Below are 228,988 nucleotides of genomic sequence, written 5' to 3' on the forward strand. Positions count from 1 at the left end.
GCCCGGTTGGACGCTTGACCACCGCTGCGCAACGTGTCGGGGCAGGCGATCTGGGCGTTCAGGTTATCGAAGAAGCCACCGATGACGAAATTGCGATGCTGGGCCGTTATTTCAATCAGATGACCCGACAGTTGAAAGGGCAGCGCGATACCCTTTTGGAGAACACACGGCAGATCGAACGCCGGCGTCGGCTGTTCGATTCGGTTTTGACCTCGGTCACATCTGGTGTTGTTGGTGTCGACCCTGATGGTTGCGTGACGTTTGTGAATCGATCCGCCGAACGCCTGTTGGATTGGTCCCGTGGAGAGGAACATCTTGCCATTGGAATTGCGGTGCCCGAATTCATGCCTTTGTTCGAAAGTCTCAAGGACAGCGGGCAAGAGGCTGTGCAGGGTGAAATCAAGGTCACGCGAAAAGGCCATTTGGAAAACCTGTTGGTCCGCATGGCGATCCGCCGCGGCGAAGATGGCGGGCTTGAAGGATATGTGGTTGCCTTTGACGACGTGACCGATCTGGTCAGTGCACAGCGAATGGCAGCCTGGGGTGATGTGGCGCGCCGCATCGCGCATGAGATCAAGAACCCCTTGACCCCGATCCAGCTGAGCGCCGAGCGGATCAAACGAAAGTTTTCGTCCAAACTGGATGAGGATGATTGCGATATCCTTGTATCCATGACTGATGTGATTGTTCGCCAGACGAATGACCTGCGGCGGATCGTGGATGAATTTTCAAAGTTTGCGCGCATGCCGGAACCGGATCGGCACGAAGAGAATCTGGTGGGGTTGGTGCGCGAGGCAGTTCTTTTGCAGCAAGCCGGTCAGCCGGATGTCGAAATCGAAGCGATGCTTCCAGATCAGCCGATTTCAGGTGATGTAGACGCAACAATGCTGAATCAGGCGCTGACCAATCTGATCAAGAATGCAGGCGAAGCGATTGAAACGCTGAAACAAAAAGGGGCACCTGAGAACCTCAAGCCTCAGATCAAGGTTACTGTGATCGGCGACGATGCGGGCACGGTAATTACCATTGCCGACAACGGTATCGGCTTGCCGGAAGATCGTGCGCGGCTGTTTGAGCCTTACGTGACCACACGCGACGAGGGCACCGGGTTGGGGCTGCCGATCGTCAAAAAGATTATCGAAGAACATGGCGGGGTGCTGACACTTGAGGACGCCCCCGTATTTGACGGACAGGACCATTTTGGCGCAATGGCCGTGATCCGTTTGCCCGGGAGCAATACTTCCTCAAATTCAGCGCCGAAAAAGCAGGCAATTGATACAAACAAACTGAAAGCAGGCCAAAGATGAGCGACATTCTGATTGTAGATGACGAGCGTGATATTCGCGAGCTTGTGTCCGATATTCTCGAGGACGAAGGCTATTCCACCCGGCTGGCTGGCAACTCGGACGAGTGTATGGCAGCCATCAATTCCGAACCCCCGGGGCTTTTGATCCTGGATATCTGGCTGAAAGACAGCCGGATGGACGGGATTGATATTCTGAAGACTGTAAAGCGCGACAACCCAGACATTCCGGTGGTGATCATTTCGGGCCACGGGAATATCGAAATCGCTGTCGCTGCGATCAAGCAGGGGGCGTATGACTTTATCGAAAAGCCCTTTAACATCGACCAGCTGATGGTTGTGATCCGCCGCGCGATGGAAACCTCGCGCCTGCGCCGCGAAAACGCCTCGCTAAAGCGGAAAGAGGTCACAAGCTCGGATATGATCGGCAAATCGGCCTCGTTCCGGGCAATGCAGAGCCAACTGGACAAGGTTACCAAGTCCAACGGGCGTGTGATGCTGACAGGCCCTGCCGGTTCAGGCAAGGAAATCGCCGCGCGCTATATCCATGCAGAATCGAACCGGGCAAATGCGCCCTTCGTGACCGTGAACTGTGCCGGGATCGAGCCGGAGCGCGTTGAAGAGGTTCTGTTCGGCCGTGAAACCACCGAACGCGGGGTTGAGGCAGGCCTGTTGGAAGAGGCCCATGGTGGCGTCGTCTACTTTGATGAAGTGGCAGATATGCCCATGGGAACCCAGTCAAAAATCCTGCGGGTTCTGGTTGATCAACAGTTTCAACGGGTTGGAGGTACCGACAAGGTCCGGGTCGACCTGCGGGTGATCTCTTCGACCAATCGTGACCTTGATGCAGAAATCGCCGCTGATCGTTTTCGGGAAGAACTTTACCATCGTCTGAATGTTGTGCCTATTTCGGTGCCTTCGCTAGAAGACCGGCGCGAGGATATTCCGGTTCTTGCCGAGTTTTTTATTGAAATGTGCAATGAATCCCAAGGCCTGCCGGTGCGCGAGATTTCAGACGAAGCTGTCGCGTTGCTGCAGACCATGACCTGGCCGGGCAATGTGCGTCAGCTTAAGAACCTGATCGAACGGGTGCTCATTCTGGGTGACGGTACGGGCCCGATCGAAGCGCGTGAGCTGCCAAACGAAGAAGAAAAAGCCGATGAATCGGGACGCGTCGTTCTGTCCGGGGCATTGGCGACCTTGCCGTTGCGCGAAGCTCGCGAGGCGTTCGAGCGTGAATATCTGCTGACCCAGATCAACCGGTTCGGGGGCAATATCAGCCGCACTGCCAGCTTTGTCGGCATGGAACGCAGCGCGCTTCATCGTAAGTTGAAATCTCTGGGCGTTGTGACCTCGAACAAATCGGGGGCGCGAGTTGCACAACTGGACGAGGCTGAACCGGCGGAGTGATCCGCCGGCCTTTACCCTGCCTGACCTGGGGTAATTATCTGAAACGTTCCGTTGTCGAATTTGACGAAACATGAATCTGTGCTGAGCGGTGGCAGCTGTGTTGTTGGGACCGCAGCAACACGCGACTTTACGCCCTGCTTGCAAGGCGGAAGGCTGACCGGGCGATAGCCTTTCTGCGCCATGCATTGTGCTTCCAGCTTGTTGCGCAGCCCTTTGTTCACATCGACCGTATAGATCTGACCGGGCTGCCACCAGCCTCCGGTGCGATGACACCTTCCCCGACCATCGCAGTAGGTGCGACCTGGCCAATAGGTTGGTGCCCCTTGTCGCACCTGATTGGCAACGGGGGCGTCTTTGAGGGACTGAACCTGACATCCGGTCGTTTCCGACTGCATTTGCGAAACTGTCTCGCCCTCTTGATAATACAGGGAAAGCGGCCCACACGCAGTTAGCAACAGAGTCAAAGAAATCGTGAGAGCTATTGTTTTCATACGCTTACCTTGCCTCAGCTTTGCTTGTGTTACAAACTAATTGACCGTCTGGGGGGCATCTGTCATTCAAAGATTTCAGGCAGAAGGGCCAATAGCATGAAGGTCATCATTTGCGGTGCGGGTCAGGTTGGCTGGCAGATTGCACGGCATCTTTCGGGCGAGTTGAACGACGTTACTGTGGTTGACAACAATCCTGATCTGGTGCGACGGGCGACCGAAACCTTGGATGTTCAGGGGATTGCGGGATTTGCAAGCTATCCGGATGTTCTGAACCGAGCGGGCGCGCGCGATGCGGATATGATTATTGCTGCCACCCATTCGGACGAGGTGAACATGGTCACCTGTCAGATGGCACATTCGGTTTTCTCCATTCAGCGCAAAATCGCCCGGCTTCGGTCGAAATCCTATCTCGAGGCGATTCATTCAGATCTGTATCGCCGCGATCACCTGCCGATTGATGTGGTGATCAGCCCCGAGCGCGAGGTTGCCGCAGCGGCGATGCGCCGGTTGTCTGCCCCATCCGCCTTTGACACCGAGATGTTCATGGATGGCAAAGCGCAGTTGCTTGGCATTCGCATCGCCGAGGATTGCCCGATCGTGAACACGCCATTGCGGCAACTGACCGATCTGTTTTCGACGCTCAGCTCTATCGTGGTGGGTGTCCGGCGCGAGGGTACGCTGTTTGCCCCGGAATCCGAGGATCAGCTGTTTGTCGGTGACGAATGCTATGTCTTTAGCAATGTCAAAGACGTGGACCGCACGATGGAGGTTTTCGGCAAGGCGCAAAAACGGCAGGACCGGGTGGTGATTGTCGGCGGCGGCAATGTTGGTCTTGAAGTTGCTCGGACATTGGAAGAACGTGAAAGCCGCGTGCGTGCCAAGATAATTGAACGAGACCGTCACTGTGCGGAAGTGGCAGCCGAAGCGCTTGAGCGAACGATTGTCCTTCACGGTGATGGTCTGGACGCGGCGCTGCTGCGCGAAGCTGGCATCGAACGCGCGGATGCAATGTTGGCCGTCACGGATGATGACCGTGTAAATATGTTGGTTGCCGTGCGTGCCAAGGCCGAAGGCTGTGCTCTGGCGATTGCACTGATCAATGATCCCAGCATGGTTGCCCTGATGGGGCCGCTGGGTATCGACGCCTATATCAACCCCCGCGCCACCACCGTCAGTTCGATTCTGCGCCATATTCGGCACGGACGCGTGCGGCAGGTTTATTCCATCGGAGATGCAGAGGCCGAAGTGATCGAGGCCGAAGTACTTTCAACCTCGCCCATGGCCGGGCAGAGGCTGCGCGACATTGATTTCCCCGAAGGTGTGCTGGTTGGCGCCGTGCGTAAGGGCGATGAGATGTTGCGCCCCACCGGTAGTCTCAGGATTGAAGAAAAGGATGTGGTGGCGATTTTTGCCTTGGCCAAAGACGTCCCCGAGGTGGAACGGCTGATGCAGGTCTCGATCGATTTCTTCTGATGGCGCATGCACGGAAAAAACAGGTTAGCCTTATACGGCGATTGCCGCTGTTTCTTCTGCTCTGGGGTATTTTTGCCGCCGCTATGTGGATGCCTGCCATATTTGCGCTGGTGCTGGATGATCACGAAACGTCCAGGTCGTTCTTCTATTCCGGGTTGCTGGGGTTGTTCGTGGTCGGGATCATCTCGCTGGCAACATCCAACAGAATGCCGCGCCGAGGGACATTGGGCCAGTTGGCGGTCTTGTTAGGCTGTTTCACCGTATTGCCCTTGTTTCTTGCGATCCCTCTGCATGATGCGTTGGGTAATACGAGCTTTCTGAACGCCTATTTCGACATGGTCAGCGCATTGACCACTACCGGGGCTGATTTGTTTCCTGATCCAGACCGGTTGTCGGCACCGTTACACCTTTGGCGGGCTCAGGTCGGATGGATGGGCGGGCTTTTGATGTGGATTTCAGCAGCCGCGATCCTCGCGCCGTTGTCGCTGGGCGGGTTCGAGGTGACAGCCCGTGGTCAACCCGGTCGCCCGGTTTCAGGCGTGGCGCAAAGCGAGATGGTAGACCCACGCGGGCGTCTTATTCGCGTCACGCTGACTTTGACGCCGGTTTATGTCGGGCTGACCGCTGTCATTTGGCTGTTGCTCGTGATCGCAGGAGAGCAGGGCCTGACCGCCATCTGTCATGCGATGTCGACCATGGCCACATCGGGTATCTCACCGGTTGGTGGGCTTGAGGGAGCGCAGGCTGGCGTAACCGGTGAGGCCATCCTGTTTCTGTTCCTGTTCTTCGCTTTGTCGCGGCTTACCTTTTCCTCGGACACAGCTACCTCAGGATATTCGCGGCTGGATAAGGACCCCGAGTTCCGGATCGGGCTCATGATCGTTGCAGGCGTAGCGGCGCTGCTTTTCTTCAGGGTTCTTGCCGGCGTCAGCGAAATTGGCGGCCAGATGGAACCTCTTCAGGCGTTGAGCGTAATTTGGGGCATGATTTTTACGGTCTTGTCATTTCTGACAACCGCGGGGTTCGAAAGTGCAAACTGGGATGATGCCCAGCAAATTTCCGGTCTGGGCACCCCGGGATTGATCCTGATGGGGCTTGCGCTGATCGGCGGTGGAGTTGCAACAACGGCGGGCGGGGTAAAGCTGTTGCGGGTTTTCGCTCTGTACCTTAACGGCGCGCGCGAAATTGACCGTTTGATTTACCCGTCTTCGGTCAGCGGAGTAGGTGGCGGAAACCGTCGCATCCAAAGCGATGGGGCCTTTATCGCTTGGATATTTTTCATGATGTTTGCCCTGACAGCTGCTGTGTTCAATGTGTTGCTTGCTGCCATGGGTACGGGGTTCGAACACGCTATGGTGCTTAGCGTTGCCGCGCTGAGCACGACAGGGCCGTTGATCGAATTGGCAACCGATGTTCCTATCCGATTGATCGACCTTTCGGGCGGTGCCAAGCTGACCATGTGTGCCGCTATGGTGATCGGCAGATTGGAAACGCTGGCGATTATTGCCCTGATCACACCCGCTCTATTGAGGGGTTAAGAAACAATAACCATGCTAGTGACTGATTTTTCATCTGGAATATCGGTTAACGACACTCCATACTCAGCCGGAGGGAGCGCGTTGGTCCGCAGCGCGTAGCAAGAACAATGGCGAGATTATAAGAATATGGCTTCGGACAGACAGAATCTGCAGGACGCGTTCCTGAATAATGTACGGAAAGCAAAAGTCCCGGTCACAATTTTCCTGATCAACGGTGTGAAATTGCAGGGTGTGATCACCTGGTTCGACAACTTCTGCGTATTGTTGCGCCGCGACGGACAGTCGCAGCTGGTCTACAAACACGCGATTTCGACCATCATGCCATCGCAGCCGATCAGCCTGTATGAGGGCGAAGACGCCTCTTGATGGAACATGAAAGGGTGCGCACCCGAGCGTGGGTGCTGCATCCGGAAATCAAATCAGATGAACAGCGCCGCGTTCCAGGACCGGCGCTGGCAGAAGCGGTGGCGCTGGCCGCTGCATTGCCCGACCTTGATGTGATCGGATCCGAAGTTGTGCGCTTACCTCGGGCGCAGGCCGGTTTTCTGTTCGGTAGCGGCAAGATCGAGGAACTGGCCGAACGGTTGCACGAGAACGAAGTCGAGCTGGTTTTGATCGACGGATCGGTTACGCCCGTTCAGCAACGCAATCTTGAAAAGGCGTGGAAGGTCAAGATCCTCGACCGGACCGGGCTGATCCTCGAAATCTTCAGCGACCGTGCGCGCACCCGTGAGGGCGTATTGCAGGTGGAAATGGCCGCGCTGAGTTACCAGCGGACCCGGCTGGTGCGTGCCTGGACCCACCTGGAACGGCAGCGGGGCGGATTGGGCTTTGTGGGTGGCCCGGGTGAGACCCAGATCGAAGCGGACCGCCGGGCCATTGATGAACAACTGGTGCGGCTGCGGCGTCAGTTGCAGAAGGTGGTCAAGACCCGCACGCTGCATCGCGCGGCGCGGGCCAAGGTGCCATATCCGATTGTCGCGTTGGTAGGCTATACCAACGCGGGCAAATCAACCCTGTTCAACCGCCTGACCGGGGCTGATGTCATGGCCAAGGATATGTTGTTCGCCACGCTTGACCCTACCATGCGTCGGGTCGAACTGCCCGATGGTCCCGAAGTGATCCTGTCGGACACGGTGGGGTTCATTTCGAACTTGCCCACCGAGTTGGTCGCCTCCTTCCGTGCGACGCTGGAAGAAGTTCTGGGTGCGGATATCGTGGTTCATGTGCGCGATATCAGCCACGATGAATCTGAGGCGCAGGCGAAGGATGTCGAAACTATCCTGACTTCACTGGGTATTGACGATACGCGACCCAGGATTGAGGTCTGGAACAAGATCGATCTGCTGTCCCCGGATGAGCGCGAAGCCGCGATGGCGCGGGCAGAGCGGGATCAGGGGATTTTCGCGATTTCAGCCGTCACCGGCGAAGGGATCGCCCCGCTTTTGGCGGAAATTGCCGTCACGCTGCAGGGCGTACGTTCTGAGGCAACGCTGGAACTGGGATTTGCCGAAGGCAACAAGCGCGCGTGGTTGTTCCGCCAGGAGGTCGTGCAGTCCGAAAAGCAGACCGAAGATGGCTTTGTGATCGACGTGCTGTGGACAGAAAAACAGGCCTCGCAATACTCCGCGCTTTGAACTCTGACTGGGGGCGAATTCCCCTATACCCATCGAACAAAGTGGTCCGTGATCAGCCGTCAATCTGGCGCTGAAAATCCTCGGCATCGAACCAAACCAGAGAGGTCTGGACCTGATTGGTGTCGGTCATTTCCCATTCTTCCCAACCCCGCGTCACGACGTCGTTGCCGGTCTTGGAATGCTGCCCTTCAAGTGTCCAGACAAATATTGCGTGGCTTCCCGCCCAGCGAAACATGTCGCAGCGGACCTCAAGATCGGGGAAATCAGTGTAAAACCCGCGCGCCATTTCCGCCACCGCAGCGCGGCCTATGATCGGTTCTCCACGGTTGATCGTGATCTGCCCGTCGGGCGCAAAGAAACCGGCGACAGCCTCGGGGTCGCCCGAGCTCCAGGCGATCGCATAATCCCGCGCGAGATTGTTCAGCTTATCCCGGATACTGGCCATTTGGTCCCCCGCACACAAATCCTAGGCCTTTGGATCGTATGCCAAACGCCATTCAGCGTCCACGCGATGGAAAATAAACGGGCGAGGTCTTGCCGAAGCACGGACCTTAGCGGGGGATAAGGGTGGTCACTCCGACGGCGGCTGCATGTGCCAGGTCAAGGTCCAGGGACATCGGGATGTATTCACCCCGACGCCAAAGCTGGGCCTGATCGTCATAGTAGCGTGACAGGAAGTGACCCGACTGGCCCGTAGCGGTGATAAAGACCGAGCTGTCGGGGTCGGCAAAATCATAGACGCCACGATAGCCTGCACCGTGCACGTTCTGAAACGGATCAGGGCCTTCACCCGATGTTCTGCCGCGCAGCAGGGTATTGTCACCACCACTGGTGGACTGTCGGATATTCACAAAGAATCGCAACACCGGAACCGATCCCAGAACCGGGTGGTCATGCGTCGCCTGATGCGCGTCACCCCAGCGTAGAGATTCCAGTGATCCTCCGTATTTTTCGGAAATCCAGATCAGCGCATCGTCCAGTGCCATGCGTGCCATATCGGTGCAGGTCTCTATCGGCGCGCTCTGACGCACATTACACCAGGCCGAAGCTCCGTCGATGTCGCGATAGACACGTTCGATGAACAGTGGTTCGACATGTTTGTATTCAGCCGCCAGGGGGCCAAGCTCATCCGCGATCAGCCGGATTTGCAGTGCCCGCAGCCATGCCGCATAGATCAGCGGCTCGGGCAGGTGTTCATTCATCTCGCCATTCCATTCGGCCAGAAGGTTCAGCGCGATCTGGCGTTGGCGTTCCTGGGTGCCTTCGGGGGCAGAGGCGCCGGTGTACCACAGATCAGCCCCGATCAGCGGCAGCAGAGAGCGGGCGGTAAAGCTGACAGTGTCCAGCTGTGCCTCGATAAAGCTGTCGCGCGTGTGTACCTCGCGCGATTGCATCAGCCGTTCCCAGCGATGGATGCGCTGCGTATCCCCCCATTCATATGAGACATGTTCGGGAAATGGCCGGTCGATGATCTTGTTGTTTGTGTTGCCCAGAATGCCGCCCGCAGGTGCGACGAATTCGGGGTTGTCAGCATAGGGCAGGCGGCCTTGCCACCGGTTTTCGGCCAGCCAGCCAGGCGTCGGAATACGCCCCCGGCTTTGGTTCTTTGCAGCACGGTGCGGCATTGCACCGATCAGCTTCATGCCGATGGTGTCCTTGTCGACCAATGACAGGTTCTGAGATGGCGCCATGAACAGCTCGGCTGCGGTGATGGCTTGTCGGACAGTGTCCGCATTCATCAGCGCCATCGAGGCTGACATGGATGTGTCCTGTGCGCTCAGGGCTGTCCAGGACAGCGAGGCGACATGACCCGGCGGCGTGATCGTCCCAAGATCGTAATGGGTGCCCGGCAGAACGGGTCCGTTCTCGGTCCAGCGCAGGGTCAGAGTGATTGGGGCTTCGTCTTTGATCTCGATAATCGAAGGGCGGCTGCGAAAGGTCTTGTATCCTTCGGGGGTCAGGTATTCCTCGGGGTTTTCCGGGTTCAACTGCTCGATATGGATGTCCTGATCATCCAGATAGGACGAGGTCAAACCCCAACCCAGCCGATCACTGCGTCCGGTCATCACCGCCGGGATGCCGGGGATCGTGGCACCGATCACGCCGCCTTTGGCCAGTTCCAGACGGGCCAGATACCAGATACCCGGTGCTGTGAAACCCAAATGCGGGTCATTGGCCAGAAGCGTCCCTCCGCTGGCAGATCTTGTGGGCGCGGCAGACCATGCGTTCGATGCTCCGGCCAATCCGCGCTTTGGAAAGGGCGAGATGGGCGTGTCCGGCATCGACGATCCGGCTGCATATCTGGGCAGGTTGGGAAACAGGGCGGCGTATTCGGGCAGAGCGGCGATTCCCGGCCCGGGAACATCAGGCAGAATATCCGCCAGTCGGGTCTGGTCATCCAGCATAAGCGATGTGCGCGCGCGCAGCACTTCATCCTCAAGATGGCCAGAAAGTTGCAGGCTCATGAGTTTGATGACGGCCAGGCTGTCGCCCGGTTGCCAGGGCGATACAGGCGCATTGAACAAAAACATCTCTGGCGCACCACGGCCCAATGCGTTTTCGTTAATCTCGGCCAGTCGTGCATTCACCCCGGCGGCATAAGCGCGCAGGGCCTCTTTGGTATAGTCGTCCTGGGCTTGTACCGACCGGTGTGCAAGCCCGTACAGATCAAACCGTCGCAACAGCTTGTCGATATGAACAGTGCGAGCGCCAAAGACTTCGGACAATCGGCCCTGCGCTGTCCGGCGCAGAACGGTCATCTGCCAGAGGCGATCCTGTGCATGGGCATAGCCAAGCCCAAAGAAGACATCCGGGTCTGATGCGCCCAGAATATGGGGAACATTCGCTGTATCCCTGACAACCTCAACCGGCGCAGTCAGGCCATCAACTTTAACGGTCTGATCGTAGTCCGGCAGGGACTGGCTGGCCAGAAAATACACCAGCAACACAGCCGCCAATGTCAGCAGAACAAGACCCGAGGCGATACGCACTAGCCAGCGAAAGACAATTCCCATCAGCGGTCACATTTCCGTTCACTCTATGATTGCGCAGACACTAGAGGATGGCCGCACGGATCGAAAGAGGAACCGCATGAGAACATGCGTGTTTACCGCGGTTTGAATGAAAAACCCCGCTTCGGGCGTGATGCCGAAAGCGGGGTGTCTTGAAGGGGGAGGGTAGTCCGGTATCAGGGAATGATGCGGGTGTATTTCGTGCCTTCGACCGTCGCGCCGAACTTTAGCCCTGCCTGTCCGAAGACCGCCGCCAGAACCGGCGAACGCAGGGTGGTGGTGTCGGTCGACAGAGAGTCGCCCGTCGCATCGACCACGTAGCCGACTTCGGCCCCGGCGGTCCATCCGCTGGAACGGCGGAAATCGTTCAACGCGTCCTGTGTCATGAAGAACAGGACATGCGCATATTGCTGGGCACCGATTTGCAGGCCGGCGGTTCCCGAAATTGCGGAATAGTAATCAACAGTCGCGCCCTGAATGCGTAGCGCGCCGGTACCGTAGGCACCACCAAAGACGATTAGTCCGGCATCGGTTATCAGAGGCATGACCAGCATGCCGTTGGCCTTGTTCGCGATTTCGAGCGTGTTGGGGTAGGTGGCGTACATCTGGTTCAATGTCGCATCCACACGGGCGTCAATCGTCGCTGCGTTGGAACTGCCGACGCCATTGCCGCAAGCGGCGGTCACTGACAGACCGGCCATGCCAAAAGCAAAGCCACGACGGCTTAATCGAGTAGGTTTGGAACTGCTCATGTTTTTTATCTCTGTATAAATGCCTGATTGTCGGGTGCTCCCGATCTTGTCCGCAAGAATACGCCGATTGTCGCCTCGTGTCACGGGAAAGCTGCCCGGTGGCCAAAAATCGTCGGCGAAAAATCGCGGAAACGCGGGGGATTAGCCCTGCAGGATCCGGGCGGCCTGAGGCGCGAAATAGGTCAGGATCCCGTCGCAGCCCGCGCGTTTGAACGCAAGCAGACTTTCGAGCATGACCTTCTCTCCGTCGATCCAGCCGTTCTGCGCCGCGGCTTGTATCATCGCGTATTCGCCCGAGACTTGATAGGCATAGGTCGGCGCACCGAACGTGTCCTTCACCCGGCGGCAAATATCCAGATAGGGCATGCCGGGTTTTATCATGACCATGTCCGCGCCTTCGGTCAGGTCACGCTCGATCATGCGCAGCGCCTCGTCCGAGTTTCCGGGGTCCATCTGATAGGTCTTTTTGTCCCCGGTCAGCGCGCCCGAGGCGCCCACTGCATCTCGGAACGGTCCGTAGAACGCACTCGCATATTTGGCCGCATAGCTGAGGATCATCACGTTGTGATGGTCTGCGCCTTCCAAGGCGCGCCGCATTTCACCGATCCGGCCATCCATCATATCTGACGGTCCGATGATGTCGGCGCCCGCATCTGCTTGCGCCAGCGTCATCTTTATAAGCGCCTCGATCGTTTGATCGTTTATGATCTCACCATCGACCACATATCCGTCATGGCCGTTGATATTGTATGGGTCCAGCGCCACGTCCGTCATCACTGCGATATTGGGTGCGGCTTTCTTGATGGCGCGAATGGCTCGGTTGGACAGGTTATCGGGGTTCCACGCTTCGGCGCAATCTTCGGTCTTTAGGGATGCGTCGGTGTAGGGAAAGATGCAGATTGCCGGGATACCCAGGGCCTGCGCCTCGACCGCAGCCTGTGCGATCAGATCGACCGAGCGGCGCATGACACCAGGCATCGAGGGGACAGGCTCTTCAATACCTTCGCCGTCTCGGACGAAAACCGGCCAGATCAGATCATCGGTGGTCAGTGTATTCTCGCGGACCAGCGCCCGCACCGCCTGTGATTGGCGTGTTCGACGAAAACGGGCCAGAGGATAGGGGGCAATGGTCGGTTTCATGACGCGCTCTCCTTGTAAATTCCAGCATTGGGTGGCATGAATTCCGTGTAGTCTCAAGGGTAACGATGGACGCGTCTTTGCGAAGAAGGTCCCTGAAGACGGAAATTAAGGGCTGACGCGTGGACTTATACTCTTCGATTTTTGAACTCATCGACATGCGCAGCTTTTCGAATCTCTGGTATTGGATCGGGCTTGCGGTGTTGTGGTCATCGGCCAGCCACTGGGCCATGGGCGTGCCGTATGACCTTGTTGTGCGCGCAAGACGGGTAGGCGGGCAATCGGAACAGGATTTGATGGATATCGTCCGCATTAACGGAAACCGATTGCTCTATATATTGGATGTATCCGGCCTCGCGATATTAGCGTTTAGTTGTTTTCTGTTCACGGGTCTCGCCACTTTGGGGTTCTATTACGGTGTCGAATTCGCGCAGGCCGTGTTTTTGTTGCTGTTTCCGATTTGTCTTGTCGTGCTGATCAATGTATCAGCCGCACGGAAACTGCGCCGGGAAACACCCAGTCTGGAGTATATTTCCAAGATTCTTACGCGCTGCCGGATCTATACCCAGATAGTTGGTATGATTTCGATCTTGATCACTTCGCTTTGGGGTATGTACCAGAATTTTTCCATCGGCGTCCCGGGTTGGTAAAATCAGAAAGGCTTGGCGATGACGGGTCCGAACCAAGTAATCGTTGGCGGCGCCCCCGAAGGGTTTGACGCACAGCTTGTCCTGAATGAGCTGGCGCGCTCGGGCGGGCCGGTGTGCCATGTTGCGCGTGATGACAAACGGCTAGAGGCGATGCGCGCGGCGCTTGCCTTTTTTGCGCCTGACATGCCGGTATTTGTGTTCCCAGGTTGGGATTGTCTGCCATATGATCGGGTATCGCCCAATGCGGATATCTCGGCAGCGCGTGTGGCCACCCTTGCTGCACTTGTGCACCAGATGCCGCAGCAATACGTGCTGTTGACAACTCTGAACGCCGCAACCCAACGCGTGCCCGCCCGTGCAGTGCTGCGAGAGGCGGCGTTTACCGCCCGTGTCGATCACCGCATTGATGAAACCGCGTTGCGGAATTTCCTTGTGCGCATGGGCTTCACGCAAAGCCCCACGGTGATGGAGCCCGGCGACTATGCCGTTCGAGGGGGCATCATCGACATTTTCCCGCCCGGCGAATCCGGGCCGGTGCGGCTGGACCTGTTCGGGGATGTTCTGGATGGAGCACGTCGGTTTGATCCGGTGTCGCAACGTACGACCGAAAAGCTGGCTGTTGTGGAGCTGGCACCAGTGTCCGAGGTCATTCTAGATGACGCGGCCATCACCCGGTTTCGGCAAAATTATCGCATCGAGTTTGGGGCGGCGGGCACAGATGATCCCCTGTACGAGGCCGTTAGCGCAGGGCGCAAGCATCAGGGGATCGAACACTGGCTGCCGTTCTTTCACGAAAAGCTGGAAACGCTGTTTGATTATCTGCCCGGTGCCACCATCTCGCTGGATGATCAGGTCACGCCCGCGCGTTTGGCGCGGTGGGACACGATTGCGGATCAATACGAAACGCGGCGGCTCGCGCTTGAGAACCGGTCGCGCATGGACACGGTGTATAAACCGACACCACCGGGCCTACTGTATCTCGATGACACTGCTTGGGAACAAGCTGTCGGCGATAGGCGCGTTCTGCAATTCAATGCATTGCCTCAGGCCCTTGGGCCCGGGGTGATTGACGCAGGTGGACGGATTGGACGGAATTTCGCGCCCGAGCGGCAGCAGGAAAGCATCAGCTTGTTCGGAGCACTGGCCAGCCATATCACCGACAAAATGGCCAAGGGGCCGGTTCTGATTGCCTCTTATTCCGAAGGGGCCCGCGAACGTCTGACTGGGCTGATCGAGGATGAAGGCCTTGCCGAGGCGATCCCCGTGCCCGACGGTACGCGTATCGGCAAACGCGGGCTGCATCTGGCCGTCTGGGCGCTGGAGCACGGGTTCGAAACACCCGACCTGACCGTGATCGCCGAACAGGATGTGTTGGGCGACCGGCTGATCCGGCAGCCCAAAAAGCGCCGCAAGGCCGAGAATTTCCTGACCGAAACCCAATCCCTTAGCCCGGGTGATTTGGTGGTCCATGTGGATCATGGCATCGGGCGTTATCTGGGGATGGAGGTCGTGACGGCGGCCGGTGCCGCCCATGAATGTCTGCTGCTGGAATACGCAGAACAATCCAAACTGTACCTGCCAGTCGAAAATATCGAACTGCTGTCGCGATACGGTCATGATGAGGGTCTGCTGGACAGATTGGGCGGCGGCGCGTGGCAGGCCAAGAAGGCCAAGCTGAAAGAGCGCATTCGCGAGATGGCGGATAAGCTGATCCGCATCGCTGCCGAACGGGCCTTGCGCAAGGCCCCGATCATGGACCCGCCTCCGCACGCGTGGGAGGAGTTCAGTGCGCGCTTTCCCTATCAGGAAACTGACGATCAGCTGCGCGCAATCGGTGAGGTCATGGAAGACATGCATTCCGGCGCGCCGATGGATCGTCTGATTTGTGGCGACGTGGGCTTTGGCAAGACCGAGGTCGCTATGCGTGCCGCTTTCGTTGCCGCAATGTCGGGCGTGCAAGTGGCGGTGATCGCACCGACAACGCTGTTGGCGCGTCAGCACGCGGCCAGCTTCAAGGATCGCTTCCGGGGCTTCCCGCTTGAGGTGCGGCAGCTGTCCCGCTTCATCTCGGCCAAAGAGGCGCAACAGACCCGTGATGGGATGGCGCGCGGCACGGTGGATATTGTAATCGGCACCCATGCCTTGCTGGCAAAAGCGATACGGTTCAACAATCTGGGTCTGCTGATCATCGACGAGGAACAGCATTTCGGTGTTGGCCACAAGGAGCGTCTGAAACAGCTGCGCAGCGATATCCACGTCCTGACCCTGACCGCGACGCCGATTCCACGAACGCTGCAACTGTCCCTGACCGGCGTGCGTGACCTGTCGATCATCGGCACACCTCCCATCGACCGGCTGGCGATCCGCACCTATGTCAGTGAGTTCGATGCGGTCACGATCCGCGAGGCGCTGCTGCGCGAACATTATCGGGGCGGGCAGAGTTTCTATGTCGTCCCACGTATCTCGGACCTGCCCGAAATTGAGGAATTCCTGAAAGAGCAGCTGCCCGAGCTGACCTATATGGTGGCGCATGGGCAGATGGCAGCGGGGGAACTCGACGACCGGATGAATGCGTTCTACGACGGCAAATACGATGTTTTGCTGGCGACGACGATTGTGGAAAGCGGGCTGGACATTCCGACCGCCAACACGATGGTTGTGCATCGGGCGGATATGTTCGGCCTGGCGCAGCTCTATCAGATCCGCGGCAGGGTCGGGCGGTCGAAAACCCGCGCCTATGCCTATCTGACCACAAAACCGCGCGCTCGTCTGACCGCGACTGCCGAAAAACGGCTGCGCGTTCTGGGCTCGCTCGACACGCTGGGGGCGGGGTTCACGTTGGCGTCTCAGGACCTTGATATTCGAGGGGCGGGTAACCTGTTGGGCGAGGAACAGTCGGGCCAAATGCGCGATGTGGGCTATGAACTCTACCAGTCGATGCTGGAAGAGGCGATTGCCAAGATCAAGGCCGGTGAGATGGAAGGCCTGTCTGATGCAGATGATCAATGGGCGCCGCAGATCAATCTTGGCGTCCCGGTCTTGATCCCAGAGGATTATGTGCCCGATCTGGATGTCCGCCTGGGCCTGTATCGCCGTTTGTCGTCGCTGTCGACCAAGGTGGAATTGGAAGGCTTCGCCGCTGAATTGATCGACCGCTTTGGCACGCTGCCGAAAGAGGTCAACACCCTGATGCTGGTCGTGCGCATCAAGGCGATGTGCAAACGGGCGGGGATTGCAAAGCTAGATGGCGGGCCCAAAGGCGCGACTATCCAGTTTCACAACGACAAATTTGCCTCGCCTCAGGGGCTGGTCGAGTTCATCCAGAACCAGCGCGGGTTGGCCAAGGTCAAGGATAACAAGATCGTCGTGCGCCGCGATTGGAAGAAGGACAGCGACAAGATCAAGGGGGCCTTTGCCATCGCCCGTGATCTGGCGGAAAAGCTGGTGGCCGAAAAGAAACGAGCCAAAGCCTAGTCACCGCTGACAAAGGTGCACAACTGCCATTCGCCAGTTTCGGATTTTGCCAATGCTGCCCGGTAACCAGTCATAGGCCACAGGAAATCGCTGTGCATATAGCCCTGGCCGCCGTCTGTCAGCAGAACCCTCTGGTACTGCGCGATGGGGGAGAAGTCGCGGATGATGACGACCTCATAGCTGATGAGGTCCAGTATCGCCGCGCCTCGGTTTGGTGCGTTGCGCAGAGTTACATCCTGAGCGGTCACAAAATAGGCCAACGCCGGATCCAGCGAAGCGGGTAGGGTGAGCTGCCATTGGTGGGGCATCCAGAACTCGCCATCTTCGTTGAAATAGCCAGGCTGTGTCAGGGTATTTTCCAGATCGGACCAAAAGGTTTCAACGACCTTTTCCCTGTTATCATCATCTTGCTCTGACGTTGCCGGTCCGGGAGTAAGATACTCGCGCAGCTCGTCCGGGCCGCCATTGCCGCCGTGGCTAAGGTAAATATCCGGGCAGGCAACAGACAGCACGCCTTCGATGTCGCGCTCGGCTACCATGTTCAGCAGGTTTGCCCGGAACGAGACGAGGGTGACATCCCGCTCGGCCTCGTTGACCGGCGGAAAGGACTGTCGATCCGCCAGCGCCGGGCTGCAGAGCAAAGCGAGCAGAAAGGCGTATCTCATTCGGCGGCCCTCATGGCGGCTTGAGCACAGAAACAGGACGCGCCAACAGCCCGGTCCGCACGAGCCAGAGCCAAATCCAGCCGTTGCCTGATCTGCACGATCTCAACCGTCTCACCGCGCGCCTTCAGGCAGTCATGCAGGCCCTTGAGGCTCCAGACATTGTCAGGATGGACAGAGGCACGGCTGAGCGTACCGCCCAACCCCAAATCCTCGCGGTATATGGCCTCGGCTTCGGCGGTATGCCCTTGTTCGAACAGCAATGCACCCAACGCGTGTCGAGTGGGCTGCATCCATCCCCATGGCTCGTCATAGGGCAAGGTGTCGTCCAGTTCGACCGAGCGGCGCAGATGGGCGTAGGCCGCATCGTAGTTTTCCATGCGATACTCGATTTCGCCACGCAGCATTTCGCGGGCAATGTCCAGCAGGTCGATCACGCGGTTATTGTGCAGCAATCGCGTTTCTGGCACGCGGGCCTTGGCAGCGAGGAACAACTGCTCTTCGGCTTCGGCTTCGCTGACCTGCCCAGTGGCAGCAAAAGCAATGGCCCGGGCATAATGCGTGGTTGCCGTGAGAGTGCAGTACAGATCGGGGTCCGAGGGCAGCTCAAGCGCCATTGCCTCTTCCCAACGGCCAAACCGGATGAGGATATGCGGCCCCATTGACATGTAACTTTCGAAGAAATCCGCCATGGGGGGGCTTTCTATGCGCAGCATGTCTTCGGGGGTGGTGTCCCACAATCCCTGATTGGCCCGCAGAGCAGGTTCCATCTGTCCCAGAAATAGGGCGCCATATATGACAAAGTGATAATTGTGCTGGCGGTAGCCGGTGTAGATGTTGAACGCGCCTTCGCGTTCGTAATATTTCAGGTCGGCCTCAACGGCTTTTTGGTTCCAGTGGACGACGTTCTGGTAATGGCCGCACAGCACGTCGATATGGGTTGGCATATGCACCAGATGCCCCGCATCGGGCACCAGCGTCCGCAGGATGTCCCCGGCCTTCAGCGCCTTTTCCGGGGTGGGCGACATTTCCATCAGGTGAACATACAAGTGCAGCAGACCGGGGTGGGTCATCGCTGCCGGGTCATTCGCCATCGCCGCTTCCAGCGCTTGTTGCGCTTCGACAGTGGCGGCCCCCTTTGCGGGTTGGCCTGACTGCAGGTCCCACATCTGCCAGGGGGTCAGGTTCATCAGCGACTCTACATAGATCGAGCGCAGGTCCAGATGAGCGGGCTGCGATGCAAACGCTGCGCGCATGGCATCGGCAAAATCGTGATCCCAGTTGTGCATGTCGTCAATGGCTTCGCGCTGGGGGTAGCGGGCGGGAAGCGCGCGGATCAACGCTTGTTCAACCGGCGTACATTCGCCCGCAAGAGACATGGCCAGCTGCGTCGCATCATAGGCCAGCGTCAGCGCCTTTTGCCGGCCCGCGTCATCGTGCAGGTCCCAGGGCATGTTGTAATTCGGCCCCGCCGCATAGGCGACGCCCCAATGGGCCATGGCGCAGTTCGGGTCATGCTCTAGCGCGCGCTGAAAACAGACGACGGCCTCTTCGTGGTTATAGCCATAGGTCCAGACCAGCCCCCGGTCGAACCACAGTTGCGCATCGGGCGAAGAGGTGCTTACCGGACAGGAATGCGTGCCCAGATCGTAGTAATCGCTCATTGAATATCTCCCCTCGAAACAAGGGGAGGATAACGTGTTTCACGCGCTCTGCACAGATCAGGCGGGCAATCTGTCTTCTATCCGGCCCATATACAGCATCAGGCCGAACCCCATCGTGCACATGGTCAGGACACCTATTGCCAAGGGCAGGATCGATCCGTCAAACAACTGTCCCAAGGGGGCTGCCACTGCAGCGGCCAGAACGGTTGATACCGCGCCTATGACTGACGCTGCCATGCCCGCAATATGGCCCATCGGCTCCATCGCGATGGCATTCAGGTTGCCCATCGTCATACCGGCCATGAAGAACACGGCAGTCTGCCAACTGACAAAAAGCGCAAATGAGGCGCCATCAGAAAGGTCCAGACCATTCATTACCATGACAAAACACGTAAAGATGATCTGTGCGCCCAAAGTCCAGGTTACAATCCGGCGCATCCCCAATCGGATGACCAAAGTCGCGTTCAACAAACTGGCCGAGCCAGCCATCAGAGCAACGAAACCAAACCAGAATGGGAAACTGTCTGCTCTGTCGTAGATGATGTCATAAACAGGTTGTACCATCGTCAGCATGGTGAACAGCATCCCAAGGCAAAGCGTTTGCACCATGATCGAAACCCGCACAGTCGGGTGTGCAAACATCTGCCGCGCGGCATCAATCATAAGCGGCAGGCGCAGGGGACGGCGATTTTCGGGTGCCAGAGGTTCGCTCAGACGCAGGCCCATCCACGTGATGGTGATCAAAGAGAACAACATGAACGAAGCGAAGATGCCACGCCACCCGGCCAGAGCGATCACCCCGGCACCCATCATGGGCGCGATGGCGGGAACCAGCGTAAAGATCATCATGGCAATCGAGACGATGCGGGCCATCTCACGGCCGGAATAGAGGTCACGGATAATGGCCATGGCCACCACGCGTGGGGCCGCGCTGCCGATGCCTTGAAAGATGCGCGCAATCAACAGCATCTCAAGCGAGGAGGTGGCCCAGGCAACTGCGGCAGACAGGATATACAGCGCAGAGCCGACGTAAATTACCGGCTTGCGCCCGAATGCATCCGACAGAGGGCCGGTGAAAAAGGTGCCGATCCCCATGCCCAGCACAAATGAGGTCAGGATCAACTGCGCCTTGTTTGCATCACCTGGGCTGAGTTGCGCGCTGATCTGCGGCAGGGCGGGCAGCATCGAGTCGATAGAAAACGCGATTGTCGCAAACATCATTGCGATCAAAGCGACAAATTCTCCGCGCGGCATGCGATTACTCATGGGGCTCTCCTGACCCGTTCGCGCTATCACAGCGGATTGGGCACGGCCAGTGATCAGAATGCACAGGAGGCTGTGCTATTTTGCAGGGGAAGCCTCGATTTGAGACATGATTTCACCGATCACGCGTTCCCACATTTCCGGTGGTTGCGCGCCGGGGACAGCATGTTGGTTGGCAACGATAAAAGTCGGTACCGACGTCACACCCATCTGCCGGGAATGCGCGTCACGGTTGCTGATGTCGGTGCGGTCGGCGTCGGATTTCAGCAGCTTCATGACGACGGCGGCGTCCATCCCCTGACTGTCGGCAATATCCGCCAGAACCTCGTGGTCGCCGATATCGCGACCCTGTACAAAATAGGCCTGAAACAGGGCATCAACTATAGCGTTCTGCTTGTTTTCGATCCCGGCCCAGTGGATCAGTCGATGAGCATCCAGCGTGTTCGGGGTGCGCTTCATCCCCTCAAAGTCGATGCCCAAACCTGCATTTTCGGCATGCTCGACCACCGGGGCATACGCACGGATGGCACCGTCTTTGCCGCCGAATTTGCGCTCCAAGTATTCGCGCCGATCCATGCCTTCGACCGGCATATCGGGGTTCAGCTGAAAGGGGTGCCATTCAATGATGAATGGATGATCCGGAGTTGCAGCCAACGCCTTGTCCAGATGAGTCTTGCCAATATAGCACCAGGGGCAGATCGGGTCAGACATGATGTCGAGCTTGACGGTCTGGGTCATGTATTGGTCGCCTTGAAATAGGCCGGCAGCGCCCGGCGCAAAAGTTTGCCATTGCCGCCTGTTGGCAGCTGAGGCAGATGGATAAAGGCGCGCGGTTGCTTATAGCGCGCCAGATTTGTCTCGACATAGGCGCGCAGGGCGTCCTCGTCCAGCTTTTCCGGCCCGGTATAGAATGCCACTATGACAAAACTGTCCTGCTTGACCTCAACGGTGGCCGCGCCGACCTGCGAGATGCCGGGATATCGGGACAATGTGGCCTCGACCTCGATCGGTGAGACCCGGTAGCCGCCTGCATTCATCATATCATCGTCTCGGCCAAGATAGGTGATCTGACCATCAACTGCCATTGCACCCTGATCGCCGGTCAGAAACCACTCGCCCTGCATCCTGGCCAGCGCTTCGTCCGGCGCGTTGAGATAGGTCAGCATTAGGCCGGGGTCTGATCGGTGGATGGCGATGGTCCCTTCTTTCCCTTGTGGAACCGGCCCGTCTGGACCCAGAATTGCCACACGCCGCCCCGGTTGTGGTTGCCCCAGTGCATCGCCACGTGCCGGATAGGCTGGGCTTGAAGAGATGAAGGTCGAGCATTCGGACATTCCAAAAGCTTCATACAACTCGCGCCCGGTGATCCGTGTCCATTTCTGGTGCAGATGCCGTGAGAGTTTTTCGCCAGCGCAAAGACCGTGCCTCAGATCGGGAAGGTGCAGATCGTTTGCTTCGTTCAAAATTTTCCGAAACACGCCCGGAGCTGCAGCAAATATCGTGGCACGGTGATTGCGCAGCATATCGGGTAGGTTCGACAGATCGGTGCCGGGTTCCGGTATCAGCGCTGTCGCGCCAATAGTCCAGGGATCCATCAGTCCTGTCCCCAACGTATAGGTCCAGTTGAACGCACCTGCATGGCACAATCGATCCGTTTCCTGCAGGCCGTACCACCCATCCACCATCATCTGCCGCGCCCAAATTGCACGATGGGCATGTGCAACGGCCCGTGGCTTGCCCGAGGTGCCAGACGTATAGACCACATAAGCCATGTCTTCGGGGTCGCCCATCCGAAACTCGGCCAGAGGTAGATCGCGCATCTCGCGCAGTTGGCTCAAAGATATCTGGTTCGGGTGATCCGCGCTGGCGATATCGGGATCGCGCAATATGGCGGAGGGGTTCAGATCTTGGATGATCTTTGCCGTTTCTGGCTGTGTCAGCTGTGACGATGTCGGCACGGGTACAATGCCGACCGCGATTGCACCCAGATAGGTTATTGGGAAATCAACCGTGTTCCCCAAACGCATCAAGACCAGATCGCCCGGTTTCAAACCGGCCCGCAGCAGACCTGTACCGGTTGCAAGGATCGCGCGTTTCAACGCAGCAAAGCTCCAGTTCTGTGCCGACGTTGCGCCAAGTACGGACAAGGCAATCTTGTCGCCATTGCGATCTGCTTGACGCAACACATGCGCGGCCAGATTGAAGGGGGTGGGGCAGGCCTTGGGCGGGCCTTGATCGAACAGGGAAAGCATGGCGTCTGGCTAACGCGGCAACTGCTGCGTTGCAAGCGGGACAGGCTGGCCCTATAGAGTGGCGCATGAGAACCAAAGAGCAGACATCTCTGATCCGAATTGCCCGAAACTCGGGCGAGCATACAGAGGTTGAACCGCTGGACCTTGGCGTCCGTGTGCGTGAATTGCGCAAGGCGCGAAACTGGACTTTGGAACAAGCGGCCAATCAGGCGGGATTGGCGCGTTCAACACTCAGCAAAATCGAAAACGGGCAGATGTCGCCTACATACGATGCGCTGAAGAAACTGGCGATCGGGCTGGAAATCTCTGTTCCGCAGCTGTTCACGCCGCCACAGCGCGAGCAGGTGATCGGGCGTATGGCTGTGACCCGGATGGGGCAAGGCACCAGCCACGCAACCACAACATACGAGCACGAACTGCTGGCTGAGACGCTTACGAAAAAGCAGATGCTGCCCTATCGCGCCCGTGTACGTGCCCGGTCGATGGATGAGTTTGACGGGTGGGTCCGCCACGATGGCGAAGAATTCCTGTACGTGCTGACGGGTGTCGTTCGCCTGTATACCGAGTTCTACGAACCCGTCGAAATGCGCCGCGGTGACAGCGCCTATTACGACGGCAGCATGGGGCATAATGTCGTTTCGGTCAGTGAAGAAGACGCGATGATCCTGTGGGTGACGTCACTTACCTAGATGTTTGGTGACTTCACGGGTTAGCGCTTCGGTGAACAGGAAATCCTCAAGCTCTTCATGTGCCTCGTTCACCGTCAGATGATGGCGTTCGGCCAGATAAGCCTCGAATTGCGCACGGTCGCGCCCGACCGCATCCATGTCTCGGTCGCGCAAATTGGGAAACCGCCGTTTTGCACGGGCGTACATTTCATTCCAATCTTGCGTCAGATCGTTCCACTTAAACATCAATTGGGCTTTCTGTTTGTCTGGCTACAGATCTGCTCGGCCCTGAATTCAGGGTACGAATGGTGTTTGCAGGTAGGGCTATGGCAAAATGTCGCACCTTGAGCGTGCGAAGTTTAAATCAGTTAGGCCCGCCACAGGAAATCTGAGACGGGCCTACGGACCAAATAGTTTTGAGTGAGTGGAGGCTGGTCCGAAAATACTGTTCCTGATGTTGTAACACAGCTATGTGTCGGTAATGTTTGGCGTAATTCAAATTGGATACATTTGTACTAGTCGCAGGCTATATCTTTCGAACCCGTTACGTAAAGCCCCTTGTTGAAATTTTTCAAATTTGTCTGAAACTAGGGATCGCATCAATTTATAGCGGAATGCCCACAGCCTTTACCTGCATGTCGTGGTACTGCGGGTCTGTGCCAGAATCCGCCGAAGGGTATGAGACCCACACAGCAAACGCCGAACGGGTCTTATTGCATCACATCTGCAGCGGTTGCGATCCTCTGGAACGAGATTGGCACGGACAGTTAGCATTTAGGAAAGGACGGGGCCGCCTCTTTTGAGGCGCTATTCCTCGTACCACCAGACCTGCGGCATGTATTCCGGCCCGTCACCGTATATGGGCAGGGTTTCCGGCTGTTTCAGCTCACGCGCATGTGCAATCCGGCCGACGTCAAAGCTCCAGATCGGGATGACATACCGGCCAGCGGTTAGAACGCGATCCAGCGCGCGGGTCGCAGACACGAAATCTTCGTGGCTTTCAGAGGCCAGCATCGTATCGATTAAACCGTCCACTGCTAGTGACTGAACCCCCATCAGGTTACGTGTTCCTGCCGTGTCGGCATTTTCACTGCCCCAATACAGGCGTTGTTCGTTGCCCGGCGACAGGGAAAGAGCCCGGCGAAATGGGGTCATGTCAAAATCATGGGCATCCATCCGAGAGGTGTATTGTGCGTCGTCGATTTTTTCGACTGTAAGCTCGATGCCAAGCCGTTCGAGCGTACGCGCATAGATTTCGGCGATGGTTCCGACATTCTGGACAACGTTGAGGCTGCCCTGGCTGATGACCATGTCAACGATGAACGCTTCGCCATCTGCGTTTCGCAGTACGCCATCCTGAACCGTCCAGCCAGCCTCTTGCAGAAGCTTGGTTGCCTTGCGCAAATTGGCCCTGTTGCGTTCCGAACCGTCACCTACCGGCAGCTCGTAGCCTTCCAGCGTACCGGGCAACAGTGTATCGGCGTATGGCTGCAGCAGTTCAGCCACCTGACCGGTGGCAGTACCGGGCTGCATCGCCAAATCCGAGCCCGAGAAATACGAGGTTATCCGCGGTTGCGCGCTTCCGGTGACGGTGTCGTTGATGAATTCGAAATTGAAAGCCAGAGTCAGAGCCTCGCGCACGCGCCAATCATCGAAGGGTGGCTTGCGCGTATTCATGACAAATCCGGTCATGCCCGAAGGCTTGCGATGCGGGATTTCGGTTTTCAGCACATCGCCGCGCTGTACCGCGGGGAAGTCATACTGGTTGTTCCACTTATCGGCGTTAAACTCGCGCACGGCTGAGAGCTCGCCTGCTTTGAAGGCCTCGAATGCGACTGTGCCATCCCCGTAGAACTCGATCCGCATCTCATCCAGATTCATGGTGCCGCGCCGAAACGGAATGTCAGCGCCCCAGTAATTCGGATTTCGACGCAGGTTCACATACCGTCCGGCTTCGTACCCGTCGATGACATATGGTCCAGACCCCAAGGGGATGTCTTGCAGCGGCGCGTCGGCAAAGTCTTTACCCTCCCACTGTGCCTTCTGAAGGATCGGGCGCATCCCGGCGATCAACGCAAGCTCGCGGTCGGGGTCGTTAAACGTGATGCGGACGGAACGCGGTCCGGTTTGTTCGATACTGTCGATCTTTCCCCAAAGGCCGCGATATCTCAGATGCCCTTCGGTTCCCAAAGTCTCATATGACCATATGACATCCTCGACAGTGACTGGTGACCCATCCGAGAATCGGGCATTCTCTCGCAGGGTAAATTCGACCCAGGATCGGTCTGGAGCCGTCTCAACTGATTCGGCTAACAACCCGTAAAGAGTGAAAGGTTCGTCCCAGGAACGCCCCATCAGGCTTTCATGGGTCCAAAATCGCAACTGCCAGGGTGACGTGCCTTTTTGCACAAACGGGTTAAGGCTGTTATAGCCGCCGGTATTTCCAAATACGACTTTGCCGCCTTTGGGTGCATCAGCGTTGACATAGGGTAGCGACACAAAATCCGGTGGTAGGGCAGGGTCGCCATACATAGCTATGCCATGGGTCGATTCTGCATGGGCTGCTGCAACGGCAAAAACACTAACGATTCCCGCGATCATAGGGCGAACGGGGCGAAGGAAATCGGGGCTCATTTTGGAAACAATCCTGCTCTGGCCTTATTTTGTTGGGATTCACCGTAGCCATGATTTTTCATATTATCAAACTTTTAGCTTGGACGAAGGCGTAGAATTGCTTATAAAGGGCGTACTGCTCGATAGGTTTCTTGCCTGTATGAAACCTGCCTCAATAACTTAACGCCCGCTTCGTGCGGGCGTTTTTTTTGTGCGATTTTCGCTGATACAGCGCCCCCAATCTTTCCCCGTTTTCTTTGCAGGTGCAGCATGGCACTGTGCCGTCAACACGGAATCTGACGGAGAGCACCCATGAGTCTTTCGGGCAAAACAGCAATCATCACAGGATCGAATTCGGGCATCGGGCTGGGCATCGCCCGCGAGCTGGCCAAAGCCGGGGCGGATGTGGTGCTGAATTCGTTTACTGACCGCGACGAAGATCATGCTCTGGCCGCAGAGATCGGGCAGGAAACCGGAACCAACGCGCGCTATATCAAAGCGGACATGTCCAAGGGTGACGAGTGTAGGGCGCTGATCGAAAAGGCTGGAGCCTGCGATATCCTGGTCAACAATGCCGGCATTCAGCATGTGGCGCCGATTGATCAGTTTCCAACCGACAAATGGGACGCGATCATTGCGATCAACATGAACTCGGCCTTTCACACCACTGCCGCCGCGTTGCCGATGATGCGCAAGGCGGGCTGGGGACGGGTGGTGAATATTGCATCGGCCCATGGGTTGACGGCATCGCCTTTCAAAGCCGCCTATATCGCGGCCAAGCACGGTGTTGTCGGGATGACCAAAACCGTAGCCCTCGAGACCGCACAGGAGCCGATTACCTGTAATGCGATTTGCCCGGGATATGTGCTGACGCCGCTGGTCGAAGAGCAGATACCCAATACGATGAAAGAATACGATATGAGCCGTGAGGATGTCGTGAAGAATGTCCTGCTAAAGCGGCAACCTTCGAAAGAATTCGCTACGGTCGAACAACTGGGCGGTACGACGATCTTTCTGTGCTCGGATGCGGCGGCGCAGATCACCGGCACGACGATTTCAGTTGATGGCGGGTGGACCGCGCTCTGAGCCTTGGGGAGTATGGCAGTGATACGTATCAATCTGGCTTTGCAGGGCGGCGGTGCGCACGGAGCGTTCACTTGGGGTGTGCTGGATCGTCTGCTGGACGAAGATGATATCGAAGTCGCGGCGATCACCGGAACATCGGCAGGTGCACTGAACGGGGCGGCCTTTAAGTCTGGCATGGTGAGGGCAGGCCGTGAGGGCGCGCGTGCCAATCTGGATGCGCTCTGGGCTCGTATGGGGGCCGTCGACGATACGAACCTGACCAACTGGATGCGTGCGTTTGAGCCCTCACATATCGCACAGTCCATCGAAAATTCGCTGCCGTTTGCTGTAGGCGACGCCTGGTCGCGATTGGTTTCGCCTTATGCCTATGGGCCGTTCTACCGTAACCCCTTGGAACCTGTGGTCGAGCGCTTTGATTTCGATGAAATATGCGCTGCCGAAGGTCCGCGTCTGTATGTCTGCGCGACTTGCGTGCGCAGCGGAAAGATACGGGTGTTCACAGGGGACGAGCTGTCGACTGAGGCCATCCTTGCTTCCGCCTGTTTGCCAACCCTGTTTCAGGCGGTCGAGATATTCGATCCAAAATCGGGCCGGACCGAGGCTTACTGGGATGGCGGATATACCGGTAATCCAGCTCTGTATCCCTTGTTCAATTCCGATCTGCCCGAGGACGTGGTGATCGTGAACATCAACCCTCTGGAACGGGAAGAAATCCCAAAGACGCCGCAGCAGATCCAGAACCGGATCAATGAGATTGGCTTTAACTCATCGCTGTTTCGGGAACTGAGGGCCATAAGCTTCGTTCAGCGCTTGCTGGAAGATGGCAAGCTGAAAGCGGGCGAAATGAGCCGTGTTTTGGTTCACATGATTGCCGATGACGCGTTGATGAATGACCTCTCGGTCGCGACCAAGACAGTGCCCAACCCTGTGGTCCTGCATAAACTCAAAGAAGCTGGCCGCAATGCAGCTGATCAGTTTTTGACAGATCACAAGGCCGATTTGGGTGCACGCAGCACGGTCAATCTGCCGGAAATGTTTGGATAGTCACTCTGGTGGCTGGGTCGGGTCTTTGTCGTTCGGGTAAACAAGACCGGCCGAAATCACCAGCTTGGCGGCATCTTCGATCGACATGTCCAAAAGGATGACGTCCTCGATCGGAAAGAACAGCAAGAACCCCGATGTCGGGTTGGGTGTCGTCGGAATGAACACGCTGTACAGATCGCCACCCGCTTCTGCACGTTCGTTGACTTCTCCCTTGGCGGTGGTCGAGACGAACCCGATGGCCCAGATGCCACGGCGCGGATATTGAACCAGACAGGCTTTTTCAAATGACCGTTCAGTCTGGGCAAAGACGGTCTCGGAAATCTGCTTGATGCCTGAATAGATGGACCGGATGACCGGCATCCTGTTCACCAGGCTTTCGGTGAACGAGATAAAGGATCGGCCTAGGATGCCCTTGGCAACCCAGCCCACCACGACGGTGAACACCAGAAAAAAGATGACACCTACACCGCGCAGGTTGATGCCAACATATTGTTCAGGCTGGAATTGGTGGGGAACCAGCGGCAGAACCGCACTGTCGATCCAGCCGACAACAGACCAGATCAGCCAGATCGTCAACCACACCGGAGCAATAACGACGATGCCCGTCAGAAAGGACGCGCGCAGCCTTGAGAACAGGCCGGGCTGTCGGTTGGGTTCTTCGTCAAAAGGAGTGTTCATTGCGGTCCTGAGTGGCTTGCGAATTTAGTTAAGCAGTCCTTGGCCTTGGTACAATAGCTATATGTCAATCCGCCTTGGCGGACAGGGCGCGGGCGATCCCGGCTGCCAGACGGGCATTGTTGCGGACCAATGCGATATTGGCGGTCAGAGAACGACCTTCGGTCTGCTCATAAATCCGTTGCAACAGGTAGGGAGTAACCCCTTTACCGCTGATCCGATGCGCATCTGCATCCGCCTGGGCCGAGGCGATGATCGGGGCCAGTTCCTCGGATGGGATCTGATCGGCCTCCGGGATCGGATTGGCGACAAGTTGGCCGCCGGGCAGGCCAAGCGCGCGTCTGGTCGCATGTGCGTGCGCGACGTCTTCCGCACTGTCCATGCGCAGAGGGGCTGCCAGCGGGGATTTTGCCGACCAGAAGGCCGGAAATTCGTCCTGGCCATAGGCAATGACCGGAACGCCCAGTGTTTCCAGAACCTCAAGCGTCTTGGCCAGATCGAGGATGGCTTTGGCGCCTGCGGCAACAACCGTGACCGGGGTATGGGCCAATTCGTGCAGGTCAGCAGAGATATCGAACGAGGTCTCAGCCCCTTGGTGGACGCCTCCAATACCGCCGGTGGCGAAAACGTCGATCCCGGCGTGATGGGCGGCGATCATGGTTGCGGCGACCGTTGTTGCACCGGTCCCACCGGTTGCCATGCAGGCGGCCATATCGGCACGGGACAGTTTGGCGACCCCATGCACTTGGCCCAGCGCTTTCAACTCTTCGGCTTCCAGACCGACGTGAAGCGTACCATTGATCACCGCCATGGTGGCTGGTACAGCGCCCGCCTCTCGGATGTCTTGTTCAACCTGTGCCGCAACCTCGATGTTCTGCGGGTAGGGCATACCGTGGGTGATGATCGTGCTTTCCAGCGCAACGATAGGTTGGCCTGCGTCTTTGGCGGCGCGGACCTCGGCAGAATATTGAATGTTGATCACAGTGGGGTTTCTCCGGAAACGTAAGTTGCGGCGGCATGCAGGGCACGTGACAGGGCCTCATCGCTTGGGGCACCGGTGGCCTCGGATGCGATATGCGCCGCCATGAATGTATCACCCGCGCCGGTCACACGGGTGACTAGAACGGATGGGGGTTTTTGGGTCAAGATTTCCTCAGCGCTGGCAACGGTTGCCGAACTGCCGCCATCAGTCACCAGCACGCGCAGCGCGCCGCGATCTAGCAGCCCCTTGGCGGCGCTTGCCGAATCCGCGAATTCGCGCTGGCACAGGATGCCAGCTTCTTCGAGGTTCACATAAAGCGTCGCGCGGGCATGTTTGAGGAAAGGCAGCAGGCGATCGGCCTTGCCGGGTGAGGCCGGTGCCACGCGCAGGTCGGCCCCGGCGAAGGCTGGGCTTTGCGCGATTTCTTCCAAAAGCGACAGCGTCAGGTTGCCATCCAAAGCGACAGGGCCACTGAATGGCATGGTCTCTGTGCCTAATGGGCCTTGCATCAGGGGTTTCAGAATTTTTGCCCCTGCAGCCTCAAGTGAATGGGCGTCCGCAATCGCGGCAATCAACCCATTGGCGCCCTCGACAGCCATATATCTGTCGGTCGGCAGGTCCTGCGAGCGATAGATGTGATCCGTTACCATCCCTAGCCGGGCGCAAGCATTGACCAACTCGTCGCCTTCGGGATCGCGGCCAATGGCGGTCAGCAGGGTGGGCGTCATGCCAAACCGCACCAGCGTCATGGCAATGTTCATTGCCACGCCTCCGGGCAGGCGGGTGATCCTGCCGGGAACATCCGACCCCTGCCGCATGGCGCTGGCAGAACGCCCGATCACGTCCCACAGGACAGAACCGATACAAAGAATTTCGCTGTTCTGAGTCATGTCGACGTCATGCCGCAGCCCCGGCGTGGGTGCAAGGGTTAACGCTCACATCCTGCTCAGCCCATGGCGGTGATCAGGTCGTTCAGTCCAGCGGCCGGGTCATCCTGTGACCAGATCTCATCCCCGATGCCAAAGAAATCGGTGCAGGGGCTCAGGTCGCGGATCAATTCGGGGGTCAGGCCGCCTTCTGCCACAACCGGCACTTCGATCATCTCGGACCACCACTGGAACAGATCGAGCTCGGCCACGGTTCCGTCACCCAAAGAGGACGTACCAACCGGGCCAAAAGCCACATAATCCGCCCCGGCCTCACCAGCCGACATGCCGTCATGGCTGGAGGTGCCGCAGAAGCAGCCGACAATGGCATCCGCACCCAATTCCTTACGCACATACCGGACCGAGCGCGCGCCATCATCCAGATGCACACCATCCAGGCCCAGACGCTGGGCCAACAGGACATGGTTGGAAATCACCAGCGCCACGTCCCGCGTATGTGCCACCTCGCGACAGGCATCAGCGGCGCGGGCGATAGTATCCTCGTCATTCCCGGCAAGGGCCAGACGGATGCAGGCGATTTCGGTGCTGTCCAGAACGCGGGCCAGTTGGTCGGGGAACGTGCTCAACGTGATGGTCGGCGGGGTGATCAGGTAAATCTGCGGCTGCTCGGGGGTGTCCATCGGCGCGTCCTTAGCTTTAAGTCTTTTGCGCGGTTTAGCGGATTGCGGGCCGGAAGCAAACTTTTATGCCTGTTTCAGGCAGAATTGGCGCCGCCAATGGCTTGCCCTGCGTTGGCGCGACGATTACAGCAGGCGCAGTTTTCGGAGACAATCATGCCAAGCGACAAATCCCAGCCCTCATTTGTGCTCGTGCGCCCGCAGATGGGTGAAAACATCGGTGCCGCCGCGCGGGCGATGTGGAATTTCGGGCTGGACCGGATGCGGATCGTGGCCCCACGTGATGGCTGGCCAAACCCCAAGGCGGTGGCCATGTCCAGTGGGGCGGGCCGTCTGCTGGATGAGGCGCAGCTGTTTGACGATCTGGCTGGCGCGCTGTGTGACAGTACCTATGTCTTTGCTACCACGGCCCGCCAGCGCGGGTTGACCAAGCCGGTCTACAGCCCTGAACGCGCCATGCAGATCGCCGCGGAAAAGGTTGCTACGGGTGAAAATGTCGCCGTGCTGTTCGGCCCGGAACGGGCAGGGCTCGAGAATGAGGATATCGCCAAGGCCAATGCCATCATCTCGGTCCCGGTGAATCCGGAATATGCCTCATTGAACCTTGGGCAATGCGTGTTGCTGACCGCCTATGAGTGGATGCGCCAGACAGGCGACGTCGTGCATGAGGCAACCGATCTGGGCAAAGGCGACTGGGCCACAGGCATCGAGGTCGAAAAACTGGTCGAACATTATGAAGACCGGCTGGAAGAGGCGGGGTTCTTTTACCCGCCTGAAAAAGCCGAAAGCATGAAGACCAATCTGCGCAATCTGTGGTCACGGATGCGGATGACGCGGGCGGATGTGCAGATGTTGCACGGGGTCATGCGTCAGATGGTCCGTTGGAAAGACAAAGGGTAAGGCTGGACCTCGTCCCATGGTGGTCCTAGCTTGCAACGAAATTCAAGACACATGAGGAACGCATGAGCGGCAAGCGCAGCATCTTCGAAGAGGTCTCAGACTCTGAAAAACAACAAGCGGTTCAACCTGGTATGATTGACCGGGGCCGCGGTGGTGCGCGTAAGGCTATCCGCGCCTGGCTGATGATCCTGTTTGCACTTGTGGTTGTGATGATCGCTGTGGGCGGGCTGACCCGCCTGACCGATAGCGGGCTGTCGATCACCGAATGGCGACCGCTTACCGGGGCTGTCCCGCCGATGACCGAGGTCGACTGGCAGGCCGAGTTCGACAAGTACAAGCAAATCGACCAGTGGCGCATTCAGAACCAGTGGATGGAGCTGGCGGATTTCAAATCCATCTATTGGTGGGAATGGGGCCACCGGCAACTGGGCCGCGTGATCGGGCTGGTCTGGGCTCTTGGGTTCTTCGGGTTCCTTATTGCGCGCAAGATACCCACCGGCTGGACCGGAAAGCTGGTGATCCCCGGTGCTTTGGGTGGGGTACAGGGCGCTGTTGGCTGGTGGATGGTTGCCTCAGGCGTGACACAGGGCGAGGGGATGATCGCCGTTGCCAGCTATCGCCTGGCGATCCATCTGGGTCTGGCCTTTGTGATCTTGGGTTTCCTCGCCTGGTATATGTTCGAACTTGGCCGGGAAGAGCGTGACCTGATGCAGGCCCGCCGCGCGAAAGAGGCCAAACTGTTTTCCCTGTCTACCGGCCTGATGCATTTCGCATTCCTGCAGATCCTCATCGGTGCACTTGTCGCAGGTATCGACGCTGGGCGGTCTTATACCGACTGGCCATTGATCGGCGGGCAGATTTTCCCACCGGACGCGGCGATACTGGAACCGATGTGGCGGAACTTTTTCGAAAGCCCCGGGCTTGTGCAGTTCATCCATCGTTGCGCGGGTTATCTGCTGTTCATCTTTGCCATCGTTGTCTGGCGTCGTGGCAATTCCAGTGCGCATCCGCAAACGCGCTTTGCCTTCAACACGATGTTCGCAGCCTTGTCGCTGCAGGTGGTTGTTGGGATCATGACCGTGATCTACGCGGCCCCCTGGCAGATCGCCATTTTCCACCAGTTCATGGCCGTGATCGTGTGGACTCTGACCCTGCGTGCGCGCTTCCTGACAGCCTATCCCATCGCAACTTCGATCCGCGGAGCCTGACCCAGATGACTGCCTATGATGAACTGATGGCCTTCCAACGTGAAACCTCGGCACTTGGTCAGATTGCCGGGCGTCTGGGATGGGATCAGGAAACAGTGATGCCGCGCGGCGCAGCACCGCAGCGCGCAGAAGAAATGGCCGCGATCGAAGCTGTTTTGCATGCCCGACGGTCTGATCCGCGTGTGGCAGAGTGGCTGGAGCAGGCCGACCCGCAGGACGATGTCGCCCGCGCGCAACTGCGCGAGATACGCCGGTCCTATGAGCGGACCGTGAAAGTGCCCGCCGATTTGGCCAAGACCATCGCACGCGTTACCTCAGCCGCGCAGGGCACATGGGCACAGGCGCGCGCCGATGAAGATGTGGCGGCCTTTTTGCCCGTGTTGGAAGAGGTTGTGGCGCTCAAACGTCAGGAAGGTCAGGCCCTGGCACAGGGCGGTGATGTCTATGACGCCATGGTCGAAGATTACGAGCCCTATACGACCGGCACTCAGATCGCTGCGATCTTTGACCAGATGCGTCCGCGTCTGGTGGCATTGCGAGCAGCCGTACTGGATCAACCCGGACCGGCCGCCCTGACTGGGACGTTTGACGCAGCGACCCAGATGCGCCTGTCACAGAAGCTGGCCACCGGATTCGGTTACGACCTGAACACTGGCCGGGTCGACAAGGCCGTTCACCCGTTCAGCTCGGGCAGCGGATTGGACGTGCGGATCACCACGCGCACCAGCGAGACCGATCCGTTCAACTGTTTCTATTCAACCATTCACGAGGTCGGCCACGCCGCCTATGAACAGGGCATCGACCCAGCCTACCTTTTGACCCCGCTGGGGCAGGGCGTGTCGATGGGCGTGCATGAAAGCCAGAGCCGGATTTACGAAAACCAACTGGGTCGATCACGCGCCTATACTGGCTGGCTGTTTGGCCAGATGGTCGAGGCTTTTGGCAATTTCGGCGTCGCCGATGCCGATGCGTTCTATGCCACGGTCAACCGGGTCCATAATGGATATATCCGCACCGAGGCGGATGAGGTGCAGTACAACCTGCACATCATGCTGCGCTTTGACCTTGAGCGCGAGTTGATGAGCGGTGATCTGCAGGTCAGCGACCTTGAGGGCGCATGGAATGACCGGTTCAAGGCGGATTTCGGCTATGCGGTTGATAAGCCCTCGAACGGGTGTCTGCAGGATGTCCATTGGTCCGTCGGTCTGTTCGGGTATTTCCCGACCTACTCGCTGGGCAATGTCTATGCCGGATGCCTGAACCAGGCTCTGCGATCCGCGCTGCCCGATCTGGATACTCAACTGGCCGAGGGTGACACGTCGGGCGCCACCGGTTGGCTGCGCGAAAACCTCCAACGCCATGGCGGCCTTTACGCCCCCCGCGACATCATCCAACGCGCCAGTGGCATGGAACCGGGTCCAGAACCACTGTTGGAGTATCTGGAGCAAAAGTTTGGATCGTTGTACGGGTTGTGATAGTGGGCCTAACTGGGCCTGACCAGACAACGCACTCAATCGTACACCCAATTCGTGATAGGAGACGAAAGCTTGCTCTGAGCCCAAACCTGCCGAGAAAGCGCCAACCTGCTTATAAGTTGACACTTGTCAAGGATCGAGACTTTTAGTTCACCTACTCTGACAATGGATTGTCCACTACTTAGGCGCTTCCGACATGAACGGATTTATCCAAATTGGTATAGCAATCAGTATTATAGTTTGGGCAGTTCCCTCAACTGCCCAGAGGGCGAATCCCCATTTGATCTACGAAGAGAATTGCGCGTCTTGTCACCTGCCGCATGCAGGAGATTTTGTCTCCGAAAAATTGATTGTGTCAGAAAGCGGCATTGTCGGAAAAGCTTCTGGTCGTCCCGTCATTGATTATCTGAAGGCAGGACACGGCGAGTTGTCAGACGAAGAAATCACTGTGCTGATAGAACAGTTTGAGTTCATCCAAGAATCTGGCCGTCTATTCCAAGAAAAATGCATTATTTGCCACGACAACGCCGCCGAATTTGCGCGCCAAAAGTTGATCTTGCGCGATGACATAGTTACGGGCCGGTACACAGACAGAGATGTCGCAGAGTTTTTGTTGCAGCACGGACGGCTTGATGCTTCTGAGGCACAAAAGATGGTTGAGGTCCTTATGCGCCAACTTCAGGTAAAATAAAGAGCATCAAAATACCACGCGATGCAGGTCGGTTCTTAGCCTTAATTCGGGCATTAGGTCTATGCATTGATAGGCAGTTTTGTCCGCACACCAGACACCCAGAAACATCGCCGAGGCCAGAGAGCCTCGGCTTTCATTGCTTACTCTTCCGTCTCGTCCTCATCACCCTGATCTGCGATCCAGGCAACGGATACGACCTCTTCGCCTTTGCCGGTGTTGAACACCTTCACGCCACCTGCTGACCGCGAGCGGAATGAGATGCCTTCGATCGGGACCCGGATCGACTGACCCTTGGACGTGGCCAGCATGATCTGATCTTCGATATCGACGGGGAACGAGGCCACAAGTGCCCCGCCGCGCATCGCCTTATCCATCGCCGCAACACCCATGCCACCGCGCCCGCGAACGGGGTAGTCGTGGCTGGAGCTCAGCTTGCCCGCACCGCCCGTGGTGATCGTCAGGATCATGTTTTCGGCAGCGGACATTTCGGCATAGCGTTCCTGCGTGATCGTGCCGGGGGGTGCTTCATCCTCATCCGTCTCACCGTCATCGGCGATGCCTGCCACTGCGCGGCGCATCTTGAGATAGGCGGCGCGTTCATCCGGATCAGCTTCGAAGTGGCGGATCACCGACATCGAGACGACACGGTCGCCACCGCTCAGCCTTATACCCCGAACACCGGTAGATTCGCGTGAGTTGAACACGCGCACATCAGTGGTGCGGAACCGGATTGCGCGGCCCGAATTGGTGACCAGCATCACATCTTCGTCTTCAGAGCAGATGCGTGCATTCACCAGTTCGATGCCTTCGGGCAATTTCATCGCAATCTTGCCGTTGCGGCGGACATTGGTGAAATCCGACAGTCGGTTCCGGCGCACATCGCCTGCGCTGGTGGCAAAGATGATCTGTAGGTTTTCCCATTCTTCGTCCGGCACATCCACGGGCATGATCGCCGCGATGGAAACCCCGGTCGGAATCGGCAGGATGTTGACAATGGCCTTGCCCTTGCCAGTGCGCCCGGATTGCGGCAGACGCCAGGTTTTGAGCTTGTAGACCATCCCGTCAGTGGTGAAGAACAACAACTGTGTATGCGTGTTCGCCACGAAGAGGTTGGTAACGACGTCCTCTTCCTTAGTCTGCATTCCCGACAGGCCCTTGCCACCACGTTTTTGCGCCCGGAAATCGGCCAGCGGAGTACGCTTGATGTAGCCGCCCGACGTGACGGTCACGACCATATCCTCACGCTCGATCAGGTCCTCATCTTCCATGTCGCCGGACCAATCGACGATCTCGGTGCGACGGGGCACGGCAAACTGTTCACGAACGCTGCGCAGCTCATCCCCGATGATCGACATGATGCGCTCTCGCGAGGACAGAATATCGAGGTATTCCTGAATCTTACCCGCAAGTTCTTCCAGTTCGTCCGTAACCTCTTTGACACCGATCTGGGTCAATCGCTGCAGGCGCAGGTCGAGGATCGCGCGGGCCTGAACTTCGGTCAGGTTATAGGTGCCGTCGTCGTTCATCATGGACAGAGGGTCGTCGATCAGGCGCAGATAGCTTTCGATCTCAGCCGCGGGCCAGCGGCGGGTCATCAGCTTTTCACGCGCTTGCGCGGCGTCAGCGGATGACCGGATGGTTGCAACCACCTCATCCACATTCGAAACTGCAACGGCCAAACCGCACAGGATGTGACTGCGTTCGCGGGCCTTGCGCAGGTCGTAAGCCGTACGGCGCGCAACAACGTCTTCGCGGAAATCGATAAAGCTGGTCAGAAAGCGGCGCAGAGTCAGTTGCTCGGGCCGGCCACCATTCAGCGCCAGCATGTTGCAGCCAAACGAGGTCTGCATCGGCGAGAAACGGAAAAGCTGGTTCAAAACAACTTCGGGCGTGGCGTCACGTTTGAGTTCGACCACCACACGTACGCCGTTACGGTCGGATTCGTCCTGAACGTGGCTGACGCCTTCAATCCTCTTCTCACGCACGGCCTCGGCGATCTTTTCGATCATCGAAGCCTTGTTCACCTGATAGGGGATCTCGTCCACAACGATGGCGTAGCGGTCCTTGCGGATTTCCTCGACGCGGGTCTTGGAGCGGATTATGACGCTGCCGCGCCCTTCCAAATAGGCTTTGCGCGCGCCGGACCGGCCCAGCATTACGCCGCCGGTCGGGAAGTCGGGGCCTGGAACATACTCGATCAGCTGCTCGGACGTCAGATCGGGATCGTCGATCAGGGCGAGGGTGGCGTCGACCACCTCACCAAGATTGTGCGGCGGGATATTGGTCGCCATGCCCACGGCAATGCCGCCAGCGCCGTTGACCAGCATGTTCGGGAACCGTGCGGGCAAGACTGTCGGCTCTCTGTCTTTGCCGTCATAGTTGTCCTGAAAATCGACGGTGTCTTTCTCGATATCCGCCAGCAGAGAGGCGGCGGGCTTGTCCATCCGCACTTCGGTATAGCGCATGGCCGCCGGGTTATCGCCGTCCATCGAGCCAAAGTTGCCCTGACCATCCAGCAGCGGCAGCGACATCGAGAAATCCTGAGCCATCCGCACCAACGCGTCATAGATCGCGCTGTCGCCATGTGGGTGGTATTTACCCATTACGTCGCCGACCGGACGGGCCGATTTGCGATAGGATTTGTCATGGGTGTTTCCGGTCTCGTGCATCGCGTAAAGGATGCGCCGATGTACCGGTTTCAACCCATCGCGCAGATCAGGAATCGCACGGCTAACAATGACCGACATCGCATAGTCCAGATAGGACGTGCGCATTTCGGATTCGATGGAGACCGTCGGGCCACCGTAAACGGGGCGTTCTGGCGGGTTTTCATCCATATTTTCAGGAACTTCTGGCGTATCGCTCACGTAAACTGCCCGTTCTGTATGCAGACTCTATATCTTGTGGATACACCTTATCAGACCCGGCACATAAGGTGCAAGCAAGCAACCATTTTGCAAGTGAGAAACTCCGGTAACATCACGGTAACATATTGTTAACTAAGGATTAGGGTGTTTTCGTGATACAATAGGCGGACCTTGCAATTAATTTTGAGGTCGAAATGGAGCGCAGCGAAACGGAATTGATGCTTAAAGGGTATGGGCTGACAACGGCGGAATTATTCTACCACATGCCCGACTATATCCATGTTCTGAACACCTTCATCTGGCAGGAATACGATCTGGCGCCGGATCATCCGAAACTGTTCGAGTTCATTGATTTCTGGCAGCGAGAGATCGAAGGCCCGTTACATTCTGTAAAATTCACGCACCGTAAGATGATCGCGCCCGGAGAGTGGCGCAACCAAGTTGGCGAGTTTCGGGTGAATTAGCCACCCTGGCAGATTATTGGCTGTGTAACGAAAGGGCGTGTTCCATTTGATTTTCTTAGTCTAGGGTCGTGTCCAAACCATTGATCAGCTAAGGAAATGCCGCATGCCCAGAATGTTGCTGTTTGTCGCCGCCGTTTTGCTTGGTGGGCCAGTCGCCGCTGAGGGAGTTTTGGACAAGATCAAAAAAGGCGCGGCAAACGCGGCTGACGTTGTCGGGCAAGGGGCCGAAACCGTTGGCGAGACAATCGATAAAGGCGCGAAAGCTGTTGAGGGTACGGTCGACTCGACCACCGAATTGCTAAGCAATGAGGCCACTCCGGAAGAGACGCGCGCCAAGCTGGACACATTGGCCACGCAGATTCTGGATCAGTTGCTGGCCGAAAATCCCGAAGCGCATGCGCTGTACGAGGTCTGTGCCGGCTATGCCGTGTTCGACTCGCGCAAGGTTACGGTGTTTCCAGTCTCGGCTGGGTATGGGCGGGGTGTGGCGGTGTCAAAGGACACCGGCCAGCACACATATATGAACATGGGAACAGGCGGCGTGGGTGGCGCGATCGGCATCGGCGGCTTTGAATCCAAGTTTGTGATCATGTTCGAAACCCCTGCTGATCTGGATAAGTTCATCACCCAGGGCTATGACGCGACGGCCGAAACCCGCGCCATGTACGGCGATGAAAACACGACGGAAACCGTGCGCTTCACCGATGGCCGGTCTTTTTTTGAACTGTCCAAGAAAGGGTGGCGCGTGGCAGCGGGCGCGTCGGGCTCAAAGTTCTGGAAATCGCCGGAACTGAACTGATCACCCCGAACAGCTGGCCCCGCCCAGGACGCAGAATTTGGCGCAATGCGGATGGTTAAGGTGCACGTCCGCTTCCGCCTCGGCCAGCGTATGGCCCATCTCGAATTCCGGCTCATAAGGCAGCAGCGTGCAGGCCAGAACAGCCGGTTTTTCAGCGCCCTTGCGTTTGACCACCATCCGGGCGCTGGCACACATCACGGATGCAGGTGATTTGTTCAGGATACCCCAGCAGGCGGTGGTGATTTCCGGCACTTCCACGGTCTCGTCCATTTCCGGGAAAAGGACCGTTCGCGCAGGGTCATGCGCGTCGATGCCAAACCCGTGGTGGTTGAATAACGTAGCATATCCCTGACGGCTTTTTTCATCGTCCTCGCCCCATACGGTTCTGCCGGCAACAGCCATCCGGAATCCGCCATCGCGTAGCCACTTCATACCTTCCACGGTTTTGTCAAAACTGCCTTTGCCACGTTCCTTATCGTGCAGGCCGGCACGATAATGGTCGAGCGATACCCGCAGCGTCAGTTTCCCAGCGTAGTCGCGCTGAAGTTCAGTCAATCCCTCGCGCATCTTCTGGCGCATCATTGGCCGCATGGCGTTGGTCAGGATCAACACCTCATAGCCGCGTTCCAGCGCAGCGCGCGCCATCTCGATCATGTCGGGGTTCATGAACGGCTCACCACCGGTAAAGCCAATCTCACGCACGGGCCAGTTTCTGTCTTCGATCTGGTCCAGATAGTCGCGCACTTCATCCGCCGAGATATAGACCAACGCATCATTGGTCGGGCTGCTTTCGATATAGCAGTTCACACATTCGATGTTGCACAAAGTCCCGGTATTGAACCAGAGCGTCTCGGGGTTGGTCAACGCCACCGAGGCACGAGTCTGGCCATCCGCTGTCACCAATTTGTTTTGAAACTTGCCGATATTGACGATCTGAGGGGCGTTGTCTTTCATTCCGGTTTCCGGTTCTTTTCTGTTGTCACCTTGAATTAGAGGTTTCAGACCGTTTCGCAAAGTGAGACATGGGTGAACTGACAGAGAATTGATGTCGCGGAAATCCGCAAAAATGGTTGCGCTAACATTGGACATTGAGCATAGGGCAAGGTAAGGAAAACACATGGTTTCTCGCGTCATACCTGTAGACCCCTTTGATCTGGTCATTTTTGGCGGAACCGGCGATCTGGCGCAGGGTAAAATCCTGCCCGCTCTGTTTCGCCGGTTTTGTGCTGGCCAGTGGGCTGAAGGCGCGCAAGTAATCGGGGCGGCCCGAACGGATTACGACCGTGACAAGTTCCGCAATTTGGTCCGCAACTCGCTTGAGTCACATGCCGGACGACACAGTCAGGACACCGCTGCACTGAACGCGTTTTTGCAGCGGGTTGATTATGTGACATTGGATGCTGTTGCGGATCATGGCTGGGCCGAGCTTGCGCAGAAACTTCAGCCGGATCGGGTTCGGGCGTTCTATTTTTCGGTGGGGCCGCGGTTGTTTGGCCCTCTGGCGGAACGGATCGAGGCGTATGATCTGACAACGCCGCAGACGAGGATCGTGGTTGAAAAACCCTTTGGCCATGATCTGGAAAGTGCGCGGGCATTGAATGCCACGCTGGCCGCGCATTTCAGGGAAAGTCAAATCTATCGAATCGACCACTATCTGGGCAAGGAAACCGTCCAAAACCTGATGGCTGTTCGATTCGGCAACATGTTGTTCGAACCACTTTGGAACAGCCAGTATGTCGACCATATCCAGATCACCGTAGCCGAATCCGTCGGAATTAACGGCCGTGAAGAGTATTACGAGCGCGCAGGCGCAATGCGCGACATGATGCAGAACCACCTGATGCAGCTTTTGTGCCTGATCGCCATGGAACCTCCGGCCAAGTTCGACCCGGATGCGGTGCGTGATGAAAAGCTCAAGGTCATTCGCGCTCTGGACCCGGTAAAGCCACATCATATCGTGCGGGGGCAGTTTGAGGGCGAAAGTTCAAGTTACCGCAAAGCGGTTGGAAATCCGCGCTCGACCACGGAAAGCTATGTAGCGCTGCGGGCGCATATCAGCAACTGGCGATGGGCAGGAACACCGTTCTACTTGCGCACGGGCAAGCGCCTTGTGGCCCGGTCTTCGGTGATCAATGTGATGTTCAAAGACGCGCCGCACTCGATCTTTGGAGCGGATGCCGGGCGTCATGCGAATGCGCTGTCGATCCGCCTGCAGCCAAATGAGGGCATCACGCTGAAAGTGACGATCAAAGAGCCCGGGCAAGGAGGTATGCGTTTGGTCGACGTGCCCCTGGATATGAGCTTTGCCGAGGCATTGGGCGCCGAGAACCAGGACCCGCCAGACGCCTATGAACGTCTGGTGATGGATGTGATCCGAGGCAATCAGACGCTGTTCATGCGCGGTGATGAGGTCGAGGCCGCCTGGGCCTGGACAGACCCGATCATCGCAGGATGGCAGGCGCGTGGCGACGTGCCGAAACCTTATGAGAGCGGCAGCACTGGGCCAGGCGACGCCGAGCTGCTGATGAAACGGGACGGTCGCCGTTGGCAAGGGATAAACCCATGAAAATTCAGGAATACGCCGACCGGGATATGCTAGCCATCGACGTGGCCAATGCTATCGCCGGAGATCTTGAGGCGGCGCTGCTGCATCACGATCTGGTCTCTTTTGCTGTGCCGGGCGGTACCACACCCGGGCCGGTCTTTGACGGATTGTGTGCCGCTGATTTGGATTGGGATCGGGTCCGAATTCTGCCAACGGATGAACGGTGCGTGCCCAGCGACAGCGATCGCGCAAATGCGCGGCTGATCCAAGAGCGTTTGCTGACCAATCGCGCCTCGGTCGCGCAATATGTGCCGCTGTATCTGGATGGCAAAGATCCGGAATCGGTGCTGCCCGAAATTGAGAGCTTGATTGCGCCTGTGCTGCCTCTTTCGGTTCTCATGCTGGGTATGGGCGAAGATATGCACACCGCCTCGCTGTTTCCGGGGATGGACGGGTTGGCCGCCGCATTGGACGGGCATGCGCCACCTTTGGCCGTGGCCCGACCCGAAGTTCAGCCCGAGGCGCGGATTACATTAACGGCTCCGGTCTTGGACGGCGCATTGTCTAAGCATCTGGTGATTTTTGGGGAAACCAAACGCAAGGCGCTGGACCGGGCCATGTCCCTACATCCCAAAGAGGCGCCGATTGCTGCTGTGTTGGGCGGCATGACGGTCCATTGGGCGGAGTAGAGTTATGAACCTGGATACTCTCAAGGCATTTGCGTCAGATGGCGGTCGTTCCATTTTGGACTTGTTCGAACAAGACGTGGATCGGGCACAGGTTTTCTCGACCTCAACGGGCGATATGCTGTTTGACTATTCAAAGACGCAGATTGACGCAGATATTCGCGCAGCCCTGATCCGCCTATGCGACGAGGCGGGGCTTGCCGACAGGCGCGACGCGATGTTTGCGGGTGCCAAGATCAATGAAACCGAAGAACGCTCGGTTCTGCATACGGCATTGCGGAATCTGGATGGCGGTCCGGTCGACGTGGATGGTCTGGATGTCATGCCTGGCGTTCTGGATACGCTGCAGCGGATGCGTGTCTTTGCCGAAGAGGTGCGCGGTGGCGCCGTGTCCGGGGCAGGGGGCAGCTTTACCGATGTGGTGAATATCGGAATTGGTGGGTCTGATCTGGGACCGGTTATGGCCACGCATGCGCTGGCTCCGTATCACGACGGGCCGCGGCTGCACTATGTCTCGAATGTAGACGGGGCACATATTGCCGATGTTCTACGGCAGCTGGATCCGACGCGGACACTTGTGATTGTCGCGTCCAAGACGTTCACGACCATTGAAACCATGACCAATGCCCGCACCGCGCGCGCCTGGATGGTCGATGGCGGTGGGGAGCCGGCCCGACAGTTTGCTGCGGTTTCCAGCGCTTTGGACAAGACTCAGGCCTTTGGCATTCCCGAACAGCGCGTGTTTGGTTTCGCCGATTGGGTCGGGGGGCGTTATTCGGTTTGGGGGCCTGTGGGCCTGCCGGTGATGATTGCCGTAGGCTCGACGGCCTTTGACGCGTTTTTGCGTGGTGGACAGGCAATGGACGTGCATTTTTGCGCCGCCGATTGGTCCGAGAATATGCCGGTGATGTTGGCTTTGACCGGTGTCTGGCATCGGCAGGTTCTGGGATATGCCAGCCGGGCCGTGCTGCCATACGATCAGCGTCTCCTGCGCTTGCCCGCATATTTTCAGCAGCTCGAGATGGAGTCGAATGGCAAATCCGTTGCCATGGACGGCAGTGCGCTGACCATTCCTTCGGGTCCGGTGGTCTGGGGTGAGCCTGGTACCAATGGTCAGCATGCGTTTTATCAGCTGATCCATCAGGGCACAGACGTTATCCCTTGCGAATTCATGGTCGCTGCCGAGGGACATGAACCCGAGCTGACCCACCATCACCGTCTGCTGCTGGCCAACTGTCTGGCCCAGTCCGAGGCGCTGATGCGCGGCCGATCGCTGGACGAGGCGCGGCAGCGCATGGCCGACAAAGGGTTGACGGGTGAAGAATGCGAACGTCAGGCCCGACATCGGGTGTTTGCTGGCAATCGTCCCTCGACCACGCTGATGTACCCCAAGTTAACGCCTTTTGTTCTGGGGCAGATCATCGCCCTGTACGAGCATCGCGTATTCGTCGAAGGGGTCCTGTTGGGGATCAACTCTTTTGACCAGTGGGGCGTTGAACTGGGCAAGGAACTGGCGACTTCACTGGGGCCAATCGTGGACGGTGCAGAAGGTACCGAGACCAAAGACGGGTCAACCGCCGCCCTTGTTGCCTATGCCATGTTGCACCGGGAAACCGAATAAAAGCCAGCTTTGCAGCCCTTGCATGACGCATTCTTCTATTGTCAGACAATTAAATGCTTGGCAGGATTTCTTTTGACCGCGCCAACAGCCAAAGATGCGTGGCAAACAAGAAGGTGCTGCAAAAAGCGGCCCCGACACAGGGAGGATGTCCATGCTGGGACAAATGATGACGCAACCGTTGCTGATCTCGTCACTGATCGAGCATGCCGATCGCTATCATGGCCAAACCGAGATTTACTCTGTCGAAACTGACGGCAGTTTGACTGAAACAAACTGGTCGCAAGTCGCCGAGAACGCACGAAAATTAGGTTCTGCACTGTTAGGTCTTGGGCTGGAACCGCACGCTCGGATAGCGACATTGGCATGGAACAACCGCCGCCATCTGGAAATCTACTATGGCACTTCGGGTGCTGGATTCGTCTGCCACACCGTAAACCCCAGGCTGTTTCCAGAGCAGCTGACCTATATCATCAATCATGCGCAGGACCGGGTTCTGTTTTTCGACGCCACATTCATCCCGCTTGTCGCCGCTTTGAAGGACCACCTGACAGAGGTGCAGCATTTCGTGTTTATGGGTCCGCGGAATGATGACGCAATCGTGCAGGTTCCAGGGGTGCAGTTCTATGATGAGCTGATCGAAACCGGTGATTCCGGCTTTCAATGGCCCAGACTGGACGAAAACACAGCCTCAAGCCTTTGTTACACCTCGGGCACAACCGGAAACCCCAAGGGGGTGCTCTATTCCCATCGCTCGACAGTTTTGCACAGTTTTGGGTCCAACACGCGTGACGTGATCGGGTATTCGGCGATGGATGTGGTACTGCCAGTTGTACCGATGTTCCATGTGAACGCTTGGGGATCGCCGTACGCTTGCGCGATGTCGGGGTCTCGGATGGTATTACCGGGGCCAGAATTACATGGCGAGGCATTGGTCAATTTGATTGACAGCTATGGGGTGACACTGGCCATGGGCGTGCCGACGATCTGGCAGGGTTTGCTGGCCTCTGCCAAGAAGTCGGGCAGTCAACTGTCCAGTCTTGAGCGCACAGTTATTGGTGGGGCCGCATGCCCGCCGTCGATGATCGAGACGTTCCGCGAAACCTACGGTGTTGATACAGTCCACGCCTGGGGGATGAGCGAGATGAGCCCGCTGGGAACCGCGAACCAGCCCTTGGCGAAACATGGAAAACTGCCCAAAGAAGAGCAGTATGGGCTTCGGGAAAGTCAGGGCCGTCCTTGTTATGGGGTCGAATTGAAAATCGTTGATGATCTCGGCAATGAGCTTCCGCGCGACGGTGAAACACAGGGAGACCTGATGGTGCGCGGATACTGGGTATTGGACAGCTATTTCATGATGCAGGATCAGGGTCTGCTGCAAGACGGTTGGTTTGCCACTGGCGACGTGGCGACACTGGACCCGGACGGGTATATGACGATCCGAGATCGCTCAAAGGACATCATCAAATCCGGCGGCGAATGGATCAGTTCGGTCGAGCTCGAAAATATCGCGGTGGCACATCCAAAGCTGGCAGGCGCAGCCGTTGTGGGTGTGCCGCATCCGAAATGGGACGAACGGCCCGTTCTTGTGGCGGTGAAAGCCGAGGGGGCAAACCCAAGCGAAGAAGAATTGCTGGCGTTTTTTGGTGGTAAGATCGCCAAGTGGCAGATCCCGGACAGGGTAGTCTTTGTGGACGCGCTGCCACTGAACGCGACTGGCAAGATCCTGAAACGCAACCTGCGGGAAGACTTCAAAGATGTGCTGAGTTCCTAGCGCAAGATCACTGGCCTGGCAGACACAAGCGAGATGGTTTGCCGGGTTTTCTGACTTCGCGGCGAACGTAGATCTATAGCCCCTCAGCCTTCTGAAGTTCCACGCCTGAAATCTGCCAGTTTGGGCTTCCTCGTGCGCCTGAAATACTCGAATGAACTGCCGGGCCAGTTGGTGGTTATCCGCTCGCCATCTTTGTAATAGCTGCGCTCGATCCGCGCCCACTGACTTTTGGCAAGACGCTGTTGCATCTCGTCATCGAAACGCAATGCCGCCTCAGGTTTTACTTCGATCGTGCCGTGATCGGCCGCCTTGATAAGTTGGATGACAAAACCGATTTGCGCTTCGATCATGGCCAGTACCGTCGTGTGGCCAAGGTTTGTGTTTGGTCCGTAAATAATGTGCAGATTGGGGAATTTGGGAACCGAAATACCAAGATAGGCCCGCGCACCACCCTTATCCCAAACATCGCGCAACAAGATACCATCACGTCCCTTGATATCAATAGCTTGCAGGAAGGGGTTGGATTGGAACCCAGTGCCAAGAATGACCACATCATGGTTGCGTTCGGTACCGTCTGTGGTCTTGATCCCATCTTTGGTGAAACAGTCGATTCCGTCCGTCACCAACTCAACCTTATCCTGGTTCAGGGTCTGATAGTAGCTGTCCGAGACCAAAAGACGACGCGCGCCGGGCGGGTATTTGGGCCGAAGCGCCTCGCGCAGTTTTGGGTCCGATATCGTCTTTTCCAGATGCCGGTTCAGTATGTTCTGCATCAGCATCTCGTGCAGTTTCGATCCTTTCATGACTGGAAAGATCTTGAATTCATTCTCGGCCCAAAGGCGGAAACGATAAAGTTTTTGAAGGAAAGGCATCGAACGCATCAGCGACTTGAAGCTCTCGCCATAGGTCTTGTTGCCTTTGGGCATGACCCAATTTGCCGTGCGTTGATAAACTGTCAGACTGCGTGCCTGTTTGGCGATCTCTGGGATGAACTGCAGCGCGCTGGCTGCATTTCCAATCACGGCAACTGATTTGTCCTTCAGGTCGATATCATGGCGCCATTCGGCAGAATGGAATATGGTTCCCCCGAAGAGCTTCATCCCCGGTATCCCAATACGGTTGGGAAAGTGCAACTGACCAACCGAGCAAACCACGTGGCGGCAGAGATAGGTTTCATCTCCATTGCCCTTGGTCGTTACAGTCCACATTTCACTGGTCGGATCGAAGCTTGCTGAAGTGACGGCGCAGCCAAGGCGTAAATGCGCGATCACTCCGAATGTTTCCGCACAATCCCGGATGTAATCCAGAATCTCTTTCTGTCCCGACCATTTTCGGCTCCAGTTCGGCGTTTTGCTGAAAGAGTAAGAATACAAATGCGAGGGCACATCGCATTCCGCACCGGGATAGGTGTTATGCTGCCAAGTGCCCCCAAATTCAGTGGCCTTGTCGAGTATTGCGAAGCTGTCGATTCCCGCTTGTCTGAGCTGGTAGCCCATACCAATGCCGCCAAAGCCAGCACCTATGATCAAACAGTTCACCTGCTTCATGATACTTCCTTATGCTCGTATGTCCGTTTCGCGACTTGCCAGTGGCGTTTCTGATCTGCCTGGTTTGGCTTTGGGACAAGCGTGACCGGCATAAAATCTTCTTTCAATTTATCTCAAGTTCACCTGAGCCTGCTAATAACTTGGGCCCAGACTAAGTCCTTCAATGCAAATGTAATTGGGAACTTATCCCTCAACTTTGAGTTGAATGGAATGAAAAAATTAGAGGATGAACCTTTGAAACCGTTTATCATCTGCCTTGAGTTATGGCGCACGGCCTGAGGCAGGGTGTTTCTATAGTCGTGAAAATTTTGGAAGATTGGCTCCGGCGGTAGGGATCGAACCTACGACCAATTGATTAACAGTCAACTGCTCTACCGCTGAGCTACGCCGGAACGGTTCGCGCCGTATAGCAACCCGACTCTTCGGCGTCCAGAGGGGGGCGTGAGTTTTTTCGTCGAAAAAACATGCGCACAGCGAAGGCGGGCATCCATGATAATTTGCGGTGTGTTTTGGGGAAATTGGCTCCGGCGGTAGGGATCGAACCTACGACCAATTGATTAACAGTCAACTGCTCTACCGCTGAGCTACGCCGGAACGGTTCGCGCCATATAGCAACCCGAAATTTCGCCGTCCAGAGGGGAAGCGCGGTTTTGGAAAAAAATTTACCTCGGCATCTATGGGGTTCTGGCGAAGATCGCGCCGACGGATAACTTTGACTGCGGTGCAACCAGAAATCGGCACGTAAGATCAACGAGATGGGCGAATACATTCCGTTCGGCAGCGGGCAACAGGGCGGCGGGGGTTTCGGTATAGATTCGCTCGGCCAATTCCCGGGCGGTCCCTGGCCTGGTTTCCAAAGCATACAGAATCTGTTTTTCCCGGGCGCGCCGGTGGGTGATCAACCAATCGAGCCTTTTGGCAGGGTCGTTAATCGGTGCGCCATGCCCTGCGTGGAATACGGACCAGTTATGTTGCCCTAGCTTTTCGCAAGCCGCCATGAAATCGGTCAGATCACCATCAGGTGGTGACACCAGTGAACTGGCCCAACCCATCACATGATCGGCGGTAAAGCAGACATCCCCCCAACCCAGCGCGATATGGTTACCAAGATGACCGGGCGTATGGATCACATTCAACTGCCACCCTTCGGCGGCGATTACATCTCCATCTTCGACTTCGATATGCGGGCGGAACGCCGTGTCGATCCCTTCACCTCCGCCTGCGAGCCCCTGAGTAGCCAATTCGGCCATCACCTCACTGCGGCCTGCTTCGGGGCCTCCGAAAGCAATGATCTTTGCTTGCGTTCGTTCGGCCAGCGGTGCAGCAAGCGGAGAGTGGTCCAGATGAGAATGTGTGACAATGATGTGGCTGATCCGTTGTCCGGGTTTAACCGCGTTCAGGATTGCATCCAGATGGTCCGCATTGGCAGGGCCGGGGTCAATCACCGCAAGATCGGTTTGGCCAAGCAAGTATGTATTGGTGCCGCGATATGTCATCGGAGACGGGTTGGGGGCGAGAATCCGCCTTAGGCCCGGTTGTAACTCGTCATCTCGACCTGGCATTGGATTGAAATCGTCCGGTGCTTGCATTCTGCACTCTTTCTCTCGTCTGAACAGCCCGTTAGGTTTAACCCATGACGACGCAATGGCTCAAACTTTATATGCCGCGCAGCCTGTACGCTCGGGCGGCTTTGATTCTCATTTTGCCGGTGGTGGTGATGCTGCTGGTGATCAGTGTCGCCTTTTTGCAAAAGCACCTAGAAGATGTCACTGCGCAAATGACTCGTGCCGCATCGCGTGAGGTTACGCTGGTTACGGATGTGATAGAACATTCTGAAACGCAGCATCAGGCGGTGGCCGAACTTCGGCCCGATCTGGCCGCGCTTGATATGAAACTGCGGTTTCTCGGGATAAACGAAACGCCAGTCATCGGGAATCGCCGCTGGTATGATTTCATTGCACCTCAAGTCGAATCCGAGTTGCGCGCCCTGCTTCCCGATCTTGTAGCGGTCGCCTTGCCAAGCGGGCAGGAGGCTCGATTGTATCTGCAGACGGATTTGGGTGTATTGCAGCTAACTTTCGACCGTCGGCGATTGTCCCCAACCGCGCCGCATCAGTTGATTGTGACCGTCTTGTTCTTTGCGATCATCATGACAACCATTTCGTTTTTGTACATGCGCAACCAGCTACGACCGATCACCCGTCTGGCCGAGGCTGCACAGGCGTTCGGACGCGGGCGGGTTGTTCCTTATTCGCCAGGCGGCGCGATCGAGGTGCGGGCCGCGGGCAGTGCGTTTCTGGATATGCGCGCCCGGATAGAGCGTCAGATGGAGCAGCGCACCATGATGCTGTCCGGTGTCAGCCACGATTTGCGAACGCCTTTGACGCGTCTCAAGCTTGGGCTGTCTTTGTTACCCGAAGGTGAGGCAGCGCCATTGCAACAGGACGTGGATGAAATGCAGCTATTGCTGGACGCGTTTTTGGACTTTTCCAAAGGAGCGGCAGAAGTGGCGCCGGAATCCGTAGACCCTGAGAGGTTCCTTCGGCAGATCGTCAAGGATGCGTGCAGGGCAGGGCATAAGGTCGAATTGGTAAAGGTTGATGGCGCAGGAACCGCGATGTTGCGCCCGACGGCTATTCGTCGCGCGGTAGAGAATTTGATCGGGAATGCGGTCAGGTATGGAAATCGCGCTGAGATCAGCCTGTCGGTCTCTTCCAAATCGCTGCGTATCCGCGTCGAAGATGATGGTCCGGGTATTCCGCCCGAGCAGCGCACCGAAGCGGTCAAACCTTTCTCGCGATTGGATCCGGCGCGCAACCAGAATCGGGGCAGCGGTGTTGGTCTAGGGTTGGCCATTGTGGCAGATGTCGCCCGAGCCCATGGCGGCGTGCTTCGATTGGGCAAAAGCGAACATCTGGGCGGTCTGTGTGCCGATATTATCATCGGTCGCTAGAGCATCGTGCACCGGACCTCTGCTCTGCTAAATCTGGTGTGAGTTCATCTTGGATTGTCGGATGTTCAGTGACCGATAAACTGATTCAAGCGCCTGAAAAGTTACCGGGATATCCCGGGCGGGAATCGAAGATATGTCCTGAAACCGTGGGGCACTTGCCTCGCAACCTATTGTTAGGTCGTGGAGCATCTCTCTCTATTTTCGGGCCAATCGAGCGTTGTTTTTAAAGGGAAATTTGCGGATTTTGGTAGGCCCGGAGGGACTCGAACCCCCAACCAAAGCGTTATGAGCGCTCTGCTCTAACCAATTGAGCTACAGGCCCGCCTAGGCGCTTTGCCTATCATGGTGAACGCCCGCGTCAAGCCTGACCGTTGCAACATCTCCAACAATCGACTAACCCGCGCGGGAACCATTCAAAAGAGGTTGGCCATGACAGCAGGCAAAAACGGAATCACCTACGCGGATGCGGGCGTTGATATTGATGCGGGGAATGCTCTGGTCGACCGGATAAAACCTGCTGCCAAGCGGACCAACAGATCCGGTGTGATGAGCGGGCTGGGCGGGTTCGGCGCATTGTTCGACCTGAAGGATGCAGGTTATCGGGACCCGATTCTTGTCGGCGCCACCGACGGTGTTGGCACCAAGTTGCGGATCGCGATTGATACAGGCCTGGTCGATGGCGTCGGTATCGATCTTGTGGCCATGTGCGTCAACGATCTGATCTGTCAGGGGGCAGAGCCACTTTTCTTCCTCGACTATTTCGCCACAGGCAAACTGGATACCGAGACCGCCGCACGGATTATTGAGGGCATTGCCGAAGGCTGCGTTCAATCGGATTGCGCATTGATCGGTGGTGAAACTGCCGAGATGCCGGGCATGTACCCCGATGGTGATTTCGATTTGGCCGGGTTTTCGGTCGGTGCGATGGAGCGCGGCGCACACCTTCCTGCAGATGTTCAACAGGGTGACGTGTTGCTTGGGCTGGCCTCAAACGGGGTGCATTCCAATGGCTATTCGCTAGTGCGCAAGCTGGTCGAGATCTCGGGCCTGGGTTGGGATGCGGCATCGCCCTTTGGGGATGGATCGCTGGGCGAGGCACTGCTGACCCCGACGCGCCTTTACGTGAAACCTGCGCTACAGGCGATCCGGACAGGCGGGGTGCATGCGCTCGCCCATATCACCGGCGGTGGCCTGACCGAAAACCTGCCACGGGTGCTGCCCGAGGGGCTGGGTGCCCAGATCGACTTGAACTCCTGGGATTTGCCACCCGTATTCGGCTGGATGGCAGAAACCGGCGGTATTGCTGAATCCGAGATGCTCAAGACTTTCAACTGTGGCATCGGCATGATCGTGGTTTGCGGCGCAGAGCAGGCCGACGACCTGTCGGCACTGCTGGCCCAAGCTGGTGAGACGGTTTCGCGGATTGGCACCGTGACCGACACCGCAGGAGTGGCCTATTCGGGCAAATTGCTGTGAGCCATAAGCGCGTCGCCATTCTGATCTCGGGCGGGGGGTCGAACATGGTCTCTCTGGTCGACAGCATGACCGGCGACCATCCGGCACGGCCTTGTCTGGTCTTGTCCAACGATGCCGGGGCAGGCGGGCTGAAAAAGGCCGCTGATCGGGGAATCGCGACCGCCGCCGTTGATCACCGACCCTTCAAAGGCGATCGCGCGGCTTTCGAAGCCGAGCTGCTGAAACCGTTAGAGCAAGCACAACCGGACATCGTATGTTTGGCCGGGTTCATGCGGGTGCTGACCGGTGATTTCGTCTCGCGCTTTCAGGGTCGGATGCTGAACATCCACCCGTCACTGTTGCCAAAATACAAGGGTCTGAACACCCATGCCCGTGCGATTGCAGCAGGTGATATCGAGCATGGATGCTCGGTTCACGAGGTGACCGCTGCGCTGGATGATGGCCCAATCTTGGGGCAAGCCCGCCTGAATATTGAAGCTGGAGACACTCCTGAGACTTTGGCGGCGCGCGTTCTGACCTACGAACACAGGCTTTATCCGGCCGTATTGCGCCGCTTTGCCGGAAATGACCGCACGCCGGTGCTTTTGCCGTGAATCCCGCGGGGTGATTTACACGCGGTTGCCATTCGGCCTATGGTTCGCCCGACGGCCCGGAAACGTGTAGGACTGACGGGTGATTAAAAACAAAAGCAAGAATAGCACCACGAATGAAAACCCTCACGACGACGCAAGAGCTGGCCGATTTCTGCAAAGCGGCTGCGGCCTTTGATTACGTAACCGTAGATACCGAGTTCCTGCGCGAACGGACCTACTATTCAAAACTTTGCCTGCTTCAACTGGCGGTCCCGTCGCCCGACGAAGACAGCGCCGTTTTGGTCGACCCGTTGGCCGAAGGGATGACTCTGGAGCCTTTGTACGAGCTCTTCGCCGATGAAAGCGTGGTCAAAGTATTTCACGCAGCCCGTCAGGATCTTGAGATTTTCTGGGTTGAGGCGGGTGTGTTCCCCAACCCTCTGTTCGACACCCAGGTCGCTGCTATGGTCTGCGGATTTGGCGAGCAGGTTGGCTATGAAACCCTGGTGCGCAAGATTTGTAAGGAAGGCGTGGACAAGACCTCTCGATTTACTGACTGGTCACGCCGCCCACTGTCCGAGGCGCAAAAGACGTATGCCCTGGCAGATGTAACGCATCTGCGGAAAATCTATGAGTATCTGTCGGCCGAGTTGACGAAAACCAAGCGCAGCCATTGGGTCGCCGAAGAGCTGCGGACGCTGACGCAATCCGGCACCTATGAGATCCAGCCCGAAAATGCGTGGAAGCGTATCAAAACCCGGACGAACTCGGCCAAGTTTTTGGCTGTTGTTCGCGAGTTGGCCGAGTTCCGCGAAGCCTATGCGCAGGAAAACAACGTACCGCGCAGCCGGGTGTTCAAAGACGACGCTCTGATCGAACTGGCATCGACCAAGCCGAAATCCCTCTCAGATTTGGGTGGATCGCGCCTGCTGCTGCGCGAGGCCCGCAAAGGGGTCATTGCGGATGGGATTCTGGCCGCCGTCAAAAAAGGTGTTAATTGCCCACCAGAAAAATTGCCCATGATTGATACCAGCCGTGACAAGTTGAAGGTAAATCCTGCGCTTGCCGACCTATTGCGGGTGCTGCTGAAATCAAAAACCGAAAGCTCGGGCGTGGCCGCCAAACTGATTGCTACCAGTTCCGAACTGGATCAGATCGCAGCCGGTGAACGGGAATTACCTGCAATGTCCGGTTGGCGGTTCGAGGTATTCGGCGAAGATGCCCTGAAACTGTGCGATGGCAAAATCGCCCTGGCAGCTAAAGGGCAGACCGTCACGGTCGTAGAGCTTTAACAGGAATTATCTGCGGCGGGATTCCAGGGCATTTTGTTCCCCTTTGACGCGGACCAACCGAATGTTTGCAAGCTCGTCTCGGCTGATATTGATTGCATTGGATACTCTTCGGGACCGTTCGGTCCCCTGGCTTGTCGCATATGACGGGTAGTCGACACGGAACGTGAATTCGAGAATGCCGTTTTTTGCATTCTCTTCGCTTTCAACACGAACAAGCCGCGCATTATAGGCACCCTGCCTTGCAGCAATCCCAGTCGTGTAAACGATAGCTCCATTCGGAATTGGATCGATCCGCAATTCTTCGATCTTGGCGATCGGGAAGCTCTTATCCTCGGGTGGCTTCTTGGAAAACAGGCCAACACCATCGTCTGTCTGGGGAACCAGCGCATTTGCATCGTTCACCGAGACTTCAGAGGGTGTCGGAGTACTGGACCCAAACCAGTTTGTCGGGTTGACCCGAGAATCACGCCAAGCGCTGCAAGCCGACAGGGTCAAGGCAGCAGCCAAAAGAACAGACAGTGATTTCTTCATCGTCACAACACCCAGAGCAGTCTATATGGCAATGAGTTATCGCACTTTTCCGGGTTTGAAAAGCCACGTGGGGGGCTGGACAGATGCTGGTCAGGATCATAGTTCAAAAATGTGAACCCAATGAGAGGACAGCCCCGAGATGGCGACACCTGCTTTTGAAGAAATCGTCGAAGATTTCGAATTCCTGGAGGACTGGGAAGACCGGTACCGCCATGTCATCGAGCAGGGGAAAGCGATGGCGCCATTGGATGATGCGTTGAAGGTGCCTGCAACCAAAGTCCATGGTTGCGCCAGCCAGGTCTGGCTGCATCCCAGTGTCGAGGGAGGGACCTTTCATTTTGACGGCGACAGTGATGCTCTGATCGTGAGGGGGCTGATTGCGGTTCTGCGATCCCTATATAACGGCCTGCCGGTTCAAGAAGTCCCGCAGGTTGACGCAGGAGGCGAACTGGCGCGGCTGGGGTTAAACGATCATCTTTCCGCGCAACGATCTAACGGTTTGAGGGCGATGATCGACCGTATCCGCGAGGTCGCGATAGAGGCCGCCTAAAGCGGGCGGCTGGCCCAGTCGCTCAGCGTGGATTGCAGATCACCATAACCGGTAAAACGGCGCTCGAAAGCCAGGCCCATTCGGTCTGCGCACTCCTTGGCCCGTTCGGTCAGAACCGCATCATCAGTCTGTGCCTGATAAACCAGTTTCGTGTAGTTGCCGAAATACATTTCCCTAAGCTCGGGGTGGCGATCCAGCCCCAGCGGCTTCCAGACGAAGGCATCGAATTGACGTGCCAGAAAATCTGTTAGGTAGAACGCTGTAGTTTCATCCTCGCCGCGATTTTCAAAGACCTGGTTCCCCTCGAAGAAAGAATAGCAGTGGGGCCCTTTGATCATCTCCACACCCATCTCCTCGCAGGCTTTCTGCAACAGGCCACCGGTGCCGCAATCTGCGTAGACGACATAAACTTTGTCGTATTGGTCGCGGTGTTTGGCAACGGCCTCTTCCACCGCCTGCGTGATCCGTTCCGGGTGGACGTGCAAGATGGCGGGCAGGCAGGTCAGTTCCATATGATCCCAGCCGTTACGACGCTTTAGGTCCAGGATTTCCCGCGCCAGCGCACCGCAGGCCAATAGCAGAATTCGCCCTGCGCCGTGATGGTCTGAATAGCCCTGTGTTGTCAGGCTGGCGTCGTCGGGAAGTTGGTCCTGAGTCATTTCGCGCCTCTTTCTCGTTATCTAGAAAATCGGCTTATTCGGTGGCTGGCAAGCCCGTATTCGACACATAATGTCGGCTTCGGATCAGGGTAGGGTGAATAAATGAAAAAGGCCGCCCGAAAACCGGACGGCCCTGAAATGGTCTAGATGTCGATCAACCCGCCAGCTGATTGTGCTTGCGCGAGACAAAATCCTTTGCGGTCTCAACCGCTACGGCCGCGTCACGGCAATAGGCATCAGCACCGATCGCCTTGCCGAACTCTTCGTTCAGGGGCGCACCGCCAACCAGAACGATATAGTCGTCGCGCCGACCCTGTTCGATTAGTGTGTCGATCACGACTTTCATATATGGCATGGTCGTCGTCAGCAGGGCCGACATGCCCAGAATATCGGGCTGTTCGGTATCAAGCGCTTCCAGATAGTTTTCGACGGGGTTGTTGATGCCGATATCAACAACCTCGAATCCGGCGCCTTCCATCATCATTGACACCAGGTTTTTGCCAATGTCGTGAATGTCGCCTTTAACAGTGCCGATCACCATTTTACCAACACGCGGTGCGCCGGTTTCGGCCAGCAGCGGCTTGAGGATAAACATGCCGCCCTTCATTGCGTTTGCGGCCAGCAAGACCTCGGGTACGAACAGAATGCCGTCACGGAAGTCGTGGCCCACAACCGTCATGCCGCCGACCAGTGCCTTGGTCAGGATGTCATAAGGTGTCCATCCGCGCTCCAGCAGGATGTTCACACCTTCTTCGATTTCTTCTTTCAGACCGTCGTAAAGGTCATCGAACATCTGTTCGACCAGTTCTTCGTCGTTCAGTTCGGACAGGACGATGTCTTCTTCATCGGACATGGGGCGTTTCCCTGAGCTGTTCGGGCCTTGCGCCCGTGGTGGCATTTTTTCCGTTTTGGCCATTTCGCCGTAATACTACTGTGACGATTGCGACCTTGGCAGTTCCGAGACCGACCTATAGGCCAAATTTGTCGTTATCTCGACGTCATTTTACACATGAACATCCTGCAATTCGTTCAAATGCACCAAATGTCCAGGGCCTGATTGGGGCTCTGATGATGCCTCAGAAAGGTAAATGTGCCGCTTGCCGGACCGGTCGATATTCCATATACCAAGTGCATGAACAAAAGTAGAACAAACCTGCCTTCGGCCATTGCCAAGGGGCGAGCGGCCACGGAAAATTCGGCAGGCAGATTCGAACGGTTTGACACAATCCCCTGCGATGACGGCTGGGGGTATGATGACGATCTTCCTCCGTTGCGGACTGAAATCAGGCACGAAACGGCACGCAGCATAATCACTTATAACCGCTCCCCCGACTTGCCATTTGATCGCTCGATTAACCCCTATCGGGGGTGTGAGCACGGCTGCATCTATTGCTTTGCGCGGCCCAGCCATGCCTATCTGGGTCTGTCGCCGGGGCTGGATTTTGAGACGCGCTTGATTGCCCGACCCAATGCGGCCGTGCTTCTTCGCAAAGAGCTTTCTGCGAAAGGTTACACTGTTGCGCCGATCGCGATTGGAACCAATACCGACCCTTATCAGCCAGTTGAAAAAAACCTCAGAATCACAAGGTCTTGTTTGTCGGTGCTTACTGAGTTTCGCCATCCGGTTGCGATTGTGACCAAGGGGGCACTGATCGAACGTGACCTCGATCTGCTCGCACAGATGGCGGAACAGGGTTTGGTTCGGGTCGGGATATCTCTGACCACGTTGGATGCGGATTTATCGCGCCGAATGGAGCCACGGGCACCCGCGCCAAATCGGCGCCTGAAAATCATTCGCAGGCTGACCGAAGCGGGGGTACCGGTACGAGTCATGACCTCGCCTTCTATTCCCGGTTTGACAGATCATGAGATGGAAAGCCTGTTAGAAGCGGGCAGGGATGCCGGGGCGGATGCAGCAAGCTGGATTATGCTGCGGCTGCCGCGCGAAGTTTCGCAACTTTGGCAAACCTGGCTGCAAGAGCAAGAGCCAACGCGCGCCGAAAAAGTCATGTCCAAGCTTCGGCAAATGCACGGGGGCAGGGACTATGATCCGCGCTGGGGCCACCGAATGCGCGGTGAGGGAGAATATGCCGAGATGGTGGCTAAGCGGTTTTCACTGGCTGTAAAACGACTGGGCCTTGCAACGCGCACCCCGAAGCTGCGGTGCGATTTGTTCGATATCCCGCCCCAAGCCGGGGACCAGTTGACGCTGTTCTAACAAATCAGCCCCGGATTCTGGTCCGGGGCTGTTTGGTTTGTTGGGGATCGAAATCAGCGTTTTTCGATGTCCACGTAATCGCGACTGGTTTCGCCCAGATAGAGCTGGCGCGGGCGGCCGATTTTGTTCTGTGGATCTGCGATCATCTCTTTCCACTGACTGACCCAGCCAACGGTGCGCGACAGTGCGAAAATCGGGGTGAACATCGACGTCGGGAAACCCATCGCCTCGAGGATGATCCCTGAATAGAAGTCCACGTTCGGGAACAGTTTCTTTTCGGAGAAATACGGATCTTCCAGTGCCTGTTTTTCCAGCGCCTTGGCGACCTGCAGCTTGGGATTGTCCTCAATCCCCAGCAGATCCAACACTTCGTCGGCGGATTGCTTCATAACCTTGGCGCGCGGGTCAAAGTTCTTATAGACGCGGTGACCAAAGCCCATCAGGCGGAACGGATCAGCCTTGTCTTTGGCGCGGGCGATAAATTCCGGGATACGGTCAACCGTGCCAATTTCTTCCAGCATTTCAAGGCAGGCCTGGTTTGCGCCGCCATGGGCAGGGCCCCAAAGACACGCGATACCAGCGGCAATACACGCAAACGGGTTCGCCCCCGAGGACGAGGCCAGACGCACTGTCGAAGTCGAGGCATTCTGTTCGTGATCCGCGTGCAGAGTAAAGATGCGGTCCATCGCGCGGCTGAGGATTGGGTTCACCTCATATTCCTCGGCAGGGACGCTGAAGCACATGCGCAGGAAGTTTGACGCATAATCCAGATCGTTGCGCGGGTACACGAAAGGCTGACCGGTGTGATACTTGTAAGCCCAGGCAGCTATGGTCGGCATCTTGGCGATCAGACGATGGGATGCGACCTCACGCTGATGCGGGTCGGAAACATCGGTCGAATCGTGATAGAACGCAGACATCGCGCCCACGACACCAACCATGATCGCCATCGGATGCGCATCACGGCGGAAGCCACGATAGAAATATTGCATCTGTTCGTGCAGCATGGTGTGGCGGGTGATCGTGGTTTCAAACTTTTCCAGTTCCTTGGCCGCCGGCAGCTCTCCATAAAGCAGCAGGTAGCACACTTCGAGGAAATGCGATTTCTCGGCCAACTGGTCGATCGGATAGCCACGGTGCAGCAGTTCACCTTTTTCGCCGTCGATATAGGTGATGGTGCTGTCGCAGCTGGCGGTCGAGGTGAAGCCGGGGTCATAGGTGAACACATCCGCTTCGCTGTACAGCTTGCGGATGTCGATGACATCAGGTCCCACGGTAGGCGAATGAACCGGCAACTCGTATGTTTTACCATGTACGGTCAAAGTGGCTGATTTATTGCTGTCGGTCATAATGTCCCTTCCTCATTCATACGTGAAACGGATCGTCGTCCGTTTCGGCGGGCAACGGTTGCGCACAGGGGCGCAGCCCGGGTGTTAGCGGAGCAGCGTTACCCAAATGTGAAACCTTTGGTTATGTCGCTGCGTCGGAGAGCCGTGCCAGGGTTTCATCCCGCCCAAGCACAAGCATCATATCAAAAACCGAAGGCGTTACAGCCCGACCAGCCAATGCAGCGCGCAACGGCCCTGCCAGCTTGCCAAACTTTAGCCCTTTCGCTTCTGCAAACGAGTTCAGGGCACTCTCCAGTTCGTTCCGGGTCCAGCTAGCATTTTGCACGTGCGGCGTCAATTCACTCAGTATACCGTCGGATACAGAGGACAGCGCCTTTGCAGCCTTCTCATCAGGTTTAATCGGGCGTGACGTCAGCACAAAATGCGCTTTTTCAAGGAGTTCCGGGAAAGTGCGTGCCCGATCCTTGAGGCAATACATCGCACGTTCCAGATCACCTGATTGTGCATTGGTGAGAGCGGGCAGTCCCGCCGCCGCCAGGTATCCCTGAATTTCCTGCCGCAATGCGGCATCGCCAGTGATTGGAATATGCTGACCACATAGATTCTCGAGCTTTTTCAGATCGAACCGTGCAGGGCTTTTACCGATTCCAGTCAGATCGAACCACTCTTTCGCCTGCTCATCTGTAAAGAATTCGTCATCCCCATGGCTCCAGCCGAGACGGGCTAGATAGTTGCGCATACCCGCGGCCGGGTACCCCATCGCCTGATATTCTTGGGCACCCAAAGCTCCGTGACGTTTGGATAGTTTCTTGCCGTCCGGACCATGAATCAGCGGAATATGTGCCCAGACCGGAACATCCCAACCCATGGCTTCATAGATCATCATCTGGCGTGCGGCATTGTTCAGGTGATCGTCGCCCCGGATAACATGGGTAACACCCATGTCGTGGTCATCCACAACAACCGCCAGCATATAAACCGGTGTTCCGTCCGAGCGCAGCAGGATCATGTCGTCCAACTGATCGTTGCGGATTGTCACGTCGCCCTGAACCTGATCGCGGATCACAGTGACCCCGTCCCGCGGTGCCTTTATGCGGATCGCATATGGGGTGTCAGGTTGGGTCGAAGGCTCTGCGTCGCGCCAGGGGCTCTGGAATAGCGTCGATTTTCCCTCTGCACGCGCCTGTTCGCGAAAGGCTGTGATCTCGTCCTGGGTCGAAAAACATTTGTAGGCTTTGCCGTCCGCCAGCAGCTGATGTGCCACTTCAGCATGACGCGGGGCGCCTTCGAATTGGCTGATCACATCGCCATCATGGTCCAGGCCCAACCAGGACATCCCCTGAAGAATTGCTGCAGTTGCCTCTGGCGTTGAGCGTTCGCGGTCCGTGTCCTCAATCCGCAACAAAAACTTGCCACCACGTCCCCGAGCAAAGAGCCAGTTGAACAATGCAGTGCGCGCGCCGCCGATGTGAAGAAAACCAGTGGGTGAAGGTGCAAAACGGGTGACGACCTGATCGGACATAGTGTGGATTAACCTTTTGGTAACCGTGTCGGGCTTAACTTGGCGCCTGTCTAACGAGCCCGAAGGACGGGGGCAACCATGCGTGTTCTGGCACGGGTCGAGACCGCATTACTGAACCAGACAGGCTATTTGTTTCAGTGGTCACCAGTGTGCTTGGCCATTGGCATCGGCCTGTATTTCGCGCTCCGGTTCGAGCCGGGGTGGCAGATTTACGTTTGTTTCAGCGCGGTGATTGTTGCAGCTATGGGGATGGCCCGCAATTCGCGGTCTGGCTGGGCTTCGTTGGCAATCGGGGGGGCGCTGATCGCTGCCGGGTTTATCCTGGCCGGCGCACGTGCCCATGCGGTGGCAGAGCCGGTTCTGTCTTGGCGGTACTATGGCCCGGTCGAGGGACGTGTTGTCGCCATAGACCGCTCTGCGTCGGATGCGCTGCGGGTAACGCTCGATCGGGTGCGGTTAGGGGACGTGCCTTTGGATCGACGCCCGCGGCGCGTCCGACTTTCCCTGCATGGTGGGGATGTCGCACTGGTTCCCGGGCAAAGGATCATGACAACAGGTCATCTGTCGCCGCCTCAGGGGCCGGTAGAGCCCGGCGGTTTCGATTTCCGTCGCCACGCATGGTTTCAACGTTTAGGGGCGGTCGGGTACACGCGCGTACCGGTGTTGTCGGTTGCCCCGCCGGACAGGACCAATCTCCGCATCACGGCGTGGAGGACGGCGATCTCTGAACATGTGCGCGCATTGCTGCCTGGAGAGGTCGGAGGTTTCGCCGCGGCTGTCACGACGGGTGATCGCAGCGGAATGGGGCAGGAAACGCTGAACAATCTACGGGCATCTAATCTGGCTCATCTGTTGGCGATATCCGGATTGCATATGGGGTTGTTGACAGGTTTTGTTTACCTAATTTGCAGGGTCACGCTGTCTGCTGTCCCGGTGCTCGCTCTTAGACTTCCGGTCCGCAAGATTGCAGCGGTTTGCGCCTTGGTCGCGGCGGTTGTTTATCTATTGCTGTCTGGCGGGAATGTCGCAACAGAGCGGGCCTTTATCATGGTCAGCGTAATGCTGGGGGCCATTTTGATCGACAGAAGGTCAATTTCGCTACGCGCGGTGGCCGTCGCTGCCCTTATCGTGCTGTCGTTGCGACCAGAATCTCTGTTAAGCCCCGGTTTTCAGATGTCCTTTGCTGCAACAACGGCACTGGTGGCCGTTTTCGGAGCCTTACGCGGTTTCGGTTCTGCTTTCGGGCCAAAATGGCTACGGCCCATTATCGGGGTGTTGATGTCATCTGCCATAGCGGGGCTTGCCACCGCACCGATTGGGGCGGCGCATTTCAATTCACTGTCTCACTATGGGCTGGTTGCGAATATGCTGTCGGTCCCGGTGATGGGAACCGTCGTGGTTCCTGCGGCCGTTATTGCCGCAATCCTGGCGCCATTCGGGCTTGAGTGGTTTGGGCTGGCGGTCATGGGGGCAGGGTTGGAATGGATTCTGGCGGTTTCAGACTGGATCTCGGGACTGGAAGGTGCGCAAGGTTATGTGGTCAGTCCACCGTCCTACGTCTTGCCCATATTTGCATTGGGCGCGCTGTGGATCGCCTTGTGGCGCGGTGGGGCAAGATGGGTCGGCGTCGCACCTTGCATGGTGGCAATTGCGCTTTGGGGGCACGGTAACCGTCCGGAAGTTTTGGTCGCAGACTCCGGTGGGTTGGTTGGTGTGATGACTGATCAGGGGCGCGCGCTGAGCAAGGAAAAGGGCAGCAAATTTATTGCAACCGTATGGCTTGAAAACGACGGAGACGGCGCGAGCCAGAAAACTGCCGCAAATCGCTGGCCCGATGGGAAAGATCTGTCGCAAAGATATTTCTGGCAGGGCAAAGAGCTGATTCACCTCACTGGCAAACGATCTGCGCGCGAATTCAGCGAATGTGGAGATGACCAAATCGTCATCTCTGCTGTTCCGGTCCAGCTGTCCGGCACCTGTATGGTGATTGATCCCGAGTTGTTGAACAAGACAGGAAGTATTGCACTGTCCGGCGGAAACGTAATGACCAGTGCCGAAGTCATAGGCAAAAGGCTGTGGTCGCCAGACAACTAAAGATCAATAGCTTCGGATGAGCCCAACCAAACGGCCCTGAACCTTGACCTTATCTTCGGGCAGTACACGCGTTTCATAGGCCGGGTTGGCAGCCTCAAGCGCTATCGCCTGACCTCTCCGAAAGAACCGTTTGAGCGTTGCTTCCTGATCTTCGACCAGCGCGACAACGATATCACCATTATCAGCCGCAGAGGTTTCGCGGATGACGACCACATCGCCGTCGTTGATGCCAGCGTCAATCATCGAATCGCCGCGTACTTCAAGTGCGTAGTGCTCGCCTCTGCCGGAAACCATGCTTCCGGGGACGGCAACGCGGTGCGAGACATGGCTGATCGCCTCGATCGGAACACCTGCTGCGATGCGTCCCATGACCGGCAATTCCATTGCGTCTACGGTCACTGGTTCGAAATTCGCGGGGCGTCTGCCTTCGGGCTTGTCACCTTCGATAACACGGGGTTTGAAAGCGACTGTTGGCTCTCCTCCCAGGCTTTCAGGAAGTTTGACGATTTCGATGGCACGGGCACGATGGGCCAGACGACGGATAAAGCCGCGTTCTTCAAGCGCTGTGATCAACCGATGGATGCCGGATTTGGACCGCAGGTCCAGCGCAGCTTTCATTTCATCGAAACTTGGGGGGACGCCATCCGCCTGAACGCGTTTATGGATGAACTCCAACAAATCCAACTGCTTCTTGGTCAGCATTGCTCACACCTCGTCGCTCATGCGTTTTCTTTTGTTCTACGCATGTTCACGTTTTGTGTCAATGATCTTGTAGGGACTCAGATCGGAAGGAACATCACTTCGTCTCCGGCCAGGCGTGCCGGGTCATTGGGTTGCCGAACCAAAAGCGCGTTTGCTTCGGCAAGCACGCTGAGCAGCGAGCTGTCCTGATTTTGGCAGGCTTTAATTCTATCACCAGTCACGATAGCGCGCATGTAATGCTCGCGCGGCCCATTCGCTGGGATAGCCTCAGTTAAATTGGCGCTTTGAAGCGGGGTCAGAACCTGTTCCAGGCCCAGCATCTTACGGATCATCGGGGCAAGAAACAGATAGCTGCAAACCATTGCGCTGACCGGATTACCCGGAAGTCCAACCATCACGCTATCGCCCAAGCGACCGGCCATCAGCGGTTTGCCCGGGCGCATGCGGATTTTGTAAAAACTCCGCTCCAACCCCAGTGCGGTGGAGACCTGAGAGACAAGATCATAATCCCCAACCGAGGCACCGCCGATCGTAACCACCAAATCAACGTCGGCTGCTAGGGCAAAGGCGGTCTCGAGGGACGAAACCGTGTCAGAGGCGATGGGCAGAACCCGCACATGCGCTCCAACATCCTCTAGCAAGGCTTTGATACCAAAGGTGTTTGAGGCGATTATCTGATCCGGTCCCGGTGTTTCGCCGGGCATGATCAATTCATCCCCGGTTGCGATCAGCGCGACCACGGGTTTACGTGCAACCGGCACCATGGGGATATTCATCGCCGCCAAAAGCGCCAGATCCTCGGGGCTCAAACGACGTGGAGCCGTAATCTTGGCGCCAATTTCGAAATCGACGCCTTTTGGACGAATGTTGGATTTAGGGCCCGGCAGATCAGAAATGGTGATTAGGTCACCTCGGCGATCAACATCCTCTTGAATGACAACAAAATCTGCACCTTCAGGAATAGGGGCGCCAGTGAAGATCCGAACCGCCTGTCCGGGTCCAACCTGACCGTCAAATCGCCGACCGGCCGCAGCCTCGCCAATGACTTTGAACATGGCGTGCGGCTCTACCTCGGTCGATTTTACCGCGTAGCCATCCATCGAAGACGAAGCGAATGGCGGCTGATCGCGTGTGGCTGCTACATCCTCGGCCAGTACTCTACCCGCCGCATCCATCAAGGGAGCCGGCTCGGAGGGGAGGGTGTTTACAAGATCGAATAGCTGCGCCCGGGCGCTTTCAACGGTTATCATTTCGCCTCGTAACGACCTGATTTACCACCATCTTTTAGCAAGACGCGAATGCCGCCAATTTCCATTGCCTTATCGACGGCTTTGGCCATGTCGTATATGGTCAGTGCGGCAGTTGAGGCCGCTGTCAGCGCCTCCATTTCCACGCCGGTTTGACCAGATGTCTTGACGGTTGCCTGTACCTGTATGCCGGGTAATTCTGGGTCCAGTGTCAGGTCTACGGTAACTTTGGTCACTGGCAGTGGGTGACATAGTGGGATCAGATCGGGTGTTTTCTTTGCCCCCATGATACCGGCCAGACGTGCAACCCCCAAGACGTCACCTTTTTTGGCGCGACCTTCTGCGATCAAGTCGAACGTATCTTGTGCCATCGTGATATGAGCCGCTGCGACGGCGACACGATCCGTGATGGGCTTGTTCGACACATCGACCATATGAGCCTGTCCCTGGGCATCGAAGTGAGTCAGCGGCATTACATCACACCCGGGCTGAGCGGACGCGACAGCAGATCGTGTGTCGCTGCTGCGACGTCATCCTGACGCATCAGGCTCTCGCCAATTAGAAAACAACGCGCACCGAAACGGGCGATATCGGCCAAGTCTGCTGGAGTGCTCAACCCGCTTTCGCAAACGATGGTCCGGTCAGCGGGTACAAGTTTTGACAGGCGGCGTGTCGTATCAAGAGTGGTCTCGAAGGTCTTGAGATTACGGTTGTTTATCCCAATCAACGGGCTTTTGAGCTGCGTTGCACGTTCCAGCTCGGCTTCATCATGAACTTCAATCAGAACGTCCATGCCCCAGTCAAAGGCGGTCTGTTCCAACTCAGACGCCTGGCTGTCATCAACCGATGCCATGATGATCAGAATACAATCCGCCCCAAGAGCGCGGGCTTCGGCCACCTGATAGGGATCGTACATGAAATCTTTGCGTAGAACCGGCAAAGAACAGGCTGCGCGTGCCTGAACCAGAAACTCTTTGGCACCCTGAAAGCTGGGCGTGTCGGTCAACACGGAAAGGCAGGCAGCGCCACCTTCTTCGTAAGCCTGTGCAAGTGCTGATGGATCAAAGTCAGCGCGGATCAGACCTTTGGAGGGGCTGGCTTTTTTGACTTCTGCAATTAGCCCGTACCCAGTACGTACAGCCATTTGCAAGGCTGATGCGAATCCGCGTGGTTCAGAGGCTGATCTTGCTTCGTTTTCAACAGCTTCCAGAGACTTATTGGCCTTGTCCGAAGCGACTTCTTCGAGCTTGTAAGCTTTGATTTTGTCCAGAACCGTTTCGGTCATGCGGCCTCCTGTGTAATGCGGGCCAGGGCCGCGATCTTGTCTTTGGCTTTTCCGCTGTCGATACTTTCAGCGGCTTTTGCGACACCTTCGCGCAGATCAGCAGCGGCCTCTGCGACGACCAGGGCCGCTGCGGCATTCAACAATACCGCATCGCGATAGGCAGAGGCCTCACCGTCTAGAAGAGCTCGGAAGGCTACTGCGTTTTCTTCGGGGGTTCCGCCGAGAATGTCCTCGAAGGGATGTACCGGCAGCCCTGCATCTTCGGGGTGAAGCTCGACCTCTTTGATTGTGCCGTCTTCGAGGGCCGCAATCCAACTGATACCCGTGATGGTCAATTCGTCTGTGCCGTCCGATCCGTGCACCAGCCATGCGCGTTCGGACCCAAGCAGGCCCAACGTTTCGGCCATCGGGCGGATCAACTCTCGGCTAAAGGCTCCGGTCAACTGCCGCTTGACGCCTGCCGGATTGGTCAGCGGACCGAGAATGTTAAAGATCGTCCGTGTCCCAAGCTCTTGCCGGGTGGGCATGACATGCGCAATCGCCGGGTGATGCATAGGGGCCATCATGAATCCGATGCCGACATCTTGCAGTGCATTTTCAACGGTTTGCGGGCCGACCATAACGTTGATACCCAGCTGACCTAGCGCATCTGCGGCTCCGGATTTAGAACTCAGGTTCCGGTTGCCGTGTTTGGCCACGGTGACACCGGCACCTGCAACCACAAAGGCGGTCGCTGTCGAGATATTCAGCGTTCCCTTGCCGTCACCGCCGGTGCCCACAATATCTATCGCGCCAGCTGGTGCCTGAACTGCATTGCATTTTGCACGCATCACGGCAGCGGCGGCGGCATATTCATCGACGGTCTCACCGCGTGTGCGCATGGCCATCAAAAGTCCGCCGATTTGGCTGGGTGTTGCGGCGCCGTCAAACAGGATCCCAAAGGCTTCTTCCGCTTCGGCGCGTGTCAGGGGGCGGTCGGCGGCAACTCCGATCAGCGGTTTCAGGGCGTCGCTCATGCGGGAACTTTCATCTCGGACAGGAAATTCTTGAGCAACGCGTGGCCGTGCTCGGAAGCGATGGATTCCGGGTGGAACTGTACGCCATGAATGGGCAGTTCGCGGTGCTGGAGGCCCATTATGGTGCCATCTTCCAATTCCGCCGTAATCTCCAGGCAATCGGGCAGGGTATCGCGATCCACAATCAGCGAATGATAGCGCGTCGCCTCAAACGGCGTGGGCAGGCCCGCGAACACACCTTTACCGGTGTGGTGCATTGTTCCCATTTTGCCATGCACAATCTCATGGCAACGCGTGACTTTTCCACCGAAAACCTGACCTATGGTCTGATGGCCAAGGCAGACACCCAACAAAGGCGTCCGTGTTTCGGCGGCTGCCTCGGTCAGGGCAAGGCAAATGCCTGCCCGGTCAGGGTCGCAAGGGCCAGGGCTGAGCAGGATGCCAGCGGGGTTCATGGCCATCGCTTCTTGCACGTCCAGCGCGTCATTCCTTCGAATGACCATTTCCGAGCCAAGTTCGCCTAAATAATGTACGAGGTTGTAGGTAAATGAGTCGTAGTTGTCGATCAGCAGCAGCATTTGGCTCTTGTCTCGTGTTGGTCATTTCGGGCTGGCGATGCAACCCAAGGCCACGGTATAGTGTTGGCACATACATGCTCAGGCTTGTGGGGCAGCGTCAAGGGTGCATCCCGAACTTGGCGGTCCTGCAGGCAGGTGCCACAACAGATGGTGCAAGGGCAAGGCAGCAGGACTAAGGCGAGAGGCAAATATTATGGGCGGATTTGTCGGCGGAATGATCGCAGGCGCAGTTGTCGTTGTGGTGCTGGGGGCAGTCTTATCGCTCAACGCGCCGCTGTCGAAAAAGCCGTCCATAGCGACAGTCGCACCAGAACCTGCACCGGTGCAGACGTCGGAGAGCTCCGAGGTTGTCGCTGAGGCGGGTGCAGATGCCGATCTGCTCAAACTCCCTGCGCAGACGCCCGAGAATGAAGTCGAAGAAGAGGATTCTCTGGCCGGTTTATCCGAAGCAGAGAACGCCCCGGACAGCCAGCCGGTAGTGAATGACGTAAGCGTTCCGGTCGAAGCGCCGACGCCGAGCGAGGCGGATTCCGTAAGCATCTCGAGTGAGGCCCCGGTCGTTCCGCGAATGCCTGTCCCCGTTCAGCCTGCGCCGCTTGCCGACCTCAGCCCAGATGCCGCAGAAGATGCCCCTGAGCCACCGGCTGATCAGGTTGCTCTTGCCGAGCCCTTGCCCGAAGTCTCGCCTTCGGAATCAATCGAGCTGGAGGTGAATCCGGAGGATAGCCCAATCGCAGTGGAAGGGGACGAGGACACGCTGCCCAGTCAGCCTCTACCGCGTATCGCCTCGGTTCCGCAGATCGGCGCAGAGGACAACTCGTCGGGAAATACCACTATCGGGCGTCGTGTAGTGCCTTTGACTGAACGAGATGATGAAGCAGCCCAAGATCCGCAGGAAGAGGTTCCTGTAGGTAAACCGATCGAGGCCTTCGCAGAGAAGTTTGACAATCCGGATTCCAAACCCCTCATGTCGATCATTCTGATTGACGATGAGGGTGCATATGGCGCCGAGGCGCTTCAGGATTTCCCATATCCGCTTACGTTTGCGGTGCGCCCATCAGACCCCGATGCAGCTGAGAAAATGGCTCGACATCGGGCGGCCGGGTTCGAAGTGATGGTCACTGCTGACCTGCCCAAGGCGGCCAGCGCACAGGATGCTGAGGTATCGCTTTCGGTGTGGCTTGAAGCGTTGCCCGAAACGGTAGGAATTCTTGAAGGTGATGGATCCGGCATCCAAGGTAACCGGAAACTGGCGGATCAGGTCGCCGCCATCGCCGGTGGAACGGGTCGAGGACTGATCACTCAGGATAACGGGCTCAACACGGTACAGAAGTTGGCCTCCCGTAATGGAATTCCGTCTGCGGTAATTTTCAGGGATATCGACGGCGCGCGGCAGGATGCAAAAATCATGCGACGTTTCCTGGACCAGGCTGCGTTCCGGGCCGGGCAGGAGGGCACTGTTGTCATGTTGGGCCGGTTGCGCCCGGATACCATATCGGCCTTGCTGCTTTGGGGTCTGGAAGATCGCGGAGGCCGCGTTGCAATGGCGCCTATTTCGGCGGTGATGATGCAAGGGGCGCAATAAGCCCGATCACATCCTTCCCCGAAACAGGCAGCCCAGACGGGCTGCCTTTATCAATTCTTGCCGGACAGCGTAAATCGGGCCGCGTCAGCCGCAGCGCGTCTGATGGCGTTGGACTTGTGGACGGTTTCCATGAATTCAGCCTCTGGATCGCTATCATACACAACGCCACCACCGGCCTGAATATATAGCTTTTGATCCTGAACGATGGCCGTTCGCAGGGCGATACACATGTCCATGTCTCCGCCGGCGCTGAAATAGCCGACGCCGCCGCCGTAGACACCGCGTTTTTCCGGCTCAAGCTCATCAATGATTTCCATGGCTCGTACCTTGGGCGCGCCCGAGACCGTCCCCGCAGGCATTCCCGCAAAAAAGGCGTCCAGCGCATCCTTACCCTCGGCCAGCTCACCCACAACGTTTGAAACGATGTGCATAACATGGCTGTACCGTTCAATGATGAACTCTTCGGTCGGGCGCACCGTTCCGATCTTTGAAACCCGCCCGGTGTCATTGCGGCCTAGATCCAACAGCATCAGATGTTCGGCCAGTTCTTTCTTGTCGGCCAGCAATTCAATCTCGTAAGCTTTGTCCTCTTCCGGGGTCGCTCCACGTGGACGCGTCCCGGCGATGGGTCGTATGGTGACTTCATTGCCAAACACGCGCACCAGGATTTCCGGGCTGGCGCCGATCACCTGAAACCCGCCAAAGTTAAAATAGAACATGAAGGGCGACGGGTTTGTTCGCCGAAGCGACCGGTACAGCGCAAATGGAGGCAGCGGGAAATCCTGCGTCCAGCGTTGCGCTGGCACTACCTGAAAGATATCGCCAGCTCGAATGTATTCCTTGGCTTTCTCGACTGCTTCCAGATAGCCGGACTTGGTAAAATTCGAGACGGGTGGAGCGACTTCGTACGCATCGCCAAGGTCGCGTGTTTCAGCAGGCATCGCCCGCTCCAGATCGCGCACTGCGTCCATGACGCGCTCGGCGGCCTGGGCATACGCAGCCTTGGCTGACTGGCCATCGCTGACCCAGGCGGGGGAAACGACCGTGACTTCGCCCTTCACACCATCCAGAACCGCGACGACAGAAGGACGCAGCATGACAGCATCCGGCAGGCCCAGAGGGTCGGGGTTGATGTTCGGCAGATGCTCGACCAAGCGCACCATGTCATAACCGAGATAGCCAAATAGTCCCGCCGCAGCTTGTGGAAGGTCGTCAGGCAGCTCAATCCGGCTTTCGGCCAGAAGCGTCCGAAGGTTGTCCATCGGATCGCCATCCTGCGCCGTGAAAGCGTCCGGGTCGAACCGGGCCGAGCGGTTCAGTTCCGAGGTCTCAGCGCGACAGCGCCAGATCAGGTCGGGTTTCATACCGATGATCGAATACCGTCCGCGGACCTCGCCACCAGTTACCGACTCGAGCATAAAGGCGTCTTTTTGCGCGCCGGTCAGTTTCAGCATCAAGGAGACAGGCGTATCAAGATCGGCTGCCAGACGGGTGTAAACGACCTGGTTCTCGCCGGCCTCATAAGCACGGGCGAAGCTGTCAAACTCGGGGGTCAGGGCCATATTCGGTCTCTTAATTAATAGCTCGCCTGAACGGCGTTCAGTGCTTGCTGATCCACCACAGGACGGGCGCGGGCCTGGGCGTCGCGAACATAGGCATCGAAAATGTTCTGTGCCAGAGCCTGATTCAGCTGAGCGGCCAGCGCTTGTTGAACCTGACGGCGTTCATCGGTCTCGGCAGGGGGCAACAATTCGTCAAGTCGAACGATCAACGCGACCCCGGCACCGGGAACGACGCGATAGCTTCCTAATTCCATGTCGAACACTTCCGGCATGAAACCTGAGGGTACATCTTCTAGAAATGCAGTACGTGTCAGAGCGTTTTCCACGCGGTGAGGTAGGCCGGTCGTGGTGAAATCCCCGTTCTCCTGCAACTGCTCCAACACGGCATTCGCGTGGTCTTCCAACGCTTTGTCAGTTTGAACCTGTGTCCAGGCCACCGCAACACGATCACGCGCTGATTCCAGCGGTTCAGGCCGACGAGGCAACGTTTCGTTCAGGCGCAGCGCAAAGATCGAACCGTCCTCAAGGAATGCAATCTCGGGAAAATCTCCGTCTTGCACGGCTTCGGCTGCACTGCGGAAACCGTCATATGCGGCCACGCCATCCTGACTGGCGCGAGTCCAGTCGATCTGTCCCAGCTCCATCCCAGTCTCGGCTGCCAACTCCTCAAGTGTTGCCCCGCCTGCAAGCAGGTCATTGATGTCTTCGGACTGAGCCTCGATCTGGCGGCGCGCACGGTCTGCGGCCAACTCTTCGCGCAGAGCTGGGGCGGCGTCTTCGAAGGGAGTGTTGTTCTCAGCCAGCGAGCCGTTGATACGGAAAAGGGCAGGGCCGAATACCGAGGGCAGAGGTCCAACAACAGTGTCCAGTTCAGCCGCGAAAATGGCCTCGGCCGCATCGCCTAGGTCGTCGCGGGTAACGTCGCCCAGATCCACGTCGCTCAGCTCAAGCTCACGGTCACGGACAAGTTGTTCGAAGGTTGTCCCGCCAACTTCAATCTGTGCCATGGCATCTTGCGCAGCGGCGTCATCAGAAAAAGAAAGGCGTTCAACAAGGCGGCGTTCGGGTTGCTGAAACTCGTCTGCGCGCTGTTCGAAAAGCCGGAGAACTGAATCTTCGTCCACCTCGACACTATCCAGCAGCATATTGGGCGACAGAATCGTATAGGTCAGTTTTTTGGTGCGGGGCAGAGAAAACTGGTCCTGGTTCTCGTCGTAATAGGCCTGGATTTGTTCATCGGTTGGGGTTGCAACCGGCTCTGCCAAAGCTTCGGGCGAAACGGTTGCAACAGTAAAGCTGCGGCGGGCACCGACAAAATCTGTCAGAACTTCAGTCAGGATTGAGGGCATTTCTACTCCGCTGACCACGGCATCCTGCACGATGGTCCGCGCAGATTCTTTCCTCAGATCGGTTTCAAACTCGGTGTCGGTCATGCCAACCTGTTCAAGCTGAAAGCGATATGCCTCACGGTCGAAAGAACCATCAGGCCCCTGAAACGCAGGGATCGAGACGATTTCTTCCTGCAAATTTTCATCGCCGATCGAAATACCCAGCAGACCAACTTCGTTATCCAAAGCAGCCAGAGCGGTGAGGCGCGACAGAGCCAGCTGGTCCAAGCCAAAATCGCGGGCCTGTGACATTTGCAGGGGCTGGCCGGTCTGGCTTTCGACCGCGCGGATTTCGCGCTGAAGTTCGCGGACGTAATCGTCAATCGAGATATCTTCGTTGCCCACCTGTGCGACAGTGCGCACAGTTCCAGTCAGGCTGGTGGCGCCAAATCCTGCAAGGCCCAGCATCAAAAGACCCATGAGGATCCAGACAAAGGTCTTTGATAGATTTTTCATGCCTGCGGCCATGGTGCCCTCTTGTTTTATTCGGCAAGTATTTGCCCTGTCGGTTGCGGCCCTGAATACGACGCGCACCGCCGGGGGGCAAGCTTAGAAGGAGAGAGCGTGCAGGCGGTCAAACAATACCGTAATTCCGTTGCGATCAAGATTGGCAAATGCGATGCGGACCTGTCGTTTTCCGGCCGGGTCGTGATCGGGCATGAACATCGTGCCTGGAAGCAACAGAATGCTGGCATCCGTGACCAGCTGACGGGCTAAATCATCTGAAGAGATGTCAAACGGGTGTTCGAAATAGGCAAAATAGGCGCCCAACCCAAGCAACCGCCATCCTTTACCGGTCAGTTTGGGAAGTTGTCTTGTAATGACAGCGCGACGGTCGAGGATTTCCCTTCGTTCATCGGCCAGCCATTGCGACAGGTTTTGCATCCCCCAAAGCGCACCAAACTGACCGATTTGGTTTGGACAGATCGCGACGGTATCCAGAAATTTCTCAATCTCAGACAGCAGCGACGGACTGGTCGCAACAGCACCTACTCTGTGACCGGTCAGACGGTAGGCCTTTGAAAACGAATATAGATGAATCAGAGTGTCATCCCAGCCCGGCTGAGCGAACAGATCATGGGGCGGGCCGCTGCGGCTGTCGAAATCGCGGTAGGTCTCATCAACCAAAAGCTTAATTCCGGTTTCGCGCGACAGTTCGAAAAACGCGCGCAGCAGCTCAGCCGGGTATTCGACACCGCCGGGATTGTTCGGGGTGACCAGAGCAATGGCGCGGGTCTTATCCGTTATCAAATCCCGCGCCGCGTTCACCTCTGGCAACAGTCCATCATCAGTTCTCAGATCAATGGCGTTAACACCTGTCATATCCAGCCACATTTTATGGTTGAAATACCACGGCGTGGGCAGAATGACTTCATCCCCTTGGTCTGTGATGGAGGAAATCGCAGCGGCGAAGGCCTGATTGCAGCCAGAAGTAATGGCAACCTGTTCCTGTACGACAGGTGCGCCATAATGATCCGAAATCTGGCTGGCCAGCTCAGACCTGAGGGCGCTGTTGCCCAGAACCGGGCCATAGAGATGAGCGGAATCCTCGATCGACGCATAAGCCGCCATCGCCTGACGCATCTCAAGTGGCGGCGGATCGACTGGGGCCGCCTGACTTACGTTTATCAAGGGCCGGTCTTCAGGGAAGGTCACGCCTTCGATCCACCGGCGCGCCTCCATGACTGGGGGCGGAAAGGTGGCGGCGGTGCGTGTCCGTGTCATCTCAGTGCCCCAGTCAGTTGCTGCGCTTGGGCCGGATCAATCCGTGCCCCGGTAGGGTTCGACATATTGCAAAGCCATATCCCACGGGAAGAAAATCCAAGTGTCCTGGCTGACTTCGGTGATGAAAGTGTCAACCATCGGGCGGCCTTTCGGCTTGGCATAAACAGTCGCGAAATGCGCCTTGGGATACATCGCCCGCACCAGTTCCAGAGTTTTGCCACTGTCGACCAGATCGTCGACAATCAGGATTCCGGTGCCGTCGCCCATGAGGTCAGCGTCGGGTGCTTTGAGCACTTCGGCTTCGCCTTGATCCTGATGATGGTAGGAGCGCACGCTGATCGTGTCGACTGTGCGAATGTCCAGCTCGCGGCTGACAATCATCGCCGGTGCCATACCGCCACGGGTAATGGCAACGACGCCACGCCAGGCCCCATCATTCGGACCTTGCCCATCCAGCCGCCAAGCGAGCGCTCGGGAATCGCGGTGAATCTGATCCCAGCTGATGTGAAAGCCTTTTTCGTGGGGCAGGCGGTCCTTGGCACTCATGATTCAACCCTTCTCAACGTCTGGAGCATCAACGGCTTTCATACCGACGATGTGGTATCCCGAATCCACATGCAGGTTCTCACCAGTGACACCGCCGCTTAGATCGGAAAGCAGATACAGCGCCGAGTTGCCCACATCGTCGATGGTCACATTGCGGCGCAGGGGTGAGTTATATTCGTTCCACTTCATGATATAGCGGAAGTCGCCGATACCGCTGGCGGCCAGTGTCTTGATCGGCCCGGCCGAGATCGCATTCACACGAATGCCGTCCTTGCCTAAATCCTCGGCCAGATATTTGACCGATGCTTCCAGCGCGGCTTTGGCAACGCCCATGACATTATAATGCGGCATCACCTGTTCGGCGCCGTAATAGGTCAGGGTGATGGCGCTGCCGCCTTCGGTCATCATCTTTTCGGCACGCTGCATCACGGCGGTAAAGGAATAAACCGACACGTCCATCGTGAGGTTGAAATTCGCCCGCGACGTATCAACGTAGCGCCCGCGTAGCTCATTCTTGTCTGAAAAACCGATTGCGTGGACAACAAAGTCCAGCTTTCCCCATTTCTCGGACAGCGCATCGAACAATCCGTCGATCGAGGCTTCATCGCTGACATCGCAGGGCAGGACGATTTCACTGCCCAGCTGTGCCGCCAGTGGGTCAACGCGCTTTTTCAAGGCATCCCCTTGATATGAGAATGCTAACTCGGCCCCGGCCTCGGACAAGGCGCGGGCGATTCCCCATGCGATTGATTTGTCATTGGCCAGTCCCATGATGAGGCCGCGCTTTCCGGCCATCAACTGATTTGACATGTTCGGTTCTCCGCCTGTCTTCGCGTTATGTTGCGTTGGTTTATGCCATTGGCTGGTCTGCTTCAAGGCCGTGCACTCTTGCCCGTGGCGGGAACTCGCCCTAGGGTATCCCTCAATAGTTTCCAGGGGATGGAAATGAGCGAACGTGATGGCATCTTCGCAGGAACCGACCCATTTGCAATAGCAGGGCGGTGGCTGGGCGAAGCTGTGAAGAGTGAACCCAACGATCCTAACGCGATTGCACTGGCAACCGTGGGCGAAGATGGTATGCCCAATGTACGAATGGTGCTGTTGAAAGAGATCGAAGCCGACGCCTTCGTTTTCTACACAAATTACGAAAGTGCCAAGGCAGGCGAGTTGGACAATGCTGGCAAGGCGGCCTTCGTGATGCATTGGAAATCTTTGCGGCGTCAAATCCGCGTTCGTGGTACAATCACGCGCGAAGATGGACCAAAGGCTGATGAATATTATGCCTCCAGGTCATTGAAAAGTCGGCTTGGTGCATGGGCGTCCAAGCAATCTCAGCCGCTTAGCAGCCGTTCCGCGCTGATGGCGGATGTGGCGAAAGTGACAGCAAGGCTTGGCCCTAACCCTCCGCGCCCTAAATTTTGGGGTGGTTACCGGCTTGTGCCGACGGAAATTGAATTCTGGGCAGACGGCGCATTTCGTCTGCATGACAGGTTCAGGTGGTGCCGGGATGACGCTGCTTCGGAATGGCAGATTCAGAGGTTGAATCCATGACGTTCACGTGTCGCGAATTGCAATGCGCAGATAACAAAGGGATTTTTCACCTTGAATTTGCGCGTCAATCCCATACACATCGGACCCTTAACAAAGTGAAAAAAAACGCAGTGGGACCACAGTGCCAGAAGATCTGAACAACATGTACCGCGTCCGAGGACACGTTAAATGGTTCGACCCTGCCAAAGGATACGGCTTTGTCGTATCGGATGAAGGTGGGCCGGATATTCTGCTGCACGTAAACGTTTTGCGTAATTTCGGTCAAAGCTCGGTTGCAGACGGGGCAGGCATCGAAATTATGACGCATCGCACTGATCGCGGTGTGCAAGCTGTCGAAGTCATCAGCGTCGATCCGCCAGCGCGCGCCGATACGATGATGCTCGCGGATTTTGCTGAACTTGATCCAGTTGAGATTGCAGCGGCTCCTTTGGTGGCTGCGCGGGTTAAGTGGTTCGACAAGGGCAAAGGGTTTGGCTTCGCTAATGTATTCGGGCGTGGCGAGGATGTGTTCCTGCATATTGAGGTTCTACGCCGTTCGGGGCTTGCGGATCTGCAACCCGGTGAAGCATTGGCCATGCGGGTCATAGACGGACAGCGTGGTCGGATGGCGGCCCAGGTTATGGCCTGGGAAGCAGCTATGGATGACTGATCTGCCATGGCAGGGCTTTTCAAGGTTCTGACTGTCGTCTTGTTACTTTGGGCCGGTGGCGCAGAAGCCGCCTGTCGTACAGATCGTGTTAGCCTGAAAAATGATAAGTCCCAAATCGGCTTTGATATTGAACTCGCCGTGTCGCCACAGGAGCGATCGCGCGGACTCATGTTTCGAGAATCGCTTCCGGTACGTTCAGGGATGCTGTTTGTATTCGACCCGCCGCAACCTGTTGCGTTCTGGATGAAGAACACGCTGATTCCTCTGGACCTGATCTTCATAGATAAGACGGGTATGGTAACGAAAGTTCATCACAACGCGATTCCCGGTGATTTGACCCCCATCGGAGGGGGCGATTCGGTATTCGCGGTGTTGGAAATCAACGCTGGTCTCGCAGATCGTTATCTGATCACGCCTGGAACACAGATCCAGCACAAAGTTTTTTCACATGGTCCGGCGATTTGGCCCTGTTAGGGCTTTTCAAATCAGAACGGCACGGTTAGGAAGGCGCACGGTTCGGGGCGTGGCGCAGTCTGGTAGCGCACCTGTTTTGGGTACAGGGGGTCGTAGGTTCGAATCCTGCCGCCCCGACCACTTCTTCAAAAATTAAAATGGCGACCCACCCATCGTTCGATAGATGGCGCTAAGGGTTTTATCCAATTCTTTGCTTTCTACAGGGACTTTTGCAGCAGGCCCTGTTTCGCGCGGCACATTAAAAAACAGATCCGCTTCAACTAGATAGCCACCTGCGTTTTTTTCGGCGGTCAGCCGAGTCACACTTTTGGGTAGGTTCTGTGGATAGCCGTCATAGTTGAGAATCAGGTAGGCTGTGGTCTTCGGAGGCAGAAGTTCCTGACACTCGAACTGACGATTTCCGATTTTCCTAAATTCCTCACCCGGGCCGTTGCAAGATGTCTCGAACGTAGCAAACAACTTGTCTGGAAAGGCTGAGAACTGCGCGCTGCGCGATGTGGCGGGCGTTTCTTGTGGTGTGCAGGCCACGATCAGGACAAACAGGGAAATTATTCGAAACGCGGTCATTGATCGGTCTGCCCTTTGTTGGATGTGCTTTTACGCGCACCTCTGAATAATGTCGAAATCGGCCGGATGCTGATTCTATTTCAACCTAGACATCTTAAGGCTGGTTTATCAAATCCCGATAAGTAAGCCGGAAAGAACGGTTAATCGTATTGCGGACTTGGCCAGGTGATGGCGAACCATAGCGGATAACTCTGTGGAGGAATCGGAAACCGCCTTTCACCATTTTGTCTGTGCGGATCGGTCAACATAAAAGATTCCAAAAATGGCGGAAAAAGGCCGTTGACGATCTATGTGTGAATACGTCAGATTGTATAGGCCGAAAGTGCTGCCACTAAATCTGGTAGAAAATCCAGAACGTGGCACAGGGCGAGGGCTGGAGAGCACATCATACTTACGTGCGTCCGTCGGAACGGGGTCACGCTGCTTCGGGCAGCGGCCGGTTTCCTGCGCCCAAGATTTTCGGTTAGGGCAGATGGTCCGTTTATTGGGATCAAAAGCCAAGGGACAAGTTGATTGAATCTAGGGCGGCGGACATGAAGATTGAAAGAAAATTCACCAAATCGGGACAGGATGCTTATGCAGAGCTTAAGTTCGCTTCTGCGACGTCAGAAATCCGAAACCCGGATGGGACCATCGTTTTCCGCCTAGACGATATCGAGGTTCCAACCAGCTGGAGCCAGGTCGCAAGCGACGTCATCGCGCAGAAGTATTTCCGCAAGGCAGGCGTTCCAACCAAGCTGAAGAAGGTCAAGGAAAAGGATGTCCCAGAATTTCTGTGGCGTTCTGTTCCGGCTGAGGACGCTGAATTTGGGGGCGAAATCTCGTCCAAACAGGTGTTTGACCGTCTTGCCGGCGCCTGGGCCTATTGGGGCTGGAAAGGTGGCTATTTCTCGACCGAGGATGACGCGAGCGCCTATTTCGACGAGATGCGTTATATGCTGGCGACTCAGCGCGCTGCGCCGAACAGCCCGCAATGGTTCAATACCGGCCTGCACTGGGCTTACGGAATCGATGGCCCGGCACAGGGGCACCACTATGTCGATTATAAGACAGGCAAGCTGACCAAATCGAAATCCGCCTATGAGCATCCGCAGCCGCATGCGTGTTTCATCCAGTCCGTAGATGATGATCTGGTGAACGAGGGTGGCATTATGGACCTGTGGGTCCGCGAGGCGCGCCTGTTCAAATACGGAAGCGGAACAGGGACCAACTTTAGCCACCTGCGTGGCGAGGGTGAGGCACTGTCGGGTGGCGGTAAATCCTCGGGTTTGATGGGCTTTCTCAAGATCGGCGACCGCGCCGCTGGCGCGATTAAATCAGGCGGCACGACCCGTCGAGCAGCAAAGATGGTCATCGTCGATGCAGATCACCCAGACATCGAGAAATTCATCGAATGGAAGGTGATCGAAGAGCAGAAGGTGGCCTCGATCGTTGCCGGATCGAAGATGCACGAGAAGATGCTGAACGGCATTTTCGAGGCCATCCGCAGCTGGGACGGCGCGCAGGAAGACGCGTATGATCCCAAGACGAATGACAGCCTGAAAAAGGCGGTTCGCGAGGCGAAAAATGTTGCGATACCAGAGACTTACATCAAACGCGTTCTGGATTACGCCAAGCAGGGCCACGATAGCATCGAATTCCCGACCTACGATACGGATTGGGATTCGGAAGCCTACAGCTCGGTTTCGGGCCAGAACTCGAACAACTCGATTCGCGTAACCAACGCCTTCCTGACCGCTGTCGAGAAGGACGCGGACTGGGAGCTTATCAACCGCACAAACGGGAAAGTCGCCAAGACCGTCAAGGCGCGCGACCTGTGGGAAAAGGTTGGCCACGCGGCCTGGGCCTGCGCCGATCCCGGCATCCAGTTTCACGACACAGTCAACGAGTGGCATACATGCCCCAAAGATGGGGAGATTCGCGGATCGAACCCATGTTCGGAATATATGTTCCTCGATGATACGGCCTGTAATCTTGCGTCGATGAACTTGCTGACTTTCCTCAAGGATGATGAGTTCCAGGCAGTGGACTATATGCATGCCTCGCGCTTGTGGACCCTAACGCTGGAAATCTCGGTGACCATGGCGCAGTTCCCGTCCAAGGAAATCGCGCAGCTGTCCTATGACTTCCGCACTTTGGGTTTGGGCTATGCCAATATCGGCGGTCTGCTGATGAATATGGGCTATAGCTATGACTCGGACGAAGGTCGTGCGATCTGTGGCGCGCTGACCGCGATCATGACCGGTGTAGCCTATGCAACCTCGGCCGAGATCGCCGGCGAATTGGGTCCGTTCAATGGCTATGAGCGCAACGCCGATAACATGCTTCGGGTCATCCGCAACCACCGACGCGCATCTCAGGGTGTGACTGAAGGGTATGAGAAACTGGCAGTGAAGCCTGTACCTCTGGACCATGGCAACTGCCCGGATAAACGTTTGGTTGATCTGGCGATGTCAGCTTGGGACGAAGCGCTGAACCTGGGTGAGCAGAACGGTTACCGCAACGCGCAGGCCACTGTGATTGCGCCAACCGGAACCATCGGTCTGGTAATGGATTGCGACACCACTGGGATCGAGCCGGACTTTGCTTTGGTAAAGTTCAAGAAACTGGCCGGTGGCGGGTATTTCAAAATCATCAACCGCTCGGTGCCTGCAGCGCTGGAAAAGCAGGGGTATTCCTCGGCTCAGATTGAAGAGATCGTCAGCTACGCGGTTGGTCATGGCACCATCGGCAACGCTCCGGGGATAAACCACACCTCGCTGACGGGTCATGGCTTTGGCCCCAATGAACTGGCCAAAGTGGATGCCGCACTGGAAAGCGCCTTCGACATCCGCTTCGTGTTCAACCAGTGGACTCTGGGCGAGGATTTCTGCACCGGTGTTCTCGGCATCCCTGCGACCAAGCTGAATGACCCGACCTTCGATCTGCTGCGCCATCTGGGCTTTACCAAAGCGGATATCGACGCGGCCAACGACCACGTTTGCGGAACCATGACGCTGGAAGGTGCACCGCATCTGAAAGAAGAGCATTATTCGATCTTCGACTGTGCCAACCCGTGCGGCAAGAAAGGCAAGCGTTTCCTAGGTGTTGACAGCCACATCACCATGATGGCTGCAGCGCAGAGCTTCATTTCGGGTGCGATCAGCAAGACGATCAACATGCCGAATGACGCCACCATCGAGGATTGCCAGAAAGCTTATGAGCTGTCCTGGTCGCTGGGTGTGAAGGCCAACGCGCTGTATCGCGACGGCTCTAAACTGTCGCAGCCATTGGCAGCCGCGCTGGTCGAGGATGACGAAGAGGCAGCAGAAGTTCTGGAAACCGGGACGCCGCAGGAAAAAGCCGTCGTTCTGGCCGAGAAGGTCATCGAGAAGGTCGTCGTCAAGGAAATCATCCGCAGCCATCGTGAGAAACTGCCGCATCGCCGCAAGGGTTACACTCAAAAGGCAATCGTGGGTGGCCACAAGGTATACCTGCGCACGGGCGAGTTCGAAGGCGGCCAATTGGGTGAGATCTTCATCGACATGCACAAGGAAGGCGCTGGCTTCCGTGCGATGATGAACAACTTTGCCATCGCCGTGTCGGTTGGCCTGCAATATGGCGTACCGCTGGAAGAGTTCGTGGATGCCTTCACCTTCACCAAGTTCGAACCGGCGGGAATGGTACAGGGCAACGACTCGATCAAGAATGCGACGTCGATCCTGGATTACATCTTCCGCGAACTGGCCGTGTCCTACCTTGATCGTACTGATCTGGCCCATGTGAAACCCGAAGGCGCAAGCTTTGACGATCTGGGTCGGGGTGAGGAAGAGGGTGTCTCGAACGTGTCCGAGATCAGCGAAAGCGCTGCATCCAAGTCTTTGGAAGTTCTGAAACAAATCAGCTCGACCGGGTATTTGCGCAAACGGATGCCGCAGGAACTGATGGTTCTGAACGGCGGACAGAACGTGGTGAACGGCATGGCCGAAACCGCAGCCACTTTTGAAGCTCCGGTGGTTGAATCCGCCGCCGCAACCGGAATGGATGCCCGCACCAAAGCCAAGATGCAGGGCTATGAGGGCGATCCTTGCGGTGAATGCGGAAACTACACGTTGGTGCGCAACGGCACCTGCATGAAATGCAACACCTGCGGTTCAACAAGCGGGTGTAGCTGAGTTAAGCGCCCCGGCAACCCAGGGCGCAGGGGTCGGAAGCTGCCACAGTTACCGGCCCCGACGAATACGGAGCAAGGCGCAGAGACTTACCTTCGATGCCTTGGTCCACTCGGCCGACATGCCCGTGTTGGCCGGGAACAGGGTGGGGCGGAATATTTGCTCTTTCCCACTCTTTCACGGAACGGGTGCGCTCGTTCCATGCGACGTCCAGGCCGCAGGCAAACAAAACACCGGGCGGTCAACGAATGGAGCCTGGATGGCGAAACTGACAGGGGGCTTCGGCCCCCTTTCTTTTTGTCCTAAAGCCGTTAACTCGGCAGAGCCTCGCCATATTGCCTGTTTCCCATCGGGCAAGAACCGCCGACCGTGTTTGGGGGAGTTTTACCCAGCGACAGACCGCGGATGCGACTCTGGCAAACACGCGGAGTTTGGCGCGAAATCAAAGCGATGGTACTCAGTGGCTGACAACTGGTGGTGATTGCGTGTTCTTGATGCTTGTCCGGACACAAAACACACAAACTCTATCAGGAGGCATCACAATGAAACTGAATACTCTGGTCACATTTTCCGCACTTGCTTTTGCTCTGCCGACTTTGGCTTTCGCGCAGTCTGCGGCTGATACCAATGGGGACGGCGTTCTGACAATCGAAGAAGTTCAGGCCGTCGTGCCAGACGTTGACGCAAACGGATTTGCAGCAATGGATGCAAATGGCGACGGCGCGCTGGATCAGGATGAAGTTGCAATCGCGCAGGAAGCCGGGTTGCTGCCATCCACAAACGGCTGATCAACAAATTATCAAGGCGGCCAGACGAAAATTCTGGCCGCCTTTCTAGGTGTTTATCTGGGTAGGTGAATGTTGAATTTACTGCGAATCTGCGCATCCAATGCCGGATCGAACTGTGCTGGCGAAGAGGTCGACAGGATTTCCAGTTTTCGCGCGGTCGCTTTTTCGATCAAGTCAGGTTTGCCAAGCTCGACCCATTCTTTCGGAGACGTTCGATCTCCATGTGCGGGATACACATAATCGGCCTGCATGCGCCCAAGTGTGGCATCGGTTCCCAAATAGTGACCGGGTCCACCAAGGCAAACCTCGGCCATCTGATCCAATGCCAGTGTTTCGTCAGATACTTCGATCCCGCGAACGCAGCGCATCGCCTGTCCGATAAGATCATCCCCTAAGATCAAGCTTTCAAAGCAAAAACCCAACAGAGACGAGTGCATTCCAGCGGATTCATAAACCATGTTCAGGCCCGACAGGCCGGCCATGACGTTCGAGCACATCTGCTCCCATCCCGCTTGCATATCAGGCAATTTGGAATCCGATGCGCCTGCGGCGGCTCCGCCTGGCAGATCATAAAACTTGTGCATTTGGGCACAGCCTGCGCTAAGCAGAGCCTGTTCACCTGATCCTACGGACATGGCGCCTGTCCGAAGGTCCAACCCAAAGGGCCAGGTTCCAAAAATCGCCGGGGCACCTGGCTTTACGGCATTTACATAAACCAAACCGGCAAGACATTCTGCAGTTGCCTGGGCAATGGCGCCTGCGATTGTGGACGGAGCAGTTGCACCTGCCATTCCGGCCGAAAGAAGAAGAACAGGCATTCCTGCCTTGATGCATTCCTCCATCACCTGACAGCTTTCAGTGGCAAACTTCATGGGCGGTACGACAAAGCAGTTCGAGTTCGAGATGAATGGCCGCTCGCGCCACTTGTCTTCACCGCCTGCGATCATGTGGATTAACTCCATCGCTGGCGCGACATAACTAGGATCGGTGAATGATGTGCCGATATGCTTGTAAGTACCAGAACTACAAGCGTAAATTGTGTTCAGGTCCATCTCGAGATTGTCGGAAATATCGCGACAAACCATCGGGCGTTGGACAAAATGGATGTTGTCCAGCTGTTGGCAAATCCGCGCGGCATCGTGCAGATCCTGCACAGTCGAATCGCGGTATTCGCGGCCGTTGACTTCAACCATACTGACAGCGGCACCGGCGGTCCCATAGTGAACCTTTGCCCCCGACAATTCCAGGTCAGTTTGACCATCCCGGCTGAACAATGTGACCGAGCGGTTGGCTTTGGCAATGGTGTCTTCAACCAGCGCGCGCGGAAACCGGATGCGTCCGTCGTCGCCAAGTGTGCAGCCCGCGCCAACCAGATAGTCGATCCCGCTTTGCGGAGCATCCGCCAGACCTATGGTTTCAAGCGCCTGCAGCGCGGCCTCGTGAATGCGTTCGACTTGTGGCTGAGTCAGTGGCTTGTAGCGTCCGCCCTCCATTCCCGGGCGGATAGGGCGCAGATGATCAGGCAGAGCAGATGCGCGGGCAGCACGACGCGCAGCACGTCCGCCACTGCGGGAAGAGTTACGGGGTTGGTCGTTCATGTTTAGGATCCAATAGTGAGAAACGTATTTTGAGAGGCCTTACAAAAAGCCTGAAGGACGCCCCCTGGCAGCACGTCCCCGATCCGCGCCGATTGTGCGGCTGATCAGGTGGATTTTCCAAAATTCGTTCTGCATTTGGTTCCTCATCCAGTGGCCGCAGTGTTCCAATTCAGAACGGCATTATCTGTTCTATTTGCGACCTTGATGCCGAAAAGCGAAGCAAATTCTCAAGTGATTGTTGCCTAAAGATATTTTTCCCCGAGGCGGTCGAAATCTGCTATAATTTCTCTGCTTACTTGAATTGGGCCACTAGGCTAAACACTTTTTTAACGAATGCGGCCCAGTTTGTAGCAAATTGATCTGAATACTCGAAAGCATTTCTGAAAGGTTTTTGGTGAATCGTAGGAAGGTGCATATCGCATTAATTGTTGCTCTGGCGACATCCGGCTTCTCACCGGCTTTGGCCGAGGATTGGAGCGGTGCCTATGCGGGATTCAGCTTTGGCTATGCTGATGCAGACGGGCCGAATGGTTCAAGCGGCAGCGACACCAGCTTTGGTCCTCATCTCGGGTATGACTTTGATTTCGGCAAGTTCGTGTTGGGTGGTGAGCTTGAGTATAACCGGCTGTCGCTGAATCTTGGTCAGGGCGAAGGCAGTCTGGATAGCATGACCCGGCTGAAACTGCGCGGCGGATACGATTTCGGTAATGCGTTGGGATATGTAGTTATCGGTGCGGCGCGCGTGGATTCCACGGTCGAAAACGATACCGCAGCGGTTTATGGCATTGGTGTCGCTTATCCGATTGGCAATAATTTCGTCATCAGCGGTGAGGCGCTGCGCCAGAATTTCAATGACGTTACCCGATCGAATGGGGGGCTGGATTCGAATGTGTTCAATCTGCGTACGACATTTCGGTTCTAGCAAGATTTCCAGATTGAATCTGATCTGAGCTGCCGAATTCACGACTATGAAGGTCTGGCGTTTGCGGAGCATGGCGTCGATTTCCTGTTCCAATTCAGGGCGTTCGCCAATCACTCCCCGGTCATGATAGAACGTAAGGCTTGGCGCGGCGGGATAGCCGTGCTAGAGGATGATCCATGAACCGGATGACCTGCATCATTATCTGCTGCATTACCTGCTGATTTATCAAGCGGGCCGGTTTCTTTCGTTTTCTTCCCTGAGACAAGTTGCTAAGCCCGCGCCAACGCGAGACGCTATGCCGTTCTTAGGAGCCGACAGATGAAGACGATCAAACTGCACAACACACGGACACGGACAAAAGAGGATTTCGTTCCGATCAGCGCCGACAATGTGCGGATGTATGTCTGTGGACCTACCGTCTATGACCGTGCCCATCTGGGTAACGCGCGGCCCGTGGTCGTGTTTGATGTGCTCTATCGTTTGCTGCGGCATGTTTATGGCGCAGATCATGCGACCTATGTGCGCAATTTCACCGATGTGGATGACAAGATCAACGCGACCGCGTTGTCTCGACAGAAGGCCGGGGCCAAAGGGTCGCTGGAGGATTTGGTGCAGGAACGATCGGATGAAACCATTGGCTGGTATCTGCACGACATGGGCGCGCTGGGGGCGTTGGAGCCGACCGAGATGCCGCGCGCGACGCAATATATTACTCAAATGGTCGCGATGATCGAGGATCTGATTGCCAAGGGTCACGCCTATGCGGCCGAAGGGCATGTTCTGTTCGCGGTGGACAGTTGGAAAGAGCAGTACGGAGCCCTGTCCGGTCGGTCCGTGGATGATATGATCGCGGGTGCTCGGGTCGAAGTTGCGCCGTATAAGAAGAACCCGATGGATTTCGTTCTGTGGAAACCGTCTACCGACGAGTTGCCCGGGTGGGAGTCTCCTTGGGGTCGAGGGCGTCCGGGTTGGCATATCGAATGCTCGGCCATGAGCTATGAGCTGTTGGGTGAGAGCTTTGACATTCACGGCGGTGGCAACGATCTGATGTTCCCGCACCATGAAAACGAGATCGCCCAGAGCAAATGCGCCCACCCGCATGGCGAGTTTGCGCGCGTTTGGCTGCACAATGAGATGCTGCAGGTCGAAGGCAAGAAAATGTCCAAATCGCTGGGCAACTTCTTCACCGTGCACGATCTTCTGGAGCAGGGCGTGCCCGGTGAGGTGATCCGCTTTGTCTTTTTGCAGACGCATTATCGCAAACCGATGGACTGGACAGAGAAAAAGGCACGTGAAGCGGAAGCAACGCTGCGCAAGTGGCGGGCGCTGACATCAGGCATCGAGCCCGCCGCCAGCGCGGCGCCCGCGGTCATCGCTGCGCTGAGCGATGATCTGAACACAGCGGGCGCCATCACCGAGCTATACCGGCTGGCGTCCGAAGGTGACCATGCAAGCCTGTTGGCTGGCGCCCAGGTTATGGGTCTGTTGATGCCCGAAATGGGTGCATGGGCCGATCTGGCCTCAGTGGATTTGGGGTCGTATGCGGATAAACTGGCAGAAGCGCGGGCCGGGGCGATGCAGAGCAAGGATTTCTCAGAGGTGGATCGCCTGAAAGCAACATATGTGGCCGCTGGCCTTGAAGTGCGGATGAGCAAAGAAGGTGTAGAGTTGGTTCCCGGTACCGGCTTTGACCTTGCCAAGTTGGAGGGAGTGTTATGACAAAAACTCGCCTCTACCTCTACGACACCACCTTGCGCGATGGGCAGCAGACGCAGGGCGTGCAGTTCTCGACCGCTGAGAAGGTGCAGATCGCGCAGGCGCTGGACGAGTTGGGTGTGGATTACATCGAAGGTGGTTGGCCCGGTGCGAACCCGACTGACAGTGCGTTTTTTGATGCCGCGCCAAAAACTGCGGCGCGGTTGACCGCTTTTGGGATGACCAAACGCGTGGGCCGGTCAGCTGAGAATGACAATGTTCTTGCGGCGGTGATGAACGCAGGCACGAAGTCAGTGTGTCTTGTGGGCAAGTCGCATGATTACCACGTGACCCAGGCGCTTGGGATCACTCTGGAGGAGAATGTCGAGAATGTGCACGCCTCGGTTGCGCATATCGTGGCGCAGGGGCGTGAGGCGCTTTTTGACGCTGAGCATTTCTTTGACGGCTACAGAGACAATCCCAGATATACGGTCCTGGTTTGCAAGGCCGCTTTAGAGGCCGGAGCTCGCTGGGTTGTTCTGTGTGACACCAATGGGGGCGCATTGCCCGGTGAAGTGTCGCGGGTTGTATCCGAGGTGATTGCCGCAGGTTTGCCAGGTGATCGTTTGGGCATTCATACCCATAATGACACGGAAAACGCGGTTGCGTGCTCGCTCGCTGCTGTGGATGCGGGCGTGCGTCAGATTCAGGGAACCCTGAACGGGTTGGGCGAACGCTGCGGGAATGCAAATCTGACGGCTTTGATCCCCACTTTGCTGCTGAAAGAACCTTATGTGTCGCAGTTTGATATTGGGGTCAGCGTCGAGGCCTTGGCGGGTCTGACACGGGTCAGCCGTATGTTGGACGAAATCCTGAACCGGGTTCCCAGCAAGCAGGCGGCCTATGTGGGGGCGTCTGCTTTTGCGCATAAGGCAGGGCTGCATGCCAGCGCGATCCTGAAGGATCCGTCGACATACGAACATGTCGATCCGGCGACTGTCGGCAATGCACGGATCATCCCGATGTCGAACCAGGCGGGGCAGTCGAATCTGCGTAAACGCCTGACTGAGGCCGGCCTGAGCGTGGAAAGTGGTGATCCGGCGCTGGGGCGCATTCTTGACCGGATCAAGCAGCGCGAGGCCGAAGGCTATTCTTATGACACCGCCCAGGCCAGTTTTGAGCTGTTGGCGCGCGATGAGCTGGGTCAGTTGCCCGCTTTTTTCGAGGTCAAACGCTATAAGGTCACGGTTGAGCGGCGGAAGAATAAATACGACAAGATGGTCAGCCTGTCCGAGGCGGTTGTCGTGGTGAAGGTCGACGGGGAAAAGAAGCTGTCGGTCAGTGAGTCTTTGGACGAAGATGGCAGCGACCGAGGGCCGGTGAACGCATTGGCCAAGGCTCTAGCCAAGGATCTGGGGCAATATTCGCGGATATTGGACGACATGCATCTGGTCGATTTCAAGGTGCGGATCACCCAAGGCGGAACCGAGGCCGTGACGCGGGTCATCATCGACAGCGAAGACGGGCAGGGGCGGCGCTGGTCAACTGTCGGGGTCAGCGCGAACATAGTGGATGCGTCGTTTGAGGCCCTATTGGATGCGATCCAGTGGAAGCTTGTACGGGATTGCCGTCCTCGGGCGGTGGTGGCCGAGTGACGGTGCAGTTCAATGACGATCTGAAGGCTTGTGCTGCATTGGTGCATCGCGCCGATCCGGACCGGTTCATGGCGGCGATGGCCGCGCCGGTTTCCGCACGTTCGGTTCTGTTTCCGATCTATGCCATGAATGTCGAGGTCGCCCGAGCGCCCTGGGTCACGCAAGAGGCGATGATTGCCGAGATGCGCCTGCAATGGTGGCGCGATGCATTGCAGGAAATTGCTGAAGGTCCGACTGTGCGTCGACATGAGGTCGTGACGCCGTTATCGCAGGTTCTTTCTCCACATCTGGCGGTGATGCTGGATGAATACGTGGCCGTAAGGCGCTGGGATATCTATCGCGATCCTTTCGAGGACGAGGCCCAATTCGAGGCCTACCTAAATCACAGCTCGGCCAGTTTGATGGTGGCGTCGGCGCAATCTTTGGGTGAGGCCGACGAGCCTGTGTTACGAGATTTCGGCTATGCCGTTGGCGTGGCGAACTGGTTGCGCGCAATCCCGGATCTTGAAGCGCGCGGGTGTATTCCTTTGTTGGATGGAACACCCGATGCAGTGCGCGATCTGGCGCAAAAGGCTCTGAACCGGTTACGGCGCGCACAGGGAAAGCGTCTGGCGATTTCACCAGAGGCGCGCCCGGCGCTTTTGGCGAGTTGGCAATCTGAATGGGTGTTGCGCAAGGCGATTGCTCAGCCAGATCGCGTGGCCGCAGGGAATTTGATGCAGGGTGAGGTTCGGCGCCGGGTTTCCCTGATGTGGAAGGTGGTCCGGGGTCGCTGGTAGACCTCAGACCGTTTCGGGATCGGACGGGCGCAGAACCAACCAAAGCAAGGCGCCCCCGGCCAGAGTCAACAATGGAACCATGGCAAGGTTTACCGCGGTCCAGCCTTCAACCGGTGAGCCGCCAGAGCAGTTCATCAATCCACCCGAAGCAAGCGAAGCCAGTGTTACACCACCGAATACCAGCAGGTCGTTCAGACCTTGCATACGGCCACGCTCGTTGATGTCATGCGATGCCGCCAACATGGTGGTCGCGCCAATAAAGCCAAAATTCCAACCGACGCCCAGCAAGATCAGAGCGATGAAGAAGTTTTCGAGCTCAACCCCTTGCAAGGCGACAACGCCAGCACCGGCAAGGATTGCCAGACCAAGAGCCACGATCTTTTCGACGCCGAAACGGGCAATCAACTGGCCGGTGAAGAAACTGGGGATGTACATGGCGAGAACGTGAAAAGAGACCACATCTGCCGCGTCATTGGCTGTGTAGCCACAACCAACCACTGCCAGCGGAGTGGATGTCATGACCAGATTCATCAACGCATAAGAAACCATTGCGCAGATGATGGCCACGGCGATGCGCGGCGTCTTTAGCATCTCAAGCCGGGTGCGTCCGGTCGGGGCCCCCTCAGCGGCTTTTGCAGGCGTGGGGATGTCCAGAAAGAAAAACAAGACCGAACCCAGAATGTTGAGCACAATCACCGCCAGATAGGTGCCCAGGAAAGGGATCACATAGGCGGTTGAGGTCAGCTTAACGATTTGGGGGCCAATGAGCGCGGCGGCCAGACCGCCGGCCATGACGTATGAGATTGCCTTAGGGCGAAAGGCGTCCGAGGCTGTGTCCGCGGCGGCAAAGCGATAGAATCCGTGCGCGCTCATATAGATGCCGGTCAGCAGACTGCCCGCCAGGAAGACCGGGAACGAGGCCAGATACAAACCGTAGGCACCAACCAGCCCCCCGCAGGCACCTGCCGTTGCCCCAACCAGAAACCCTGCGCGCCGTCCCCAGCGTTGCATTATGGCCGAAATCGGTGTTGCCGCCAGCATTGACCCCAGCACGATCAACGAGATGGGCAGGGTTGCTAGACAGGCATTGGTGGCCAGCGACTGCCCGGCCAGACCGCCAACAATAAAGATCATCGGCATCTGCGATCCCAGAATGGCCTGAGCTGCGACCAGAACAGCGACATTACGCTTGGCCTGACTGTTATCCGGGATCGTGGGTGTCATTGTCATGCGCCAATGCGTAGCGATGAAAGCAGGGTCATACAAGACGGTTGCATCTGCGACAAAGCACCCTAACGTGCTGCTGACCAATTTGCCGGAGCACGCATGTCCGTCGGACGTATCATTGAAACCCCCGATTGCGTGGCCGAGGGGGCCAAGTGGCTGGCCGAGACCTGTCCGCGCATGGCCTATGCGATGGACCAGACCGGGCCTTTGCCGCTGCGCCGTAAGCCTGACGGGTTTGCCCAGCTGCTAAGTGCGATTGTCAGCCAACAGGTCAGTGTGGCCTCGGCGAACGCCATCTGGAAACGACTGCAAGATGCAAAACTGACGGGCCCACGCAAAATCATGTGGGCCACCGATGAGGATTTGCGTGCGGTGGGCCTTAGCCGCCAAAAGATCAGATATGCCCGAGCGCTTGCGGAGGCTCGTATTGATTACAAGGCGTTACGCGACGCACCTGATGAGGATGTTGTGGCGATCCTGACCGAAATTTCAGGCATAGGCGTCTGGACTGCCGAGATTTACGCGATGTTTTCTCTGGGCCGTGCCGATGTGATTGCACCGGGCGACCTTGCGCTGCAAGAGGCCGCGCGCATCCTCTATGATTTACCCAAGCGCCCTACGGATAAAGAACTGCGCAAGATGGCCGAAGCGTGGTCACCCTGGCGGTCGGTTGCAGCGCGGGTGATGTGGGCCTATTACCGGGTCGCAAAAGAACGAGAAGGGATCAGATGACACGGGTTTTGAATGCGCTCCGAAAAGAGCCGGTTTCGGGCGATACGCGCTCGGTCGTGGTGTTCGTGCATGGCTATGGCGCCAACGGGGCCGACTTGCTGGGGCTGGCCGATGTGTTGGGCGAGCACTTGCCGGACACGCTGTTCGTTGCCCCTGACGCGCCCGAGCAGATCCCGGGTATGCCCAATGGCTTTCAGTGGTTCCCGATCCCGTGGATTGATGGCTCTTCCGAAGAAGAATCGCGCCGCGGGATGGAAATGGCGGCGGATGACTTCGACGCTTTCCTCGATGCGTTGATGGTGGACGAAGACGTTCTGCCCGAGCAGGTGGTTCTGTTCGGATTTTCGCAAGGCACGATGATGAGCCTGCATGTCGCCCCGCGCCGCGAGGACCCAGTGGCCGGGATAGTAGCCATTTCAGGACGCCTTCTGGAACCCGATCTGCTGCCGGATGAAACAGTCAGCCGCATGCCGGTCCTACTGGTACATGGCGACGCCGATGACGTCGTGCCGCCACAATCATTGCCCGAAGCCGCCGAGGCCCTGCAAGCGGCTGAGTTCAAAGAGGTCTATGCCCATGTCATGAAGGGCACCGGCCACGGTATTGCCCCGGATGGTCTTAGCGTCGCACTGGCTTTCATGCGTGACAAGCTGAGCCTTTAAGCAATGATTGCGGTCCGCCCCATGATGCCCGAGGATGTCGCAGCAGCTTGCGATTTGCTCAACCAGATCATCGCCATTGGTGGTACGACTGCGAATGAAACCCCTTTCTCCGAGGCGCAGTTTGCGCAGAGTTATCTGGAGGGGCAGGATAAGATATGCTGCCACGTGGCGCTGGATGCGCAAGGTGAGGTTTCCGGGTTTCAATGGCTCGGGGTGAATGACGCACTTCCCGACGATTGCGCTGACATTGCAACCTTCACCCGCCGCGAACCGGTATTGAAGGGGGCAGGGCGTGCCTTGTTTGAAGAAACCGCCAAATTTGCCGTAGGGGTTGGGCTCGGTTCCATCAGCGCGACAATAAGGGCCGATAACCGGATGGGCCTGAACTATTACGAGAAGATGGGATTCCAAGATTACTCGGTTGATTTTGGTGTGCCCCTTCGTGACGGCACGCCGGTCGACAGGATTACCAAACGGATTGATCTGAGATTGGAGATACCATGCTGATCGTAACCGGAACTATCGAAATTACGCCGGAAGGTGCCGAGGCTGCCAGAAAAGCTGCGCAGGAAATGGTTGCCGAGACGGTGAAGGAAGCAGGCTGCACGGTCTATGAATTCAGCCAGATTCTGGGTCATGCCAATCGGTTTCGGGTTTACGAAGAATGGGAAAGTCAGGCCGCGCTCGAGGCGCATTTTGCCACACCGCACATGGCAACATTTCAGGCGGTGCTGGGCAAGGTCGGAGTGACTGAAAGTCTAATCTATCGGATCACGGGAGGTGACAAGAAACCGCTGCGGTGATCCTAGTCCCATAAGGAAGGCTCGGCGAATTCGATGGAATTCCCGGACGGGTCGCGAACGTATAAAGACAGTACTCCGTTCGGCCATTCAAATTCAGCGTCTACGGGCACGTTCCAGTCTATAAGATGTTTTCGCATCACCGCGATTTGCGCGCGCGCCATGCCAAAGCAGGCATGACCCGGACCTTGGGCGCCATGGGCGGGAACAGGCAGGCGCGGGTTGCCCGGAGGTTTTTCGGTCTCTGCCGCATTGAATAGCAGCAACACTGAACCACCCACCTTGTAGAACACATGCCGGTTGGCGACACGCTGGATTTGCTCAAGCGCCAGAACGTCCCCATAGAAATGCTCTGCAGCATCCAGGTCGTCGACATAAAGTGACGCTTCTAAAAGGCCGGTTGGCTGCGGAATGTCAGGTGATACCTTCATTCCGCTATCCTATCACAAATAGGCGTTTCGGTCACCGACGTGGGCGCCGGTCCCGTTTGCGCGAAGAAGATGGTGCGAGGGCAGGCATAGATAGGCTATCCCATTGCCCCGGCTCAAGCCCGTCCAATGTCCAGTCGCCTATCCGGGCGCGGATCAGTCGAAGGGTCGGGTGCCCAACGGCCGCCGTCATCCGGCGCACTTGCCTGTTTCGACCTTCTCGAAGGACCAGTTCGACCCAACAATCCGACACCGTCTGCCGCACTCTAATCGGCGGGTCGCGCGGCCATAATGCCTCGGGCTGATCCATCAATCGCGCCTTGGCAGGGCGGGTCAAGCCCTCCTTCAGCTCAACACCATCGCGCAGGGCTTTTAGGGCGGAGGCGTCTGGCTCCCCTTCGACCTGCACCCAATAGGTCTTAGCCATTTTATGCTTGGGATCGGCTATCTGCGCCTGCAGGCGACCATTGTCGGTCAACAGCATCAAACCTTCGCTATCGCGGTCCAATCGCCCGGCCGGATACACATCCGGCAGATCAATGAAATCCGACAGCGTCCTGCGCGGAGACTCCGCATTCGCGCGATCCGTGAACTGTGGCAATACATCGAATGGTTTATTGAAGCGGATGAACCAGGACATTACCCGCCATAGCCCGGCGATCGAATTGGTGCAACCTGTGGATAACTGTCATCGGCCTGTTACGGATTCGGAATACTCAATCCCCGAGATATTGTGGAAACTCAGGGCTTGTCAGAGCTTTAACACGATATATAGTAAAGCTAAGGCCGGGGCGGGGGTTCTCCGCTCTGATGTCAAAATAGGCAGAGCAGAGCGTGGAGCGATTCTGATATGGACGGAGACTTCAGGACCGAATTTGTCAGGGAACCCGGTGCGCTCAAGCATCATCCGGCATTGGTTTTGAACGCCGATTACCGCCCCTTGTCCTACTATCCACTATCGCTCTGGCCGTGGCAGGAGGCCATAAAAGCTGCCTGGCTGGACAGGGTGGATATCGTCGCCGAATATGACGAAGTTGTCCGAAGCCCGAGCACCGAAATACGAATACCCTCGGTCGTTGTGCTGAAAGATTATGTAAAACCCAGAAAGCGCGTGGCCTTCACGCGCTTTAATTTATTTCTGAGGGATGAATTCCGCTGCCAATACTGTGGCAGCCGTGGGGATCTGACCTTTGATCACGTGATCCCGCGCGCGGCGGGCGGGGTGACAAGCTGGCAGAACGTTGTTGCGGCCTGTAGCCCATGTAACTTGCGCAAAGGGTCTAAATCACTGCGGCAAGCAGGAATGACATTGCGCAAGCCTCCGCGGCAGCCAGATGCCGAGGCTTTGCGCAACGTTGGACGAAAATTCCCACCGAACCACCTGCATGACAGTTGGATCGACTTTCTCTATTGGGATGCGGAACTGGACGAGCTCTAACGGCCTTCACGCCACGCGGCGAACCAGAGCAGAACCAGAACGAAAGACAAAGCGGCATTCCATCCGGCCATGGAAACACCAAATAACTCCCATGGAATATCATCACAGCGTACCAGTGGTGCCGACATGATCTGATCCAGCAGTTCTTCTGCCGACAGACCGCCGATGCTGCTTGATGTGCAGCTTGACGGACCTTCCCACAAACCGCGTTCTACACCAGCGTGATAGACACCAATGACCGCAGTGGTCAGCGCCGCCATGACGCCTAAAAGAGGGAGGATCGCCAGCCGAGGTAGCGCAAGCGCCGCAGCACCGATCAGGATGGCGACAGCATGCGGATAGCGTTGCCAGATGCACATTTTGCAGGGTGGAAGCCCGCCGAGATACTGAAACGCAAAGGCTCCAAGCAGCAACGCTACAGATCCAAACGTGGCAACCAGGACCAGTAAATTTCGTTTTGTCATAGGAATCTCACCGCTAGGAACCCGCCGAACAGAAGGATGATGAACAGGGTAAACATAAGGCCCAGCCGCTTTTCTATAAAGCTGCGGATCGGCTCTCCGAAGCCCCAAAGCAAACCTGCGACAATGAAAAACCGTATCGCTCGGGCCAGAATCGAGGTGGCAATGAAGGTGCCCAGAGGCATCCCTGTCCAGCCGGACATGATGGTGATGACCTTATAGGGAAAAGGCGTAACCCCAGCGGCCAGAACAGCCCAGAAACCAAAGTCATTGAACCGTGTGTTGAACTCTTCCATGGCGTGGGCTTTGCCCATGGATTCAAGGATGGGCTGGCCGAGGCTTTCATAAAAGAACGCGCCGATTGCATAGCCTAACATTCCGCCCAAAACCGAAGCTACCAGTGCAACAGAAGCAATCAGCCAGGCCCGGGAGGGTCGGGCAAGGATCATGGGAATCATCAGAACGTCCGGCGGTATCGGAAAGAAAGAGCTTTCGATGAAGGAAACAATAGCCAGCGCCCACAAGGCATTCGGGTGTTCTGCCAGGCGAATGGTCCAGTCATAAAGAGGTCGCAGCATCAGGTGCAATTTCCCTGTACATGTGTTGGGTAAGCCAAATCATGCGCCCCGCAGGCCGTCAACCTTGCAGGCTGGAACATTCCTCAATCAGGGTGTTTTTTGCCTCTGGACCTTCTCGATTTTGAACGCTAATTCAGTGTCCGTGGCCCAAGTGGCGGAATGGTAGACGCAGGGGATTCAAAATCCCCCGGTAGTGATACCGTGCCGGTTCGAGTCCGGCCTTGGGTACCAAAGTAAAAACAGAGGGTTAGGGGAACCTGCCTTCTGTTTTTTCTTTCCGGCAGTTCTAATTGCTCGCATTCCCAACTCACACGTTCGCGTTCTGGTCAGAATTCCCGATGTCAAAAGCGCATAATTGGATTTGTTTGCGGTCACTGCGGGGCAGATGCGCAAGAAAAGCGTCAAAGGCGGGGAAAATTCAGGAGGGCTTGTCAAATCTGAGGATACGCCTGCTTTGGTGACCTGCTGGCCTTGACAAGCTAATGCTCAGAATGAAACCTCTTACGGGTTGGGAGATTCTGAAAAATCAAAGATATGCCTGCTGCATAGCGGGCGTTGTTGCATATCGCAGGGCCATTTATCCGGCGCTTTGATGTGTCTCCCACCAGAAAAATAATGGGAGTTCACTTATGAAAAACAGCAGCAAGCTTAGCCTCGGCGCGGTTGTCACGGCGGCTCTGATGGCGCCTGCGGCCTATGCCGAAGAGTTTATCACGATCGGCACAGGTGGCGTGACCGGGGTGTATTACCCAACTGGCGGTGCAATCTGTCGTCTGGTCAACAAAGGGCGTAAGGAACATGGTGTGCGCTGCTCGGTCGAATCGACCGGCGGTTCCGTGTACAACATCAACACCATTCGCGAAGGCGAGCTGGAGTTTGGTGTTGCGCAGTCCGACTGGCAGTACCATGCCTATAACGGCAGCTCGAAATTCGAAGAGGCGGGCCCGTTTGAAAACCTGCGCGCCGTCTTCTCGGTTCACCCCGAACCGTTTACCGTTGTGGCCCGTGCCGATTCCGGTGTGACCAATTTCGAAGACCTGAAAGGCAAGCGCGTAAATATCGGTAACCCCGGTTCCGGTCAGCGTGGCACCATGGAGGTTCTGCTGGGCGAAATGGGCTGGTCCACTGACGATTTCGAACTGGCGACCGAGTTGAAGGCGGCGGAACAGTCTGCGGCGCTTTGCGACAACCAGATTGACGCAATGGTCTATACCGTGGGTCACCCCTCGGGCTCGATTCAAGAAGCCACCACGGCTTGCGACTCGGTTCTGGTCAATGTCAGCGGCGAGGCCGTGGACAAGCTGGTCAACGACAACTCGTTCTACCGTACAGCTACTATTCCCGGCGGCATGTACCGCGGGTCGGATGGTGATACCGCGACATTCGGCGTTGGCGCGACCTTCGTGACTTCGGCGGACGTGTCGGATGATGCGGTTTATGCGGTTGTCAGCTCGGTTTTCGAGAACTTTGATGACTTCAAAAAGCTTCACCCGGCATTTGCCAACCTCAAGCCCGAAGAGATGATCGCGGACGGCTTGTCAGCTCCGCTGCATCCGGGTGCCGAGAAGTACTATAAAGAAAAAGGCTGGATTCAATAAGCCAGACCTGACGCGGGGTGCCCGTCGGGCGCCCCGCACAAAACCCGTATCAAGCGGGTGATTCAGAAGGCCGCAAATGGCCACGACGGGGAGACATTTTCATGAGTTCCGAGACACAATCGAACCGCCCGCTATCCGAAGAAGAACTACAGGATCTGGTCGCATCTTCAGATGCCGGAGGGCGTAATCCGGTTGGGAATGTAGGCGTTTTCCTTGCGATCGTGGCGGCGATCTGGTCGATCTTTCAGGTCGTACTTGCTTCGCCTCTGGCGAACTATGTGTTGCCCGGCAGCGTGGTTAACAATTCGCGTCAGTTTCACCTGGCCTTTGCGATGTTTCTGGCCTTTGCAGCCTATCCGGCGCTGAAATCCAGCCCACGGGATTATATCCCTGTGCATGATTGGATCATGGGGCTGCTGGGCGCGTTTGTGGCGCTGTACGGATATTTCTTCTACACCAAGATCGTTGATGCCGGAGGGCTGGCAGACGATACAGACAAATGGATCGCCCTGGGTGGGCTATTACTGTTGTTCGAGGCCGCGCGCCGCGCGCTTGGCCCGGCGATGGCGATTATTGCGACGATCTTTTTGGCCTATGTCTTCTTTGGATCATCCGAATGGGTGCCCGAAGTCATCCGCTGGAAGGGCGCCAGCCTGAAAAAGGCGATGAGCCATATGTGGATCACCTCCGAGGGCGTGTTCGGAATCGCCCTGGGTGTTTCGACCAAGTTTGTATTCCTGTTCGTTCTGTTTGGCGCCTTGCTGGATAAGGCCGGGGCAGGGAACTATTTCATCAAGATGGCCTTTGGCGCGCTGGGTCACCTGCGCGGCGGCCCCGCCAAGGCGGCGGTTGTGGGCTCAGCTGCGACCGGCCTGATCTCGGGCTCGTCCATCGCAAACGTTGTGACCACTGGTACCTTCACCATTCCATTGATGAAACGCGTTGGGTTCAGCAGCGAACAGGCAGGTTCGGTCGAGGTTGCCTCTTCGGTGAACGGGCAGATCATGCCACCCGTCATGGGCGCTGCAGCCTTCTTGATGGTAGAATATGTGGGAATTTCCTATGTCGAGGTGATCACCCACGCCTTCCTGCCAGCGGCGATCTCATACATTGCTCTGGTCTATATCGTGCATCTCGAAGCCGTAAAGCGGAACATGCCCACGTTGGGCGACCGCGAAGTGAAACTGGCACGCACCGTGGTTGGTATGTTCTCGTTCTTCATTGTCTTTGCTGGGCTCTGCTATGGCTCTCAATACCCTGTGGAAGCAGTGACCAATTGGATGCCGAACTCGGCCGGTCTGGTCCTTAGCCTGATTGTCTGTGCCATCTACGTGGTGCTGCTGTATCTGGCCGCACAGGTGCCCGATCTGGAACCTGATGACCCGAATGCCAAAGAGGTGACGCTGCCGGTCATTAGCGAGATCTACAAGGCCGGTCTGCATTACCTTCTGCCGATCATCGTTCTGGTCTATTTCCTGATGATCGAACAGAAATCGCCCGGTCTTTCGGCCTTTTGGGCCACGTCCTTGCTGTTTGTGATCCTGCTGACGCAGAAACCGCTGAAGGCGATGTTCCGGGGGCAAAGCAACCTCTACAACGCGTTCATCGACGGTGTCGCGGATCTGTGGCAGGGCATGATCGACGGCGCGCGCAACATGATCGGTATCGCGCTGGCGACGGCCACGGCGGGTGTGATCGTTGGTACCGTGACCCTGACCGGTGTGGGCCAGGTGATGGCCGATCTGGTCGAGTTCCTGTCGGGTGGCAATCTGATCCTGATGCTGATCATGGTCGGTATCCTCAGCCTGATCCTGGGCATGGGCCTGCCGACCACTGCGAACTATATCGTCGTCAGTTCTTTGATGGCCGGTGTGGTCGTGGAGCTGGGCGCGCAGAGCGGGCTGATTGTGCCGCTGATCGCGGTGCATCTGTTCGTCTTCTACTTTGGCATCATGGCGGATGTGACACCGCCCGTGGGGCTGGCCAGTTTCGCGGCTGCGGCTGTATCGGGGGGCGATGCGATCAAGACCGGATTCATCGCCTTCTTCTATAGCCTGCGCACGGTCGCGTTGCCGTTTGTCTTCATCTTCAACACAGACCTTCTGTTGATTGATGTGACCTGGGTCGAAGGGATAATCGTTGCGATATTTGCGACGATAGCGATCCTTGTCTTTACGGCGGGCACGATGGGCTACTTCCTGACCCGCAGCCGGATCTATGAAAGCGTTGCCTTGGTCGCGGTTGCTTTCGCACTATTCCGTCCGGATTACTTTATGGACAGGATTTCACCCCCATATCAGACCGTTGAACCGGCTGCATTCACCGAAACGATCGGGGAAACACCGCCCGGAACCGAGGTGCGTCTGGTCATCAGCGGCCCGGATTTCGACACGCTTGAGATGGTGGATACCACGGTTGTCGTCTCTGTCGGTGACGAAGACGGCGGTCCTGCACGGGTTGATGCGATGGGTCTACTGCTGATCGAAGAGGACGGTCTGATCAAACTGGAAGAGCCGCTGTTCGGCGCGCCTGTTGCAGATGATCTGAGCATCTTCGACTATTACGGGGATGAGGCCGTGCGCCTGACCTCGGTCAGCCTGCCGTCAAGCCAGCCACCCAAGCAACTGGTCTATATCCCGGCGATGATCCTGTTGGGTCTGATCGCCTTCCTGCAACGCGGCCGTGCCGCCAGACAAGGGGTGCCCGCATGACACGTTCTGTTCTGTGTGCTGTTGATATCAGCAATGGCAAAATTGATGGCCCGGTCCTTCAAAAGGCCGCTGCATTGGCCGATTTGGAGGGGGCGCAGCTGGATGTGGTCAGTGTTCTGCCCGATTTTGGAGAAAGCTGGGTGTCCGGCTTTTTCCAGGCGGATTTCCATGAAAAGGCATTGGCTGAGGCGCAGAAACAACTGACCGAGCTGTGCGCATCAACATTGGGCAGTGAGCGCAATGAAAAGATCCGCCATGTGGTGGCCACGGGCACGGCCTATCAGGAGATCCTGAGAACCGCAGAAAGCGCCGGATCTGACCTGATCGTCATTGGGGCGCATAAGCCGGACTTCAAGGATTACCTGCTGGGTCCGAATGCTGCGCGCGTCGTGCGGCATTCGACAGTCTCGGTCTACGTGGTGCGATGATCTAATACCCGGTCATTTCAAGATAGCCACGGCCTGAATGGCTGCCTGAGACCGTAACGGGGCCCTCCCAATAGGCAAAGCTGGTTGCCATCCAGGCTTTGGGTGTCAGGGCGCTGACGACAATATCCACCCCGCGGGCGGGGAGTGTGACACGCCATTCAATCGGGATATCCCGGTCAGCGACATGAGCGGTCTGAAGCGGTTCAAAAGAAACGGAGCCATCGGCAAGCGCGGTGGTTTCGCCATCCTTGCCGATCCACGTGGCAGAGGTGAAATCCTCAGCCTCTCCGCGCAGGCGAAAGGCCATTAACTTATCGCCGCCTTCAAAGCTGAGCGAGAACCAATCCCATCCGCTTTGATCCTCGGCCAAGGGCTGCGAGGACCATTCCCGATCCAGCCAACCCTGTCCGGTTACCGCAACATCCCCATCCGGCAGATGCACTGTGCCTGTCAGGTCGAAAAACGGCTGTGAATAGTAATGACTTGCCTGCCCCTGCGTAGACTTGACCGAATACCCGGCATCCCCGTGAAAGACCAAAGGCCCCGTTGCGCGCATTGACAGATCGTATCCGAACTCAGAACCGTTGGCCCTAATCTTCAGCGCATTAAAGTCGGGTCCGCGCATGTACCATTCGTCGATCCAGGCTTCGAATGGGGTGGCGGTTACCCCGGCCTGACCGATACCGCCCCGCGACAGGCGTTCAGCAAAGTAATGGGCATCAGGGGTGGTCAAGGCGGCATGGCCCAACCACAACTGCGGACTTTGCCAGGATTGCTCTTCATAGGGTTTCAGCGCCGAGCGGAACAAAGTCCATTGTACTCCGTAATCGCGCCCGTCTTCTCCTTTCAGGTTCGCGGTCAGATACCACCATTCGATCTTGAAAGTGGGATGGGGACCGTGATCCTGCGGAAAGCTCAACTGATACCCAAGCTGGGGGACGTCGAACCCGTCGGCCTCACCTCCAAGACCGGCAAAGCCCTGCGCCCGAAGTTGGGCGGGCAATAGCAGGGCCAGAATTAGGAACCAGACTTTAGCGTTCATTGGCAAACACTCTTAACAACTCGGCAGGCGGGATGCTCAGCAACCGAAGGGCTGGAACCGCAGCGGCGATAACAGCGGCCAGTAAGGTCAGAAGAAATAGATAGAACCAGTCGCTTGGGAATAGGTACATTGGTAACCGCCAGCCAAACGCCTCGACATTGATGACCGTCAGCAACGTCCAGGCCAGAACTAACCCAAGCGGCAAGGCCAGCGCGGCGGTCAGAGAGGCGAGAAGCACGCTCTGCGTCAGTTCAAACCGCGCCAGTTGCGCCCGCGTCAGGCCAAGCGCCCAGACCGGTGCGATCTGAGGCAGCCGTTGTGTCCAAAGCGTCAGCAGGCTGGTCAGAATTGCAAATCCAGCAACCCCGAGCGTCAGGATATTCAGCGCAGAGGTCACCACAAATGTGTCTTCGAAGATTTCCGTGGATCGGGCCTTCATGTCTGCTTGATGAACGACTGCCTGCGGAGGAAGGTCAAATTCCGCCCGAAGCCTTTCGGCAACATCGCTGGCCTGATCAGGGGGCATGCGAACGCCATATCGCCGTTCCTCGGTATTGGGTGCGATATCTTCCAAAAGCTCCATCGACACGATGGCCTGTCCGGTTGGATTGCCATAATCAGAATAGACCCCTGCAATGACCAGCTTGTGACCCGGGCGGAGCGTGATTTGATCTCCGGGCCACAGACTGGATCTGCGCGCAAGCTGTTCGTTGATCAGAACGGCGGTTCCGGACATCACCTGATCCCATACTCCGGGCACTGAGGCGATCAGCGGCCAGTTTTCTTGATAAACCGGATTGTTCACCACCCCGTAAAGAAACAAGGGGCCGCTTCCGTGCGCCAGCTCGACGCTGCGGATCGGCAAAACGGCGTCGACCTGAGGCAGCAGCCATTTCTTGATTTCCTGCGCCTGTTGTTCGTCGGCTGCGGTTATGTACAGTTCTGATGTCAGTCGTTGGTCAAGCCACCCAGTAAATGTCAGCCGGAAACTCGACACCATGGTTCCAACGCCGATATTTGCGGCCAATGCCAACATCAATGCCATCAGGGCCAAAGAGAGACCGGGCAGTTGCGCCTGCATGTCGGCGAATACCCATTGTCTGACCGGACCGTTCTGTAGCTTCTGAAGTCCGGTTACTGCGATCAGCAAGAGAAACGGTAAAATCAACGCAGAACCCGTCAGGATTCCGGCAACCAGCACGAACCCTGCGACCAAACCGTCGGCCACAAAGATTGAAACGATCCCCAACCCAATCAGGAATACTCCGATCAGAGCCAATCTTTTGGTTGCAGTGTCATCCCCCCGCCAGGCCTGCGGACCCGGGCTGGATAACAGCGGCAGCCGAGCCAATCGGAACAAAGCCTGAGAGCTGGCCAACAGCGTTCCAAACAGGGCCATGGCCAAGCCCGCGAGAACCCAGTGCAGTTGAAGCGAAAGCTGACCTTCAACTGGTGCACCATACAACCCGCGTAGGGTCGATGCCACGTCGGGCAGCAAGGCCCCGGCCAGCAGGAAACCCAGTACCAGACCGGCGCCCCCTCCAATCAGGGCCAGCAGCGAAAGCTCGGCCAGAATGATCCATACGATCTGACGCATCGGAACGCCCAGCGCACGTATTGTTCTGATAATTGCTCGGCGCTGTGCAAAGGCCAGCCCGACGGTGCCATGGACGATGAACAGCCCGACGGCAAAGGACAAAAGAGCAAAGGCAGACAGGTTGAGGTGGAAGCTCTCTGTCAGTTGCGCCGTGTCCAATCTGGTCGAGGCTGCAACGCGTGTCAGATCGGGGGCGGTCTGCTCAAGCGATGGGATCGCTCGGGGCTGCTCTGGCAAGACGACCAGACGTGAAATCTGCCCCTTTTTGTCAAGCAGCTGTTCGGCAACGCCAATATCGGTAAAGACCAGATCCGGTGGCAGCGCGTCGCTGGACAGGATCGGGGGCAGGTTGCTGGCCTGCGCCAGAATCTGGGCAAGTTCCGTCGCGACCAGTATCCTGCCGGGCGCGGTCAGCATGTCTGCGGGATCGGGCGGCGTATCGCTTTGTTCCAAACGGCTGAGGGCCGGTAGGGGTGGAAAGGCGACCATGTCGACCCCCATGACCTGCAGATTGCGCCCGCTATGGCGCCAACGCCCCTCAAGCACCGCAGCGACCTGCCAGCCAGCCCGACGCAAGCTGACATAATGGTCGATCGTCAAATTGCCCGAGGTGGCGTGCAATTCATCGTATTGACCAAATGAGAGTTGATCATTGGCCCGTTGATAGCTTGCCCGGGCCTCGGAATTTATGGCTTGAACTGCCGACCATAGCCCGGTCGCAAGCGCAATTCCGGTCAACAAAGTTAACAGCTGAAGCCAATGGGCACGCCAGTGCGACACCAACGCCTGTATGATGGCCAAAGTCACGAGATAAGGCCGCCGGACAGGCGGACCTGTTGGTCCAGACGGGTTGCTATGTCCTGCGAATGTGTCACCAAAAGCAGGGCGGCGCTGGTCTCGGCGACCAGCGCAAGCATCAAATCCAATACATTGGTGCTTGCGACCTCATCCAGATTTCCTGTTGGTTCATCCGCGAGCAAAAGACTGGGGCGCGGCGCAAGCGCGCGCCCGATGGCAACGCGTTGCTGCTGGCCGCCTGACAGGTTCTCGGGAAAGCGGTCCAGCAGGTCCCGCAATCCCAGTTTGTCAGCAAGATGATCGCACCAGTCCGGATCATGTTTACTGGCAAGCCTGGCATGGAGGGACAGGTTTTGGCCGACCGTCAACGACGGGATCAGATTGAACTGTTGGAATACCAGCGCCACACGCTCGCGCCGAAGGGCTGCGCGCCCGGTATCGTCTAGTGTGGACAGGTTGGTTCCGCCCAGTGAGATTTCGCCCGCATCGAATATGTCCAGCGCACCTGCGAGATTTAGAAGCGTACTTTTGCCACTGCCACTTTCCCCGGTTAGGGCAAGCGTTTGGCCATGGTCCAACGACAGAGATACTCCGTTCAAAATCGGTCGACCGTTCGCATATGATTTATGGACATCAGTTATTGTAAGCAGCATTCATAGGCGCCCTGTATTCTGCCACTCACAATTTGCAGCCGACCGAGGCGGTGTCCAGTTCAATGGCGCTATCGTTTCCATTCGTCGCAGACGCAGGGTTGCCCAATCCTGCATTTGAAGCGATTGTGACGAGACTTAAAAACAGAGGGGATGGGCGCCGGTGACCTTATCCGAGCAGATTATCTGGGGAAGCGTTTATTTGGGTATCTGCTTTTTGATCGAAATTGCCCTGCTGACCTGGTGCATGCAGATCATCCGCGTGATGTCGATCAAACTGGAAAAAAGCAAAAGGTTTGTCACAATCGCCAGTCCGCTCTGTATCGCACTGATTTTTATCGTGATGATCCATACCTTTCAGGTCTGGCTTTGGGCGATTGTATGGGTCTTTGGGGATGTTCTGGCGGACTGGAATTCGGCGCTGTATTTTTCCTTGGTGACGTTCACTACGCTGGGTTACGGCGACATTGTGTTAGGAGAGGGGCTGCGCATCTTTGGTGCATTTGCGTCGGTCACCGGGCTTTTGGCATTTGGGCTGTCCACAGCCTTTTTGGTCGCGGTCATGTCGCGGGTGCTGCAGGAAGAGTCGATCCTTTAAAGGATTGGTGCGAACAACCGCGCCAGAGGCGAGCCGAACCGAATATAGGCCGGTTGTTCGGGTAAGGTTTTGACCAGCTCATAGCTGGATTCAAAGTCCATTAGCAGCATGTCGTGAACTGCATGGGCCGCGTCCTTGTCAAAGAACAGGGCCATCGCCTCAAAATTCAGGCGGAAAGAGCGATTGTCCAGATTGGTGGTGCCAACAGCGGTCAGAGTGTCGTCCACCAGAAATACTTTTTGATGCATGAATCCATCAGTGTACCGGTAGACCCGCGCGCCGCATTCCCTGATCTCGTCGAAATAGGCAAAGGCCGCCAGCCAAGGCAAGCGGTGATCAATCACGTCGGGAACCAGAATGCGAACATCTACCCCGCGCATTGCGGCGTGGCGAAGTGCGGTCATGATGTCGATATCAGGAACGAAATAGGGGGATGCGATCCACAATCGTTCCTTTGCTTCCGTGATTGCAGAAAAGAACATCATGGCGCCGGTTTCGGTTTCGTCCCCCGGACCTGTGGCGACGAGAAGGGCGTTCATGTCCTGATCAGATTCCTGACCCGCCCAGGCCAGTTGATCTATCAGGTCTTCTTGATGCGCCCAGTACCAGTCCTCTGTAAAGATCAGTTGTAGTTGGCGCACGATATGTCCAGTCAGCCTTATGTGTGTGTCCCGCCAATGTCCGAACTTTGCGGACTGACCGAGATATTCGTCGCCGACATTGTGGCCGCCGATAAAGCCGATTTCACCGTCTATGATCACCGTTTTCCTGTGATTGCGATAGTTTAGCTGAAATCGCTGTCCTGGATGACGCTTTTCATGCTGACCGGCAACGTGAATTCCCGCCGCGCGCAGCGACGTGATGTAGCTTGTCGGTAGGCCATAACTGCCTACGGCGTCGGTCATAAAGCGAACTTGCACGCCGCGCTCTGCGGCAGCGATCAGTTTGCTTTGCAGTTGCCGCCCCAATCCGTCATCACGCACGATGTAGAACTGGACAAGCACATAGTCCTGAGCCGCGTCGATAGCCTGAAAGATAGCGTCAAAGGTTGCCTGCCCATCGACAAGCAAATCTGCACCGTTGCCGCGTGATATGGGAAGATGCGCAAGCTCTTCGAAAGGGAGCGGATTGATCGTGATCATGCCCGGATCTGGGCGCGAAAAATCCGCAAAGCTTTTTATCCCTTCGACAACAGTCTCAGCGTGCTTTCGGGCCAGGCGATACCCGCGAAAACGATGATGTCCCAGAAACAAGTACAGCGGTACGCCAGCTATCGGCGCCGAGATCAAAAAGACCACCCATCCCACGGCACCCTGCGGTGTGCGCGCTGTTTGAGCGGCGCGTATCGAAAAGACCGCGGCAGTCAGGTACAAACATAGGACAAAGAGGGAAACAAAGAGTGTCAGCATGGAGGATTCGATCCTGGCATTTTCCTTAGTGTTTCAAGTTGCATTGGGGATTGGCCTGTTCAGACTGTATTCCCCGATGGCGGCCCTTCGTCGCCGAGTTCACCATTCAGGGACATTAAAATTGCGATCGGGCGCAATGCGGGAATATGGCTGAAGATGATCAGGATGCAGACGGTCAGCGGAACGCTCAGGAAGGCTCCGATCAGACCCCAGACCGTAGTCCAGAACATAAGTGCCAGAATGACCAGAAATGTCGACATGTTCAGCGATCGGCCCAGCATGGCCGGGTCCAGAAAATTACCGATCATGAACTGAAGCGTGCCACAGCCGAAAACTATGATCAGAAACGGCCCGATACTTTCAAATTGAACCAGTGCAATCGCCGCTGGAAACAGAACCGCAATAATTGACCCAATCGAGGGTATGAAATTCAAGGCAAAGGTCAGCACGGCCCATGTCTCGGAATACTCAAGACCAAGGGTTTTGAAGACCACATAGCTGATTCCAGCCGTTATCAGGCTGATAAAGGTCTTTACTCCGACATAACGCTGCAGACTAAAGGAAATCGCGTCCAGAACCAAAGCGAACTCGGCACCGGTTTTAGGGTCACCGGCGGCCATACGGATCTTTTTGCGGAACGCCAGACGTTCGGCCATCAGGAAGGCAACGTAAAGGCTGATGAGGAAAAACTGGTTCAGCAAGGACGTTGCGCTGCCCAGCAACATCCGGGCGACGAAAGACATATCAATGTTGACTAGATTGTCCCTGATGAAGGCCGTGATATCGTTGCCCACAAGGTCGTTTATGCGGTTAACGGCCTCGTCGAACTGGCTTTCGTATGTATTGATCGAGCGTGCAAACTGCGTCGCCTGATTGCCCAGAATATACATGATCATGAACAACCCGACCAAAACCACGGTCACTCCAGCCAGGTTAGCCAACCATACCGGAGCCTTGGTCAGCGCAATAACCCGGTCACTCAGCGCGATGATCAGGACGTTGATCAGCAAGGCCATGGTCAGCGGGATCAGAAAAGCGGAACCTGCATAAAGCCCCAATACGACCAGTGACACGACAATCGCGGTGTCGCGGACAACCGATAGGCGCAACCTGTTCGGCATGCTTGGGTTCTGGTCGCTGGTTGGCATTTTTCGCCCGGCTTTGTGTAGGTTCCGTTTCGATCCTGCACGGGACAAAGGGATTATGCAATGCAACCAAACATTTGGAGTTGGTTAATTGCGTCCAGTCGGGTTTTGCCGGTTCTGGTTCGAATACAGTCAGGGTAGAGTTTTCGGATGACGACAAGTTTGATTCCCCTGACTGGAAGAGTAATTCGAGCCCTTTGGCTGGCCTTGGGGCGATTTGGGGCCAAAAACGGCATGGTTATGAGCAGCCACGTTGCCATGTCCCTGATGCTGGCCCTGTTTCCGTTTGTTCTGTTCACTGTGGCACTGGCTGGTACGCTGTCTCAGGATTATGTCACGGACGAGCTGATCGAACTGATCTTTGGCGCCTGGCCAAAAGATGTCGCCGGCCCGATTGTGGGAGAGTTGCGCTCGGTCCTGGCGGAATCAGGTTCGGGGGTAATCACCCTGGGCGGTCTGCTGGCCATTTTCTTTGCCTCAAACGGCGTAGTTGCGGTGCGGGCAGCCATGAATCAGGCCTATCATGATCATGACGCCTGGCCATTCTGGAAGACACGCTTGCTGTGCCTGGGATTGGTGATTGTTGGCGGGGCGGCCATTCTGGCCATCGCCGCCGTCGAAGTCGTCTTGCCGGTCTACACGCGCCTCGTGTCCGAAAAAACTGACGTCAACGTATCAGACTGGTTGTCTGTGGATCGATTGCGTTGGACCTTTACCGTGGCGGTTCCTGCGGGCACGGTTATCGTTGCACATCTTGTGCTGCCGACGCGCCGCCATCGGCTGTGGCAGATCCTTCCGGGCGTTGTTCTGACACTCGCTCTGTGGGCGATGGGCGGTTGGGGCTTTTCGATCTATATCGGACAGTTCGCCTCGTACAGCGCTACTTATGCTGGTCTTGCGGGGGCGATGGCTGCGTTGATTTTCCTGTATCTATGCGCGGCCATCCTGATTCTGGGCGCTGAATTCAACGGCGCGCTGATGGATTTGCAGGATCAAAGTAACGGACAAACCTGAAGGGCAGGGTGGCTGGGGCTGTAAAATAGCAATTCAAAGCCCGGTTTGCGTCATGAAATCGGCACTTTTCTTACCAAAACTGCATGGGACTGTGACCCCATACGCATCAAGGTGAGGCCTCATGACCAAACTGCCCGAAAGCGCGAAATCGCAAAATCCATCGTCGCTGACCCGGCGGATTGAAGAATTACGGGCCAAACCGGCGACGGATATCAGTCACGGTGAGGCATTGTTGTTGCAAGGAAACGCAATATCTTCGCTGCGTGAACAGCGCCTTGCGCGTTCTCTGGCTGACTTCGCAGATTAACTTCAGCCGCGAAATCCTGTTGCCACAACGAATTTTTCCGAACTGTCGGCGCGGGATGCCGGTGGTTTAACATGCGCTACCTTGTCAAACTTCTGTTTCAGAATCTTCTGCAGATCCCCTTCGGCTCCTCCGGCCAGAACCTTGGCGACAAATGTGCCGCCCTGTTCAAGCACATCAAAGGCGAAATAGGCGGCGGTTTCGCACAAGGCCATGATCCGCAAATGGTCGGTTTGTTTATGCCCCGAGGACGCAGCAGCCATATCTGACATCACCACGTCAGCTTTGCCACCCAACCAGTCTTTGACCTTCTGGTCGGCATCGTCCTCCATAAAGTCCAACTGGTGAACCTCGGACCCGGCCACCGGTTCGACCTCTTGTATGTCGACACCCAGAACAGTGCCGATTTTCTTACCGCTTTTCTCACCCAATGCATTAACGCGCTGGACCGCAACCTGCAGCCAGCCGCCTGGGGCGCAACCCAGATCGACGATGCGCGCACCTGGAACCAGGAAGCGAAATTTATCGTCCAGTTCCAATATCTTGAAAGCCGCACGCCCACGATAGCCTTCGACCTGCGCGCGCTTGACATAGGGGTCATTCAGCTGACGTTCCAACCACCGGGTCGAGCTGATTTTGCGCCCGCGGGCGGTTTTGACCTTAACCTTCAGGTCGCGCTGCCCGCGGCCCGAATTGTTTTTGCCAGTAGGTGTCTTCGCCATCAGAACGGTCCGTCTTCCAATACACCGTCCGCGCTCATCTGCGCATAAAGCAGGCCTTCGCGCAGCCCCCGGTCCGCCACTGAAAGACGGTCGGTTGGCCAACATCGTAACAAAGCCTGCAATATGGCCGAGCCGGACATGATCAGGGCCTGGCGGTCATCGCCGATACGCGGATCTCTCCGCCGCCCCAGTGGGCCGAGTTCTAGATACCCGCGTATCACTTTGTCAATCTGATCGCTTGTCATGCGCAAACCGTCTACCTTGGTCCGGTCATACCGCTTCAATCCCAGATGTGAGGCTGCGACTGTCGTAACCGTGCCACTGGTGCCGACGATCTGAAAACCTTCGCGGGCTTGTTCATCCTTATAGGGCGCAAAATCGGCCAAGTTTTCTTCGAAAAACCAGCTCATCAAAGCAAACCGCGCCGCATCATCTTCGACATCATGGAACTGATCGCGCAGCGTCGCAACGCCGAGGGGAACACTGATCCAATCCACAACCTTGGCTGCAGGAAACGGGCTATCTGTTGTATGAAATCCATTATGCAGACGCATAATCGCCGCCGGGCGATCCCGACGCGGAAGTGAGGATATGTCGATCCAGACAAGCTCTGTCGAACCGCCGCCAATATCCACAACCAACAACTGTTCTGTCTTAGTGGACACCAGCGGGGCACAGGATATTACGGCCAGGCGCGCTTCTTCCTCGGGCTGGATGATCTCAAGCGTCAACCCGGTTTCACCCTTTACCTGGCGAATGAATTCACGTGAATTTTTTGCACGGCGACAAGCCTCGGTTGCGACTAGACGCATCCGCTTGACCTTGTTGCGTTTCAGCTTTTGCTGGCAAATGCGCAACGCCTGAATGGTGCGCGCCATCGACGACCGAGACAAACGCCCCGTCCGCTCTAAGCCCGCGCCCAACTGAACGGATTTAGAAAAACTGTCCACCACATGAAACCCGCTGCCCTTGGGCTGGGCAATTAACATGCGACAGCTATTTGTTCCCAAATCCAGCGCGGCATAAAGCGCATCAGGATCGGGTCTTGCCGGCGCGGGGCTTTCGACCGCCTTCGGGAACGCGCCCGCACCTTTGGGACGCTTGGGCGCCATCTTCAACGCCCTCCGATTTACGAGTTACCCCGACCATAGGTCGGCCTTTTGGTTCGTGCAAGATACTCATTAAAGTGATGAGAATTTTGAGGTGAGGTTTACAGGAACAATTCGTTACAAGCCGTGTATCCCGTTGTAGGTGAAAACGTCGTTTGAAATGCGCCTTGTGTCGAAAATCGACCGACCTGCGACCACATTGAAGTTTAGAACCGGTCCATCTGGTTAGGAGGAATCAAAGCAGATGCCTGACGTCACCATCGTATACTGGCGCGACATTCCCGCCCAAGTCATCGTCGGCAAGGGCCGCCGGGGCGCAAAACGGCAGTTGGAAGAACGGTTCGAGCAAGCCATTGACCGCGCCGCCATGAAGGTGAACGCCAAGGACAGCGATGCCTATCTGGCCGAATGGCGCAAGGCCGCGCCTTTTGCGGTTGAGGGCGATCCGTCCGAAATTGCCGAACAGCAGGCTGTGCGTTTGGAAACGGAATATGATCAGGACCGTATCAAGGCTCTGATCGCCAATGACGGTTGGGCATGAGCTCGAAATCTATATGGGAGGCCGCTATGGCTTTGCTGAACTTCAAGAAACGTGATGCCGCCGAAAACGGTCCGGTAAGTCCAACCGTCGAAGCCTTCCTGCAGGGCTATTCGATTGAGGTGATGCCGCGCACCGCCGAGAAGGTCGAGGATTTTCGCGCTTTGTTGCCTGAAGGCACACGCGTCTATATTGCCCATATCGAAGGCACTCCGATCGAAGACATGGTCAAGACCGCCAAGCGCATCGCGGCGGACGGCTATCCTGTTATGCCGCATTTCCCGGCGCGGATCATTAAAGACACGGCGACGCTGGAAAACTGGATTTCCATGTACCAGGGTGAAGCAGGTGTGGATCAGGCGCTGTTGCTGGCCGGTGGTGTCGCGAATCCTCATGGTGATTTCGACAGCTCGATGCAGCTGCTGGAATCCGGCATGTTCGACAAAGCGGGCTTCAAGCGTCTGCACGTCGCTGGCCACCCCGAGGGCAACAAGGACATCGATCCCGACGGCTCGACCAAGAATGTCGATGACGCGCTACGCTGGAAACAGAAGTTCTCTGAGACCACAGATGCCGAAATGGCGCTGGCCACTCAGTTTGCCTTTGACGCCAAACCGATCATCGCCTGGGCCGACAGCCTGAAAGAGGCGGGGATCGACATTCCGGTTCATATCGGCATCGCCGGTCCGGCCAAGCTGCAAACGCTGATCAAATTCGCCATCGCTTGCGGCGTTGGCCCGTCACTGAAGGTCCTGCAAAAGCGCGCTATGGATGTGTCCAAGCTGCTGCTGCCTTATGAGCCCACGGATGTGATCACCGAATTGGCCAACCACAAAGCAGCCAACCCTGATTTCAATATCACAAACGTACATTTCTTCCCGCTTGGTGGCATCAAGACAAACGCCAACTGGGCCATCAACAACGGCGGCGCTTCGGCAAAGCCTGTAAACTCCTAAGGATCGGACATGACCCGTACAGTCGTAGAATCAAAAACAAAAACCGCCGTCCTGGGCTTTGACGAACCGTTCTGCGTGATCGGTGAGCGGATTAACCCGACAGGCCGCAAGAAACTGGCGGCGGAACTGGAAGCAGGCGATTTTTCGACCGTTGAAAAGGACGCCATCGCGCAGGTAGCTGCTGGCGCGACCGTTCTGGATATCAACGCGGGCGTTGTCTACAACTCGAACCCCAACCCGAACGAGACCGAACCGCCGCTGATGCGTAAGATCGTTGAAATGGTGCAGGGGCTGGTGGATGTTCCGCTGTGCGTCGATTCCTCGGTTCCCGGTGCTTTGGAGGCCGGTCTTGAGGCGGCAGAGGGCCGTCCGCTGCTGAACTCGGTCACCGGCGAAGAAGATCGTCTGGAACTGGTTTTGCCGCTGGTCAAAAAATACAATGTCCCTGTGGTGGCGATCTCGAACGACGATACAGGTATTTCCGAAGATCCCGATGTTCGCTTCGAAGTTGCAAAGAAGATTGTCCAGCGCGCCGCCGATTTCGGCATCCCGGCGCATGACATCGTCGTTGACCCGCTGGTGATGCCCATCGGCGCGATGGCAACCGCTGGTCAGCAGGTGTTTGCGCTGGTCCGTCGCCTGCGTGAGGAACTGGGCGTGAACACCACTTGCGGGGCTTCCAATGTCTCCTTCGGTCTGCCAAACCGCCATGGTATCAACAACGCCTTCCTGCCGATGGCGATGGGCGCCGGCATGACCTCGGCGATCATGAACCCCGTTGCCTTGCCGGTTGGTCCCAAGAAGCTGGCCGAGAAGAAGGCTGAGGTTGAAGCAAAGGGCATCATCCTGCCGGCGGACATGGATGATGAGACCTTCTGCCAGCTGTTTGGCCTGGGTTCGACCTTGCCGCGCGCCGGTAAAGAGATGGAGGCCATCCGCGCCGCCAACTTGCTGACCAACAACGATCCGCATGGCGGGGCTTGGATCAAATTCAACAAAGCCCCCAGCGAAGCCGGTGCTGAAGGGGCTGGAGGTGGTCGTCGCGGCGGTGGCCGCCGCCGTCGCGCATAAGCGTTATAAAACAACATGCTGGCCGGGTCTTTTGATCCGGCCTTTTTTGTCTTCGCCGTCGCAAATAGCCTGACGGTTTGGATCAAAACCGCTTGAACCTGATCTTGTACCGGTGATATCCAGCTAGCAGTGGCGGGTATGATGTAATGGTAGCCTGTCAGCTTCCCAAGCTGAACGCGCGGGTTCGATTCCCGCTACCCGCTCCATTCAGTTCGATCGACGCGCTTGGTACAGGTTTATCACCGCCGGGATGTGCAGGCCGGTTTCGGATGTGAACTGGGCGAATTCCTGACAGACCTCGTGCTGGATTGCTGCTGCGTCCTGTTCGGTGCCTTCGAAATGCGCGATGGTTCGCGCGGCGGGGCCGACGCGGGTGCACAAGGCGGCTATTTCCTCTGACCCGCCAGCGCCGGGCAGATTTACGGAGATGGCTTGGGCCTGAATGTCCGACAGCCCCGCCTGTTGCATCATGCCGGTGACGTGATCCAGATTGTGAAACGCCAGCGGACCCGGCGCGTAACGATCTACCCGAGGCGGCTGCCCAAGGCGTTTTACCGCAGCAATATGGGGTATTTTGAACCACGGGTTGCCATCCAATGGCCCCCAAGCTGCAAAGGTCATCTGCCCGCCGGGTTTAAGTGCGCGGGCGATATTGGCGAATGCAGCAACCGAATCGTCAAAGAACATCACGCCGAACCGTGAAATCGCGGCGTCCAACTGATTGGCAGGAAACCCGAATATCTGCGCGTCAGCATGTTGGAAGCTGATGTTGCTCAGCCCGTTTTCCGAGGCTCGGGCGCTGGCACGATCAAGAAACGCTTGCGATATATCGGCGGCCAGAACATCGCCATCCGGCCCGACCAATCGCGCGGCTGCAAGAGAGCTTTCGCCAGTGCCACAGCCGATGTCGAGCACATGCATTCCTAGTTTAAGCTGGGCATTCTCCAGCACAAGGTCCAGAACCGAAGCCATCAGTTGATCCAACTGATCCTGATATGTCAGCCATTTGGCTCCGGATTCGGATTTTCCCCAGTATTCTGCCTGTTCCTCATTCACCGACTGCATCGTACCCCTCCGTGGTTGCCGCGACTATGACCTCCGGCGACGGCGGCGGCGAGAGTTTTCCTGATCTCCACCACCGGTGTTGAACGAGGGCGCGGGCAGGGTGACCACCTGTGCCAATTCCGGGAATGGGTCGGTTTTGTGGGGTATCGCGTTCGCTGCCACGAAATGATCCTGAAACTTGGGCTCGATGGCGGTTTCAACCTTGGTGATTTCGCGTACTACGCGTTCAATTTCACTCCGCGACCCGATGTTGCAAAGGGCGATCCGGGCGCCCGTACCGGCGGCGTTGCCCGCGCTTGAAACCTTGTTCAAGGGCGCATCCGGGATCATTCCCAGAACCATGGCATGTTTGGTCGAAATATGCGCGCCGAAGGCACCAGCAAGAACAATGCGGTCGACAGTATCCACGTTCATTTCGTCCATCAAAAGCCGCGCGCCTGCATAAAGCGCGGATTTCGCCAGTTGAATCGCGCGAATATCGCCCTGAGTGACTGTGATACGTGGGCCGCCTTCGGCGCTTGCGTCGTGGATCAGATAGGAATGGGTGCGCCCCTCGGGGACGTTGCGTGATGTGCCCGTTTGTTCTGCGGATCCGATCAGGCCGCTTTCATCCAGCAAACCCGCCATACGCATTTCCGCCACCGCTTCAATAATGCCTGATCCACAGATGCCACTGATGCCAGTGGTTGCGATGTCTTGATCAAAACCCTCTTCATCCGACCATTTCTCGGACCCGATGACGCGAAAACGGGGTTCTTTAGTGACAGGATCAATCTCGATCCGCTCAATCGCACCGGGGGCGGCACGCTGACCAGAGCTGATCTGCGCGCCTTCAAAGGCCGGGCCGGTCGGTGAGGAGCACGCCAGAACCCGGCTGGTATTGCCCAGCAAAATCTCAGCATTGGTGCCTACATCTACGATCAGAACCAGATCTTCGGATTTGCCGGGCTCTTCCGACAAGGCAACCGCCGCACAATCCGCACCCACATGACCTGCAATGCAGGGCAGGATGTAGACCTGCGCACGTGGGTTCATGTTGGTCAGATCCATCTCGCGCGCGGGCAAAGACATGCTTTCGGACGTAGCCAAGGCAAAGGGCGCTTGGCCCAGCTCGACCGGATCCAGCCCAAGCAGCAGATGGTGCATGACCGGGTTACAGACGAACACCGTTTCGACAATCAGGTTGGCGTCAATCCCGGCCTCATCCGCGATGGATGTTGTCAGATCGTTTATCGCTTCGCGTACGGCTCGGGTCATCTCTTTGTCGCCGCCGGGGTTCATCATCGAATAGGACACGCGGCTCATCAGGTCTTCGCCAAAGCGGATTTGGGGGTTCATCAGGCCCGAAGATGCCTTGACCTCGCCTGTGTCCAGATCAGTCAGGTGAGCTGCAATCGTGGTAGAGCCGAGGTCGATGGCCAGACCGAAAAGTCCGTTCTCGTGCAATCCAGGCCAGATTTCCACGATCCGTGCGACCTCGTCCTTGTGGCCTTTATGCACCGCAACGGTGACCTCCCACTTACCCTTGCGCAATATGGGCTGCAGTTTGGACAACAAGGAAAGATCAGCCGTAACGGCCTCGACGTTCCATTGCTCTCGCAGCGCGCGTTCCAGACGTTCCAGATCGCCGGTTGGTGAATGCATGTCGGGTTCTTCTACCGCAACAAAATACAGCCGGGTGGCCGGATCCATTGTGATGGCGCGTGCTGTGGCGGCCTTGCGTACGACCTGACGGTGCACCTGGCTTTCTGGTGGCACGTCGATCACCACATCCCCCTGAACCGTGGCCTGACATCCAAGACGGCGGCCGGGTTTCAATCCGCGCTTGTCGTCATAGCGCTGTTCAACCGCGTTCCATTCGCTTAGTGCACCGTCGGCTACGGTCACGCCGTGCTTGGGAAACTCGCCATAGCTTGGCGTGATCTGGCATTTCGAACAAATCCCGCGTCCACCGCAAACGGAATCCAGATCCACACCCAGTTGCCGTGCCGCAGTCAGAACCGGAGTGCCTACGGGAAAGTGCCCGCGTTTGCCCGATGGGGTAAAGACAACAAGAGGGTCGGTGGTCATGATTGGCCTGCCTTTTATATTCGCGCCTATGTCGGGCAAGATATGGTTTTGTACGCAAAGGGAAAGGCCATTCAGCGGCACGTCTTGTGTGCGTTGCGTCGTTTTTTGCCGCAGCACCGACCAGCAGGTAAAAACTAGTTTATGTCGGGGGCTTTTCCTTAGATGCAATCCATGCAATAGGGTCACCGTCAAACGGGCTTTTGCATGGGGTTAACAGATGCAGATTCGTGAGGCACTCACCTTTGACGACGTTCTTCTGGTTCCGGGCGCATCTTCTGTGCTGCCGGCCACGGCGGATACGACCACGCGCGTGACGCGGGAAATCACCATGAACATCCCACTGCTCAGCTCGGCGATGGACACGGTGACCGAGGCGCGCATGGCCATCGCCATGGCGCAGGCGGGCGGCATCGGCGTGGTTCACAAGAATCTGACGGTGGATGAACAGGCCCGCGAAGTGCGCCGGGTCAAACGGTTTGAATCCGGTATTGTTTACAACCCGGTGACACTGCGGGTGAATCAGACGCTGGCGGACGCCAACGCGTTGGTGCAGCGTTATAACTTCACCGGCTTTCCCGTGGTGGACGAAGAAGGCCGCGTGGTCGGTATTCTGACCAACCGTGATATGCGTTTTGCGACCTCGGATGATACGCCGGTTCACGCGATGATGACCTCGGACAATCTGGCGATGCTTCAGGAACCCGCCGATCTGGAAGAGGCCAAAAGCCTGATGCGCGCGCGTCGGATCGAAAAGCTTCTGGTTGTGGACGGGGCGGGCAAGCTGACGGGTCTGCTGACTTTGAAAGATACCGAACAGGCGGTGCTGAACCCAACGGCCTGCAAGGATCGGCTGGGCCGGTTGCGAGTCGCGGCAGCGACGTCGGTTGGTGACTCTGGTTTCGAACGATCCGAACAACTGGTGGATTCCGGTGTCGACATTATCGTTGTAGACACCGCTCATGGGCATTCTCAAGGGGTGCTGGACGCGGTGAAGCGGGTCAAGACCCTGTCGAACGAGGTGCAGATCATTGCCGGTAACGTCGCCACTGGGGACGCAACCAAGGCGCTGATCGACGCAGGCGCGGATGCCATCAAGGTGGGGATCGGGCCGGGTTCGATCTGTACTACGCGGATGGTTGCCGGTGTGGGCGTGCCGCAGCTGACTGCGATCATGGATTGCGCCGCGGCCGCCGGCGATGTGCCGGTTATCGCAGATGGTGGTATCAAATTCTCGGGCGATTTTGCCAAGGCGATTGCTGCGGGTGCGTCCTGTGCCATGGTTGGCTCAATGATCGCCGGAACAGATGAAAGCCCGGGCGAAGTGATCCTGTATCAGGGCCGGTCGTTCAAATCTTATCGCGGCATGGGCAGCCTAGGCGCGATGGCACGTGGCTCTGCGGATCGCTATTTCCAGAAGGATGCCGCCAGCGACAAGCTGGTGCCCGAAGGGATCGAAGGGCAGGTGCCTTACAAGGGCTCGGCCAGCGCGGTTGTGCATCAACTGGTCGGCGGCCTGCGCGCAGCCATGGGTTATACCGGCTGCGCCACGGTCGAAGAGATGCGAAAGAACTGCAACTTCGTCAGAATCACAGGGGCTGGCCTGAAGGAGAGCCATGTGCATGACGTGCAAATCACACGCGAAAGCCCGAATTATCGAGTGATGTAAATTGCCGGAACCTGAACTGCGGCGCCCCGGTGAGGGCGCCGCTTTGCGTTTTTGCCCTGCACTATAACGGAGAATGAAATGACCCCCGCCGCACGTGTTCAGGCCTCCATCGAAATTCTTGATCAGATTCTTTCGGGTGCCCCGGTCGAAAAGGCCCTGACCGGTTGGGCGCGGCGCAGCCGTTTCGCCGGTTCCAAAGACAGGGCTGCTATTCGCGACCACGTGTTTGGTGCTTTGCGGTGCAAAAGGTCATTTGCGGCGGCAGGTGGGGTGGAAACCGGTCGGGGGTTGATGATCGGCGCGATGCGCATGCAAGAAGTCGATCTGGATCAGATATTCAATGGCGAAGGGTACGCTCCGGCCAGTTTGGAAGAACACGAACAGGCTAAACCATGTGAATCCGACGCCCAGAAATACGACATACCGGAATGGCTTTGGCCAACCTTTCAAGAGTCTTTGGGTGATTTGACCCTTCCAGTGGCCGAGGCATTGCGAGCTCGGGCCCCGGTTCATTTGCGGGTCAATCTGATTAAGTCGAGTGTCGATCAGGCGGTCTCGGTCTTGCTGGCGGACGGCATCCAAGCGAGGCCACATCCCGCTTGTTCGACCGCACTCGAAGTTGTCGAGGGCGAGCGGAAAATCTCAGGAAGCCGCGCCTATACTGATGGGTTGGTCGAACTGCAGGATGCGGCGAGCCAGGCCGTCGTTGAATCATTGGACCTAAACCCCGGAATACGGGTTCTGGACTATTGTTCCGGCGGCGGCGGCAAAGCCTTGTCCTTGGCCGCGCATCACGGTGTAGATGTTTTCGCGCATGACGTTAATGCGGCGCGAATGCGTGATTTGCCCGCCCGGGCCGAAAGAGCGGGTGCACAGATAACGCTCCTGACCAATGACGAGATCTCTGCGCAGGCCCCATTCGACATTGTGCTGACGGATGCCCCCTGTTCAGGCAGCGGATCCTGGCGTCGCGCCCCGGCGGGAAAATGGTCTCTTACACAAGAAGGACTGAACCGGCTTACGGAAACGCAGCGGACGATCCTTGATGATGTCGCGCCTTTGGTGGGGCCAGCGGGTGTTCTTGCCTATGCAACCTGTTCCATGCTCGAGGTCGAAAACGGTGCAGTGATCGATGCGTTCGTGGCCGCGCACTCCGAATGGACCGAGACGTTTCGCAAAACGTGGTATGTATCACACGGTACTGACGGGTTTTTCACGTCACACTTGACGCGGTAGTCGGCGGACAAATAGCAACCTAAAGGAGAATTGCTCACTTTGTTGGTTAAGTGGGCGTTAACCCTTTTGCGTTGGGTTACACCTAGCCCGGCAAGTTGAGTATTTAATGTCCGATACCGCAGATTTCTATTCTGACCCAAAGTTACGAAATTCACCAAGCGGTTTGCGTCTAGCACCATTGGTTGCGATAGGGGTGTTGCTGTCACTGCTGCCGCTGGCAGAAATCATTCCCCAAGCCTGGAATCTCGGCCTTGTGGTGGCAGGTGTGTCTTTGCTTGCTGCATCACTGTTGGTCGTGGCGAGGGCGCTGATTTCCGACGACTCGGTACGTCGTGAGCTTAGGGTTATGGAGGTTTTTGCCGAAGAAGAGCTGTACCCCTGCGCGATTGCCAATGCACAGGGTGATGTTCTGATTTGCAATTCTCATGCCCGGGCTCAGCTCCATGTTTTTCCCGGCAACCGGCTGGATGAAGGTCTAAAGTCTATTTTTGCGAACCCGTCGGCAATTTTGCTGCGCCTACAGTCTTTGGCCGAGATCCATGGCCGTGCAAGAGAAGACGTTGTCACTTTAGAGACAACCGTACCGATTTCTGTTCTCGGTGTTGGGAAAAACTTTTTCTTTTGGCGGTTTCATCTGGATGGAACAGGTCAGTGGGATGCTGTGCCTGTGCCCATTTTGACTGAAGGCAGAAACGGAGCATTGCTGCGGATCAACGGGGCGGCGGAACAAATCCTGGGGCAACGACCCGACAACCTTGCACAGGTTCTGACTGGCGCGCAGCCCGAATTGGGTGAGGTTGTGCAGGTACAGACGGCACAGGGGCCAATTCCGGCTACGATGGCCGAACTGTCTCGGTCGGGAACCACGCGCGATTTGCTTGTTCTACCGCTTGATCGTGCACAGGAAAGTGGAATTGGCGCGTCATTTGTGGATCTTCCGGTCCCGGTAATGACCCTGTCTCCCGACGGGAGCATCCTTGAGGCCAACAGGCTGGCAACGCGTCTTGTCGGAAACATAGAGCCCGGAGAATCCAATGTTGTGCATATCATGCATGGTCTGGGGTATCCGGTTCTGGACTGGCTGACGCTGGCTTCAAATGAGGGCGCCGTTTCACGATCTGAATTCCTGAGGCTGACACGGGAAGACCGCGAGATATTCGTACAGGTCACATTGAAACGTGTGCTGAGCGAGGGAGAAGTCAGACTGATTGCGGTTCTGAATGATGCTACCGAACTCAAGACTTTAGAGGCGCAATTTGTGCAGGGACAAAAAATGCAAGCCGTTGGCCAACTGGCTGGGGGTGTAGCGCATGATTTCAACAATTTGCTAACGGCTATTTCCGGACATTGCGATCTTCTGCTTTTGCGGCACGACCAGAATGACCCTGACTACGGGGATCTTGTACAGATCAATCAGAACGCAAACCGTGCTGCAGCTTTGGTGAGCCAACTGCTGGCCTTTTCGCGCAAACAGACTTTGCAGCCGGAAATTCTGGATCTCAGAGATACGATCTCAGACCTTATTCATCTGCTAAATCGTCTGGTCGGAGAAAAGGTTAAGCTGACACTCAGCCACGATCCCGTTCTGAAAGCGGTTCGTGCGGATAAACGCCAGCTAGAGCAGGTGTTGATGAACCTTGTCGTAAATGCCCGCGATGCAATGCCTGAAGGTGGTGAGGTCAGGATCGAAACCGAAGTGGTCGTGCTGACAGAACGCTTCACAAGGGATCGCGCTACGGTACAACCTGGTGAATACGTCACCGTCAAAGTCATTGATAGCGGTACGGGGATTGCCCCCGATAAGCTACAGAAAGTGTTCGAGCCTTTCTTTACAACCAAACGCACAGGTGAAGGGACAGGTTTGGGCCTGTCGACTGTCTACGGAATTGTAAAGCAAACCGGTGGTTTTATTTTTGTCGACAGCATTCAGGGGAGAGGGACCGAGTTTATTATGTACCTGCCGGTTTCAACCGCCCCCAAAAAAACCGAGGCAGCGCCTACGCAATCCCCTGAGAATCCAACGGTTCGCCAGGGTGAGGGTGTCGTGCTGCTGGTCGAAGACGAAGCCCCGGTTCGGGCCTTCGCGACCCGCGCACTGAGGTTGAAAGGCTACACTGTGCTCGAGGCCGATTCGGGAGAAGAGGCTCTGAGGCTTCTCGAAGATGGCACATTGAATGTTGACGCATTCGTCACCGATGTGGTCATGCCCGGATTGGATGGTCCGACCTGGGTTCGTATGGCTAAGCAGAACAGGCCAGATGTCCGGGTCATATTCATGTCTGGATACACAGAGGGTGCGTTTGGCGATTCCGGACCAGAGATTTCCGATTCAACTTTCCTGCCCAAACCATTTTCACTAAACCAACTGACCGAAGCTGTTTTTCAGCAGATCAATTAGGGTTTCAAAGTGCCGAGGCGTGGCAATTGAATTCCGCGGAGTGTGTGTTGCGGAACTTGGTCAATGTCTCTGCGCCCAGTGTTAGGTCTCGTGTGGGTGACACGTTTTCGCGTTGCAGCCGGATATCCATATTCAAGCGGTTTTGCAGGAAATCGAGAATTTTGTCCTGGTTTTCATATTTGAAGACATGGGTGGCGCCACGCCCGTTGTTGCGGGTGCGAAAAAATTGGCTCTGACTGCCGACATCGGCAAATTCAGGTCGGGGTGTGCGCATATAGGCCTGGATGAAATCATCAAAGCTCAGGTCATGTGTTGAATGCGGGTGGTCAAGACGCTCTTGGCGGCCGCGAAACCTGTACCAACTGCCCAGCCAATCGACCGGTTCACGAACAACCGCCATGATTTCCATCTCAGTATCGTACATTTTACGGAAAATGTTCTGGAAAAACCGATCATACCGGCGGACAGGTGCGTGTTTCAGATCTGGCGGATCGGTGACAACCAGATCGGCACGGTCCCGCAAAGCCGTATGATAAGCGGTGCTGCCGGTTTTTGGGACAGCCAGAAACGCAAGGCGTTCTTCATAAAAAACAAGCATTTATTCGTCCATCGGCAGTAATTATCTCCAGCGCAGATTGGCGTAAACGACTCCTTAATACAATTACAGAACAGTAAGTAATGTAAGTTTTAGTTGAAATGTTCTCTTTTTGGTCCCATAAGGAACAAGAGGCGAACAAAGCAGCGATTGCCGCCCGTTCAAGGGTGTGACAAAAGGGAAGGCGACAGGACAATGGCGGATCTTCTGACGATGAGCGACAAGAAAAACGCAGATAAGCAAAAGGCGCTCGACAGCGCGCTGGCACAGATCGAACGGCAGTTCGGCAAAGGCTCGATCATGAAGCTGGGCGAGGATTCCAAGCAGGACATCGACGCCAGTTCGACCGGATCGCTGGGTCTGGATATCGCTCTGGGAATCGGCGGCCTGCCGATGGGCCGGATCGTTGAAATCTATGGCCCGGAAAGTTCAGGCAAAACTACGCTGACACTGCACTGCATCGCAGAACAGCAGAAACATGGCGGTGTATGCGCATTTGTCGATGCGGAACATGCGTTGGACCCGCAATATGCGCGCAAACTGGGCGTCGATCTGGACGAGTTGCTGATTTCGCAACCCGACACTGGCGAACAGGCGCTTGAGATTACCGATACGCTGGTCCGTTCGGGCGCGGTGAACATGGTCGTGGTTGACTCGGTCGCGGCGCTGACGCCGAAATCTGAACTCGAAGGCGATATGGGCGACAGCAGCGTTGGTGTGCAGGCCCGGCTGATGAGCCAGGCAATGCGTAAACTGACGGGTTCGATCAGCCGCTCGAACTGTATGGTGATCTTCATCAACCAAATCCGGATGAAAATCGGCGTGATGTTCGGCAGCCCGGAAACCACCACCGGTGGTAACGCCCTGAAATTCTACAGCTCGGTCCGTTTGGATATTCGTCGGATCGGTGCGATCAAGGACCGGGATGAGGTTGTTGGCAACCAGACCCGTGTGAAGGTCGTTAAAAACAAAGTGGCACCGCCCTTCAAGCAAGTTGAATTCGACATCATGTATGGCGAAGGCATCAGTAAAATGGGCGAGCTGCTGGATCTGGGCGTCAAGGCCGGTGTGGTCGAGAAGTCGGGCTCATGGTTCAGCTATGGTGATGAGCGGATCGGGCAGGGGCGTGAGAATGCCAAGCAGTATCTGCGCGACAACAACCGCATCGCGTTTGAGATCGAGGACAAGATTCGCGCGGCACATGGGCTGGAATTCGATGTGCCGCCCGGCGCGGAAGAGGATGATATCCTCGAGGCATAAGTGGTTCGGGAAGAAAGCGATTTTCGCTGCTCTTTCCTAAGAACGAACCATATTCCGAACAAGGCGGTCCGTCGGGGCCGCCTTGTTCCGTTCTGCGACGCTCGCCTGTGGACTATCCCGGGGGAGGCGGATAAACCCTTTTTGAAACAAACTGATCGCGCGTCGAGAGAGCCCTATGTCAACGTTGAACGAAATCCGATCGACCTTTTTGAACTACTTTGCCAAACAGGGGCACGAAGTAGTTGCATCCAGTCCTCTGGTGCCACGCAACGACCCGACATTGATGTTCGTCAACTCGGGTATGGTGCAGTTCAAAAACCTGTTCACCGGGGTCGAAACCCGTGACTATCAGCGCGCGACGACAGCACAGAAATGTGTTCGGGCCGGTGGCAAGCACAACGACTTGGACAATGTCGGCTATACTGCGCGTCACCACACATTCTTTGAGATGTTGGGCAATTTTTCGTTCGGCGATTACTTCAAGCCCGAAGCAATTCCATTCGCATGGGAATTGATCACCAAAGAATTCGGGGTCGATAAAAACCGCCTTCTGACAACGGTTTACCACACCGATGACGAAGCGTTCGAGATGTGGAAGAAGGTGGGCGTTCCCGAAGATCGGATCATCCGTATCGCAACCAGTGACAATTTCTGGCAGATGGGTCCGACCGGCCCGTGCGGTCCCTGCACCGAGATTTTCTACGACCACGGGGATCATATCTGGGGCGGCCCTCCGGGTTCTCCTGAGGAAGACGGTGATCGGTTCATCGAGATCTGGAACATCGTTTTCATGCAGAACGAACAGTTCGAAGACGGCTCGATGGTCGAGCTCGACATGCAGTCAATCGACACCGGGATGGGGCTGGAGCGGATTGGTGCCCTGTTGCAAGGAAGCCATGACAATTACGACACCGATCTGTTCAAGACCCTAATCGAGGCCTCGGCGAGTGCCACCAATGTCGATCCTTATGGGGATCAGAACGTACATCACCGCGTGATTGCGGATCACCTGCGGTCGACCTCGTTCCTGATTGCAGACGGGGTAATGCCCAGCAATGACGGGCGCGGCTATGTGCTGCGGCGGATCATGCGTCGTGCGATGCGGCATGCACATCTGTTGGGTGCGAAGGATCCGGTGATGTATCAGCTGGTACCGACATTGGTCCAACTGATGGGTGCCCAGTACACCGAACTTGGCCAGGCTCAGTCGCTGATCGAAGAGACGCTGTTGCTGGAAGAAACCCGCTTTAAGCAAACATTGGATCGCGGCCTGAAGTTGTTGGATGACGAGGTCTCTGACCTGCCAGAGGGTGCGGCACTGTCTGGAGAAGCCGCTTTCAAGCTGTATGATACATATGGTTTTCCGCTTGATCTGACGCAGGATGCACTGCGTGAAAAGGGCCGGACGGTTGATACCGACGGGTTTGATACGGCGATGGCCGAGCAAAAGGCCAAGGCACGCGCTGCCTGGGCTGGATCGGGGGAAGCAGCGGATCAAGCCGTTTGGTTTGACGTTCTGGATATTGCGGGCGCTACGGATTTTCTTGGATACGATACAGAAAAGGCTGAAGGACAGGTCGCGGCAATGGTCGTGGATGGCGCTTTGGTCGACAAGATCGAGACAGGTTGTTCCGGCTGGGTCGTTGTGAACCAAACCCCGTTTTATGGTGAATCCGGTGGTCAGATAGGCGACACCGGCGAAATTCGTCGTCTGGAAGAGCGTGATGATGTCGCGCGGGTCGAGGACACCCGGAAATTTGCGGATGGCAAAATCTATGCGCATCGGGTCAGGGTCGATCACGGTACCTTGTCCAAGGGAGACGCAGTTGAGCTTGAGGTAGACCATGTTCGCCGCACCGCCATCCGGGCCAACCATTCGGCCACACATTTGCTGCACGAAGCATTGCGGGAAACATTGGGTGACCACGTTGCGCAGCGTGGTTCTTTGAATGCGGCTGACCGGCTGCGGTTCGACTTTAGCCACGCGAAGGCGATGAGCCCCGAGGAAATTCGGCAAGTTGAACGCTCGGTCAACGCTTTCATCCGCCAGAACTCGACCGTCGAGACCCGGATCATGACACCGGATGATGCCCGGGAACTGGGTGCGCAGGCCCTTTTCGGTGAGAAATATGGCGACGAAGTTCGCGTGGTTTCGATGGGCAAAGCGCCAACCGGCAAAGGCCAGGATGGTGAGACCTGGTCGATCGAACTGTGTGGTGGAACGCATGTTCGCCAGACCGGTGATATTGGCGCGCTTGTTGTATTGGGGGATAGCGCCAGCAGTGCCGGTGTCCGGCGGATCGAAGCGCTTACCGGTGACGAAGCCATGGTTTACCTGACCGACCAGGACCAACGTTTGGGGCAGATCGCATCTGAACTGAAAGCGCAACCGGATGACGTTGTATCTCGTGTCAAAGCTCTGTTGGATGAACGTAAATCCCTTCAAAATGAAGTTGCACAGCTGCGCCGCGATCTCGCGATGGCTGGTGGTTCGGGGCAGGGCGGTAGCGCTGAGGCCAAAACGGTAAACGGTATCTCGTTCTTGGCTCAGTCCCTTACTGGCGTATCTGGCAAGGACTTACCCGCGCTGATCGACGAACACAAAAGCCGACTTGGATCGGGTGCTGTGTTGCTGATAGCGGATACCGGCGGCAAAGCAGCCGTCGCGGCCGGTGTCACAGCTGATCTGACGGATGCAATCTCGGCCGTGGATCTGGTTCGGGCGGCGGTTGCTGAACTTGGTGGAAAAGGTGGCGGTGGACGCCCTGATATGGCGCAGGGTGGTGGCAAGGACGCTTCGAATGCTGATGCCGCGATCAAGGCTGCAGAGAATATTCTTGGAGGTTAACAAAATGTCCGCACTTTGGATTGCACATGTCAGTGTTACTGACGCCGAATCCTATGGAAAATATGCCGAGCTCGCCGGGCCAGCGATTGCCAAACACGGTGGTGCGTTTATCGCGCGTGCTGCGCGATACGTGCAGTTGGAAGGCAAAGAACGGCCGCGCAACGTTGTCGCCAAATTCCCCTCGTTGGAAGCCGCTGTAGAGTGTTATAATTCGGTGGAATATCAGCAAGCACTGGATCACGCGCGTGGTGCAAGTGAGCGGGAATTGGTGGTCGTAGAGATCACAGATTAGAATCACCCCGTGCGATCAGGGATTTAATACCCCTGTCAGCTTATTCATTGGGCGGTTTTCAGCCAAAAGATGGCCGCCCAATTATGACGTTGCGGCAAGCGTCGACCTGAAGTCCCATAAATTTTTTATTTACAAGTAGTTAGCGGGTCTTGATTTCGGGCCTGCCAAGGGGTTCGTGTTTCGAATGTGGCGAGCAGCGCCAGATTCTTACCCAAAAATGCCATTTTCAATGACGGAATTCCGCCTCTTTTAGTTGCAAGATTTGAGACAGATTGCACAATTAGGCGTGTTTACCGATAGTTTCGGAAAACGGAATATGGTCCTGTTTTGCGGCAATCGCAGGGAAAACACGGATCGAGGGACAGGCATGGCGACCATGGGTACGGAATTTAGGGCCGTTAATGCGCGGATCTGGACTGGTTTTGGTAGAACTTTAGGAATCCTCGCATTGGCGTTGGGGTCCTCGGTTATGGCACCAGATGCGCAAGCGCGGGAAGGCAACTTTATCCGCACAGTCGCATCTTCGCCCCCGCCGTCTGGAGCGCGGCAACTGTGCCGTCAATACTCTTGGGCATGTTCCAGCAAGGCTTCGAATTCAATGTCGAGCCAGCAAGAGATGCAGATCATCAAAAAGGTCAACCGGCAGGTAAACGCAACCACCCGCTCGGTTACTGACCAAGCCCAATATAGAACACGGGAACGTTGGGCACTGCCGACTTCGCGCGGTGGGGATTGCGAAGACTTTGCTCTGCTGAAGAAAAGGGATCTTATCCGTGCGGGCGTCGATCCGAGCAAACTTTTGATCGCAACTGTTCTGGATACGCAGCGAAATTCTCATGCGGTTTTGGTTTATCGCTCGGCCAGTGGCGATCTGGTTCTGGATAACTTGACCAACCGCATCAAACCCTGGTCGGCGACGCGATATCTGTTTCTGCGGATGCAGGACCCTCGGCGGCCCAGTAAATGGGTCGGGGTCTTCGGCAGAAGCTGAGGAAAGCTAATCTCAGCTGGTTAGAATGCGAAAATGGCGAAGCTGTTGCTTCGCCATTTTCTGTAGTGCCTAAATTTGCTTACTTGGGGTTGCCCGGATTGTTGGTACCGTTCGGGTTCTGAGATTGGCCGCCTGGATTGGTTCCGTCGCTATGGCCAGAACGGTTGCCCTTGGGTCCACCGTCACCACCTTCGCCGCCGTCACCACCTTCGCCGCCGTCGCCACCTTCGCCGCCGTCACCACCTTCGCCACCGTCGCCGCCGTCGCCACCGTCGCCGCCGTCGCCACCGTCGCCACCTTCGCCGCCGTCGCCACCTTCGCCGCCGTCGCCACCTTCGCCGCCGTCGCCACCTTCGCCGCCGTCGCCACCTTCGCCGCCGTCACCACCGTCGCCGCCGTCGTCATCATCGTTGCCGTCACCATTGCCGCCACCGCCGCCGCGGGTATCACCGCCGCCGCCACCGCCGCCGCCGGTACCACCGCCGCCGCCACCGCCGCCGCCGGAACCACCACCGCCATTTTCATCAGCAGCGCCGTCTCCTGATCGTTGCTCATTTCCGAGAATAGATGCGGTTGGAAAGTCAGTCAGAACTGCTGCAAAAGCTGGGCAACTCTCCAATGTACGGGACAAGATGTCCTCGAAATCTGAGCGTCGCTGCAAATAGCGCAGCATCCGGGCGTCTACAACAGAACATGCACAAAGCGTTTCAGTCGATACCGACTGTTTGGCTGTTCGTATTGTACACATGTCTGAAGCTGAAGCGGATACAGCTGAAATAACTGGGAATGTTGCTGAAACAAATACTATTGAAAGTAAGCGAGACTTAATGCGCATGGCGCTACTCCTTGATACTCATTACTCAAAACTTGGCAGGCAAACAGGTGCCATACTTTGGACACAAATACATCCCTTTTGAGCCAGAATTACAAGTTTCCTAAAATTGTGAATGTTAAAAGTGAAACAACTTAAAGAAGAAAGTGTAGGTAAAACAAAAAGAAGGCCCGCTTTGAGAGCGAGCCTTCCAGGATGGGCCTTAATACGCGTGTGCGCAAATATGTCACGATTGTGTTATTGTTTCCAATCTGTGAACTGCATCACTGCAATGATCAGGCAGATCTTGCCATACGTTTCCGCTCGTGCGGATCCAGAAAGCGTTTGCGCAGGCGAATTGCGTTGGGGGTAACCTCAACAAGTTCGTCATCGTCGATATAGGCGATCGCCTCTTCCAACGAGAACTGAATATGGGGTGTCAGGCGCACAGCGTCATCCGATCCGCTGGCCCGGACGTTGGTCAGCTTTTTCCCCTTCAGCGGGTTAACCTCAAGATCGTTGTCGCGCGAATGCTCGCCGATAACCATACCCTGATATACATCGGTCTGAGGGCCAACAAACATGCGGCCACGCTCTTCGAGGTTCCAAAGGGCATAGGCAACGGCCTGCCCGTTCTCCATCGAGATCAGAACACCAGCGCGGCGGCCCGGGATTTGACCCTTATGCGGGGCCCAGTCGTGGAACACGCGGTTCAAAACGCCAGTACCGCGCGTATCTGTCAGGAATTCACCGTGATAGCCGATCAACCCGCGTGACGGCACATGGGCGATGATCCGGGTTTTGCCCGCACCAGCAGGCCGCATCTCGGCCAGCTCACCTTTGCGTACGCCGGTGATCTTTTCAATGACCGAGCCGGAATACTCGTCGTCCACGTCAATGGTGACCTCTTCGATGGGCTCCAGGCGCTGGCCGTCTTCTTCGAGGAACAGGACCTGCGGGCGAGAGATGCTCAGTTCGAACCCTTCGCGGCGCATGTTCTCGATCAGAACGCCCATCTGCAATTCGCCACGACCGGCAACTTCGAAGGCTTCACCGCCCGGAGTGTCGGTAATGCGAATGGCGACGTTCGATTCCGCCTCTTTCATCAAACGGTCGCGAATGACACGGGACTGAACTTTTTTACCGTCTCGGCCGGCAAGGGGCGAATCGTTGATACCAAAGGTCACTGTGATTGTCGGCGGGTCGATCGGCTGCGCGGGCAGAGCGTCTTCGACTTGTGGGGCAACAAGCGAATCTGCCACGGTCGCTTTGCTCATACCTGCGATGGTGACGATATCGCCCGCCTCGGCCACATCAATGGGTTGCTGCCCCAGACCGCGGAAAGCCAGGATTTTTGAGGCGCGGAAGTTCTCGATAAGTGTTCCGTCCCGGCTGAGCGCCTTGAGGGTGTCACCTGCCTTGAGCGTACCACTTTCGACACGGCCAGTCAGAATGCGGCCGATGAACGGGTCGCTGCCCAGTGTCGTGGCAAGCATCCGGAAGGGTTCGTCCTTGCGTTCGATCTGTTTGGGAGCAGGGACGTGGTCAACGATCAGGTCGAACAGTGCTGACAGATCCTTGCGGGGTCCTTCCAGCTCCATATCTGCCCAGCCCGACCGGCCTGAGGCGTACATTGAAGGGAAATCAAGCTGATCGTCATCGGCACCAAGGTTTGCGAACAGATCAAAGCATTCGTCCAGCGCGCGGTCTGGTTCGGCGTCGGGCTTGTCGACTTTGTTCAGCACCACAATCGGACGCAGACCCAGCGCCAGCGCCTTGGAGGTCACGAATTTGGTCTGCGGCATCGGACCTTCGGCAGCATCGACCAGCAGGACAACGCCGTCGACCATGCTGAGGATGCGCTCAACCTCGCCGCCGAAATCGGCGTGGCCCGGCGTATCGACGATATTGATCCGCGTGCCTTTCCACTCCACCGAAGTGGCCTTTGCAAGGATGGTGATACCACGCTCACGCTCGAGGTCATTGCTGTCCATGGCGCGTTCTGCGACAGCTTGATTTTCCCGGAACGCACCGGATTGTTTTAGCAGCTCATCGACCAGCGTTGTTTTGCCGTGGTCCACGTGAGCGATGATTGCGATATTGCGCAGGTCCATGAGAGGTCAGCCTTTGAACGGGAAGTTGACGCGCGCATAACGCGGCTCGGCGAAATATGCCAGCCCTAACCGATCGTCAGTGTCCTGCTGTACCGGAAAAGAGGTGTATGATTAGTATTCCACCCAAAATCATGCTGAGTCCAGCTATCCCGGGTAAATCCAACCTCTGACCAAAGACAATGAAACCGATGATGGCAATCAGCACGATTCCAAGACCGGACCAGATCGCATAGACGATACCAACCGGCATGTATTTGAGCGTGAGGGCCATCAGATAAAAGGCAATTCCATAGCCAACAACCACAAGCACTGACGGCCAGAACCGGCTGAATTGCTGGCTGGCCTGAAGTGCAGTTGTACCAATCGTTTCGGCAACAACTGCCAACAGCAGTAGAAGATATGCTTTGGGCACGGGGGTCTCGCATTCAATAAGGTTGCATTGGGTCGAGCACGAAATGACCGATACGCGCAAGCGATAGCAGGAGTTTACAGGCATCCGTCAGGGGTCAGGATTACCCGACTATGTGGATTTTCGGCAATGTGATACTTTGTCCGCGTTTTATCGTGTTTTTTTTATGAGTATCGCCATGACGAAATTTGCAAAATACGTCATCGCTCTTTCGGCACTTATTGTTGCGCTTGGGTGGCTTGCTGGCGGGGGGTCCGTCGAAACAAAAGCAGCCCGAAATGTTGAGCGATTGATTGGTACATCGGTTTAAGCGACTGCCGAATACAGGAAAAAGGGGTGTTATGCTCCTTTTTCCGCTGTGTTTTCAGCCTTCTGCAGTCTCAGAAAAGTAACCCCGAAGCAACGGATCCAGCCATGCCCACAGGGCTGGTGCACCGGGAATAATCACCGTGCCGACACGGCTGTGGATTTGTTCGTATGTGACGTTGTAATCAATCCAGGAACCGCCTCCTGTCTCGAGGTTGCCAACCGGGGTTTGGAAGCGATCAATCGCTTTGGCGAAACAGGCATCGGGGCTTTCGGCCTGTTCAAACTCCTGCCAGATCGACATGAATTCTTGATTTTGCACCTCTGGGAGCATTCCAAACAACCTTTGCGCCGCAGCAAGTTCCTCGGCGGCTTGTGCCGCGTGGTCGACCTGCCCATGAATTGGGTGATCACCGGCGTCAATTTCAACAATGTCGTGCAGCAAAAGCATCCTGAGGGCGCGGTTCACAGAAACGGAAGGGGCTGCATATTCGGACAGGACCCAGGCAAAAAGCATGATGTGCCAGGAATGTTCGGCTGAATTCTCAAACCGGTCATCATAGAGCAGACGAGATGCGCGCTGAACCGATTTGAGTTGGTCAGTTTCAGACAAGAAACCCAAACGCAATGAAAGCTCGGAGGTTTCGAGTTTGCCTCCATTCAGCAGTGCTTGGGCAAGATTATATGCGTCTGGGAAAGCTTGTTGCAGATAGGCAGCGCGACCTTGTTTCAGGTTGTCATTCACGACAGCTAAATGCTCTGGGTTTGGCCGTTCTGCACACAGCACCTGAAACATCGGTTGCGACCGATCCAGAACCTTGGCGAATTTCGCGTCCGGGGTGGTGTCGGCTTCGAATTCTTGCCAAAGAGCCAGAAACGTCGTGGCCTGATCCGTAGGCAGCATGCCAAACAGCTCTTCAGCAGCTGTTTGTTCCGCCAATTCCAGTGCTTTCCAATCTGTTTTCAGGTGAATCGGGTGATCGCCTACGATGATTTCGACCAGATCATGCAGCAGTAGCATTTTGATCACGCGGTCGATATTCACGTCTGGCCCAGCAACCGGTTCCAAAACCAGGGCCCAAAGCGCCAGTTGCCAACTATGCTCAGCCGCGTTCTCTGGGCGAGACTGATCCAACAAGGCGTTGGCACGATTGACAGATTTCAACCTGTCCGCGCGTTTAAGAAAGTCGATTTGCGCGGACAGTCTTTGCGTCATTGTTTTTCTATAGCTTTCAGTTTTGACCGATGTTCGGTCAATTTTTCGACGACAAACTTGCGGGCCTTACGTTCGGCCATCCGGACACGGATCTCGGTCAGGAATGCTTCTTCCAATGTTTGTGAGGACGCCCCGATCACTTCGCCAACTTCCATGAAGAAGCGGTCGTTTCCTGTTTCGTCCATCACTTTCATTGTGTCTTCGGCCAGCTTGGAAGCAAGCCTGATGATCGTGTCGGACATTAGCGCGTGTTCTCTGTCAGCCGCCGTTTCACATAGTCACTTACGTCAGTGATCAGCGTATCCATGTGGCGATCCTGAAAGAAGTGGTCAGCACCCTCAACTTCGTTATGGGTGATTGTGATGCCCTTCTGTTCATGCAGCTTGTTAACCAATGCAGTGGTGTCTGCAGGCGGGGCTACCCGATCAGAGGATCCGTTGATAATCAGACCCGAAGAGGGGCAGGGCGCCAGGAACGAGAAATCATACATGTTGGCTGGCGGAGAAACGCTGATGAAACCGGTAATCTCAGGGCGGCGCATAAGCAGTTGCATCCCGATCCAGGCTCCGAACGAGAACCCTGCGACCCAGCAGTGTTTCGAATTGTTGTTCATCGACTGCAGGTAGTCCAGTGCCGATGCCGCATCACTCAGCTCGCCTACGCCCTGGTCATATTCGCCCTGGCTGCGGCCAACACCGCGAAAGTTGAACCGCAACACGGTGAAACCCATGTTGTAGAACGCATAGTGCAGATTATAGACCACCTTGTTGTTCATGGTCCCGCCAAATTGAGGATGCGGGTGCAACACGATGGCGATCGGTGCGTCTTTTTCCTTTTGCGGGTGGTAGCGGCCTTCCAGGCGGCCTTCGGGTCCGGGAAAAATCACCTCGGGCATGTGTGCATAGGTCCTGTCTTTTTCTTCTGGGTGTCCGGAAATACTTGACGATAATCGTCGGACACCTTAGAACGGTTCTAATTGTGTTAGTCGGCGCAAGGGCGCTGTCAGTCGGAGATACGCACTGGCAGCGGCGGCGTCAATGATTTCGCGCGTTAACTGCCATAAGGGAATGAGAATGAAGCTTTCGACCAAGGGTCGTTACGCGATGGTGGCCTTGGCTGATATCGCTCTTCAGTCTTCTGACGGACTGGTAACGCTGAGCGAAATTTCCGAACGGCAGGACATCTCGTTGCCTTATCTTGAACAGCTGTTCGTAAAGCTGCGCCGGGCCGAGCTTGTCTCGTCAGTGCGCGGTCCGGGCGGAGGTTATCGGTTGGCGCGCCCTGCGTCGGAAATCCGTGTAGTCGAAATTCTGTCCGCCGTCGACGAAACTGTAGACGCGTTGAAAAAAGGGGCAGGGGCATCCGGGGCCTCATCGGGCAGTCGTGCGCAATCGCTGACCAACCGATTGTGGGAAGGGCTGAGTGCCCATGTTTATGTGTTTCTGCATCAAACGCGGCTTTCTGATGTGATCAGGAACGACTTGGCGCCCTGTCCGGCTGTTCCTAATCTGTTTGCGGTCGTGGACGAGTAAGATGAATTTGCTTTGTCCAAGTCCCTTTGGCTGCCAAAAGGTGCATCCATGAATCGTGTTTACCTTGATCATAACGCCACAACGCCAATTCGTCCCGAAGCGCGCGATGCGATGATCACGGCAATGGATCAGATCGGTAACCCTTCCTCGGTTCACGCTGAAGGACGAGCGGCAAAGGCCATGGTGGAGCGGGCACGGGCGCAGGTGGCCGAAGCTGTCGGGTGCCGACCGCAGGAAGTTATTTTCACCTCTGGTGCGACCGAAGCGGCTCGGGCCCTGCAGAATAGACCGAATAATTGCGATGTGTTCGTTGATGCTACGGCGCATGACGCGCTTTGGTCGCATCTTGATCTATCGAACTGCAACGAACGCCCGTTCGGACCTGGTCACATCTTAGCAATGGGGTTGGCGAATTCGGAAACAGGTATCGTTACCTTGCCACCGAAAAAGGTCGAAGGTCAGTGGCCCTATGGCGCACGGCGCGCCGATTGGTTGTTGCTGGATATTACACAGGCTGTTGGCCGTATCCCCTTTTCCTTCGCCTGGAGCGATGCGGATATGGCGGTTCTTTCGGCGCATAAAATCGGCGGTCCTAAGGGTGTTGGCGCTCTGATCCTCAAACAAGGGCTGGACATCAACCCGCTTGCGGTTGGTGGCGGGCAGGAAATGGGCCGGCGCTCCGGGACGGAAAACGTTGTTGGAATCGCGGGTTTTGGTGCCGCTGCCGAGGCCGCAGTGAAAGATCTGGCTAACGGTGTTTGGGAAAATGTTGCTAAATTTAGAAATATTCTAGAGAACGCTCTTGAGGCCGGATCGAAAGCGACTATTTTTGTCGGGAAAGATCAGGAGCGACTCCCCAACACTTTGTGTTTTGCAACTCCCGGATGGAAAGGGGAGACGCAGGTTATGCAGATGGATCTGGCTGGATTTGCGATCAGCGCAGGGTCGGCCTGTTCAAGTGGCAAGGTAAAGACCAGCCGAGTTCTGACGGCAATGGGATATGACGAGGTAACGGCAGCCAGCGCAATTCGCGTATCGCTCGGCCCTTGGACGACAGAAGATGATGTGCTGCGTTTCGCGGATACGTGGCTGGAAAAAGAGAAAAAGCATCGCGCGCGTGCCGCGTGATCTGACGGAGGATAAGTCATGGCCGCTTTGGACCAGACTCAGGTAAAAGAAGGTGTCGATCAGGAAACCGTTGATGCGGTGCGCGAGGCCGGAACCTATAAATACGGCTGGAACACCGATATCGAGATGGAATACGCCCCAAAAGGCGTGAACCCCGATATCGTCCGTCTGATCTCGGACAAGAATGAAGAACCGGAATGGATGACCGAATGGCGTCTGGCCGCGTTCGAACGCTGGACCAAGATGGAAGAGCCGAAATGGGCGATGGTCAGCTATCCCGAAATCGACTTTCAGAACCAGTATTATTATGCCCGCCCGAAATCGATGGAGGTAAAGCCGAAATCGCTGGATGAGGTGGATCCGAAGCTGCTGGCCACTTACGAAAAGCTCGGTATCCCGCTGAAAGAACAGATGATTCTGGCTGGCGTCGAAGGCGCCGAGGATATGCCTGCTGAGGGCCGCAAGGTGGCCGTGGATGCGGTGTTCGACTCGGTGTCCGTTGGCACAACTTTTCAGGCCGAACTGAAAAAGGCAGGTGTGATCTTCTGTTCGATTTCTGAAGCGATCAGGGAACACCCCGAGCTGGTCAAGAAATACCTGGGCACTGTGGTTCCGGTATCCGATAATTTCTATGCCACGCTGAACTCGGCCGTGTTCTCGGACGGGTCATTTGTCTACATCCCGCCGGGCGTACGCTGCCCGATGGAGCTGAGCACCTATTTCCGCATCAATGCGGAGAACACCGGTCAGTTTGAACGCACCCTGATCATCGCCGATAAAGGCAGCTATGTCAGCTACTTGGAAGGCTGTACTGCGCCTCAGCGCGACACTGCGCAGCTGCATGCTGCCGTGGTCGAAATCATCATCGAGGAAGATGCCGAGGTAAAATACTCGACCGTTCAGAACTGGTACCCCGGGGATGAGAATGGCAAGGGCGGCATCTATAACTTTGTGACCAAGCGCGCGGATTGCCGCGGCGACCGGTCCAAGGTGATGTGGACGCAGGTGGAGACCGGCTCTGCCGTGACATGGAAATACCCGTCCTGCATCCTGCGCGGCAATGAAAGCCAAGGTGAGTTCTATTCGATCGCGATTGCCAATAACTATCAGCAGGCCGACACTGGCACCAAGATGATCCACCTCGGCAAGAACACCAAGTCTCGGATCGTTTCGAAAGGGATCAGCGCGGGCAAGGCGCAGAACACCTATCGCGGGTTGGTCTCGATGCATCCAAAAGCCAAGGACAGCCGCAATTACACCCAGTGTGACAGCTTGCTGATCGGCGACAAATGCGGGGCGCATACGGTGCCCTATATCGAGGTCAAGAACAACTCATCGCGCGTCGAGCATGAAGCGACGACGTCGAAGGTCGATGATGATCAGCTGTTCTATTGCCGTCAGCGCGGAATGGACGAGGAAGAGGCCGTGGCCCTTGTTGTCAACGGGTTCTGCAAGGACGTGCTACAGGCACTGCCAATGGAATTTGCGATGGAGGCCCAGCAGTTGGTGGCCATCAGTCTCGAAGGATCTGTGGGTTAATCCCGACTTTCCCTGAATTCAGAACATACAGGGGGCATGACCCTCTTGCGATACGCCAAAGGAAATAAACATGCTGGAAATCAAAAACCTGCACGTCAAACTTGAAGAAGAAGACAAGCAAATCCTCAAAGGTGTCGACCTGAAGGTTGAGGCTGGCAAGGTACATGCGATCATGGGGCCAAATGGCTCGGGCAAATCGACGCTCAGCTATGTGCTGTCCGGTCGGGATGGGTATGAAGTGACCGAAGGCTCGGCGACCCTTGGTGGTGAGAACCTGTTCGAGATGGAACCGGAAGAGCGCGCAGCAGCCGGCGTTTTCCTGGCGTTCCAATATCCGGTTGAAATCCCGGGCGTTGGCAACATGACCTTTCTGCGCACCGCTGTGAACTCACAGCGCAAGGCCCGCGGGGAAGAAGAGCTTTCAGCAGCCGATTTCCTGAAAGAGGTGCGCGCCAAGGCCAAATCGTTAAAGATCGATGCGGATATGCTGAAGCGCCCTGTGAATGTTGGCTTTTCTGGCGGTGAGAAAAAGCGCAACGAAATACTGCAAATGGCCATGCTCGAGCCCAAAATGTGCATTCTGGACGAGACAGATTCCGGTTTGGATGTAGACGCGATGAAACTGGTTGCCGAGGGCGTGAACGCGCTGCGCGACGAAGCGCGTGGTTTCCTTGTTATCACGCATTATCAGCGCCTTCTGGACCACATCAAACCTGATGTCGTGCATATCATGGCCGATGGGCGGATTGTAAAAACTGGCGGTCCCGAGTTGGCACTTGAGGTTGAAAACAACGGTTATGCCGACATTCTGGCCGAGGTGAACTGATGGCGTTGCCCCAAGCAAAACAGACTGCGACGGAGGAGCGGTTGGCCGTCCTGTCGTTGCCCGATGCCGGATGTACTCGCGCTGCGCGCGAGGACGCGATTGCCCGTGTGCGTCAAATGGGCTTGCCCAGCCGGCGCGACGAATACTGGAAATACACCCAACCCGATACGCTCGTATCGGCTGATGCAGCGCATGCGGCGCTGTTCGAGTCGGACGAGCCGCAAATGTTCGATGAATTCGACCGCTTGAAGATTGTCTTCGTTGACGGAGTGTTCAATCCCGAAGAGTCCGATGATCTGACACTCGAAGGTGTTTCGATCGACCGGCTTGAAGATATTTGCTGCAAAGATATCCATTGGGCCAAAGACTTGTACGGCGTTCTTGAAGCAAATGGACAAGTCCCGGTTCAGCGCCCTCTGGCCGCATTGAACACCGCATTTGCATCAGACGGAGTGGCCATCCATGTGACCGGTAAGCCATCGAAACCGATCAGCCTGATCTATCGCCATGCGTCCGAGGATTCGGATGCGATCCTGCATCACGTAGTACGGGTCGAAACTGACGCCGAGGTTACCATTCTCGAAAACGGGCCGGCGGCATCGCGTTTCAACAAATGTATGGAAATTGACATTGCCGATGGTGGCTCGCTGCACCATGTGCGGGCCCAGGGTCGTGACCACGAGCGTCGTGCGGCGACGCATATGTTTACACGGTTGGGTGCCAAATCTGTCTACAAATCCTTCACCCTGACTATGAACGGTGTTCTGACCCGGAACGAACAGGTGATCGAATTGACCGGCGATGATGCGGTGGCGCACGTGGCCGGTGCCTGCGTCGGAGATGGCGATTTTCACCATGACGACACGGTGTTTGTCACCCATGACGCGGTTGGTTGCGAAAGCCGCCAGGTGTTCAAGAAGGTGCTGCGGAACGGCGCGACCGGCGTGTTTCAGGGCAAGATCCTTGTGAAAGAGGGCGCCCAGAAAACAGACGGGTATCAGATCAGCCAGTCTTTGCTGCTGGATGATGATAGTCAGTTCCTCGCCAAGCCCGAGCTTGAGATCTATGCCGATGACGTAGTCTGTTCGCACGGTTCGACATCAGGTGCGCTTGATGAAACGGCTCTGTTCTACCTGCGGTCTCGGGGTGTGCCCGTCAAAGAGGCAACAAATTTGCTGACTTTGTCGTTCCTAGCCGAGGCTGTGGAAGAGATCGAGGATGAAGGCCTTGCGGAGGCTATGGTTGACCGCCTTGAAGGCTGGCTTTCGCGGCGAAGCTGATGCCGGTAACGTCGGATATAGTGGCCACATACCGTGGACCAGGCCGGGTTGTAAGCCGGCTTCTGGATTTGGGCGAACGTGAGGACCGCGCTTTGGTCTTTGTAATGGCGTTCTGCGTGGTGGCATTCATTGCGCAACTGCCACGTTTGTCCCGGCGGGCGCATCTCGAAGACCTCGAACTTAACATGCTGTTGGGCGGTGCCTTGCTTGGAACTGTCATTATCTTGCCGCTGTTCTTTTACCTTCTGGCCTTCGTGTCCCACGGTGCGGCGCGTCTGTTCGGCGGAAAGGGGACTGCCTATGGCGCAAGGTTGGCTCTGTTCTGGGCGTTGCTATCCTCGACGCCGTTGATTTTGCTGAACGGCCTTGTCGCTGGTTTCATCGGTCCGGGGACAACCATGACCACTGTCGGGTTGGTCTGGTTCGTCGTATTCCTGTGGTTCTGGTTTTCGGGCCTTAGGCAAGCGCAAAGGTATGCGGAATGAATCCGGCTGTGCTGAGTCAGATTGCTGTTCTGACCCTGACCAACCCTGCCGAAGCGGCAAGACGGTTGCTGGATCTGCGTCCCGGGCGTGAAGTTGTCTGGCTGGCATTCTTTCTGGCTGTCGTTCTGAACGGTGCCATCCAAATTGGTATCGAACAGATGGTCCCTGTCCCGCAGGGTGAACCGCTTCCCGTTTCTGATCCTGTTATTCTGAACCTTCTACGTTCGTCAGGCGCGATGCTGCTCAGCGTGGTGGCTCTTCTTTTTGTTGGTCGTACTATCGGGGGCGTTGCGACATTCAAAGATATCCTGATCCTGACGATCTGGCTGCAATTCCTTCAGATCGCAGCGATGTCGGTGACGCTGATCGTTTCGATGGTTGTTCCATTTATGATGGTCATGTTTTTGCTGGCGACCGCACTTGTCAGCCTTTACGTCTCAATGCATTTCCTGAATGAAGCTCATAAGTTCAACTCGATGCTGAAATCTTTTGGGGTCATTCTGTTATCCGCACTGATTTCAATCTCATTTGTCCTCATGTTCACACCCAGCGGCCCGGTCTAGGGAAGAAAAATACGATGTTCGATCTGCAGAAAATTCGCGCTGACTTTCCGATCCTGTCCCGAGAGGTAAACGGCAAGCCGCTGACCTATCTGGACAATGGAGCATCAGCTCAGAAGCCACAGGTTGTCATTGACGCTGTGACGCGGGCTTATACCGAAGAATATGCAAATGTGCATCGCGGGCTGCACTATCTGTCCAATCTGGCGACCGAGAAATACGAATCCGTTCGTGGAACTATTGCCCGATTTCTGGGCGTAACGGATGAAGATGAGATTGTTCTGAACTCGGGCACGACCGAAGGCATCAATCTGGTCGCCTATGGCTGGGCGATGCCGCGTCTTCAGGCCGGGGATGAGATCGTCCTGAGTGTGATGGAGCATCATGCAAACATCGTACCCTGGCATTTCCTGCGCGAGCGTCAGGGAGTGGTGCTGAAATGGGTGGATGTGGATGCGGATGTCGGGCTTGATCCGCAAGCTGTCATTGATGCCATCGGTCCAAAAACCAAGCTGGTCGCGGTGACCCATTGTTCGAACGTGTTGGGCACGGTTGTGGATGTCAAAGCAATCACCGAAGGCGCCCATGCCAAAGGCGTCCCGGTGCTGGTGGATGGCAGTCAAGGCGCCGTGCATATGCCGGTCGATGTCCAGGATATTGGCTGCGATTTCTACGCCATCACCGGGCATAAGCTTTATGGCCCATCGGGATCGGGAGCGATTTACATCAAATCTGACCGGATGGCCGAAATGCGCCCGTTTATCGGTGGCGGTGACATGATCAAAGAGGTCAGCAAGGATCAGGTGATCTACAATGATCCACCGATGAAATTCGAGGCGGGAACTCCTGGCATCGTGCAAACCATCGGACTGGGCGTCGCTCTGGACTATCTGATGGATTTGGGGATGGACAACGTTGCTGCTCATGAGGCCGAGATCCGAGACTATGCGATGCAGAGGTTTGCGGGGCTGAACTGGATTCAGCTTCAGGGGACACGGCCGGACAAAGCGGCGATCTTTAGCTTCACTTTGGACGGTGCAGGCCACGCACATGACATTTCGACGATTTTGGATAAAAAGGGCGTCGCTGTTCGGGCCGGGCACCATTGTGCTGGACCATTGATGGATTTCCTCGGAGTAACCGCGACATGCCGCGCAAGTTTTGGTCTCTATAACTCGAAAGATGAGGTCGATACCCTGATCGAAGCGCTTGAACTTGCGCATGATCTGTTCGCGTGAAACCTGTTTGATCCGGGTCGATTTTCAGTTGCACCCGGACCGGAACAAGGTTAGCTAACGGCTCAGGCACCTGTAGCTCAGCTGGATAGAGCGCTGCCCTCCGAAGGCAGAGGCCAGAGGTTCGAATCCTCTCAGGTGCGCCATTTCTTGAATATTTAGGCTCGTATTGAAAATCACCTGCAACAGCCGGTTTGCGCAGGGTTTATGAGGCTGCCTGAGTGGAATGGCACCTACGTAATGGCAGATAAATCCACTCATTCAAACGGTTAGGTGACCGACAAAGTTCTCTTGACGACGGGCGGGGCGGATCAACCGCCCCAGCTTCTTACCACACCGCAATCCATATGCACGAAGTTCGAGCGGTGGTATTTGCCAACACCACCAGCACGGCAAGACATCGCCGCTTTGGCCATTTGCGAGACCGAACGAGATGACAGGCGGAGGTCGGCTGCCTGGCCTTTCATGTGCAACGAATTCTTGGCAACACGGCGCGACCGTGACCGCAGCATCGCGTTGGTCTGCGGCGAGCGATAGCCCGACAGCAGCATATAGGGTTCGTTGACATCCAACAGATTATGCGACGCCGCCATGATGTCGATCGTGCGGAGGTCCATATCTTTGGCCTGGTCGGTGCGCCAATCGCGCATGAAGTGGTTCACTTCTTTGACCGCGTCTTTGATGTATTTACCGTCAACCCAATAGATCATATCGATCCGCTCGCCAGTGCGTCCGGAATACATGCGAATACGGCGAATATCACCACCGCCACGAAGGAATCCTGCTGCATTGGAGTAGGTTGGAGTTGCTACAACTGCTGTAGCTGCGAATGCGCCCAATAAAGCACGCCGGGTCAAACCCGAGGAACTGCTCGTCGTCATTTTGTGTTTCGTCCCGTACTGTTCCTGCCTGCACACGATGTTACGCGCGCTGTATTAATTTATTCCCATCCCAGATGAGGGATTTATGACACAGTCGTGAAGGGCGGCCAAGAAGTCTTTCAAATTCATCTTTTCAAGGGGGAATTTTCGGCAGTTTTTTGCGCAGGTGGTGCAAAATGGCAAAGATCCAACGTCTTAGGCCGTCGCCGAAATCTGTCCGATGCAAACAAGCATCACGCTTGGGTATAAGCACGAAATTGATGCATTTGTGAATAGACAATGGGTTTCAAGCAAAACCATAATTGTTCGGCATTGCCTGAAACGGCGTATTATATTGAAAATTCAAGGGCTCCAAATGTTCTCTGTTCTTCGTGCAAGCACCGGTATTGCTTTGGCCGCATGTTTTCTAACGTCTTCGGCGATGGCGAACACTGAGGCCAAGCCTGACACCGCATTCCAGATGGCGGTTGCCGAATTTGCACCTTCCGGGTCTGAGATTGCCGATTTCTACCGTGAAAGAGGATTCGTGCCTGTTTGGGTTGGCGACACGGCTGCACATGCTGAACGTCGTCAACGGTTGATTGAGGGGCTTTCTGCGGTCGAATTACACGGGCTACCCGCGAACGCCTATGATGCGCAGGGCTTGGTTGACCGGCTTCAATCAGCAAAATCAGCGCGTCAGCTTGGGGCCGTCGAGGTCGAGTTGACACGCGTTTTTGCAGCCTATGCTCAGGACATGAGGACAGGCCTTTTACGACCATCCGATATAGACGATGGATTGGTCAGGAAGGTCGAGCCGACCTCGACAGCAGGGCATCTGCGTGGACTGACGACCTCGGAGGATGCAGCCTATTTCGATCAGTTGGCGCCAAGCTCGACCCAGTACCGGGCTTTGATGAAGCAGAAACTTGCGCTGGAAGAATTGGTTCGCCAAGGCGGTTGGGGAACTACTGTTCCACAAGCAAAGCTAGAGCTGGGAGATACGGGACCCGCCGTAATAGCGATGCGTAACAGATTGGTTGAAATGGGTTTTATGAACCCAACAGCCAGCCCTGTTTTTGACGATGCCTTGCTGGCAGGTGTTCAACGGTTTCAAATCGCACATGGTCTTGCCGCAGATGGCGTCGCGGGTCCGGGCACAATTACTGAATTGAACCGCACTGCTTCGGATCGTCTGAAGGCCGTCTATGTCGCGCTGGAGCGTGAGCGCTGGTTGCCGCGCGAGCGCGGTGAACGCCACATTCTGGTCAATCAGGCTGATTTCTCAGCCAAGATTGTTGATGACGGCTTTATTACCTTTGAAACCCGCGCTGTGATCGGCAAGAACACCCATGATCGTCGGAGCCCCGAGTTTTCCGACAAGATGGAACATATGGTCATTAACCCCAGCTGGTATGTCCCACGCTCGATCATCACCAAGGAATACCTGCCGCAGCTGCAGTCCAACCCAAATGCCGTTGGGCATATTCAGATTACAGATCGCAGTGGTCGCCAGGTCAATCGCGGGGCAGTAGATTTCACTCAGTTCACCGCAAGCAACTTTCCTTTTGCGATGCGCCAACCGCCCAGCAAAAGCAATGCCCTGGGGCTGGTGAAGTTCATGTTCCCCAACAAGCACAACATCTATCTGCATGATACACCGCAGAAAAGTTTGTTTGCTCGGGAATCTCGTGCCTTCTCGCATGGTTGTATCAGATTGGCTCAGCCTTTCGAATTCGCTTACGCACTGTTGGCGAAGCAAGAAGAAAACCCAAAGGCATTTTTCCATCGGATTCTCGCGACTGGAAAAGAGACCACTGTGAAACTTGAGCAGCATGTTCCTGTCCACTTGATTTACCGCACTGCCTTTATTGGCCCGAAAGGTGAGGTACAGTACCGACGCGACGTCTATGGTCGTGATCAGAAAATCTGGAATGCTCTGCAGAAAGCAGGGGTGGCCCTGCCGGACGTTCAGGGGTAATCACCGGGGGCAGGTCCTAGTTCCGGGAAGCCCCACATGAAATATACAGTTCAACAAATCGCAGATGCCCTTGACGCTGAGTTCCAGGGCGATGCCAGCCTGGTCGTACATGCTGCTGCTGAACCGTCGGATGCAACTGCCACCGATCTGGCGATGGCGATGTCGCCGAAATATGCCGAGGATCTGGGATCGGGTTCGGCGCAGGTCGCCATCCTTTGGGAAGGTGCTGACTGGCAGGCGTTGGGGCTTAAGGCAGCAATATTCGTTCGACGACCGCGCATGGCGATGGCTGGGATCACCTCCATGCTGGATAAAGGGCAGGGCTTTGGATCCGGAGTTCACCCTTCGGCAGTCATAGACCCAACTGCGGATGTGGCAAATGGGGTCTCAATCGGCCCTCTGGCAGTCATTGGTGCACGGGCCCGAGTTGGCAGAGGGGCGAATATCGGACCGCATTGCGTCATAGGCATGGATGCTGTGTTGGGCGAAGACGCGGTTCTGCGCGAAATGGTCAGCATTGGTGCCCGTGTGCAGATCGGGGATCGTTTTATCGCGCAACCAGGGGCAAGGATCGGTAGCGACGGGTTCAGTTTTGTTACGCCCGAAGTATCGGGGGTAGAGAACGCGCGCAAGACCTTGGGGGATGCAGGAGACGCCAGCGCGCAAAGCTGGCTGCGCATTCATTCGCTTGGTTCTGTGGAAATTGGCGACGATGTCGAGATCGGTGCGAATTGCACGATCGACAACGGGACCATTCGTAATACTCGCATCGGGAATGGCACAAAACTGGATAATCAGGTCCATATCGGCCACAACACGCGCGTCGGTAATGACTGTCTGCTGTGTGGTCAGTCTGGTATTTCCGGTTCGGTTGAGCTTGGCAATAACGTGGTTCTGGGTGGGCAATCAGGCGTCTCGGACAATATTTTCGTTGGCGACCGGGTGATTGTCGGCGGTGGTACCAAAATCCTGTCAAACGTACCTGCCGGTCGTGTGTTGATGGGCTACCCGGCTGTGAAGATGGAAACCTTTACTGATGTCTATAAGGCGCAGCGCAGATTGCCGCGGATGCTTCGTGACGTGGAGGCGTTGAAAAAGGCTGTTTCCAAACAGCCTCCGAGCGATTAAATCACATTCAACGTGATAATCAGAGGATCGATATGAGCATCACCGACCGCGTCATTGCCATCATTGCCGAACAAGCCGTGTTGGAGCCTTCGGATGTGACGCCCGAAAGTACGCTCGAAGATCTGGGGATCGACAGCCTGGGGCTGGTCGAGAGTATCTTTGCCATCGAAGAAGAGTTCGACATTACCGTTCCGTTCAATGCCAATGAACCAACGGCCAGTGACTTTGACATCTCAAATGTCGCCGCGATCATTGCTGGGATCGAAAAGCTTGTGGCAGAAAAGGTCTGACCCAAGCAAATGAAACGGGTAGTAATAACCGGGGCAGGCACGATCAATTCGCTTGGTCATTCAGTTCCAGATACGCTTGAGGCGATGCGGGAAGGCCGTTGTGGCATTTCGGAACTTGAATTTCGAGATGTCGACAGGTTGGCGATCAAGATCGGTGGGCAGGTCCGGGGGTTCGAAGCCGAGGGTCGGTTCAACCGCCAACAGATGACTCTGTATGACAGGTTTACACAGTTTACCCTGACCGCGGCCAAAGAGGCCATAGATCAGTCCGGGATCGAATTCCACGGTGAGTTGGCTGCACGATCTGGCGTGGTTCTGGGAACAGCAGGTGGTGGCGTTTCGACCTGGGACGACAATTACCGTTCAGTCTATGAGGACGGGAAGAACAGGGTCCATCCATTTGTTGTACCTAAACTTATGAACAACGCGGCGGCAAGCCACGTATCGATGGAACATAACCTCAAAGGTCCCAGCTTTACCGTATCGACTGCTTGTGCCTCATCGAACCATGCGATGGCGCAAGCCTTTCAGATGGTGCGCAGCGGGGCGGCCCCTGCGATGATCACCGGCGGCTCAGAATCCATGTTGTGCTTTGGTGGCGTTAAGGCCTGGGAAGGGCTGCGGGTGATGTCCAAGGATGCCTGTCGTCCTTTTAGCGCCAACCGAAACGGTATGGTGCAAGGAGAGGGTGCGGGCATCTTCGTGTTCGAGGAATACGAACACGCGAAGGCGCGTGGGGCAGAAATTTTGTGCGAAGTTGTTGGTTTCGCGATGACCTCGGATGCATCAGACATTGTGATGCCCAGCAAGCAGGGCGCTGCCCGTGCGATGTCAGGGGCGTTGTCTGATGCTGGCCTGAATGCCAATCAGGTGGGTTATATCAACGCCCATGGCACAGGTACTGCGGCCAATGACAAAACGGAATGTGCCGCTGTAGCTGGCGTTTTCGGCCCGCATGCGGACGAACTTTTGATCTCATCCACAAAGTCGATGCATGGTCACTTGATTGGCGGAACCGGCGCGGTAGAGCTTTTGGCCTGTATCATGGCCCTGCGAGATGGGGTGATTGCACCGACGATTGGCTACGAAGAACCTGATCCGGAATGTGCTTTGGACGTTGTGCCCAACGAGGCACGCGAAGCGAAAATCGAGGTTGCGCTAAGCAACGCTTTCGCTTTCGGAGGTCTGAACGCTGTACTTGCCTTGAAGCGGATTTGAGAAAGCCGCTGGGTTAAACGGCTTTCTCGAAATGTAGTCTTCAGTTGGTTGCGACATCAACAATGTCGTAGCCTGCGGTAAACCCGGACAAAGACAGGTCAAGTTCGATCACCTGATCCGGCGCGGGCGCTGGAACGATGGTCAAAGTCGCCTTGCTGCCCTGCTTCATTGCGTCGATATCCCCTTGGGTCAGGCCGATTTGGGCAACACAGCCAACAGGGTTACAAAACGAATAGTTGTAGCGTTTGGCAGGCGCCCCGTCGATTGAGAGGGTCAGCTGCGCTTGCAACAGTGTTTCAAGCGGAACCAAGATATTTGCTCCGGCTACAGCCGAACCGCCTTCGGGTAGGCGGAACATGGAAAACTCAGCCATAGGCACATCTTGCGGGCCATTTATGACCTGTAGCAGCGAACACAGATCTTTGCCCGCGTTCATCTTCAAACAGTTCAGGCTCCAGTCTCCGAATTTTTCTTTGTCATAGCGCTGTCCGACCTTGACGGTTTCATCGACCGGCTGCCCCAGGTCGAGACCATTGTCCACCTGCTCGGTCGTAGGGGATTCGGTGGCAGGTTCTGTCGTGTCGGTGGTCTCTTGCGCCAGGGCGGCGCCGTTGAAAAGAAAAGCTGCCGCAACAAGCTTTATCGGTGTCCTGAACATAATTGCCTCGTGATTGTTGATGTGGCTTTTCGCTGGGTCTAGCACCACTGGCGCGCAGTGTCAGGCATTATGCAGCGTAAAAAGACAGAAGTGATCGGAATCTCGCCTGAGGCCCCGTGGGCAATACGTGTGGCCAAGAAAAAAGGGAGCCGGTGGAGCGGCTCCCTTTCATGAATTTTTCTCCCCGTCGGACCGGCCGACTTAATTATGAGCAGACGTTACGAGAGGGCGGCGCGATGGTCAACTGCTAACCTGAAAATTTAATTATGAAGCTATGGTGGAAAAAGGGCCGCGCGTGAACGCGCGGCCAGTCGACAGGGAGGAAGTTTGTTGACCGCGCAATTCTCATACACGAACAACCAGAAAACTATCGCAGCCAAAGGTTAACTTTGTATGCTGGGCGGAGATCGGTAGGAAACAGGGCCTTAAGCATATGAGTGAGAACATATTTCTTGGCGGTGGTGGCGCAGATTACAGCCAACCGCAGACGTTGTCGTTGAAATACGCCAACCGCCACGGCCTGATCGCCGGTGCGACCGGCACTGGCAAGACCGTGACGCTTCAGATCCTGGCCGAGGGGTTTTCCAAGGCCGGGGTGCCGGTGTTTCTGTCTGACGTCAAAGGTGATCTGTCTGGTTTGGCGCTGGCGGGCAGTGAAAGTCACAAGCTACATGGGGCATTTCAGAAGCGTGCCGAAACCATCGGATTCACGGATTACGAATATGCCGCTTGCCCGGTCACTTTCTGGGACCTGTTCGGTCAGCAAGGCCATCCGGTTCGAACCACAGTATCCGAGATGGGACCTTTGTTGTTGTCCAGGCTGATGGACCTGAGCGAAGCACAAGAAGGCATTGTAAACATTGCATTTCGGGTTGCCGATGAAGAAGGTATGCCCCTGTTGGATATGAAAGATCTGCAAGCCCTGTTGGTCTGGATCGGAGAGAACAGAGCAAATCTTTCGCTGCGCTATGGGAATGTCTCAACCGCCTCGATCGGTGCCATCCAGCGACGGTTATTGGTTCTTGAAAATCAAGGGGGCACCAATCTGTTTGGCGAACCTGCCCTGGAACTGGCCGATCTTATGCGCACCGATGCCAACGGGAATGGCATGGTGAACATCCTGGCCTCTGACAAGCTGATGGGATCACCTCGTCTGTATGCGACGTTCCTGTTATGGCTGCTGAGCGAACTGTTTGAAGAGTTGCCCGAAGTCGGCGATCCGGACAAACCCAAGCTGGTATTTTTCTTTGACGAAGCGCATCTGTTGTTCGAAGACGCGCCCAAAGTGCTTGTGGACAAGGTCGAGCAGGTCGCCCGCCTTATCCGATCAAAGGGCGTAGGGGTCTATTTCATCTCGCAAAACCCGGCAGACATCCCAGAAGACATTCTGGGTCAGTTGGGTAACCGGGTACAGCATGCTTTGCGAGCTTTCACCGCCCGAGACAGGAAAAACCTTCGCCTTGCGGCTGAAACCTACCGCGAGAATCCAACCTTTGATACTGAGGCCGCCATCCGTGAGGTTGGCGTGGGCGAGGCGGTTACATCCATGCTGCAAAAGAAAGGGGTTCCGGGCATCGTCGAACGCACTTTTATCCGTCCCCCTGGGTCACAGTTGGGGCCGATTACCGCTGCCGAACGGCAAACGGTAATGAATGCGTCTCCGATGAAAGGCAAATACGAAACCCGCATAGATCGCAGATCAGCCTTTGAGATGCTCCAGGCGCGGACTGATGCCGCAGCACAGGCCGCAGCCGAGGCAGAAGAACAGCTTGAGTCTCAATCGATTGCAGAACGCGAATTTGCCACGGCTCGCCGATACTCAGGTAGCAAAGTATCGCGGTCTTCTTCGCGGATCGTGCGAAAGAAGGACACCTTTGCCACCGCCATGAGCGAGGCCGTCATTAAAGAGCTTAAGGGAACAACCGGGCGCAGGATCGTCCGAGGCATTCTGGGCGGGTTATTTCGTAATCGTTGAATGGCGGGCCGGGCTGATTGCCCGGCCACACAACGGTCACTTCAGACGGCGTTGGCCTTCTTGTCTGCAATATGCATCAGCCTCGGGGACGGACATTTTTGTTGCCGGAAAGTCGATTGCCCGGTCCCAGTCCACGCGGTTCTGCCGGTAGAGCTGGCATGTTACCACGCCCTTGGGGGTCTGGACTTTGACCGGAGTGGTTTCCAGATCTTTTGGTGACGGAATACATGCGGTCAAAGAGGCAAGAACCGGCAACAGAATGAGTGTCTTTGTAAGAGTGGTTTTCATCGGTGTTTTCTATTCCCTGCGGGCAAATGGTAGTAGTCTGCACAAAGGCAAATATTTGGTGAACACGACTGTGAAACTTGTCAGGCCGATGAGTTGCTCTAGTAAGTTCCTCACTCAAAAGCAAGAAACCGCACCAATTTCTTGACGCGGTTCCATATATTGGAGGTTCTGTGGCCCTATTTCTCGGGGATCAGCCCTCTTGGACTGAATCTAAGAACAATCAGCAGAATCAACCCCATCGTGAACAGTCGCATATGGGCCGCGCTGTCGATCAGATGCGTCTTGAGCGCACTGCCATCGGGCATTCCGGACGTGATCAGGTTCATAAGCCACAACCCAATCGGTTCGACCTGGACCCACAGGAACCAGATGAGGAATGCGCCCAGCACAGCACCAAAGTTGTTGCCCGATCCGCCCACGATCACCATGACCCAGACCAGAAATGTAAAGCGCAGAGGGTTATAGGTACCCGGCGTCAACTGCCCGTCCAGCGTTGTCATCATCGCGCCCGCGATACCGCAGATGGCAGAGCCCAGAACGAAGATTTGCAAATGGCGGCGGGTGACATCTTTACCCATCGCCTCGGCTGCAACCTCGTTGTCACGGATGGCGCGCATCATGCGGCCCCAGGGGCTGCGCAGCGCCATCTGGGCCATCCACAGCAGGATCAGAAGAACAACCATGAACAGCAGGGAATAGCCCAGCTTGACCGACAGGGTCGAGGCGATGACAGGGTCCAGCCCAAACCAATCGGCACGGGCAATGAAGGATGGATCCTGCTGCAGCTCAACCTCATAGCCGACCACGGGCGAGGGGCGCGGGATGCCGTAGACATTCTTGACACCTCGGGCCAGCCAGTCCTCGTTTTTCATGATTGCGATGATGATTTCGGCAATCCCAAGCGTCGCAATCGCCAGATAGTCCGAGCGCAGGCCAAGGGCTGTTTTGCCGATCAACCAAGCAGCACCGGCGGCCAACACGCCGCCCGCTGGCCAAGCCAGCAGAACCGGCAGATTCAACCCGCCAAGGTTGCCCGCAACGGCTGGGTCAATGGCTTCGACACCAGCAACGCTGGGGTCAAACACTGCACGGTAAATGAAAAACCCGGCGATCAGAATGGCGACGATGGCAATCGTCTGTACACGGCCCCTCGGCATTTTTGTTGCCACCAGAACCGCCGCAACGACGGTCGCAGCCCCCAACAGCAACGAAAGGACGATCCCGTATCCTCCGGATGACCACGCGCCGGGTGTCGGCGGGGTTGAGACCAGCACAACTGCCAGCCCGCCCAGCGCAACAAAGCCCATAACACCAACGTTAAACAGGCCGGCAAAGCCCCATTGCAAGTTTACCCCAAGCGCCATGATGGCCGAGATCAGCCCCATGTTCAGGATCAGGATTGCTGTGTTCCATCCCTGCACCAAGCCAGTTGCCAGTATTAGAACGGCGACCGCAGCAAAAAGAACCGAGTTTTTCAGCCGCTCGTTGTCCGTTTGCACAGCATATCGGTACGTCCATCCTAGGGCGACCTCCGCGATTCCGGCAATCAGTCCGACGGTGCCAATAGTTGCTCCGGCGATCAGAGGAATAGCAATCGATGCAATGAGACTTAGGATCATACCGCTTTCCCCTTAAACAGACCTGTGGGCTTAAACAGAAGCACGATAAGCAAGATAACAAAGCTGACCGCGAATTTGTAATCGGTGGAAAGGAATTGGACCAACCCCGAAGGCTCCAGATGTTCCGGTGCCAGATAGGTCAGCACCTTTTTCCACGCATAGGTGATCGTCACCTCGGAAAACGCGATGATGAACCCGCCCGCGATAGCGCCCAGCGGGTTGCCGAGGCCGCCGACGATGGCCGAAGCGAAGATCGGCAGCAGAAGCTGGAAATAGACAAAGGGCTTAAAGCTCTTGTCCAACCCGTAAAGCACACCCGCAGTTGTCGCCAGCGCCGCGACAAGGATCCAAGTGATCATCACCACACGTTCAGGGTTGATGCCGGACAGCAGCGCCAGATCCTCGTTATCCGAATAAGCGCGCATCGACTTGCCGGTGCGGGTTTTGTTCAAAAACCAGAACAAAAGTGCCACGGCGACTACGGCCACAACCACAGTGATGCCCTGAGAGGTCTTGATCGCCAACCCCTCACGCAACCCGGTCATCGCCTTGAATTCCCGCGCTGAAACGATGAACCGCTCACCGTCCGAGAACCTTTGATCATCCGGCCCGATTATGAACCGCACCAGCCCGTTCATGATGAACATCACACCCATCGAGACGATCACCAGAATGACCGGCTTGGCCTTTTGTTCCCGGTAGAAACGGTAAACCATCCGATCCGTGATCAGAACCAGAACGATACAGCCCAGAATGGCAAAGGGCAGGGCCAGCAGAGCGGTTGGCAGCGGCCCGAAACTGACCCCGGCGGCCTGCAGGCCCCATGTGACCAGCACGGCGATCATCGCACCAAAGGCCATCGTGTCGCCATGGGCAAAGTTCGAGAACCGCAGGATGCCATAGATTAACGTCACCCCCAACGCGCCCAGCGCCAACTGGCTGCCATAGGCGATTGCGGGAACAAGGACGAAGTTGGAGAGCGCCACAAGGGCGTTGAGGAAGTCCATTAGTTTTGATTCTCCGCTTCGCAAAAACCTTCAACTGACCTTGTCAGTAGTTTGTCGCGTCCAACCAATGTTTCACTTAAGATTGCAGTTCCAAGTTCATAGTTGGGTTTGTCCGCATTAAAAACGCCTTGAAACACGTCGAGCCTTGGGCTGCCAATGTCTGGGCCATAGGCGAATACCGAAAGTATTGGATCATGCGTGACCCGAATATGCGACCAGTCACTAGTTGGGTATTCTAAGCCATTTTCGTGCCAGATTAATTGGTGCTCTGTTTCAGAAAGCATCACATTTCGTTGATTCTCAAACCTACAAAGAAGCACAATTTCTGATTCAGTTTGTTTTGATTGAAGTATCGCGCTCTCAGCAGAAGCGACGGTTACAAAAAGACAGACGAAAAAGGCGGCGAGACAGCTAAATCTATTCATCCTCACCCCCCCAAGAAACTCTTACGAACCTCTGGATCGGCCAGCAGTTCCTTGCCCGTGCCGGTATAGGCATTCCGCCCCTGAACCAGCACATATCCCTTGTCGGCGATCTCCAACGCCTGACGAGCGTTCTGCTCAACCATCAGGATCGGCAACCCAGTGCGCGAGACCTCGATGATCCGATCGAAAAGCTCATCCATCACGATGGGCGAGACACCAGCAGTCGGTTCGTCCAACATCAGCACTTTGGGCTGGGTCATCAGCGCGCGGCCCACGGCAACCTGTTGGCGCTGACCGCCTGACAGCTCTCCGGCTGCCTGGTTGCGTTTGTCGCGGAGGATGGGGAAGAGGTCATAGACCTGCTCCATCGTGTCCGAGAAATCATCACGGCGGATAAAGGCACCCATCTCAAGGTTCTCTTCCACCGTCATCGACGTAAAGATGTTCGAGGTCTGAGGAACAAAGCCCATCCCCTTGATCACCCGATCCTGGGGCGACAGGTTGGTGATGTCTTCTCCGTCCAGTCGCACAGATCCCGCGCGGACATCCAGCATCCCAAACACGGCCTTCATTGCAGTGGATTTACCGGCGCCGTTGGGGCCAACGATTACAGCGATTTCACCGGCGTCGACGGAAATCGTGCAATCATGCAGGATATCCGGGCCCTTGCCGTAGCCTCCGGTCATGGTGTCGCCGATCAGGAATGGGCCACCTTCGACGCGGTGCGTCTTTCCGCTTTTGCGATGTGCGGGCGTCATTGTGCCCATGCCGTGTGTATTGGTGATCGAGGCATCCTTGTTGCCGTGGTCATCCTGATAAGGATTATCGCTCATGCCCCGGCCTCCAGCTTGTCTTTGTTCTTCAGGCCGGTGCCCAGATAGGCTTCGATCACATGCTCATTGGCTTTGATCTCGTCCAGAGTGCCCTGGGCCAGAACCTTGCCCTCGGCCATACAAATGACCGGGTCGCAGATTTTGCCGATGAAATCCATGTCGTGTTCGATGACCACAAACGTATAGCCGCGTTCCTTGTTCAGGCGCAGGATTGTGTCGGCGATGGTCATCAGCAGGGTGCGGTTCACACCCGCGCCGACCTCGTCCAGAAACACGATCTTGGCGTCGACCATCATGGTACGGCCAAGTTCCAGCAGCTTTTTCTGCCCGCCCGAGACCTGACCGGCCTTGTGATCGGCCAGATGTTCGATGGTCAGAAACTCCAACACCTCATCGGCCTTAGCCATTAACGCGCGCTCTTCATTAGCGATGCGTTTGCGGCCGAACCAGGTGTTCCAAAGTGATTCCCCGGATTGCGCGCCGGGCACCATCATCAGGTTCTCTCGGCAACTCATCGAGGAAAACTCATGCGCGATCTGAAAAGTGCGCAGCAGACCTTTGTGAAACAGATCGTGTGGTGGCAAGCCGGTTATGTCCTCGCCATCCATGAACACGCGTCCAGAGGTGGGCGGGAGTACACCCGCGATCACGTTGAACAGAGTTGTCTTTCCGGCCCCGTTCGGCCCAATCAGGCCGGTGATCGAACCCTTCTGGATTTCCAGCGATGCCCCATCCACCGCATGAAACCCGCCGAAATGCTTATGCACGTCCTCGACGACGATCATCTTTTCCCCTAGCCGCCGTTTTCGGCGTTCTTGTTTTCACACCCTCATTGAAGAGGTGCGGTCTTTTTTCACTGAAGCAGCCCGGACACAAGGTCCGGGCTGCTTATTTTCAGGTCTTCTTAGGCCAAAATCAACGGAAGTTGACGGTCTTGTTTTCGCCGTCGGTGACTTCGATCTCGCGATATGAACCTGCGCTTTCTCCGGGGCCGATCAGCTCAACGCCGGACGCGCCGACATAGTCGATGTCCTGACCAGCGGCCAACAGTTCCAGACCTTTGGCCAGCTCACCCGGATAGATCTTCTCACCTGGAGCGTTGGCAACATCTAGGATCTTGCTGCCATAGTCGGCCGGGTTGGTCGAACCAGCGGCCTGCATCGCCAGCATGAACAGCGCTGCGGCGTCATAGCTTTCAGGCGAATAGGGCGACGATCCGTCAAAACCGGCGGCTTCGGCCATGGCAAAGTACTTTTCAGCACCTTCACCACCTGAACCGGCGATCTGACCGAACGAGCCGTTCAGGTCGGGACCGACATTTGCGGGCAGCGAGTCACCGATCATGCCGCCCGGCAAGCCGAACGTGTCGAATGCACCGCTGTCCAGCGCCGACTGAATGATGCCCAGTCCGCCCTGATCGAGATACCCGGCTACAACCAGAATGTCGCCACCGGCGGAGGCCAGCGCGCCAACTTCGGCCGAGTAGTCCGCTTTGCCATCTTCATGCGCTGCCACGATTGTGACTTCGCCGCCCGATGCCTCGAACGAGGACTGGATCGCGTCTGCCAGACCCTTGCCATAGTCGTTGTTGGTGTAGGTCAGTGCGATTGAAGTGATACCGCGATCATTCAGGATATCTGCCATCACTTGACCTTCACGCGCATCCGAAGGGGCGGTGCGGAAGAACAGGCCGTTATCCTCCATGGTCGACAGGCCGGGCGAGGTCGCCGAGGGCGAGATCATGACCATCCCGTTCGGGATCGCGACATTCTGCAGGATCGCTCCGGTCACGCCAGAGCAGTCACCGCCAATGATGCCGGCAACGCCGTCGGCAATCATGCGTTCACCGTTCGAGGTGGACAGGCCGTTGTCGATACAGCCGGTATCAGCGCGCGATGCGGTGACGGTCGAGCCATCCAGCAGTTTGCCGGATTCGGTGACTTCGGCCATCGCCATCTCGGCGCCTGAACCCATAGCGGGTGCCAGCGATTCAATCGGTCCGGTAAAGCCGAACAGAACACCCAATGTGACGTCTTCGGCCATAGCTGCGCCCGAAAGAAGGGCGGTTGCTGCAGTTGCTGTAAGCAGCTTTTTCATATGGTTACTCCCAGTTGTGAACGTATTCGTTCTGGGCACGACCCTAGGCAAGCTGTTCGAAAAAGAAAAGTCCTAACGCAAACGTGTTTTTGTGGCGCACAGTTCTAGTTGTTCAGATGTGCCCGGCGCGGTGTTTTCGGTAAGGAGAACGAGATGTTTAGACTAGCTTTGATCTTCATCTTTTCTGTTGTTTCAGGGTTGGCCGGGGCAGAATCGCTAACTACCAACTCCGGATCGGCGCGTGTGACGGCGATGGTGAAGGGGCTCGATACGCCCTGGGCAATCGGCATCCTGCCTGACATGTCCTTTCTGGTAACTGACCGCGAAGGTGAACTTCTGTTTGTGTCGGAGGGAAACATAGTTCGCGTCAAAGGCACTCCCAATGTGGTTGCAAAGGGGCAGGGCGGTTTGCTGGACGTAACCGTTGCCAGGGATTTTTCGCAAAGCCGTGAGGTTTTCCTGACCTATTCCAAGCCTCAACCAAAGGGGGCAGGCACGGCACTTGCGATTGCGCGCCTGTCCGAAGACGGATCAGAGCTGACCGATCTGCGCACGATTTTCGAAGCGGAAAATGGTGGAGATTCTGGGCGTCATTTTGGCTCTCGTATTGTCGAGGCAAAGGACGGGACATTACTTGTCACTATCGGCGATCGTGGTGATCGCCCGACCGCACAGGATCAATCGAGTCACAACGGCTCGGTGATCCGTGTGAATCGGGACGGCTCGGTGCCGGCTGATAATCCATTTGTCGGACAACGGGGAATTCAGCCTGAGATATGGTCTTATGGCCACCGGAATCCCCAAGGCGCAGGGCTGGATGCACGGGGGCATCTATGGGTATCGGAACATGGAGCCAAGGGCGGAGATGAAGTGAACCTAATCCGGCCGGGGCGGAACTATGGCTGGCCGGTGATTTCCTATGGCAAGCACTATTCCGGCCAGGCAATCGGCGAGGGGACGGCGAAACCGGGGATGGAGCAACCTGAATTCTATTGGGACCCTTCCATCGCCCCATCCGGCCTTTTGATTTATTCAGGCAAGCTTTGGCCCGAATGGAAGGGTGATCTATTCGTCGGGTCGCTCAAATTCGACTATATCGCTCGGCTTGAAGGCATCCCTTTGACTGAGGTCGAGCAGATCAAGGGCCCTCAGACGGAACGCGTCCGCGACATTGTCGAGGCACCAGATGGATCAATCTGGTTTGTTTCCGTCGGGCAGGGCGCTGTCTTTCGCATGACCCCCAGCGATTAAACAGACAAGCGCCCGCTTTGCGCACCGCGCTCACGATAGGGCGTGGTGTTGTAATGCGCCCGGTAGCATTTCGAGAAATGGCTCGGCGAGGCAAACCCGCATGCCAGCGCCACGTTGATCACGCTCATGTCGGTCTGCATCAGCAGGTTCCGGGCTTTATGCAGGCGCAGCTCCATATAATAGCGTTTAGGTGACCGGCTGAGGTAACGGCGAAACAGACGCTCTAGCTGCCGCGTGGACATGCCGACCTCTTTGGCCAGAAGCGAAGGCGAGATCGGCTCTTCGATGTTCTTCTCCATCATCAGGATGACCTGGCTCAGCTTGGGATGGCGCACCCCAATCCGTGTCGGGGTCGACAGACGCTGAGTGTCCTGATCAGTACGGATCGAGGAATAGATCAGCTGATCGGCCACCGCGTTCGCAAGATCTTCGCCAAAATCCTCGGCGATGATTTTCAGCATCAGGTCGATAGAGGAAGTACCACCGGCTGTTGTCATCCGGTTTCCGTCAATCTGGAATACGGATTTGGTCAGTTCGACCTCATCAAATTCTTCGGTGAAACTGTCTGAGTTTTCCCAGTGAATTGTCGCACGCTTGCCATCCAGTAAACCGGCCTTGGCCAAGGTATAAGCTGCCGTACACAGCCCACCAATGCGCAATCCCCGGCGTGCTTCGCGGCGGACCCAGTTCAGAATTTTCTTGGTGGTAGCGGCTTGAACATCGACACCGCCGCAGATCAGCACGACGTCATCACGCTGCAGCTCGGCTAGATCTGCGTCCAGTTTGAACTCGGTTCCTGCGGAACATCTGATTGTCTCGCCGCCTTCTCCAGACAGACTCCAACTGTAAAGCTCTTTGTCGGCCATTCGGTTTGCGATGCGCAGGCTATCCAGCGCAGAGGCAAAACACAGCAGCGAGAATTTGTCCAACAGGACAAACACGAAATGACGAGGGCTGGCCGCAGTGGTTTCCACCGTGACAACTTGGCGTTGCTCTTGCATGGCGAGGTGTCCTTGATTCGGCGCCGTTTGACCCTACGTCCGGCGACAGATTTGACCGCCACCATGATCAAAGCTTGTTTGCGACGTCAAGTGGTCCAAATCGTATATGGCCTCTCACCAAACGTTTTTGTATAGAGGCGACTTGAATACTTCAGCGGAGATCAAAGCTATGACCGAATGGCAAAAAACGAACTGGCGCAACAAGCCCCGGGTTCAGATGCCAGACTATACCGACGCAGCCGCGCTGGCAAAAGTCGAGGCTCAGCTTTCGCAGTATCCGCCGCTGGTGTTTGCAGGTGAGGCACGTCGGCTCAAGCAACATCTTGGTGCTGCGGGGCGGGGTGAGGCTTTCCTGCTGCAGGGCGGCGACTGTGCTGAAAGCTTTGAACAATTCAGCGCGGATGCGATCCGCGACACCTTTAAGGTGATGCTGCAGATGGCCATGGTTCTGACCTATGGCGCAAAGGTGCCGGTGGTCAAAGTGGGCCGTATGGCTGGACAGTTCGCCAAACCGCGCAGCGCACCGACAGAGGTGGTGGATGGCATTGAGCTGCCCAGCTATCGCGGCGATATCATCAACGAGCTGGATTTCACGCCCGAGGCGCGGATTCCGAATCCGTCCAAGATGTTGCAAGCCTATACGCAGGCAGCGGCAACATTGAACTTGTTGCGCGCCTTTTCGACCGGTGGTTTCGCCGATATGAGCCATGTGCATTCGTGGACACTCGGCTTTGCCGATGGCCAGGATGTTCAGAAATACTCTGAAATTGCTGACCGAATTCAGGATTCGATTGATTTCATGGGGGCTGCGGGCATCACCGCTGACACAACGCATGAATTCTCGTCGGTTGAATTCTATACCAGCCACGAAGGTCTGCTGCTTGAATACGAAGAGGCGCTGACCCGTCTTGATTCTACATCGGGCAACTGGTTGGCCGGGTCCGGCCACATGATCTGGATTGGCGACCGCACCCGTCAGCCTGATGGCGCGCATGTTGAATTCTGTTCTGGCGTTCTGAACCCGATCGGTCTGAAATGCGGTCCGACGACATCTGCCGAAGACCTCAAAGTTCTGATGGCCAAACTGAACCCGGAAAACGAAGAAGGGCGTCTGACCCTGATCGCGCGGTTTGGTGCAGGCAAGGCAGGAGAGCATCTGCCGCGTCTGGTCAAAGCCGTCAAGGAAGAGGGCGCCAAGGTGACCTGGGTCTGTGACCCTATGCACGGCAATACGATCAAATCGGCCACCGGCTATAAGACCCGGCCCTTTGATTCCGTGCTGCGCGAAGTTCGCGACTTCTTTGGTGTGCATCAGGCCGAGGGCACGATCCCCGGCGGTGTGCATTTTGAGATGACCGGGCTAGACGTGACCGAATGCACTGGAGGTGTACGCGCTGTAACAGAAGAAGATCTGTCAGACCGTTACCACACTGCCTGCGATCCACGTTTGAACGCGTCGCAGTCGTTGGAACTGGCCTTCCTTGTTGCGGAAGAACTGACAGATCTGCGCCGGAACCGCGGCAAACGCGCAGCCTCCTAACTACTTGGTCAGACGATCTTAAAAAGGCGGGTCTAATAGGCCCGCCTTCTTTACATTTAACACGCGTTACTCGTTACTTATCCCGTGATACGACCAATCGAAGGTGAGATCCGGGACGTTTGAACTCTTGTTGTTTTTCGGCAAATCCTTCTACAACAGGCTGAACCGGTTGTTGCGGCGCCTTTATTTCTGACACAGCACGCAGTTTGTGATGGCTTACATCAAAGCGCCGGGGGGTTGCCCCAATCGCCCTGTCACTGACCATGACGCCAAGAACACGGCTGACATCGCCCAAATCGCTTTTCAGCGGCAAAAGGATCATTCGCGCCTGAAGATCCGTGCGCCCAAACCCACCGGTCGAGGCCAATTTAAGTTCAGCAATGGCAGGACCGACAAAAACCTGTTCAAGGATTTCCGTAACCTGAGTTCGCGCGCTGGGTTCGAAAAAAGCGGTCAGCGGCATTCCCCGGACCTCCATACCCGCCAGTGTGTTCAAGTGACTGCCGGCCAGACGAAACCGGGCCAGACCGGGTGCAATGCGTTCAAGGATGAAGGTGTTAGGCAGGATATTCTCAAGCCCGCGCGGGTCGATCTGAGATCGCATAGGAACACCATCGCCGGACAGCAAGGCTGTCCAGTACGCTTCGGCCTGTTGTATGGGCGATAGACTGCGCCCACTGTCAAAACGATCCATTGCGACGATCTTTCCAAATTTAGTCCCGGAACCGTTACCGAAAAAGATCTTCATTTTCATCACCCTAACTGCAATCGACCGTCATTTTCATAAAATGCAAGATACCGGGGGCTTTTGCGCCTTGTCGGTACCTGCCTAGACGAGATTGGCACGGGTTGAGTCAATTTTGGAGTAATTCTTTAATGAATGGTTAACCTCTGTCCGACGCTGTCATTCTCAGCAAACTCTTGCCCTGCACACGAGGATGGCATTAGGTGCGGACAAGAACACTGGGCGGGCAAAGCGGAGAAGACAGGCATGATCAGATCCATGACCGGATTTGCCTCGGGCAAGGGAACACATGGTCCACACAGCTGGACCTGGGAGCTGCGCAGCGTAAATGGCAAAGGGCTGGATATGCGTCTGCGGGTGCCTGAATGGCTCACGGGGCTTGAGGCTGCGCTGCGGTCACGGATGTCCAAAGGTCTGGGCCGGGGGAATGTGACGCTGTCGCTCAAGCTGAGCCGCGAGGAAGCGACCGCCGATTTGGTGCTGAACCCGGTTGCGATGGCTGCCGCGCTTGATGCGATGGCACGAACGCAGACGATGGCAGAAGAACGGGGGATAGTGCTGGCCCCCTCAACAGCGGCCGAACTGATTGCGGTCAAAGGCATGTTGGAAACGGGTGGGGATGCCGATGATCCCGAACCTTTGGTCAAACATCTGATAGCTGCGTTTGACGCATTGCTGCGCGATTTTATTCAGATGCGTGAATCCGAGGGCCGCGCCTTGGCCGATGTGCTGGACGGACAGCTAACGCAGGTCTCAACCCTTACGGAACAGGCCGCCCAGCTGGCTGAAGAGCGTCGGGATAAGATCGCAGAAAACCTCCGAGAAAACCTGCAGCGCGTGATGGACAACGCTCAGGGCGCCGATCCAGACCGGGTTGCACAGGAACTGGCCTTGATCGCGGTCAAGTCTGATATAACCGAGGAAATTGACCGGCTGAAAGCCCATGTCACAGCCGCGCGCGATCTGTTTGCGCAGGATGTCGCCGTGGGGCGCAAGCTTGATTTCCTGATGCAAGAGTTCAACCGCGAGGCCAATACGCTGTGTTCCAAGGCACAAAGCGCTGATCTGACAACAGTGGGGCTTGAGTTGAAGGCGGTAATAGATCAGATGCGCGAGCAAGTGCAGAACGTAGAATAATGACAGGAGCGCCCTGATGGCGGATCGACGCGGCCTATTAATCATTCTGTCCTCGCCTTCGGGCGCAGGGAAATCCACGTTGGCCAAGCGTCTGATGCAATGGGACACGGATCTGGAGTTCTCGGTTTCGGCCACAACACGCGCGCCCCGGCCTGGGGAAGAACATGGGCGTGAGTATTATTTCCTGACAGAAGATACCTTTCGACAGCAGGTGTCCGAGGGACAGATGCTGGAACATGCCCATGTGTTTGGCAATTTCTACGGCTCTCCGGCTGGGCCAGTTCGCGAGTCCATCAATGACGGCAAGGACGTTCTGTTCGATGTCGACTGGCAGGGCGAGGTGCAGATTAGGAACTCGGATCTGGGCAAACACGCCCTGTCGATTTTCATCCTGCCACCGTCGATCCCCGAATTGCGCCGCCGACTGGAAAGCCGCGGTCAGGACAGTGAAGAGGTTATTTCCAAGCGGATGCTCAAAAGCTGGGATGAGATCAGTCATTGGGGATATTACGACTATGTGCTGGTCAATGACGATCTGGATGAGACCGAAGAAAAGCTGAAAACCATCGTCAGTGCCGAGCGAATGCGGCGTATCCAGCAACCCAAGCTTCAGGATCATGTCCGTACGCTGCAAAACGAATTCGAGGATCAGTCATGACCATCTATGCCCTTGGCTCTGATGTACCGGAAATCCACGAGGACACCTGGGTCGCCCCAGACGCCAATCTGATCGGCAAAGTCGTGCTCGAGCAGGGGGCCTCGGTCTGGTTCGGCTGCACGATCCGCGCTGATCACGAAGAAATCCGGGTTGGTGAGGGCAGCAATGTTCAGGAAAACTGCGTGATGCATATTGATGCGGGGTATCCTCTGACCATCGGGAAGAACTGCACGATTGGGCATAAGGTCATGCTGCATGGCTGTACGATCGGGGATAATACCCTGATCGGAATGGGGGCCATCGTGTTGAACGGTGCCAAGATCGGCAAAAACTGTCTGATCGGGGCAGGGGCTTTGGTGACCGAAGGAAAAGAGATACCGGATAACTCTCTGGTCATGGGCTCACCGGGTAAAGTGGTGCGGGAGATCGACGCTGCGACGGCCCAGAAGCTGACCTTCAGCGCCTTGCATTATCAAGAAAACATGCGTCATTTTCGCGATACAATGCGAGAGCTATCCTAGCGTCCAACTGCGTTGCTAAGAGAACTGCCCCTTTATGACCAACGACCAACTTGAAGAAATTGTAACCGCCATCCCGATGCCCGCGCTGATGGTTGACCAGACGGAACGGATTATTGCGGTCAATACCGAAGCAAAGACGTTGTTGGGCCAGAATATCCTGCAGCGGCATTTCGCGACCATCCTCAGACAGCCGCAGGTTATCGAAGCGATTGAACAAAGCCTGCGCACGAAGGGAACGTCCAACACTCGGCACCTGTCCAATGACGGTGCCCAGGATACAACATTCGAAGTTCAGTGCCGGTATATGAATGGGGTCGGTGCAGTATCCGGCGGTGCGTTGCTTGCTGTATTTCAGGACGTTACGCATGTTGAGCAAGCAAATCAGATGCGACGTGATTTCGTCGCGAATGTCAGCCATGAATTGCGGACCCCGCTGACGGCATTAATGGGCTTTATTGAAACCTTGCGCGGTCCGGCCCGAGATGACGAGGCCGCCCGGGATCGTTTTCTTCAGATCATGAACGACGAGGCAAATCGCATGAACCGGCTTGTCGGCGATCTTCTGTCTTTGAACCGCGTCGAAAGCGAAGAGCGGGTTCGCCCGAAAGAACAACTTGAGCTGACGGCACTTCTTAAATCGACCCTCAATTCTCTGCGCCCATTGGCAGATGACGCGGATGTAGTGCTGAGCCTGGATGCGCCCGAAGACAAAATAATGCTAGTTGGCGACAGCGACCAGTTGCTCCAAGTATTTACCAACCTGATCGAGAACGGAATTAAATACGGCGGCAGCGGTGGTCGGGTAGAAGTTCGCGTCAAATCTTCGGATCACGATACTGCTATGCGTGGTCCCGGTGTTCGCGTTCAGATCGTGGATAGGGGACCTGGAATCGACCCGAAGCATGTATCGCGTTTGACCGAACGATTCTATCGCGCGGACAGTCATAGGTCACGGCAACTGGGTGGAACCGGGTTGGGCCTGGCGATTGTAAAACATATTCTAAACCGCCATCGCGGCAGATTGCGGGTGGAAAGCGATCTTGGTAAAGGCACTGTTTTTACAGTGATTTTGCCGCGCTGATCGCTTGGATCAAGCCAGTTGTCGGATCTGTTTTGTTTCTTTCACAGCATATGTTCTGTGGCGTATCGGCTGAAAATCCAAACATGTCATGAAACCGTTACACACTTGTCACAAAAGACTTACGCACGACTTTTAGAGGTTCGGCCAAGATCATCATGAGGATGATCCAGAAACATATTTCTCAAGGAGACTGAAATGTCCTTTGTAAAACTGTCGGCTTCGGTTCTGGCTATCGCTGCTGTTTCGGCCACTGCGGCCACCGCGCGTGATCAAGTTCAGGTTGCTGGTTCTTCCACCGTTCTGCCCTATGCTTCGATCGTTGCAGAAGCCTTTGGCGAAAACTTTGACTTCCAGACCCCGGTTGTTGAATCGGGCGGATCTTCGGCCGGCCTCAAGCGGTTCTGTGAAGGTGTTGGCGAAAACACCATCGACGTAGCGAACGCTTCGCGCCAGATCCGTGAAAAAGAGATCAAAGCCTGTGCCGAAAACGGCGTCACCGACATCATCGAAGTTCAGATCGGCTATGACGGCATCGTTTTCGCATCCGACATCAACGGCAACTCGTTCGAGTTCACGCCGGAAGATTGGTACAAAGCGCTGTCCGCTCAGATCGTAGTTGATGGCCAGCTGGTCGACAATCCCAACAAGACCTGGGCCGACGTGAACCCAGCATTCCCGGCGCAGCCGATTGCAGCCTTCATCCCCGGCACCAAGCACGGCACGCGTGAAGTGTTCGAAGACAAGGTGATCCTGGCCGGTTGTGAGCATCTGGGTGACTTTGATGTCTACAAAGCCGCAAATGGCGACGACAAGAAAGCCGCTGAAAAAGCCTGTATCGCTCTGCGTACGGATGGCGTTTCGGTCGACATCGACGGTGACTATACCGAGACCCTGGCGCGTATCGACAGCAACAAAGACGGCATCGGCGTCTTTGGTCTGGCGTTCTACGAAAACAACACCGACAAACTGCAGGTTGCGACCATGGCAGGCATCGTGCCTTCGACCGAATCCATCGCAACTGGCGAATACCCGGTATCGCGCCCGCTGTTTTTCTATGTGAAAAAAGCGCATATCGGCGTTATCCCCGGGCTGAAAGAATATGCAGAGTTCTTCGTCGCTGACGAGGTTGCAGGCCCCGATGGCCCTCTGGCTGCATACGGTCTCGTATCAGACCCAGAGCTGGTCAAGGTTCAGGAAATCGTAGCCAGCGAAACCACTTTGGGCGGCGGTTCCTAAGCTTTCACACGACTGAACCGGGGCGGTGTCTACGCCCCGGTTTTCTTAAATCCACTCCTGCCGCTTGACGGAGTTCTCATGGCACTAACCTGGCTGCTGCTCATTTTGCTGGCGATTGCTGTTCTTGGCTATTTTGCGGGCCGGTCCCGCGCGATGGCCAGCGCGGACGGAAACCTGCGCAATCTGCACTCTCTTCCATCCTATTACGGCTATAACGTCGCACTGACGGCTCTGATACCGGGGTTCGTTTTGTTGGTCACCTGGTTGCTGGTGCAGCCCTTGATCGTTAGCAATTCTGCCTCTGGGTTGCTGCCGGACTCGGCAATCCCCGAGGGGTCGACCCGCGGCTTGCTGATGAGCGAAGTGCGCCGGGTCGCCAACGGCCTGGACGGCGCGGTTGCCGCAGGCACCATGACCGAAGACTTTGCCCGCAGCGCGCATGAGGATTTTGCCGATGTGACCGCGAGACTGAAAGAGGCTGGCCAGATCATTACGCAAGAGGTAACCGCACCCATTCTGCTGGCGGCGCAGAAATATCGCTCGATGAGCGCAAGCGGAAACATTGCGATGCAGATCGCGGTTTTGGTTGTGACGCTGATCGGGGCCTCATTTGCCTATATCCGCACTCATAAAGAATTTCGCGCCCGAAATGTTGTCGAACAAGGCATTCTGGCGCTGCTGCTGCTGGCCGCTTCGATCGCAGTTCTGACCACAGTCGGCATCGTCCTGTCCATGTTTTTTGAAACGATGAATTTCTTCGAACTTCATTCGTGGAAAGACTTTTTCTTTGGAAGCACCTGGGCCCCGAACTTCCGGGGCGGAAGTGAACTGTCGATCCTCCCACTGCTGTGGGGGACTTTGTATATTTCTCTGATCGCGTTGCTGGTTGCGGTTCCGATTGGGCTGTACGCTGCGATCTATCTTTCCGAATATGCCTCGAGCGTGGCAAGGTCTGTGGCCAAGCCTTTGCTGGAAATCCTCGCCGGTATCCCAACCATCGTTTACGGTCTTTTCGCGCTGCTGACGGTCGGTCCGGCACTGGTATCTGTGTTCGGGCAGGGGGGTGCTTTGGGCGTTGGTTGGATGGCCAGTTCGAACGCTGTACTCACGGCGGGTCTGGTCATGGGCATCATGCTCATCCCATTCGTGTCGTCACTATCTGACGACATCATCAACGCGGTGCCCCAGTCAATGCGAGACGGATCGCTAGGCTTAGGCGCAACGCATTCCGAAACTGTCAGGCAAGTCGTCCTGCCGGCAGCTTTGCCCGGGATCGTAGGGGCAATCTTGTTGGCCGCAAGCCGCGCAATCGGTGAGACGATGATTGTCGTAATGGCCGCCGGTGCGATTGCCAAATTCTCGGGAAACCCTTTCGAAGCCATGACCACAATCACCACTAGGATCGTCAGCCAGCTGACCGGGGATACTGATTTCGCAAGCCCGGAGACTCTTGTGGCCTTTGCCCTGGGTCTGACCCTGTTCATCATTACGCTGGGGCTGAACATCTTCGCCCTCTATATCGTGCGCAAATACCGGGAGCAGTATGAATGACTGACATGTCCCAAAAACAAGACGCAGCACCTGCCGCTAAACACAAAGGGGCTTCGCTGTTCAATCAGGACACACAAACCAAGCGTCGCAATGCGGCCGAAACCCGGTTCAAATTGTACGGTATCGCGGCCATTGGTATCGGTCTTGTGATGTTGATTGTGTTGGTGACCAATATCGTCACCTCCGGTACCGGCGCCTTTCAGCAAAGCTTTCTTGAGCTGACGGTTGAGCTGAAGGAAGACAAGCTCGACAAAAAGGGCAACCGTGACATCGCGGATATCAGCAAGGTTTCGACCTTCGGATACGCGCCTTTGATCGCCTCCGCACTGGAGGTTGAGGTGCAGAAACTGGGCATCCAGTCCGATCTGTCGCCCAAAGAGATGGGGCAAATCCTGTCCAAATCCGCACAGGCGGACCTGCGTAATTACGTCATCTCGAACCCGGATGAGATCGGAAAGTCGGTCAGCTTCCGTTTTCTGGTGAACAGCCGTGTTGATGGGTATCTGAAAGGGCGTGTGACACGTAATTCAATCGCAAATGACAAAAGCATCTCTGTCGCACAGCTGGACTTCGTGGATCAGTTGCGTGCTGCTGGTGTGCTGTACAAGGCGTTCAACCCTGACTTTATCTTCGGGGCGGACGCCTCCGATCAGCGGCCCGAGGCTGCCGGGATCGGAGTATCCATGCTGGGTTCTCTGTTCATGATGCTGGTCGTGTTGGCGCTGGCCCTACCGATCGGGGTTGCCGCCTCGATCTATCTGGAAGAATTCGCGCCTCAGAACCGGTTTACCGATATCATCGAGGTGAACATCTCGAATCTGGCGGCCGTTCCTTCGATTGTATTTGGTATTCTGGGCTTGGCCGTGTTCATCAATTATATGCATTTACCGACCTCTGCGCCGCTGGTTGGTGGTCTGGTTCTGACGCTGATGACGCTGCCAACAATTATCATTTCGACCCGAGCATCACTCAAGGCGGTGCCGCCGTCGATCCGAGACGCCGCGTTGGGGGTAGGGGCCTCGAAAATGCAGGCAGTGTTTCATCATGTGTTGCCACTGGCCGCACCGGGCATCCTGACGGGTACTATTATTGGCCTGGCGCAGGCGCTTGGTGAAACTGCGCCGTTGCTGCTGATCGGTATGGTGGGCTTTATCGCCTCGAACCCACCGGATGGAATAGTGGACGGTTTTCTGTCTCCGAACTCGGCCATGCCAGCACAGATTTACGAATGGTCCAAGCGCGCCGACCCGGCCTTTTACGAACGCGCATGGGGGGGCATCATTATCCTTCTGCTTTTCCTAGTAACAATGAATGCAATCGCAGTCATCCTGCGCCGCCGCTTTGAACGCCGCTGGTAAATGGGGTCAATTATGAACGATATGACACGAGTGGAGAGAACCGTGGACGCCAAAGACATCAAGATCGCCGCGAACAAGGTTCAGGTTTATTACGGTGAAAATCACGCCATCAAAGACGTCGACGTCAGGATCGAAGACAAGACCGTCACCGCCTTTATCGGCCCCTCGGGTTGCGGAAAATCCACCTTCCTGCGCTGCCTGAACCGGATGAACGATACGATCGACATCTGCCGTGTCGAGGGCGATATCCTGCTGGATGGCGAAGATATCTATGACAAACGCGTCGACCCGGTTCAGCTGCGTGCCAAGGTCGGTATGGTGTTCCAGAAACCGAACCCGTTTCCCAAGTCGATCTATGACAATGTGGCCTACGGCCCGCGTATCCACGGACTGGCCAGAAACAAGGCCGAACTGGACGAGATTGTTGAGAAATCACTACGCCGCGGGGCAATCTGGGACGAGGTCAAAGACCGTCTGGATGCCCCCGGAACCGGCCTGTCCGGCGGTCAGCAACAGCGCCTGTGCATCGCCCGTGCGGTGGCTACGGAACCTGAGGTCCTGCTGATGGACGAGCCGTGCTCGGCCCTTGATCCGATTGCGACTGCGCAGGTCGAGGAACTGATCGACGAATTGCGGTCGCGATACTCGGTGGTGATCGTTACCCACTCGATGCAGCAGGCCGCTCGCGTCAGCCAGAAGACCGCGTTTTTCCATTTGGGCAACCTTGTCGAGTTTGGTGAAACCGGACAGATTTTCACCAACCCCGAAGATCCCCGCACCGAAAGCTACATCACCGGCCGTATCGGCTGAACATAGGTATTCAGAGATGACAGAACAACATATCGCATCCGCCTTCGACCGGGATCTGGAAGCCATTCAGGCGCATATCATGAAAATGGGCGGCCTCGTCGAAGCCGCAATCATGAGCGCGGCACGGTCGCTTGAATCGCGCGATGTCGAACTCGCGCAAGAGGTGCGTCAGGGCGACAAGGCCATTGATGCGTTGGAAGAGCTGATCAACGAAGAAACGGCGCGTTTGATCGCGCTGCGTGCGCCAACAGCAAGCGATCTTCGTCTGGTCCTATCGGTATTGAAGGTTTCCGCCAACCTGGAACGCATCGGCGACTATTCAAAGAACATAGCCAAGCGCACGACCGTCCTGGTCAATACCAGTGAGATCAATGGCAGTGCCGCCGCCTTGCGACGTATGGCACGTGAGGTCGAGCGGATGCTCAGGGACGCTTTGGACGCCTATGTCCAGCGCGACGCTGAGCTGGCGGCGGATGTCATCGAACGTGATGAGGAAGTCGACCAGATGTATAATGGTCTGTTCCGAGAATTCCTGACTTTCATGGCAGAAGACCCGCGCAACATCTCATCCTGTATGCACCTGCATTTCATCGCCAAAAATATAGAACGTATGGGCGATCATGTGACGGCGATTGCCGAGCAGGTCATTTATCTGGTGACCGGAGAGCGCCCGACAGAAGCGCGTCCCAAAGCCGATTTTACATCGCAATCCGTCTAGGAGATTTGAGAATGTCCGCTGATCAACCGACCGTTCTGGTTGTCGAGGATGAGCCGGCTCAGCGCGAAGTCCTGGCCTATAATCTCGAGGCAGAAGGCTTTCGCGTATCTAAAGCAGCCAATGGTGAAGAGGCCATGTTGCTGGTCGATGAAGACAGTCCGGACATTATCGTACTGGACTGGATGATGCCCAATCTCAGCGGGATCGAGGTTTGCCGCCGGCTGAAAACCCGCTCCGACACGCGGTCGATTCCAATTATCATGTTGTCGGCCCGGTCGGAAGAAATCGACAAAGTACGAGGTCTGGAAACCGGGGCTGATGACTATGTGGTCAAACCCTATTCGATTGTCGAGCTTATGGCCCGGGTACGCACCCAGTTGCGGCGTGTCCGGCCTGCGACTGTAGGAATTAGGCTGGAATTCGCAGACATCGTTTTGGATTCTGAAACTCATAAGGTCAGCCGCGACAGCAAACCACTAAAGCTTGGCCCAACCGAATTTCGCTTGCTGAGCACATTCATGGAAAAGCCGGGCCGCGTCTGGAGCCGAGAACAGCTATTGGATCGCGTCTGGGGGCGGGATATTTATGTCGATACACGAACGGTCGACGTTCATATCGGCCGCTTACGCAAAGCATTAACGCAGTATGGTGGAGATGATCCGGTTCGCACTGTTCGCGGTGCGGGATACGCGCTGGGTTGAACGCGTGGGGCGGGCGGCTGCAAGCTATGAGTTTTACTCAAGGGTGGATGCGAAACTCTTACTGTTTTTTGGTGAGCCGACGGGTTAGTTTGCCGCGAAGCTGACAAAGCGGAGACGCACCATGAATGCCCCTGACACCAAGCCGACATTACGCGCCAAAGATGTGCCTGACATGGGCCAGTTCGCCTGGGATGATCCGTTCCGCCTGTCAGACCAGCTAGACGAAGACGAACGTATGATTGCGGCCAGTGCGCAAGCCTATGCGCAGGAAAAGCTTCAGCCGCGGGTGACAGAAGCATTTCAGAACGAAGAAACTGACCCCGAGATTTTTCGTGAAATGGGTGAAATGGGTCTGCTGGGTACTACGATCCCGGAAGAATACGGCGGGCTAGGGGGCGGATATGTCTCTTACGGCCTTGTCGCCCGAGAAGTAGAACGCGTGGATTCGGGCTATCGCTCGATGATGTCTGTACAAAGCTCGTTGGTGATGTATCCGATCTATGCCTATGGCAGCGAGGAGCAGCGCCGGAAATACCTTCCGAAACTGGCCAGCGGCGAATGGATCGGATGTTTTGGTCTGACCGAACCTGATGCGGGCTCTGATCCGGCAGGTATGAAAACGCGTGCGGAAAAGATCGACGGTGGATATCGTCTATCTGGCAGCAAGATGTGGATATCGAACGCCCCGATTGCGGATGTGTTTGTTGTTTGGGCCAAATCTGATGCACATGACGGAAAGATCCGTGGTTTTGTCCTTGAAAAAGGCCTCAAAGGTCTGAGCGCGCCGAAAATCCAGAACAAGCTGAGCCTACGCGCCTCGATCACCGGTGAAATTGTGCTGGAGGGTGTCGAAGTCACCGAGGATGCTTTGCTGCCTCATGTTCAGGGCCTGAAAGGCCCGTTTGGATGTCTTAACCGCGCACGCTACGGAATCAGCTGGGGTGTTATGGGCGCTGCCGAAAGCTGTTGGCATGCGGCGCGCCAATATGGGTTGGACCGGAAACAATTTGACAAGCCATTGGCGCAGACGCAGCTTTTCCAGCGCAAATTGGCGGATATGCAGACAGAAATTGCTCTGGGTCTTCAGGCAAGCCTGCGTGTCGGGCGACTGATGGAGAAGGCCGAAGCCGCGCCCGAGATGATATCGATCATTAAGCGCAACAATTGCGGCAAAGCCCTGGATATTTCACGTCATGCGCGTGACATGCACGGCGGCAACGGCATTTCGCTAGAGTTTCAGGTCATCCGACATATGGTGAACCTAGAAACGGTCAACACCTACGAGGGGACGCATGATGTTCACGCGTTGATCCTGGGGCGTGCACAGACGGGATTGCAGGCGTTTTACTAAGTTTCCAGAATTCGTGTAATTGGTATTATGTTAAATTAATGCCAATGCGCTTGGGAAACTTTTCAAATCCTCACAATACCTTACGATCTGTTCCTGACACCTACCACATCATGAGGATCGAATGGAATTGAACGGAAAGATCGTTGTTGTGACCGGTGCCGCTGATGGCATCGGAAAAGGTTTGGCACAGCGATTTGCTCGTGAAGGTGCCACGGTTGCCTGCGCTGATATCAACAAAACCGGCGCAGACGCTGTCGCAAAAGAGATTGGCGGCCATTCATTCCATTGTGATGTTTCGCTTGAGGCTAATACAGCCGAGTTGATCGAAGCTGTAGAAAGCTTGATTGGCCCTATCGATCTGTATTGTGCAAATGCCGGGATATTGACGATTGGTGGCTTGGAGGTTCCGGATGAAGACTGGGATCGTATCTGGAAAATCAACGTGATGTCCCATGTTTGGACCGCGCGGCATTTGGTGCCCAGAATGCTGGACCGTGGCGAAGGCTACATCATGACCACGGCGTCTGCTGCGGGATTGCTGAACCAGCCAGGTGCTGCGCCATACGGCGTCACAAAGCACGCAGCAGTTGGATTTGCTGAATGGTTGTCGCTTACATACGGGCATAAAGGTTTGCGGGTCTCGGTACTTTGCCCACAGGCTGTACGGTCCGATATGACGCGCGGGCACGAAACTTCCGTGGCTTCGATTGACGGAATGTTGGAACCTGAAGATGTTGCCGAGGCTTGCGTAAAGGCAATATTTTCTGAGCAATTTCTGGTACTGCCGCATCCACAGGTTCTGGACTACATTCGCCATAAATCCGGAGATTATGACAGGTGGATTTCTGGAATGCAGAAGTTAAATCAAATATTTATTGAAGAGACTTAACTTCTGTTCTGAGGGCGCCTCATCAGGCCTTCCTGGGCAACTGATGCGACCAGAACGCCATCTTCGGAATAGATTGATCCACGGTTGAAGTTACGCCCTCGTCCGCTCCATGGCGAATCCATGGAATACAGATGCCAATTCTCGAACTTGAGCGGCGCGTGAAACCAAATCGCATGGTCCAGGCTGGCGCCGTTCACCTCACCAGTAAACCAGCTTAGGCCGTGCGGGCGCATTCCCGAGCTCATGAGATACATATCTGAAGCATAGGCCAGCAACAGATGCTGCGTGACCGCATCGGCATTGGCCGCGGCCCCCATCCGGAACCAGATCTGGTTGCGGTCATCCGATTTCTCTGGGTTGAAAGGATCCAGATGGCCGACCTCGCGGACTTCGATCGGGCGCTCGCGTGTTAGTTCTCCGCGAAAGCTGGGCGGTACTTTGTCCAGATATTTCTTCTTGAGCTCTGATCGCGATGGGTAGGATTCGGGCGTTTCCATCTCAGGCATGTCGTGCTGATGATCCCAACCTTCGTCCTGAATGTGGAATGAGGCGGACATGTTTAAAATCTGCTTACCATGCTGAATTGCAACCACACGGCGCGTCGTGAACGAACCTCCGTCACGGGCCCTATCAACTTGATATATTACGGGAATGCTTGGGTCGCCTGGGCGGATGAAATAGGCGTGCAGGGAATGACATAGGCGGTTGTCGACGGTGCGATATGCGGCGGCTAGTGCTTGTGCGATGACCTGACCGCCGTAAATCCGCATAGGTGTTTCGCCGCCCGACCCTGTTCCCCGAAACAGGTCCACTTCCAGTCTTTCAACGTCCAGAAGATCCAGAAGAACTCTCTCTGCTTCGGTCATATGCGGTACTCCGATTAATCTTGGCGAATGGGTATCAGCGCGCCGAATGTCATTCAATGATTGACCCGAGGGTGAGCGCCTTCAATTCTGCGCGGGAGGGATAAGAGCTGGATGGTGACAGTTGGGTGAAAAAGATCGCTGTAAAATCGTTCTGACGATCAACCCAAAAGAAGGTCGATGCCATACCACCCCAGCTGAAATCCCCCATGCTGCCCGGAACACAGGTTCTGCCGGGGTTAATGACGACAGCGCCACCAAGGCCAAAGCCCATGCCCTCCATGGGTTGTTCCGCAAAACTCTGCGGTCCCATCGAGGCAATATCGCCGGGTAAGTGGTTGTGAAGCATGAATTCTACAGTTTTTGGTGCCAGAATCTGTTGATCACCGAACCTTCCGCGATTTCGGAGCATCTCTGAAAATCTAGCAAAGTCATCAATGGTTGAAACCAACCCTCCGCCCCCAGAGTACATTGTTGCCGATTCAAAGGGCGATGCGTCGGCATTGTCGACCAGACGCAATGTCTGCTCACCCGTACGGGCTTCGTTTAGCGCCATCGCATTGCCCGCCAAAGGCGTATAGAGAGAGGCAAACCGATCCCCCGCTCCCGCCGGAACCCTGAACCCGGTCTGAGGCATACCAAGAGGATTGAAAATCTCTTCCGCAAGGAATTGCTCCAGAGATTGGCCAGAAATAACTTCTATCACGCGACCAATAACGTCTATCCCTACCGAATACTCCCATCGCGTTCCCGGCTGAAAGGCGAAAGGCAAAGTGGACAGCAAAGATACTCTTTCGGCCAAAGACCCTTCTTTAGGGCCGAAAACAAGATCAAGTTCGTCCATTGCCGCAGCCAGGATGCCGGGGTTGAAAGGATAGCTCAGGCCACTTGTATGGGTCAGCAGCTGATGAAGCGTTGGTGCTGGTGCAGGTTCGGTCTGATCCAACCTTGTGGCGCCGGGTACCAGCGCCTGTGCTGCGGTGAAATCAGATATATATTCAGACACTTGAGCGCCGAGGTGAACCTCACCTCGTTCGACAAGGATCATCAGGGCCGCAGTGGTTATCGGCTTGGTCATCGAATAGATGCGAACGAGGGTATCCCGCTCGAATGGCAGATTGTTCTCAACGCTTCTAAGCCCGCAGGAATGAAACAGAACCTCCCTGCCCTGATGCATCATCAAGAATGAGCTTCCGGCATATTTGCGATCATCCACATAGGATTGCATCCAATCGCAAATACGATCTAGCCGGGCTTGTTCGAACTTCATCTGTGTGTGCTCAACTTTGAGAAATTAACGTATCTTTCCCGGATATTGCGGGGTTAAGCGGAAAAAGGACAGCTAAATCACCTCAATCCAACGATGTCCCTGTACGCCAAAAGGGTTTTGCCTGCTAATGTGGTCGCAGATAGATTCGTGTCCGGTTCGACTCTCGCCTGATGGAGGAGAAATATGCCGCAACATATAGAATTTGTTTATGATTTTTGCAGTCCGAACGCCTTCCTCGCGCAGAAGATGATATCTGATATCGCCGCAAAGCACGAAGTCGGTGTTACATATGTTCCGGTTCTGCTGGCCACTGTTTTCAAAGCCACCAATAACCAAAGCCCGTTTAAGGCTTTTTCAGAGAACCGGCAGAAGACGGCCTATTTGACCCGCGATCTCCATCGCTTTGCGCGTCACCGTGGGTTGAGCTTTCATATGAGCCCACATTTCCCGATGAACACCAAATTCGCCATGCGCGGGGCTTTGTTAGCATCCGGTAAATCATGGGAAAACAGATATATAGCGTCCATATTTGATGCTATTTGGGTGCACGGCCAAAAAGTGGATGATCTGGGTGTCCTTTGCGACATTCTTCAGGATAACGGCTTGCCTATACGAAAACTGCGCGAGGCCATGACTAATCTGAACGTAAAGCAAAACCTGAAAAACCAAACCAAGGCTATGGTCAAGCGAGGTGTTTTCGGTGTCCCCAGCATGTTTGTTGATACTGAGATGTTCTTTGGCAAAAACAGCCTGGCCAACCTTGAGCTTGAATTGTCGAGATTTCATACGCCCTAGGTGGTTTCACCCTCGGCCCAATGCAGTCAGCCCTCGTTGTGCAAACTTAGGAACGTAACTACCAAAAATCTGAGCTCTTTTCGGATCAGAGGCGTTTCCGTCAAGCGCCCGCTTATAAACACCCTGCAAGATCGCGGCCATTCGGAAGAAATTGAACGCCAGATAGAAACCAAAGTTATCAATTCCAGGAAGGTCGCGGCGCTCGCAGTATTGATCAATGAAAGCCTGATCGGATGGCAGGCCGAGCGAGGACCGGTCTATGCCAGACAGACCCCGCCCCTCTTTTCCAGGTGGCATCTGCCATTGCATGATAACGGCTGCGAGATCGGCAAAGGGATGCCCGATTGTCGACAATTCCCAATCCAGTACGCCCAGACAGCGGGTGCCCTGCTTTTCGAACATCAGATTGTCGATGCGGTAATCGCCGTGAACCAGTGTTCTCTGACCATCATCCTTGGGGGTTGCGTTGGTCAAAGCCTCGATCAAGGCATCCATATCCGGAATCTGAGTGGTTTCGGACGCCCGAAATTGTTTCGTCCACCGCCCGATCTGACGCTCAAAATAGCTTCCCGGCGGGCCATAGTCGGACAGGCCAACCGAATCGATATCGACCTTATGCAGCGCCGCCAGAACGCGGTTCATCTCGTCGATAATTGCCGTGCGGGTTTCGGTTCTTTCGCCAAGCATTGTGGGTTCAAGAAACGTCCTGCCGTCGAGATGCTCCATCACATAAAACGCCGACCCGATGACGTCATCATCCTCGCAAAGCAGCAACATTTTTGGCACCGGCACATCGCTTTCGGCCAGAGCACTTTGAACCCTGAACTCGCGGTCAACGGCATGGGCGGATTTCAGCAACACTCCCGGCGGCTTGCGGCGCAGGACATAGGAATTCTCAGGCGTTTTTAACTCAAAAGTTGGGTTTGATTGGCCAACCTCGAATTTTTTCGCCTCTAACGGACCCCGATACCCTTTGAGATGCGTGCCGAGATAGGCATCGACGCGTTTCAGATCCAGAATTGCGCTGTCCATTTTGTGGCTCCCTTTGGCCGATGCTTCAGAGTGCTTCAGCAAAGATGTTGCCGGCGGTGACAACATTGATCCCGCCCGAAACCGGGATCACCGCGCCTGTGACATAGCTGCCGCCAAGGCCGCACAGGAACAGCATACAGCCTGCGATATCCTCGTCACGTCCAACGCGACCCAAGGGTACGGATTTGCCGACTTTTTTGCGCGTCCCTTCGTCAGATGTGGCAAAGGCCGTCATCCGAGAGACAAAGGGTCCAGGCGCCAGCGCATTGACGGTGATGTGATGCGGAGCAAGTTCTTTGGCCATGATTTTGGTCAGATGCAGCACAGCCGCCTTTGAGGCAGAGTAGCTATACGCACCGTCGCCCATAGGAACTTCGCCCATAACCGATCCAACATTGACGATGCGGGATGGATCTTCGGCAGTCCCGGAAGACATCAGAATCGGCAACAGTTTTTGGGTCAGTTCGAAGATTCCTGTCACATTGATCGACATGACTTTTTCCCAGGCTTCGTAGGGAAACTGACCCATCGGTGCGCCCCAGGAAACACCGGCATTGTTCATGAGGATATCCAGCCGGTCCGTGCGCTTGAGCACTTCGGCCACCAGATTGTCGACACCCTCTTTTGATCCGACATCACCGGCAAACCCTTCGGCGGTTCCTGTGGCGTCCAGTGCGTTCAATTCGGCCGCGACCGCCTCGCACGCGTCGCCTTTACGAGACGCCAACAGTACACGTGCCCCCGCCCGGACCAGCGCCTCGGCCGCCATTCGGCCAATTCCGGTGGCCCCACCCGTGACCAGAGCGGTTTTGCCCTGCAATGAGAAAAGAGTTTCGGGGGTCATGACCTGCTCCTCGGTTTTTGATTTTGGCAAACTGTCTCATTTGTCGGTCAAGGGTAACGCCTAACCCGGTTGTGCCGGGTGGTTTCTTGACAACTCAGAACAGTAGGCCAAAAGTTCTTCCTTACCGAATAACAGGGACATTAGCGTAAACATGCAAGCCTTACTCAGCGTCGCTCCGGGCGGGCCGGAGACATTGGAACTGACCACCCTGCCCGATCCGTCGCCGGGCAAGGGCGAATTGCTTGTTCGCGTGCGGGCCGCAGGCGTTAATTTCCCGGATACACTGATGATACGCGACCTGTATCAGATAAAGCCACCAAGACCGTTTGCCCCCGGAGGTGAAATCGCTGGCGAGGTTATCGGGCTAGGCGAAGGTGTTTTGGGCTTTAACGTTGGCGACCGTGTGCTGGCCCTGACCGGACACGGAGGTTTTGCCACACATCTGGCGGTCAAAGCGGCGACAGCTGTTAAATTCCCGAGCTCAATGCCATTTGAGGACGCGGCGAGCTTTATCTTCACCTATGGCACCTCATATCACGCCCTGAAGGACCGCGCTGCGCTGCAACAAGGGGAAACGGTCCTGATTCTGGGTGCAGCAGGCGGAGTTGGTACGGCTGCGATTGAGCTAGCCAATGCCATGGGGGCTCGGGTTATTGCGGCAGTCTCATCGCAAGACAAAGCAGATTTCTGTCGTCAGATCGGGGCGGACGAAACGATCATTTACGCGCGCGACATGGACAAACAGGCGCAAAAGGCCTTTGGATCGGGCATCAAGGCCTTAGCCGGTAGTCAGGGCGTTGATGTCGTCTACGATGCCGTTGGCGGTGCCTATTCAGAGCCAGCGCTGCGCAGCTTGGGGTGGAAGGGGCGATTCCTGGTCATCGGTTTCCCAGCCGGAATCCCTCAGATACCATTGAACCTCCCTCTGCTTAAGGGTTGTCAAATTGTCGGTGTTTTCTGGGGCGCCTCGGTGTTTCGCGACCCGAAGGGACATGGCAAAAACATGGAAGATTTGTTCGGGTTATACGCCAAAGGGCAGATCAAACCACAGATCAGTGCGCTATTCCCTCTGGATCAAGCCCAAAAGGCGCTAGACCTTCTGGCCAGCCGAAAGGCCCTTGGGAAAATTGTCGTGACCATGGCATAGCCAGCCAATCTCTGAAACTTCAGCCTCGTGTCCTATAGGCCGCGGTTCTGACGCATGATCCAGGTTCGGTGGACATCTCTACCTGTTCACGTTTAAGAACCTTGTTATGGGGACAGTATAACAATGCATAAAGCTCTTATTCTGAATGGTCCGAACCTCAATCTGCTGGGCACGCGACAGCCCGAGGTTTACGGAAGCACAACGCTGCAAATGGTCGAGGATATGTGCCTCGACCACGGTAAGTCTATCGGGATGGAAGTGATTCATTTCCAATCCAACCACGAAGGCGCGTTGATTGATGCCATTCATGCCGCCAAAGGTGTGCAGGACGGCATTGTTTTGAACGCAGGTGCCTATACGCACAGCTCGATTGCCCTGATGGACGCAATCGCATCGGTTGAGCTGCCGGTCATCGAGGTTCATTTGTCCAATATCCACGCGCGTGAGGAGTTTCGACACCGATCCTATATCTCACGTGTGGCTGTAGGCATGATTTGCGGATTGGGTCCGCAGGGATATGTGCTGGCGCTGGATGCGTTGCGGTCCCATTTACAGGGTGAATGATCGCTATGAAGCTTTCTGAGTATCTGAATTTCCTCAGCTATACCAAAACCCTGGAAGAGCTCTGGGATGCCCATTGCCGGCAAATGGCAGAATATGGGTTCGATCGTTTGCTGTACGGATATACGCGATATCGCACCGAAACGTCGCTGGGGGATCCCGAGGATTTTGTAATCCTGACCAATCACAGCAAAGATTACCTGGATGGGTTTCTGGGAGGCGGGTTGTATTTCCATGCTCCGATGCTGAAATGGGCTTTGCATAATGAAGGGGCCGCAAGCTGGAGGATCGCCCAGGATCTGATGACTGATGGCACCTTGACCGCAAAAGAGCGAGACGTCATCGAGTTCAACAAAACCAAAGGTGTCGTCGCCGGCTATACGGTCAGTTTCGACTCGGTTTCGGTTCGGTCGAAAGGGGCAATTTCGCTTTCAGCGCATGGATCGCGTACACAAGACGATGTGGACGCTGTCTGGGAGGAATTTGGCCAGGATATTCTTCTGATGAACAACGTTGCTCATCTGAAAATCCTCACCCTGCCCTATAACGCACCAAATCGCGCCCTGACAAAACGTCAGCGTGAGGCGCTTGAGTGGGTCGGCGACGGCAAAACAACTCAGGACATTGCGATTCTGATGGGGCTGACTTCGGCCACTGTCGAAAAGCATCTGCGTCTGGCGCGCGAGGCCCTCGTGGTCGAGACAACGGCGCAGGCAGTTTTGAAAGCATCTCTTCAAAATCAGATGTTCATCGTTGGGGTTTGACTCAGGGAGTGACGCGAATATGCGTCAATTTACCTAGGGTAAGGAAAACATGACTTTCCGAATCTAACGCTAAAGTTGCAAAGTGGTATTGTTCCGTGAGTGGTGGCTTTAGCCTGGGAACATTTGGTCGGATCTTTGCAATAACAAAGCTCTCCGATCGCTCTGACAATAGGGCGCCTATTTGTCCGCGTCTCTTTGTCGGAATTTTGGGGGGCCTCGTCCATCCCCATCTTTGCGGGGCCCCTCATTTAAACTAGGTTTAACTTGTGGACGCTTTCGGCGTCCTTTTTCGTTTCTAGGCATCATTTCTACACTAAGGGCAAAGAAAAACCGGATACGCATGGCGTACCCGGTTTCTCAGATTGATACAGGCCCTGTTCAGGGCCTGTGATGCTTAGCCCTGAACTGCTTTTGCAACTTCAGCGGCAAAGTCTTCTTTTTCGACAACGATGCCTTCGCCAACTTCCAGACGCACGAATCCGGTGACGGTCGCGCCTGCTTCTTTGGCAGCGGCCTCAACGGTCAGGTCAGGGTTTACTACGAACTGCTGGTTCAACAGGGTCGATTCAGCGACGAACTTCTTCATGCGACCAACGATCATCTTTTCGATGACCTGCTCCGGCTTGCCGGATTCGCGCGCGATGTCCATCTGGACCTGCTTTTCTTTCTCGACGATCGCCGGGTCCATGTCTGCCTCGGACAGAGCTGCCGGGTTCACAGCCGCGATATGCATCGCAATCTGCTTGCCGATGGCTTCGTCACCGCCGGTCAGAGCGACCAGAACGCCGATCTTGCCCATGCCGTTAGTGGCTGCGTTATGGACGTAAGATACAACAGTGTCGCCCGACAGTTTGGACATACGGCGCACCGACATGTTCTCACCGATGGTGGCGATCTTGTCGGTCAGCGTTTCCGCAACGGTTTTGCCACCCAGATCAGCTGCCAGCAGAGCTTCGACATTGTCGACGCCTTCTGCGGCATATGCGATCTTACCAACCATTTCCTGGAATTCGGCGTTTTTCCCGACGAAGTCGGTTTCCGAGTTCACTTCAACTGCAACACCATTGTTGCCGTTTACGTGAACGGCAACCAGACCTTCCGCCGCGGTACGACCCGATTTCTTGGCCGCTTTGGCCAGGCCTTTGGTGCGCAGCCAATCAACGGCTTCGTCCATGTTGCCGCCGGTTTCGGTCAGCGCTTTTTTCGCGTCCATCATGCCTGCGCCAGTGGTGTCGCGCAGTTCTTTTACCATTGCTGCTGTGATTGCCATCTTTTGGCTCTCCTCAATTCAAACGGAATTGGGGCAGGTCATACCCTGCCCCAGATGTCATTTACGTGACGGGCAGCTTACGCTTCGGCAGGTGTTTCTGCTGCTGCGGGTGCTTCTTCCGCAACGACTTCTTCAACCGGTGCTTCTTCGAATGCGCCAAGATCAACGCCTGCTGCACCCATCTGAGCGGTCATGCCGTCCAGAGCGGCACGTGCTGCCAGATCGCAGTACAGCGAGATCGCGCGGGCTGCGTCATCGTTGCCAGGGATGATGTAATCGACACCATCGGGCGAGCAGTTGGTGTCGACAACTGCCACGACCGGGATACCCAGCTTGTTGGCTTCGGCGATGGCCAGTGCTTCTTTTTTGACGTCGATGACGAACAGCAGGTCCGGGACGCCGCCCATTTCGCGGATACCGCCCAACGAAGCCTGCAGTTTGCCCTGGTCACGTTCCATGCCCAGACGCTCTTTCTTGGTCAGGCCTTCGGCGCCCGATTCCATGGCTTCGTCAATCTGGTTCAGACGGTTGATCGACTGGGAAACGGTTTTCCAGTTGGTCAGGGTGCCGCCCAGCCAGCGGTGGTTCATGTAGTACTGGGCTGACTTTTCAGCTGCTTCGGCGATTGGGCCTGCGGCCTGACGCTTGGTGCCAACGAACAGAATGCGGCCGCCCTTGGCAACAGTGTCACGAACAGCCTGCAGAGCCTGGTCCAGCATCGGAACGGTCTGGGTCAGGTCCATGATGTGGATGCCATTGCGCGAGCCGTAGATGAACGGGCCCATGCGGGGATTCCAACGCTGTGTCTGGTGACCAAAGTGAACGCCAGCTTCCAACAGCTGACGCATGGAGAACTCGGGAAGAGCCATGCTTTATTTCCTTTTTCCGGTTTACGCCTCGGCGGGGGTGAAAGAAGCGGATGCTCCAACCGGCGGGCCAGATAAGGATGTCTCCCCTATAAAGCCCAAACCCCGCCTGCGGGTTTGAATGGCGCGCGTATACGGCAGGTTTTCAGGCAGTGCAAGGGCCAATCGCCCTATTTTTCAAGCCGCGCAAGGCTGTGCGCCTGACGCACGGTATCTTCGCAATAGGCGGCCAGGGCTTTTCGGTTTTCAAAGTCGCTGACCTTGGCTGGCGAATGATAGATTAGCTCTACGCCACCTTGGCGACGCGCTCCCAAAGTCTTTAACAGATGCGGCGCAAAATCCATGTCACCCCACCAGCCATAAAACCGGTCAGGCTCACCCTTAGGTGCATGGTAAACGACCGACACCGGTTGAACATACATGAAATCGCGTAGATCTTCGGTGAAGAATGCCGCAAAAAGTGTTGTTTTAAATGGTAAAATCCGTAGACCGTCGGTCGACGTACCCTCTGGAAAAAACAGCAGCTTGTGACCGGCTGTCAGGCGCTCCTGAAACAGAAGTGTCTGTTCGCGTGCCTTCTTGCGGTCGCGCTCGATGAAAACAGTACCTGTCGCTCGCGCCAGCCAGCCTATACCTGGCCATTTGGCTACCTCGGCCTTCGAGACAAAATAGATCCTTTTACGGGCATTCAGCGCAAAAATATCAAGCCACGAGGAATGGTTCGCAACAACCGCACCACGCTGGGTCATAAGCTCGCCGGTTGTACGGTAGCTAATCCCGAGAATCCGGAACGCATTACGGCATACGAACTGCGTGATGAAGGGCGTGACCGGACGGTGAACCCCATAGAGCGGGCGCTCGATCATGCGAAGGATCAGCAGGACAATCAGCCCGCTGAATACAAATACAGCAAGTGGTAAACCCCGAAAGAAGACCAATAGCCAGCCGCAGACCCCCAGATTGATCGGGTCAGGTGCATCTTCACTGTGCCATGAGGCGTCACTCATCACGTTACGCTCCGCCATAGATGCGCCGTTGTCGCTCATTCATCCGCGCCGTGTCGAGGATAAGGCAAACATCGGTGGTATTGAACATATGGTCGATAAAGGCACCCTCGCCCACAAACCCGCCGAGACGCAGGTATGCTTTTATCAGTGCTGGAACCTGCACCATCGCTGCGCGCCGATCCAGTTTATCGCTATCCAGCATATCCATGGGCTGGAACACTTTGGGCTGAGCCCGAACCCGAAGGTCCGGAGGCGCAAGGTGATTGTGATGTAACATGGACAAAGGCTGAGCCAGAGCTTGAGGATCGGTGCCGTGGAAACTGGCGACGCCAAACAAGACCTCGATCTCGCGCTCGGCGACATAGGCGGCCAACCCGTTCCACAGGTGATACATTGCAGTGCCGCCGCGATAATCGGGATGTAGACATGAACGTCCCAACTCCAACAGCTTGCGTCCGCCTTGTTTCAAGATGGAAAGATCGTATTCATCTTCGGAATAGAACTGTCCGATTTCAGAAGCACGATCACCTGGTAACAGCCTGTAAACGCCAACAACTTTTCCAGATTGATCGTCAATCGCCAACATATGATCGAAATAGGGATCGAACCTGTCGCGCTCCAACCCGGCATCGTGGTCGACCATTTCCCCACCGCCGCCCAGTTCACGTATGAACACATCATAGCGTAACCGCTGTGCAGCCCGCAATTCGGTGTCATTTTCGGCGAGTTTGACGGTGAAAGAAGGGCCTGCGTCCGGCATCAGAGGTTCCGTGTTGTTTCCGCGCTGATACCGCAGGTTTCAGGGGAATGGCAACATAGAGCGCTTCGATCAAACGTTAACCTTTCTTAAACCAGTTTCACGGATCAAATACCGGCATCAGGGCGATGCGTGCCCCGTCGATCACCACTTTTCCCTGCTCGCGGAAGTTTACGGTGATCTTACCTGCGATGTTGGATTGTACCTGTCCAACGCCCCAATCGGGGAAATCGGGGTGGCGGACATACATGCCCGGTGCAAGAATGGCATTCAGATCTGTCATCAAGGGGCTCCGGTCCGGTGGCAGATACAGCAGGAGGTACGCATGAGCGACTTGGACGTCAACCTGGCCGAACTGATCGGCTCGCGGATCTGCCACGATCTGATCAGCCCGATCGGGGCGATCACCAACGGCTTGGAGCTGCTTGAAATGGTTGGCGCGGTGCAAGGCCCCGAGATGGAACTGATCGCGGGAAGTGTCGGCAGCGCCGGCGCACGCATCCGCTTTTTCAGGGTCGCTTTTGGGTCGGCCAGCCATCATCCCCTTGGGCGGGCCGAGGTTTTAGAGCTGTTGAATGATGTCGAACGCGCAGGTCGTGTTCGTGTCAACTGGAACCTGACCGAAGCGGTGCCGCGTAATCAGGTGAAACTGGCCTTTCTGGCGTTGATGTGCTGCGAAAGCGCGATGCCATTTGGCGGGGATGTAACGATCGTAAACGATGGGAAGAACTGGTCTGTGACAGGGACCGCGGACAAAATGAAGCTGGAAGCCGAGCTATGGAAGAACCTGCCCAGCGGACAGTTTACCAACAAGGTCACCCCGGCGCAGGTTCAATTTGCGCTGCTGCCTGAATCCGCATCGTCGATGGGACGGCGGGTCGCGACCGATACGGCCTCAACCCGCGTCGAAATCCGGTTCTAAGACCGAACAGTCCCTGAACCGCGCACCAGATACTGAAAACTGGTCAGTTGAGCCGCCCCTACGGGGCCGCGCGCGTGCATCTTTCCGGTGGCGATGCCAATCTCGGCCCCCATGCCAAACTCACCACCATCGGCGAATTGGGTTGAGGCGTTATGCATCAGGATCGCGCTATCAAGCCGTTCAAAGAACCGGGCGGCTTCAGCGGGATCCTCGGTCATGATGCAATCGGTGTGGTTCGACCCAAACCTGCGGATATGCGCAATGGCGGCGTCGATATCAGCCACCGGCTTGGCCGCGATGATACTATCCAGAAACTCTTTGCCCCAGTCATCAGAAGTGGCCGCGATAGTGCCATCAACGGCCAAAGTACCTTCGGCGTGTACTTCGACACCTGCGGCCAACAGCGCCGATATGACATCCCGTCCCAGCGTTTCAGCGATATCCCGATGGATCAGCAGACATTCGGCAGCACCGCAGATTCCGGTACGACGGGTTTTGGCGTTTAAAACCACATCGAGCGTCTTTTGCGGATCAGCGGCCTTGTCGATATAGATATGCACAATGCCTTCCAGATGGGCAAATACCGGGACCCGGGCCTCGCGCTGGACTAGCCCGACCAGCCCTTTGCCCCCACGGGGAACGATTACGTCGACATAATCGGTCATGGTCAGCAGTTCCTGAACCGCCGCCCGGTCGCGGGTTGGGATAAGCTGAACGGCATCCTCGGGCAGGTTCGCCGATTTCAGACCCTGAACCAAACAGGCATGGATGGCTGACGAGGAATGAAAGCCTTCTGATCCACCGCGCAGGATGACCGCGTTCCCGGATTTCAGGCACAACGCCCCCGCATCCGCCGTGACATTCGGGCGGCTCTCATAGATCACGCCGATCACGCCCAGAGGCGTGCGCACGCGCTGAATGTTCAGGCCCGAGGGCATGTCCCATTCGGTCAGAACCTCACCAACAGGATCGGCCTGCTCTGCAACGGCGCGCAGCCCGTCGACCATGCCCTGAATGCGGGCCTCATCCAGCATCAGGCGATCCATCATCGCCGGGCTCAACCCTTTGTCGCGCCCGAATTCCATATCTTTCTTATTGGCCGCAATGATCTTTTCACGATTGGCCCAAACAGCCTCGGCGGCCCCAATCAGGGCTGCGTGTTTACGCTCGGCGCTTGCAAATGCCAGCTCGGCAGCGGCGGCCTTGGCGCGATTCCCAAGATCGGTCATCAGGTCGGGGATGCTGTCGAAATCCTTCATCTCAGGTGCCTTTCAGTCAGTGTTGTCAAACAGCCAGATCATCGCGGTGGATCAACACCGCGCGGCCAGGATAGCCTAGAGTGGCTTCGATCTCGGTCGATTTGCGCCCCTTGATAGCGTCTGCTTCTTGCGCGGTATAGCGGCTGAGCCCCTGCGCAAGCCGTCGCGCCTGTGGGTCCATGATCGAAACAGGATCACCGCGCCCGAAATCTCCGGACACTTCGACTATTCCTGCTGGCAACAGGCTTTTGCCATTGCTCAGCGCCCGCGCGGCCCCCGCGTCTACAACGATCTCACCCCGGGGTTTCATCGCTGAAATCCAGCGTTTGCGTGCGGCATGCGGGTCAACTGTCGCGATGAACCATGTACAGTTCGCGCCGTTTTCAAGCGTTTTCAAAGGGTTCAGAGGGGAGCCTTCGGTGATCGCCATGTCGCAACCAGCAGCCGTGGCCATTTTTCCCGCCAACAGTTTGGTCTTCATCCCGCCCTTTGATAGGCCGGAACCGGCATCACCCGCCATCGCCTCAATCTCGGGCGTGATGTCTTCGATGATGTCAAACCTCTTGGCCAAGGCATCCTCATTTGGATTGGCCGAGTAGAACCCATCAACATCCGACAACAGGATCAGCTGATCCGCACCAACGGTGACGGCGATCTGAGCGGCCAGACGATCATTGTCGCCATACCGGATCTCATCCGTGGCCACTGTATCGTTTTCGTTGACAATCGGAACGACTCCAAGCCCCAGCAGCGTTTCCAAGGTGGCGCGTGAATTCAGATAGCGGCGACGATCCGCGCTATCCTCCAGCGTAACGAGCACTTGTGCAGTGGTAATCTTGTGAGGCGTCAGCGCTTCTTCATAGGCGCGGGCCAGCCGGATTTGCCCGACAGCGGCGGCGGCTTGAGACTGTTCCAACGGAAGCGTGGCCATGGGCAGACCCAAAACGCCACGCCCCAACGCGATTGACCCCGATGAGACCAGAATGACGTCGGTCCCCTGCCCCTTTAGCCATGCGACGTCCTGAGCAAGCGAATGTAACCAGTCCGAGCGCAACAACCCTGTGTTCCGATCCACCAGCAAGGCGGATCCGATCTTGACCACTAGGCGTTTGGCTGCGGTCAGGGTTGCCAAGGCAGTTCCTCCTCGGCGGGTTTCTGGCGCACGCGGTCATCGTCTATCCGACCGCGCAAAGCCCGCAGGACGTCGGTTACACCCAGATGCGCCACACCAGACATGGCCATTATGGGGCCTCCGACGGCCTCTTCAAGCTCGGCCTTGGCCAGTTCACGTTCCTCGTCATCCAGGGCGTCGACCTTGTTCAAGACGGTGATGCGAGGCTTATCGGCCAACTCACCACCATAGGCTTCAAGCTCGTGAATGATCGTGCGATAGTCTTCGGCCACACTTTCCGAGGTGCCATCAACCAAATGCAGCAATACCGCGCAGCGTTCGACATGGCCCAGAAAACGGTCTCCGATGCCACGTCCTTCATGTGCGCCCTCGATCAGACCGGGGATGTCAGCCACCACGAATTCCACATTGTCGACACCCACAACGCCCAAATTGGGGTGCAAGGTGGTAAAAGGGTAATCGGCAATTTTGGGGCGCGCGTTAGATGTCGCAGCAAGAAAGGTCGATTTCCCGGCATTAGGCATCCCCAACAGGCCGACATCGGCAATCAATTTCAAGCGCAGCCAGATCGTGCGGTCGATACCTGCCTGACCCGGATTAGCCCGACGAGGCGCCTGGTTGGTGGCCGATTTGAAGTGCAGGTTGCCAAAACCGCCATTGCCGCCCTTGGCCAGCAGGACCCTTTGGCCCACCTCTGTCAGATCGCAGATGACGGTTTCTTCGTCTTCGTCCAGGATCTCAGTGCCGACCGGGACGCGCAGAATGATGTCATCACCATCTTTTCCGGTGCGCTGCTGCCCCCGGCCAGGCTGACCGTTCTTGGCAAAGAAATGCTGCTGGTAGCGAAAGTCGATCAGGGTATTCAACCCATCCACAACTTCGACCCAGACAGAGCCACCTTTACCGCCGTCCCCGCCATCGGGACCGCCGTATTCAATGTACTTTTCGCGCCGAAAACTGACGCAGCCGCCACCGCCGGCCCCGGACCGGATGTAGACCTTTGCAAGATCGAGAAATTTCATGACTGTCCCCTACTGCAAAGGCCCCACCGGCCACAAGTCAGAGTTTTTTACTGTATGTCCAAGTGGGCACGTTCGCATCACGCGCCACTGAATAGATTTCGGCATCACCCAGGTATTCGAAACCACAATGCGTCAGCACCCTGGCTGAGGCTGGATTGTCCTGAAATACGCTTGCGAACATCGACGTGTTTTCAAGCGGATTGGCGACAACCAGTGCTTCGACCGCCAGAGATGCGATCCCGGTGTTCCAATAGACAGGAGCTACCCAATAGCCGACCTCGGATTGGTTGCGATCCAGGCGTTCCAGCGAGATCAGGCCTATCAGCTCCGGACCGCCATCCTTGGTCGCGTCCATCGCCCAGACATCCTCGCTGCGGTCTTCGGCCATGGACCGGGTCACAAAGGCCTCAACCGCGCCGGGCGGCAAAGGGTGCGCAATCCTTGTCGTCATACGCGCAACCCGCTCATCTCCGGCATAATGTTCGATGAGACCCAGATCCGACCGGCGCAGAGGGCGCAGATCGAACCGCTCGGTTTCTATGACCGGCTGGTTTATGATCGTCTCAAGTTTCATAGGTGCGTTCCTCCTCCGAACAACACAAAAAGTACAGACGCAACAGTGAGACCTGCTAACGTCCACATCAGATATTTTTCCATCGGCCGACCTTCAACCGCGTGGGCAATTCTATCTCCGGCAAATGTCCAGATTGGATGAAGAATCACCTGACAAATCAACAAACAAGCCGCGATTGCGAGCGTTGCCTCAAAAGTTGGTGTTCCGACGGCGACAAACCCCGTGAACCCCGCAACGATCATGGCCCAGGCCTTGGGATTGAGCGGATGAACAATCAATCCAGCCAGAAACCCTGGCGCTGCGCCATCAGCCTCTTGCCGGGACAGCCGCGTGTTGGCGATCTTCCAGGCCAGCCACATGATATAGGCCGCCGAGGCGTATTTCAGAAAAGCAAACACCGCCGGCGCCTGATCCGCCAATTGCAGCAACCCAAAGCCCACCGGCCAGATGATTAGCTGCTTGCCCAGAATGACGCCGCCCACAAAAGGCAGCGCTGCCCGAAACCCGTAACGCGCACCGGTTCCCAGCAGGACCATATTGGCCGGTCCCGGCGTGCCGACCTGACTGGCGGCAAAGATCAGGAAACTGGTGGTTGCGACTGTCATCGGACTGTTTGATCGAACCTGCGTTAAAACGAAAAAGGGACCGGCATTTTCTGCCGGTCCCCCAAGAATTTTCAAACCTTATGGGTTTCGGCTTACTCTGCGGCCTCCGCCACTGGCAGGACCGAAATAAAGGTGCGGTTTTTGAGGCCTTTGTGGAACTTCACAGCGCCATCAACAGTTGCAAAGATGGTGTGATCTTTGCCAATGCCTACGCCTTCGCCCGGCCAGAACTTGGTGCCGCGCTGACGCACGATGATGTTGCCTGAAATGGCGGCCTGGCCACCATACAGTTTCACGCCAAGGCGGCGACCAGCTGAGTCGCGACCGTTACGGGAGGAACCGCCAGCTTTTTTATGTGCCATTCTCTCTCTCCTTAGCCTTTAGCAAGCTCTTTGGCCTGCTCAACCCATTCGGGCTTCACTTTGACCGTTTCGATAGCAGTAATCTGCTCGTCCGACAAGGCGGCCAGAGCGGCAAAGCTCTCGATACCGGCCTCGTTCAGCTTTTTGGCAGCGGCTGGGCCGACACCGTTCAGCGCGGTCAGATCGTCTGCAGCAGCAACAGCGGCGGGTGCCTCTGCTTTGGCTTCTGCTTTCTTGGCGGGCTTTTTTGCTGCGGGTGCAGCTTCGCCTGCCGGTGCAGAACCGGTTGCAGCTTTGATGCCCGACTTGTCAGCGCCCGACGACAGGATGTCGGTGATCTTGACCAGAGTCAGCTTCTGACGGTGGCCAACGGTACGCTTCGAGCTGTGCTTACGACGGCGCTTGACGAAGTTGATGACCTTGTCACCCTTGATCTGTTCGATCACGTCGGCCTGAACGGCTGCACCATCTACAAACGGTGCACCAACAACCGGAGCGTCACCGCCCAGCATCAGAACATCGTTGAATTGAACTTTTTCACCTGCGTCGGCAGCCAATTTTTCAACACGGAGGATATCACCCGCCTGAACCTTGTACTGCTTGCCGCCAGTCTTGAGGACCGCAAACATGCGTCTTTCCTTTGTCTAACCCGCGTTCTGTGGTCCCCTTGCGGGTGTTTTCGGCCTCAGCCACCTCGAACAGCGCGCCCTTTTCGGGCTGTGTGAATGACCCATGGATCAGCCCCTTGGGTCAACAATAACGATACCCGGCGCGGAGATTCCGGCCGGGATGGGCGCTTATCCAAAGATTGCAGGGGAAAGTCAACATGAAATGGCGACTAAAGATCAGAGCCCTGTAAGACAGCCGCAACCGCCTTTCCCAGATCGTAATAGATCTGATCATACATACTGTCGAAGCTCTCGAACAGTGAGCTGTTCAGCGCTTGCCCTGTATCCGTTCGAGAAAACGCGATGTTCTTGCGCATCTGGGCGTTGCTCAGAGGGTTATAGGCCATCAACAGAAAGGAATACAGCCAGGTTTCTGTCTCTTGCTCGATCCCGTCCTTTTGCAGCAGAAGGTTGTCCAGAAGGTCGCTGTTATCGAGAACCTGGCCGTCATTTATCCCCCTGAAAAAGTTGTAATCCGCGCTCAAAGCGCTCCGCACGTTCTGTTGGATCAGGTCGTTGGCCAGTATGTACTCTTCGACCAGTTTGAACTGCATGCTGGCTTTGGTGTTTTCGAAATAGGCCTGTTTTGCCAAGTCTTCGATTGCCGGATCAACAAATGCAAGCCGTGCGGAATTCTCAAGGGAAACGATGGTCTGGCCAAGATCGCTTTCAAAAAAGGCGATGGCGCGTTCCAAATGCACTTCATCCAGGCTTTGCCGGAATCCCTGGACCAACTGATCATACATCCAATCGGGATCATAAATCGCCTCGACCCGAGTTTCGAACAGAGCACCACCGTTGCCATCCAACAAAGTGGCGTCCATCTCTTGGCTCATCTTTCCGCCTTCGGACAGGAGAATTTCGATCAGGTTCTCCAGACGCATTGCCTGCGCCAGCCGATCCGCTTTTTCCACGGCGCCGGATGATGTGGCCCAGAAGATCAGGGCGAAAACGATCAGAATGCGCATCAGATGTCCTGTGCGGGGTGAAGCTCGGCCATTTTGGTTGCCAAGACTTCGAATTTCATAGCCATTATCTCATACTGAATGGCGTTCAAAAGTTCGTAGACTTCCTGCATTAGAGGCTGTTCCAACGCTTCGACATAGGTGATGACATCCGCATCCGAGAAATCCTGATAGGTATAAGCAGCACCGGCAAGTGCGGAGAGCTGTAAGGCCTGTCGCATCCCGGTTTCGTTCTGTTTCATCATTGCGCGCAATTCATCTGCATCCAACTGTAGTTCGATCACACCTGAAGCGCTGGCGGCGAGGAGGAACCGGATTTGTATTTCCTGAAGAGCGCGCAAAGAAGTACCGCTTGAGTCGATGGCAGTGTTCATCCTTTTTAGACTCTCAACACGTTGAGAGCCTTCGCGGACAAGTTGAGCGACTATCTCTTGCCCCTGCTGTTGTTTCGCTTCGTCATCTTCGATCAGATGGGATGCGTTTTCAGCAGAGACCAGTCGTTGACCCAGATCTGATGCATAGAATTCTACCGCGTGATTCAGCGCCTGATCGCTGAGCGTCTGCTCTAAAATCGAAACTGCAGTTTCATGCATGTCTTTGGTATCGAAAACTTCTTCGGTCAGCCGCGCCCAGTCCGACCCGAATCCATCGGGGTCAAAACCCAGCATCTGAGGTGCCGAGGCCGAAGCCAGAGCAATACTTTCAAGAGCAACGTCGAAACCGGTCGTGGTCAAGAATGCCTCGATCCTATCGCGCCCGGCCGCGGATGCCGGGATTGACAGCATGAATACTGTGAAAAGAAACAGCGAAAGGGCGGTGGTGATGTGGTGCGTAAAATGTCTCATGTACAGAAGCCTAGGGGTTTTGCGGCATCTGGCAACGGAAAATCCTGGGATTGATAAATTATGAAACTTTCTGCTTGCACCCCCGGGTGTTCATCACTAAATCCCCCCCTCACAGACCCCCGCGGAGAGGTGCCGGAGTGGTCGAACGGGGCGGTCTCGAAAACCGTTGTGGGTGCAAGCCCACCCAGGGTTCGAATCCCTGTCTCTCCGCCATCAGCCATTCAGCGCATGATTGGCAACCAGCTTTCCGGAATTTAGCTCAAGCACCTGAAATGCAGGCCTTTGTCGCCTTATTCGCTTTGCGCGCCTTCCTACGAGAATTCTTAGCCTCTGTGCTTTCCTGTCGAACAGGCATTTGTGCGACCCTGTGGGTTAGTTGACAAGAATGGCATCTCGGCCACTGGTTGTTCAACGTTGGCGTGTTATTGCCATGGGATCGGCCCAGATCGGCGTACACTGGCTCAATCCCTTGTTCTGAGAGGATGTTCCACGAATTCCCCTTTCCAGTCCGCTAGTTTCCCCCCATCTCGGCGACACATATTTCAAAGGAGAATCCCATGTCGCGTATAATCTTGCTAGGGGTCGTCGTCGCCGGCGTTGGCGCCGCAATCTATTACTATCTGAATCAACCTGCCGCTCCGGTCGAACAGCCGCAAGCCGCCGCTGAAGAAACCGGAAACGCTGTGTCCGAAGCCGTAGAATCGGTTACTGAACAGGCTAGCGAAGCTGCGTCTTCCGTTACGGAACAGGCGGCTGAAATCGTCGAACAGTCCAGTGAAGCCGCGTCTGACTTAGCCACTCAGGCTGGTGAAACAGCGACTGAGCTGGCCGATCAGGCTGGAGAAGAGGTCGCTGCCCTCACCAACCAGGGGCAAGAGCTGCTGAATTCCTGGGTTGAGAGCGGCGCTATGAGTGTTGATAACTTTGACTATGACGCGATGGTGGCCTCAGTTCAGGAAAGCACACTGGCAGAAGAACTGAAGGTAAAAGCGGTTGGTATTCTCGATGATATCAAAGCCTCACCTGCAACAATCGCGCTGAAAATTCAGGAACTTCAGGCCCTGTTGACTGGTCAGTAAGAATTAGAAAGACCGCCGAAAAGGCGGTCTTTCCCTACGTCAAAGAATAGTTCGATTGACGCGCCTTTGGCCATTTGCTTGGCTGATCTGAACACATATGCCACGGTTGATGTCGATCATGGCCATTATTTTCGAAATTGTTGGTTCGATGCAGTCAAGCAGGACCCGACAGTTTCCTATCGTTCAGAAAAGGTACGCTCATGACCCCCCTTCCCACTTCCATGTTTGCGATCGTTCAAACTCATCATGGGTATTCGGGCAAAGCCACTGGTCCCAGCATCCAAAATGCGTCTGATTGGCTGGCCGAAACGGAAATGCCTGTGCCCGAGCCGGGCGCAGGACAGGTTCTGATCCGCCTGAGGGCATCATCGGTTAATCCGTCCGACCTGCATTTTATCAAGGGTGAATACGGGCAGCCTAGGGTAAAGGGGTCTCCGGCCGGGTTTGAGGGATGTGGAGACGTCGTCGCCACCGGTGCCGGTGCCGAGGGTTTGCAGGGACAGCGCGTGGCATTCATGGCCACTCATTCCGGTGCCTGGGCCGAGTACGCTCTGACCGATGCACAAATGTGTATTCCACTGCGCCCGGATATCTCGGATGACGATGGGTCAGCACAGATTGTGAACCCGATGACGGCCATGGCGATGGTCGATCTGGCGCGTCAGGCCGGAGATGCTTTTATCGTATCTGCCGCAACCAGTCAGTTGGGCAAGCTTATGTGCAGCCTCGGTCGCGATCTTGGGCTTAAGCCGATTGCGATCGTGAGACGCGCTGAGACCGTTGCTGCATTGAAAGAGCTGGGCGCGCATGAGGTGCTGGTGACATCAGACCCCGACATGCTGCAGAAATTTTCAGCGCTTAGCAAAGAGCTTAAACCTCGGGTCTTTCTGGATGCCGTCGCCGACCAGATTTCCGAACAGATTTTCTGTGCGATGCCGAATGGTGCGCGCTGGGTGTGTTATGGCAAGCTCAGCCCTGAACTGCCCAAACTAACGCAGACGGGACAGCTCATCTTTATGGGTAAGAAAATCGAAGGGTTTTGGCTGACACAATGGATGACAGCGACGCCTCGCGAAGATGTGGTACGTGTCGTTGCCGAGGTTCAGGCACGCTTTGCGGACGGGCGTTGGAAAACAGATGTTTCTGAAAAGCTTACATTAAAAAATGTTATGTCCGGGCTGGTTGATGCACTGCAAAAGAGTGACGGAAAGGTAATTATCACGCCATAGTAGTACAAACCCCGGGCTAAGGAGGAGGCCTGGGATCTAAATGAACCCGGAGCAACCGGTATAGGGAGGTGAGTTTGGATAATGCGCAGCTGCTGATTAGCGGGCTGGCGAATGGCTGTGTCTATGGGCTGATCGCGCTCGGATTTGTTCTGATTTACAAGGCGACCGAGGCAGTGAATTTCGCACAGGGTGATCTCATGATGCTGGGCGCCTTTGTTACCATCGGGCTTACAAATGCCGAATATATGGGGCTGCCTTTTTGGCTGGCCTTGCCGATCTCGTTGGGGATCATGGGCGTGCTGGGGTACTTGCTGGACCGGTTGATCATTCGGCGACTTTTCGGGGAAAGCCAGACGGCTGTGGTCATTCTGACCATCGCCCTGGGCTTTGTAATCCGATTTGTCGCTGGTCTGATTTGGGGGCACGAACCGCAGACGCTGCAGAATCCACTGGCCGGAAAAGAAGCGCGTTTTGGTGGCCTTGTACTGGGGATGGAGGACGTGGCGGTTATTGTCGTTACCGTTCTGCTGACCTGGGGGCTGTACCAGTTCTTCAGTCGTACCAAGCTTGGGCTTGCAATGCAGGGTGCCTCACAAAATCAGCTGGCGGCCTATTATATGGGAATCCCGGTAAAACGTGTGCAGGGTTTCATCTGGGCGTTGGCCGGCGTGGTTGCGGGTATCGCAGGCATTTTGTTTGCCGCCAAAGGATCCGTGGACCCGGCAACCGGACTTCTGGGCATTAAGGCCTTCGCCGCTGCGGTCATTGGCGGATTCGGAAGTTTACCTGGAGCATTGGCCGGAGGTTTGATCGTTGGCGTAATCGAACCGTTTGCCAGTCGCTATATCGCTGCTGGGTACAGTCAGATTGCACCTTATGCACTGTTGTTGGCTGTCCTGATCTTTCGCCCCAATGGGCTGTTCAGCCAAGTTAGGGTCAAAAAGGTTTAAGCCATGCGGATCATTTTCAAGACCAGTTACATGCAAGATATCCGGCCTTGGAAAGACCGGTATCAACTGAGCCTATACCTGATCCTTCTAGGCGTCGTGATCGCCGCTCCGTGGTGGTTGGACGCATTCTATCTGGGTGAGCTGACAAATGTTCTGATCTGGGCGATTGCAGGTCTTGGGTTGATGATACTGACCGGCCATACCGGACAGGTCAGCCTTGGGCATGCGGCTTTTCTGGCCTTTGGGTGCTATGCGAATATCATCTTGATTGAGGCAGGCTTGCCATTCCTGCTGGCCTTCCCGATCGCCGGTATCCTGACCGGGATAGCAGGGGTGACCGTTGCTATCCCGGCCCTGCGCCTTCACGGTATCTACCTGGCAATCTTTACCATGGCCCTGTCGATCCTGATGGATGACGTGATTGTCCTGGCCGAGCCGATCACCGGCGGGGTCGCCGGTAAATATATCGGCGGGGTCGAGATATTTGGATTCATGGTCGATCGCTGGGCTACGCCGGTCCAATTCTTCTGGCTGGTGCTTGCAGTCGCGGTTCTGGTCACTCTGGGCTATATTAACCTGCTGCGCGCACCGCTTGGGCGCAGTTTCATCGCCGTGCGAGATTCTGAGGTCTCGGCCCAGGCGATGGGTGTTGATATTGCGCAGACCAAGATGATTTCATTTGCCCTGTCCTGCGCCGTGACCGGCTGGGCAGGTGCTCTGATGGGGATGTTCTCGGGCGCGTTCAATAACGAGACATTCAGTGTCCTAATCTCAATTCAGTTGCTGATGATGATCGTGATCGGTGGTCTGGGCTCAATCCACGGGGCATTCCTGGGCGCTGTCGTCATAGGGTTTCTGCCGCAATTTTTGTCGATCGCAAAAGAGTATGTCGGCGCAGTTTTCGGGGGCAGCACCGTCGCAATTCCGGGATTGGAATTTGGTATCTTCGGCATGATCCTGATCGCCTTTATCCTGTTTGAACCCATGGGGATGTATGGACGTTGGCTGAAGATCCGGACATGGTTCGAACTGTTTCCCTTCTATCGCAAGGACATGTTCAAACGTCAGAAATCCTATCTCAAGACGGAGCGTCTGAGATGAGCCTGCTTGAATTTAAGAATGTCACCTTGAAATTTGGTGGCGTGACGGCTGTGAACGACCTGTCCTTTTCGGTCGAAGACGGCGAGGTTTTTGCCATAGTCGGCCCCAACGGCGCGGGTAAATCGACCGTTTTCAATCTGATCTCGCGCTTTTATGAACCAATAGAGGGTTCAATCCGGTATGACGGGCATAACTTGCTGCAGGTGAAACCGTCCGGCGTTGCAGCTTTTGGTGTTGCGCGGACGTTTCAGAATATCGAACTGTTCGAACACGCCACTGTTCTGCAGAACCTGCTGGTCGGGCGTCATCGGCACCGCAAGACAAAACTTTTATCCGAGGTGCTGTTCCTGCCGTCGGCCCGGCGGCAAGAGATCGAAAACCGTGAAAAGGTAGAAGAGATCATAGATTTTCTTGATCTGCAGGCCTATCGCGACAAGATGATATCCGGTCTGCCTTACGGTGTGCGCAAAGTGGTTGAAGTTGCCCGCGCCCTGGCCACCGAGCCCAAGTTGTTACTGCTGGATGAACCGGCCTCGGGGCTGTCGGTCGAGGAAACGACCGATATGCGCTGGTGGATAGACGATATCCGGCGGCAGATGGGGATTACGGTGCTGATGGTCGAACATGACATGGCTTTGGTTTCGGGCGTCTCGGATCGGGTCCTTGCAATGGCGGATGGGGCAATGCTCGCACTGGGAACCCCTGCGCAGGTACAGTCACACCCGGCAGTGGTTGAGGCCTATCTGGGGAAAGTTTCATGAGCGATCCGATCCTGACCATTCGCAATGTCGAAAGTTTTTACGGGCCAATCATGGCAATCCGGGGCGTGTCGCTGGATGTGCATCCGGGTAAAATCGTGTCGATCCTTGGGGCTAATGGGGCCGGCAAGACCACATTGATGAAAACCGTGTCCGGCGTAATGGACCCGGAAAAGGGCAAGATCAGCTTTGACGGGGTCGAAATTCAAGGGGCCGAGCCACATAAAGTTGTGCAGAAAGGCGTCGTCCACGTACCCGAAGGGCGCGAAGTATTTCCTCTGCTGACCGTGGACGAAAACCTGAGCCTCGGCGCCTATACATCCTCGGACCGAGGCCAGATTGACCATGACCGCGAACTGGTTTTTTCATACTTCCCGATCCTGAAAGAGCGGCGCACGCAAGAGGCAGGCACCCTTTCTGGCGGCCAACAACAGATGCTGGCCATCGGGCGTGGCTTGATGGCAAATCCAAAGATCATGCTGCTGGACGAGCCCTCGCTGGGCCTGTCTCCTTTGCTTGTGCAAGAGATTTTCGGAATCCTGAAGCGCCTGAATGATGAACAGAACATGACGATGATGCTGGTTGAACAGAACGCCAATGCTGCGCTGGAACTGGCGCATCACGGCTATGTCATGGAGGTCGGGCGCATCGTCATGGATGGCCCCGCGGATGAGCTGATGCAGTCAGAAGACATCCAGAATTTCTATCTGGGTGTGCAGGAAGAAGGTGCGCGTGAAAACCGCCGCTGGAAACGCAAGAAGACGTGGAGGTGAGCGCATGAATATAAGCACCCTGCCCTCTCAGATCATGATCAACGGTGTTCAGTACAACGCTAATCCCGGTCAGCGACCGGTCTATGTGGACGAATGCACAACCATCGGTCAGCTGTTTCAAAAGCGTTGTGCCGATTTGGGCGCGCGTACGGCGCATCGTGAAAAGGATTTCGGTATCTGGAAATCCTATTCCTGGGCGGATTACTGGCAGCACGCGAAATGGATAGGCCTCGCCCTGCAAAAGCTCGGTTTGAAACGCGGTGAGGTCGTATCGATCCTGTCCGAGGACCGAAAAGAATGGGCGTGGTTCGATATGGGCATTCAGGGCGTCGGGGGGATCGCCTCGGGCATCTATACGACGGATTCGGCCGCGCAACTGAAATATCTGATCAATGACAGTGGCAGTCGTTTTCTGGTGGTCGAAAATGAAGAGCAGTTGGACAAGTTCCTTGAGGTCGAAGGTGATCTTCCCAATCTTTTGAAGGTTATCATCCTTGAGGATGAAGGTCTGCATGACCTGGACCATGACCGCTGCATGTTGATCGGCGATCTTTATGAGCTAGGTCAGCATACCGAGCGTGAAGAGCCGAACCGCTTTGACGCGGAAATCGCGCTTGCATCCCCGCAGGATACCGCTCTTTTGGTTTATACATCGGGCACGACCGGCATGCCAAAAGGCGCAATGCTGAGCCACGAGAACATCCTGGCCGCAATCGAAGCCGGCGCCCATTCCTTGCCCGCATTGGAAACAGATGAACAGCTGTGCTTTTTGCCGCTCTGCCACATCCTCGAGCGTGATGTTTCCATATATTTCCCGCTGGCAACGAAATCTGTCGTCAACTTTGCCGAAAGCCCCGAGACTGTTTTCGCAAATCTGCAAGAGGTTTCTCCTTCGACGTTTACGGCGGTCCCGCGTGTCTGGGAAAAGATCTATTCTCAGGTTCAGATCATGGCCCAGGATGCAACCTCGACCGGGCGCGCGGCCTTTGGAATGGCGGTAAAGGCGGGTCTGGCACGTGCCGAATATATCCTGGCGGGCAAGCCGGTCCCGCCCAGTGTTGCCGCGCAGTACTGGCTTTGGGACCGTTTGGTTCTGCGTAACCTGCGCCGGATGCTGGGGTTGGACAATATGCGGCGCGGTGGAAGCGGCGCCGCCCCGATTTCGGCGGATTTGCTGAAATGGTACTGGGCCATTGGTGTACCTCTGGTCGAGGGTTTTGGTATGACCGAAACATCGGGCCTGGCAACATTGAATACACTTGGAAACAACAGGATCGGAACCATTGGAAAGGCTGTGCCGGTCAATGACGTCCGTATTTCCGAAGGCGGAGAGATTCAGCTTAAAGGGTTGAACATCTTTCAGGGTTACTGGCGAAACAACGCCAAAACAGCCGAGACTTTCACTGCCGATGGTTGGTTGCGTACTGGTGATATGGGCGAGATCGACCAAGACGGTTTCGTGACCATTACGGGTCGCCTCAAAGATCTTATCATCACGGCGGGCGGCAAAAATATAGCCCCGGCCGAGATTGAAAGCCGTCTCAAGTTCAGCCCCTTTATCTCGGACGCAGTTGTAATTGGCGATAAGCGCAAGTTCCTGACTGCACTAATCATGATTGATCAGGAAAACGTGGAGAAATTTGCGCAGGATCGAAAGGTTCCCTTCTCGAATTTCGCCTCTCTTTGTGCCTCCGCCGAGGTTCGGGACCAGATCAAAGACGAAGTTGGTGCCGCAAACAAGGATTTCGCACGGGTTGAGCAGATCAAGGATTTCCGCCTGATAGATGTTCTGCTGACGGCAGATGATGACGAACTGACGGCCACAATGAAGCTCAAGCGCAGCTTTGTGGAAAAGAAACACGAACATCTTATTGAAGACATGTACAATTAGACAAAACGTTATCCAAAGGGAGGATTATAATGAGGAATCTGATTAAACGGCTGTCCGCTGCCACAGTTTTGACGGCTGTCGCGACACTCTCCAGCGCTCAGACACAGGGTGTTACGGATGATGAGATCGTAATCGGCTCGGTCAATGATCTGAGCGGTATCTTCGCCGCTGTTGGTGTCCCAGCCACCAAAGGCGCCAATGTGGTGTTCGACCGCGTGAACGCTGCAGGTGGTGTTCACGGTCGGACCATCCGTTTTGTGGTTGAGGATAATGGCTATCAGATGCCGCGCGCGATGCAGGGCTACAACAAGTTGCTGAACCGCGACAAGGTGTTTGCGATGTTGCAATCTCTGGGTACGCCGATGAACCTGGCCGGATTCAAACTGCTGGATCCCAAGGGCATTCCGAATGTCGCGCCTTTGACGTCGTCGCAGAAAATGCTGCAAGAACCAGTGCGCAACAAATTCACGTCCTTTTCCACCTATTTCGATCAGGCGCGTGTCGGCGTGAACTATCTGGCCAGCGAATTCGGATCGCAAACAGTCTGCACCATGTATCTGCCCACCGATTTCGGCGAGGAGATTCTGGAAGGCAGCAAGGCGGGTGCCGAAGAGGCTGGGATCGGTTTTGGCACAGAAACCACCCACAAGCCCGATGAGACCGATTTCGTGGGCTCTCTGAGCAAGCTCAGAGATGAAGGCTGCGACATCGTCACCATGGCCCTTGGGGTTCGGCAGGCGATCACTGTGGTTGGCACCGCCAAAAAGATGGGTCTAACGGATATGAAATTCTTGGGAACATCAGCCAGCTTCCTGACCGTCGTTGCCCAGGTGCCGGGTGGCGTGACGGATGGTTTTTATGCCGCCGCCTCATGGCTGGATTTGTGGGCCCGCGCGGATCAACCGGCCCCTGCAGCCTTCATCGAAGAGTATAAGGCTGCAACAGGCGAAGACCCTGTTGGATTTGCGATGTTGGGCTATTCCGCGGCTGAAATGATGGTTAAGGCGCTGGAAACCGCCGGCCCCGATCTTACTCATGACAGCTTTATCGCTGCGATGGAGACACTCGACTACAACGACGAACTGGTTGGAAACCACATCTCGTTTTCGCCGGACGACCACCAAGGTGCCGATACGGTGTTTGTGAGCGTTGTTGAAAACGGTGCTTGGAAGCTGGTCCACGAAGAGTAACGACTGAAAAACAGAGTTTGATCAGCATTCAGGCGTTAGAAACCACGAGCCGTCCGTTCCAATACGGACGGCTTTTTCATTTTGTTTTGAGCTATCCACCTGCGGATAATTGGTTCCAATGCAAAACCGCTATAGTTAAGCCAAATGGAAAAAACTCGAATCGAAAATCTGTTGTCGTTGAAAGATCGTAAGATCATCGCGCAGGGTAATCGGCAATTTGTCTACCAACACCCTGATCTGCCGGACACTCTGCTGAAGATCCCGCAACCTCAGACGATAGATGACGAAGCTCATCTTGTGACGGATACCTGGTTTGATCGGATGTTTCGACGCTCGACGGCGTTCAAAGGATTTCTGCGCGAGTTTCACGAGTCGTTTGATCTTATGGTGCGTCACCAGAAATCCGCTGCTCCTATCCCCGTATGTGAGGTGCGAGGTGTGGTTCAGACGGACCTGGGTCTGGCGCTTATGTACGAGCGGATTTCCGAGCCTGACGGACAGCTATCGCCCAGCCTTATTGGCTTGGTCCAAAGCCATCGCCTTAAGCCGCATCACTTGGATTCGTTGAACGCGCATTTTGATATTTTGGTCAAAGAGAACGTTTTGGTCAGTAACCAGAACCCCGGCAACATCGTCTATCAGACGCTGGCCGACGGCTCAGGACGATGGGTCTGGATAGACAGTTTCGGAAATAAGCAGGCGATCCCAGTTCGCAGGTGGTTCCCAAGCCTGAATAAACGAAAGATCGACCAGACTCGGCAGAAATTCCTTACTTTGGCTCAACAGGCTTTAGGACGTGAAACGGACTGACAAATCCGTGCTGGAGTGACTTTCTTTTCGTCTCACGCTTGACGTGTGCGGGCTGTTAATCTCAACATTCAGAAATGTGTTTTGTGCGTCCTCGTCATTACCACGAAAACGGGACCAATTCAGTAAATGGTATTCTAGGTAGTTAGATAAAAATGCGGTCAAAAATTCTGAACTTTCTGATCATCGTGATGATCTCTGCAACGCTTCTTGCTGGTGTGGAGCTGGGCATCCGTTGGCTGTCACCACAAGGCGTTCTGACAACATATCCAGAGGGTGGTCCACTTGGATTGAAGGACCCGGTCGTCGGGCATACGAACAGGCCAAACACTGTCGTCGCCATCAATGCACCAGAGTTCACGGTCGAGTATAAAGTCGACGAAAACGGGTTTCGTGAAACGCGTTTTCCAGCCAATGCCGCAGACGATGGAAGCACCATCAAGATCCTGCTGCTGGGGGATTCATTTACCTTCGGCGCTTCAAACGAGCTGGGCGATATCTGGCCTGAACTTTTGGCCCAGAAATTCCTGGATGAAGGCATGTCTGTGCAGCTGATCAACGCAGGCGTGCCGGGATATAACACATCTCAACAGGCGCTGTATCTTGAGCGGTTAAGCGAAAAATATAACCCCGATATTGTGCTGGTGACCTTTCTTCCCAACGATATGTTTGCAAATGAGCCTATTCGGACCGTTGATGGCGTTGATGTCGCTTACAGCGATGTCAGCTCGGTTGTGGGGTCCGGGAATATCAAGAAATCCTCGCTGCACTCGGTCACGATGTTAAAGCGAATGCTGATGGCCAACGATCAGAGCTATACCAAACTGTACCTGATGACGCCGCGAAGGGCGTTTTTCACCACCCCGATGAGCGAGCTGTTTCAGGCCAAAGTCGAGACGACAAAGCAGGTGTTTACCCGCATGGCAACCTTCACGCAGTCGCAGGGGTCCGAGCTTGTGGTCGTGTCCGTCCCACAGTTGTTTCAGGTTCTTCAGGCCGCGAAAACATCTTCCGATCCCGAGGTCGATCCCGGCCTACCCGACCGCCTAATGGAGGGTGTGGTGGCCGAGCAAGGATTTCAGTGGCACGAAGCGCTGCCCTACCTCACCGAAGAATACAGCTCCACAGGTAAAGATCTGTATTTCAGATACGATGGTCATCTGAATGCCGACGGCAACAGGGTTCTGTCTGATTTTATGTTCCAGATTCTGGCACCGCTGATCAAAACCAAAGCAGCTGGCTGAGTTCGACAACAGATTCGGCAAACCAAATCCCAATCAACAAAAGAAAAACGGCCGCAACATTGTGCGGCCGTTTGAAACAGTCTTGAAGGTTCGTGCCAGCGATTAACGCTTGGAGAACTGGAACGAACGACGCGCTTTGCGCTTACCGTATTTCTTACGTTCCACAACGCGGCTGTCGCGGGTCAGGAAACCAGCGGCTTTCAGTGCGCCACGCAGCGACGGATCGTACAGTTGCAGCGCTTTCGAGACGCCGTGCTTGACCGCACCGGCCTGACCGGTCAGGCCACCGCCTTTGACGGTTGCAACAACGTCGAACTCACCTTCTACGCCGGCAACCTGAAACGGCTGGCGCAGGATCAGCTGCAGAACGGGGCGTGCAAAGTACACGTCCTGGTCTTTGCCGTTCACGGTGACCTTACCGGAACCCGGCTTGATCCAAACGCGGGCAACAGCGTCTTTACGCTTGCCGGTGGCATAGGCACGACCCAGTTCGTCGCGTACGGGTTCACGCACGATGACTTCTTCGGCCACAACTTCAACGCCTGCTACGGCGTTCAGCTCTTCGAGAGTATTGATCTGATCAGCCATGGTCATTAGCTCCGGGTGTTTTTCTTGTTCATGGATGCAACATCCAGAACTTCGGGCGCTTGCGCCTCATGGGGATGCTCGGCACCGGCATAAACACGCAGGTTGGTCATAACCTGACGCGATAGGCGGTTGCCCGGCAGCATGCGCTTGACCGCCTGGGTCACGACGCGCTCGGGGTATTTGCCCTCGAGGATCTGCTGCTTGGTGCGCGACTTGATGCCGCCCGGGTGGCCAGTGTGCCAGTAGAAGTTCTCTTCGCGCTTCTTGCCGGTCATCTGGATTTTGTCAGCGTTGATCACGATGACATTGTCGCCCATGTCCATGTTCGGGGTGAACGACGCTTTGTGCTTGCCACGCAGACGCATGGCGACGATCGAAGCAAGACGGCCCAGAACAACGCCCTCGGCGTCGATCAGGATCCATTTCTTGTCGATGTCTGCAGGTGTTGCAGAAAAGGTTTTCATGGCAGGATAGTCCTGTTTGATGTGAAAGACCGCCCCCATACGGAGCGGTCCGAATTCGATGGATGGGGTTTAAACCCACGCGAAAGGCGGGTCAATACACGCAAATCAGTTTTAACTTAGCAAAAACAATGTATTACAAAATAGGTATTATTTTACCCCATGTTTTTGCCAATCTTTTTCCGTCAATACCCAACGCATCCACTGCCCAGCCCCGGTACCAAGAACAAGTTGCCGGGTATCAACGTACCGCGCCCCAAGTTTCGCGGTCCCTTTTTGTGATCGCAAGTTGGTTGGGTCGATATGAAACCAGACCTCATCCAGTTCGCCGAACACCTGATTTACCATCAGCGATTTGATCGTCCGATTGCTGGCTCCGCCCCAGTGATCACGGGTGATAAAGCTGTATCCGATGCCGATGCCCCCGGGAACTTCGGGAGGCTCATAATAGCGAGAGCACCCTATGACCCGGCCTGTCGCCTCTTCGCGTACTGTCACTGACCCACCTGCGCTCAACAGAAAATCGAAATAAGGGGCGAAAACTTCTTTCTGATGGCGGGATTTGGCGGGATGCCCGGCCCAAATCAACGGATCGCTGGCTGCAAGGTGCAGGTCTTCGAAGTCACTTTTGAGCATCGGTGTGACGACAAATCCCCTGCCCCGCATTTCCCGAATATCCATTAAGCGTCCCCTTACACCGAAATCTGTTCGGGTGGATTATCCAGCAGACGCCTGAGACGCTGCATTGCGTCCTCGAATTGATCCAACGATACATGCCCGTTCATGGCAATGCGCACCGCATTGGGCGCGCGCCCGTCACGCAAAGCAAACTCATCGGCAGACCGCAGTTGAATTCCCTCTCGCTCGGCTGCGCGGCTGAACGCAGACGCTCGCCAACCAGAAGGCAAGTTCAGCCAGACAAAAGGTACATCTGAGGCCCAGTTCAGGTCGAACCCACCCAGGGCGTTTACGGCCACGCGCACATATTCCCCCATCCGGGTCCGGACATCTTTTGCGATTTGGCGCGTCCGCGGATCAGACAACATCAGCCGCGCCAGTTCGGCAAGCGGCTGAGCAAGGCCAAAATAGCCATATTCCGCTGAACGGCGCAGATCAACGCTGCGCTCGCGCGGCGCTATGGCAAACCCGACACGTAGTGCGGGCGTCAAAATCTTCGAGATCGACGACACATGCCATCCCCTTTCCGGCGCCAGGGCGCGATAGCTGGGCGCTCTTGCATCACCCATGCGGTAGCAGTCGTCCTCGATTATCTGGACGCCAAACCGCCGCGCGATTTCCACAACTTCTTTGCGGCGTTCCAGTGGCGTATGTGAGCCGGTCGGATTTTGAACCTCGGGTGAGACACATATGGCCTGCGCCGCCGACTGGCGAAGGACATGCTCCATAGCGTTGGGATCCACGCCCCATTTGTCCATCTTTACGCCAACGACCTCTGCACGCATCAACTCACCGGCGCGTCGGAACCCCGCGTATGACAGATCCTCAACCAGAACGATCGGCTTTGGTCCGCGTAATATTGTCTGAAATACAAGGCAAAGGCCGTTTTGTCCGCCGTGGGTCAGAACGATATCGTCCTGCGAAATTGGTCCCAATGGCAAATCGGAAAGCCAATCTACAACAGCCTGTCGCATAGGTTTATACGCATCGCGGGTTGGATAGTTCATAAACAGGCGTGGATCGGATTGTGCCACTTTCTGCATACATTCGCGGATCAGGGCCACCTGCCCCATATCGGCAAGCCTCGGGCTGAACAGGCTGACATTGGCTTCATATTTGTCATCTCTGAGATGAAGTTGCCGAGCCCAGACATCATCGAGCAGAGGCGCCTTGGGCGGGGCCACAAATGTACCACGTCCTACTTCGGCGCTGAGCAGACCTTCGTCTGTGAGTATCGTATAGGCGCGCGCAACGGTGCCCGGTGTGATTTGTAACCTATAGGCAAGTTCCCGCACCGGCGGCAGCTTTGTACCGACTTCCAAAAGATTGTTATCTATAGCTTTTCGAATTGTATCGGCGACCAGTGTATATTTTGGCCCTTTGGATTTAGGCAGTGACTCTGGCCAAATTGTATCCATTACAATTCTTCCTTTGATTGCAGCGCAATTCTGAATGTATCAATTGTTCATACCGAACATATTACGTTTGTGTCAATACAATTTGAAAGGAACCCCAAGATGACACGCGCAATGCACAACCCCGCCCTGATAGCGCTTAACGACAGCCCCCGGCTGCCGCTGATTGCCGCACTGGCCGTGCGGTTTGCGGCGACGGTCACAAAATGGGAGCGGCAACGCCGCAGCCGAATTAACTTGTCCAATCTCGATGACAGGCTGCTGAAGGATGTGGGCCTGACTAATTATCAGGCCAGACGAGAGATCGAACGCCCTTTTTGGCAGGGCTAGGTAATCCCCAGTCCCTATATGGGACCTCTTCCTTGGCCGGGTTTATCCCGGCCATTTTTTCACCCAAAAGCTGCCGCAGCTGACCCCTCTGGTGGTAAAGAATAGGTCATCGTTGCGCGAGCGACGGGTTTGTCTGACCCTTCCGAAAATATTAGAACGTCACCTACGGCAAGGGTTTTTCCTAGCTTCAGCAAGGTGCAGCGCGCAATCAAATCTGCATTTCCATCCGGTTTACGCATGAAGTCCATTGAACAACCGGTTGTCACGGCCAGAGACTGCTGGCCCCTGCGCGCCAGGATCAGTGCGTAAACGCTTACATCAGCTAATCCAAACATAGACGGCCCCGAGACGGTCCCACCGGGGCGCAAATGACGATCGCCAACGGCAAGTCTCATGACGATGGACTCTTCGGTCAGATCCTGGACCGAATAATCCTGACTGACCTGGGGGAAGATTTGGCTCATATAATCCTCCAGTTCCTCCCGATTCATTGCCAATGACATACTTCCCCTCCTGGATTTGCCGACCTAGAGTTGGCCTCACATCAGATCGGAGGGCAAGATGGGAATTCTGGAACGAAATGACGCAGACGCCGTAGCTAGGCTTACAATGAATGCGCCAGACCGACTCAACGCCCTAAGTGACGAAATGCTGGCTGCGCTGCAGACTGAACTTGATACTCTGCGCGAAGACAGTTCCATCCGGGCGGTGATCCTTTCTGGTAAAGGCAAAGCTTTTTGTGCGGGTCATGATCTGAAACAAATGACAGCTGGGCGCCAATCTGAAGACGGCGGCAAAGCCTATTTCCAGGACCTTTTCAATCGCTGTGCGAAAATGATGCTTTCGATTCAGTCGCTTCCGCAGCCGGTTATTGCCCAGGTGCACGGCATTGCTACGGCGGCCGGATGCCAGTTGGTTGCAACCTGCGATCTTGCTGTAGCTGCCGAAGGGACGCGGTTTGGCGTAAACGGTGTGAATATCGGGCTGTTCTGTTCGACTCCAATGGTTGCTCTTAGCCGAAACATTCCACGCAAACACGCCTTCGAGATGTTGACGACCGGAGATTTCATTCCGGCGTCACGAGCTGCTGAGCTGGGTCTTGTCAATCGCGTGGTGCCAGAAATGCTGTTGGAGCATGAGGCTGTTTCACTGGCGGAGCAGCTTGCCTCCAAACTGGGATCTGCCGTGAAAGTCGGAAAACAGGCCTTCTACCGCCAGTTGGATATGCCATTGGATCAGGCCTATTCCTATACCGGCGAGGTAATGGCTCAGAATATGATGCATCGGGATACCGAAGAAGGAATATCTGCATTTATCGGAAAAAGAGATCCAAATTGGAGCCAATAAGGAATTTGTCATGCATATTTTTCCGCAATGTCGCCATTTTTGGACTTTTCAAATGGGCGTTACTGTGGCAATGCTGAGACGAGGCTAAGGCCTTGAACACTTTTTGGGTCGCCGTGGGCGGAAGGTCCCTCCGAGCTGGTTTCTCTCACTGGCGCAGACATTCCCGCATCGGCGACCCCAAAAATCCCTTGAAAACATGATTTCCCGTGCGCCATCGCTGCTGTGTTGCGTTGCGATCTTCTGTGCCCTATGTGGCAGCTTATGACACAGAAATTGCATATCGTGGGCGGCGGCATGGCCGGGTCCGAGGCTGCCTGGCAGGCGGCGGAAATGGGCGTCGAGGTCGTGATTCACGAAATGCGCCCAAAAGTCGGAACTTTTGCGCATCAGACCGGCAACTTGGCCGAGATGGTCTGCTCGAACTCATTCCGGTCGGATGATGACGAACAGAACGCCGTTGGACTGCTGCATTGGGAAATGCGCGAGGCCGAAGGGTTGATCTTGAAAACGGCAGATGCGCACCGACTGCCGGCCGGGGGCGCATTGGCTGTGGATCGCGATCCGTTTGCGGAATCTGTGACGGCCAAGTTAAAGGCTCACCCCCTTGTCGAAATCACTGGCGAAGAAGTGACCGCCCTGCCCTCTGACGGCCAATGGATATTTGCCACCGGCCCTCTGACGTCTGCTGGATTGGGAGAAGCAATCCGCGCGGAAACCGGCGCCGAGTCGTTGGCGTTCTTTGATGCCATTGCACCAATCGTATATGCAGACAGCATCGACATGAGCAAAGCTTGGATGCAATCTCGGTATGACAAGGGTGAGACCGAAGAAGAACGCACCGCTTACCTGAATTGTCCGATGGACCGAGAACAGTACGACGCCTTCATCGACGCCCTGCTGGCCGCCGACAAGACCGAGTTCCATGAAGGAGAGACCGCAGGCTATTTCGATGGCTGTCTTCCGATAGAGGTTATGTCCGAGCGCGGTCGTGAAACGTTGCGCCACGGACCGATGAAGCCGGTCGGCCTGACGAACCCGCATCAGCCCGAGGTAAAGCCTCACGCGGTGGTTCAACTGCGCCGGGATAACGCGCTAGGAACATTGTTCAACATTGTCGGCTTTCAGACCAAGATGAAATACGGAGCCCAAACCGATGTGTTCCGCATGATTCCGGGGTTGGAGAATGCCAGTTTTGCGCGGCTGGGCGGTATTCATCGCAATACGTTCATCAACTCTCCGACATTGCTGGATTCCCAGATGCGACTGAAATCAAAGCCGAATATCAGGTTCGCTGGTCAGATTACCGGTGTCGAAGGTTATGTGGAAAGCGCCGCGATGGGTCTTTTGGCCGGACGTCTGGCTGCTGCCGAGATGTTGGGCCGTACCGTTCCCGAAGTTCCGCAGGACAGTGCCATGGGCGCTTTGATCCACCACATCACTGGCGGTGCCGAGGCAAAGACATTCCAGCCTATGAACGTGAATTTCGGTCTGTTCCGTCCTGTCGATGGGTTAAAAGGCGGTCGGCGTGGCCGAAAAGACCGCTACAAGGCCTATACTGACCGGGCCAAGGAAGAATGGACCAAGTGGTTGGCGCATTGGTGACTGGACGGGTCCGGCCCCGACGTCCTAACATATCGGTATGAGCGATAAATTCCTAAAGGATGTCTATGGGCTGGATTCGCCTCAGGCGACCAAAGCACATTATCAAAAATGGGCCTCGTCTTATGATGATGAGGTTGGGTCAAACGGTTATGCGACCCCGGGACGTATCGCCCGGGCTCTCTGGTCGCAATTACCTGAAACGAAAACCCCAATTCTGGACTATGGCTGCGGTACCGGTCTGTCGGGTGTCGCACTGAACGCGGTAGGATTTGAGGTCATCGACGGAATAGACCCCACCCCGCAGATGTTAGAGGGCGCTCTGACAAAGGGGGTTTATCGCAACCTAACCAGTTTCGACATCACAGATCCCAACCCTCTGCAAGCTGGCGCATATAAAGTAATCACAGCGATCGGAGTCATCGGCGTCGGCGCCGCACCGCCAGAGACACTGGATATGCTGATAAACGCATTGCCATCACACGGTCTTTTAGCTTTTTCTTATAATGATCATACGCTTGAAGATCACTGCTATACCGTTCGCCTAAGTGAGTGGCTGGATATGGGTGCAGCACGATTGCTGTTCCGGGAATATGGCCCGCACCTTCCGGGAATGGACATGAAGTCTGACGTTTATATTGTTGAAAAAGTGTGACTTTAGTAACCAGATTTGCCCCTTCGCCCACAGGACCACTGCATCTGGGCCACGCGTATTCGGCGATTTTGGCGCATGATTTTGCAAAGTCGAAGAATGGCCAGTTTTTGCTGAGGATCGAGGATATCGACCGATCTCGCTCGCGCCCGGAATGGGAAACTCAGATTTACGATGATTTGCATTGGCTTGGCCTGTTTTGGCCTGAACCGGTGCTGTGCCAATCCACGCGAACCGCAATCTATGATGCCGCGCTAGACGATCTGTGGTCGCGGGGGCTGCTGTACCCGTGCAGCTGCAACCGAAAAGACATCGCCAACGCGGCCAGCGCTCCCCAGGAAGGAGCCCCACTTCTTGGTCCGGACGGGATTATCTATCCGGGGACGTGTCGCACACGTTGGAAACAACAGGGTTCATCGGGTAAACCACGCCCGCTTAGTATTCCGTTGCGATTGGATATGGCCGAAGCTTTGCAACAAACATCCAGCCTGTTTCAGATCGATAAAAACACTGCATGGTTTCAAGAGATTGGAGAAGGTCCAGGCGCTGAATCCGGCGGTGTCCGGTTCACACAGGCAGAGATGTTGGAAACGGTTGGGGATGTCGTTCTGTCGCGCCGGGATATGGGCACGTCGTATCACTTGTCGGTCGTTCTGGATGACGCTGCACAAAAAGTTACGCATGTGGTTCGCGGTCAGGATCTGTTCGAAGCCACACGTATCCACGTTCTGCTGCAGGCGTTGTTGAATTTGCCGACACCCATCTACCTGCATCATCGCCTGATACGCGATCAGGCCGGCAAACGGCTGGCTAAACGCGACGATGCGCGTGCCATTGCCAAGTTTCGCGACGAAGGGGCGACGCCCGAAGATATTCGGGCGATGGTCGGGCTTTGACCGATCAGGCCATGGGGGCCATGAGTTCGACCTCGTCCCCGTCTCTGACCGCTGTGTAAAAGCACGACCGACGGTTGGTGTGGCAGGCCGGACCGGTCTGGCGCACAAAGACAAGCAGGCAATCCCGGTCGCAATCCACGCGGAGATCAACCAATTCCTGCACATGGCCCGAGCTTTCGCCCTTGATCCAGAATGACTGGCGCGAGCGGGACCAATAGGTAACGCGTCTGGTTTCAAGCGTCTTTTCAATGGCGCTCTGGTTCATCCAGGCCATCATTAATACCTCGCCCGTATTTTCGTCCTGAGCGATGGCCGGAATCAGCCCGGCCTCGTTGAATTTCAAACTCGATGCATCGAACGCGACTGAGGAAGACATGACAAAAACCTTTTGCATCCTGGTGGATGGCCACTATGTATTGGGAACATTCAACGAGGGAAAGCCATGTCCGGCGAGAATGACCTGATAAAGCTATACTCTGGCCGAATTCTGGCCCTTGCTGCTGACATTCCACATCTAAGCCGGCTTGATGACGCTGACGCTACGGTGAAAAAACGCTCGCCCCTATGCGGGTCGACCATCACGGTTGATGTCAAAGTTCAGGATGGCAGAATTTCAGAGTTCGGTCAGGACGTGAAAGCCTGCGCTTTGGGACAGGCCTCCGCTTCGGTTGTTGGCGGGGCAATCGTCGGAACAACGCGTGCCCAGGTCGAAAAGGCGCGCGAGCAACTGTCCGCGATGCTGAAAAAGGATGGATCGGCACCCGAGGCCCCATTTGATGGGCTAGAGGTTTTGATGCCCGCACGGGAATATAAGAACCGCCATGCCTCGATCCTGCTGGTTCTTGATGCAACCGCAGAGGCGTTTGAACAGGCGGAACGTGCAAATTGCGCCTAAACATGGTTTTGACGGGCGAAACGTTATAGCCTTTCGGAATAAACGAAGGGAATTCCAGTTTTGAACGGTTTACTTGAGCATTTTGTCACGCTTTGGGTTGTTATTGATCCTATTGGAACAATCCCGGTCTTCATCGCTGTTACTGCAGGGCTTGGGGCCGCCGCACGCCGCAAAATGGCGCTTGTGGCCTCGCTTATAAGCGCCGGGATTCTATTGTTTTTCCTGGTCTTCGGGCAACTGCTGATCGAGGCGCTGGATATCGGCCTGAACTCTTTTCAAGTCGCTGGCGGCATTATCCTTTTCCTGTTCGCGCTGACCATGATTTTTGGCGAGCCCAAACAGGAAGTCGAGCAGCGCGCTGCCGAGGACGACATCAAAGACGAACTCCACAAACACAACCCAGCGATCTTTCCTCTTGCCGTCCCCTCGCTTGCCTCACCAGGTGCGATGCTGGCCATCGTCATCTTGACCGATAACAACAGGTACAGTGTTGCTGATCAGGGGATCACGGCTTTGGTCATGCTGTCGGTTGTTGCGATTGCCTTTGTCCTGATGTTGCTGGCCGAACCGATCATTCGGCTGATCGGCCATTCAGGTGCCGCCATCATCAGCCGTGTCATGGGAATGATCCTGGCATCGGTCGCAGTGAACTCGGTTCTGTCGGCGTTGTTGGAAATTATGAAAACCGGTCAGCTCTAAAAAAAACCGCCGCACCTTTCGGGCGGAAAGGGCGGCGGCAGGTAATGCGTTTCTCATGTGGGGTCCGGATATCCGCGCGGGGCCGAGGCATGGCCCTTCAAGGGTATTGGGACAGGCAGGTCACCCTTGATTGAAATGGGGATGACAAGCGCGGCGTGATCGGCATGAGATCGCAGGCAGAAAGACTTAATACGTTCCGGGAAGATGAAGTGCGACCATAAGTATGACCACCAGTGCAACCGCACCTGCTGCGTCCTGCAGCAGCGTCGACTGGGAACGATTTAGGGTGGTCTTGATCTGGGTCAGCATATGGGTTCCTCCGGTCAGGGTTTTAATCCTTTGTTGACCTTTTGTTCTCATATTTTGCTGTCTTGGTAAAGAACTTTTTGAGAACATTTGTGAACTAATGTTCCTGTTTTCGTCTAACCAACTGATATCAAACGGATTGCCTGATCCTGTTTCATCAGCCACAAAAGAACACGAGCCGCCTTGCCCCTTTGCGTTTCAAGTTTGGCGTCCACGCCCAGCAGAGCCCTTGCGTCAGACTGCGCAACTGCCATCAAACCGGCCTGCCTTTCCAAATCGGCGATACGGAACTTCGGCAGACCTGACTGCGCAGTACCGATCAGATCGCCCGCTCCGCGCATTTGCAGGTCTGTCTCAGAGATTTTGAACCCGTCTTCGGTTTCGCGCAGAACTTCCAGCCTTTTGCGCCCCCCTTCGCCGAGGGGTGGCTGATACATCAGCAGACATGTCGAATCTGCCTCGCCTCGCCCAACACGACCGCGAAGCTGATGCAGCTGCGCCAGGCCAAAAATCTCGGCCCTTTCGATAACCATGATCGAGGCATTTGGAACATTCACGCCAACCTCGATTACCGTGGTCGCCACCAGAACTTTGGTTTGCCCCTGCTGAAATGCCTTCATCGCAGCGTCTTTGTCGGCGGGCGGCATTTGGCCGTGAACCAGCCCTACGACCCCGTCCCCCAAAATGGCACGCAGCCTTTTGAACCGTTCCTCGGCAGCGGTCAGATCCGATACTTCGGATTCATCGACAAGCGGGCAGACCCAATAGCACTGACGGCCCTCAGCAATAGCTTTTTGCAGATGCGAGACGACTTCTTGAATTCGTTCAGTGCTCACAACCGCTGTTTTGACAGGTTTTCGCCCCGGCGGCTTTTCATCAAGTACGGACACGTCCATGTCACCGTATTGAGTCAGGGCCAGACTGCGTGGGATCGGCGTTGCGGTCATGACCAGAACGTCCGCCCCCCTGCCTTTTTCCGACAGCTCCATGCGTTGACGGACCCCAAATCGGTGCTGTTCGTCGACGATTGCCAGCCGTAATTCCTGAAACGCGACATCGCTTTGAAATACGGCGTGAGTGCCGACCAAAATGTGAATATCCCCCCGTTGAAGCGCCAACAGCTTGGCACGCCGATCCGCCCCCTTGTCACGACCGGTCAGGATTTCCAGAACCACGCCCGCCTCTTCGGCGAGGGGGCGCAACCCTTCCAGATGCTGCTGAGCGAGTATCTCGGTTGGGGCCATCATGACGCCCTGCCCGCCCGCCTCGACCGCGACCAGTAGTGCCATGAACGCAACCAGAGTCTTGCCGGACCCAACATCCCCCTGAAGCAATCTGTTCATGCGCGTATCGGAGGCCATATCCCCTGCGATCTCTTGAATTGCGCGCTGTTGGGCGTTGGTGGGCTTGTATGGCAGGTTCGACAACACACGGGATTGCAGCTTGCCCGTACCAGCGCTGGCGATCCCCTTGACCCTGCGCTCTCGTTGGCGGGCCAATGCCAAGGTCAGTTGATGCGCGAACAGCTCATCATAGGCCAAACGCTCATGCGCTGGAGAAAAAGACGCTACATCATCCGCACCCTGCGGATTATGCGCTGCTTGTATAGCGCTCAGCCAGTCTGGCCAGTTCTCTTTTGCGACCTGCGCGGGATCAATCCATTCCGTCAATTCCGGCGAGAGTGCAACCGCGCTGCGCGCCGCCTTGAAGGCAGTTTTCTGGGTCAGCCCCTGGGTCAAATGATAGACAGGTTCAAACTCAGGGATATCCTTCGCATCCGCTGGCGGCAGCATGTGATCCGGGTGGACCATCTGAGCGATCCCGTCGAACAGCTCTAACTTGCCAGAAATCACCCTGCGCGCGCCCTGAGGGAGCACTTTTTGCAAGTAATCGCCGCGGGCATGAAAGAACACCAACTGAAATTCAGCCTGGCTGTCTTCAACATGGACACGATACGCACCGCCCTTGTTTCTAGGGGGGCGATGGATGCCAACGGTGACTTCTACGGTCAGCGTCGAGGGCAAATCGACGCCTTGAATGGTATCGCGCCTGCGCCGATCAATCACCGCATAAGGCAGCCCGAACAAGACGTCGCGCGGGGTCTCGACACCTGACTGCGCCAAGACCTGAGCCGTTTTCGGCCCCACGCCGTCAAGCGTTTCCAGCCGCGAAAACAGCGGGAACAGAGATTCGGGCCGACCACTCATTTGCCGTCGATCAGCTGCAACCAGCCATCTTCGTCGAGCGTCTCGATCCCAAATTCAGCCGCCTTTTTCGCCTTTGATCCAGCACCCGGTCCTGCAACCAAAAGATCGGTTTTCTTGCTGACCGACCCCGACACTTTGGCGCCCAATGCCTCGGCACGAGCCTTGGCCTCGGCGCGGGTCATCTTTTCAAGCGTTCCCGTAAAAACCACGGTCTTCCCCGCAACAGGGCTGCCCGAGGTATCGGGCCGTTTCGCGTCTTGGACATCAAGCTGAGCCACAAGATCGTCGATACTCTGCCGTTCGGCAGGTTGGGCGAAGGCTGAAACCAATGCGCGGGCCATAACCTCACCAACACCGTCAACGTTCAGCAGCTCATCCCATTCTGACCCGGTCTGACTATGCGCTATGGTAACCGCTTTTTCCAGCTCATCCCATGATCCGTAATGCGTTGCGATTAGGTTCGACGCTGCCTCGCCGACATGTCGAATGCCCAGTGCAAACAGTAACCGACCCAGTGGAATAACTCGTTTTTCATCAATCGCTTGCCACAGATTGGTGGCGCTTTGCGCCCCCCATCCCTTGCGATTAGCCAGCCTGTTCAGGTTCGCACTATCTCGTTGTTTCAGAGTAAAAATATCAGCCGGGGTACGAACTGGCAGATCGGGATCATCATAGAACATCTCAATCTGCTTTGCTCCAAACCCTTCGATGTCAAAGGCCTTGCGTGAGACGAAATGCTTCAATTTCTCAACGGCTTGCGCAGGGCAGATAACGCCGCCGGTACAGCGACGGACCGCGTCACCTTCCTCGCGGATCGCATCGCTGTGACATTCAGGGCATTTTTCCGGGAAGATGAACTTTTCGGCATCATCCGGGCGTTTCGAAATGTCGACATCGGCAACCTTCGGGATCACATCGCCGGCGCGATAAACCTGAACCCAGTCGCCGATCCGAATGTCTTTGCCTTCGCGTATCTCGCCGCCTTTTGCGTCTTTACCAGAAATGTAATCTTCGTTGTGCAACGTTGCATTCGACACGACCACTCCGCCGACAGTAACCGGATGCAGCCTGGCCACCGGGCTCAGCGCGCCGGTGCGGCCAACCTGAATGTCGATCGCTTCAAGACGGGTCCAGGCAAGCTCGGCCGGAAATTTATGCGCAATTGCCCAGCGGGGTGTGCTGGACCGGAACCCAAGCCGTGATTGCAGCGCAAGATCGTTTACCTTGTAGACCACACCATCAATGTCATATCCAAGCGTCGCGCGCTGCAGCTCGATGCTGCGATAGTGATCCAGAATCTGCTTTGTATCCGCGCATAAACGGGTTAGCGGGTTGGTTGAAAATCCGAATTCCTTCAGGCGCTGTATGGCTTCGTATTGGGTGCTTGCCAGAGGCTCAGACAGTTCCCCCCAGGCATAAGCAAAAAACTTGAGGGGACGAGAACTGGTAATTGCGGAATCCAACTGACGAAGGGATCCTGCGGCGGCATTTCGCGGGTTGGCGAAGGTTTTTTCGCATTTCTTGGACTGGCTCTCATTTAGACGATCAAAGTCGTCGTGAGACATATAGACCTCGCCACGAACCTCAAGGATGTCTGGCGCGCCGGTGATTACGTGTGGGATATCCGAAATAGTCAGCGCATTTGCGGTAACATTTTCCCCGACTTCTCCGTCTCCCCGCGTGGCCGCCTGGACAAGCCTACCCCTCTCATACCGAAGCGAAAGGGAGAGACCGTCGATCTTGGGCTCAGCCGTATAGCTCAAACCCGTCTCGTCATCCAACCCTAGATATTTTCGGACAGACCGATCGAAATCAGAGACGTCCTCGTCATGAAAAGCGTTGCCCAAAGACAGCATGCGCACGGCATGTGAAATCTTGGAGAACCCATCGGCAGGGCGGGCACCAACGATATCCGATGGGCTGTCAGATCGCTTGAGTTGCGGAAATCGCGACTCGATTTCTGAGTTTCTGAGTTTCAGCGCATCATAGTCGGCATCAGAAATCTCGGGGGCGTCTTTCTGGTGATACAATGCGTTCGCATGATGTAAAAGCCCAGCCAGCCGCGCCAGTTCATTGCGTGCCTGATCTTCCGTCAGGTCTGATACAGAAATGGAATTGCTCATGCCCTCGCCCCGTCAACTGTTCTTGGAGTTCAGTGATAGGGCGAGGGCATGGCTAGGTCCAGACGTGCTGTTCAGTGAACGAGGGTGTCGCCCCGGACCCTTGGCGACGTAAAACTTGCGCGCCTAGGCGCCAACCGCAATGCGAGGTTCGTCGACGCTGTTTTTCTGAGGATCGCGCAACACATATCCCCTGCCCCAGACGGTCTCGATATAATTTGCGCCGTCGGTGGCATTGCTAAGTTTTTTGCGCAATTTGCAGATAAAGACGTCAATGATCTTCAATTCGGGCTCATCCATTCCCCCATAGAGATGGTTAAGGAACATCTCTTTGGTCAGGGTTGTTCCCTTTCGAAGGCTCAGAAGTTCGAGCATTTGATATTCTTTGCCGGTCAGGTGAACGGCCTTGCCTTCCACTTCGACGGTTTTCGCATCCAGATTCACTGCAACGCGCCCGGTGTGGATTATGGATTGAGAATGCCCTTTTGAGCGGCGAATAATGGCGTGGATACGTGCAACCAATTCTTCTCTATGGAATGGTTTGGTCAGATAATCGTCAGCACCAAATCCGAAGCCTTTAATTTTACTTTCTGTATCGTCGGCCCCCGACAGGATCAGGATCGGCGTTCCCACCCGCGCAACCCGCAACTGGCGCAGCACTTCATGCCCGTTCATATCCGGAAGGTTGAGATCAAGGAGGATCAGGTCGTAATCGTAAAGTTTTGCGAGGTCGATCCCTTCTTCGCCTAAATCTGTCGCATATACGTTCAGATTGGCATGTGTCAGCATCAGTTCGATGCTTTTGGACGTGGTTGGATCATCCTCGACAAGAAGTATACGCATTTACTGCTCCAATTCAGCTCAATTTACCAATTAAAATCGAGCCTGCTCAAAAATGGTTAATCTGACGTTACCGTTGAATCATTTATTCATGCTCTCCTTTAGGTTGTCGATATTTTTTTATCGTAGTGACCTTTAATGCGTCCGTTCCGTGTTCTGCGACCGCAGAAACCCAGGAATTAAATTCTTCGTCGCTGAGGCCATATTGGTTTTTGGCTTCCGAAAGCGTAATCAATCCGTAAAGAACGCCACGGACTACAATCGCCTTACGGGATGCCACCCAGCGGGTTGTCTCTTTTGGCGGCAGATCAGCCCGGGATAAAACCGTTCCATCCGGCAGGGTTACCGACCTGGGCCCCTCTACTTTGTGCAAATACATCTTTCGGTCCTCTTCGTGCTGCGACAAAGCTGACACCATGCTACTTAATGTGTTGTGAAACCGCCCCTTGAGAGTATCTAGAATTTTCCTATATTCTGCCGGTCTTTCTTAACCCGTACTGGAACCGTCATGGCCCTCGACACCGAGACACCGCTGAACTCTCTTGGCTTTGCCAAGCCCCCGTCTGAAACACGGGTGGTTGTTGCCATGTCCGGAGGCGTGGACAGCTCGGTCGTGGCCGCGCATTTGGCGGATCAGGGGTATGACGTCATCGGCGTCACCCTGCAACTGTACGACCACGGTGCTGCCTTGGCCAAAAAGGGGGCCTGCTGTGCGGGTATCGACATTCACGATGCGCGCCGCGTGGCCGAGGAACGCGGGTTTCCGCATTACGTTCTGGATTATGAGAACATCTTCAAAGACGCCGTGATCGACGAATTCGCCGACAGCTATCTGGCCGGTGCGACGCCGGTTCCCTGCATTCGCTGTAACGAACGGGTGAAATTCAAGGATCTGCTGGAAACCGCCAAGGATCTTGAGGCTGATTGCATGGCCACCGGCCACTATATTCAGCGCAAGACAGGCCCCAACGGGCCGGAATTGCACAGCGCCGAGGATGCCAACCGCGATCAATCCTATTTCCTGTTCTCGACGACCCCGGAACAGCTGGATTTCCTGCGCTTTCCACTGGGCCACCTGCCCTCCAAGGACGCAACGCGCGAAATGGCTGCGCAATATGGGTTGGCTGTTGCCGACAAGCCCGACAGTCAGGACATCTGTTTCGTGCCCAACGGCAACTATGCCAGCGTCATCGAAAAGCTGCGCCCCGGCGCGGCGGAACCGGGTGAGATCGTTCATGCGGATGGTCGTGTGCTGGCCCAGCATAACGGGGTGATCCACTATACCATCGGTCAGCGCCGCGGGCTTGGCATTGGCGGCCTCAGCGACCCGCTTTACGTGGTGAAGCTTGATGTCGACAAGAAACAGGTTGTGGTTGGCCCCAAAGAGATGTTGGCCACCCGCACCATTCCGGTGCGTGAGATCAACTGGCTGGGCGATGAGCCGTTTACGTCACGCGATGAATGGCACGTCCTGGTCAAGGTTCGCTCGACCCGCCCCCCGCGTGAGGCCATCATCCGCCCGCTTTCGGACACTACGGCCGAAGTCGAATTGCTGACCCCGGAAGAAGGTGTGTCACCCGGTCAGGCCTGTGTTTTCTATGCGTCCGATAGCAGCCGTATCTTTGGCGGCGGCTGGATCTGGCGCGGATATTAAACTGCGTCAGTCCACGAGTTGCTAAGAATATAAAGGCCAGCGCAGATCATCACGTAAGGAACAAGCATCTCAAGCTTGCGCGCGATGCGACCACTGATGAGCGGAGATTTGGCGCCCAGCAGAGCCAGCGTGGCCAATCCTACCACGGCAAGCCCTGCGCCGAGGCCTCCGGCGATCCGAAACGTGGGTGTGGAATCCGCCAGTAACGGCGCCAGAACGGCCAAAGTGTCCATCGACAGGCTAGTAAACAGTAAGGTTGTCACCAAAATTGATGCTCCGGCTTCGAGATGCGCAGGAGTGTCGACGCCCTGCCCGCGCCATTGGCGGATGGCGGCCAGACAGCCCAGTGTCAGCGGGATCATCCCCAGATACCCGGCCCAGCCCGGTATTACGCCCTCGATCCCCATGGCGAACAGCAAGGACGCCGAAATCACCAAGCCCTGTGCGAACAGAAAGCCAAAGACGGCCCGCTTGTCCCCTGACACCAAGATCAGCGCCACCAAGGCGGCAAGATTATCCAGATTGGTCAGTATCAATGCCAGAAAGGCTGAAAAACCAAAGAGGATGAACTCGGCCATCAGGACGGCATTCTGGCCAACACGGCCTTTGCAGCTCTGAAACCAGGGGCGTCGCCGCCACGGCCAAGGCGCTCCATTGTCAGATCCATCGCGCTGCGCTGCGCGTCAGGTTTCAGGGCGACCTCGCGTAGCGCTACGGCAATCTTGTCCGGCAGGCAGTCATCCAGCAGGCATTCCGGGATGGAACGCGTTTCCGAGACAAGATTGACCAATGTAACCGTGTCCAGATTGACCATACGTACTGCCAGTTTCTGGGTCAGCCAGCTGAGGCGGTAGGCAATCACCATGGGTGTTGCCTGGGCTGCAAGTTCAAGCGACACGGTACCCGATGCCGCCAGAGCAAGGTTCGCTGCGGCAAAAGCTGCGCGTTTCTGCTGAACCGCCTCTTCGGTCGGAACATTGCGCGGGTCGATCACGACGGGATTGCCTGGCCATGTCTGCAGATGTTCGGTTACGGCCTCGACCATATGTGCAACCGCCGGAACAATAACCCGCGTACCCGGCCGGTCGGCTAGGAATTGCCCCAAGGCCTGACCGAATACAGGGGCCAGACGGTCAACCTCACCCTTGCGCGACCCCGGCAAGGCAAGAACCAGCGGAGCATCCCCAAGATCATAGGCGGCGCGAAACTCCTGGATATCGCGATCAGACGCGATGGGTTCGCTTGCAACCGGATGGCCAACAAAATCACATTCCATCCCGGCGCGTTCCATATAGGGCGGCTCAAACGGAAGCAACGCCAGCACATGGTCGATGACCTTGGCCATCTTATCCGCACGCCCCGGTCGCCAGGCCCAAACGCTGGGGGCCACATAGTGGACGGTTCGAGTATCGCTTGCTGCTTTGACCAACTTGGCAACGCGCAACGAGAAGTCCGGACTGTCGATGGTGATCAATACGTCAGGTTTGGTGTCCAGAACGGCCTGCGCTGTCTCAGATATCCGGCGCTTGAGGTGAAAGAATTTTGGCAATACCTCGATCAAGCCCATCACTGACAATTCGGACATCGGAAAGCGGCTGTTCAGACCCTGGGCCTGCATCAATGGTCCGCCGACCCCGTCGAATGTAACATCTGGGACAAGGGCACGTAGCCCTTCCATCAACGCGCCGCCCAATCGATCGCCCGAAGGTTCGCCGGCGACCAGAAACACCCGCATCAGTTGGTTCGCTCACGCACATAAAGGAACAAACCCAGGCGATCGCACTCAGCAATTACACGTTGTCGCTGCAATACAAGCACCCCGCCCTTTTCGATCACGATCCCGGACAAACCAGCTGCGACGGCGCTGGAAATGGTTTCAGGTCCAATAGCTGGCAGATCCGCGCGAAAGTCCTGATCAGGCTTTGGACCCTTGAAAAGCACCCCACCCCCCGCATCGGGCCGTTGAGTCAGAGACTCGAGCATCCATGCGGTGCCAAAAATTCCTTCGATCGCCAAAGCCTGCCCTTTGGAAACTGCACAGGCCTGGCCGATATCAGCTGCCCCCATGGCACGCAGGATACTGGATGCCCGATCCGCATCTGCGCGATCCGCGTCTGAGGGCTGTGCTTCTGTCAAACAACCAAGCGGAGGCAGCAGTTCAGGCGCAATCTCATGCGCGGCACGGACATTCAGGCCTGAGTTTTCGAATATCCCAATGACAGCCCGTAATGCGCCGTCATCGCCGGATTGAATCGCCTGCACCAGAATAGGCACCAACGGCATCGTCGCGGCATCAATGCGCGACGGGTCAACGGCGGGACGTTTAACCGCTCCGGCCATACAGATTTCAGTTACGCCACGGGTTTTGAGATCCGCGATGAATGATCCAAGCTGTTCCAGCGGGAAAACGATGTCAGCAGACAGAGTATCCGGGGCAAAGCCTTCCATCGCGCAGATCAAGGGCCGTTCAGCCAGACAGGAAACCACTTCGTCCGGCAACACACCTGTTCCCGCGATCAGTGCCAACATGATGTTACTTCCTCGGTGTCAGAAAGGACCGATCCGAATCGCCGGTTACGAAATTGACGATTTCGCGGACATATTCGCTTTCGGCATCTTCACCCAAGCGCTTGGCGCGGTCCATAAAAGTTCCGTCACCATCGGACAATTCGCGAAACGCTGCGCGTAAAGCTGAAATATCAGCTCGTGCGACACCACGCCGTTTGAGGCCAACAAGATTCAGGCCGTCCAGCTCGCCGCGAGGCGCTTGAACAAGCCCATAGGGAATCACGTCGTTGGGCACCATCGTCAGCGCGCCGATAATCGCCCCTCGGCCCACACGAACCCATTGATGCAAGCCCGAAATCCCGCCGACGATAACATCGTCTTCGATAATGCAATGTCCCGCGGCACCAGAATGGTTCACCATGATCACGCGATTGCCAATCTGAACGTCGTGAGCCACGTGAACACCAGCCATCAGCAAACAGTCATCGCCAATCCGGGTTACACCGCCACCGCCGTCTGTTCCAGAATTCACTGTTACATGTTCACGGATACGGTTTCGTTTGCCAATTTCCAGCCGCGTATCTTCACCGCCGAACTTAAGGTCTTGCGGGATTTCACCGATGACCGAAAAATTGAAGATTATGGTGTCTTCATCCACCTCGGTGTCACCAGTAACAACAACATGCGACTTCAGTTCTACCCGGTCTTTCAACCGCACCCTTGAACCAACAAAACAAAAAGGGCCGATGACACAGCCCTCTCCGATCTGAGCACCGTTTTCGATGATTGCGCTAGGGTGAATGCCACTCATGTTGTCTTTTCCATGTCCCAATCAACATAGGCTGAGAACTCAGCTTCGGCTGCGACCTCTCCATCAACCGTGGCCCTGCCAGAGAACTTGAAAATCTTGCCACCCTTCTTGCCGCGCACAGTTTCAACATGCATCTCGAGCACGTCACCGGGCACGACTTTGCGGCGGAACTTGCACTTGTCGATATTCATGAAATAGATCAACAAGTCGCTGTCGATGACATCCATCCCAACGCCAAGCATAACACCTGCGGTCTGCGCCATTGCTTCAACAATGGTCACACCAGGCATAATCGGTGTACCAGGAAAATGGCCCTGGAAATGCGGCTCGTTCATAGTGACGTTCTTGATGCCGACCGCTGACTGAAAGCCTGAAATCTCGACCACCTTGTCGACCAGCAGAAACGGATAGCGGTGCGGCAATATCCGTTGAATCAGCTGAATGTCGGCGCTTTTGGTGTCCGTGCTCATAGTTCTGATATCCTGTTCTGGATTTCTCTTTTCAATGTGGTTAGCAACACCGCGACCCGAGGGCAAGCAAACCTATTCGCCTGTACCTTCGTCAAGTGTTGTTCCATCACCAATGGCTGTATCAATTCGGGTGATGGCGGCATCTGTCACATCGGACAGATCCGAACTGAGAAACACGCTGGAGCGTTGAATAATGACAGAGGCGCCAGATTCGCGCAAAAGATCGATCAATACTGGGCGGGCGAGTTCAAAAAACATCTGTCGTGCATCTTCACTGCGACGCGCAAGGGCATCAAGCTTGGCGCGCTGCCCTTCTCGGTGGTTCTGAACCTTTCTGTCGAACGCCTCTGCGAGGGGACGAAATTCTTCAGCAGACAGAGAGGCGCGCTTTTCGGTGAGGTCCTTCTCCTCCGCGCTGAGCTCTGCAACGATCCGCTCGTTCTCGGCAGCCAGCAGAGCCCCTTCTGCTTCGATCTCACTGAGAATGCGACGTCCAAACGCCGAGTCAGAAAACAACCGTTCGCTGGAGATTGTCAGGACGCTGGCTTGTGTCACGCCAAGCTGCTGTCCGGTAACCGGTCCTGCCAGGGTTAAGGTCAGAAAAAGACACAGGGCCCGAATGGGGCCCTGCATATAGGTTCGAAGACTACCTCGCATCCGAGATCAGAACCTCGCCTGAATGGTCAGGTCGAAATTCTGTTCCTTGTCAAAGTCCTCTTTCTTGAGCGCTTGCGAAAAGTTAAAGCGCAGCGGGCCAAACGGTGTTTCCCATAGGACTGCAACACCCAGAACATGACGGATAGACCCATCCGCACCGACAATGTTGGCACCCGAAGTGTTTACATCGTCGATATTGTACAGGTTACCGAAATCATAGAACACGCCTCCGCGCAGGCCCAATTCTTCGGGCAAGCCCAGAGGAAAGTCCGATTCCAGACGCGCGACCCAATAGTAATTCCCGCCGATAGCGTCATCCTGACCATTTGACAGATCCCGTGGCCCCAAACCGGCTGGCTCGAACCCGCGGAATTTATTGGGGCCCAACACAAAGCGATCCAACGTCCGGCTGAAATCGTTGCCAGTCCAGTGCATTGCACCCATTTCAAGCGATGCACGAAGAACGACTTCTTCACTCAGAACGCGTGTTTGGGCAATCCCGCGTGCGCTGGTTTTGTAGAACTTGTTGTCCCCACCCAGCCCAGCGGCATCCAGGCCAACCTCAAACAGAACACCGGCATTGGGGTTAAGCCCACCAAGGCGGCTGTCATATACATAGGACACACCCAGAGAACTTGTCGTGCGTTCACCCTGATCAATCTCAGAGGCGATGACCGCGCCGTTTGCCTCGTTGTCCTGCTGCTTCATCTCGCTGTTTTCCCAGGCATAGCGAACGCGCAACGAAGAAAGCTCTCCGATCGCATAGCTCAACTGAGGGTTAAAGAACACACGCTCGGTGTTATAGCTGGCAAAACTGGAGTCGGTCGACGCCAAACCCAGACCAAGATCAAAGCGAAGCTTGCGGCCCAAAAGATAGGGTTCGGTGAAATTCAGGGAGTACTCTTCTGAATCCTGAGCGGTCGAAATCGTAACCCCGACGGTCTGTCCACGGCCTAGGAAGTTTGACTCACTTAGGCCGATTGCAATGCCGAAACCGTCAGAGATCGAGTAGCTACCACCGAGGCTGAGCGAGCCTGTTGGCTGTTCTTCGACGTCGACATCCACGATCACTTGGCTGGGCGTCGAACCCTCGCGCGGTTCAACATCAGCGACAGCGAAATAGCCCAATGCCCGGATACGTTCAGCCGCCTGCCGAATTTCTCGCGGGTTGAACGGGTCACCCTCGACGGTGTCGAATTGACGACGGATCACGCGGTCAAGCGTTGTGGTGTTGCCCTCGATGTCGATACGCTCGACAAAGATACGCGGTCCTTTGGTCAGAACGAATTCAACATCCAGCGTCAAATCACGTGCATTGCGCGTGACGCGCGGCTCAACCCGCAGAAAGTCCACCCCTTGCCGAATGCCCAGACGCTCTTGCCTGGCGATAGAGTTTTCGACCAGTGAAGGAGAATAGGTGACACCCGGCTTGATCTTGAGTGCGGCCTGATACTCTGCCGCATCAACACCGGGTATTTCGCTTACGGTGGTGATCTTGCCGAATGAGAATTTCTGACCTTCAGTTACATTCATCACCAGGAAAAACGCGTCGCGCTCACGTGTGAATTCAACATTGGCGCTGTTGACGCGGAAATCGACATAGCCACGCGACAAGTAGAAATCACGGATGACTTGTTTGTCGAACTCGATCCGGTCAGCGATAAAAGTATCGCCCCGCAGGAACGTGCGCAGGAAATTGGCTTGCTTGGTTTCAAGCACACGGCGCAGACGCCGGTCGGAATAAGCCCGGTTGCCAACAAAGCTTACGCGCTCAACCTCGATCGTCGTACCTTCGGAGATTTCAAAAACGAGGTCTACCCGATTGTCGCTGCGGCGGATGATTCTGGGGATGACGGTTGCTGCAACACGTCCTTGAGCCAAATAGATTTCGGCAATCATGTCTGCGTCAGCTTCAGCGACCTGAGGCGTAAAGACCCGGCGGGGTTGAGACGAAACGGCATTGAGCAACAGCTCATCCTTGAGCCTCTTGTTACCCTCGATGCTGATCTGGTTGATCGTCGGATATTCCTGAACTTTGATGACCAAAGTGCTGCCACGAGGGGTCAAATCGACTGTTTCAAAAACACCACTGTCAAGCAGCCGTTGGAAGGCATCGTTGAGTTGTCCAGCTGTCACCGTCTGCCCAGGTTCGATTCCCGAACGTGCAATGATTGTCGATGTCTCGATGCGCCTGTTCCCCTCAACTTCGAACGAGTTGATGGTGTAGCTTTGCGCCTGAGCAGCCTGCGGCAGTGACAGCAAACTAACTGTGGCAAATAAGAAAAAGAATGTTAGGGCCTGCCACAAAATCTTGTTTACCGGCTTTTGCCCCCCGCAGGATGTGCCTGCGCCTCGCCTGTCGGTCATATTTTTCTCTACCCAGAATTTTAAGACTTTAAAGCTGAGTAACGGGATTGTCTGGCCTTGTCAAAAGCCGAAAAACAGAAAGCGGCCCATTGGGCCGCTGTTCAGCAAATAAAAAGAAAGGAACAGAATCACATGGTGATCAGATAAGCGCATCCACCCATAGCCAACGCAGTCGCGCCGAAAAACAAGATCGAGTCCCAGTTCAGCGCAAGCAGGAAGCTAAAGCTGCGATATGATTTTTTGATAGCATTCGCCATGATCGCCTCTGACAGACAAAATTATGAAACGAACACATCCTATGAGGGAATTGGGGCGGAATTGCGACTAGATTGTGCAAGCTCCGCCCAAATCAACAGAACAGGTCATTTGAGACGGAAAACAGCATCAGAGCCAGAATGATTGACACGCCGATGCCCATCAAAATCCGCAGCGCTTTGTCGCTGGGTGGTTTCCCGGAGATGGCCTCATATGCGTAAAATACCAAGTGTCCTCCATCCAAAGCCGGAATCGGAAACAGGTTCAGCAAACCGACAGCAGTTGACAGAACGGCGATAAAGAAGATGAAGTTCTGCGCCCCCTGGCTGGCCATCGCACCCGAGGTTTCGGCGATTCCGATCGGGCCGGACATGTTACAGGTGCTGATCGCTCCGGTCACCATGTGCCAGATACCTGAAAGAGACCCGTCAATGATACGCAATGTTTGTCGCACACCGCCGCCAAGAGATGTCAGGATGCCCGCCCTTTCGGTTGCAGGTTCTAGCATCATGCCGCCGACGATCCCGATCCTCCAATGCGTTACAAAACCACCATCAGACTGCGGCTCATCCGTGCGGCGTGGAGCGAGGGCAAACTCCAGTTCAGCTCCGTCACGCCAGACATTCAACAGCAGTGGCCGCCCATCAGAGCCTTCCACGTGGTCCTTGAGCTGTTCAAAGGCATAAACCGGGTCGCCATTAACCGCTGTTATGACATCCCCCTGTGCCAAGCTGATATCCATTGCTGCGCTGCGCGGAACAACCTGTTGAATCAGGGGGGGGAACAGCCAAGGTGCGGAAACGTCCAATGTGTCACCGTCACGAAGAACTGTGTAATCAAGTACGGGGTCAACGGGCAAAGAGTCTACGAACTCGCTCCACGATCCTTCTTGCTCGAAATCTGGCAGGTCAATACCTGCAATCGCGTGGATTTCATCACCTTCACGCAGCTCTTGCACTGTCCCCGGCAGAGGATGCAGAGACCCAACGGTCAGAGGGTCTCTGGTTGCGCCTTGCGTAAAGAAAATTAGGGCAAAGACCAGTATCGACATTGCGAAATTAAAGATTGGCCCTGCCGCAACAGTTGCCGTCCTGGCCCAAAGTGGCGCGCCATGCATTGTGCGGCGCAGCTCCTCCGGGCTTTGCTCAGAAATTTCAGACATTGCGGCTTCGTCTTTGCCGGATGCTGCATTGGCATCACCCAGAAACTTGACATACCCGCCGAATGGAAGCGCTGCGATCTGCCAGCGCGTTCCTCTTTTGTCGATACGGCTCCAGAGTACGGGACCGAAACCGATTGAGAACACTTCGGCGTAGATGCCGGACCAACGGCCAACAATGTAATGCCCGTATTCATGTACGGCTACGATGGCGGATAACGCGATCACAAAGGCGAATATGGTGTAAATCAAATTGCCGAATTGTGGGATCAGTGAGAGTACGTCCAAATTATTTTCCTGCTCGTTGCGCAACGGCGTTATCGACCCATATACGTGCCAGATGGTCGGTTTGCAGCACGTTATCAAGGGTCATTGGGGCGTCAATATGGTTGTCTTGTGCATCGAAACGATCCAAGACGGCGGCCACGATGTCTGCCATATCAAGAAAACCAATGCGACCTGCAATGAAATGGTCGAGTGCACATTCTTTGGCTCCGTTGAAAACCGCTCCGGACAGCCCGCCCCGCTCCATGACTTCGCGTGCTAACCGCAAAGCCGGATATCGGTTTTCGTCTGGTTCCTGAAATCGCAACTGTCCCAGCTTTGCAAGGTTCAGCCTTTCGACCGGAAGGGTCTGACGTTTTGGCCAATTCAGGGCGTATCCGATCGCGTGGCGCATATCTGGCGCGCCCATATGGGCCATAACCGCGCCATCGTTAAACCCGACCATCGCATGAACGATGGATTCCGGATGCACAATCACTTCGATCATATCCGGGGATATGCCGAAGAATTCGCGTGTTTCGATCACCTCGAGCGCCTTGTTGAACATCGAAGCGCTATCAATCGTGATCCGCTGCCCCATATTCCAGTTCGGGTGGCTCGAGGCCTGCTCAACCGTGGCTGAGGCCAATTTGCTCATTGGCCAATCACGGAAAGCGCCGCCGCTGGCAGTGATGATGATACGCTCGACCGATGCCATATCTTCACCGACCAGAGCTTGAAAAACGGCAGAATGTTCGCTGTCCACCGGCAGCAATCGGGCATTGTGCTTTCGGGCAGTATCCAGAACCAAAGTACCCGCGCAGACAAGCGTTTCTTTATTCGCCAAAGCC

Annotated in this window: 220 protein-coding genes and 8 tRNA genes (2 of these 228 cut by a window edge); 116 read left to right on the top strand and 112 right to left on the bottom strand. The window is 56.0% G+C overall.

Annotation, left to right across the window (positions count from 1 at the left end; translation table 11 throughout):
- Together FN806_RS01995 and ntrX are read left to right on the top strand one after the other, a co-directional pair.
- A protein-coding gene (locus tag FN806_RS01995) for a sensor histidine kinase NtrY-like (protein ID WP_142633518.1) crosses the window boundary here: on the top strand, positions 1-1,307 show its 3' portion. It extends 982 nt beyond the left edge of the window; only the last 1,307 of its 2,289 coding nucleotides appear in the window; the start codon falls outside the window, past its left edge; its stop codon occupies positions 1,305-1,307.
- Positions 1,304-2,713 carry a nitrogen assimilation response regulator NtrX gene (gene ntrX, locus FN806_RS02000; RefSeq protein ID WP_142633520.1) on the top strand — a complete coding sequence of 470 codons (1,410 nt, stop codon included), beginning with the start codon at positions 1,304-1,306 and terminating at the stop codon, positions 2,711-2,713. Before FN806_RS01995 ends, ntrX begins: the two co-directional genes overlap by 4 nt.
- 11 nt (positions 2,714-2,724) lie before the next feature.
- Here ntrX and FN806_RS02005 read toward each other — a convergent pair whose 3' ends face one another.
- Positions 2,725-3,204, bottom strand: coding sequence for a hypothetical protein (locus FN806_RS02005; protein ID WP_142633522.1), 480 nt, complete (start codon positions 3,202-3,204; stop codon positions 2,725-2,727).
- A gap of 96 nt (positions 3,205-3,300) precedes the next feature.
- Between FN806_RS02005 and trkA the strand changes: the two genes are divergently transcribed.
- The 4 genes from trkA to hflX all read left to right on the top strand — a co-directional run bounded on the left by trkA (position 3,301) and on the right by hflX (position 7,852).
- Positions 3,301-4,677, top strand: coding sequence for a Trk system potassium transporter TrkA (gene trkA / locus FN806_RS02010; RefSeq protein ID WP_142633524.1), 1,377 nt, complete (start codon positions 3,301-3,303; stop codon positions 4,675-4,677).
- Positions 4,677-6,215, top strand: a complete 1,539-nt coding sequence (locus FN806_RS02015; RefSeq protein ID WP_142633526.1) for a TrkH family potassium uptake protein — start codon at positions 4,677-4,679, stop codon at positions 6,213-6,215. The genes trkA and FN806_RS02015 overlap by 1 nt, the downstream gene beginning before the upstream one ends.
- A gap of 126 nt (positions 6,216-6,341) precedes the next feature.
- Complete coding sequence (gene hfq, locus FN806_RS02020) at positions 6,342-6,581, top strand: RNA chaperone Hfq (RefSeq protein WP_010440340.1); 240 nt, start codon at positions 6,342-6,344, stop codon at positions 6,579-6,581.
- Positions 6,581-7,852 carry a GTPase HflX gene (gene hflX, locus FN806_RS02025; protein ID WP_142633528.1) on the top strand — a complete coding sequence of 424 codons (1,272 nt, stop codon included), beginning with the start codon at positions 6,581-6,583 and terminating at the stop codon, positions 7,850-7,852. The genes hfq and hflX overlap by 1 nt, the downstream gene beginning before the upstream one ends.
- Positions 7,853-7,904: 52 nt before the next feature.
- On the opposite strand, the gene FN806_RS02030 is transcribed toward hflX, so the two are convergent.
- The 4 genes from FN806_RS02030 to hemB all read right to left on the bottom strand — a co-directional run bounded on the left by FN806_RS02030 (position 7,905) and on the right by hemB (position 12,755).
- Positions 7,905-8,297 carry a nuclear transport factor 2 family protein gene (locus tag FN806_RS02030; RefSeq protein WP_142633530.1) on the bottom strand — a complete coding sequence of 131 codons (393 nt, stop codon included), beginning with the start codon at positions 8,295-8,297 and terminating at the stop codon, positions 7,905-7,907.
- 106 nt (positions 8,298-8,403) lie between these two features.
- Complete coding sequence (locus FN806_RS02035) at positions 8,404-10,866, bottom strand: penicillin acylase family protein (RefSeq protein ID WP_142633532.1); 2,463 nt, start codon at positions 10,864-10,866, stop codon at positions 8,404-8,406.
- Between the two features lie 173 nt (positions 10,867-11,039).
- The gene (locus tag FN806_RS02040) at positions 11,040-11,615 is read right to left on the bottom strand and encodes a lipid-binding SYLF domain-containing protein (protein ID WP_142633534.1); all 576 of its coding nucleotides are present in this window, start codon (positions 11,613-11,615) and stop codon (positions 11,040-11,042) included.
- Positions 11,616-11,756: 141 nt separating this feature from the next.
- Positions 11,757-12,755 carry a porphobilinogen synthase gene (hemB, locus tag FN806_RS02045; protein WP_142633536.1) on the bottom strand — a complete coding sequence of 333 codons (999 nt, stop codon included), beginning with the start codon at positions 12,753-12,755 and terminating at the stop codon, positions 11,757-11,759.
- A 119-nt stretch (positions 12,756-12,874) separates the two neighbouring features.
- On the opposite strand from hemB, the gene FN806_RS02050 reads away from it, so the two are divergent.
- Both FN806_RS02050 and mfd read left to right on the top strand, forming a co-directional pair.
- Complete coding sequence (locus FN806_RS02050) at positions 12,875-13,402, top strand: component of SufBCD complex (protein WP_142633539.1); 528 nt, start codon at positions 12,875-12,877, stop codon at positions 13,400-13,402.
- Positions 13,403-13,420: 18 nt separating this feature from the next.
- Positions 13,421-16,876: a transcription-repair coupling factor gene (gene mfd / locus FN806_RS02055; RefSeq protein ID WP_142633540.1), complete on the top strand. Its 3,456-nt coding sequence runs from the start codon at positions 13,421-13,423 to the stop codon at positions 16,874-16,876.
- Here the strand turns inward: mfd and FN806_RS02060 are convergent.
- From FN806_RS02060 to FN806_RS02080, 5 genes are all read right to left on the bottom strand, one after another.
- Positions 16,873-17,541 carry an SH3 domain-containing protein gene (locus tag FN806_RS02060; RefSeq protein WP_142633542.1) on the bottom strand — a complete coding sequence of 223 codons (669 nt, stop codon included), beginning with the start codon at positions 17,539-17,541 and terminating at the stop codon, positions 16,873-16,875. The genes mfd and FN806_RS02060 overlap by 4 nt on opposite strands.
- Positions 17,538-19,202 (bottom strand): hypothetical protein, encoded by a 1,665-nt coding sequence (locus tag FN806_RS02065; RefSeq protein ID WP_142633544.1) that lies wholly within the window; start codon positions 19,200-19,202, stop codon positions 17,538-17,540. Before FN806_RS02065 ends, FN806_RS02060 begins: the two co-directional genes overlap by 4 nt.
- Before the next feature lie 57 nt (positions 19,203-19,259).
- The gene (locus FN806_RS02070) at positions 19,260-20,468 is read right to left on the bottom strand and encodes a multidrug effflux MFS transporter (protein ID WP_142633545.1); all 1,209 of its coding nucleotides are present in this window, start codon (positions 20,466-20,468) and stop codon (positions 19,260-19,262) included.
- Between the two features lie 75 nt (positions 20,469-20,543).
- A complete protein-coding gene (locus tag FN806_RS02075) occupies positions 20,544-21,203 on the bottom strand; it encodes a DsbA family oxidoreductase (protein WP_142633547.1) in 660 nt (219 codons plus the stop codon).
- Positions 21,200-22,717, bottom strand: a complete 1,518-nt coding sequence (locus tag FN806_RS02080) for a class I adenylate-forming enzyme family protein (RefSeq protein ID WP_142633548.1) — start codon at positions 22,715-22,717, stop codon at positions 21,200-21,202. The genes FN806_RS02075 and FN806_RS02080 overlap by 4 nt, the downstream gene beginning before the upstream one ends.
- 65 nt (positions 22,718-22,782) lie before the next feature.
- Between FN806_RS02080 and FN806_RS02085 the strand changes: the two genes are divergently transcribed.
- Positions 22,783-23,406 (top strand): helix-turn-helix domain-containing protein, encoded by a 624-nt coding sequence (locus tag FN806_RS02085; protein WP_142633550.1) that lies wholly within the window; start codon positions 22,783-22,785, stop codon positions 23,404-23,406.
- On the opposite strand, the gene FN806_RS02090 is transcribed toward FN806_RS02085, so the two are convergent.
- Positions 23,395-23,631 carry a hypothetical protein gene (locus FN806_RS02090; RefSeq protein ID WP_142633552.1) on the bottom strand — a complete coding sequence of 79 codons (237 nt, stop codon included), beginning with the start codon at positions 23,629-23,631 and terminating at the stop codon, positions 23,395-23,397. The genes FN806_RS02085 and FN806_RS02090 overlap by 12 nt on opposite strands.
- Before the next feature lie 561 nt (positions 23,632-24,192).
- Positions 24,193-26,019 (bottom strand): extracellular solute-binding protein, encoded by a 1,827-nt coding sequence (locus FN806_RS02095; protein WP_142633553.1) that lies wholly within the window; start codon positions 26,017-26,019, stop codon positions 24,193-24,195.
- A 291-nt stretch (positions 26,020-26,310) separates the two neighbouring features.
- Here FN806_RS02095 and FN806_RS02100 point away from each other — a divergent pair, with 291 nt between their 5' ends.
- Together FN806_RS02100 and FN806_RS02105 are read left to right on the top strand one after the other, a co-directional pair.
- Entirely contained in the window at positions 26,311-27,084 is a 774-nt protein-coding gene (locus FN806_RS02100; RefSeq protein ID WP_142633555.1) for a 3-hydroxybutyrate dehydrogenase, read from the top strand.
- Between the two features lie 12 nt (positions 27,085-27,096).
- Positions 27,097-28,128: a patatin-like phospholipase family protein gene (locus FN806_RS02105; protein WP_142633556.1), complete on the top strand. Its 1,032-nt coding sequence runs from the start codon at positions 27,097-27,099 to the stop codon at positions 28,126-28,128.
- Here FN806_RS02105 and FN806_RS02110 read toward each other — a convergent pair whose 3' ends face one another.
- From FN806_RS02110 to FN806_RS02125, 4 genes are all read right to left on the bottom strand, one after another.
- On the bottom strand, positions 28,129-28,806 hold the full coding sequence (locus FN806_RS02110) for a DUF502 domain-containing protein (protein ID WP_142633557.1): 678 nt from the start codon (positions 28,804-28,806) through the stop codon (positions 28,129-28,131).
- Positions 28,807-28,870: 64 nt separating this feature from the next.
- Positions 28,871-29,785, bottom strand: coding sequence for a pseudouridine-5'-phosphate glycosidase (locus tag FN806_RS02115; protein WP_142633559.1), 915 nt, complete (start codon positions 29,783-29,785; stop codon positions 28,871-28,873).
- Entirely contained in the window at positions 29,782-30,675 is an 894-nt protein-coding gene (locus FN806_RS02120; RefSeq protein WP_142633560.1) for a PfkB family carbohydrate kinase, read from the bottom strand. Before FN806_RS02120 ends, FN806_RS02115 begins: the two co-directional genes overlap by 4 nt.
- Before the next feature lie 56 nt (positions 30,676-30,731).
- A complete protein-coding gene (locus FN806_RS02125) occupies positions 30,732-31,352 on the bottom strand; it encodes a thiamine phosphate synthase (protein ID WP_142633562.1) in 621 nt (206 codons plus the stop codon).
- A gap of 153 nt (positions 31,353-31,505) precedes the next feature.
- Here FN806_RS02125 and FN806_RS02130 point away from each other — a divergent pair, with 153 nt between their 5' ends.
- From FN806_RS02130 to FN806_RS02145, 4 genes are all read left to right on the top strand, one after another.
- Positions 31,506-32,249, top strand: a complete 744-nt coding sequence (locus FN806_RS02130) for an RNA methyltransferase (RefSeq protein ID WP_142633563.1) — start codon at positions 31,506-31,508, stop codon at positions 32,247-32,249.
- A gap of 62 nt (positions 32,250-32,311) precedes the next feature.
- A complete protein-coding gene (gene ctaA, locus FN806_RS02135) occupies positions 32,312-33,457 on the top strand; it encodes a heme A synthase (protein WP_142633565.1) in 1,146 nt (381 codons plus the stop codon).
- A 5-nt stretch (positions 33,458-33,462) separates the two neighbouring features.
- Positions 33,463-34,932: a carboxypeptidase M32 gene (locus tag FN806_RS02140; RefSeq protein ID WP_142633567.1), complete on the top strand. Its 1,470-nt coding sequence runs from the start codon at positions 33,463-33,465 to the stop codon at positions 34,930-34,932.
- Between the two features lie 196 nt (positions 34,933-35,128).
- On the top strand, positions 35,129-35,623 hold the full coding sequence (locus FN806_RS02145; RefSeq protein WP_142633569.1) for a hypothetical protein: 495 nt from the start codon (positions 35,129-35,131) through the stop codon (positions 35,621-35,623).
- A gap of 140 nt (positions 35,624-35,763) precedes the next feature.
- Here FN806_RS02145 and gyrA read toward each other — a convergent pair whose 3' ends face one another.
- The gene (gene gyrA, locus FN806_RS02150; protein WP_246097161.1) at positions 35,764-38,460 is read right to left on the bottom strand and encodes a DNA gyrase subunit A; all 2,697 of its coding nucleotides are present in this window, start codon (positions 38,458-38,460) and stop codon (positions 35,764-35,766) included.
- A gap of 224 nt (positions 38,461-38,684) precedes the next feature.
- Here gyrA and FN806_RS02155 point away from each other — a divergent pair, with 224 nt between their 5' ends.
- Both FN806_RS02155 and FN806_RS02160 read left to right on the top strand, forming a co-directional pair.
- Positions 38,685-38,954, top strand: a complete 270-nt coding sequence (locus tag FN806_RS02155) for an usg protein (protein ID WP_142633572.1) — start codon at positions 38,685-38,687, stop codon at positions 38,952-38,954.
- A 103-nt stretch (positions 38,955-39,057) separates the two neighbouring features.
- A complete protein-coding gene (locus FN806_RS02160; RefSeq protein ID WP_221929471.1) occupies positions 39,058-39,753 on the top strand; it encodes a lipid-binding SYLF domain-containing protein in 696 nt (231 codons plus the stop codon).
- On the opposite strand, the gene FN806_RS02165 is transcribed toward FN806_RS02160, so the two are convergent.
- Positions 39,754-40,707 carry a radical SAM protein gene (locus tag FN806_RS02165; protein WP_142633573.1) on the bottom strand — a complete coding sequence of 318 codons (954 nt, stop codon included), beginning with the start codon at positions 40,705-40,707 and terminating at the stop codon, positions 39,754-39,756.
- A 163-nt stretch (positions 40,708-40,870) separates the two neighbouring features.
- Between FN806_RS02165 and zwf the strand changes: the two genes are divergently transcribed.
- The 4 genes from zwf (at position 40,871) to FN806_RS02185 (ending at position 46,376) form a co-directional block, all read left to right on the top strand.
- Positions 40,871-42,319 (top strand): glucose-6-phosphate dehydrogenase, encoded by a 1,449-nt coding sequence (gene zwf / locus FN806_RS02170; RefSeq protein WP_142633574.1) that lies wholly within the window; start codon positions 40,871-40,873, stop codon positions 42,317-42,319.
- Positions 42,316-42,987 carry a 6-phosphogluconolactonase gene (gene pgl / locus FN806_RS02175; protein WP_142633575.1) on the top strand — a complete coding sequence of 224 codons (672 nt, stop codon included), beginning with the start codon at positions 42,316-42,318 and terminating at the stop codon, positions 42,985-42,987. The genes zwf and pgl overlap by 4 nt, the downstream gene beginning before the upstream one ends.
- A gap of 4 nt (positions 42,988-42,991) precedes the next feature.
- Positions 42,992-44,605, top strand: a complete 1,614-nt coding sequence (gene pgi, locus FN806_RS02180; protein WP_142633576.1) for a glucose-6-phosphate isomerase — start codon at positions 42,992-42,994, stop codon at positions 44,603-44,605.
- Positions 44,606-44,756: 151 nt separating this feature from the next.
- A complete protein-coding gene (locus tag FN806_RS02185; RefSeq protein ID WP_142633577.1) occupies positions 44,757-46,376 on the top strand; it encodes a long-chain-fatty-acid--CoA ligase in 1,620 nt (539 codons plus the stop codon).
- 83 nt (positions 46,377-46,459) lie between these two features.
- Here FN806_RS02185 and FN806_RS02190 read toward each other — a convergent pair whose 3' ends face one another.
- The 4 genes from FN806_RS02190 to FN806_RS02205 form a co-directional block, all read right to left on the bottom strand.
- Positions 46,460-47,923, bottom strand: coding sequence for a flavin-containing monooxygenase (locus tag FN806_RS02190; protein WP_142633578.1), 1,464 nt, complete (start codon positions 47,921-47,923; stop codon positions 46,460-46,462).
- A gap of 317 nt (positions 47,924-48,240) precedes the next feature.
- Positions 48,241-48,315, bottom strand: a tRNA-Asn gene (locus FN806_RS02195).
- 127 nt (positions 48,316-48,442) lie between these two features.
- Positions 48,443-48,517: transfer RNA gene (locus FN806_RS02200), tRNA-Asn, on the bottom strand.
- Between the two features lie 80 nt (positions 48,518-48,597).
- Positions 48,598-49,512, bottom strand: coding sequence for an MBL fold metallo-hydrolase (locus FN806_RS02205; protein ID WP_142633579.1), 915 nt, complete (start codon positions 49,510-49,512; stop codon positions 48,598-48,600).
- Between the two features lie 44 nt (positions 49,513-49,556).
- Here FN806_RS02205 and FN806_RS02210 point away from each other — a divergent pair, with 44 nt between their 5' ends.
- The gene (locus FN806_RS02210; RefSeq protein WP_142633580.1) at positions 49,557-50,876 is read left to right on the top strand and encodes an ATP-binding protein; all 1,320 of its coding nucleotides are present in this window, start codon (positions 49,557-49,559) and stop codon (positions 50,874-50,876) included.
- A 245-nt stretch (positions 50,877-51,121) separates the two neighbouring features.
- Here the strand turns inward: FN806_RS02210 and FN806_RS02215 are convergent.
- Positions 51,122-51,198 (bottom strand) — tRNA-Ile (locus FN806_RS02215).
- A gap of 107 nt (positions 51,199-51,305) precedes the next feature.
- On the opposite strand from FN806_RS02215, the gene purM reads away from it, so the two are divergent.
- The 3 genes from purM (at position 51,306) to rnd (ending at position 54,216) form a co-directional block, all read left to right on the top strand.
- Complete coding sequence (gene purM / locus FN806_RS02220) at positions 51,306-52,352, top strand: phosphoribosylformylglycinamidine cyclo-ligase (RefSeq protein ID WP_142633581.1); 1,047 nt, start codon at positions 51,306-51,308, stop codon at positions 52,350-52,352.
- Positions 52,349-52,945, top strand: a complete 597-nt coding sequence (purN, locus tag FN806_RS02225; RefSeq protein ID WP_142633582.1) for a phosphoribosylglycinamide formyltransferase — start codon at positions 52,349-52,351, stop codon at positions 52,943-52,945. The genes purM and purN overlap by 4 nt, the downstream gene beginning before the upstream one ends.
- 113 nt (positions 52,946-53,058) lie before the next feature.
- Positions 53,059-54,216 carry a ribonuclease D gene (rnd, locus tag FN806_RS02230; protein WP_142633584.1) on the top strand — a complete coding sequence of 386 codons (1,158 nt, stop codon included), beginning with the start codon at positions 53,059-53,061 and terminating at the stop codon, positions 54,214-54,216.
- A 6-nt stretch (positions 54,217-54,222) separates the two neighbouring features.
- On the opposite strand, the gene FN806_RS02235 is transcribed toward rnd, so the two are convergent.
- The gene (locus FN806_RS02235) at positions 54,223-54,747 is read right to left on the bottom strand and encodes a hypothetical protein (protein ID WP_142633586.1); all 525 of its coding nucleotides are present in this window, start codon (positions 54,745-54,747) and stop codon (positions 54,223-54,225) included.
- Positions 54,748-54,886: 139 nt separating this feature from the next.
- On the opposite strand from FN806_RS02235, the gene FN806_RS02240 reads away from it, so the two are divergent.
- The gene (locus FN806_RS02240) at positions 54,887-55,297 is read left to right on the top strand and encodes a SufE family protein (protein ID WP_142633588.1); all 411 of its coding nucleotides are present in this window, start codon (positions 54,887-54,889) and stop codon (positions 55,295-55,297) included.
- Here the strand turns inward: FN806_RS02240 and FN806_RS02245 are convergent.
- Positions 55,294-55,956 carry a DUF1638 domain-containing protein gene (locus tag FN806_RS02245; protein ID WP_142633590.1) on the bottom strand — a complete coding sequence of 221 codons (663 nt, stop codon included), beginning with the start codon at positions 55,954-55,956 and terminating at the stop codon, positions 55,294-55,296. The genes FN806_RS02240 and FN806_RS02245 overlap by 4 nt on opposite strands.
- 154 nt (positions 55,957-56,110) lie before the next feature.
- Positions 56,111-56,809 (bottom strand): corrinoid protein, encoded by a 699-nt coding sequence (locus tag FN806_RS02250; protein ID WP_142633592.1) that lies wholly within the window; start codon positions 56,807-56,809, stop codon positions 56,111-56,113.
- A gap of 279 nt (positions 56,810-57,088) precedes the next feature.
- On the opposite strand from FN806_RS02250, the gene FN806_RS02255 reads away from it, so the two are divergent.
- Positions 57,089-58,174: a PA0069 family radical SAM protein gene (locus FN806_RS02255; RefSeq protein ID WP_142633594.1), complete on the top strand. Its 1,086-nt coding sequence runs from the start codon at positions 57,089-57,091 to the stop codon at positions 58,172-58,174.
- Between the two features lie 53 nt (positions 58,175-58,227).
- Here the strand turns inward: FN806_RS02255 and gltA are convergent, their stop codons facing one another.
- Both gltA and gltX read right to left on the bottom strand, forming a co-directional pair.
- Positions 58,228-59,523 carry a citrate synthase gene (gene gltA / locus FN806_RS02260; protein ID WP_142633596.1) on the bottom strand — a complete coding sequence of 432 codons (1,296 nt, stop codon included), beginning with the start codon at positions 59,521-59,523 and terminating at the stop codon, positions 58,228-58,230.
- 121 nt (positions 59,524-59,644) lie between these two features.
- Positions 59,645-61,045 (bottom strand): glutamate--tRNA ligase, encoded by a 1,401-nt coding sequence (gltX, locus tag FN806_RS02265; protein ID WP_142633598.1) that lies wholly within the window; start codon positions 61,043-61,045, stop codon positions 59,645-59,647.
- A gap of 78 nt (positions 61,046-61,123) precedes the next feature.
- On the opposite strand from gltX, the gene FN806_RS02270 reads away from it, so the two are divergent.
- Positions 61,124-63,139, top strand: a complete 2,016-nt coding sequence (locus FN806_RS02270; protein ID WP_142633601.1) for a ComEC/Rec2 family competence protein — start codon at positions 61,124-61,126, stop codon at positions 63,137-63,139.
- Between the two features lie 3 nt (positions 63,140-63,142).
- On the opposite strand, the gene lexA is transcribed toward FN806_RS02270, so the two are convergent.
- The 6 genes from lexA to FN806_RS02300 form a co-directional block, all read right to left on the bottom strand.
- Positions 63,143-63,841 carry a transcriptional repressor LexA gene (lexA, locus tag FN806_RS02275; RefSeq protein ID WP_142633603.1) on the bottom strand — a complete coding sequence of 233 codons (699 nt, stop codon included), beginning with the start codon at positions 63,839-63,841 and terminating at the stop codon, positions 63,143-63,145.
- 77 nt (positions 63,842-63,918) lie between these two features.
- Positions 63,919-65,091 (bottom strand): molybdopterin molybdotransferase MoeA, encoded by a 1,173-nt coding sequence (locus tag FN806_RS02280; RefSeq protein ID WP_142633605.1) that lies wholly within the window; start codon positions 65,089-65,091, stop codon positions 63,919-63,921.
- A complete protein-coding gene (gene moaC / locus FN806_RS02285; RefSeq protein WP_142633607.1) occupies positions 65,088-65,561 on the bottom strand; it encodes a cyclic pyranopterin monophosphate synthase MoaC in 474 nt (157 codons plus the stop codon). Before moaC ends, FN806_RS02280 begins: the two co-directional genes overlap by 4 nt.
- Complete coding sequence (gene trpC / locus FN806_RS02290) at positions 65,561-66,373, bottom strand: indole-3-glycerol phosphate synthase TrpC (protein ID WP_142633609.1); 813 nt, start codon at positions 66,371-66,373, stop codon at positions 65,561-65,563. The genes moaC and trpC overlap by 1 nt, the downstream gene beginning before the upstream one ends.
- A complete protein-coding gene (gene trpD, locus FN806_RS02295) occupies positions 66,370-67,389 on the bottom strand; it encodes an anthranilate phosphoribosyltransferase (protein ID WP_142633610.1) in 1,020 nt (339 codons plus the stop codon). The genes trpC and trpD overlap by 4 nt, the downstream gene beginning before the upstream one ends.
- Positions 67,386-67,967 (bottom strand): anthranilate synthase component II, encoded by a 582-nt coding sequence (locus FN806_RS02300; RefSeq protein WP_142633613.1) that lies wholly within the window; start codon positions 67,965-67,967, stop codon positions 67,386-67,388. The genes trpD and FN806_RS02300 overlap by 4 nt, the downstream gene beginning before the upstream one ends.
- Before the next feature lie 193 nt (positions 67,968-68,160).
- Here FN806_RS02300 and FN806_RS02305 point away from each other — a divergent pair, with 193 nt between their 5' ends.
- The gene (locus FN806_RS02305) at positions 68,161-69,552 is read left to right on the top strand and encodes a divergent polysaccharide deacetylase family protein (protein WP_142633615.1); all 1,392 of its coding nucleotides are present in this window, start codon (positions 68,161-68,163) and stop codon (positions 69,550-69,552) included.
- A gap of 50 nt (positions 69,553-69,602) precedes the next feature.
- Here the strand turns inward: FN806_RS02305 and trpE are convergent, their stop codons facing one another.
- The 5 genes from trpE to fabI all read right to left on the bottom strand — a co-directional run bounded on the left by trpE (position 69,603) and on the right by fabI (position 75,583).
- On the bottom strand, positions 69,603-71,114 hold the full coding sequence (gene trpE / locus FN806_RS02310) for an anthranilate synthase component I (RefSeq protein WP_142633617.1): 1,512 nt from the start codon (positions 71,112-71,114) through the stop codon (positions 69,603-69,605).
- Between the two features lie 14 nt (positions 71,115-71,128).
- On the bottom strand, positions 71,129-72,970 hold the full coding sequence (locus tag FN806_RS02315; protein ID WP_142633618.1) for a peptidylprolyl isomerase: 1,842 nt from the start codon (positions 72,968-72,970) through the stop codon (positions 71,129-71,131).
- Between the two features lie 81 nt (positions 72,971-73,051).
- Complete coding sequence (locus FN806_RS02320; RefSeq protein ID WP_142633620.1) at positions 73,052-74,227, bottom strand: aminotransferase; 1,176 nt, start codon at positions 74,225-74,227, stop codon at positions 73,052-73,054.
- 36 nt (positions 74,228-74,263) lie between these two features.
- Positions 74,264-74,773, bottom strand: coding sequence for a xanthine phosphoribosyltransferase (gene gpt, locus FN806_RS02325; RefSeq protein ID WP_142633622.1), 510 nt, complete (start codon positions 74,771-74,773; stop codon positions 74,264-74,266).
- Positions 74,774-74,776: 3 nt separating this feature from the next.
- Positions 74,777-75,583, bottom strand: a complete 807-nt coding sequence (fabI, locus tag FN806_RS02330) for an enoyl-ACP reductase FabI (protein ID WP_142633624.1) — start codon at positions 75,581-75,583, stop codon at positions 74,777-74,779.
- A 135-nt stretch (positions 75,584-75,718) separates the two neighbouring features.
- On the opposite strand from fabI, the gene pdxH reads away from it, so the two are divergent.
- The 4 genes from pdxH to FN806_RS02350 all read left to right on the top strand — a co-directional run bounded on the left by pdxH (position 75,719) and on the right by FN806_RS02350 (position 77,567).
- Positions 75,719-76,324, top strand: coding sequence for a pyridoxamine 5'-phosphate oxidase (pdxH, locus tag FN806_RS02335; protein ID WP_142633627.1), 606 nt, complete (start codon positions 75,719-75,721; stop codon positions 76,322-76,324).
- Between the two features lie 142 nt (positions 76,325-76,466).
- A complete protein-coding gene (locus tag FN806_RS02340; RefSeq protein WP_282021219.1) occupies positions 76,467-76,973 on the top strand; it encodes a cold-shock protein in 507 nt (168 codons plus the stop codon).
- A 6-nt stretch (positions 76,974-76,979) separates the two neighbouring features.
- On the top strand, positions 76,980-77,447 hold the full coding sequence (locus FN806_RS02345) for a DUF192 domain-containing protein (protein ID WP_142633632.1): 468 nt from the start codon (positions 76,980-76,982) through the stop codon (positions 77,445-77,447).
- Between the two features lie 43 nt (positions 77,448-77,490).
- Positions 77,491-77,567 (top strand) — tRNA-Pro (locus FN806_RS02350).
- Between the two features lie 12 nt (positions 77,568-77,579).
- On the opposite strand, the gene FN806_RS02355 is transcribed toward FN806_RS02350, so the two are convergent.
- Positions 77,580-78,014 carry a hypothetical protein gene (locus FN806_RS02355; RefSeq protein WP_142633634.1) on the bottom strand — a complete coding sequence of 145 codons (435 nt, stop codon included), beginning with the start codon at positions 78,012-78,014 and terminating at the stop codon, positions 77,580-77,582.
- A 533-nt stretch (positions 78,015-78,547) separates the two neighbouring features.
- Here FN806_RS02355 and FN806_RS02360 point away from each other — a divergent pair.
- Together FN806_RS02360 and FN806_RS02365 are read left to right on the top strand one after the other, a co-directional pair.
- Positions 78,548-82,168 (top strand): vitamin B12-dependent ribonucleotide reductase, encoded by a 3,621-nt coding sequence (locus tag FN806_RS02360; protein ID WP_142633637.1) that lies wholly within the window; start codon positions 78,548-78,550, stop codon positions 82,166-82,168.
- A 539-nt stretch (positions 82,169-82,707) separates the two neighbouring features.
- Complete coding sequence (locus tag FN806_RS02365) at positions 82,708-82,953, top strand: EF-hand domain-containing protein (RefSeq protein ID WP_142633639.1); 246 nt, start codon at positions 82,708-82,710, stop codon at positions 82,951-82,953.
- Between the two features lie 53 nt (positions 82,954-83,006).
- On the opposite strand, the gene FN806_RS02370 is transcribed toward FN806_RS02365, so the two are convergent.
- A complete protein-coding gene (locus FN806_RS02370) occupies positions 83,007-84,551 on the bottom strand; it encodes a trimethylamine methyltransferase family protein (RefSeq protein ID WP_142633641.1) in 1,545 nt (514 codons plus the stop codon).
- A 409-nt stretch (positions 84,552-84,960) separates the two neighbouring features.
- Here FN806_RS02370 and FN806_RS02375 point away from each other — a divergent pair, with 409 nt between their 5' ends.
- From FN806_RS02375 to FN806_RS02390, 4 genes are all read left to right on the top strand, one after another.
- On the top strand, positions 84,961-85,473 hold the full coding sequence (locus FN806_RS02375; RefSeq protein WP_142633643.1) for an outer membrane protein: 513 nt from the start codon (positions 84,961-84,963) through the stop codon (positions 85,471-85,473).
- Between the two features lie 318 nt (positions 85,474-85,791).
- On the top strand, positions 85,792-87,192 hold the full coding sequence (gene cysS, locus FN806_RS02380) for a cysteine--tRNA ligase (protein WP_142633645.1): 1,401 nt from the start codon (positions 85,792-85,794) through the stop codon (positions 87,190-87,192).
- Positions 87,189-88,823: a citramalate synthase gene (cimA, locus tag FN806_RS02385; RefSeq protein ID WP_142633647.1), complete on the top strand. Its 1,635-nt coding sequence runs from the start codon at positions 87,189-87,191 to the stop codon at positions 88,821-88,823. The genes cysS and cimA overlap by 4 nt, the downstream gene beginning before the upstream one ends.
- A gap of 2 nt (positions 88,824-88,825) precedes the next feature.
- Entirely contained in the window at positions 88,826-89,602 is a 777-nt protein-coding gene (locus tag FN806_RS02390; protein WP_142635116.1) for a squalene/phytoene synthase family protein, read from the top strand.
- Between the two features lie 3 nt (positions 89,603-89,605).
- On the opposite strand, the gene FN806_RS02395 is transcribed toward FN806_RS02390, so the two are convergent.
- Entirely contained in the window at positions 89,606-90,832 is a 1,227-nt protein-coding gene (locus FN806_RS02395; RefSeq protein WP_142633649.1) for an MFS transporter, read from the bottom strand.
- A 96-nt stretch (positions 90,833-90,928) separates the two neighbouring features.
- Between FN806_RS02395 and FN806_RS02400 the strand changes: the two genes are divergently transcribed.
- From FN806_RS02400 to FN806_RS02415, 4 genes are read left to right on the top strand one after another with little or no spacing between them, the layout of a single operon-like run.
- The gene (locus tag FN806_RS02400) at positions 90,929-91,561 is read left to right on the top strand and encodes a DNA-3-methyladenine glycosylase family protein (RefSeq protein ID WP_142633651.1); all 633 of its coding nucleotides are present in this window, start codon (positions 90,929-90,931) and stop codon (positions 91,559-91,561) included.
- Positions 91,558-92,223 carry an alpha/beta hydrolase gene (locus FN806_RS02405; RefSeq protein ID WP_142633653.1) on the top strand — a complete coding sequence of 222 codons (666 nt, stop codon included), beginning with the start codon at positions 91,558-91,560 and terminating at the stop codon, positions 92,221-92,223. Before FN806_RS02400 ends, FN806_RS02405 begins: the two co-directional genes overlap by 4 nt.
- Before the next feature lie 3 nt (positions 92,224-92,226).
- Positions 92,227-92,730 (top strand): GNAT family N-acetyltransferase, encoded by a 504-nt coding sequence (locus FN806_RS02410; protein WP_142633655.1) that lies wholly within the window; start codon positions 92,227-92,229, stop codon positions 92,728-92,730.
- Entirely contained in the window at positions 92,724-93,026 is a 303-nt protein-coding gene (locus tag FN806_RS02415) for a putative quinol monooxygenase (RefSeq protein ID WP_142633657.1), read from the top strand. Before FN806_RS02410 ends, FN806_RS02415 begins: the two co-directional genes overlap by 7 nt.
- Positions 93,027-93,028: 2 nt before the next feature.
- Here FN806_RS02415 and FN806_RS02420 read toward each other — a convergent pair whose 3' ends face one another.
- Together FN806_RS02420 and FN806_RS02425 are read right to left on the bottom strand one after the other, a co-directional pair.
- Positions 93,029-93,454 (bottom strand): VOC family protein, encoded by a 426-nt coding sequence (locus FN806_RS02420; protein WP_142633659.1) that lies wholly within the window; start codon positions 93,452-93,454, stop codon positions 93,029-93,031.
- A gap of 31 nt (positions 93,455-93,485) precedes the next feature.
- Positions 93,486-94,091, bottom strand: a complete 606-nt coding sequence (locus FN806_RS02425) for a pseudouridine synthase (protein ID WP_142633661.1) — start codon at positions 94,089-94,091, stop codon at positions 93,486-93,488.
- A gap of 210 nt (positions 94,092-94,301) precedes the next feature.
- Between FN806_RS02425 and FN806_RS02430 the strand changes: the two genes are divergently transcribed.
- A complete protein-coding gene (locus FN806_RS02430) occupies positions 94,302-94,889 on the top strand; it encodes an HNH endonuclease (RefSeq protein ID WP_142633663.1) in 588 nt (195 codons plus the stop codon).
- Here FN806_RS02430 and FN806_RS02435 read toward each other — a convergent pair.
- Entirely contained in the window at positions 94,886-95,353 is a 468-nt protein-coding gene (locus FN806_RS02435) for a disulfide bond formation protein B (RefSeq protein ID WP_142633665.1), read from the bottom strand. The two genes, FN806_RS02430 and FN806_RS02435, sit on opposite strands and share 4 nt — an antisense overlap.
- On the bottom strand, positions 95,350-95,928 hold the full coding sequence (locus tag FN806_RS02440) for a YqaA family protein (RefSeq protein ID WP_142633667.1): 579 nt from the start codon (positions 95,926-95,928) through the stop codon (positions 95,350-95,352). Before FN806_RS02440 ends, FN806_RS02435 begins: the two co-directional genes overlap by 4 nt.
- A 145-nt stretch (positions 95,929-96,073) precedes the next feature.
- Between FN806_RS02440 and FN806_RS02445 the strand changes: the two genes are divergently transcribed.
- The 4 genes from FN806_RS02445 (at position 96,074) to FN806_RS02460 (ending at position 100,665) form a co-directional block, all read left to right on the top strand.
- Positions 96,074-96,159, top strand: a tRNA-Leu gene (locus FN806_RS02445).
- Positions 96,160-96,557: 398 nt separating this feature from the next.
- Positions 96,558-97,526, top strand: a complete 969-nt coding sequence (locus FN806_RS02450; RefSeq protein WP_142633669.1) for a TAXI family TRAP transporter solute-binding subunit — start codon at positions 96,558-96,560, stop codon at positions 97,524-97,526.
- 101 nt (positions 97,527-97,627) lie between these two features.
- Complete coding sequence (locus FN806_RS02455; protein WP_142633672.1) at positions 97,628-100,237, top strand: TRAP transporter permease; 2,610 nt, start codon at positions 97,628-97,630, stop codon at positions 100,235-100,237.
- The gene (locus FN806_RS02460) at positions 100,234-100,665 is read left to right on the top strand and encodes a universal stress protein (protein WP_142633674.1); all 432 of its coding nucleotides are present in this window, start codon (positions 100,234-100,236) and stop codon (positions 100,663-100,665) included. Before FN806_RS02455 ends, FN806_RS02460 begins: the two co-directional genes overlap by 4 nt.
- 1 nt (position 100,666) lies before the next feature.
- Here the strand turns inward: FN806_RS02460 and FN806_RS02465 are convergent, their stop codons facing one another.
- Genes FN806_RS02465 through FN806_RS02475 form a run of 3 tightly spaced genes read right to left on the bottom strand, consistent with a single transcriptional unit; the run spans position 100,667 to position 104,755 of the window.
- A complete protein-coding gene (locus FN806_RS02465) occupies positions 100,667-101,707 on the bottom strand; it encodes a lipocalin-like domain-containing protein (protein ID WP_142633676.1) in 1,041 nt (346 codons plus the stop codon).
- Positions 101,697-104,111 carry an ABC transporter permease gene (locus FN806_RS02470; RefSeq protein ID WP_142633678.1) on the bottom strand — a complete coding sequence of 805 codons (2,415 nt, stop codon included), beginning with the start codon at positions 104,109-104,111 and terminating at the stop codon, positions 101,697-101,699. The genes FN806_RS02465 and FN806_RS02470 overlap by 11 nt, the downstream gene beginning before the upstream one ends.
- A complete protein-coding gene (locus tag FN806_RS02475; RefSeq protein WP_142633680.1) occupies positions 104,108-104,755 on the bottom strand; it encodes an ABC transporter ATP-binding protein in 648 nt (215 codons plus the stop codon). The genes FN806_RS02470 and FN806_RS02475 overlap by 4 nt, the downstream gene beginning before the upstream one ends.
- A 160-nt stretch (positions 104,756-104,915) precedes the next feature.
- On the opposite strand from FN806_RS02475, the gene FN806_RS02480 reads away from it, so the two are divergent.
- On the top strand, positions 104,916-105,350 hold the full coding sequence (locus FN806_RS02480; RefSeq protein WP_142633682.1) for an ion channel: 435 nt from the start codon (positions 104,916-104,918) through the stop codon (positions 105,348-105,350).
- On the opposite strand, the gene cls is transcribed toward FN806_RS02480, so the two are convergent.
- Both cls and FN806_RS02490 read right to left on the bottom strand, forming a co-directional pair.
- A complete protein-coding gene (gene cls, locus FN806_RS02485) occupies positions 105,347-106,759 on the bottom strand; it encodes a cardiolipin synthase (RefSeq protein ID WP_142633684.1) in 1,413 nt (470 codons plus the stop codon). The two genes, FN806_RS02480 and cls, sit on opposite strands and share 4 nt — an antisense overlap.
- 59 nt (positions 106,760-106,818) lie before the next feature.
- A complete protein-coding gene (locus FN806_RS02490) occupies positions 106,819-107,907 on the bottom strand; it encodes an AI-2E family transporter (RefSeq protein ID WP_142633686.1) in 1,089 nt (362 codons plus the stop codon).
- A 147-nt stretch (positions 107,908-108,054) separates the two neighbouring features.
- On the opposite strand from FN806_RS02490, the gene FN806_RS02495 reads away from it, so the two are divergent.
- Together FN806_RS02495 and FN806_RS02500 are read left to right on the top strand one after the other, a co-directional pair.
- Positions 108,055-108,918, top strand: coding sequence for a YihY/virulence factor BrkB family protein (locus FN806_RS02495; protein WP_142633688.1), 864 nt, complete (start codon positions 108,055-108,057; stop codon positions 108,916-108,918).
- Positions 108,919-109,039: 121 nt separating this feature from the next.
- The gene (locus tag FN806_RS02500) at positions 109,040-109,225 is read left to right on the top strand and encodes a hypothetical protein (protein ID WP_142633690.1); all 186 of its coding nucleotides are present in this window, start codon (positions 109,040-109,042) and stop codon (positions 109,223-109,225) included.
- A gap of 2 nt (positions 109,226-109,227) precedes the next feature.
- Here FN806_RS02500 and FN806_RS02505 read toward each other — a convergent pair whose 3' ends face one another.
- Together FN806_RS02505 and FN806_RS02510 are read right to left on the bottom strand one after the other, a co-directional pair.
- Entirely contained in the window at positions 109,228-109,944 is a 717-nt protein-coding gene (locus tag FN806_RS02505) for an RlmE family RNA methyltransferase (RefSeq protein ID WP_142633692.1), read from the bottom strand.
- A complete protein-coding gene (locus FN806_RS02510; protein WP_142633694.1) occupies positions 109,944-111,056 on the bottom strand; it encodes a Ppx/GppA phosphatase family protein in 1,113 nt (370 codons plus the stop codon). Before FN806_RS02510 ends, FN806_RS02505 begins: the two co-directional genes overlap by 1 nt.
- A 241-nt stretch (positions 111,057-111,297) precedes the next feature.
- Between FN806_RS02510 and FN806_RS02515 the strand changes: the two genes are divergently transcribed.
- The 4 genes from FN806_RS02515 (at position 111,298) to FN806_RS02530 (ending at position 113,824) form a co-directional block, all read left to right on the top strand.
- The gene (locus FN806_RS02515) at positions 111,298-111,594 is read left to right on the top strand and encodes a virulence factor (protein ID WP_142633696.1); all 297 of its coding nucleotides are present in this window, start codon (positions 111,298-111,300) and stop codon (positions 111,592-111,594) included.
- Positions 111,595-111,620: 26 nt separating this feature from the next.
- Positions 111,621-112,547 (top strand): methylenetetrahydrofolate reductase, encoded by a 927-nt coding sequence (locus tag FN806_RS02520; protein WP_142635118.1) that lies wholly within the window; start codon positions 111,621-111,623, stop codon positions 112,545-112,547.
- A 9-nt stretch (positions 112,548-112,556) separates the two neighbouring features.
- The gene (locus FN806_RS02525) at positions 112,557-113,618 is read left to right on the top strand and encodes a methyltetrahydrofolate cobalamin methyltransferase (RefSeq protein WP_142633698.1); all 1,062 of its coding nucleotides are present in this window, start codon (positions 112,557-112,559) and stop codon (positions 113,616-113,618) included.
- Positions 113,619-113,750: 132 nt separating this feature from the next.
- Positions 113,751-113,824, top strand: a tRNA-Gly gene (locus FN806_RS02530).
- A 1-nt stretch (position 113,825) separates the two neighbouring features.
- On the opposite strand, the gene FN806_RS02535 is transcribed toward FN806_RS02530, so the two are convergent.
- Both FN806_RS02535 and FN806_RS02540 read right to left on the bottom strand, forming a co-directional pair.
- A complete protein-coding gene (locus FN806_RS02535; protein WP_142633700.1) occupies positions 113,826-114,683 on the bottom strand; it encodes a class I SAM-dependent methyltransferase in 858 nt (285 codons plus the stop codon).
- 24 nt (positions 114,684-114,707) lie between these two features.
- A complete protein-coding gene (locus FN806_RS02540) occupies positions 114,708-116,753 on the bottom strand; it encodes an ASKHA domain-containing protein (RefSeq protein ID WP_142633702.1) in 2,046 nt (681 codons plus the stop codon).
- A gap of 217 nt (positions 116,754-116,970) precedes the next feature.
- On the opposite strand from FN806_RS02540, the gene guaB reads away from it, so the two are divergent.
- From guaB to FN806_RS02555, 3 genes are all read left to right on the top strand, one after another.
- Positions 116,971-118,419 (top strand): IMP dehydrogenase, encoded by a 1,449-nt coding sequence (gene guaB, locus FN806_RS02545; protein ID WP_142633704.1) that lies wholly within the window; start codon positions 116,971-116,973, stop codon positions 118,417-118,419.
- Between the two features lie 78 nt (positions 118,420-118,497).
- A complete protein-coding gene (locus FN806_RS02550) occupies positions 118,498-119,655 on the top strand; it encodes an RsmB/NOP family class I SAM-dependent RNA methyltransferase (RefSeq protein WP_142633706.1) in 1,158 nt (385 codons plus the stop codon).
- 106 nt (positions 119,656-119,761) lie between these two features.
- Complete coding sequence (locus tag FN806_RS02555) at positions 119,762-122,053, top strand: hybrid sensor histidine kinase/response regulator (protein ID WP_142633708.1); 2,292 nt, start codon at positions 119,762-119,764, stop codon at positions 122,051-122,053.
- Positions 122,054-122,057: 4 nt separating this feature from the next.
- On the opposite strand, the gene FN806_RS02560 is transcribed toward FN806_RS02555, so the two are convergent.
- Entirely contained in the window at positions 122,058-122,651 is a 594-nt protein-coding gene (locus FN806_RS02560) for a sulfotransferase family 2 domain-containing protein (protein ID WP_142633711.1), read from the bottom strand.
- Between the two features lie 192 nt (positions 122,652-122,843).
- On the opposite strand from FN806_RS02560, the gene recA reads away from it, so the two are divergent.
- The 4 genes from recA (at position 122,844) to FN806_RS02580 (ending at position 128,039) form a co-directional block, all read left to right on the top strand.
- A complete protein-coding gene (gene recA, locus FN806_RS02565; protein WP_142633714.1) occupies positions 122,844-123,908 on the top strand; it encodes a recombinase RecA in 1,065 nt (354 codons plus the stop codon).
- A 175-nt stretch (positions 123,909-124,083) separates the two neighbouring features.
- On the top strand, positions 124,084-126,756 hold the full coding sequence (alaS, locus tag FN806_RS02570; RefSeq protein WP_142633716.1) for an alanine--tRNA ligase: 2,673 nt from the start codon (positions 124,084-124,086) through the stop codon (positions 126,754-126,756).
- A gap of 4 nt (positions 126,757-126,760) precedes the next feature.
- Complete coding sequence (locus FN806_RS02575) at positions 126,761-127,048, top strand: DUF1330 domain-containing protein (RefSeq protein WP_142633718.1); 288 nt, start codon at positions 126,761-126,763, stop codon at positions 127,046-127,048.
- A 469-nt stretch (positions 127,049-127,517) separates the two neighbouring features.
- Positions 127,518-128,039 (top strand): transglutaminase-like cysteine peptidase, encoded by a 522-nt coding sequence (locus FN806_RS02580; protein ID WP_246097162.1) that lies wholly within the window; start codon positions 127,518-127,520, stop codon positions 128,037-128,039.
- 79 nt (positions 128,040-128,118) lie between these two features.
- Here the strand turns inward: FN806_RS02580 and FN806_RS20375 are convergent, their stop codons facing one another.
- The gene (locus FN806_RS20375; RefSeq protein WP_221929472.1) at positions 128,119-128,712 is read right to left on the bottom strand and encodes a hypothetical protein; all 594 of its coding nucleotides are present in this window, start codon (positions 128,710-128,712) and stop codon (positions 128,119-128,121) included.
- A 73-nt stretch (positions 128,713-128,785) separates the two neighbouring features.
- Between FN806_RS20375 and FN806_RS20380 the strand changes: the two genes are divergently transcribed.
- Positions 128,786-128,956, top strand: a complete 171-nt coding sequence (locus tag FN806_RS20380) for a hypothetical protein (RefSeq protein WP_185956608.1) — start codon at positions 128,786-128,788, stop codon at positions 128,954-128,956.
- Between the two features lie 190 nt (positions 128,957-129,146).
- Here FN806_RS20380 and typA read toward each other — a convergent pair whose 3' ends face one another.
- Positions 129,147-130,964, bottom strand: a complete 1,818-nt coding sequence (gene typA, locus FN806_RS02590; RefSeq protein ID WP_142633721.1) for a translational GTPase TypA — start codon at positions 130,962-130,964, stop codon at positions 129,147-129,149.
- 76 nt (positions 130,965-131,040) lie between these two features.
- Positions 131,041-131,376, bottom strand: a complete 336-nt coding sequence (locus tag FN806_RS02595; protein WP_142633723.1) for a DMT family transporter — start codon at positions 131,374-131,376, stop codon at positions 131,041-131,043.
- 175 nt (positions 131,377-131,551) lie between these two features.
- Between FN806_RS02595 and FN806_RS20715 the strand changes: the two genes are divergently transcribed.
- Complete coding sequence (locus FN806_RS20715; RefSeq protein WP_271947174.1) at positions 131,552-131,683, top strand: hypothetical protein; 132 nt, start codon at positions 131,552-131,554, stop codon at positions 131,681-131,683.
- 54 nt (positions 131,684-131,737) lie between these two features.
- Here FN806_RS20715 and FN806_RS02600 read toward each other — a convergent pair whose 3' ends face one another.
- Genes FN806_RS02600 through FN806_RS02610 form a run of 3 tightly spaced genes read right to left on the bottom strand, consistent with a single transcriptional unit; the run spans position 131,738 to position 133,790 of the window.
- A complete protein-coding gene (locus tag FN806_RS02600) occupies positions 131,738-132,895 on the bottom strand; it encodes an HD domain-containing protein (RefSeq protein WP_142633725.1) in 1,158 nt (385 codons plus the stop codon).
- Complete coding sequence (locus FN806_RS02605) at positions 132,892-133,137, bottom strand: hypothetical protein (protein WP_142633727.1); 246 nt, start codon at positions 133,135-133,137, stop codon at positions 132,892-132,894. Before FN806_RS02605 ends, FN806_RS02600 begins: the two co-directional genes overlap by 4 nt.
- Entirely contained in the window at positions 133,137-133,790 is a 654-nt protein-coding gene (locus FN806_RS02610; protein WP_142633729.1) for an alpha/beta hydrolase, read from the bottom strand. Before FN806_RS02610 ends, FN806_RS02605 begins: the two co-directional genes overlap by 1 nt.
- Positions 133,791-133,968: 178 nt before the next feature.
- Here FN806_RS02610 and iscR point away from each other — a divergent pair, with 178 nt between their 5' ends.
- From iscR to FN806_RS02655, 9 genes are all read left to right on the top strand, one after another.
- The gene (gene iscR / locus FN806_RS02615) at positions 133,969-134,427 is read left to right on the top strand and encodes a Fe-S cluster assembly transcriptional regulator IscR (RefSeq protein WP_142633731.1); all 459 of its coding nucleotides are present in this window, start codon (positions 133,969-133,971) and stop codon (positions 134,425-134,427) included.
- 48 nt (positions 134,428-134,475) lie between these two features.
- Positions 134,476-135,555, top strand: a complete 1,080-nt coding sequence (locus FN806_RS02620; protein ID WP_142633733.1) for a cysteine desulfurase family protein — start codon at positions 134,476-134,478, stop codon at positions 135,553-135,555.
- Positions 135,556-135,573: 18 nt separating this feature from the next.
- Entirely contained in the window at positions 135,574-137,094 is a 1,521-nt protein-coding gene (gene sufB, locus FN806_RS02625) for a Fe-S cluster assembly protein SufB (RefSeq protein WP_142633735.1), read from the top strand.
- A 70-nt stretch (positions 137,095-137,164) separates the two neighbouring features.
- Positions 137,165-137,920, top strand: a complete 756-nt coding sequence (gene sufC, locus FN806_RS02630) for a Fe-S cluster assembly ATPase SufC (protein WP_142633737.1) — start codon at positions 137,165-137,167, stop codon at positions 137,918-137,920.
- The gene (gene sufD, locus FN806_RS02635; RefSeq protein ID WP_142633739.1) at positions 137,920-139,200 is read left to right on the top strand and encodes a Fe-S cluster assembly protein SufD; all 1,281 of its coding nucleotides are present in this window, start codon (positions 137,920-137,922) and stop codon (positions 139,198-139,200) included. The genes sufC and sufD overlap by 1 nt, the downstream gene beginning before the upstream one ends.
- Complete coding sequence (locus FN806_RS02640; RefSeq protein ID WP_142633741.1) at positions 139,200-139,685, top strand: YIP1 family protein; 486 nt, start codon at positions 139,200-139,202, stop codon at positions 139,683-139,685. The genes sufD and FN806_RS02640 overlap by 1 nt, the downstream gene beginning before the upstream one ends.
- The gene (locus FN806_RS02645) at positions 139,682-140,248 is read left to right on the top strand and encodes a YIP1 family protein (protein ID WP_142633743.1); all 567 of its coding nucleotides are present in this window, start codon (positions 139,682-139,684) and stop codon (positions 140,246-140,248) included. Before FN806_RS02640 ends, FN806_RS02645 begins: the two co-directional genes overlap by 4 nt.
- Before the next feature lie 14 nt (positions 140,249-140,262).
- Complete coding sequence (locus FN806_RS02650) at positions 140,263-141,483, top strand: cysteine desulfurase (protein WP_142633745.1); 1,221 nt, start codon at positions 140,263-140,265, stop codon at positions 141,481-141,483.
- A 66-nt stretch (positions 141,484-141,549) separates the two neighbouring features.
- A tRNA-Arg gene (locus FN806_RS02655) sits at positions 141,550-141,626 on the top strand.
- Positions 141,627-141,791: 165 nt separating this feature from the next.
- Here FN806_RS02655 and mepK read toward each other — a convergent pair.
- Positions 141,792-142,361, bottom strand: coding sequence for a peptidoglycan L,D-endopeptidase MepK (gene mepK, locus FN806_RS02660; RefSeq protein WP_142633747.1), 570 nt, complete (start codon positions 142,359-142,361; stop codon positions 141,792-141,794).
- Between the two features lie 421 nt (positions 142,362-142,782).
- Between mepK and FN806_RS02665 the strand changes: the two genes are divergently transcribed.
- From FN806_RS02665 to FN806_RS02680, 4 genes are read left to right on the top strand one after another with little or no spacing between them, the layout of a single operon-like run.
- A complete protein-coding gene (locus FN806_RS02665) occupies positions 142,783-144,321 on the top strand; it encodes a L,D-transpeptidase family protein (RefSeq protein WP_246097129.1) in 1,539 nt (512 codons plus the stop codon).
- 36 nt (positions 144,322-144,357) lie between these two features.
- Positions 144,358-145,449, top strand: a complete 1,092-nt coding sequence (lpxD, locus tag FN806_RS02670) for a UDP-3-O-(3-hydroxymyristoyl)glucosamine N-acyltransferase (protein WP_142633751.1) — start codon at positions 144,358-144,360, stop codon at positions 145,447-145,449.
- Between the two features lie 32 nt (positions 145,450-145,481).
- On the top strand, positions 145,482-145,739 hold the full coding sequence (locus FN806_RS02675) for an acyl carrier protein (RefSeq protein WP_142633752.1): 258 nt from the start codon (positions 145,482-145,484) through the stop codon (positions 145,737-145,739).
- Positions 145,740-145,748: 9 nt separating this feature from the next.
- Entirely contained in the window at positions 145,749-146,957 is a 1,209-nt protein-coding gene (locus tag FN806_RS02680) for a beta-ketoacyl-[acyl-carrier-protein] synthase family protein (RefSeq protein ID WP_142633754.1), read from the top strand.
- A gap of 40 nt (positions 146,958-146,997) precedes the next feature.
- On the opposite strand, the gene FN806_RS02685 is transcribed toward FN806_RS02680, so the two are convergent.
- Entirely contained in the window at positions 146,998-147,615 is a 618-nt protein-coding gene (locus FN806_RS02685; protein ID WP_142633757.1) for an invasion associated locus B family protein, read from the bottom strand.
- 433 nt (positions 147,616-148,048) lie between these two features.
- On the opposite strand from FN806_RS02685, the gene FN806_RS02690 reads away from it, so the two are divergent.
- Positions 148,049-149,590, top strand: coding sequence for a helicase HerA-like domain-containing protein (locus FN806_RS02690; RefSeq protein WP_142633759.1), 1,542 nt, complete (start codon positions 148,049-148,051; stop codon positions 149,588-149,590).
- 36 nt (positions 149,591-149,626) lie between these two features.
- On the opposite strand, the gene FN806_RS02695 is transcribed toward FN806_RS02690, so the two are convergent.
- The 7 genes from FN806_RS02695 to FN806_RS02725 all read right to left on the bottom strand — a co-directional run bounded on the left by FN806_RS02695 (position 149,627) and on the right by FN806_RS02725 (position 155,859).
- Positions 149,627-149,878 carry a hypothetical protein gene (locus FN806_RS02695; protein WP_142633761.1) on the bottom strand — a complete coding sequence of 84 codons (252 nt, stop codon included), beginning with the start codon at positions 149,876-149,878 and terminating at the stop codon, positions 149,627-149,629.
- 176 nt (positions 149,879-150,054) lie between these two features.
- Positions 150,055-151,497, bottom strand: a complete 1,443-nt coding sequence (locus FN806_RS02700; RefSeq protein ID WP_142633764.1) for a branched-chain amino acid ABC transporter permease — start codon at positions 151,495-151,497, stop codon at positions 150,055-150,057.
- A complete protein-coding gene (locus FN806_RS02705) occupies positions 151,494-152,504 on the bottom strand; it encodes a branched-chain amino acid ABC transporter permease (protein ID WP_142633765.1) in 1,011 nt (336 codons plus the stop codon). The genes FN806_RS02700 and FN806_RS02705 overlap by 4 nt, the downstream gene beginning before the upstream one ends.
- The gene (locus tag FN806_RS02710; protein WP_142633767.1) at positions 152,504-152,929 is read right to left on the bottom strand and encodes a hypothetical protein; all 426 of its coding nucleotides are present in this window, start codon (positions 152,927-152,929) and stop codon (positions 152,504-152,506) included. The genes FN806_RS02705 and FN806_RS02710 overlap by 1 nt, the downstream gene beginning before the upstream one ends.
- Positions 152,930-152,931: 2 nt before the next feature.
- Positions 152,932-153,762: an ABC transporter ATP-binding protein gene (locus FN806_RS02715; protein ID WP_142633769.1), complete on the bottom strand. Its 831-nt coding sequence runs from the start codon at positions 153,760-153,762 to the stop codon at positions 152,932-152,934.
- Entirely contained in the window at positions 153,759-154,547 is a 789-nt protein-coding gene (locus FN806_RS02720) for an ABC transporter ATP-binding protein (RefSeq protein WP_142633770.1), read from the bottom strand. The genes FN806_RS02715 and FN806_RS02720 overlap by 4 nt, the downstream gene beginning before the upstream one ends.
- Before the next feature lie 130 nt (positions 154,548-154,677).
- The gene (locus FN806_RS02725; protein WP_142633772.1) at positions 154,678-155,859 is read right to left on the bottom strand and encodes an ABC transporter substrate-binding protein; all 1,182 of its coding nucleotides are present in this window, start codon (positions 155,857-155,859) and stop codon (positions 154,678-154,680) included.
- Positions 155,860-156,012: 153 nt separating this feature from the next.
- Here FN806_RS02725 and FN806_RS02730 point away from each other — a divergent pair, with 153 nt between their 5' ends.
- Positions 156,013-157,110, top strand: a complete 1,098-nt coding sequence (locus FN806_RS02730; RefSeq protein ID WP_142633774.1) for a PQQ-dependent sugar dehydrogenase — start codon at positions 156,013-156,015, stop codon at positions 157,108-157,110.
- Here FN806_RS02730 and FN806_RS02735 read toward each other — a convergent pair.
- Positions 157,107-158,111 (bottom strand): GlxA family transcriptional regulator, encoded by a 1,005-nt coding sequence (locus FN806_RS02735; protein WP_142633776.1) that lies wholly within the window; start codon positions 158,109-158,111, stop codon positions 157,107-157,109. The two genes, FN806_RS02730 and FN806_RS02735, sit on opposite strands and share 4 nt — an antisense overlap.
- Before the next feature lie 169 nt (positions 158,112-158,280).
- Between FN806_RS02735 and FN806_RS02740 the strand changes: the two genes are divergently transcribed.
- Positions 158,281-159,651 carry a class II 3-deoxy-7-phosphoheptulonate synthase gene (locus FN806_RS02740; RefSeq protein WP_142633778.1) on the top strand — a complete coding sequence of 457 codons (1,371 nt, stop codon included), beginning with the start codon at positions 158,281-158,283 and terminating at the stop codon, positions 159,649-159,651.
- Between the two features lie 73 nt (positions 159,652-159,724).
- Here FN806_RS02740 and FN806_RS02745 read toward each other — a convergent pair whose 3' ends face one another.
- Positions 159,725-160,399, bottom strand: a complete 675-nt coding sequence (locus FN806_RS02745; RefSeq protein ID WP_142633780.1) for a PAS domain-containing protein — start codon at positions 160,397-160,399, stop codon at positions 159,725-159,727.
- A 243-nt stretch (positions 160,400-160,642) separates the two neighbouring features.
- On the opposite strand from FN806_RS02745, the gene FN806_RS02750 reads away from it, so the two are divergent.
- The 12 genes from FN806_RS02750 to FN806_RS02805 all read left to right on the top strand — a co-directional run bounded on the left by FN806_RS02750 (position 160,643) and on the right by FN806_RS02805 (position 172,407).
- The gene (locus tag FN806_RS02750) at positions 160,643-161,533 is read left to right on the top strand and encodes a YicC/YloC family endoribonuclease (protein ID WP_142633782.1); all 891 of its coding nucleotides are present in this window, start codon (positions 160,643-160,645) and stop codon (positions 161,531-161,533) included.
- A gap of 16 nt (positions 161,534-161,549) precedes the next feature.
- On the top strand, positions 161,550-162,191 hold the full coding sequence (gene gmk / locus FN806_RS02755; protein WP_142633784.1) for a guanylate kinase: 642 nt from the start codon (positions 161,550-161,552) through the stop codon (positions 162,189-162,191).
- On the top strand, positions 162,188-162,712 hold the full coding sequence (locus tag FN806_RS02760) for a gamma carbonic anhydrase family protein (protein WP_142633786.1): 525 nt from the start codon (positions 162,188-162,190) through the stop codon (positions 162,710-162,712). Before gmk ends, FN806_RS02760 begins: the two co-directional genes overlap by 4 nt.
- Before the next feature lie 34 nt (positions 162,713-162,746).
- Positions 162,747-163,793, top strand: coding sequence for a sensor histidine kinase (locus FN806_RS02765; protein WP_142633788.1), 1,047 nt, complete (start codon positions 162,747-162,749; stop codon positions 163,791-163,793).
- Positions 163,794-163,988: 195 nt separating this feature from the next.
- Positions 163,989-165,029 carry a substrate-binding domain-containing protein gene (locus tag FN806_RS02770; RefSeq protein WP_142633790.1) on the top strand — a complete coding sequence of 347 codons (1,041 nt, stop codon included), beginning with the start codon at positions 163,989-163,991 and terminating at the stop codon, positions 165,027-165,029.
- A gap of 78 nt (positions 165,030-165,107) precedes the next feature.
- The gene (gene pstC / locus FN806_RS02775) at positions 165,108-166,580 is read left to right on the top strand and encodes a phosphate ABC transporter permease subunit PstC (RefSeq protein WP_142633792.1); all 1,473 of its coding nucleotides are present in this window, start codon (positions 165,108-165,110) and stop codon (positions 166,578-166,580) included.
- Positions 166,577-167,938, top strand: a complete 1,362-nt coding sequence (pstA, locus tag FN806_RS02780; RefSeq protein ID WP_185956610.1) for a phosphate ABC transporter permease PstA — start codon at positions 166,577-166,579, stop codon at positions 167,936-167,938. Before pstC ends, pstA begins: the two co-directional genes overlap by 4 nt.
- Positions 167,939-167,950: 12 nt before the next feature.
- Positions 167,951-168,748: a phosphate ABC transporter ATP-binding protein PstB gene (gene pstB, locus FN806_RS02785; RefSeq protein WP_142633794.1), complete on the top strand. Its 798-nt coding sequence runs from the start codon at positions 167,951-167,953 to the stop codon at positions 168,746-168,748.
- Between the two features lie 16 nt (positions 168,749-168,764).
- Positions 168,765-169,466, top strand: coding sequence for a phosphate signaling complex protein PhoU (phoU, locus tag FN806_RS02790; protein WP_142633796.1), 702 nt, complete (start codon positions 168,765-168,767; stop codon positions 169,464-169,466).
- A gap of 11 nt (positions 169,467-169,477) precedes the next feature.
- A complete protein-coding gene (phoB, locus tag FN806_RS02795) occupies positions 169,478-170,167 on the top strand; it encodes a phosphate regulon transcriptional regulator PhoB (protein WP_142633798.1) in 690 nt (229 codons plus the stop codon).
- 121 nt (positions 170,168-170,288) lie between these two features.
- Positions 170,289-171,518, top strand: coding sequence for an acyl-CoA dehydrogenase (locus FN806_RS02800; RefSeq protein ID WP_142633800.1), 1,230 nt, complete (start codon positions 170,289-170,291; stop codon positions 171,516-171,518).
- A 121-nt stretch (positions 171,519-171,639) separates the two neighbouring features.
- Positions 171,640-172,407: an SDR family oxidoreductase gene (locus tag FN806_RS02805; protein WP_142633802.1), complete on the top strand. Its 768-nt coding sequence runs from the start codon at positions 171,640-171,642 to the stop codon at positions 172,405-172,407.
- Here FN806_RS02805 and FN806_RS02810 read toward each other — a convergent pair.
- Positions 172,404-173,273, bottom strand: coding sequence for an acyl-CoA thioesterase (locus tag FN806_RS02810; RefSeq protein WP_142633804.1), 870 nt, complete (start codon positions 173,271-173,273; stop codon positions 172,404-172,406). The genes FN806_RS02805 and FN806_RS02810 overlap by 4 nt on opposite strands.
- A 49-nt stretch (positions 173,274-173,322) precedes the next feature.
- Positions 173,323-174,540: a serine hydrolase domain-containing protein gene (locus tag FN806_RS02815; RefSeq protein ID WP_142633806.1), complete on the bottom strand. Its 1,218-nt coding sequence runs from the start codon at positions 174,538-174,540 to the stop codon at positions 173,323-173,325.
- A gap of 183 nt (positions 174,541-174,723) precedes the next feature.
- Here FN806_RS02815 and FN806_RS02820 point away from each other — a divergent pair, with 183 nt between their 5' ends.
- A complete protein-coding gene (locus FN806_RS02820) occupies positions 174,724-175,335 on the top strand; it encodes a 2-hydroxychromene-2-carboxylate isomerase (protein WP_142633808.1) in 612 nt (203 codons plus the stop codon).
- A 6-nt stretch (positions 175,336-175,341) separates the two neighbouring features.
- Here FN806_RS02820 and FN806_RS02825 read toward each other — a convergent pair whose 3' ends face one another.
- Both FN806_RS02825 and FN806_RS02830 read right to left on the bottom strand, forming a co-directional pair.
- Positions 175,342-176,367: a phosphotransferase family protein gene (locus FN806_RS02825; RefSeq protein ID WP_142633810.1), complete on the bottom strand. Its 1,026-nt coding sequence runs from the start codon at positions 176,365-176,367 to the stop codon at positions 175,342-175,344.
- 25 nt (positions 176,368-176,392) lie between these two features.
- Positions 176,393-177,211, bottom strand: coding sequence for an SDR family NAD(P)-dependent oxidoreductase (locus FN806_RS02830; RefSeq protein WP_142633812.1), 819 nt, complete (start codon positions 177,209-177,211; stop codon positions 176,393-176,395).
- A gap of 151 nt (positions 177,212-177,362) precedes the next feature.
- Here FN806_RS02830 and FN806_RS02835 point away from each other — a divergent pair, with 151 nt between their 5' ends.
- The 3 genes from FN806_RS02835 (at position 177,363) to FN806_RS02845 (ending at position 179,683) form a co-directional block, all read left to right on the top strand.
- Complete coding sequence (locus FN806_RS02835) at positions 177,363-178,358, top strand: NADPH:quinone oxidoreductase family protein (RefSeq protein WP_142633814.1); 996 nt, start codon at positions 177,363-177,365, stop codon at positions 178,356-178,358.
- A 123-nt stretch (positions 178,359-178,481) separates the two neighbouring features.
- A complete protein-coding gene (aroQ, locus tag FN806_RS02840; protein ID WP_142633816.1) occupies positions 178,482-178,922 on the top strand; it encodes a type II 3-dehydroquinate dehydratase in 441 nt (146 codons plus the stop codon).
- 5 nt (positions 178,923-178,927) lie between these two features.
- Positions 178,928-179,683, top strand: coding sequence for a LuxR family transcriptional regulator (locus FN806_RS02845; RefSeq protein ID WP_142633818.1), 756 nt, complete (start codon positions 178,928-178,930; stop codon positions 179,681-179,683).
- Positions 179,684-180,077: 394 nt separating this feature from the next.
- Here the strand turns inward: FN806_RS02845 and tsf are convergent, their stop codons facing one another.
- The 5 genes from tsf to FN806_RS02870 form a co-directional block, all read right to left on the bottom strand.
- Positions 180,078-180,953, bottom strand: a complete 876-nt coding sequence (tsf, locus tag FN806_RS02850) for a translation elongation factor Ts (RefSeq protein WP_142633819.1) — start codon at positions 180,951-180,953, stop codon at positions 180,078-180,080.
- A 77-nt stretch (positions 180,954-181,030) separates the two neighbouring features.
- Positions 181,031-181,822, bottom strand: coding sequence for a 30S ribosomal protein S2 (rpsB, locus tag FN806_RS02855; RefSeq protein ID WP_142633821.1), 792 nt, complete (start codon positions 181,820-181,822; stop codon positions 181,031-181,033).
- A gap of 167 nt (positions 181,823-181,989) precedes the next feature.
- Positions 181,990-182,826 carry a lyso-ornithine lipid O-acyltransferase gene (olsA, locus tag FN806_RS02860; protein ID WP_142635124.1) on the bottom strand — a complete coding sequence of 279 codons (837 nt, stop codon included), beginning with the start codon at positions 182,824-182,826 and terminating at the stop codon, positions 181,990-181,992.
- Between the two features lie 4 nt (positions 182,827-182,830).
- The gene (gene olsB / locus FN806_RS02865) at positions 182,831-183,586 is read right to left on the bottom strand and encodes an L-ornithine N(alpha)-acyltransferase (RefSeq protein WP_142633823.1); all 756 of its coding nucleotides are present in this window, start codon (positions 183,584-183,586) and stop codon (positions 182,831-182,833) included.
- Positions 183,587-183,683: 97 nt separating this feature from the next.
- The gene (locus FN806_RS02870) at positions 183,684-183,866 is read right to left on the bottom strand and encodes a DUF3553 domain-containing protein (RefSeq protein WP_142633824.1); all 183 of its coding nucleotides are present in this window, start codon (positions 183,864-183,866) and stop codon (positions 183,684-183,686) included.
- A 42-nt stretch (positions 183,867-183,908) separates the two neighbouring features.
- Between FN806_RS02870 and FN806_RS02875 the strand changes: the two genes are divergently transcribed.
- Positions 183,909-184,505: a histidine phosphotransferase family protein gene (locus FN806_RS02875; RefSeq protein ID WP_142633826.1), complete on the top strand. Its 597-nt coding sequence runs from the start codon at positions 183,909-183,911 to the stop codon at positions 184,503-184,505.
- Here FN806_RS02875 and FN806_RS02880 read toward each other — a convergent pair.
- The 9 genes from FN806_RS02880 to FN806_RS02920 form a co-directional block, all read right to left on the bottom strand.
- Positions 184,502-185,764 (bottom strand): glutamate-5-semialdehyde dehydrogenase, encoded by a 1,263-nt coding sequence (locus FN806_RS02880; RefSeq protein WP_142633828.1) that lies wholly within the window; start codon positions 185,762-185,764, stop codon positions 184,502-184,504. The genes FN806_RS02875 and FN806_RS02880 overlap by 4 nt on opposite strands.
- A gap of 25 nt (positions 185,765-185,789) precedes the next feature.
- Positions 185,790-186,896: a glutamate 5-kinase gene (proB, locus tag FN806_RS02885; protein ID WP_142633830.1), complete on the bottom strand. Its 1,107-nt coding sequence runs from the start codon at positions 186,894-186,896 to the stop codon at positions 185,790-185,792.
- On the bottom strand, positions 186,884-187,918 hold the full coding sequence (gene obgE, locus FN806_RS02890; protein ID WP_142633832.1) for a GTPase ObgE: 1,035 nt from the start codon (positions 187,916-187,918) through the stop codon (positions 186,884-186,886). The genes proB and obgE overlap by 13 nt, the downstream gene beginning before the upstream one ends.
- A gap of 37 nt (positions 187,919-187,955) precedes the next feature.
- On the bottom strand, positions 187,956-188,492 hold the full coding sequence (locus FN806_RS02895; RefSeq protein ID WP_142633834.1) for a GNAT family N-acetyltransferase: 537 nt from the start codon (positions 188,490-188,492) through the stop codon (positions 187,956-187,958).
- Entirely contained in the window at positions 188,489-189,097 is a 609-nt protein-coding gene (locus FN806_RS02900) for a LysE family translocator (protein ID WP_142633836.1), read from the bottom strand. The genes FN806_RS02895 and FN806_RS02900 overlap by 4 nt, the downstream gene beginning before the upstream one ends.
- A gap of 92 nt (positions 189,098-189,189) precedes the next feature.
- Positions 189,190-189,459, bottom strand: a complete 270-nt coding sequence (gene rpmA / locus FN806_RS02905) for a 50S ribosomal protein L27 (RefSeq protein ID WP_120635433.1) — start codon at positions 189,457-189,459, stop codon at positions 189,190-189,192.
- 11 nt (positions 189,460-189,470) lie between these two features.
- Positions 189,471-190,088, bottom strand: a complete 618-nt coding sequence (locus FN806_RS02910; protein WP_142633838.1) for a 50S ribosomal protein L21 — start codon at positions 190,086-190,088, stop codon at positions 189,471-189,473.
- Between the two features lie 209 nt (positions 190,089-190,297).
- Positions 190,298-191,095: a DUF2059 domain-containing protein gene (locus tag FN806_RS02915; RefSeq protein ID WP_142633840.1), complete on the bottom strand. Its 798-nt coding sequence runs from the start codon at positions 191,093-191,095 to the stop codon at positions 190,298-190,300.
- Positions 191,095-191,937: a DUF2059 domain-containing protein gene (locus tag FN806_RS02920; protein WP_142633842.1), complete on the bottom strand. Its 843-nt coding sequence runs from the start codon at positions 191,935-191,937 to the stop codon at positions 191,095-191,097. Before FN806_RS02920 ends, FN806_RS02915 begins: the two co-directional genes overlap by 1 nt.
- A gap of 123 nt (positions 191,938-192,060) precedes the next feature.
- Between FN806_RS02920 and FN806_RS02925 the strand changes: the two genes are divergently transcribed.
- The 11 genes from FN806_RS02925 (at position 192,061) to FN806_RS02975 (ending at position 202,959) form a co-directional block, all read left to right on the top strand.
- Positions 192,061-192,150 (top strand) — tRNA-Ser (locus tag FN806_RS02925).
- 344 nt (positions 192,151-192,494) lie between these two features.
- Positions 192,495-193,016, top strand: coding sequence for a hypothetical protein (locus FN806_RS02930; protein ID WP_142633844.1), 522 nt, complete (start codon positions 192,495-192,497; stop codon positions 193,014-193,016).
- A gap of 200 nt (positions 193,017-193,216) precedes the next feature.
- On the top strand, positions 193,217-194,245 hold the full coding sequence (locus FN806_RS02935; RefSeq protein WP_142633846.1) for a zinc-binding dehydrogenase: 1,029 nt from the start codon (positions 193,217-193,219) through the stop codon (positions 194,243-194,245).
- Positions 194,246-194,319: 74 nt separating this feature from the next.
- Positions 194,320-195,195: a branched-chain amino acid ABC transporter permease gene (locus FN806_RS02940; protein ID WP_142633849.1), complete on the top strand. Its 876-nt coding sequence runs from the start codon at positions 194,320-194,322 to the stop codon at positions 195,193-195,195.
- Between the two features lie 3 nt (positions 195,196-195,198).
- Positions 195,199-196,296, top strand: coding sequence for a branched-chain amino acid ABC transporter permease (locus FN806_RS02945; protein WP_142633851.1), 1,098 nt, complete (start codon positions 195,199-195,201; stop codon positions 196,294-196,296).
- Entirely contained in the window at positions 196,293-197,057 is a 765-nt protein-coding gene (locus tag FN806_RS02950) for an ABC transporter ATP-binding protein (protein WP_142633853.1), read from the top strand. The genes FN806_RS02945 and FN806_RS02950 overlap by 4 nt, the downstream gene beginning before the upstream one ends.
- The gene (locus tag FN806_RS02955; protein WP_142633855.1) at positions 197,054-197,827 is read left to right on the top strand and encodes an ABC transporter ATP-binding protein; all 774 of its coding nucleotides are present in this window, start codon (positions 197,054-197,056) and stop codon (positions 197,825-197,827) included. Before FN806_RS02950 ends, FN806_RS02955 begins: the two co-directional genes overlap by 4 nt.
- A gap of 4 nt (positions 197,828-197,831) precedes the next feature.
- Complete coding sequence (locus tag FN806_RS02960; protein ID WP_142633857.1) at positions 197,832-199,718, top strand: AMP-dependent synthetase/ligase; 1,887 nt, start codon at positions 197,832-197,834, stop codon at positions 199,716-199,718.
- A gap of 29 nt (positions 199,719-199,747) precedes the next feature.
- Complete coding sequence (locus tag FN806_RS02965; RefSeq protein WP_142633859.1) at positions 199,748-200,908, top strand: ABC transporter substrate-binding protein; 1,161 nt, start codon at positions 199,748-199,750, stop codon at positions 200,906-200,908.
- Positions 200,909-201,052: 144 nt separating this feature from the next.
- Positions 201,053-201,718: a YrbL family protein gene (locus FN806_RS02970; protein ID WP_142633861.1), complete on the top strand. Its 666-nt coding sequence runs from the start codon at positions 201,053-201,055 to the stop codon at positions 201,716-201,718.
- A 152-nt stretch (positions 201,719-201,870) separates the two neighbouring features.
- Positions 201,871-202,959: an SGNH/GDSL hydrolase family protein gene (locus FN806_RS02975; protein ID WP_142633863.1), complete on the top strand. Its 1,089-nt coding sequence runs from the start codon at positions 201,871-201,873 to the stop codon at positions 202,957-202,959.
- 102 nt (positions 202,960-203,061) lie between these two features.
- Here FN806_RS02975 and rpsI read toward each other — a convergent pair whose 3' ends face one another.
- From rpsI to FN806_RS02995, 4 genes are all read right to left on the bottom strand, one after another.
- Positions 203,062-203,547: a 30S ribosomal protein S9 gene (gene rpsI / locus FN806_RS02980; RefSeq protein ID WP_142633865.1), complete on the bottom strand. Its 486-nt coding sequence runs from the start codon at positions 203,545-203,547 to the stop codon at positions 203,062-203,064.
- Positions 203,548-203,552: 5 nt separating this feature from the next.
- Positions 203,553-204,011, bottom strand: a complete 459-nt coding sequence (gene rplM / locus FN806_RS02985) for a 50S ribosomal protein L13 (protein ID WP_113790645.1) — start codon at positions 204,009-204,011, stop codon at positions 203,553-203,555.
- 147 nt (positions 204,012-204,158) lie between these two features.
- Positions 204,159-204,689, bottom strand: a complete 531-nt coding sequence (locus tag FN806_RS02990; RefSeq protein WP_142633867.1) for a GNAT family N-acetyltransferase — start codon at positions 204,687-204,689, stop codon at positions 204,159-204,161.
- Positions 204,690-204,700: 11 nt separating this feature from the next.
- On the bottom strand, positions 204,701-206,104 hold the full coding sequence (locus FN806_RS02995) for an aminotransferase-like domain-containing protein (protein ID WP_142633868.1): 1,404 nt from the start codon (positions 206,102-206,104) through the stop codon (positions 204,701-204,703).
- Positions 206,105-206,203: 99 nt separating this feature from the next.
- On the opposite strand from FN806_RS02995, the gene FN806_RS03000 reads away from it, so the two are divergent.
- A complete protein-coding gene (locus FN806_RS03000) occupies positions 206,204-206,431 on the top strand; it encodes a DUF1127 domain-containing protein (protein ID WP_142633870.1) in 228 nt (75 codons plus the stop codon).
- 59 nt (positions 206,432-206,490) lie between these two features.
- On the opposite strand, the gene FN806_RS03005 is transcribed toward FN806_RS03000, so the two are convergent.
- On the bottom strand, positions 206,491-206,934 hold the full coding sequence (locus FN806_RS03005) for a PaaI family thioesterase (RefSeq protein WP_142633872.1): 444 nt from the start codon (positions 206,932-206,934) through the stop codon (positions 206,491-206,493).
- A gap of 58 nt (positions 206,935-206,992) precedes the next feature.
- Here FN806_RS03005 and FN806_RS03010 point away from each other — a divergent pair, with 58 nt between their 5' ends.
- The 4 genes from FN806_RS03010 to gluQRS all read left to right on the top strand — a co-directional run bounded on the left by FN806_RS03010 (position 206,993) and on the right by gluQRS (position 210,925).
- Entirely contained in the window at positions 206,993-207,778 is a 786-nt protein-coding gene (locus FN806_RS03010; protein ID WP_142633874.1) for an enoyl-CoA hydratase, read from the top strand.
- A 261-nt stretch (positions 207,779-208,039) separates the two neighbouring features.
- Positions 208,040-209,380 carry a methylenetetrahydrofolate--tRNA-(uracil(54)-C(5))-methyltransferase (FADH(2)-oxidizing) TrmFO gene (gene trmFO, locus FN806_RS03015; protein WP_142633876.1) on the top strand — a complete coding sequence of 447 codons (1,341 nt, stop codon included), beginning with the start codon at positions 208,040-208,042 and terminating at the stop codon, positions 209,378-209,380.
- Positions 209,381-209,417: 37 nt separating this feature from the next.
- Complete coding sequence (locus FN806_RS03020; protein ID WP_142633878.1) at positions 209,418-210,032, top strand: class I SAM-dependent DNA methyltransferase; 615 nt, start codon at positions 209,418-209,420, stop codon at positions 210,030-210,032.
- Positions 210,029-210,925 (top strand): tRNA glutamyl-Q(34) synthetase GluQRS, encoded by an 897-nt coding sequence (gene gluQRS, locus FN806_RS03025; protein ID WP_142633880.1) that lies wholly within the window; start codon positions 210,029-210,031, stop codon positions 210,923-210,925. The genes FN806_RS03020 and gluQRS overlap by 4 nt, the downstream gene beginning before the upstream one ends.
- Before the next feature lie 4 nt (positions 210,926-210,929).
- Here the strand turns inward: gluQRS and hisI are convergent, their stop codons facing one another.
- Positions 210,930-211,319, bottom strand: coding sequence for a phosphoribosyl-AMP cyclohydrolase (gene hisI / locus FN806_RS03030; RefSeq protein ID WP_142633882.1), 390 nt, complete (start codon positions 211,317-211,319; stop codon positions 210,930-210,932).
- 48 nt (positions 211,320-211,367) lie between these two features.
- On the opposite strand from hisI, the gene FN806_RS03035 reads away from it, so the two are divergent.
- Together FN806_RS03035 and FN806_RS03040 are read left to right on the top strand one after the other, a co-directional pair.
- Positions 211,368-211,820 (top strand): iron-sulfur cluster assembly scaffold protein, encoded by a 453-nt coding sequence (locus tag FN806_RS03035; RefSeq protein ID WP_142633884.1) that lies wholly within the window; start codon positions 211,368-211,370, stop codon positions 211,818-211,820.
- 60 nt (positions 211,821-211,880) lie between these two features.
- A complete protein-coding gene (locus FN806_RS03040) occupies positions 211,881-212,519 on the top strand; it encodes a MarC family protein (protein WP_142633886.1) in 639 nt (212 codons plus the stop codon).
- A 186-nt stretch (positions 212,520-212,705) separates the two neighbouring features.
- On the opposite strand, the gene FN806_RS03045 is transcribed toward FN806_RS03040, so the two are convergent.
- The 5 genes from FN806_RS03045 to sciP all read right to left on the bottom strand — a co-directional run bounded on the left by FN806_RS03045 (position 212,706) and on the right by sciP (position 218,371).
- Positions 212,706-212,990, bottom strand: a complete 285-nt coding sequence (locus FN806_RS03045) for a hypothetical protein (RefSeq protein WP_142633888.1) — start codon at positions 212,988-212,990, stop codon at positions 212,706-212,708.
- Complete coding sequence (recG, locus tag FN806_RS03050; RefSeq protein WP_142633890.1) at positions 212,942-215,032, bottom strand: ATP-dependent DNA helicase RecG; 2,091 nt, start codon at positions 215,030-215,032, stop codon at positions 212,942-212,944. Before recG ends, FN806_RS03045 begins: the two co-directional genes overlap by 49 nt.
- Positions 215,029-217,155 carry an NAD-dependent DNA ligase LigA gene (ligA, locus tag FN806_RS03055; protein ID WP_142633892.1) on the bottom strand — a complete coding sequence of 709 codons (2,127 nt, stop codon included), beginning with the start codon at positions 217,153-217,155 and terminating at the stop codon, positions 215,029-215,031. The genes recG and ligA overlap by 4 nt, the downstream gene beginning before the upstream one ends.
- A gap of 123 nt (positions 217,156-217,278) precedes the next feature.
- A complete protein-coding gene (gene ctrA / locus FN806_RS03060) occupies positions 217,279-217,995 on the bottom strand; it encodes a response regulator transcription factor CtrA (protein WP_142633894.1) in 717 nt (238 codons plus the stop codon).
- A gap of 82 nt (positions 217,996-218,077) precedes the next feature.
- Positions 218,078-218,371, bottom strand: coding sequence for a CtrA inhibitor SciP (sciP, locus tag FN806_RS03065; RefSeq protein WP_142633896.1), 294 nt, complete (start codon positions 218,369-218,371; stop codon positions 218,078-218,080).
- A 129-nt stretch (positions 218,372-218,500) separates the two neighbouring features.
- On the opposite strand from sciP, the gene mnmA reads away from it, so the two are divergent.
- Positions 218,501-219,646 carry a tRNA 2-thiouridine(34) synthase MnmA gene (mnmA, locus tag FN806_RS03070; protein WP_142633898.1) on the top strand — a complete coding sequence of 382 codons (1,146 nt, stop codon included), beginning with the start codon at positions 218,501-218,503 and terminating at the stop codon, positions 219,644-219,646.
- Here the strand turns inward: mnmA and FN806_RS03075 are convergent.
- The 10 genes from FN806_RS03075 to dxr all read right to left on the bottom strand — a co-directional run.
- Positions 219,643-220,224 carry a cadmium resistance transporter gene (locus tag FN806_RS03075; protein WP_142633900.1) on the bottom strand — a complete coding sequence of 194 codons (582 nt, stop codon included), beginning with the start codon at positions 220,222-220,224 and terminating at the stop codon, positions 219,643-219,645. The genes mnmA and FN806_RS03075 overlap by 4 nt on opposite strands.
- Positions 220,224-221,381, bottom strand: a complete 1,158-nt coding sequence (gene lpxB, locus FN806_RS03080) for a lipid-A-disaccharide synthase (protein ID WP_142633901.1) — start codon at positions 221,379-221,381, stop codon at positions 220,224-220,226. The genes FN806_RS03075 and lpxB overlap by 1 nt, the downstream gene beginning before the upstream one ends.
- The gene (locus tag FN806_RS03085) at positions 221,381-222,175 is read right to left on the bottom strand and encodes an LpxI family protein (protein ID WP_142633903.1); all 795 of its coding nucleotides are present in this window, start codon (positions 222,173-222,175) and stop codon (positions 221,381-221,383) included. Before FN806_RS03085 ends, lpxB begins: the two co-directional genes overlap by 1 nt.
- A gap of 4 nt (positions 222,176-222,179) precedes the next feature.
- Positions 222,180-222,965: an acyl-ACP--UDP-N-acetylglucosamine O-acyltransferase gene (gene lpxA / locus FN806_RS03090; protein WP_142633905.1), complete on the bottom strand. Its 786-nt coding sequence runs from the start codon at positions 222,963-222,965 to the stop codon at positions 222,180-222,182.
- Positions 222,962-223,435: a 3-hydroxyacyl-ACP dehydratase FabZ gene (gene fabZ, locus FN806_RS03095; protein WP_142633907.1), complete on the bottom strand. Its 474-nt coding sequence runs from the start codon at positions 223,433-223,435 to the stop codon at positions 222,962-222,964. Before fabZ ends, lpxA begins: the two co-directional genes overlap by 4 nt.
- Before the next feature lie 72 nt (positions 223,436-223,507).
- Positions 223,508-223,990 carry an OmpH family outer membrane protein gene (locus FN806_RS03100; RefSeq protein ID WP_246097131.1) on the bottom strand — a complete coding sequence of 161 codons (483 nt, stop codon included), beginning with the start codon at positions 223,988-223,990 and terminating at the stop codon, positions 223,508-223,510.
- A 108-nt stretch (positions 223,991-224,098) separates the two neighbouring features.
- A complete protein-coding gene (bamA, locus tag FN806_RS03105) occupies positions 224,099-226,459 on the bottom strand; it encodes an outer membrane protein assembly factor BamA (RefSeq protein WP_142633911.1) in 2,361 nt (786 codons plus the stop codon).
- Between the two features lie 128 nt (positions 226,460-226,587).
- Positions 226,588-226,716 carry a hypothetical protein gene (locus tag FN806_RS20720; RefSeq protein WP_271947040.1) on the bottom strand — a complete coding sequence of 43 codons (129 nt, stop codon included), beginning with the start codon at positions 226,714-226,716 and terminating at the stop codon, positions 226,588-226,590.
- 92 nt (positions 226,717-226,808) lie between these two features.
- Positions 226,809-228,161 (bottom strand): RIP metalloprotease RseP, encoded by a 1,353-nt coding sequence (gene rseP, locus FN806_RS03110; RefSeq protein WP_142633913.1) that lies wholly within the window; start codon positions 228,159-228,161, stop codon positions 226,809-226,811.
- 1 nt (position 228,162) lies between these two features.
- On the bottom strand, positions 228,163-228,988 hold the 3' portion of the coding sequence (dxr, locus tag FN806_RS03115; RefSeq protein ID WP_142633915.1) for a 1-deoxy-D-xylulose-5-phosphate reductoisomerase. 350 nt of this gene lie beyond the right edge of the window; 826 of the gene's 1,176 nt are visible here — the last part of the coding sequence; its start codon lies off the right edge, out of view — the gene reads right to left on this strand; its stop codon occupies positions 228,163-228,165.

The organism is Ruegeria faecimaris (assembly GCF_900182615.1).
GTDB classification, from domain to species: domain Bacteria; phylum Pseudomonadota; class Alphaproteobacteria; order Rhodobacterales; family Rhodobacteraceae; genus Ruegeria; species Ruegeria faecimaris.

Bases quoted from the DNA above. Each gene is read 5' to 3' on its own strand.
- ntrX (WP_142633520.1), top strand. From the start codon at position 1,304: ATGAGCGACATTCTGATTGTAGATGACGAGCGTGATATTCGCGAGCTT.
- FN806_RS02005 (WP_142633522.1), bottom strand. From the start codon at position 3,204: ATGAAAACAATAGCTCTCACGATTTCTTTGACTCTGTTGCTAACTGCG.
- trkA (WP_142633524.1), top strand. From the start codon at position 3,301: ATGAAGGTCATCATTTGCGGTGCGGGTCAGGTTGGCTGGCAGATTGCA.
- FN806_RS02015 (WP_142633526.1), top strand. From the start codon at position 4,677: ATGGCGCATGCACGGAAAAAACAGGTTAGCCTTATACGGCGATTGCCG.
- hfq (WP_010440340.1), top strand. From the start codon at position 6,342: ATGGCTTCGGACAGACAGAATCTGCAGGACGCGTTCCTGAATAATGTA.
- hflX (WP_142633528.1), top strand. From the start codon at position 6,581: ATGGAACATGAAAGGGTGCGCACCCGAGCGTGGGTGCTGCATCCGGAA.
- FN806_RS02030 (WP_142633530.1), bottom strand. From the start codon at position 8,297: ATGGCCAGTATCCGGGATAAGCTGAACAATCTCGCGCGGGATTATGCG.
- FN806_RS02035 (WP_142633532.1), bottom strand. From the start codon at position 10,866: ATGGGAATTGTCTTTCGCTGGCTAGTGCGTATCGCCTCGGGTCTTGTT.
- FN806_RS02040 (WP_142633534.1), bottom strand. From the start codon at position 11,615: ATGAGCAGTTCCAAACCTACTCGATTAAGCCGTCGTGGCTTTGCTTTT.
- hemB (WP_142633536.1), bottom strand. From the start codon at position 12,755: ATGAAACCGACCATTGCCCCCTATCCTCTGGCCCGTTTTCGTCGAACA.
- mfd (WP_142633540.1), top strand. From the start codon at position 13,421: ATGACGGGTCCGAACCAAGTAATCGTTGGCGGCGCCCCCGAAGGGTTT.
- FN806_RS02060 (WP_142633542.1), bottom strand. From the start codon at position 17,541: ATGAGATACGCCTTTCTGCTCGCTTTGCTCTGCAGCCCGGCGCTGGCG.
- FN806_RS02065 (WP_142633544.1), bottom strand. From the start codon at position 19,202: ATGAGCGATTACTACGATCTGGGCACGCATTCCTGTCCGGTAAGCACC.
- FN806_RS02070 (WP_142633545.1), bottom strand. From the start codon at position 20,468: ATGAGTAATCGCATGCCGCGCGGAGAATTTGTCGCTTTGATCGCAATG.
- FN806_RS02075 (WP_142633547.1), bottom strand. From the start codon at position 21,203: ATGACCCAGACCGTCAAGCTCGACATCATGTCTGACCCGATCTGCCCC.
- FN806_RS02080 (WP_142633548.1), bottom strand. From the start codon at position 22,717: ATGCTTTCCCTGTTCGATCAAGGCCCGCCCAAGGCCTGCCCCACCCCC.
- FN806_RS02085 (WP_142633550.1), top strand. From the start codon at position 22,783: ATGAGAACCAAAGAGCAGACATCTCTGATCCGAATTGCCCGAAACTCG.
- FN806_RS02090 (WP_142633552.1), bottom strand. From the start codon at position 23,631: ATGTTTAAGTGGAACGATCTGACGCAAGATTGGAATGAAATGTACGCC.
- FN806_RS02095 (WP_142633553.1), bottom strand. From the start codon at position 26,019: ATGAGCCCCGATTTCCTTCGCCCCGTTCGCCCTATGATCGCGGGAATC.
- FN806_RS02100 (WP_142633555.1), top strand. From the start codon at position 26,311: ATGAGTCTTTCGGGCAAAACAGCAATCATCACAGGATCGAATTCGGGC.
- FN806_RS02105 (WP_142633556.1), top strand. From the start codon at position 27,097: ATGGCAGTGATACGTATCAATCTGGCTTTGCAGGGCGGCGGTGCGCAC.
- FN806_RS02110 (WP_142633557.1), bottom strand. From the start codon at position 28,806: ATGAACACTCCTTTTGACGAAGAACCCAACCGACAGCCCGGCCTGTTC.
- FN806_RS02120 (WP_142633560.1), bottom strand. From the start codon at position 30,675: ATGACTCAGAACAGCGAAATTCTTTGTATCGGTTCTGTCCTGTGGGAC.
- FN806_RS02125 (WP_142633562.1), bottom strand. From the start codon at position 31,352: ATGGACACCCCCGAGCAGCCGCAGATTTACCTGATCACCCCGCCGACC.
- FN806_RS02130 (WP_142633563.1), top strand. From the start codon at position 31,506: ATGCCAAGCGACAAATCCCAGCCCTCATTTGTGCTCGTGCGCCCGCAG.
- ctaA (WP_142633565.1), top strand. From the start codon at position 32,312: ATGAGCGGCAAGCGCAGCATCTTCGAAGAGGTCTCAGACTCTGAAAAA.
- FN806_RS02140 (WP_142633567.1), top strand. From the start codon at position 33,463: ATGACTGCCTATGATGAACTGATGGCCTTCCAACGTGAAACCTCGGCA.
- FN806_RS02145 (WP_142633569.1), top strand. From the start codon at position 35,129: ATGAACGGATTTATCCAAATTGGTATAGCAATCAGTATTATAGTTTGG.
- gyrA (WP_246097161.1), bottom strand. From the start codon at position 38,460: ATGGATGAAAACCCGCCAGAACGCCCCGTTTACGGTGGCCCGACGGTC.
- FN806_RS02155 (WP_142633572.1), top strand. From the start codon at position 38,685: ATGGAGCGCAGCGAAACGGAATTGATGCTTAAAGGGTATGGGCTGACA.
- FN806_RS02160 (WP_221929471.1), top strand. From the start codon at position 39,058: ATGCCCAGAATGTTGCTGTTTGTCGCCGCCGTTTTGCTTGGTGGGCCA.
- FN806_RS02165 (WP_142633573.1), bottom strand. From the start codon at position 40,707: ATGAAAGACAACGCCCCTCAGATCGTCAATATCGGCAAGTTTCAAAAC.
- zwf (WP_142633574.1), top strand. From the start codon at position 40,871: ATGGTTTCTCGCGTCATACCTGTAGACCCCTTTGATCTGGTCATTTTT.
- pgl (WP_142633575.1), top strand. From the start codon at position 42,316: ATGAAAATTCAGGAATACGCCGACCGGGATATGCTAGCCATCGACGTG.
- pgi (WP_142633576.1), top strand. From the start codon at position 42,992: ATGAACCTGGATACTCTCAAGGCATTTGCGTCAGATGGCGGTCGTTCC.
- FN806_RS02185 (WP_142633577.1), top strand. From the start codon at position 44,757: ATGCTGGGACAAATGATGACGCAACCGTTGCTGATCTCGTCACTGATC.
- FN806_RS02190 (WP_142633578.1), bottom strand. From the start codon at position 47,923: ATGAAGCAGGTGAACTGTTTGATCATAGGTGCTGGCTTTGGCGGCATT.
- FN806_RS02205 (WP_142633579.1), bottom strand. From the start codon at position 49,512: ATGCAAGCACCGGACGATTTCAATCCAATGCCAGGTCGAGATGACGAG.
- FN806_RS02210 (WP_142633580.1), top strand. From the start codon at position 49,557: ATGACGACGCAATGGCTCAAACTTTATATGCCGCGCAGCCTGTACGCT.
- purM (WP_142633581.1), top strand. From the start codon at position 51,306: ATGACAGCAGGCAAAAACGGAATCACCTACGCGGATGCGGGCGTTGAT.
- rnd (WP_142633584.1), top strand. From the start codon at position 53,059: ATGAAAACCCTCACGACGACGCAAGAGCTGGCCGATTTCTGCAAAGCG.
- FN806_RS02235 (WP_142633586.1), bottom strand. From the start codon at position 54,747: ATGAAGAAATCACTGTCTGTTCTTTTGGCTGCTGCCTTGACCCTGTCG.
- FN806_RS02240 (WP_142633588.1), top strand. From the start codon at position 54,887: ATGGCGACACCTGCTTTTGAAGAAATCGTCGAAGATTTCGAATTCCTG.
- FN806_RS02245 (WP_142633590.1), bottom strand. From the start codon at position 55,956: ATGACTCAGGACCAACTTCCCGACGACGCCAGCCTGACAACACAGGGC.
- FN806_RS02250 (WP_142633592.1), bottom strand. From the start codon at position 56,809: ATGTCCGATGAAGAAGACATCGTCCTGTCCGAACTGAACGACGAAGAA.
- FN806_RS02255 (WP_142633594.1), top strand. From the start codon at position 57,089: ATGAACAAAAGTAGAACAAACCTGCCTTCGGCCATTGCCAAGGGGCGA.
- gltA (WP_142633596.1), bottom strand. From the start codon at position 59,523: ATGACCGACAGCAATAAATCAGCCACTTTGACCGTACATGGTAAAACA.
- gltX (WP_142633598.1), bottom strand. From the start codon at position 61,045: ATGTCCGATCAGGTCGTCACCCGTTTTGCACCTTCACCCACTGGTTTT.
- FN806_RS02270 (WP_142633601.1), top strand. From the start codon at position 61,124: ATGCGTGTTCTGGCACGGGTCGAGACCGCATTACTGAACCAGACAGGC.
- lexA (WP_142633603.1), bottom strand. From the start codon at position 63,841: ATGCTGACCAAGAAGCAGTTGGATTTGTTGGAGTTCATCCATAAACGC.
- FN806_RS02280 (WP_142633605.1), bottom strand. From the start codon at position 65,091: ATGATAACCGTTGAAAGCGCCCGGGCGCAGCTATTCGATCTTGTAAAC.
- moaC (WP_142633607.1), bottom strand. From the start codon at position 65,561: ATGCCGCTGACTCACTTCGATGCCCAGGGACAGGCTCATATGGTCGAT.
- trpC (WP_142633609.1), bottom strand. From the start codon at position 66,373: ATGACCGAAACGGTTCTGGACAAAATCAAAGCTTACAAGCTCGAAGAA.
- trpD (WP_142633610.1), bottom strand. From the start codon at position 67,389: ATGAGCGACGCCCTGAAACCGCTGATCGGAGTTGCCGCCGACCGCCCC.
- FN806_RS02300 (WP_142633613.1), bottom strand. From the start codon at position 67,967: ATGCTGCTGCTGATCGACAACTACGACTCATTTACCTACAACCTCGTA.
- FN806_RS02305 (WP_142633615.1), top strand. From the start codon at position 68,161: ATGGGCGGATTTGTCGGCGGAATGATCGCAGGCGCAGTTGTCGTTGTG.
- trpE (WP_142633617.1), bottom strand. From the start codon at position 71,114: ATGGCCCTGACCCCCGAGTTTGACAGCTTCGCCCGTGCTTATGAGGCC.
- FN806_RS02315 (WP_142633618.1), bottom strand. From the start codon at position 72,970: ATGGCCGCAGGCATGAAAAATCTATCAAAGACCTTTGTCTGGATCCTC.
- FN806_RS02320 (WP_142633620.1), bottom strand. From the start codon at position 74,227: ATGACACGGACACGCACCGCCGCCACCTTTCCGCCCCCAGTCATGGAG.
- gpt (WP_142633622.1), bottom strand. From the start codon at position 74,773: ATGAGTGCCAAGGACCGCCTGCCCCACGAAAAAGGCTTTCACATCAGC.
- fabI (WP_142633624.1), bottom strand. From the start codon at position 75,583: ATGTCAAATCAGTTGATGGCCGGAAAGCGCGGCCTCATCATGGGACTG.
- pdxH (WP_142633627.1), top strand. From the start codon at position 75,719: ATGAGCGAACGTGATGGCATCTTCGCAGGAACCGACCCATTTGCAATA.
- FN806_RS02340 (WP_282021219.1), top strand. From the start codon at position 76,467: ATGTACCGCGTCCGAGGACACGTTAAATGGTTCGACCCTGCCAAAGGA.
- FN806_RS02345 (WP_142633632.1), top strand. From the start codon at position 76,980: ATGGCAGGGCTTTTCAAGGTTCTGACTGTCGTCTTGTTACTTTGGGCC.
- FN806_RS02355 (WP_142633634.1), bottom strand. From the start codon at position 78,014: ATGACCGCGTTTCGAATAATTTCCCTGTTTGTCCTGATCGTGGCCTGC.
- FN806_RS02360 (WP_142633637.1), top strand. From the start codon at position 78,548: ATGAAGATTGAAAGAAAATTCACCAAATCGGGACAGGATGCTTATGCA.
- FN806_RS02365 (WP_142633639.1), top strand. From the start codon at position 82,708: ATGAAACTGAATACTCTGGTCACATTTTCCGCACTTGCTTTTGCTCTG.
- FN806_RS02370 (WP_142633641.1), bottom strand. From the start codon at position 84,551: ATGAACGACCAACCCCGTAACTCTTCCCGCAGTGGCGGACGTGCTGCG.
- cysS (WP_142633645.1), top strand. From the start codon at position 85,792: ATGAAGACGATCAAACTGCACAACACACGGACACGGACAAAAGAGGAT.
- cimA (WP_142633647.1), top strand. From the start codon at position 87,189: ATGACAAAAACTCGCCTCTACCTCTACGACACCACCTTGCGCGATGGG.
- FN806_RS02395 (WP_142633649.1), bottom strand. From the start codon at position 90,832: ATGACAATGACACCCACGATCCCGGATAACAGTCAGGCCAAGCGTAAT.
- FN806_RS02400 (WP_142633651.1), top strand. From the start codon at position 90,929: ATGTCCGTCGGACGTATCATTGAAACCCCCGATTGCGTGGCCGAGGGG.
- FN806_RS02405 (WP_142633653.1), top strand. From the start codon at position 91,558: ATGACACGGGTTTTGAATGCGCTCCGAAAAGAGCCGGTTTCGGGCGAT.
- FN806_RS02410 (WP_142633655.1), top strand. From the start codon at position 92,227: ATGATTGCGGTCCGCCCCATGATGCCCGAGGATGTCGCAGCAGCTTGC.
- FN806_RS02415 (WP_142633657.1), top strand. From the start codon at position 92,724: ATGCTGATCGTAACCGGAACTATCGAAATTACGCCGGAAGGTGCCGAG.
- FN806_RS02420 (WP_142633659.1), bottom strand. From the start codon at position 93,454: ATGAAGGTATCACCTGACATTCCGCAGCCAACCGGCCTTTTAGAAGCG.
- FN806_RS02425 (WP_142633661.1), bottom strand. From the start codon at position 94,091: ATGTCCTGGTTCATCCGCTTCAATAAACCATTCGATGTATTGCCACAG.
- FN806_RS02430 (WP_142633663.1), top strand. From the start codon at position 94,302: ATGGACGGAGACTTCAGGACCGAATTTGTCAGGGAACCCGGTGCGCTC.
- FN806_RS02435 (WP_142633665.1), bottom strand. From the start codon at position 95,353: ATGACAAAACGAAATTTACTGGTCCTGGTTGCCACGTTTGGATCTGTA.
- FN806_RS02440 (WP_142633667.1), bottom strand. From the start codon at position 95,928: ATGCTGCGACCTCTTTATGACTGGACCATTCGCCTGGCAGAACACCCG.
- FN806_RS02450 (WP_142633669.1), top strand. From the start codon at position 96,558: ATGAAAAACAGCAGCAAGCTTAGCCTCGGCGCGGTTGTCACGGCGGCT.
- FN806_RS02455 (WP_142633672.1), top strand. From the start codon at position 97,628: ATGAGTTCCGAGACACAATCGAACCGCCCGCTATCCGAAGAAGAACTA.
- FN806_RS02460 (WP_142633674.1), top strand. From the start codon at position 100,234: ATGACACGTTCTGTTCTGTGTGCTGTTGATATCAGCAATGGCAAAATT.
- FN806_RS02465 (WP_142633676.1), bottom strand. From the start codon at position 101,707: ATGAACGCTAAAGTCTGGTTCCTAATTCTGGCCCTGCTATTGCCCGCC.
- FN806_RS02475 (WP_142633680.1), bottom strand. From the start codon at position 104,755: ATGCTGCTTACAATAACTGATGTCCATAAATCATATGCGAACGGTCGA.
- cls (WP_142633684.1), bottom strand. From the start codon at position 106,759: ATGCTGACACTCTTTGTTTCCCTCTTTGTCCTATGTTTGTACCTGACT.
- FN806_RS02490 (WP_142633686.1), bottom strand. From the start codon at position 107,907: ATGCCAACCAGCGACCAGAACCCAAGCATGCCGAACAGGTTGCGCCTA.
- FN806_RS02495 (WP_142633688.1), top strand. From the start codon at position 108,055: ATGACGACAAGTTTGATTCCCCTGACTGGAAGAGTAATTCGAGCCCTT.
- FN806_RS02500 (WP_142633690.1), top strand. From the start codon at position 109,040: ATGACCAAACTGCCCGAAAGCGCGAAATCGCAAAATCCATCGTCGCTG.
- FN806_RS02505 (WP_142633692.1), bottom strand. From the start codon at position 109,944: ATGGCGAAGACACCTACTGGCAAAAACAATTCGGGCCGCGGGCAGCGC.
- FN806_RS02510 (WP_142633694.1), bottom strand. From the start codon at position 111,056: ATGGCGCCCAAGCGTCCCAAAGGTGCGGGCGCGTTCCCGAAGGCGGTC.
- FN806_RS02515 (WP_142633696.1), top strand. From the start codon at position 111,298: ATGCCTGACGTCACCATCGTATACTGGCGCGACATTCCCGCCCAAGTC.
- FN806_RS02520 (WP_142635118.1), top strand. From the start codon at position 111,621: ATGGCTTTGCTGAACTTCAAGAAACGTGATGCCGCCGAAAACGGTCCG.
- FN806_RS02525 (WP_142633698.1), top strand. From the start codon at position 112,557: ATGACCCGTACAGTCGTAGAATCAAAAACAAAAACCGCCGTCCTGGGC.
- FN806_RS02535 (WP_142633700.1), bottom strand. From the start codon at position 114,683: ATGCAGTCGGTGAATGAGGAACAGGCAGAATACTGGGGAAAATCCGAA.
- FN806_RS02540 (WP_142633702.1), bottom strand. From the start codon at position 116,753: ATGACCACCGACCCTCTTGTTGTCTTTACCCCATCGGGCAAACGCGGG.
- guaB (WP_142633704.1), top strand. From the start codon at position 116,971: ATGCAGATTCGTGAGGCACTCACCTTTGACGACGTTCTTCTGGTTCCG.
- FN806_RS02550 (WP_142633706.1), top strand. From the start codon at position 118,498: ATGACCCCCGCCGCACGTGTTCAGGCCTCCATCGAAATTCTTGATCAG.
- FN806_RS02555 (WP_142633708.1), top strand. From the start codon at position 119,762: ATGTCCGATACCGCAGATTTCTATTCTGACCCAAAGTTACGAAATTCA.
- FN806_RS02560 (WP_142633711.1), bottom strand. From the start codon at position 122,651: ATGCTTGTTTTTTATGAAGAACGCCTTGCGTTTCTGGCTGTCCCAAAA.
- recA (WP_142633714.1), top strand. From the start codon at position 122,844: ATGGCGGATCTTCTGACGATGAGCGACAAGAAAAACGCAGATAAGCAA.
- alaS (WP_142633716.1), top strand. From the start codon at position 124,084: ATGTCAACGTTGAACGAAATCCGATCGACCTTTTTGAACTACTTTGCC.
- FN806_RS02575 (WP_142633718.1), top strand. From the start codon at position 126,761: ATGTCCGCACTTTGGATTGCACATGTCAGTGTTACTGACGCCGAATCC.
- FN806_RS02580 (WP_246097162.1), top strand. From the start codon at position 127,518: ATGGCACCAGATGCGCAAGCGCGGGAAGGCAACTTTATCCGCACAGTC.
- FN806_RS20375 (WP_221929472.1), bottom strand. From the start codon at position 128,712: ATGCTGCGCTATTTGCAGCGACGCTCAGATTTCGAGGACATCTTGTCC.
- FN806_RS20380 (WP_185956608.1), top strand. From the start codon at position 128,786: ATGTCTGAAGCTGAAGCGGATACAGCTGAAATAACTGGGAATGTTGCT.
- typA (WP_142633721.1), bottom strand. From the start codon at position 130,964: ATGGACCTGCGCAATATCGCAATCATCGCTCACGTGGACCACGGCAAA.
- FN806_RS20715 (WP_271947174.1), top strand. From the start codon at position 131,552: ATGACGAAATTTGCAAAATACGTCATCGCTCTTTCGGCACTTATTGTT.
- FN806_RS02600 (WP_142633725.1), bottom strand. From the start codon at position 132,895: ATGACGCAAAGACTGTCCGCGCAAATCGACTTTCTTAAACGCGCGGAC.
- FN806_RS02605 (WP_142633727.1), bottom strand. From the start codon at position 133,137: ATGTCCGACACGATCATCAGGCTTGCTTCCAAGCTGGCCGAAGACACA.
- FN806_RS02610 (WP_142633729.1), bottom strand. From the start codon at position 133,790: ATGCCCGAGGTGATTTTTCCCGGACCCGAAGGCCGCCTGGAAGGCCGC.
- iscR (WP_142633731.1), top strand. From the start codon at position 133,969: ATGAAGCTTTCGACCAAGGGTCGTTACGCGATGGTGGCCTTGGCTGAT.
- FN806_RS02620 (WP_142633733.1), top strand. From the start codon at position 134,476: ATGAATCGTGTTTACCTTGATCATAACGCCACAACGCCAATTCGTCCC.
- sufB (WP_142633735.1), top strand. From the start codon at position 135,574: ATGGCCGCTTTGGACCAGACTCAGGTAAAAGAAGGTGTCGATCAGGAA.
- sufC (WP_142633737.1), top strand. From the start codon at position 137,165: ATGCTGGAAATCAAAAACCTGCACGTCAAACTTGAAGAAGAAGACAAG.
- sufD (WP_142633739.1), top strand. From the start codon at position 137,920: ATGGCGTTGCCCCAAGCAAAACAGACTGCGACGGAGGAGCGGTTGGCC.
- FN806_RS02640 (WP_142633741.1), top strand. From the start codon at position 139,200: ATGCCGGTAACGTCGGATATAGTGGCCACATACCGTGGACCAGGCCGG.
- FN806_RS02645 (WP_142633743.1), top strand. From the start codon at position 139,682: ATGAATCCGGCTGTGCTGAGTCAGATTGCTGTTCTGACCCTGACCAAC.
- FN806_RS02650 (WP_142633745.1), top strand. From the start codon at position 140,263: ATGTTCGATCTGCAGAAAATTCGCGCTGACTTTCCGATCCTGTCCCGA.
- mepK (WP_142633747.1), bottom strand. From the start codon at position 142,361: ATGACGACGAGCAGTTCCTCGGGTTTGACCCGGCGTGCTTTATTGGGC.
- FN806_RS02665 (WP_246097129.1), top strand. From the start codon at position 142,783: ATGGCGAACACTGAGGCCAAGCCTGACACCGCATTCCAGATGGCGGTT.
- lpxD (WP_142633751.1), top strand. From the start codon at position 144,358: ATGAAATATACAGTTCAACAAATCGCAGATGCCCTTGACGCTGAGTTC.
- FN806_RS02675 (WP_142633752.1), top strand. From the start codon at position 145,482: ATGAGCATCACCGACCGCGTCATTGCCATCATTGCCGAACAAGCCGTG.
- FN806_RS02680 (WP_142633754.1), top strand. From the start codon at position 145,749: ATGAAACGGGTAGTAATAACCGGGGCAGGCACGATCAATTCGCTTGGT.
- FN806_RS02685 (WP_142633757.1), bottom strand. From the start codon at position 147,615: ATGTTCAGGACACCGATAAAGCTTGTTGCGGCAGCTTTTCTTTTCAAC.
- FN806_RS02690 (WP_142633759.1), top strand. From the start codon at position 148,049: ATGAGTGAGAACATATTTCTTGGCGGTGGTGGCGCAGATTACAGCCAA.
- FN806_RS02695 (WP_142633761.1), bottom strand. From the start codon at position 149,878: ATGAAAACCACTCTTACAAAGACACTCATTCTGTTGCCGGTTCTTGCC.
- FN806_RS02700 (WP_142633764.1), bottom strand. From the start codon at position 151,497: ATGATCCTAAGTCTCATTGCATCGATTGCTATTCCTCTGATCGCCGGA.
- FN806_RS02705 (WP_142633765.1), bottom strand. From the start codon at position 152,504: ATGGACTTCCTCAACGCCCTTGTGGCGCTCTCCAACTTCGTCCTTGTT.
- FN806_RS02710 (WP_142633767.1), bottom strand. From the start codon at position 152,929: ATGAATAGATTTAGCTGTCTCGCCGCCTTTTTCGTCTGTCTTTTTGTA.
- FN806_RS02715 (WP_142633769.1), bottom strand. From the start codon at position 153,762: ATGAGCGATAATCCTTATCAGGATGACCACGGCAACAAGGATGCCTCG.
- FN806_RS02720 (WP_142633770.1), bottom strand. From the start codon at position 154,547: ATGATCGTCGTCGAGGACGTGCATAAGCATTTCGGCGGGTTTCATGCG.
- FN806_RS02725 (WP_142633772.1), bottom strand. From the start codon at position 155,859: ATGAAAAAGCTGCTTACAGCAACTGCAGCAACCGCCCTTCTTTCGGGC.
- FN806_RS02730 (WP_142633774.1), top strand. From the start codon at position 156,013: ATGTTTAGACTAGCTTTGATCTTCATCTTTTCTGTTGTTTCAGGGTTG.
- FN806_RS02735 (WP_142633776.1), bottom strand. From the start codon at position 158,111: ATGCAAGAGCAACGCCAAGTTGTCACGGTGGAAACCACTGCGGCCAGC.
- FN806_RS02740 (WP_142633778.1), top strand. From the start codon at position 158,281: ATGACCGAATGGCAAAAAACGAACTGGCGCAACAAGCCCCGGGTTCAG.
- FN806_RS02745 (WP_142633780.1), bottom strand. From the start codon at position 160,399: ATGAAGATCTTTTTCGGTAACGGTTCCGGGACTAAATTTGGAAAGATC.
- FN806_RS02750 (WP_142633782.1), top strand. From the start codon at position 160,643: ATGATCAGATCCATGACCGGATTTGCCTCGGGCAAGGGAACACATGGT.
- gmk (WP_142633784.1), top strand. From the start codon at position 161,550: ATGGCGGATCGACGCGGCCTATTAATCATTCTGTCCTCGCCTTCGGGC.
- FN806_RS02760 (WP_142633786.1), top strand. From the start codon at position 162,188: ATGACCATCTATGCCCTTGGCTCTGATGTACCGGAAATCCACGAGGAC.
- FN806_RS02765 (WP_142633788.1), top strand. From the start codon at position 162,747: ATGACCAACGACCAACTTGAAGAAATTGTAACCGCCATCCCGATGCCC.
- FN806_RS02770 (WP_142633790.1), top strand. From the start codon at position 163,989: ATGTCCTTTGTAAAACTGTCGGCTTCGGTTCTGGCTATCGCTGCTGTT.
- pstC (WP_142633792.1), top strand. From the start codon at position 165,108: ATGGCACTAACCTGGCTGCTGCTCATTTTGCTGGCGATTGCTGTTCTT.
- pstA (WP_185956610.1), top strand. From the start codon at position 166,577: ATGACTGACATGTCCCAAAAACAAGACGCAGCACCTGCCGCTAAACAC.
- pstB (WP_142633794.1), top strand. From the start codon at position 167,951: ATGAACGATATGACACGAGTGGAGAGAACCGTGGACGCCAAAGACATC.
- phoU (WP_142633796.1), top strand. From the start codon at position 168,765: ATGACAGAACAACATATCGCATCCGCCTTCGACCGGGATCTGGAAGCC.
- phoB (WP_142633798.1), top strand. From the start codon at position 169,478: ATGTCCGCTGATCAACCGACCGTTCTGGTTGTCGAGGATGAGCCGGCT.
- FN806_RS02800 (WP_142633800.1), top strand. From the start codon at position 170,289: ATGAATGCCCCTGACACCAAGCCGACATTACGCGCCAAAGATGTGCCT.
- FN806_RS02805 (WP_142633802.1), top strand. From the start codon at position 171,640: ATGGAATTGAACGGAAAGATCGTTGTTGTGACCGGTGCCGCTGATGGC.
- FN806_RS02810 (WP_142633804.1), bottom strand. From the start codon at position 173,273: ATGACCGAAGCAGAGAGAGTTCTTCTGGATCTTCTGGACGTTGAAAGA.
- FN806_RS02815 (WP_142633806.1), bottom strand. From the start codon at position 174,540: ATGAAGTTCGAACAAGCCCGGCTAGATCGTATTTGCGATTGGATGCAA.
- FN806_RS02820 (WP_142633808.1), top strand. From the start codon at position 174,724: ATGCCGCAACATATAGAATTTGTTTATGATTTTTGCAGTCCGAACGCC.
- FN806_RS02825 (WP_142633810.1), bottom strand. From the start codon at position 176,367: ATGGACAGCGCAATTCTGGATCTGAAACGCGTCGATGCCTATCTCGGC.
- FN806_RS02830 (WP_142633812.1), bottom strand. From the start codon at position 177,211: ATGACCCCCGAAACTCTTTTCTCATTGCAGGGCAAAACCGCTCTGGTC.
- FN806_RS02835 (WP_142633814.1), top strand. From the start codon at position 177,363: ATGCAAGCCTTACTCAGCGTCGCTCCGGGCGGGCCGGAGACATTGGAA.
- aroQ (WP_142633816.1), top strand. From the start codon at position 178,482: ATGCATAAAGCTCTTATTCTGAATGGTCCGAACCTCAATCTGCTGGGC.
- FN806_RS02845 (WP_142633818.1), top strand. From the start codon at position 178,928: ATGAAGCTTTCTGAGTATCTGAATTTCCTCAGCTATACCAAAACCCTG.
- tsf (WP_142633819.1), bottom strand. From the start codon at position 180,953: ATGGCAATCACAGCAGCAATGGTAAAAGAACTGCGCGACACCACTGGC.
- rpsB (WP_142633821.1), bottom strand. From the start codon at position 181,822: ATGGCTCTTCCCGAGTTCTCCATGCGTCAGCTGTTGGAAGCTGGCGTT.
- olsA (WP_142635124.1), bottom strand. From the start codon at position 182,826: ATGAGTGACGCCTCATGGCACAGTGAAGATGCACCTGACCCGATCAAT.
- olsB (WP_142633823.1), bottom strand. From the start codon at position 183,586: ATGCCGGACGCAGGCCCTTCTTTCACCGTCAAACTCGCCGAAAATGAC.
- FN806_RS02870 (WP_142633824.1), bottom strand. From the start codon at position 183,866: ATGACAGATCTGAATGCCATTCTTGCACCGGGCATGTATGTCCGCCAC.
- FN806_RS02875 (WP_142633826.1), top strand. From the start codon at position 183,909: ATGAGCGACTTGGACGTCAACCTGGCCGAACTGATCGGCTCGCGGATC.
- FN806_RS02880 (WP_142633828.1), bottom strand. From the start codon at position 185,764: ATGAAGGATTTCGACAGCATCCCCGACCTGATGACCGATCTTGGGAAT.
- obgE (WP_142633832.1), bottom strand. From the start codon at position 187,918: ATGAAATTTCTCGATCTTGCAAAGGTCTACATCCGGTCCGGGGCCGGC.
- FN806_RS02895 (WP_142633834.1), bottom strand. From the start codon at position 188,492: ATGAAACTTGAGACGATCATAAACCAGCCGGTCATAGAAACCGAGCGG.
- FN806_RS02900 (WP_142633836.1), bottom strand. From the start codon at position 189,097: ATGACAGTCGCAACCACCAGTTTCCTGATCTTTGCCGCCAGTCAGGTC.
- rpmA (WP_120635433.1), bottom strand. From the start codon at position 189,459: ATGGCACATAAAAAAGCTGGCGGTTCCTCCCGTAACGGTCGCGACTCA.
- FN806_RS02910 (WP_142633838.1), bottom strand. From the start codon at position 190,088: ATGTTTGCGGTCCTCAAGACTGGCGGCAAGCAGTACAAGGTTCAGGCG.
- FN806_RS02915 (WP_142633840.1), bottom strand. From the start codon at position 191,095: ATGCGCATTCTGATCGTTTTCGCCCTGATCTTCTGGGCCACATCATCC.
- FN806_RS02920 (WP_142633842.1), bottom strand. From the start codon at position 191,937: ATGAGACATTTTACGCACCACATCACCACCGCCCTTTCGCTGTTTCTT.
- FN806_RS02930 (WP_142633844.1), top strand. From the start codon at position 192,495: ATGTCGCGTATAATCTTGCTAGGGGTCGTCGTCGCCGGCGTTGGCGCC.
- FN806_RS02935 (WP_142633846.1), top strand. From the start codon at position 193,217: ATGACCCCCCTTCCCACTTCCATGTTTGCGATCGTTCAAACTCATCAT.
- FN806_RS02945 (WP_142633851.1), top strand. From the start codon at position 195,199: ATGCGGATCATTTTCAAGACCAGTTACATGCAAGATATCCGGCCTTGG.
- FN806_RS02950 (WP_142633853.1), top strand. From the start codon at position 196,293: ATGAGCCTGCTTGAATTTAAGAATGTCACCTTGAAATTTGGTGGCGTG.
- FN806_RS02955 (WP_142633855.1), top strand. From the start codon at position 197,054: ATGAGCGATCCGATCCTGACCATTCGCAATGTCGAAAGTTTTTACGGG.
- FN806_RS02960 (WP_142633857.1), top strand. From the start codon at position 197,832: ATGAATATAAGCACCCTGCCCTCTCAGATCATGATCAACGGTGTTCAG.
- FN806_RS02965 (WP_142633859.1), top strand. From the start codon at position 199,748: ATGAGGAATCTGATTAAACGGCTGTCCGCTGCCACAGTTTTGACGGCT.
- FN806_RS02970 (WP_142633861.1), top strand. From the start codon at position 201,053: ATGGAAAAAACTCGAATCGAAAATCTGTTGTCGTTGAAAGATCGTAAG.
- FN806_RS02975 (WP_142633863.1), top strand. From the start codon at position 201,871: ATGCGGTCAAAAATTCTGAACTTTCTGATCATCGTGATGATCTCTGCA.
- rpsI (WP_142633865.1), bottom strand. From the start codon at position 203,547: ATGGCTGATCAGATCAATACTCTCGAAGAGCTGAACGCCGTAGCAGGC.
- rplM (WP_113790645.1), bottom strand. From the start codon at position 204,011: ATGAAAACCTTTTCTGCAACACCTGCAGACATCGACAAGAAATGGATC.
- FN806_RS02990 (WP_142633867.1), bottom strand. From the start codon at position 204,689: ATGGATATTCGGGAAATGCGGGGCAGGGGATTTGTCGTCACACCGATG.
- FN806_RS02995 (WP_142633868.1), bottom strand. From the start codon at position 206,104: ATGGATACAATTTGGCCAGAGTCACTGCCTAAATCCAAAGGGCCAAAA.
- FN806_RS03000 (WP_142633870.1), top strand. From the start codon at position 206,204: ATGACACGCGCAATGCACAACCCCGCCCTGATAGCGCTTAACGACAGC.
- FN806_RS03005 (WP_142633872.1), bottom strand. From the start codon at position 206,934: ATGTCATTGGCAATGAATCGGGAGGAACTGGAGGATTATATGAGCCAA.
- FN806_RS03010 (WP_142633874.1), top strand. From the start codon at position 206,993: ATGGGAATTCTGGAACGAAATGACGCAGACGCCGTAGCTAGGCTTACA.
- trmFO (WP_142633876.1), top strand. From the start codon at position 208,040: ATGACACAGAAATTGCATATCGTGGGCGGCGGCATGGCCGGGTCCGAG.
- FN806_RS03020 (WP_142633878.1), top strand. From the start codon at position 209,418: ATGAGCGATAAATTCCTAAAGGATGTCTATGGGCTGGATTCGCCTCAG.
- hisI (WP_142633882.1), bottom strand. From the start codon at position 211,319: ATGCAAAAGGTTTTTGTCATGTCTTCCTCAGTCGCGTTCGATGCATCG.
- FN806_RS03035 (WP_142633884.1), top strand. From the start codon at position 211,368: ATGTCCGGCGAGAATGACCTGATAAAGCTATACTCTGGCCGAATTCTG.
- recG (WP_142633890.1), bottom strand. From the start codon at position 215,032: ATGAGTGGTCGGCCCGAATCTCTGTTCCCGCTGTTTTCGCGGCTGGAA.
- ligA (WP_142633892.1), bottom strand. From the start codon at position 217,155: ATGAGCAATTCCATTTCTGTATCAGACCTGACGGAAGATCAGGCACGC.
- ctrA (WP_142633894.1), bottom strand. From the start codon at position 217,995: ATGCGTATACTTCTTGTCGAGGATGATCCAACCACGTCCAAAAGCATC.
- sciP (WP_142633896.1), bottom strand. From the start codon at position 218,371: ATGTATTTGCACAAAGTAGAGGGGCCCAGGTCGGTAACCCTGCCGGAT.
- mnmA (WP_142633898.1), top strand. From the start codon at position 218,501: ATGGCCCTCGACACCGAGACACCGCTGAACTCTCTTGGCTTTGCCAAG.
- FN806_RS03075 (WP_142633900.1), bottom strand. From the start codon at position 220,224: ATGGCCGAGTTCATCCTCTTTGGTTTTTCAGCCTTTCTGGCATTGATA.
- lpxB (WP_142633901.1), bottom strand. From the start codon at position 221,381: ATGCGGGTGTTTCTGGTCGCCGGCGAACCTTCGGGCGATCGATTGGGC.
- FN806_RS03085 (WP_142633903.1), bottom strand. From the start codon at position 222,175: ATGTTGGCACTGATCGCGGGAACAGGTGTGTTGCCGGACGAAGTGGTT.
- lpxA (WP_142633905.1), bottom strand. From the start codon at position 222,965: ATGAGTGGCATTCACCCTAGCGCAATCATCGAAAACGGTGCTCAGATC.
- fabZ (WP_142633907.1), bottom strand. From the start codon at position 223,435: ATGAGCACGGACACCAAAAGCGCCGACATTCAGCTGATTCAACGGATA.
- bamA (WP_142633911.1), bottom strand. From the start codon at position 226,459: ATGACCGACAGGCGAGGCGCAGGCACATCCTGCGGGGGGCAAAAGCCG.
- FN806_RS20720 (WP_271947040.1), bottom strand. From the start codon at position 226,716: ATGGCGAATGCTATCAAAAAATCATATCGCAGCTTTAGCTTCCTGCTT.